The following is a 210754-nucleotide window of genomic DNA, read 5'->3' on the forward strand; positions in this document are numbered from 1 at the left end:
ACTGAGTGCTAACGAAGCCCACAAAAACACGAATAGGCGTGATCTCAGGGATAGATTTTTCAGCATTTAAGCCACCCGACAGTCTGACTACAGGGGCCAATTCTAGCCGTGATCGAGAATGAATACATTTCGGCAGATATCAAGAAGCTTGAGTCGCCAACCACAATACAAAAGTCCGATCCGTTATATATGGATTGCACTAATTGCCCCCTCAAGCGCAACCTTATAGGCAATATGAGTTTATAATTGATTGCAGAAACCTGGGGATATAGCTCAGTTGGTAGAGTGCACGGATCGCACCCGTGAGGCCAGGGGTTCGAATCCCCTTATCTCCAATTCTTACTAATTACAAAGCCCGTTGCGTGACACCTTGTTGGTGGACATTGCGGCTTGAGTTCAGGCTTTCGCTGATTGCAACCGACATCCAAATCGAAAAAAATTGCCAAATTTGTGAAGAAGAGCCACTACAACAGTCGCCAAGAATAGCCGGTAATGATACTATTGCCACATTGCGGGCTATTAGCTCAGGTGGCTAGAGCGCACCCCTGATAAGGGTGAGGTCCCTGGTTCGAGTCCAGGATGGCCCATATTTTTCCGAAAAATATGGACAGAGCACCGCAAGTGGTGCAGGCAAGCAGGCGAGAGAATCGTCTGCTTTTTTGTTGCAAGGTGTCCTGTACCTTTGTCTTACTGCGCTATTGGTCCGGCGCAAAACATCCAAGAATTGCACAAATCAGAATCAAAAAGCCGATAGAAGCACCGATCCAGTTTGACACGGTGAACTTGCTATTAATCGCTGCGCTTCTTCCGGCAACACGGTTGATCTCATTGACATATTTGAGCACCGGAATAAGAGGAATAAAGCTCAGAAAACTTATCAGCCAGAGCGGATCGGGCAATCGGCTCGAGATCTCCAAGAAAAGCCAGGGCACAAAAACAACCGTTGGCGAGAAAGAATTTGGCAATCCGAACGAATTTCCGGTCTGCAAAACATCTTTCAAAAGTCCATGCAGATAGAAGACGGAAAACCAGGCTCGCCATCCGGAACGAACACTGCGACCCTGACTCTTGTAGTATTCCCAGTTCTTGTAAGCCCAGAAAATGTTGTACAAACCCAATGTGCCCAGGTCCATTACTATGAACTTCTTTAGAGATACTGGAAACAAGATCGGCTCAGCGAGCGGCGTTGCGAGGGCGCTATCAAGAGGCTGCCCCGACATGTCAGTACCACTCCCCGCTTCTATTGGTTTCCCACACACGCTACATTGCACAGCGGAAGCCAATTGAGGAGTCATGCAGCTGGCGCATTTTATCTTGTGCAAAACGCAAATCCTTTTATATGCAATTTGATCTGGTGCAATTGATCTGATTTAGAACCTGATCTGGAACTCGAATCATAACGCCTCTACCCCCACTATCCGCCACGCCCAGGGGGCTGTGTCCCACTGTGCCCGGCGCCAGCCCCAGGCACAGTGGGACACAGCCTCATTCTTAGACGCTTTCAATAGACCTTAAAACTTTGTGTTGATGCTTCCAACTCGGAAGATTTAGGGTATTATAGAGAAGTAGTCGTTACTGGGCTTCCTAACTGCGCGAAAGCGAGTTGAGTTCGAAGCCGATAGTGACGTGTGTGAAGAAATTTCAAAATGTACGCTCGATGCTAACGAGCACAGGCAATGAGCCTAGTACAATGAAATCCCGCATGAGTGGGGGCTTGGCTCAGTTGGTAGAGCGTCTCCTTTGCACGGAGAAGGTCAGCGGTTCGACTCCGCTAGCCTCCAGAAATCAAGTCGGATAGACATTCTTATGAAGTCGACTCTGACAAGCGAACAAGAAACTCTGAAGAACAATTCAGAAAAACACTTGTAAGAGCGCTGATTCATCTGATAGTATTGATGATTCGCGCAGGTTTCAAAAAACCGGCGCGACGGCCATCCGGAAAAGGCCATTAAACAAAACCGGCTCTGTACCCTGAAAACTGCATATTGAGGTCCGTATTCTAGAAATACATTTTCTAGAATTTCCACCATCAATGTTGTCTGGAATACTCGACAGTGTCCTGCTGATCGAGATTATGTCCAGACTTTGGTCAAGCTACAAAGAGCGCACGGTGGATACCTAGGCGTAAGCAGCCGATGAAGGACGCAGTAAACAGCGAAATGCCACGGGAAGTCGTTACAGACTAAGATCCGTGGGTCTCCGAATGGGGCAACCCCACCAGAGTTATGTCTGGTGACGCCTATCTGAATACATAGGATAGGACGAGGTAAGTCCGGGAACTGAAACATCTTAGTACCGGGAAGAAAAGAAAACAAAACAGTGATTCCGTTAGTAGCGGCGAGTGAAAGCGGAACAGCCCAAACCTATTTAACGCAAGTTATATAGGGGTTGTGGGACTCCATCACGAGATGGGATGACGATAGTTGAAGTGTTTGGGAAAGCACACCATAGACGGTGACAGTCCGGTAAACGAAATTGTCTGAACCTCAGGAGTATCCCAAGTAATACGGGACACGCGAAACCCTGTATGAATCTGCCGGGACCATCCGGTAAGGCTAAATACTGACTTACGACCGATAGTGAACAAGTACCGCGAGGGAAAGGTGAAAAGAACCCCGGTGAGGGGAGTGAAATAGAACATGAAACCGTGTGCTTACAAGCAATTGAAGCACTATTAGATAGTGTGACAGTGTGCCTGTTGAAGAATGAGCCGGCGAGTTACCTTATGTAGTTGGTTAAGCAGTTAATATGCGAAGCCACAGGGAAACCGAGTCTGATAAGGGCGATTAATAATTACATGAGGTAGACCCGAACCCGGGTGATCTATATATGGCCAGGATGAAGCGTGTGTAAAAATGCGTAGAGGTCCGAACCAACTGATGTTGAAAAATCAGTGGATGAGCTGTGTATAGGGGTGAAATGCCAATCGAACCCGGAGCTAGCTGGTTCTCCCCGAAAGGCGTTGAGGCACCGCGTGGGACGTATCTTATAGGGGGTAGAGCACTAGTTCGGTGCGGGCGGAGAAAATCCGTACCAAATCGAGTTAAACTCCGAATACCTATAACGTAATATCCTGCAGTGAGAGTGCGAGAGATAAGTTCCGTACTCAAGAGGGAAACAGCCCAGACCACCGACTAAGGTCCCAAAGTACATGCTAAGTGATTAAGGAGGTGGAGTTGCATAGACAACCAGGATGTTGGCTTAGAAGCAGCCACCATTCAAAGAAAGCGTAATAGCTCACTGGTCAAGCGACTCTGCGCCGAAAATATACGGGGCTAAGCATGTCACCGAAATCGTGGGCTCAATTTATTTTGAGCGGTAGGGGAGCGTTGTGTTGTAGAGCGAAGCATGAGCGTAAGCACGTGTGGACGAAGCACAAGTGAGACTGTCGGCTTAAGTAGCGAAAACATTGGTGAGAATCCAATGCACCGAAAGACTAAGGGTTCCCACGGCAGGTTCGTCCACGTGGGGTTAGTCGGGAGCTAAGGCGAGGCCGAGAGGCGTAGCCGATGCACAACGGGTTAATATTCCCGTACAACCGTGCAATCGATAGGAGCTAAGTGGGGACGCAGGAGGTTATCTGGAGCGGCTTAATGGATTGCCGTCCAAAGGTGTAGCTAGTTGATGTAGGCAAATCCGCATTGACGTTAAAAAGTGAGGCCGAGTAGGAAATTACTTACGAGTGAAATTTCAGAGATACCACGCTGCCGAGAAAAGCCGCGAAAGCCAGATTGTAAGGTTCCCGTACCCGAAACCGACACAGGTAGTCAGGTAGAGTATACCTAGGTGCGCGAGATAACTCTCTCTAAGGAACTCGGCAAAATAACCTCGTAACTTCGGAAGAAGAGGTGTCATGCTAGGGTGTAAGACTACGCGTCTGAAGCTCGAGATGATCGCAGCGACGAGGCTCAAGCGACTGTTTAACAAAAACACAGGTCTCTGCTAAACCGTAAGGTGATGTATAGGGGCTGACTCCTGCCCAGTGCTGGAAGGTTAAGTGGATCGGTTAGCGCAAGCGAAGCTGAAAAACAAAGCCCCAGTGAACGGCGGCCGTAACTATAACGGTCCTAAGGTAGCGAAATTCCTTGTCGGGTAAGTTCCGACCCGCACGAATGGAGTAACGATTTGAGCGCTGTCTCGGAGAGAGGCTCGGCGAAATAGGATTGTCTGTGAAGATACGGACTAGGCGTGCCAGGACAGAAAGACCCTATTGAGCTTTACTGTAGGCTGAAATTGTCTGCGGGCTATATTTGCGCAGGATAGGTGGGAGCCTTTGAGACCCGGTTTTTGGATCGGGAGGAGGCGTCGTTGAGATACCACTCTGATGTAGCTAGCATACTAACCTTGTTCCATGAATCTGGGCAGGGAACAGTTTCAGTTGGGCAGTTTGACTGGGGCGGTCGCCTCCTAAATTGTAACGGAGGCGCCCAATGGTTCCCTCAGGGTGGTCGGAAATCACCCATAGAGCGTAAAGGTAGAAGGGAGCTTGACTGCAAGAGAGACATCTCGCGCAGGGACGAAAGTCGGGCTTAGTGATCCCACGACTCCGCATGGAAGGGTCGTTGCTCATCGGACAAAAGTTACCATAGGGATAACAGGCTGATCTCCCCCAAGAGTCCACATCGACGGGGAGGTTTGGCACCTCGATGTCGGCTCATCGCATCCTGGAGCGGTAGTACGTTCCAAGGGTTGGGCTGTTCGCCCATTAAAGCGGTACGTGAGCTGGGTTCAGAACGTCGTGAGACAGTTCGGTCCATATCCGGCATGCCCGTAGGATTTTTGAGGGGAGTCGTCCCTAGTACGAGAGGACCAGGACGAACGAACCGCCAGTATACGAGTTATCACGCCAGTGGTAGACGCTCGGTAGCTGTGTTCGGAGTGGATAAGTGCTGAAAGCATATAAGTACGAAGCCCACCCCAAGATGAGAAATCCCATACCCAAGGTAGTAAGGACCCCGGAAGACCACCGGGTTGATAGGATGCAGGTAGAAGCACCTCGAAAGATCAGTGCGTAGCCAAGCATTACTAATAGTCCGAGGGCTTGTCCATTATTGATGATGGAAAGCCAACCTAATAAATTGGCCGACGCTATAAAGCGTTGCATTACGCAAACCTCAATGTGCAGTTTTCAGGGTACTGGTTGAAACTTGTAACGAGTTTCAAGCCAGAACCAAAACAAGGTTGACACCATATTCGGTGACCTTGTACCCTAAAGGTTCTTGGTGCTCAAGCGACCGGAACACACCCGTTCCCATCCCGAACACGAAGGTAAAGACGGTCAGCAGCGACAATACTTGGTGGGTGACCGCCTGGGAAGATAGCCCGGTGCCAGGAGTTATAAAAGCCTCGAGTTAATAGCTCGAGGCTTTTTGTTTTGGTGCTTTTTAGTGTGGAGTGTTCGATTCGCGCGCATCATCAACACTCATGCCGAACCACCATGGAAAACGAGCTCCGAGTAAACTCGAAGCTCGTTCAAAATTAGTCCTGCTTTGACTGCTATCCTATAGTATTTCAACGCAATCAGCTTCACCTTCACAGCCGGCTGTATCGAGAATCAATGTGCTGACAGCATCAGTGTCCAATACAACTTTTCCTAATGTGATGTTGTTAGCAATGCTGTTATCGAAAATAAACTCAATTCTGTCGATAGTAGCAGCACCAAATACAACGTTAGCAGGGAAGACCTTGTTGTTCTGGTCCAATACGCTCCAACCATCCTTTTGAGAGCTGACTGAAGCGCTCACACCACCGTCAACAATTTTTTGCACTCTTTCGCCGGTGGCCTTAACGGTAAAGCAATATTTGACCTTGAGCTGCTTGAGAGCATTTGAGCCTCTGGCCTCTCTGAAATACCAACGTATATAATTGAACGTTTGCGTCGGCAATTGGAGGCTGACTCCGGTGGTTCCGCCGCTACCATTGCTTACCAACACCGCAACCTGGTTGGTATTTCCATAATCGAATTGTTTTTCCTTCGATGTGATATACCGGAAAGACACATTGCCAGTTGATTTGCAATTGAACAACTGAGCTGTACCACCGTCAGCAGCGAAAGCTCCAGCTCCGGAAACTGCTGCCACGAGCAGGGCAGATACTACGGATTTGCACGCGATTGATAGAAATTTTCCACTAAATGGCAACATATAGCCTCCAGACACTGAGAAAGACAGATCACCGACGGTAAGCTGAACAGTACAAGGATAGGCATTTTGGGCCGAATTTTCAACCGACGATAGCATACAAAAGAGCCAACGATAGCTGTTATCAATGGCTCTAGCACCAGCTACAGTATCAAGCGAACGGCAATGAAGTGAAAATATCAATCACAACAAAACCTTACAAGTTACGGTACTACGGGCACCCTTTCAATTCGAGATCCAGATCGCTGATCGTTGCTGAAGAGGAAGACGAGCTTCGGCTCTGCAGGCGCAGATCGCCGAGCGTAATCGTGCTCGAAACCTTATTGTCAAAAATGAACTGCACCCGCTGCAGAAACGCTTGCGTATTTCGAACATTGCTCGGAAAAGAGCTGTTCTTTTGTGTTAGATAATTCCAGTTATTGTGCACAGGCTTCACCGTTGCATCAGTTCCTGCCTTAATCGTGTACTCAATCTTTTGACCACCACCAGTTGTTTTGAAAATGTATTTGACCGTCAGATTATTGAAAGCTGCCGAATTTCTGGGCAGACTATAGAACCAAATGACATCTTGGTCGTCAAAAAGAAGACCATCGAAACGATACTCGACTCCACAGGTGCCACCTGAGCTGTTCGTAGCAACATCAGCGACTTTATTCGTTCGCCCATAGTCAAACTGGGTATCTTTAGAGGTGCTCTGCCTGAAAGCGACATTAGACGTGGAGTTGCATTTAAACAATTGCGCCGTACCATCGTAAATGCCTGCGACGGCCGGATAGGCTGTAGATGATGCTGCGAGCAGAGCGAACACTGCAAGCGTTGCTGAAAACTTGCGATTCATGCAATAACTCCTAAAGGATCGCGGGATCTTGGGGATGCCAGGCAAAAAAGAGAGCCTACACAACAGTGTAAGCTCTGCAGATAAGACCGGCAAGAACCGCAGGAATTAAACCTAGTCAGCTTGCTTGGTGCACTTTTCTTTCAGGCTGCATGGTCCGGTTTCTGTGATTAGAGTTGGACTGATAGCATTCTGATTAATTACAAGACGACCAAGCGTAATGTTATTGGCATTGTTCTTGTCTTTGAAAATGAACGTCAATTTTGAAAGAACAGCATTGCCGTTGTAAACATAGTTCGGGAATGCACGAGTGTCTTGAATCGTGCTTGACCATCCATCCCCGACCTGACCGCCGCGGTCATACTGCCCGCCGTCGATGTCGACGCTCTTCACATCTGAACCATCGGTCTTACTTATGCAGTATCTGGCGGTTATGCCACGCAAAGCGTTTGAGCCTCTGGCTTCTTTGTAATACCAGGTGACGAACTGCATCGGAATTGGCGGGTTGAATTCATAGTTGATACCAACCGGTCCCTCAGCACTGGCATCAACAAGTACGGCGATTTTATTGATACCGGGAATGACAAACTTTTTGTCGTGCGAAGTGCCATTTTGAATGGTCACAGAACCGCGTGCATCACAAAGGAAACTTTGCAAAGTCGTATCTGCAAACGCAGGCATGCAGCTTAACGCAGACATTGCCATGGACACGCCAATTTTGTGAATCGAACCTATCTTCATTACGCCCTCCTTTGAGCTGCTATTCCATGCAGTATCGTGCACTCCGCACTCACTGTTCGCCGGTTTAAAAACGAAACTTTGTCGTCAGATTTAGTCGATCAATACAATCTAAGAAGTTCAAAACTCAAGAAAGAATATCACGGACACACGTCCAAACACGCAATTTAAATGTAGAACAAAGTCTACACTTTTGATGTCGATTATTGTAGACACCAAGAGTGCAACAGCCAACCATCACAGCAAAGCTCAACAACAACAACAACAACAACAACAACAACAACAACACTAGAGCACGACAGGCGCCACCATATACAGTGCGTCAAAAGCAGCGATCACAGAAGCGATCACAGAAGCAATTACAGCAAGCAAGCAAGCAAGCAAACAAACAGACAGATAGACAGACAGACAGACAGAGCATAGCGGGCGGTGCGCTGCGGAGAGAGACAAATGCCGCTTCTCTATGCAAGCAAAAGGTCACGAGCCAGTGCGCGTGACCTTTCGTAATTTCGGACTAGCCGGATTGGTTATTGTTAGGGAGCCTGAATGATGCAGGGGTCTTGCAGGCTGCAAGGTCCAACATCGGTGATTATGCTCGGGCTAACGGCATTCTCATTGATTGAGACACGACCCAGAGTGATGTTGTTCGCAGCGTTGGCGTCCTTGAAGATGAAGGTCAGTCTGCTGACAACAGCATTTCCGTTCGTGACGATACTTGGGAATGCACGAGTGTCCTGGATCACACTAGACCAGCCGTCGCCTACGCTGCTGCCGCGATTGCCAACTCCGCCCTGCACATCGTAACTGGTCTGCTGAGAACCATCGGCGAGCGAGAAGCAATATCTTGCAGTAATGGCGCGCAAAGCATTGGAATTGCGCGCTTCCTTGTAATACCAGGTTATGTTTTTAAATGGGATAGGCGGATTGAACACATAGTTAATGCCGGCAGGTCCAGAAGCATTAGCATCAACGAGAACGGCAACCTTGCCTGTTCCCGGAATCACAAATTTCTTGTCATGAGAAGTGCCATTCTGAAAGCTCACCGAAGCTCGATTGGTATCACATGAAAAGCCTTGCACTGATGCATCAGCCAAAGCAGGGCTCGCAAAACCAGTGGCTGAAACTATAATCGTTGCCAACAGTCCTAATTTTTGAATCGAACTAAAATTCATAACGCCTCCATCAACTCATGAACACCCGCGAAATTGCACGCCAAAGCCAGGCAGTGTAATCGTCCAAGAATAGATTCTCTGTTGCCATATGTCAACAGAATCGGCACCACTACAAAAACTCCGCGTTGCAATTGACTCCAGTAACCCCTGAAAACCAAAAACCTAACACCACTTTGCAAATAAAAGCCATCTGGATGTGAGGCTTCAGAATCTCTTACTCAGCTAATGGATAGCGCTGAAATCAGCTCCAGCAAGGGATTAGCAAAATATCAGCACCATATTCAACACCACCTGAATTGCTCGGCAAGCCGATCGCAAGTTGAATCGGAGCCAGATTAAATAATCTTGACATCAGGCAAACTGCCCTCATAATAGGGATGCCCACATATAGACAGTTGTCTTCTCAAGCGCGGTTCAGCCAGCCCAGGCATGACCTCCGACGCGTACAGTCCTTACTCAGAGGATCGATTCTCCATGCCAAGCTATGATGCAAACGTTGAAGCACCAGTGACCCCGACGCAGCAAATGACGAACCCAGCGCTCCTCAGCGAGGGATACCCGGGCATATCATCTTCGCAAACACAAACAAGCTTCCAACCACCAACAGATGGAAGCAGCTTCAGCGGCTCGACATCCTCCGCTTCCACGCTCAATGGTCTTCCCAAAGAGGTCCTATTAGGAGCAATTACGAATCTACCACAGCAAGACATTGCTACATTCTTCGCCGGATTGCCTCAGAACGAACAGACGCAAATCCAGACCTTTATACAGCAGAATCCAAATGCGCAAGGACAAGATCTTTTCAATCAACTTGCCCAACTGCCGACAGCCGACCTCGCTCAAGGTCTGGCGATGGTGCCAGGCAGCGATCTGCAACAGGCGCTTGCAGCTTCACAACAAAGTGGCAGCTTAGCAGGGACCGATTCTTCAACCGGCACTAGCTATGGTGCTACGGGCACAGGCACGGATGCCAGCGGTTTGTACACTCAACCAACTACTGGTGCGGGTACCGATACCAGCGGCTTGTACACTCAACCAAATGCAGGCGCAGGCACCGATGCCAGCGGCTTGTACACTCAACCAAATGCAGGCGCAGGCACAGATACAAGCGGCTTGTACACTCAACCAAATACTGGTGCGGGTACCGATGCCAGCGGCTTGTACACTCAACCGAATACTGGTGCGGGTACCGATGCCAGCGGCTTGTACACTCAACCAAATGCAGGCGCAGGCACAGATACAAGCGGTCTAGCCACCCAGCCCCAAGTCGCGCAAGGCGATGGCACCTACCAGACGATGCCTCAAGACGTGACCGGCGGCGGTGCTGCACAAGGCACCGTAGACAGTTCAGCAGTGCTGAACAAGTTAGCCACACTGGACGCGGCTCAACTCAGTGCGGTCATCGCCGGTTTGCCCCAACAAGATTTAGCGACCCTTTTCAAAGCGCTGCCATCTGCAGATCAACAAGCTGTGCAGTCCGATCTGGCGAACAACAGCAATCCAAGCGCTCAGGACGTAGCCGCCTCCATGGCAAAATTGCCCACTCGAGACGTTTTAGCAGCAGCAAGTGCAGTACCTGCTTCCGACTTTGCTTCGCTTCTGTCATCAGACACGGGAAGTCAAAGCAGTGGCAACCAGGCGCCCAAACCGGGTGGCTCAGAGTTTCCATTGTTGTTTGGACTGGCTGCAGCTGGCGGAGTCGGATACCTCGGGTATCGCAAGGGTATGTTTAACAATGTGCCTGACCTCTTCCAAAAATTGACAGGAAGATTCGATGCGCAAGCACCTTCATGGATGTCCAAGTTCGCTAGAGGTGGAGCTGACGCCGCTGAAGTCGAAGCCGCTCTAGCGCCTGTAGTTGTTCCAGAAGCCTCGGCTGCTACCAGTCTCGCGGCAGATGGCTTGAGCATGGGCGCCAAAATTGCTGAAGAGTCCGCAGCACTTGCTCGCGTTGGCTCAGAAGTTGGGTCGGTTGCCGCGGCAGTCGAACACGCCGGTGCAGCAGCAGCCATCGTCGAAGATGGTTTAAACGTGGCGAAGGTTCTTCACTAAGAGCCCCACTAACCAAAACTAAAGTTCATAGCGCATAGGATGCACCGCAAACAAACAAACAAACAAACAAACAAACAAACAAAGACGGTCGCCAATCAGCTCGCCAAACGCTGCTCCTGAACCTGGAACTGTTGCTCGAACTGTTGCTGACAATAAGACTCCCAGTCCATCTGGATCTGAAAAGATTCGACAATAGCAATAGCTTCTCTATTGGCACCTTGATTAAAGAGGTTCTGAAGTTGGCGCCAGTGTTGCATGTTATTTCTCGTCGTCACAACAGAATCAAATCCTGTCTGCCAGCAGCTCTTCATGGGGTGGGACCTCTAGTAAATTAGACGGGGGTGTCTGTCTCAACACGACTAAATTACCTGAGAGTTGTTTCTTTTTTGTTACCACGAAGCGCAAAGAACCAAGTTAACACAAAAGCTTTTCAGTTAACGCAAAAGCCCCTCGAAACCCTCAACATCAGCATGGCTGACCCAAACATCACGAGGATCTTTGCACTCCTTGTAGCCCTGATAAGACGGCAAGCTGTGGCGCTTCACGACAGCGACCTTCTTTGCCTCCATCGCTTTCGGACCGCCGTTGTTGACACCGGAGTACAAAAACAACGAATTCATCTTGCTGCTCATCTTATCCGTGTCCCATAAATTTAGCTGCAATGGCAACGCCGCTACGCTTTTAGGAGTTTGAATGAGAGTGGCAACAATCTGACATGGCTGCTTGGGAAAGAATCCCTCCCCCAGCACAAGAAAGTCTCCTACATTCCCTCGACTCACCGGAACAATCGCTCCATTTTGCGTCTTATAAGGAAGTGCGTAACAGGTCGCGTTCCAATTCAAAAACGGACGGATTCCTGTTCTAACTAACGGCCATTCAGGAATCGACGTTACTTTCAAAAAGTTGAGAGGCGACCCACGACGCACCCAGTCCTGGCAAGTACTCACACCCGTCAGTTTACGCACTGGGGAGATAGCACGTACACGCCAATCTGGTGCCTGGGACAGGATAACCATTTGATGGTCAGGCAAATCAACGCTCAAGTAGTCCTTACAGATGCGCAGGTTAACGCGACGGTGCATTTCAAGTTCATAGCTCAGATCCAGCTCCTCATCCGGCTTCAGAGAGAATGCCTGCCCCGACGGTGCTGCACAAACAGCCGGGAATGCGACTGCAGCAAAATACGCCATTAACAGGAATCCGAAAACCCTAGCCAGCGCAGTGTTGGTCACGTGTAACCATCTCATCAAAGGAACAAATATCTTTCCAGCCATTCTAAACATACAACGACTGATTTATCCAAAGAGCGTGCAGCCGCTCGAACTTTCTATTTAATTGTTCGCGCACCCGTTCTCAAATATTTTTCAGATTTGACCTGTAGATTGATGACACCAAGCAGAGGATAAACGAATGAATCCCTACATCGCGTACCAAGCTTCCCCATCGACCGGCTTCGAACGGTTACTGAAAAGAAGGGCGGTAACGCAGCAATGGTCGACGGTTTCGCATCTTTTGACGCTGCGAAAAAATCAGGAAGCAACTGAAATCGTCGCGTCATTTCAACGCCAGATGGAACTGCAATCGTCCACCAGTGCGGCACCCAACGACAAAGCAGCTTGAGTCTAATTAATCTCAAAGCGCCCGAACTTTCCAGAAATTGACACACGAAATGACTAAAGTGATGTCATAGCAATTGCGGGAGTAAAAAATGACTGAAGAACTCACTCGCAGACACGACAAAGTAAGCGGTATCCAATCATTGTTGGCGCGCAGAGCGTCGATGCAATGGACTCACCTGAAAAATTTGATGAACCAGGGCAGCAACCGTGAAGCCGCAGCAATTGTCGAATCGTTCGAAATCCAAATGAGCCAAGAACAGCACCTGGAACAGCAGGTGGTCGACTTCACCCCTCAATGATTCTACAGACCCTGGAAAAACCTTTTAAAGCTGGCAGGCGCCAGCTTTTTTTATTGGGTCAAAATCTTCCCAGTTTTAATGTGCATGTCAGAGAAATGCCAGAATTGGCCATTAGATTAAGGGAACGGAAAGGGACAGCGCGGAGCGATTCTAAAATGACTAACGAAACAGCAAAAAAGACCGGCTTCCAAAATATGGTTTCGCAGCGCGATTCGATGCAATCCTGGACCCACGTGCGAACGCTCCTGAACCACGGCATTAACCGGGAAGCCGCCGCAATCGTTGAATCGTTCCAGAGACAAATGGACTTCGAACAGTCTCAGTACGGCGACACTCCAGTACAGGTGGCTGCATAACTTTGCCAGTTGAAAGCTCAGTCGAGACCTGTAAACGTTGAATTAACTCCAGGCATCTATAACTGTTCCACCTCACTTCACGTGGATTTCACACCAGCCCTCAATAATGAAACTCTCAGCAGAGCGAAATAGCGGCAACCGCCGTAAAAACAAGCTGAGCCAGCGTTTAATCATAGCCACATGAAATGCACGCAAACAGGGTGTGTTTCTTTGGGTATGAAACAACTTGGATATATCTTCCCGTTTTAATTCAATTACCGGATGAAACTCCGCAATCGAGTAGCAGATGCCGCCAGAAATCCCACCTATTAAGAACACCGATGCCGCCCAGCAGATTTCGCAATCTCCGGAAAAGCGCTCAGACCATGGACTGTTAACAGAAGCACTCGAACTGGCAATCGATACTCTTCCAGGGCGGTCAAAAAATACGGACAGTTCTGGGAAATCGGACTTCGGCGCCGCAGATGCCGCTGCAAGTTTCATAAAATCCGTACCACTCTTCATGGGACCGGGCAAGGGCATGTTGCTGTCAGCAGCATTGCACGGTCTGGACGAAGTGCATCGGGGTGATACAACGCAAAATCAAGTCGAAGATTTTGCCCTGGGAAGCGCCAAAGGCGTGGGCACAAAACTACTCATGGATAAATTCGGCGCCGCTCAAGAACTTTCCATGGCAAACAAAGGACTCATGATAGGTGGCGGCAGCAGTCTAATCGACAGCACCCTGACCCGCTCTACCTGGACAAATCAAACGACCGGGCAGTTAGACCTGGCGGGCGGCTTCACCAAAACAGCATTCAACACAGCTTTCGGAGCCGGAGTAGGTATGGCGGCGTTCCCGCTCGGTCATGCCTTCGGAAGTCGAGTCACTCCTGCAGCAGAGAAGTTGCTCGGCAACACAATCGACAAATCCATAGTTGGCGCCGTCACTACTGGTGGTGCCTTTGGTTTCACTTCAGGTGTTGTTGGTGAATCAGCGGCGCAACTCTATTCAGGATCATTCGATCCCCTGGCGATCGCAAGACGTGGCGTCGTCGAAGGGCTGAGCACAGCAGCAGCAGGTGGTGTCGGGCACAGATTCTCAAATCAATACGCCCTTAACAAAATCGAAGCCGCAAGAACAGCCGGCATTCAAGCTGAAGCAACGCCTCCACAGACCACAGCGGCAAACGGTCTGGAGGTAACGCCAATGCAGACCGCAACGGCAAACGGTCGAGTCGAAACACTGATTGGCAAGGATGGTCCGACTCGCGGCGATAATCTGAATCGCTCAATTACAGAAACGACAGATGGCAAAAGCGAGAGCACGAAGACTGCAAAGCTTGACGTAGACAATCGTCCCGCCGGCGAAAGCGACAGAGCCAGAGTGGAAAAAGAGTGGGAGACAATAAAACAACTGTCTCCAGAGCAAATCACACATGCAAAAGAAATGGCTCGTCAGGATCTTTCCGAAATTCAAATCGAACCAGGTAAAAGCGCCTGGGATGTAATCAACAATGCTTTCAAGACAGGCACTGTTGCCGACCCTGAAGCAGTCATGACGACAATAGCCATGGCGCGAGAGCACTTTTCATCATTGCGCACCGCTGATGGTGCAATCATTCCAGACCAGGCAGCTAACTGGGTGCACACGATGGGCGAGCTGGCCAGAGTCGTCCAATACAGCGACCTGGTTCGCAGCACAGCCGTCAGCCAGAGCGGCGAAACCGACCCTGCAAAAGTTCGCGCCATAGCAGACCAGGCAATGTCGCCTGAGGCAACTAAGCTGGCAATGATCGCTTCTGCCGGTTCAGACAGCACAAAATCACAGGCCAGTCCCTACATGCGAATGCTCGCGGACGGCACGACTGTGGCTGACAATCTTCCAGCAAATTTCCACACCCATCATCTCGAAGGCGTGCTAGCAATTGACGGCATTCGAAATCAGATTGGTCTCGCTCCACGAGAGTTCGACCTGGTCAAAAGTGGCATTCTGGCACATCAAGTTGCGCCACCAGAAACGATTATGGGACTGCTCTACTTCTTCAAAACAAGTGGAGCCGTAAGCGCCATTCAAAAAGCCGCTGAAGCTGGGGACACAAGCAAACTTGCGCCCTGGGTCCAGGAAGAAATCAAGGCAGATCCACAGTTCCCGCAGAAACTGGGCGACGCGCTCAAACGCGAAACGCGGGTGATGAGAGATCCTGTTGCAGAAGGAAACACCGGAGAGATAGCACCGCTTGCTAAAGGCATGCCCGTGATCAAGGCAATAGCAGATACAAGCTACTTACTCATGCCTGCCGCAGAAGTACCAAAAGGTGCCGAAATTCCGAAAGTAAAAATGACCGCAGACGGCAAAGGTTGGGAACTTGATTTGAACCCTGATGCTCAAATGCTTCTGCGCCTCGCTGGTGACTCGCACTGGTATGTCGCGCATCAACCGTCGGCTGCCGAGCGGAGCACCATGACACCTGACCAGATCAAATACTTCGACGATTTATGGAAAGTCAGTCAGGCAGTCTATGCAGGAGATAATGGACAGTACGGCGCACGCGAATCAGTCTACAAGTACGTGGCAGCAATGCGAGGACCGGGCACCACTTTCCATGATGGCACCGTCTGGGATTCAATTAACAGCATTGATACAAGCCGCATCGATTCGCGCAGAATACTCGACTCGGCAGGAAGACAGGTCCTGGACGACACCACAGCCAAAACAGCCCAGGTTTTCGATCGCACCAACGGTACATTCCGGCAAAGAGCTGACCAGGCGCTGATCAAAGCCTTCGATATCAAGACAGAGGGCAAAACGCCGGAAGAGATCCAAGCAGAACTTAAACAAATACCATATTACGGACGGCCGATCACTGAAGCTGATTACAAAGAGCAAACGCCTGACTATCAGCAAGCCATTCGTGTGCGCGCCATTCTCGGTGATGTTGCTCGCAGAGAAGCGGCGATGGATCCGACGAAACCGACCGACAATTTCCAGCCGGTGCGCGCAAAATAATTGATGAGGACAGCAATAATCATGACTGAACAGCTCGAACAACAATTGTCTTCAGCAAGCACCGAAGAATTGATGCAACGAAAGCGCGAATTAGAAAATGGCTTGTCCGCGGCCACGATTCATGGAGTCGAGATTCCAGAAGACCTCGCAAACGAATTGCAAGCCACTCAAAACGAGTTAGCCAGACGCTCGAGAGCTGTTTCTCATACCTGAAACAAAAGCGAAAGTGGTATTAGATATGGTGCGGACCCTAAAATCCACACTGATCGAGCCTCCAGGTTGATTTTTGTTAATAATACCGAAACCCTGAATGTGGCATAGTTTCGGAGAAACAGCTTCGCTTGACATCCGGCGCGCTAGCGTGAAAGGATAAACATGGGGCGCATTCTTGATCTTCTACGATCGCAAACGTCGTTGGCGCGACGTGCCCCTGGCGGGATACTAAAGGAACCGAAGGCAAAGAAATTGCCTGCTTGAGCACTTGCGTTCACTGCTTGGCCGTGACGTACTTGGCTTGCCGTGCAGACACCAGGAGGGTGGTGAATGAACGCGAGATATATTTTGCTTATTCAAAAACAATTTGACGAAGAACTCTCGGAGCGAGAGACATACGAGCTGCAAGGTTTCCTTGCCGGAAACGAAGCAGCAGCAACGCTTTGCGAAAACCTGCGACGACTCCTTGAAGAATCAGAGAATTTAGACTTACCGGAACAACTGAAACCACCAGACGCAGAAAACTTACTGAGAGAGATTCTTTCAGCTATAACCAAAACAGAGTCAAAGTCATGGTTTTCGAAAGTCAAAAAATTCGTCCGAAACAAGACGAAAATATCAGAGCCCAATATTACACACGCAGATGAATTAGCCGTCTTGCGCAAACACAAGGCAGCAGCGGAGCATCGCAGCAGCAAAGCCATGGACGCGCTGCGAAACAAAGTGATTGCTGAAGTTGCGCCTGTCACTTCACATGATGCCGTCAGCCTGGCCGTAGCTATTAAAAGACGAATGCTGGAACCGACGCCGGCTCCAACGACTGCAACTGGTCCGGCCACGCTTTCAACGGAGACAAGTGCAGTGCTTGAGACGAATCCAGCTCCTACGCCCTCAATTTCAGAATCGATGGATCAACTTTTCAGCTCCTCAAATTGGCCCGTTATAGCCCCAGGTGCTGTCGAAACATCACCGGAACAGCTGCCGGAGTTCAAGCCTCTGAGCACGCCTCCGCCATTCAACACTATCCTGCGAAACAGACTTAACCAACAACAACAACAAGAACAAGAAGAACAACAACAACAGCCCAGAGAGGAACACCGCCAGAACAACGCTGGCGGAACAGATAACCGAGCCTGGCTCGGCGATGATGAGCCGGTTGCGACTATGCCCGAATTTCCGCGCGGGGATCATCTGCAATCGGCTCAAAATCATCCTCCTGAGCAATGGTCCGTCCCTGTTCCAGGTACCTCGGGCCAGATGGAATCGATATGGCAGATGGAGCCGGAGACACAAGTACCTGTACCCGTATGGCAAGTAGAACTTGAGGCACAGCTGCCCGAGCCGGAATGGCACATGGATCTGGCAGCACAGGTAAAGCAGATGAAGATTGAACCACAAGCACCTCAGCCTACACCGCAACGGGAACAGGATTCACCGAGCCGGCAGACTGAACCACCAATCCAACCTGTAGCTGACAATGTCGACAAAGCAAGCTCTGCTCCAGTTCCGCATGAAGTCTTAAAGCCGTCCGGATTGATACCAGTTGACGACATAATTGCACACGTCAGTCAGATCTTTGCCGAAGCGAGCGATACAAAGGAAGACCCGCTTGGATTCTCGTCGGGGCCCTATCCTCAAATCAGCGAAATCGATTTGCGCAAAGCCAGGGCGGCCAGGCTTGCCACTAATGACAATACCAGCGAGTCAAGCGGACAAATAAGAGGACTCGGCAAATTCTTGCTCGACGAGCAGTCAGAAGCAGCCATCGGCAACCTTTCCAGCAACAGCGCGAACCTTTCACATGCACGCATCCTGTCTGACGAAGAGGCGATAGCACTGCAAGAGTGCCTCTCACCAATTGAGAGCCTACAAGGTGTTGCCGGCTGTATTGTCCTTGGCTATGACGGCATGATCGTCATGAACACTCTACCGGCTCATGCGGATCAAGACGCTTTGTCAGCCTGGGCACTTCTGACCTACATGAACAGCCACGAGTTGATCCGAGTGATCGGTCACACAAAACTAAGACAGTTCGTCTCGAGAACTTTCAGCGGATACTTACTGCTCGCCGATTTCGGGCAAGGACTCCTGCTTGCGGTTAGCGATAATGCATCACGCGAGGCGATTCTCCCCCTGATGAAGAGCATACGAAAAGTTACAGCTGCATAAGCAACCTAGAGCCGGAGAAGCTGACCAGGGGCTAACTTTCGGCTTTAGCGCGCCCACATCACACTGCGCATAAACTGCGGCCGGAAAAATGCGATCTCGTGCAGTCCATTTTGCGGAGTGTGAAATTTAGCAATATTTCTCAACCTTGTAAAGCTCTTTGCAAACCCGGATTGATAGCGCTCGTCTGGGTTTCGCCCTTTATTGGAATTTGTACTCGATACAGAAATACAGCTTTCCTTTACTATTGGGACAGAGTTGCGGAGGTCACCAACTAATGAACAATGACGATAGATTGAACCAAGATGAAGAGCAAGAAATTGTCTGCGAAGGCGCTGACTAGCTCATCTCATTTCGGATAAATCGATTCCATAATCGGGCAAGAATCTGATGGCACCATTTGCGGTGACGTCATTTTTTGCTTTTTGGCTGACAATCAAGCTCTTCTCAGTGCAGCTTCCAGCTTTATTCTGGTTTTATTCTGGTTTTCTAGTCGGAGACGGCAACCTGCCGTCTTGGGGCACTTAGCCCCCTCAACCAAAGCTGACCCTGCCGCCACCGCCGCCTCCACCGTTGAAGCCGCCCCGACTGCCGCGATCAAAGTTATTACCCTGACCAGAGTAAGTACGGTGCCCGCTGTAGTAGGCCAGACATTGATTGGCATATTCTGCGTATCGACGCAACGTTGCGTCTTTCGATCTCTCTAAAACCCAGCCGTAGTGCTGCTCAGCGGCAACCGTCTGATTTGTATTTTGATAGCACTGAGCAATGTAATAGTGCACCGTATCGCTGCAGAATCCAGTACTGTCAAGAATCTGAAAGTCTTTCAAGGCGTCGGCGTAGTTCTTCTTCTGAAAGTATCCAATCGCTTCCTTGAAAGTTGGATTAGCCATCAACTGAGCTTTGGTTGGCTTCTTGCCGTTCTTACCAACCCTGCTGACAGCCACTCCCGCCTTCAATTGCTTGGCCGCAACGGAAGGTAAAGACCCCGACAAAACGCCAGCCAGAATAACAGTAGTGAGCAGAACTTGGATTTTCATAGTTACAACCTTGAAGTTATTAATAGGATGCCCAAAAACAGCCAATTAAAACGCCGCTTACAGTCGTCCAGCCCCATCGCCGCTTGGTTTTGCACACCAGGAGAGCCTCTTGAAGACTATTGAAAAAGTCTTAATTCGAACACTTATTGTAAGCTGTAGGCGACAACATCGGGAGGTCGACTTATGGCGCACAGAACGAAACGGCTACAAAGGATAAGTTCGCTTACCGCAGCCGCATTTTTCGCTCTCGCTGCTATCGCTTCATCCGTCCAGGCCCAAACAGAACCGGCTCAGAAACCCATTATCGGCATAAACCTGGACCTTGAAGGTGCAGAGCACAGAGAAAGCAAGATTTCAGTTCTCTACTACGAAGCAATCAAGAAAGCGGGCGGCATTCCGGTTTTGATTCCACCCATAGCGGGTGCTGACTTGCGGGAAATTGTTCCGAAGCTGGACGGCATCATGATGATTGGTGGTGCCGACTATCCGCCTTCCCTGTACAAAAAAGAGACGGAAGAAAAAACCAGCATCATGGAGAAAGAGCGCTCCGACTTCGATGTCGAACTGACTAAAACTGCGCTGGCGACACCGGACTTGCCGATTTTAGGCATCTGCGCGGGCTGCCAGGTCTTGAACATTCAGCCGGGTGGCTCACTGACGCAGGACATTCCCACACATCATCCCGAGTCAACAGTGATGCACGCCAGCCGCGACGGTTGGAAGAAGGGCTTTAACAAGCACACAGTCACGTTCGAAGCTGACAGCAAACTGGGGAGAATCTACAAGGCACCGCTATCGGTACCAACATCGCACCACCAGTGCGTCGACAAGGTAGCTGCCGGATTCAAAATCGTTGGTCGTTCAGCCGACGGTTTACCTGAAGCAATAGAAAAGACAGGCTCAAAGTTCGTAGTCGGTGTACAGTTCCACCCCGAGCGAGATTATGAGGCTAACAAAGCGCTCTTCGCCGAGTTGATCAAATACGCTAGCGAGCGCCACAAAAACCGGGAAAAACTGGCTCAGGACGGCAGCACGCACTAAGTTGCGAAGATTCTGAATTATGTAGGTACGAGGGGTTTTTCCCGTAATTCGGCCGGATAATATGTTATAGACAAAACTAGGAGTCTGATGGCTCGAAACTGACACTGTGAGGGATCGCGGAAGTGCCGAACTGGTCAAAGGAAGACCACGAAAACGAAGAAGGCGTTATCACCGAGCGCAAGCAGAAGGTCGATAAGCCACCGATGTACAAAGTGCTTCTGCACAACGACGACTTCACAACCCAGGAATTCGTTGTGCTCATTCTGCAATCGGTTTTTCATAAAAGTTTTCCAGATGCTTTCAAAATCATGATGGCCGTTCACAATGCTGGAATCGGCATTGCCGGGGTATACACGCATGAGATAGCAGAAGCAAAGTGCAACAAAGTGATTGAAATGGCTCAATCGCAAGGATTTCCACTTCTTTGCACCGTTGAAGAAGAATAGTGCCGGGTAGAACAGAATAAGACAAGCGCGAAGCATAAAAGAAGAAGAAAATATGATCACAAAGGAATTACAAGACACGCTCAATCTGGCTTTGCAGGAAGCGGTAGCTCGCAGACACGAATACCTGACACTGGAGCACTTGCTTTTCGCGCTGCTCAGTGAGAAGACGTCCAGCCAGGTGATACGCAATTGCGGCGGAAACATCGACGAGTTGCGAAAAGAGCTGGATCAGTTCTTGAGAGAAAGCATGGAGCGCATGGGCGACTCATTCAGACAGAACCCCGAACCGAGCGCGGCGTTCGAACGCGTGCTCTCCCGCGCTGCTATGCAGGCTGAATCTTCGGCCCAAAACACCATAGATGGTGGCAACGTGCTGGCGGCAATGTTTCAGGAGCGCCGTTCTCACGCCGTATATCTTCTCGAGAAACAAGGCATAACCAGACTGGACGTGCTCAACTACATCTCGCACGGCATCTCGAAAGTTGGCGGACGTGACGAAGACGAAGAAGGAGCGAATGCCGGTGGTTTCGATGAAGACGACGACCGACGCTCAGTCAAAGATCCGCTCGCGGAATTCACTGTCAATCTGATTGAGCGCGCTAAAGACAATAAGATAGATACACTGATCGGTCGCGATGCCGAAATTCAACGCACAATTCAGGTTCTATGCCGCCGCCGCAAGAACAACCCCATCTACGTGGGCGATCCAGGCGTAGGCAAAACAGCTATCGCCGAAGGTCTGGCTTTGAAGATCTTCAAAGGTGAAGTACCGGAAGCTCTCAAGGGAGCAGAAGTCTTCGCCCTCGACATGGGCGCGCTGATTGCCGGAACCAAGTTTCGTGGACAGTTCGAACAGCGCATGAAAGCCGTGATTCGTGAATTGCAAAAACGCCCGGGCGTGATTCTATTTATCGACGAAATTCACACGATTGTCGGCGCAGGAGCCGTGTCAGGCGGGTCAATGGACGCCTCCAATATCCTCAAACCGGCGCTTGCCAGCGGCGAGTTACGCTGCATCGGCTCGACCACATATCCTGAATACAAGTCAGCATTCGAACGAGACAAGGCGCTCGCCCGCAGATTCCAGAAAATCGATATTGGGGAGCCGACAACCGAAGAAACGATCAAGATTCTTCAGGGCTTGAAAAGCTATTACGAACAGCATCACGGCGTCACATACAGCGATGAAGCGATCACCGCATCGGCTGAGCTAGCAGCCAAGCATATCAACGACAAGTTCCTCCCGGACAAAGCCATTGACGTCATCGACGAAGTCGGTGCCGCTGTCAAACTGATGCCGGAATCGGAGCGCCCTTCCAGAGAAGTGACCACGCACGATGTGGAGCTGGTTGTAGCGCGCATGGCGAAGATTCCGCCCAAGTCAGTCTCGGGCTCGGACAAAGAACGCCTGCAGAACATGGAAGCAGAGCTCAAGTCAGTTCTGTTCGGGCAGGACCACGCGGTCGAGCAGATGGTGCGAGCGATCAAATTGTCTCGTTCAGGTCTGAGCAACCCTGGCAAGCCAATTGGTTCATTCCTGTTTTCTGGTCCGACCGGAGTTGGAAAAACCGAGCTGGCCAAGCAGCTAGCCAAGGTTCTCGGCATCAGCTTCTTGCGTTTCGACATGAGCGAATATATGGAGAAGCACACTGTCTCACGCTTGATTGGTGCACCTCCCGGCTACGTCGGATTCGACCAGGGTGGATTGCTCACAGATGCCGTCGCCAAAACACCACATGCGGTGCTGGTGCTTGACGAAATCGAGAAAGCACATCCAGATCTGTTCAACATCTTGCTGCAGGTTATGGATCACGCCACCCTGACCGACAACAACGGGAAGAAAGCTGATTTCCGCAACATCATTCTGATCATGACGACAAACGCCGGCGCCCGAGAGATGAGTGCAGGCGACATCGGATTCGCCCTCTCGCCAAGTCTGGAACAGGAGTTGTTCAAGCCCTCGGCTAAAGTGGCAGATCCCACAGGCAAAGGCAAAAGCGCACTGGAGCGCACCTTCAGTCCCGAATTCCGCAATCGCCTCGACGCTTCGGTAGTGTTCCACCAACTCGGTCGGGCAGAAATTCTGCGAGTAGTCGACAAGTTCGCCGATGAAGTGCGCATACAGCTGGTCGATAAAAACGTAGACCTTAAGCTGACCGATGCTGCAAAACAGTGGTTCGCGGTCAAGGGATTCGACAAACTCTATGGCGCAAGACCGATGTCGAGAATCATCCAACAGAAGATTCGCGAACCGCTGGCAGAAGAATTGCTTTTCGGCAAATTGCAAAAAGGCGGCAGTGTCATCGTCAACGAAAAAGACGGCGAAATCGTGCTGGAAGTCAAATCATCCGACCCAGACGACCAGGAAGTGGTGGTCAAAGAAACCGGCGACCAGACTGCAAAAGTCGCAGAGTGACCCCACTTCATTTAGGCGGCTGACTTCAACTAGGCGATTGCCCATTCCAGACCGTCGGGAAGCATCCGCGACGTGTATTCGATGTGCACGATGCGTCGGTGCCCTTCGTCCCGTGCTGTGGATGACCGATGCACAAGCAGCGGACGCATCAAAAGAACATCGCCGCTGCGCGCAGCACATACCTGATAGGACCCTTTGGCGTCCATATCGTCAATTCTCTTCTTCGAAAGAACGCCAGTATAGTGCGAACTTGGAATCACTTCCAAAGCGCCATCTTGAGGCTGGCAGTCATCCAAATGTATGCGCACCGTCAGCATACGCGAAAGATATTCGACGGGCGGTTGCACATGTAAAATGCCATTCTTTACCGACCAGGCTGAGAAGCCAGGTGCATCCACACGCTTCTTGACGCCGATATGCAAATCTTGATGCCAGTTCAGATACCAGGCAGCATCCGGGTCATTATCCAGCAATACAGCTCGAACCGGAAAGGCGGTTGGTCCGAGAATTTCTTTGACCATATTGAGGATGGTGGCGGACTCGGCGATCTGGCAAACTTCGGGAACTTCCTTAAGCAGGTGCCGCATGGCAAACACGCCGGCTCCGCGCTTCCGCACAGTTGCACTGACTTTCGCATGCTCGATGGCAGCGAGAATCTGATCGACCTGTGAGGCGTTAAGAACGCCTTTTCTCAATGAATAACCTTCGTCAGTGAAAGTCTTAGTCATATCTATGAGGCATTCTTGTGACATGATTCCCCGCCAGTGCTAGGCATATATCGAACATGGAGAGTAATTCTACACACATTCGCGAAAAAGTCATGGTTATTCCGCTCAAATTCACAATTGTCGCTAGAGGCGCCCGTGAACGTTTCCGATGTCTGAACAAAATCAAATATCGGCAGTCTCCAAAACGCGCTCCTGGCGCGACCTTTTTACGACCAGAGCATGCTGCTAAACTGCCGACATTCCAGAACGGGTGAACTCAAGTATGTACCTTTTTAAATTGGCAAACGTTTTGCTGGCCGCGGCGACGGTTCAATCAGCACCTCTGACCGACGTAAAGCGCCTGTCTGATGAACCGGTTCTCACCCCGCGCCCCAAGTTCTTCGACGACATGGCTGCCTATAACCCTGCTGCCGTTAAGGTCGGCAAGAAAACGGTGCTTCTCTATCGAGGCCAAAACAAAGCCGGCACGTCACAAATAGGCTACGCAGAAAGCACCGACGGCATTCACTTCACCCGCAGCGCCAAACCAGTTCTTTCACCCGAAACCGCATATGAAAAGGATGGAGGCATCGAAGACCCTCGCCTTGTCAAAATCGACGGCACCTACTACCTGACATATACAGGCTACAACAAAACGGATGCGCAATTGTGCCTCGCCACCTCTAAAGACCTGAAGAAGTGGGACCGGGTCGGAATTATCATGCCTGCAAATAAAGGCACGTGGAATACAAAGTGGACGAAGTCTGGTGCCATACTTACGACCAGAGTTAACGGCAAATATTGGATGTATTACCTTGGCACCGCAGACGGTGCCGACCAAATGGGACTGGCCTCATCAACCGATCTGAAACACTGGCAAGACGCCACGAAAAAACCGGTATTGCCAAAGCGCCCCGGCATGTTCGACTCCAAGGTGGTCGAGCCCGGTCCGGCACCGCTATTAACGGATGAAGGCATTCTGCTTATCTACAACGGCGCTGACGACAAATTGGTCTATCGCACCGGCTGGGTTTTGTTCGATAGGAAAGATCCGACCAGAGTGCTGCGACGATCAGACGAACCATTCTTTGTACCGGAAAAGAAGTGGGAAATCGAAGGGCAAGTGCCCAACGTGGTTTTCGTTGAAGGTCTGACACAAGAAGGCAGCAAGCTGAACTTGTATTACGGTGGCGGCGACACAAGCACCGGCGTTGTGCAGTGCGAACTCAAGAAATAGATCGTCTTTCAACGATATTGTCCGACTCGTTTATGAACGGATGCGCAATGCCACGCCCCGTGGCAATCCCACCCGGGTGGGAGGTAAGGTATCCTAGCATTCAACCAATGCCATGGCCAGCCAACTTGGAGGACCAATGCTTAACACCAAAACCACCCGTCTTGTAAAAACCATTCTATTCTCTGGGCTTCTATGTTTCTTCCATAATTTCTCAGTTTTCCCTGAAACGAGTGCTCAAGCCAGAGTTAGCGAGAATAATGAGGTTTTCTTTGGACCCGCTTTGATTTCCAGTTGCAAGGAAATTATATTGCAACCAATAAACTCAAAAGAACCAACTCGAAAGCTCAGCGAAGGTGACAAGTCGTTTAAGGAAGCAAAAGTGTGGCTTTCCAAAAACATTCTTACTGCTATAAATCATCATGAACGACTTTACACTAAATTTGATGCAGACTATAGCCTACACTTATTTTCGGGCCGAACTAACGGAATGATGGGGCTATTGATGAGCATTCACCTTAGTCCCGAACTCCTCAATCCTAATTATCCAGAAAAGATCGAGGAGTTGCGATTGCTAATGAATAGCAAAACGAATCCAAGGGACGGTCAAAAGTAAAACGAGCAAGGCGAATTTGGTGACCTAATTTTCAAACGGCCTGGGATGTGAGCAGGAGCGTCGTACTGGTGCCTCTCCTTCTTGCACAAACGAATCAAACCAACCAATTCATCTAGCTTCTGGAGGCTGTATTGACTTGACCGAACCATAAAGATTCAGGAAGTGGACAGTGGTGTGCACTGGCAATTTCAGTTTTCGCTCCCTGAATCACAATCAAAGGTATCAGACACTCGGACACAAGAATGCCCATTCCAGAAGATTCTAAAATACAGACCTTTTTTCAAAAATTAGCCACAAACTGGAAGAGTCAATCTCTACCGGCAAAAGTTGGTTATTCACTGATCTTCTTCCCCATGCTTTTAACTGGTTTTGTTATTTTGTGGGTCACCTTTTGCACGACTTTGGTTTGGATCCAGGTCTACGGGCCGAGATTGTGGTGAAGAACGAAACATGAATCAGCTTATAGGACGTTGAGTAAGAACACATGGAAAAAAACCGCAAGCACAATCTACTTTCAGCAGCTTCTTGTTTGATCCTTGTTGGTCAGTCTATAACTGCATGTGGTCACATCGAAGCAAATGTGCCTGATGCTCAGGATTTCAGAACTTTTTTAGTTCGAGATTTGAATTCCTACTTCGGGTCGAAATTACAGAAAAATGTGAACGTGGAATATGAACTGCTTCGAAACGGACCAACTCAAACTGGTATAGCTTGGCCAAAATATTATGCTTGGGTGCGCGTCTATGAGGGTAGCAAGCTGATCGATCAAGGCGCTGTGAGACTCGCCGCAGTAAGAAAGACTGAATTTGGGATAACTGATTTCGTGAGCAAAACAGAGATTCGGAAAGACGCACAATCCGTTCAAAGAATATTCCCTGCGGCACTCAGTCCCGCTATTGTGGCAAAGGCCAACGAATGAAACATAACGAAAATTATCCGACCAGTCCATCCTCATCGAACTCGATGATTTTTTGAGGAAGCAGGCTCGTAAAGATGCTCCAGACCTCTTTCTAACATTTGTGCTAAGTTGCCGCGAGGAGCCTGGTGTTATTCTTGGTTATTACACCTTGAGTTCAACAAAACCCCAGGCGAACGATTTGCCGGACACGCTTGGCAAAAGACTTGGTAAATACGGAGCAATTCCAGCCACGCTATTGGGACGCCTTGCGACGGCGACAAGCTATCAGCGAGATAAGTTAGACCGAAACTCCTTCAGCAAAAGCGCTCCCGTAAGGAAGCGCTTTCGACTTTTGCAGGTCCTGCTTTGGAGTTACAGAATGGAGGATAATTCTCCATTAAAAGTGATTGCCTCTTCAGGAAAACAGATTCGCATCTCTTGCTGAAGCCACAAACCAATTAAATACTCCAGGGCAGGCGAGTCCGGCTGCAGTCACCAGTAAACCAGTAATCACCATAACCGGTACCGAAGCACCTTTCATGCCGAAATAAGCTGAGTAGGTGGTGCGGAACAGCAATGCCTGCACGGTCAGAGACATTCCGTATACGAAACCTACAATCTCAAACGAGTTAGCGAGTATGTTCAGAAGCGCTTCCAGATTTGCGAGATTGTTTACACGCACTGTTCCCGAGGTGTTCACCCCTTCCAGCGCTTCCGACGCGGAGGAGACAGAACCATTTGTCACTCCAGCCAATGCAGGTTCGGCGGGTTTGTTTGCTTCCTCATCAGATGAAGTGTTTGAGGAGGCAACAGTGCCCGAGCCTTGCTGAACGTATCCTTCATCACTGACTTTCCTCATCAGCACAACGGCGGAGCTTACCGGAGTCACTAGCCGATTGCGAACAGCAACAGCTGTAGCCGCATGATAATTTCCGCGAGCTATAAACGCTTGTGATTGTTCCTTGGCAAGCAGAGCACCGAGTTCTGCTGCTTCCTGCGGCGTACCGACCGCTGCGCTTCCAGTTTTCGGGAATGCGCCCTGCTCGTAGAGTTTGACTATGTACTCTACGCCGCCTGGTTGCCACCGAGAGACAAAGCGAGCCAGATCGTTTTCAATTGATCCATTGCGAGGAACCGGAACAAAGGGTCCGATTTCGCGGTGATTCTTGAAAAAATCGATTCCGTCTGTTACTCCATTATCCAAGGCCAGCTCATAGAAGGCAGGCGTTTGAATATATGGTGCCATCACATACAGTTCGCGATTCAGAGTCGGCTGCGGTCCGTGAATCCACAAAATCGCACCGTCCCTGGTTTCACCTGCAGTGCCAGCTGCTTTTACAACCGCCTGCAAGTTATCCTGACCGCCATCGAAATCACTTACGGTCAGTTTAGGCAATCCAGACGAAAGTGGCTGCAGCTCCTGCAATTTGGGAGAAACATCACTTGCAACAATAAGCGAACTAGTCATCGAAGAAGGCAGTTTCGACAAACCAGCCTTGATTGCAGCCAGATCGCTTTTAACATTTTGCGAACCGTCCAAAACAACAATCAAATGGTTGGGAACCTTCACCGGCTTAGCCTGTATTGACTCGATAAAATAGCGACCGGGTTTGTTGGGTACTGCCACGGCAATTGCTCCGAGCGTCGGCTTGCGAGCTGCTGTCACAGATACTCCAGGTCCGGACAGTTCTTCGTTTTTCATACTACCGACGAGAATTCGTTCACCGGTCGGCGAAAGACTCTCTTTCAATCCACCAAGCTTCAACGACAGGCGATCTGAAGATCGCAATCTGACTTGATGCTCGCCATTGACCGCAAAATTGGTATCAATAAAGCGAGGCAAAGCAAGCGTGGCTTCGTCGGCTTTGTCCAACTTGAGAGGCAAAACCATAGTCATGCGCACCTTGAGCTCATCCTGTCCTTTGACCGGATAACAGTGCAAAAGCGTGCGTCCTCGTCCAAGGTCCGAGACAACAGCAGGAGTATCGTGACCAACAGCGGTGAAACTGTCGGCACGCGGTGCCTTTCCGCTCGGCGCAAAAGTGGCATCTACAGGCTGTCCATCTTTCCAGACTGTGACATTAGAAATCACAGCGCCTGAAGGTAATGAAAACTCGGCGCGCGCTTCCTTGTCATCGTAAGCTGTGTTTTTGAAAACAAAGGTCCAATTCAACGTCGAGGAAAGTGCATCGGCATTGACCGCTCCATCCATACCTGATCGCACCAGAGAAAGCTCCGGTATCATTGCACCAACAACATGGCGCCTGAGGTAATCGTTTGAAAAACCTGAAAGGTCAGTTGAACGATCGTCTCGGAACGGTTTCCCAAAAGCAGCAAAATAAAGTTGTTGTTCTGCTTGCGTATTGATTGGAATGAACAAACCGGGTAGCCCGACTGTGCGTGCATCTGCGCATTCAAGACGCATATCCTGCTCAGCGTTCAACCAACGCAACATTTTCAATCCATCAAGCTGTTCTTGATGCGTGTTGCCGGCATAAGCCATGTGTTGCGCGACACGCATATACACAGACTTCGCCTCAGCCCCGACAAAACTAAGCAGTGCCATGACGACTCCCACAGCAGAATAAAGCGTGGTGCGAAGCCTGGCGCTTTTGAACTCGCGCAAGGCTCGCAACTGATATGCCAGGTAAAGCGAGGACAACATTGAAAGAAAAAACGTGCAAGCGATGACCGCAAATCCTTCAGCGAAAGAATGGATCTCATGCAAGAAATAGATATTAACGCGCCCCATACAGATTGCAGCAACTGAAACGGCTACAAACAAAAAAGATGCCCCTATAGAGATTCCATTGCAGAGACTACGCCGCATCGCAAACCGCACGTCTTTGCGACAGATGGAAGACCAAATAGAGAAATTCGCGATGGGAATGGCGAGGGCCAGAGTGACTTCCACCAGCGTTTCAATGGGATGCTTAATCAGCAACATGCTGATTCGCTCATGACAGAAGATTGCAAACAGCGCTAGAAACAGTGCTGGCAGCACCACGCCAGTCATCATCACAGCAGAGCCAATCGGAGCTTCCCAGATTTTTCGGTGTTGCGGTTTCTGATGCAACTCTTCGGCCCAGTTCTCCAGCGGCGGTTCCTCAACACCTGGACCAGGATGTGGTCGGGCTCGGTTGAAATCCAAATTAACCATAGTAATTTTCTCCATAACAACAGCCCAACATCACCTCCCCGCGCCAGAGCAGTTATCCACCGCCCAGGCACGGAATGCGTGACATGAGTTGCTAGAACAGCGCGCCAAACGGCGCACCGAATGTAGTACTGAATTCGAAGCCTATTAGTAAAAGCGCTTACAAAACAGTAAGCGCCACCAGTTTATGCAAACGGCAGAAAAGAGGCGATAGGGTTTTCCCTGAAAACAGGTTAGCTTAAACAGCACCAGCCAGATAATACTGCGCTTTAGCTGCGGCGATTTCATCGCGGGTTTGCTCGATCAGATAATCGAAACAGTGCAAGCAGTAGCGCTCAAGCCGATCCGAAGTCAGAGGTTTTCCTTCTACTTGCCAGTCAACCAGCCCGACGCCGTTGTCTTCACCAGTGAACGTCATCAGCGGCTTGTGCTGCGACTCGATGTTGGTGAGCGCCATGACTCGCTCAACCGGAATCAAAAAGAAATCGACTTTGTTGTACTGTCCACGCACTACCATGCTGAAGCGGCAGGTAGAAATTCTGGCTCGGTAAGACGAAACGCTGTGCAATGGTCGACGCAGGCTATCGAAACTGAGCACCTCTTTCACCAGTGCAGGATTAGTGCAAGAGACTGATAGTTCGGTACATGCGACGGCGCGATTGAACTCAGAAATATATGGTTCGAGCGTGGTGAAAACTTCATCGACCACTGAGCGCATCGACGAAGCGATGACCTCGTCCATGTTCATTCTCTGCCGCTCAAGAAGCTTCTGCCCGGCAAGGAAATTGAGAGATTCGCGTGTTATGTCCTGCAGAAATTCCAACCTGACGTTTTGCACACGAACTTTGTAGTTGCCCAATATTTGTCGAGCGAGATCAAAAGTCGAACTCGGCGCCTGATGCTCGAAGTTGTTGTAACCATCCAACTCGCCTGGATCGATCGCTGCATCCGAGTGATTTCTACGATTGTTTGGCAAATGCACTAAGTTAGTTCTTCTCATTCCCACCCACGCGGTTGATGATGCCTGAAAGATATACAACGGGCTCTTGACAGTCCCGAATTTAGAATACCTGCTTGGCGTTTACAGATGTACTTAAGTTTTTGCAATCGAATTTTCCATCCACTCACCGGTTGTGCGTTTGCGCCAAATCAAGTGAACAAGCCAATTCATCAAATATTCGTAATCAACGATCGTATATACAACTGAAATACAGGATAATAACCAATCCCTGCAATATTCAAAAGATATGCTCCTCACGATCTCGACTACACATCAACCTGCTACAGACCTGGGATTTTTGCTTCACAAGAACCCCAGCCAGGTGCAGTCGTTCGAACTTTCATTTGGTCAGGTGCATGTTTTCTACCCCGAAGCCAACAACGAAAGATGCACGGTGGCGATGCTGCTCGACGTCGATCCGGTCGCACTTGTGCGCGGAAAAGCGGAAGGCTCCGCAGAAGGGGGAGGTCTGGATCAATATGTGAACGACAGACCATACGTCGCGTCATCTTTTGTCAGCGTCGCCATCGCTCAGGTTTTTCGTTCAGCTCTGTCAGGCAAAAGCAAAGAGAAGCCGGAGCTGGCGGACGCAGCACTGCCTCTGGTGGCATCAGTTTCAGTAATTCCCTGCCGCGCAGGCGAAGATTATTTGCGCGGTTTGTTCGAGCCCCTCGGTTACGAGGTCACGGTCACCCAACCCGAGCTTGATAGCAAATTTGGAGAATGGGGAAAGAGCAAATATTACGCACTGACTCTGACGAAAAACTGCAAGCTGCGCGAGCTTCTCACGCATTTATATGTGTTGCTACCGGTCCTGGATAACGACAAACACTACTACGTCGGTGACGCCGAAGTGGAAAAACTGCTGCGGCACGGCGAGGGCTGGTTGAACAACCACCCCAAGAAACAAGATATCTCCAATAAGTATTTAAAACATCGACACAGCCTGGTCCGTCAGATCAACGAAAGGCTCGCAGCGGATGAATCCAACGAAGATCCTGATGCCGTCGCTGAGAAGAAAGAAGCCGAAGAAGAGTCACTGGAAAGAAAAATCAGTCTAAACGAGAGACGCATAGGCACAGTAGTGTCGGTGCTCAAACAAAACAACGCGCACCGCGTGGTTGATCTCGGATGCGGCGGAGGCAAGCTGTTGAAGGCGTTGCTTGAAGAAAAGGAATTCTCAGAAATTGTGGGAATGGATGTTTCGCACCGAGCGCTGGAAATCGCACATCAGAGATTGTATCTAGATCGACTGCCCGAAATGAAGCGAGCCAGAATCAAACTCATGCAGGGCTCACTCACATATCGAGATGCGAGAATCGCCGGGTACGACGCAGCCACACTGATTGAAGTCATTGAACATCTGGATGAGCCTCGACTATCAGCCCTGGAAAAGGTGGTCTTCAAGTTTGCCAGACCAAAACTCGTCGTGGTCACAACTCCGAACGTGGAATACAACGCCACTTTTGAGAACCTGCCGGCAGGGAAATTGCGGCACAGAGACCATCGATTCGAATGGACACGCAATGAATTTCAAGATTGGTCGCATCGAATCGCCACCACATACGGTTATAAAGTTCAGTTCCTGCCTGTCGGCGACGAAGACCCTGCTCTCGGCGCACCTACACAAATGGGTGTATTCACGACATGAAAATTATCCTTCCAGAACTGTGTGTTGTAGCGCTGATCGGTGTCTCCGGATCAGGCAAGTCTACCTTTGCACGCAAACATTTCAAGCCAACCGAAGTGATCTCCTCCGACTTCTGCCGCGCCCTTGTTTCCGACGACGAAAACAATCAAGCTGCGACAAATGATGCTTTCGACGTTTTGTACTACATTGCAGGTAAACGGCTTGATGCTGGTCTACTTACGGTTATCGATGCAACTAATGTTCAGGACGACGCGCGCAAACCGCTCCTCAACCTCGCGAAAGAGCACCACTGTCTCAGTGCAGCGATAGTGTTGGACCTGCCTGAGCAAATCTGCAACTCACGCAATGAAGCTCGCCCGGACCGAAACTTTGGTCCACATGTGATTCCACGCCAGAGGCAGCAGCTCCGCAAGGCAATTAAACAACTGAAGAGAGAAGGATTTAGATATATCTATATTCTCGACTCAGAAGAAAAGATCGAGGCAGCGACGATCGAACGTCAGCCGCTCTGGAACAACCTGAAGCATGAGCATGGTCCATTCGATATTATCGGTGACGTGCACGGATGTTTCGATGAATTGCTCGAACTCGTAAGTAATTTGGGATACTCCGTAACGCGCACGGAGACGGCGCCGTTCGGATTCTCAGTCAGCGCTCCGCATCAACGCAAAGCCTGCTTCGTCGGCGACCTCGTTGACAGAGGTCCGAACACGCCAGACGTACTGAGACTGGTGATGAGCATGATGGAAGCAAACATCGCCATTTGCGTTCCAGGCAATCACGACGTCAAACTGATGCGGAAATTGAAAGGCGCCGACGTACGTATCACTCATGGACTGGCGGAATCGCTTGAGCAACTTGAGCGCGAAACGCCTGAGTTTAAAAATCAGATTGTTGAGTGGGTAGACAAACTGATAAGCCATTACGTGCTCGATGACGGCAAACTGGTTGTCGCCCACGCCGGTATGAAAGAGAAATTCCAGGGCAGGGGTTCAGCCAAAGTGCGTGACTTCGCGCTATTTGGCGAAACCACTGGCGAAACCGACGAATATGGACTGCCAGTGCGCTACAACTGGGCCAGTGACTATCGTGGCAACGCAATGGTCGTGTACGGACACACGCCCGTTGTAGAACCGGAGTGGATCAATCGCACCATCTGCATAGATACTGGTTGCGTATTTGGTGGCAAGCTCACGGCACTACGCTATCCAGAGCGCGAACTTGTTTCAGTGCCGGCAAAGAAAATCTACTACGAGTCGGTCAAGCCATTTCTTCCGGAATCGGAGGATAGTCCGCCGGTCGAGAAACATACAGCAGAGAACGATGTTCTGGATTTGAATGACGTAATCGGCAAGCGTGTTGTTCAAACGCGCTTTGGACGCTCAGTGATGATTCGCGAAGAGAACGCTATTGCGGCTCTGGAGGTAATGAGTCGCTTCGCTGTCAATCCTAAATGGCTCGTCTACCTGCCTCCGACAATGTCTCCGAGCGAGACAAGCAAGCAGCCGGGAATGCTTGAACATCCGACCGAAGCATTCAACTACTACCTTGAGCAAGGCATAGCAAAAGTCGTCTGCGAGGAGAAACATATGGGTTCTCGCGCTGCCGTTGTAGTGGGAAAAGACACCAACGCCATCGAGAAACGATTTGGTATCAAATCTGAGGGCTCTGGAATTTGTTACACCCGCACAGGGCGGAGATTCTTCGATAAACCGCAACTCGAGACTGAGTTAATTGCTGAAATCACGACAGCGATAACAAAAGCAAATCTGTGGGAAGAATTCAGCACCGATTGGTTTGTCCTGGATTGCGAGCTCATGCCCTGGTCAGCCAAGGCGCAAGAACTCATTAAGGATCAGTACGCAGCGGTAGGCGCGGCCGCCCGCACATCGATTACATCGGCATTGCAGGCGCTGAACGAAACACAACAACGCGGCATTGACGTGAGTGGGTTGACGGAAAGGTTCAAGAGCCGTGAAACATCTGTCAATCTCTACACTGAATCTTACCAACGCTACTGTTGGACCGTGAACGGGTTGAGCGACTACAAACTGGCACCATTTCACATAATGGCGTCGGAAGGAAAAGTACACATCGATCAAAATCATCAATGGCACATGAACCACATTGCCCGAATCGCCGAACAAAGCAACGGCTTGATCATCAGCACACAACACAGGATCGTCGACCTGACTGACAAAGAAGCAGTCGCAGACGCCACACAATGGTGGACGGAATTGACAAATGCCGGCGGTGAGGGCATGGTGATCAAACCGTTCGATTTCATCGCCAGAGGCACGCGCGGCTTTGTACAGCCTGCTGTAAAATGCCGTGGACGAGAATATCTGCGCATCATTTACGGTCCCGAATACACGAATGAGGAGCATCTGCAAAGACTGCGCCGCCGCGGTTTAGCCAGCAAGCGCGGTCTGGCTGCTCGCGAATTTGCACTCGGCATAGAGGCTCTCGAAAGATTCGTGCGTCACGAACCACTCTACCGGGTTCATGAGTGTGTTTTCGGCGTACTTGCGCTGGAAAGCGAGCCGGTCGACCCTCGCTTGTAGTTCAGAATTGAGCACTATCTCAAAAGACATAGACGACACGCCTGTAGACACATACGCTCAAGACATCCACGCACTATATCTAGTGCAAAGTCGTCGGCTGATCTAAAATGCAGTGACGATTTCAGGAAGCCATGGACAAATACGACGCAGTCACTCTCGCCCGCGATTTACTAAAGGACTACGGTCTGCCCAGTTGGGACGTGAAGCTCAACAAAAACAAGCGGCAGCTCGGTGTCTGCAAACAGAATCTGAAGCGGATAGAACTCTCCGAGCATTATGTGATGATGAATGCTCGTGAGAAGGTCATCGACACAATATTGCATGAGATCGCACATGCCCTGGTTGGTGTTGAGCATGGACACGATTCAGTTTGGAAGGATATGTGCGCAAAGCTCGGCTGCAACCCGATGTCGTGTGAAAGCAGCGCCGAAATGCCTGAAGGCGACTGGAGAGCAGAGTGCCCAACTTGCCTGAAAGTTTTCACGCGATTTCGCCGCCCGAAAGTCCTGAGCGGCTTCTACTGCACAAGCTGTGGACCGGTCAAAGGTCCATTAGCATTCAAAAATTTGAAACTGAAATACAAGCAAAAGGTTATTCAAGCCGCGACAAAACATGAAGGCACTGAATACGAAGGCACCAAACAACTGATGCTCAAGATATTTTAGAAATTGGTCGCAACCAGCGTCAAAAAATAGTCGACATTGGCGTCCCGACAAAATATTCGCAGGCGCTGTTGGGGTACACTACAGGAACTGGCGTCGGATGATTAACAGTGCCTGAAGAGTCGAAGCAGCATAAGGACAAGTTTGAGCAACCTGACCTGGTCAGCCGCGACGACTCGACCGCGCCCACCGACACAACATCATCTCGCGACTCAGAGAGCGAAGCGGCCAACTCATGGCAATCAGAGCCACCTCAACTGATTATCGAAAGCATTGAGGATCGTTGGGAAATAGTCGAACCACTGGGTGTAGGTGGGATGAGCGCGGTATACAAAGCGAGACACCGAGTTACAGGAAAAGTCAGTGCGATTAAGGTCTTGTTGCCTGAACACAAACTACGACCGCAATCATTAAAACGATTCGAAGTGGAAGCGAAAGCAATCAGTGCGTTGGATCACGCACACATCGTGCATCTTAGCGATTGCGGCACTACAGACGATGGTCACTTATTTATCGTCATGGATTTTGCGGACGGAAGAAGTCTGGCTGAATTGCTCAGTGAAGAGAACCATTTACCTACAGCCCGTGCCATCAAGATATTCGTGCAAATCGCAGATGCTTTGGCGCACGCGCACAGAAGAGGTATTGTTCATCGCGATTTGAAGCCGAGCAATATCATGTTGGTGAAAGACCAGGACTATCCTGACTATGTGAAGGTTGTGGATTTTGGAATAGCGAAGGTTGTACATCCAGATCCGCAATCCGGCGAATCATTGAGCGCGACAGTAACCGGCGAAGTTTTCGGAAGCCCGCTTTACATGAGCCCCGAACAGTATCGGGGCAGACAATTGGACTTTAGATCCGACATCTACTCGATGGGATGCTTGATGTACGAAACACTGGTCGGGCGCCCACCATTTATCGGTGAGAATCCTCTGGACACGCTGTACAAGCACGTGACTGAACAACCAGAACCATTAGTGATTCAAGGTTCAGATGCGTATAAAACGAAGCAGCTAGAACAAGTGATATTTCGTTGCTTGGAAAAGGATCCGCAAATGCGTTACGAATCTATGGATGCTTTGAAAGCAGATCTTGAGCGCTTTGAATCAAACAAGCCTGTTACAAGCACTACAGGTAGTGGCAGGCACGACAGAGGTAAGAAGTGGCTCAAATATTCCATCATAGGAACACTGGCACTTGCAGCGTGTTTCGCGGGACTTATACATTTCATCGAATCAACTCCAGATGATGATGATAAAGAGAGCAGCGCTCCAGAGTCAGAACAAACGGACTACAACGGTAAAACACTTGCTCAATTGAACCGCGAGATCGAGGCGGCGCCGAATGCCGATCTTTACTTGGAGCGGGGGAAATTTTATAGCTACATCAAAGATCAGCGACCCAATGCAATTGCAGACTTCACAACAGCTATCACAATGCAGCCAGGTTTTGCAAACGCATACAGATGCCGCGCCGAGGAACTGCTCCTCCTGAATGACTTTCCCAAAGCAATGGCGGATGTTCAACGCGCCATCCAACTAGCCCCAAAGAAATACCTCAACTATTACACACTTGCACGCATCCACAACAGCCTGGGAAATTACAGTGCAGCGGCTTCGGACGCGCTCAAAGGCTTGGCGCTTAAACCACACGACCAAATTCTTATGCAGGAGCTATCGTTTGCCTATAATTTGTGGGGACGACACGATGAAGCGATTAAGGTTTCGGACGAAAATATCAGTAGAAATCCGGATGATGCCTATGCCCTGGCCTATCGAGGGCTGTATCACTTTCACAGATTTGAATTCGAGAAGGCTCTCGCAGATACAAAAGCGGCAGTAAAGTTAGATTGGCACGACCGTATGTTGTACGCATTCGCTCTCGATGGCGTCGGCAACCATAGTGAAGCCGATAAGCAAGCTGACCAGGCGTTGAAGGAAGAGACTTTTCCGGCCCGAGCGCACCGAATGCGGGGAGAACTGCAGCGCTTTCGGGGTAAGTTCGAAAATGCGATCGAAGAGTACAGTGCAGCCATTGCGCTGGAACCCAACTACGTGCCAGGTATCGTGCAGCGAGGTGTATCTTACTTCAGAATAAATCAACTTAAAAACGCGTTAGTCGATTTCGACCAGGCTGCAAAGCTCAATCCAAATTACGCACTAGCTCTATCATGGAAGGCGCTAGCTGAAGAGAAACTGGGACATCACGAATTAGCCGACCGCGATATTGAAAATGCACTGAAGGCACCCACTGTTACAGCCGATACATTTGCAAATCGGGCTGCAATCGAACTTTCTAGAGGCAACGGCTCTGAAGCGCACTCGCTCGCGGAGCGAGCTATCAGAATGAATCCATACAATTCAGATTCATACGCCGTTCTGTTTCGGCTAGCTAAGCCGGGCACACCTGAAGCCTCTCTGCTCGCTGCAAAGTTGAAAAGAATGCACTACGATGGCTCAACACCACAAATTGGCTGGTAGCGATCTCAGCATCGTGCGGCTCTCAAGGCTGCACGCACGCGCTCACTTCCAGTTCCACCTTTTGAAGTTTTGCTATTGGCAGAGTTGATGCTGTTAAACACAGTGTAGACGCTCTCATCAAATTCTGGGGCATGTTTTTTGTAGTCAGCTATCGGTAGAGATTTCAAATCATTCTTGTTGTCTCTGGCATACTGCACCACCGAAGCAACCGCATCGTGCGCAGCCCTGAACGCAACGCCCTTCACGACCAGATACTCCACGAGGTCCGTAGCAAACAACTCTGGATCAGAAGCAGCCTGGTGAGTTTTTTCACCTACTACAAGCATGCCCTTAATCGCAAGCGTCATTACTTTCAAACAAGCAGACAGTTCATCTGCGACACGAATCGCACCCGGCTTAGTTTCTTGCAGATCTCGGTTGTATCCAACAGGAAGCCCCTTCAGCGTGATCAAAACGTTGACGAGTTCCCCAACAATCGCGCCGGTCTTTCCTCGCACCAGCTCCATTGGATCCGGATTTTTCTTCTGCGGCATCAAACTGGAGGTAGTCGTTAAATCGTCTGGAAATTGAATAAAGCCAAATTCTTTCGTGCACCAGATAACGAGTGTTTCTGCCAGTTGTGACAGATGCACTGAAGTAAGGGATGCATCAAACAAGAATTCGGCAATGAAGTCTCGGTCGCTCACAGCATCGACCGAATTGCCAAATACATTTTGCAGTTCCAGCGCTGCCGCAGTCACTTCAGGCATGATGGGAAGCCCCGAACCAACCAGCGCGCCGGCACCAAGCGGCGACACACCGGTGCGCTTCGTGGAATCAGAAAACCGACTCTTATCCCGCCCAAACATCTCAACGTAAGAATGCATCACATGAGCAAATAGGAGTGGTTGAGCCCGCTGCAAATGTGTGTATCCAGGCATAACCACATCGATATTAGCTTCAGCTGTATCGATCAACGCGGTTTGCAAGTCGGCAATCAATTCCTCGATTTCTGCGGTCTTGTCCAGTATGAAGAGGCGCATGTCCAGTGCAACCTGGTCGTTGCGACTGCGCGCCGTATGCAAGAGTTTTGCATCGGCGCCAATCAATTCTGCCAGTTTCGATTCAACGTTCATATGAACGTCTTCGTATTGAGATTCGAGGATAAACTCGCCCTTCTCATACCGTTCTTTAAGGGTAGTCAGCCCTTTTTTAAGATTGTCGGCCTGGGCTGGAGTGACCAGCCCAGACTTCTTCAGCATCTCGACATGCGCGAGGCTGCCGTTTATGTCAGCTTCAACAATCGCCTGATCCGCTTTAGCGGATGCAACGAACTCGGTGACTACATCACTAAGTTGTTGTTTGAAGGCTTTTCTTAAAACTTTCATTGCGCTTGCTCCATGCCGTTAACCTGAGACCGTTGATGTTGATGAATCCGCCAGAATCAGCCTGGTTGAAGATTCCCATCTCCTCGAAGCTGGACATTTTATGGTCATACAGCGAGGAATCGGAGCCGCGTGCTACCACACCTGAATGTCCTTTGTACAATTTCAATTTCGCCCAGCCAGAGACTGTTGCCTGGGTTTCATCGATGAACTTACGCAAGAGCACATGCTCAGGTGCAAACCAATAACCGTTATAAGTCAGCTCAGCGAATTTGACGCCCAGGCTCTCTTTCATATGTGATACTTCACGGTCAAGCGTCAAAGATTCTATCGCCTGGTGTGCCTGCATGAGGATGGTCGCACCTGGGGTTTCGTAAACGCCGCGTGACTTGATGCCGATGTAGCGGTTTTCAACCAGATCCACACGTCCGACACCATGTTTAGCACCGAGTTCGTTCACGGCTTCAAGCAATTCAACAGGCTTCAGCTGCTTGCCATTGACTGCGACGGGCACACCGTTGCTGAATTCGATCGTCACATACTCTGGTTTGTCCGGAGCCTGCTCAGGGTTAGTTGTCCACTGGCACAGATCATCTGGCGGCGCAGCAGCAGGGTCTTCGAGAATGCCGCCTTCATAGCTGATGTGCATCATATTCGAGTCCATCGAATATGGCTTTTCTTTTGAAACAGGAACAGGAATGCCGTGCTTTTTAGCATAATCGATCAAATCGTTTCGACCGTTGAATGTCCATGTTCTCCATGGAGCTATAACTTCGATGTGTGGCGCCAGGGCTTTGATAGCCAGCTCGAAACGCACCTGGTCGTTGCCTTTTCCTGTTGCACCATGGGCGATGGCATCACAACCTTCTTTCAACGCAGCGGTGACCATCCCCTCAGCAATGCATGGTCGAGCAAGGCTGGTTCCCATCAAATAGGTGCTTTCATAAACGCCATTCGCTTTGATGGAATTGAACACATAATTCTCGACGAAATCAGCGCGCAGGTCTTCAACAATACATTTGTCGGCGCCGGTTTTCAGTGCTTTTTCTTCGACGCCGCTCAGGTCATCGGTCTGTCCGACGTTAGCGCAATAAGCAACAATCGGCACGTTATACTTCTCTTTGAGCCAGGTCAAGATGCACGATGTATCGAGTCCGCCGCTGTAAGCCAGCAGAATTTTCTTCATTTTCAAATCCCCTTGTTATTGATTTACTGAGTCATACTGCGCAAAGTCTTTACGACATTGGCAGTTTTCGATTCAGCACTGACTACAAAAAATACTGTGTTATCGCCTGCAACACTGCCCAGCAACTGGGGCAGGCGCAAGTTGTCTATCGCTTCCGCGACGTATGATGCTGCTCCACTGTCAGTTCTGACGACAATCATGTTGCCCGAATAAGTAATGTCTTGAATAAACTTGCTGATTGTCTCTAGCGCTGCAGGCTTCGGTGACGGCTTCGTCGTCGTCGGTAGGGTCTGGCGACTAACATATCGATATGCTCCTTCGTCTTCGACTTTGACCAATCCAAGCTCACGGATGTCTCTCGACAATGTCGCCTGATTGACTGGAATTCCCATTTTTAACAGTGCAGATTGCAAGGCAGCCTGGGTATCGATGGCTGATTTCTCAATCACCGTAAGGATTTTGCGCTGGCGTTCAACTCGTGACTGTACTTGCATGTGCATAATTATTCACAACAAAGCATAATTATGCAAGCAATATTTGAGGTTAATTAAGAACGGTTACATCCTTAGAATTACCGGGGTAGAAAGCGAGCTTTATCGTCAATTAAAGAAACTGGAGATAACCCTATTGCCTGTTCAATCCATAGTAGATTAGGGTTCGTATAGTTTCGCCGGAGACCAGCATGCCAGAGTCAGAAATGGGACCAGCCAGTGCAAATTCAAACGCCAGTGAGCAAAATGGCGACGCCGGGTTGAAGAAACGCACTGTCGAATCAATCAAGTATGTCCTGGTAGTGCTCGGCATTATGACTCTTCTGAAAGGAACGATAGCCGAAGCCCGGTTTATTCCATCCGGCTCAATGGAACCGAATCTCAACATTCAAGACCGGGTGCTTGTGGAAAAACTTGACGGCGTGCTTGGGCGCGACGTCCAACGCGGCGACATTCTAGTTTTCTATCCACCGCCCATCGAAACGGGTGTTCCAGACAATGGACTGCTCGGCAGATATATCCCCTTTGTACCGGAGAACCCGCCTGCCTTTATAAAGAGAGTAATTGGGCTACCGGGAGACGTGATCAAAATCGAGCACGGCGTTGGAGTCCTGGTGAACGACCAGTTGCTCAAAATCGATGGCGCTACGACTCCGGAGTACGACCTATCGAATCTGGGCGACATTCAGGGATACAACATGCGTGGTAAATGGATCCGCCCATACGGTGCCAGCACGAAAGAAATAGTAGTACCACCCAATTCATTCTTTATGATGGGCGACAATCGCAATGCCAGCGCTGACAGCCACGTCTGGGGTTTTGTCTCCAAGGACCGCGTGGTCGGTCGCGCCTGTCTCGTCTTCTGGAAACAAGAGTGGCTGAGATCATTACTGAACCATCAAGGCTGAGTAGATGCTTGCGAAAAGAAGTATGCACAATGCATCGACGCAGCTTCGGCAGATAAATTCTGCTTTCTATCGGCGCTTGTTACCTGTATAGTGTCGACAGAAGGTGCCTATGAAAACAAATCACTTAGTATTCATGAGCTTTTCACTCGCAGTAGTGAATTTATTTTCTTGCAATTTCTCGACGCTGGCGCAGCAACAGAGTCAGCAACAGCAGCAAGAATACAGACCAACGCCATCCGCTGCACCTCAAAAACCCAAGATGTACGGTGGGGGCTATGTGCACGCACCCCTGCCGTCCCGAGACGCCTTCGCTCAACCAGCGGCAGCACATTCAAACAATCAGCAGGCTTTGAGAGAACCGACGTATCAACGAAGCAACGAAGAGGCGAGCGTGCAACGAGTTGAAGCCCCACAGATTGTGCCGATAGATCAGGCACACACTCAAGATTTATCTATGCCCGACGACCAGCAACAGCAGTCAAACTCGGGCGGTCAATCACCATCAACCTTTTCGAGAAACAAGAAGCAGCTCGAAAATAACTTCATTCGCAAACCACTAATGAACATCAGAAGTCGCCTGGGCATATAGCACCATATGCGGTGACAACAATATCGGCAGCAAACAAACATCGATGACAGAGCGACCGAACCCTCATTTGATTTTGCCGGCAGGCACTCAAATTGTCACGCTAGTTAGCATTAGCGAGCGCAAACCATACCCTGAACGAAGCGCTGGTGTAGTCGGAAAAATCATCAAGTCGCCAACCGACAACGAACACGCTTATCAGATTCAACTACCAGACGGTCAACAAGTCAGTTTAAAACGCCATGAAATGGCGATTCGAAAACAGGTACAGGGAGCGGCTTTCGACCTGCCTGCAGACGCAATTGCTGATCGAAATCTGTACGAATTTGTCATCTACAAATGCATAGTGGGTTCAAATGCCTTTGGTCTCTCCGGAGAAAGTTCGGATGTTGACCTGCGCGGCATTTATCTTCCGCCTGCCGATATGCAGTGGTCGCTTTACGGTTTACCGGAACAAATTGAAAAGACAGAATCCGACGAAGTGTACTGGGAGTTGCAAAAATTTCTGACTTTGTCGCTTAAGGCAAATCCAAATGTTCTCGAATGTTTGTACACGCCGTTGATCGAGAAGACCACGCCGCTTGCAGATGAGCTGCTTGCTGGTCGCTCAAAATTCCTCTCAAAACTTGTCTACCAGACCTACAACGGCTATGTAATGTCGCAATTCAAGAAGCTGGAACAAGATATCCGCACAACCGGCGAATTGAAATGGAAGCATGTGATGCACTTGCTGAGACTTTTGATTTCCGGCATCACCATTTTGGAAGAGCACATGGTGCCGGTTGACGTTGGCAACTACAGAGAACGATTGCTTGCTGTCAGGCAGAAACGGATGTCATGGGAAGACGCAAATAAGTGGCGCCTGGAACTGCACAAAAGGTTCGACAAAGCGTTCGAAGAGACGAGTCTGCCGGACCGTCCCGACTACGAATGGGCCAACAGCTTCTTAATTAAGGCGCGACGCCAGATGATATGAGGCGCCCGCAGGTTAGGATTTCGGTCTGTGGGTGGCATAATTGAATTCTAGAGATTAAACGGTCGGAGCCGTCTCCTTTGACCAAGAAGAAACAGTCAAAACGAAGCGCGAAACAAGGTGGGAAAAAATCGTCGTCCAGAGCGGGCGTAGCACCTACTTTGCATGAAATACCCGCGATCAAACCAGGACAACCGTTGGCGGAAGCGCCTGTCGATGCAAAAACATTATCAGCACCTGAAGCAGAAACGCCGAAAGAACCGGTAACGAGTTCCACGGAAAAACCAATAACGGAAACACCGACGGCGGAAACAGCGACGGCAGAAAAACCGACGACCGAAACAGCTGCGGCGGAAACACCGACGGCAGAAAAACCGACGACCGAAACAGCTGCGGCGGAAAAACCGACGGCGGAAACACCGACACACGTCGACCCGCAAATCGATGCACATGCACTGTCTGCTCCCGAGCCAATCCACCCCGAGCCAGCTCCAACCGACATAGCCGCCGAGCCAACCTCTCATACTTCAATTGCAGCCGCGGTTACGGATCAAGTCATTGAGCCGCAGCCCACGACAAAAGACGGAAATGCAGTCGAATCTGCCGCGGTTGTGGAAACAGGCAGCAGTGCTCCCGCAGCATCATCACCATCGCCATCTATCACTAATGACATTCCGATGCCCGCTACTCTAACGAGTTCCGCAGCAGCACAGGATTCAGGCGCTGTTTCGGCGGCTCAAGCTCAAGACTCGACTGGCGCACTGCCCGGGCAAGTGCAAAAGACCAAATATGACATTGAAGCTGTGAAAAACGCAGCACCAGGCATTACGCCTACTGCGAGCACTGCACCCGCACTAAATCCACAATCGCTCGGAAGTTTGACCAGAAGCAAATCAAGATCCGAAGTGGCTCGCGGACTATCTTCTTCCGGCAAAGAAGAAGGATACAAGTGGCGCCCACCAGTTGATTACTTCGGCGCGTCAGCCTCGGCATTCTCGTCATCGTTTTCAGGGAGCAGCAATCGTGATTTAAACGCGCTCAAAAAGCCGAGCGACGCTCAGAACAACAATGCTGCATCAGCGACGCCACCCCAGCCAACCGCCCCGCACCCAGCCATGCCGCCCAATCCAACGCCGTTTGCGAACGCGCCAGGCACTGGGCCGACAACAATCAAGCCTCTACCTTTCTCAGCTCCGAATTCATCCCCATTCGGCAACGCTCCGTTACCAGCACCGGCGCCGCTTCCGTTGCCAGTTCCACCTGTTCCCCCCGTTCCATCTGTTCCGGTTGTTCCGCCAGTTCCACCTGTCCCGGCTGTCCCACCCGTCTCACCACCTTTCCCTTCCGGTGCAGCAACTCCCGCTGTTCCGCCTGCTCCGACTGTTCCACCGCAACCGCTGCCAAATCAGCCTGGTCCAGCAACTCCGCTGAAAGTGTATGAGTCAACAACTGACGCAACAGCGCTTTCTCCCAAAATGGCCAAGTTCATCGAGAGTCTCCGGGAACGTGAAATCACGGGATCGGGAAGTGCGCCGACTATGCCGCAAGCCGCGACATCCGTTGATTTGAATGCCGTTCCTCAACAACAGGCGGCAACCTCCGTCGACATGAACGCTGCTCCGCAAGCACCTGCAGCACCAGTACAGCCGGCAACTGCACCATCAGTACTTAAACCTTCATCGGAAGCCAAGCCTTCTTCGACGCCTGCTACGGCTGACCAAACTTCAAGAGATCTCGCACCGCTTGCCAAAGAGAACGATGCAGAAGCTCCACCGTCTAAATCCACGGGAGACACGCCACTCGCACCCAAATCGTCATCGCAAGTGGCTGAACTGCGCGAATCGATCATCTCTCAAAAGTCCGACGGCCAATCGGATGATTGGCATCCAATCGGCGAGAAGAAATCACCGCGAAAGGTAGATCCGCAGTTCTCTGCCGAACTCGACGATTTCAAAACAGAAACGATCAGGCATAAATCCGATTCGGAGCGCCATCTGACCCTCGAAGAGATGGCGGCAATGGACCCGGATCTACTACTGGCGCCTCAGACTCCGCAGCAGCAGTCAATAAGGCGACTGAAAAATGCTGGTGGCATACATGCCGAAATTTACATCCCCATCTATCTAATTTGCATTGGTTTGAGCTGGGTGACGGAGCAGTCGGCGGTGTCTGGAACATTCAGAGATGCTGGTCAGCGTGTCGAAAGTTCGCTCCAGCTCATCGCGCCTAAAACACTGGCTGAAAACTTTAGAGCCGGCGTGGATGCATTCGACGACCGCGATATCAAACTGCATCCGTTCAATCCGAACAAACCAAGGAGCATCGTTTCATTGCTGATCAGCCGAATACAGGCATTTTGCTCGGGGTTGTCCTCCGCGTTCAGCCGTATTCCAGGTACGATTGCGTCCTCCACAGCGAACAATCCATTAGCGCAGGTGATGGTTTTACTGAGCTATCTTTCGGTGTTCAGCCTGGCGCTGATGATCTACTTCAGGTTCAAGCGCTCTACCAGCTGGATAATCGCGGACTTCATATTGCTTCCAATCGGCCTCGTTGCTGCATCAACTGTTATTACAGCTGTATTAATCTCAGTGTTATCAATGTCTGTCTCTCTTGGCGCCGGTATTGTTTCCAACACAATCGTCTTGTACACGACCCTCGCAGTAGTACTATGCGTCTCAGACATGGCCCGACGCACCTTTTTCAGACGAAAGAACCAGTAGGCAAGCTACTTCATCATTGAAAGTGCCAGCATTTGCTGGTAAATCTTCGAGTCCATTGTCGCTAAAAATTTCCGCCCATCTTTCAATTCGCAAAGAGCGCAAACCTCTTTACGGTTGCCGCCCAGAGCCAGACCAGCAAGCATGCCCACCGGTCCCAGCACGAGTGAGCCAGCCAACCCCCAACCGAGGGTGCCGGCGACTTTCTTGACGCTTTCTTCTGTCTGTAGAGTCAAACTCTTAATTTCGCCCTGTAGCTGAACAGTTTCAAAACCGCCCCAGAGCGCGCCCATGTTGAATTCATAATCTCCCGCGTCGATGTCTCCAGCCAAAACTTTGACGCCCTTGTTGTCGAAGATTTTTTCCAGCCTTTGCATGATTAACCTCAAAGCAGTGCTGAAATTATACCCGAAGGACGGTCCATTAATCTTTGCTCACCTGCACCACATCTGGTGCGATAAGCGGCCCGGCCAGCATTGCAATTGTTACATCAGACCGTTTTAGTCACGGCAGTTTTGGGCAGATCACTCTACATGAAGACTCAAGCCGAACCACCGCTAGTACCCGAAGAGACAGTTTGCGTTCCCTGGGAGGTCCTGACTGCCTCGGCCGAGCAGGCCCTGACAAACAAGAACTACTCAGAAGCCGAGACAATGGCACTGTCAGCCCTCGAAGAAGCCGAATCGTTTGACCAGAACGATGGCAGGCTGGCCATGACGCTCGAAAGTCTGGCTGAAATCTACTATTTGCAGCAAAAGTACGCTCTAGCAGCGCCAATCTGCCGCCGGTTGATTTCGCTCTATTCCAGGACTCTGGGCGAAGACCATCTTGATACGGGCATCATCTCTCACAACCTGGCCATGATTTATCACTCCGCCGGCAAGCTGCTTCAGGCAGAACCGCTGTATAAGCAAGCGCTCGCCATCAAGACCAAAGCCATGGGTGCCAAACACCCTCAGGTTCTGACCTTGCTGGGACACTACACGACTTTGCTTTATCAAACAAACCGTGGACCAGAGGCCGAAGCCTTGCGCGCCTCAGCAATTGCCATATCGTCGGGTCGTTTCTCACGCTCCGGTCGCTGGGAAGCAATTTAAGCGATTCGTTTCAGCAAACCTTCTTCTCGCGTTGCAGAGCAGTGGCTTGCTCTCGGTAGCTTACGGCGAGAGCATTTTTTACCTGCCTGGCGGTTTGGAAGCGAGCCTCAGGCATCTTCTGCAAAAGTGCAAAGACAATGTGCTCTAAAGCTTTTGGCACTCGGCGGTCCGGGCAAGCTTGTTCAAATCGCGGCGGCATTTCCTGAAGATGCCTGGCGATACACTCCATGGCGCAAGAGCCTCCTGCGGCTTGCTGCCCTGTCAAAGCCTCATACATGACGCACCCAAGCGAATAAAGATCGCTGCGTGCATCCAGCTTGCCGCCGCGACATTGTTCGGGACTCATATAGGCGGGACTGCCGGATACTTCGAAACTGTCAGTCAGTTGAGCCTGAATGCTGGATTGCGGCGGGGGCAGAATCTTAGCCAGACCAAAGTCGATCAATTTGACTGTATCAAAACCGATACTGTTGGGGAGAAGCACAATGTTACTCGGTTTGATATCGCAGTGAATGATGTCTTTGGCGTGAGCAGCGATGAGTGCGTCGCAAACCTGCTCGAAAATGCTGTAAAAGCGATCTATGCTCAGATGTCGATCTCGCCGCAAAATACTTTCGAAGGAAACCCCTTCAATGTAATCCATTACAAGAAAAGACTGCCCCTCTCTTGTGACACCGAAGTCGAGAATCTGCACAGTGTTCTGGTGAACCAGAGCTGACGCTGCTTTTGCTTCTTCCTGAAACAGGCGAACAACGCGGCGATCCGAGGCAAGCTGAGGCAGCAAAACTTTGATTGCCACTACTCTGTCTGTGTGCAGATGCAAAGCTTTATAGATGCGTCCCATGCCACCCCGCCCAATCTGGGCTTTAATCAAATACTTATCGGCGAAAGTATCACCGATCGAAAGAACAGCAGGCTGATCGCCATCGAAGATTACGTCACCAAGCTTAGCGGCGTACTGCTGGCGTAACTTCATTCCGCTTTGAACCGGAGCATCCGCAAGAAACAAAATCTCGAGCACTTCACGCATCTTCATTCTTAAGACATCGATATGCCAACCCATTTCGACGGCTATTTCTTCGTTCGTCAAGCCCTGCTCCATGTAGCAAAGCAGATCGAGATTTTCTGCCGTCAATCTGGGCGGCTCCTGAGGTTTTTTTACAGCATTGACTTGCTGCGTCTTCAAAAGACGCTCTGCGATGCGGCGATCAAGCCAGGTGCCACCATCGTGCACGGTTCGTATCGCGTCAGCCAGTTGAGCGGTCGGAACGTCCTTGAGGCAATAACCATCAGCTCCAAATCCCATTGATGCAAGAATGTCGTCATCACCATCATGAGAAGTGAGCATAATCAACCGAGTCAAAGGCAGATGTGATTTGATCTGAAAACCAGCTTCGATGCCGTTTGTACCAGGCAAACCAATATCCATGAGAATGACATCTGGTTTCAATTCAAGGGACTTTGTGATCGCCGCCGTGCCGTCTTCGACTTCACCGACGATGGCAAAGTTCGGCACTTTCTCAAGGAAGAGTCGCAGTCCCAGTCGAACAATTTGATGATCTTCTACGATCAAAATTCTGATCACGCCTACATTGCTCATGCCTGGCTCTCCACGAATAAGGTAATAAAGCCGCGTGCTCAACCATCATCGCGATGACAGAGTTGCTAACTGGAACTCAACGATTTGATCTTTCAGGAAGGTTTCTGTTGCGAGACTGTTTCAAGCTCTGCGCAGTGCTCTTTGGGTCACCCGGCTCCCGTGGCAAAGTGATCCTGATGGTCGTACCTTCGTTCACTTTACTGAGACAAGCTATGTTTCCGTTCTGCTCTTCTACAAAACGCCTACAGAGATCTAATCCGATACCAAAACCATCAGGTTGATAGCGCCGGGGCTTCTCGGCACATTGCAAAAAAATGGAATCGAGCAGTTCAGGTTCTACACCAATGCCGGTATCAGTTACCGAAAGAACAGACTGGTTAGACAAGTTTTCGAATTTTATCGTCACGCATCCCCCAGAGGGAGTAAACTTAACTGCATTGCTCAAGAGATTCAGCATCACTTTCCGCATTGCAAGCGGGTCAGCGTAGAGCACATCTTCTGTCGAAAATGATTTTACAAATCGAATTTTCTTAGCCGCCGCCTCCGCCACAATTTCATGCAGAGAGTCGGAGACCAATCTTCCAACGTTCACATCGGTTTGCACAAAAGTATCAAAACCATTTTTAAATCGATAAAGATCGAGCACGTTATTAATCGTGCGCAAGAGAGTCTGATTACTCAGACAAATCTGCTTGAGCAAATTGCGCACGTCATCGGGAACGGTTTCAGTTTCAATCAGAATAGATAAAATGCGTTGAGCACCGACGATTGGAATGCTCAGCTTATGAGCCAGCATAGCGATAAAGTGCTCTCGCTCTTCCATCAAACGCAGTTGCATAACAGCGCGATCGGCTCTGCATCTTTCAATCGCGTACTGGATCACACGCACCAGTGATTCGGAGGTGGCACGGCCCTTGACGAGAATATCTTGGGCGCCGTTTTGCATGGTCTCAATCGCCACTTTATTGTCTATTGAAGCGGTAAGAACCACGACAGGAATGGTTTGCCGACATTCTCGAATTCTGCGCAGCGTCTCTATACCGTTGCTGTCGGGAAGTTCGAGATTAAAAAGGACGGCATCAAAGCTATGATCAGCCAGCTCACGCAATGCGGCGTCGAGATTAGTGACCCACACGATACCGATTTTACTGAAAGCAGATTGGTCTTCTGCGAGCAGATTAAGCAGATGATTAGCATCAGCTCGATCGTTTTCAATCAGCAGCACTTGAACTGACGCATTAGGATTCGTCATTGCTTACCTTCGTAATCTGTCAGGGTCACTTGTACGAGTATAGATGGACAAATCAACCATATCGTCACCACGGCGGGTGATTTTGGCATCACCCATAGGCACGGTCTGATTTGTACTCCTGACCACACTCAGGTTTCAAACTGCTCGTCTGAGTAATTTAGCTGTTTTGCTCGGCGATATCAGACACGACAGGGATTTGCAGACGACGCCCCTTATAAGCGCAGTACATAAGGTAAATATTGCCGCCGAAATAAACAAGCGAAACCAACAGCCCCAATAAAGCAGGGATGAATCCGAGGAAACCCAAAAACGGAATCACGCCAAGCGTAAAGGCAACCATGGTCAAAACAAGGTGAATTCCAACAAAGCCCACATTGAGAACAAGACTTTGAACGGCGTGACGGCGCAGATACTTGTTGCTCTTAGGTTCAGTGACCAACCAGACGATCGAAAAAATAATATTTGCTCCGATCAATGGAACATAAGCCAGGGCAGAGGCGATATTGTTATCCATATCAAACAGCTTTGTTTTGACCAGTAATTCATTGCCGGTTGACGAGCGCGTTGAAGGCAAATCGTCCATGTTTCTACTCCGTTTTAGTGACGGCGTCTATTGTAGTACTTTTGGAACTGCCAATTCGCAAAAAATGATCTGCCTGGCTGTTTAAAATCAGGTCTGGTTTATAGGCTCGAATCAATTCAATCATGGTTTTGATGGCGTTTTTATCGAAAACATTGACGTTGGCTTCTGCGCATACTTTATCGTCAAATTCCACGAAGCGCAGGAGTATGGAGCGCCCAGGAGCATATTCGGAAACGTTCTTGTAGGTTGTCGCCAACTCGAGCTTTCTGAAGCTGTTAAAACTTATTGCCCACGCCTCTTGCCCGGGGTAGAGGAAAACAACACGATCAGTGAAGACCTGAATAGTTTGCGAGGATTGCCGGAATGAAATTACCAGAAAGATAGTCAGCAAAAATATTCCCAGGCAGCTGATCATAGCCTGATGTCCGACGACCCCAGCCAGTGCTACAACACCGCCAAATGCGATCATGCCTCTGCATACCCAGATGACAGAGGCGTCCGGCTTGAAGACTTTGACCAGTTCACCCATGCTATGACCGCTCCTGACCCACTATCAGTTTAAACGAAAACCGCCGCGTGGACCACCGGTTGCAAATTACACCATATACAGTGGCAAATCGACACATGCAAACCGAACACAGTGCATCGACAGCTGCACGAATACAAAAGCACGTCCCCAAAAGCACATCCCCAAAAGCGCATCCACAAAGGCTCGTCCACAAGAGCACATCCACAAAGGCTCCTCCACAAGAGCACTTCGACAAAGCACATCCACAACAGCGAATTGCCCGTTCTATCGCTTCCTTACTCAGCCACAGTTATCTTGTATTACAAAGCAGGTTCCCACGTTCAACCCTCCTGGCGGTCTATAGTATAATCCGTGCCCAATCACCGAATCAGTCACGCTCAGCGGCGTATCGAATGCAGCAATGGGGATAAGAAACATGCAATACAGGAAGCTCGGATCATCCAATATCAACGCATCAGTCATCACATATGGTGCGTGGGCAATCGGCGGAACGATGTGGGGCGGCACCGACGAAAATGCGTCCATCGCTTCGATTCATGCAGCTTTCGACGCCGGCGTAACAACGATAGACACTGCTCCCATCTACGGTTACGGCTACAGCGAGGAACTGGTAGCAAAGGCTATCGGCAACCGTCGCGACAAAGTGCAGATTTTGACCAAGTTCGGCTTGCGCTGGGATTGCGAAGACGGAAACCACTTTTTCGATTTAGACGAGCAGGGCAAGAAAGTAAAAATCTACAAAAACGCCAGAAAACAGAGCATTTTGAAAGAGTGCGAAGATAGCTTGAAGCGGTTAAAAACCGACTACATCGACTTATATCAGTGTCATTGGCGAGACACCAGCACTCCGCTGGAAGAGACGATGGATGCTTGCGCTCAGTTGCTGAAAGAAGGCAAGGTACGCGCCATCGGGGTGAGCAATTTTACAGCCGAGGACATAGAGATCTGCAATCGCATCGTGCCAATTGCCTCCAATCAACCGCCTTACAGTATGGTTTTGCGCGACATAGAAAAGGACGTCTTGCCTTATTGTCGCGAGCACAACATAGCGACAATAGTCTACAGCCCGCTGCAACGGGGCTTGCTGACAGGCAAATTCAAACCGGATCACAAATTTGCAGCAGGTGACCATCGCGCCTCCACAGCACAATTCCAACCTCAATTCATCGAACGAGTAAACAAATTTCTAGTTGAACTCAAGCCAATTGCAGCGAGGCACAACACCAGCACAGGCAACGTCGTCTTGAATTGGACGATTCAACAACCAGGAATAACCATCGCTCTCGTGGGAGCACGTGACGCGGCCCAGGCAATCGAAAACGCAAAAGCAGCTGAATTTTCCCTGACGGCTGAGGAACTCGGAACCATTGACAAACTACTGGAGCAATTCACAAAAGTGCAGGCTTGATGTCAAAAGGCGGCACACCTGACCGGTATTCCACATTTCTGCGTTAACTATTGCCCCAGCCTGTTTAAGTTTGCTGCCCAAGTTGGTAGAACTAATAAGAGGGATTTTTCGTCTTGGGGGGCGAATTGGGTTTGGCACAGGCGTCGTTAATCGGATGCACCATTGCAGACCGCTACATAATCGAAGACGAGATTGGAGCGGGCGCGCTTGGCAAGGTCTATCGAGCCAGACACAAGGCGCTCGAACGTCTTGTGGCGGTCAAAGTCTTATTTGAAGACCTCAAGGGCAATGAAAACAGCTTCCTGCGATTTCAGCGCGAAGCCCAAGCAGCGAGTTCTCTCAACCATCCAAATATAGTCACGATTTTCGATTTCGGGTTACAAGACAACACCTATCCCTTCCTTGTGATGGACTATTTGCAAGGAGACAACCTCAAAGACGTGATTGCAAAGCGTGGAAGGTTGCCGCTGTATCGAGCCTTTCCCATTCTTATTCAAACAGCCGAAGCACTTGCTCATGCGCACAGCCGCGGCATCTTGCATCGGGATATAAAACCGGACAACATCATTTTGCTGCGCAACGACCTGGTCAAAATAGTCGATTTTGGTATAGCCAAGCGCATCAATGAGCGCCGCAACGACAAACTGACGATGGACGGACAGGTGGTCGGAACGCCGGCTTTCATGAGCCCTGAACAGGTCCTCAACGCCAATCTCGATGCTCGGTCCGACATATATTCATTCGGCGTACTGACATTCAATCTGGTCACAGGAGTCTTGCCCATCATCGGCAGAACACCAGTCGAGACAATGAGTGGACACGTCAGCAACGAACCTCTGACGCTCACGGCAGCTTGCCCCGGCGTTTCCTTCCCTCAAAGTTTGCAAGATTTGATCAGAAAAATGATGAAGAAGTATCCCGACGAGCGATACAGATCGATGGACGATGTAAAAGCTGAACTGGAATGGCTTGCTAAAGCTTATAAGTAGCGAAAATTCGACCAGTCTAATATCATTGAGCCGTCAGCGTGACAAAGGCTCCAATGCGCATCGGTCAATTTCTGATACTAACAATCTCGTGCCTGGCGCTTCTCAGCTCGTGCAGCGTGGAGGCAAATGACAGAGTCATAGCGCCTTTTTCCATGAAAACAGTCTCGTATGTGCCTAAGCTGCACGACGAGGCGCACCTGATGGACTTATACATACCAGCGAAAGCGGTTAAACCGATGCCCGTGATCCTCTGGATCCACGGTGGTGCCTGGCTGATGGGCAATAAAGAAGATACGCCGGCCTTGTTTTTCATGAAGTCCGGATACGCAGTTGCCAGTATCAACTACAGATTCAGCACCGCAGCAATCTTCCCCGCCCAGATTGAAGACGCAAAAGCGGCAGTACGATGGTTGCGCGCCAACGCCGATAAATATCATCTCGATCCCGACCGCATAGCAGCTTTCGGCAATTCTGCAGGGGGTCATCTGGCCGCCTTGCTAGGCACCACAGGTGATGTCAAACCGCTGGAAGGTAATTTAGGCAATGCCAACCAGAGCAGCAAGGTGCAGGCGGTTGTAGACTGGTGCGGTCCAAGCGATTTTATTAGCATTGAAGAACAAGGTGATGCCAACAACCAGCTCCGCCCTGGCGATCCCAAAGGTCCAGTAGCCAAACTATTCGGCGGCTTACCCAGCAAAAAACCTGAGCTGGCAGCATCAGCCAGCCCGATGACTTTTGTCAGCAATGACGACCCGCCCTTCCTGATCATGCACGGAGATCACGACAATGTCGTACCGATCAAACAGAGTTCCGATTTCTACGAAGTTTTGAAAGCGGCAAAAGTGAAAGTCGTTTATCACGTCGTCAAAAATGGGGGGCACAATTTCTTTTCCCCAGAGAATCTCCAGATCGTGGAAAACTGGCTGAAACTGAATCTGCGCAAATAGAAACTTTCTGCTCATCTGTTGCGTCATCAGAGCGATTGCTCAATGAGGACAGAGTTTATGAAGAACGCCAACGACGCGCAACCGGACCGGCAAATCGAACTGCCGGTAGAAGACGGGCTGACCAACATAAAGAGCGTTTCGCAACGTGCCGATGAGCTCTTACTGGCAGAGAAATTTGCCGAAGCAGAACAGCTGTATCGTGAGTTATGCCTTGGTCTTGAGGTACTGCTGGGCGCAGCCCACCCGGACGTGGCTGAAGTACGACATAAATTGGCCGCCGCTCTCAGCGGTCAGGGCAAAACTGATGAAGCCGCCGCTCAAGAACAGAGCGCTCAGATCATCAAATCAGCTTTGAACCACTAGAATTTACTTACTCTTGCTCAAGTGAATGACCTTGTTTGCTGAGTCAATTGAATATTGAAATTCGCGAAAGAAAGTCTGCCCCAGCAAGGGGTAAGGCGCGACAGACTTTCCACCGATAGCGCATGGCACATCTTTGACTTCAAGCGTCCCCAAACGCAAGGTGCCAATGGAACCCATTTGCGCGCTGGAGCCGCCTCCCACCCCCTGCACCGGAATCACCTGGGCGTTAGGCGGAGGTGAAATTCCGACTTTAGCGGCTTGCTCAGAGGTGAAGAAACAGATACCAGCGCCAGTATCGAAAATCATCTTACATGGCACGCCGTTTAACTTTGCTTCCACAACGATCATCGAAGTGGTGCCGGTGTAAGGAACGTTGTAGACATATGTTCCATTTGCACTGACCGTAGTTGAACCCTCTGGACCGAGAGGCGCTGGCTTGGCTGTTTTTGATGACGAAGCAGTCTCTGTCGACGCTCCGGACCCAATACGCTTGAAACCGATTGTGTTGTTAGCATCATCGATGCTGTACTCGAATCCGGAATAGAAATCACGCCCCAGTAATGCCACTACCTGCGGTACCTTCGTGACCCCAATTTTGAAATTCTTTCGTTCGATACGACCGACCTTGAGAGTGGAAGGCACACGCCACATCGGCTGCATACCTGCCTTACCGACTCCACCGCTCATGCCGTCGGGTGGACGATCGGGAACGCTCATACCGAGTTCATTGAGCATGCCTTCACTGAAAAAACATGTATCCGCCCCTGTATCGAAAATCATTTTGACAGGATGTTGATTCAATTCCGCATCAATTAAAATGTGCGCGCCCTGTCGATGAAATGGAACCCATGTCTCGCGCGGCAAGTTCGCCACTTCCGGTGGTCCCGAAAGATTCTTGATGGCCAGCGCACTCATTTTTCCAGCTTCACTGGTCGGCGCCAGCTTGACGATACTTTCATATAGATGTTTAGCTCGTTCATATTCGCGCATCTGCTGCGCCGTTAACGCGGCGTAATAAGCGATGTTCAAATCGCCTATCGGTCCCTGCAAACAGCGCTTAAAACAAGCGTTGGCGGCAGCATAATTGCGCTGCTTATAGTACGCCACTCCGTCGTCGCAATCAGACGCATAAGCTTGCGAAATAATTAGAGACTGGAAGAGCATGCAGCTTGCCACTGCCAATAGGAAACGATTCACAGCCGTTATCAACCTCGCCATGCTGTTCTTAGGACCTGTTTTTGATATGTACCCAGGCATCATTGGATTTGTTCATTAATGAGCTGGACCGCCTGCTCAGCTCTGCGCACGCCTTGTTTTGCGGCTTTTTCGTACCAGAAAAGCGCCTTCTCTATATCTTTATCGCGCCCGCGGCCGGAATGATAAATCACAGCCAGGTCGTACTGAGCACGCGCCGAACCATTTTCTGCGGCGCACTGATACCACTTGAATGCGTCATCAAGCAGATCTTGCTCTTCATAAATCAAAGCAAGCGCGAACATCGCGTCGACGTCGTTCTGCCCCGCCGCAAGCTCAAACCAGTGCCGGGCCAGGGCAGCGTTGCGTTCAACGCCCTGACCATTCTGATACATGGTAGCAAGGTTGTGCTGGGCCACTGCCGCCCCCTGACGAGCGGCCAGTTCATAGTAGTAGGCAGCTCGCGACCAGTCGCGCTGCACTGCTTCACCTTTCATAAACTGAAACGCCAGCTGCACCTGCGCCTCAATCTCACCACGGTCAGCGGCGGCTAAGAGCGTTTCAAGATCCGTCCATTCAGACATATATCTCGCTTGTAACTGACTCCATGCCAAGTGTCACACAAGCACCCTGTTTACATTTGTGAGCCGCGCCTGCAAGCCGTATCGTATCGCTTTACGTACAAGCATTGCGCGCAAACATAATAAATGGTTATTTTGCTTGGATATGATTGCCGTTCTTAGTACTCTTAGTGAGGTCAGGACCGGGGAGGACCAGCAAAACTTCAGCAGTTGCCTGGAATGTTTGCTGGCTTCATATCCATTTTGGGGTGATCAGCGAGATGTGCGGACTAATTGCCGTCGCGGGGAGTACTAACTCAGCGCTAGAGACATTCGCCGGTCTGATGAATCTTCAACATCGTGGGCAAGACGGCGCCGGGATACTGTCGGTTGACAGCAAGAAATCAGGCGGATTTCACCTGCAAAAGGGAAGCGGACTGATTGAGAATGTTTTTTCAGAGCGCTCCTTCAAAAATTTGACTGGCGCTGCAGCGATCGGGCATGCTCGATACGCAACCATCGGTCGAGACGATCCAAACCTATTACAACCGTTTCTAGATTATGAAACCGGCATCGGGCTCGGACACAACGGCAACATCGTCAATTTCTATTCGCTGCGCGAAGAAATTTTGAAAAAGAGTGTCGGTCGAGTACCGCTCGAGTCCGACTCCGCGCTCGTTCTCAAGTTGCTGACAGACAGTATCGGCACAAAGAAAGTTGAACCGGAATCAATCTTTGCCGCAATCAAAGTGGCAATGGACAAGCTCGTAGGCAGCTATTCAATAGTATGCCTGACACGCGGTGGCGACATTTTCGGATTCAGAGATCCAAACGGCATCCGACCGCTGGTATTCGGCTGCAAAACGACTGTTGAAGGCGATAAAGTCTACGCCATAGCGAGCGAATCAATCGCGCTCAACTTTTTGGAATATGAAAATCTCGAAGAAATTCAACCTGGCGAGGCGATCTATATTTCCGCAACGGGCAAAGTAACTCGCCGCATGATCAAGCCGGATTCCTACTCCCCATGCATGTTTGAGTGGGTCTACTTCGCACGGGTAGAAAGTGAATTCGGCAAGCAATCGGTTTACGAAGCACGCTTCAGACTGGGACTGATTCTTGCTGAGCGCATCAAGTCACTGGGAATCGAAGCCGATATCGTAGTGCCTGTGCCGGAAACTTCGCGAGTAGCAGCGGTAGCACTGGCCGAAGGTTTGAAGCTGCCCTTCAGGGAATTGCTGATCAAAAACCGCTATATCAACAGAACATTTATTCTTGATGGTCAACAATCGCGGCAAGAAGCCATTCGTCGCAAACTCTTCCCGATTGCAGCCGAGTTCAAAGACAAGCGCTGCATTGTCGTTGATGATTCGATCGTGCGAGGAAACACGGCCAAGCAGATAGTCAGATTGATCAAACAAGCGGGCGCAAAAGAAGTGACACTTGTCTCCTCCTGCCCACCTATCAACAGCCCGTGCTACTACGGCATCGACTTCCCCAGCGCAAGCGAGCTGGTCGCCCACAACAAATCAGAAGCAGAAGTTGCTGCTGATCTCGGTTGCGACAGAATAGTCTTCCAAACGGTACAGGGTCTCAAGGACGCCCTCGAACAGCAGTCTCTGTGCACAGGTTGCCTGACTGACAGTTATCCGACAGACATAAATTCCGGTCGTGAATTTGAAACGAGAAGACTGCAAGATCGAAATGACGATCGCGCTCTCACGCCAGCAAAACACTCATCGTGCTAAGGAGAAGCAGGTGAATCAAAGCAAACCGGAGTCACTTCAATTAGCCTACGAAGGCTCGGTGAAGCGAGTCTACAGTTCAGCCGACCAATCAGAGAGACTATGGTTCGAGTTTACCGATGATTACTCGGTATTCGACTGGGGCAAGATGCCTGACACGATCGCTCATAAAGGACGCGCCCTGGCGCTTATGGGCGGTTACTTCTTTAACCGTCTGGCAGACCAAAACTTCTGGAAATCGCTGCCTGCTTCTGCGCACTTGCAGAACCTTGATCAAACCTGGCTGAAAGAACGCTTAAACCATGCGGTTTTTCAGAAGCTAGAAAAGGAAGGAGTGCCCACGCACTTCAAATCACTGGCGCAAGCAGGAGCAACAGTTTCCGATTACAAATCGGCAGCGGCAAGCCCGGAGCCAGTTCTCATGGAAGTTTTGAAGGCTGCTGTCTTCAGACCGGAACCTCGCAATATTAACGGCAGCACGATCTACTTTTACAACAACGATGTCACTGCAAACCGCCGCCTGATTCCACTGGAAATCGTTTTTCGCTTCGGCATGCCAGCCGGCAGCTCACTGATTGAGCGCCTGGAAAGAGATCCAGGTTACGTGCATGCCCTCGGTCTGAAAGAGATTCCCGCACCGAATTCCTTCTTTCCCCACCCGGTCATTGAGCTTTACACCAAGCTCGAACCAAAAGACCGACTGCTCTCCTTCCAGGAAGCGGCTCTCATGGCTGATTTAGACGGCAAGACTTTCGAAGACATGATCGAGCTGGCTACTGATATTGCCCTTGGTCTATACGTCATTTTTGCTGAGCGTTCAATTGAACTGTGGGACGGCAAAGTCGAGATGATTCTTGCCGACGGAGTGCCGGTGCTGGCAGACAGCATCGGTCCGGATGAACTGCGATTGATTCACAAAGGCGCCCACCTCTCAAAAGAGATGATCAGACAGATCTATCGAGGCAGCGTTTGGGAAGCGGCTATCAAAGATGCCCAGGCACGCGCCAAAATTTTGCCTAACAAAGGTTGGAAACACATCTGCAAGGTTGACCTGGGCGCGTCGCCTGAGCCACTTTCACCGCCGGACAAAAACCTCGTAGACAGACTCTACGGCGTTATCGCCAATCATGTTATAGGTGAACCGGTATTCGCCGATCATCCCTCGCTGGATCAGTACGTGCAATCGATGCCGGTCAAGCCTGGCGACAGAGATTGCCAGCACGACGACAAAAAATCAGCTGTTGAATCTGCTGCTCAGGGAGCAAGGAAGAACTAAATCGCATGTTGCCTGAATACCCACTTAAAATTCTGGTTGTAGGCAGCGGCGGTCGCGAACACGCTCTGGCGTGGAAAATTGCCAAAAACAAAAGCGTCGAAAAAATCTTCTGCGCCCCCGGCAATGGTGGCACAGCCGGAGAAGCAAAGTGTGAAAACGTTCCGATCGGCGTCATGGATTTTGCCGGGCTGGAAAAATTCGCCCTGGAAAACAAAGTCGACCTGGTTGTAGTCGGTCCAGACAATCCGCTTGCCGACGGTATCGTCGATGCTCTGGAGAAAGCAAATTTGCGTGTTTTCGGTCCAACCCGAGAACAGGCCAAACTCGAGTGGAGCAAAGCTCACGCCAAGAAATTCATGGATCGTCTCGGTCTGCCGACACCCCGCTATCTCATTTGCAATTCACATGAAGAAGCAAAGAAAGCTGCCACCGAAAACCCCTGGGCTCAGGTTGTTAAGGTCGATGGACTGGCGCTGGGAAAGGGTGTCTTCGTCTGCGATAACGAAAGCGAAGTTTTAGACGCACTGCAAGAAATTTTTGGCAAGAGAAGTTTTGGCACCGCCGGCGAAACCGTACTACTGGAAGAAAAAATTGTCGGTGAAGAGTTGTCGCTGCTCATGCTATGCGATGGCAAGACCCTGATAGAGTTGGCTCCCTGCCAGGATCACAAACGTCGCTTTGATGGCGACAGCGGTCCGAACACTGGCGGCATGGGGGCATATTCGCCGGTCGAGCTCTATGAGCGCCATAAATCTCAAATCAAGACAAAGATTGTCGAACCGCTGCAGAAGGCACTTTCCTCAGGAGCACTCTCATTTAAGGGCGTCCTTTACGCAGGCATCATAGTTTCAGAATCCGGACCGGAAGTACTGGAATTCAACGCCCGATTCGGCGATCCCGAAACTCAGGCGCTCATGCCCAGACTCAAATCAGATTTACTGGAAGCGCTCTGGGCCTGCACCTGCGAAGGGCTGAACAACATAAAAATGGAATGGATCGCTCAGAGCAGTTGCTGTGTCGTGGCAGTCGGAGAAAAGTATCCGGCCGCTTCTTCCAAAGGGGAAACAATTACGACAGCGCCGCACCCCGGCACCGTAATTTATCAAGCCGGCACTAAGTTCGTCGACGGTCACGTCATTACAGACGGTGGCAGAGTGCTGGCTGTAGTGGCCACGGCGCCGACAATGGAAGCAGCTGCAAAAACCTGCTATGCCGCGCTGGAAAAAGTCTCGTTCAATGGTATGGACTATCGCAAAGACATCGCAAGGAGAGCCTTCAAGCAATGTCTATCCAGTTAGCAATCTTCGTCTCTGGACGGGGATCAAACATGGAAGCGATTTTGAAGTCCATAAAAAATGGCGAATTAGACGCATCGGTCGAACTTGTCTTTTCAAACGACCCGCATGCTAAGGCGCTGGAAACAGCCAGAGAATATGGAGTAAGGACGGCAGCTATTTCCAATGCCGGTCTTAACCGAACTGCGCATGAAGACAAAGTGCGAGAGCTTCTCCAGACAGTCAGTTTTGACTACATCATTCTGGCCGGCTACATGCGTATTCTCTCTCCTAAGTTCCTCAACCACTTCAGAGACCCTCGCGGTTTCTTCCGGGTGATCAATATCCATCCATCGCTCTTGCCCGCGTTCCCCGGCAAATCTGCTTACGAAGACGCGTTCAACTACGGTGTAAAAGTCTCCGGCATCACGGTACATCTGGTCGACGAGCAGGTCGATCATGGCGCCATACTGGCCCAGCAATCTTTTCCGCGCTTGCCGGAAGACACGCTCGAAACTTTCAAGGCTCGCGGTCTGGCCGTCGAGCACGCACTTTATCCTTCCGTGCTCAGAGATATTTCCAACAACGGTATCAAAATAGACAATTTTGTCAGGGAGTCAATCGAGACATGAGTCAGACACAGGGTACCGCCCAAACTGCAAACAGTTCAGCGAAAGCCGACAAGACCCTGTTGTGGTGCCTGTCAGTTATTCCTAAAACTGACTATTCATCTTTTCCACAATATTGGGTGCGTATTCCAGAGTCGTACAAAGACCAGCAAGACGAGCTGGTAAGCGCCCTGCGCGAAGTGCTCATCGATCCGCTGCAAGAAGAGTTGTGGGTAGCAAAACCAGAGGAAAGAAACGCCTGGGTTGCTCAGTGGAACAAGAGCGGTTACAGATGGTGGGCGGAGAAGCAGTTTCTGCCGGGTGTTACCGACAACCTGGCTCACACAGTTCAAGAAGCCCTGGAATTAAAGAAGTTTCCCGGGGTGATGGTTGCTTCTGGAGCTGGATATATCTTCCGCGACCGATTGATGAGCGCAGATGACGCGGCTAACTTACGCAGAACACTGACGATGCACAAAATCTATAGCGATGTTGAGGCTGTGGAGAAAGAGAGCCGTTACACGATCTATCACCCACTGGCTGACCTCTTTAAGGTGCACGATCTCTCAGCCGATTGTGCAGACGAATTCTTGAACTTTCCCAACGTGCACTTGCCGGAGCCACCGCCTACAGTGCCGGTAGATCTGGAACTTGATGATGCCGGGCTCGAAAAACTGAGCAAAGATCGGCTGCTGGCGTTGACGCTACATGAGATGCGCACGATCAGAAATTATTTCCGCCAGAAACAAGTACAGAAGCTCAGATCAAGCCGCGGATTGCCGAGCAGCCCTACTGATGTCGAGCTGGAAGTTCTCGCTCAAACATGGTCTGAGCACTGCAAACACAAAATCTTCAACGCCACCATCTCGCACATAGATTTCGGCTCAGGCAGCCGCAACAAAGTAGTGGTGAAGAGCCTCTACAAAACCTACATTCAAGGTCCGACCAAAGAGCTGATGGCATCACGAAAAGATCTGCTGTCGGTCTTCAAAGACAACAGCGGCGTGGTGAAGTGGAACGACGAATTCGCCGTTTGTTTCAAGGTTGAAACGCACAATTCGCCGTCGGCGCTCGAACCTTATGGCGGCGCCTTGACAGGCATTCTCGGCGTCAATCGCGACATTCTCGGCACCGGTCTTGGTGCAAAACCGATATTCAATACAGACATCTTCTGTTTTGCTTACCCGTCATCCGACCTGCCCGTGCGTCCCAAACTGCTGCCGGCGAAAGCGATCATGGACGGAGTGCGCAAAGGCGTAGAAGATGGCGGCAACAAGAGCGGCATTCCAACGGTGAACGGGGCAATCTTTTTCCATCCCGGTTATCGAGCCAAGCCGCTCGTATTCTGTGGCACCGGCGGGGTCTTGCCGCTCGACGTACACGGTCAATGTGGTTACGAAAAACATACAAAGGTCGGTGACACAATTGTCATGGTCGGCGGACGGGTCGGCAAAGACGGCATCCACGGCGCCACCTTCTCCTCCGAGTCGCTGCATGAAGGTTCACCGATGTCAGCGGTACAGATAGGTGATCCGTTCACGCAGAAGCGAGTGCTCGACTTCATCATCGAAGCCCGCGATCAGGGATTAATCACAGGCATAACCGACAACGGCGCCGGTGGACTCTCTTCTTCAGTAGGCGAGATGGCGCAAATAACTAATGGCGCCTCAATCGAGCTCGACCAAATTCCAACCAAGTACCCGGGCTTAGCTGACTGGGAGTTGGTTGTATCCGAGTCGCAAGAGCGCATGACCCTCTCCACTACGTCGCTTGAGAAACTGCAAGCACTGGCGGAAAAACATCATGTCGAAGCAACTGCAATAGGCACGTTCCACGACAAAGGCTACTTCGAAGTGACCCGAGGCGGTCAACCAGTGGCTCTGCTCGACCTGGAATTTCTGCACGACGGGCTGCCACCACTCGAACTGGAAGCGGAGTGGCGACCATCCCAAATCACGATGACATCAGGCACGGTGCCAGCCGACCTGGGCAAATACCTGCTGTGCTTACTGTCGCATCCAAACATATCGAGCCGAGAGCATGTGATTCGCCAGTACGATCATGAAGTGCAGGGTATGAGCGTGATCAAGCCATTGATGGGCGAAAGACAGCAGGCTCCCTGCGACGCAGCCGTGATCATTCCAATTTATGGCGAATCGACGGGGCTTGCAGTCTCGAACGGTCTGAGCCCGCGGCTCAGCCATCACGACGCTCATCTGATGGCGATTTGTGCCGTTGACGAAGCGATAAGAAATATGGTCTGTGTCGGAGCCGACCCAGAAACGATTACATTGCTGGACAACTTCTGCTGGCCCGACCCGGTCGACGGTCCGAAAAACAGTCAGGGTAAATTGCTCCTGGCTATGCTGGTACGAGCCTGTCAGGGACTGGCTGAAGCAGTGCGTGCATACAAAGCACCGCTTATTTCAGGTAAGGACAGCATGAAAAATGACTTTGACGACGGTGTGGTCAGACTTTCGATTCCGCCCACACTGCTCATCTCCGGCATGGCACGTGTGCCTGATGTGAGCAAGTGCGTCTCTATGGATTTCAAACAGCCGGGCGACCTGATCTACTTGCTCCGCGCTGGTAAGCCAGGTCTGGCAGGCAGCCATTACGAAGAGATGCTCGGCTGGCAGTCGGCTTTGATACCACAAATAGATCTGACAAAAGCAGCAAAAATGTATCGCCAGTTCTATCAAGCAATTGAAAAAGGTCTGGTCAATTCTGCCCACGATCTTTCGGAAGGCGGGCTTGCAGTAGCGGTTTCCGAATGCATAATCGGCGGCGGCAAAGGCGCAAAGATAGACCTCACTCATCTTGCTGAAAGCGAGAAGAAGCATGGTGCAGCATCTCCGTTCCCATTCAGCACCGAGAAAGTGCTGAGCCGCATCGATACTATATTGTTCGCCGAAGGACCGGCCCAGTTGCTGGTCAGCGTTGACCCGTCACAAAAATCGGAATGGGAAAAGCTCTGGAAAGACTTCGACTGCCATGAGATCGGAGTGGTCGCGGACAAGCCTCGACTGACCGTGTGGGAAGGCGAAAAGACCGTCATCGACGTTGCTCTGATAGATCTGGAGCGCGCCTGGCGAACGGCTTTACCGTTTGATTAGTGGGGGAAATCGTGCACAAACCTGAAGCGATTGTTTTATGCGGTGATGGTATCAATTGTGATGCCGAAACGAGCTGGGCGCTCAACCTGTCTGGCTTCGAACCCAGACCCATGCACGTTTCAGACCTACTGGAAAACGCCGCCGTGCTTCAAGAAGCGCAGATGCTTGTGATACCGGGCGGCTTCTCGTATGGTGATGAGATCGCCAGCGGCAAAATCCTGGCCATCAAGCTCAAAGAAAGATTGCGCGATGCGCTCTACACCTATATTGAAGACGGAAAACTCGTTCTGGGAATCTGCAATGGCTTCCAGGTTCTGGTGCAGCTCGGGCTGCTTCCTTTTTCAGGAGAGAACGACCCGCGCATCGTCAGTCTCGTACGCAACACACAAATGAAGTTCATCAATCGCTGGGTCAAGCTGCAAGTCTTCCCAGACGTAAACAGCAGGTTTTTCACATCGCTTCGAGAGATAGAGCTGCCGATTCGTCACGGCGAAGGTCGACTGGCTCTGGAGACTGTCGACGGTGGTTCGACCGAATCAACCGAATTGACAGTGAAGCGGCTGGCACCGTTGCGATACACAGAGGAAGTGAACGGCAGTTTCGACCGCATCGCGGCGCTGACCAACCCGGCAGGCAATGTACTCGGGTTGATGCCGCACCCTGAAGCGTTTGTGCGCTGGACACAGAACCCGGCATGGACAAACCGCCAGGTGGCAATCAAACGATTCGAACGCGCCAACTCGATTGCCGAGATTCCGCATGGTTTAGCGATTTTTTCCAACGCGGCAGCATCGCTGAACTGATTGAAGGAGAGCACATGGAAAACACATACGCAGCGGCGGGAGTAGACGTATTAAAGGCGGAAGCGTTTGTCGGACGCCTGAAGAAAATCTCTCGGCGGCCAGGGCATGAAAAGCTCTGGGCAGGCGCAGGCGGTTACGCTTCTGTAGTGCCAATCTCAGACTCGCAAGCAGTCGCACTCACCACAGATGGTGTCGGTACCAAACTGCTTCTGGCAGTTGAGCTGGACAAACTGGACACAATCGGTATCGATCTCGTCGCCATGTGCGCTAACGACCTGATCTGCGTTGGTGCTCCACCAGTTTCTTTTCTTGATTATTACGCCACTTCAAAATTGGTAGACTCTTACGCAGACGATATCATCAAAGGCATCGCTGACGGCTGCGATCAAGCAGGAATGCTGCTTGTGGGCGGAGAAACAGCCGAAGTGCCCGACCTCTATCAAGACAAACATTTCGACCTGGCCGGTTTTGCCATGGGTCTGGTCAATAAGAAAGACTTGATCACGGGCAAAGATATTGCCCCCGGCGACGTCATTATCGGAGTGGCATCGAGCGGAATTCATTCCAACGGCTTTTCACTGGCTCGTAAAGTCGTGCCAAAGTCAAAGTGGGAAGAACTTCTGGCACCAACACTGATTTATGTAAAACCGGTTGTTGATTTGTTCGGCAAGTCCGAAATCAAACTGAAAGGACTGGCTCACATCACAGGTGGTGGCTGGCGCAATCTCTTCAGACTGAAAGAAGGAGTTGGCTTCAGCATCGACAACCCGCTGCCTGAGCCTGCTATTTACGCTGAATTGAGAAAGCACGTTGCTCAAGAAGAACTGTTCAAGACGTTCAACATGGGCATGGGTCTGGCAGTCATAGTCGATAAATCACAGGCCGCGCCTGTCATAGAAACCTTTACGAAACACAACTTTAAAGCACAGCTGGTTGGACAAGTCACCGATCAAGGTGACAAGCTTAGTGTCGAATGCAACGGCACTAAATTCGCAATTGCGAACTAACGAATACTCACTCAGGAGATGACGATGCGTACAATTTTGGTCAGTGTCTGGGATAAGACAGGCTTGGAACAGTTTCTCAAAGGTGTTCAAGAACACGGTGAGCTGAGGCTAATAGGCACACGCAGCACTTCGAAATTTCTGGAAGAAAAAGGGTTCAAGTGCGAAGCAGTGGAAGAGTTGACTAAGTTTCCAGAGATTCTCGACGGCAGAGTCAAGACCCTGCACCCCAAGGTTTTTGCCGGAATTCTTTCCAGACCATCAAAAGAGGATCGTGCCAGCTTAAGTGAACATGGCATCAGTGAGATCGACATGGTGATTGTCAATCTTTATCCATTCGAAGAGAAACTGAAACAAGATCTGACCGAGTCCGAGATGATTGAGCATATCGATATCGGCGGAGTCAGCCTGATCAGGGCAGCTGCTAAGAACTACTCACGAGTGACGATCGCCTGCAACCCTGAGCAATACGACGAAATTCTGCAGGAGATGGCGGCCGAGAAGGGCGACCTGAGCCACACATTCAGACGACAGCTGGCGCAGCAAGCCTTCAAACGCACCTCTGAATACGACACGACTATCGCCAACTACTTCGCATCAAGTCAGGGCGTAGCCGACTCTATTTCTGCGGTGGCAGCCGGAGCCGGCGGCGATTTGCCGGAAGCGGTCGATATCAAACTCTCCCAGTTCCAACAACTGCGCTACGGAGAAAACCCACATCAAGCCGCTGTCTGGTACTCAGATGGTCGTTTCTCAGGCACAACCGAAAGCAAAGACGCCTTCCCTCCATTCACCCAGCTGCAGGGCAAAGAACTGTCCTCAAACAACATCACAGACACTTATTGCCTGGTCAGAATTCTGCGTGATATCGGCTCTCCCGCGGCTTGTATCATCAAGCACAACAACCCCTGCGGCGTAGCTGTAGGCAAGGATCTTCTCGACGCCTACAACAAAGCTTACGAAACAGATCCAATGGCTGCATTTGGTGGCATATTCGGTTTCACCGAAACAGTGACCAAAGAGTTGGCAGAAAAGATTACTGAGGGATTTGTAGAGATCGTAGCCGCTCCTGATTTCGACGACGAAGCGCTCAAAGTATTCAAAGCCAAGAAAAATGTTCGCGTTCTGAAGTTGCGCTCAGCCCTTCTATTACCGACCGAAACGACTTCATGGCATTTGAGAGATTTGCAAGATTTCGGCTGGATCATCGAGAAAGACGTAGAGCCGCCGGTGCAGCTTGCGCAATTCCAATGTGTCAGTGGTGGCAAACTGCAAAACGAGCACATCGTTGATGCTGCGTTCGCCTGGGCAGTGGTTAAGCATTTAACCAGCAATGCCATCTTCGTTGTGAAAGACGGTCAGTCGCTCGGTTTCGGCATCGGTCAAACCAGCCGCATCGCCAGCGTCAACATTGCGCTCACACAAGCAGGAGACAAGGCGAAGGGAGCGATCATGGCTAGCGATGCCTTCTTCCCTGCTACGGACAACATCGAAGCGGCAGCGAAAGCCGGCATCAGCGTCATTGTTCAGCCTGGTGGAAGTGTCAAAGACAAAGACGTCATTGCCGCCTGCGAAGAGGCTGGAATCACGATGCTCTTCACCGGACAGCGCTGCTTCAAGCACTAAAGCTGGCAGGAGACGGCGTTGTTTCGAGCATTGAAATCTGCAGGAAACGGCGTTGCAAGCGTGAATCAGGAGCTGATTCACGCTTTTTCCAGCTTCACACAAATGCGCACGCATTTCCAATTCACCACGGGAGCACAATATGAGTAAACCAGTCGTCGGCATCATAATGGGCAGCGAATCTGACTACGAGACGCTGCAATTTGCCGAGGAGGTTCTGACAAACTTTTCCGTGCCGTATGAGATATCTGTTACGAGCGCCCACAGAACTCCGCACGTCATGTACGAATACGCAACCAGCGCAGTCTCACGCGGGCTGAAAGTTATCATTGCCGCTGCCGGAGGCGCCGCACACCTGCCCGGTATGGTCTCGGCGCTGACCACGCTGCCGGTGCTCGGAGTGCCTATCCAATCCAAAGCACTAAATGGGCTCGACAGCTTGCTTTCCATCGTTCAGATGCCGGCCGGAATTCCCACCGCGACATTTGCCATCGGCACCAGCGGTGCCACCAATGCCGCACTGTTCGCAGTGCAACTACTGGCCGTGGAAGATAAAGTGCTGAGCGGAAAATTGGAAGTCTATCGAAAACAAAGGGCGGATGCCGCTCTTGCAGGCAACTCCAAAGTTCAAGCCAAACTAACGAAAGGCGCTGATTTCAAATGAAGCATATCGGAGTGCTGGGAGGTGGGCAGCTGGGCATGTTGCTCACCGAGAGCATTTATCGACACGGCGGCAGAGTCTCCATCTATGACCCGGACGCTCTGGCTCCGGCAAGCAGACAGGTCTCCGCCGGACACTATTTCAACAAGCAGTGGACAGATATAGAGGCGCTGGGAGAATTTTTCAACAGTGTAGATGCCGCCACTTATGAATTTGAAAACGTGGAAAGCACGGAACTTTATCAGTTCGAAAAAGTAAAACCGATTCATCCATCCGTCAGTGTCTTGTATACAACCCAAGACAGAATTCGCGAGAAAGAGTTTCTGCGTGAGCACAGTTTGCCTCATGCCTCATTTCGCTCAATCACTAATTTAGACACACTGGCTAAGACAGTTGCGGAGTTTGGCTTTCCCTCCATCTTGAAGAGCAGCAGAGGCGGCTACGACGGCAAGGGACAATTTTTTCTTGCCAACGAAACAGACTTGAACAATGCCCTCGAAGCCCTTGAATCACATAAAGGCAACTACCGCGGCGTGCTTGAAGAAGCTCTTTCAATCGAGCTCGAGGTCAGTTGTATCGTGGCACGTTCGCCTCAGGGAGAAGAGATAGTATTTCCTGTTTTTGAGAACATGCACAGGAATCACATTCTAGACTTCACGATTTTTCCCGCGCGCGTTCCTGCTGCTGTGGAATCAAAAGTACGTGAAATCGCCCTCGACGCCGCCCGCAAACTTGGTGTCTACGGATTGCTCACAAGCGAGTTTTTTATCACGAAGACGCGAGCCAGACACGGCAATGGAGCCGAATGTGGCGACTGGCAAATCTACATGAACGAGTTTGCTCCTCGCCCGCACAACTCAGGGCACGTGACAAGAATTGCGTGCACACTCAGTCAATTCGACGCGCTAGCACGAGTGATGCTCGATATTCCGCTATCCGAGCCAAAAATCATTGCCCCCGGAAGTTTTTGCATGGGCAATTTGCTTGGTGACGTATGGCTGGCGCAAGGACGGAAAGAACTGGATGTGAGCGCCCTGGCCAGGCATCCGCAAGTGATCGATCTAGTCTTGTACGGAAAGCACGAAGCTCGCGCCGGTCGAAAGATGGGACACTTTGTCACGTACGCCGAAAACGCCGATGCGGCTCTAAGCGCAGCTCGCGCCTTTCGCGAAAGCCTGCTCACTCCCTAACTAATGGACCGCCCGCGTCCCGCGGGCTTCGCGTAATGGAGCGCCCGCGTCCCGCGGGCACGTGTAATGGACCGCCCGCGTCCCGCGGGCACGTGTTATGGACCGCCCGCGTCCCGCGGGCACGTGTTATGGAGCGCCCGCGTCCCGCGGGCTTTCAAAAGGGTTGAATAATCCTTCCCATCTCTAGTGAGGAGGAATAATCGTCGGGCACTCTTTAGACTTGCCGCACGCATCGGCGTGACTGGGCGCAAAGGTAGAACCAAATTCTTCTGCCGGAATGAAGACACGCTCGCGCTCATAAGCAGCTGCTTCTGTGTTCGTCCAACCGTCATACGGGAAGTCTGCGCTCTTATGACGACGATACCAGATGTACACACCTTCAGGCTTCCACACCACCACTACAGGCAGTGGCATACCGTCAGCGTATTTCTCATGAAATTCCTTCAGCATCGACTTGTTCATTTTGATTGTCATCGCTGTCGGAAACACCTTCAACTCATGGTCTTTGAACATGTCGATAATTTCGGGCGTCGCCTTGTCAACTGCAACAAGTACGTTCGTTCCCTGTCTGCACCATGGCAGCTTCTTCAAGAATTCCAAGAACTGCTCTGTAGTAATCGCCGTGCCTTCAGCTTCAGTCATCTTTAAGGTCCACCCGTGTCTAAGAATTCCGTGGGACAGGTTTACTAGTTTAGCCGGTCCATCAGATATATTCAAAGCACCTGACTGCACTGCTTATTGGCAAGTCAACCGTGCGCCACAACTCCCGTATATTCGGAAGAACACCGCGGCGCATACATACGTCTGTTGTGGACACCTGATGACGGCCAAAACAGTTTCTGCATCGTGAAACTGGGAATTGTTTGAAAGGTAAAGACCGTGCCATTTTCAAAAACAGATTCTCTGAATCCGCGAATCAACTTGACTTCTCATCAATATTCGGCAACTTTGCAACTAAAACCTCATCTAAAGCTCGATAATGGACTTGGCAGTCGAGGAGCGGCAAGTTGATCTACGAAGATAGAAAAGAGGCAGGAAAACTACTGGCGGATTTATTGAGTGAGTTCGCGAACCGCTCCGACTTAGTAGTACTGGCGCTTCCTCGTGGTGGAGTGCCGGTTGCCGCTGAAATCGCTAAACGGCTCAACGCCCCGCTTGATGTTTTCATCGTTCGCAAATTGGGAGTGCCGGGGCAAGAAGAGCTAGCCATGGGTGCCATTGCGAGCGGTGGTGCTCGGGTTATCAACGATGGAATCGTCAAAACCCTTCGGATCACGCAATCCACGATTGACGAGGTAGCGGCGCATGAGCAGTTGGAACTAGAGCGTCGGGAACGGCTCTATCGAGCTGGAAAAAGCCCGCACCAGCTGAACGGAATGCAGGTGATTCTTGTCGATGATGGCTTGGCGACAGGAGCCAGCATGCGAGCAGCCATGCGTGCTGTGAAGACATTGAAACCAGCGAAAGTGTATGTGGCTGTCCCTGTCGCCGAAGCCGAGACCAAATCAGAGTTCCTCCGCGAAGTTGACGGTATCTACTGTACTCAGACTCCGTCTCCATTCAGAGGAGTGGGGCAATGGTACAAAGATTTCGATCAAACAAGCGACGCCGAAGTTGCGCAGCTTTTAGCTGGTGCGGACATCACGGCACCATATGCGAAACCACAGCCGGACCCATCAAATCGCTAATTTACGATCACGTGCAGGTGGTCTGTGTTACCGGATTTGCCGGTTTAACCGACACGATCCGGAAAAGTGATACTGTATTGTCAACGAACAGGAATTCCTCGAATGAATCAAGCACTTTTGATCAACACATTAGCCGTCGCCCTGGGTGGCAGTGTTGGCTCAATTGCACGATTTTGGAGTGGGCAACTGTTTGCAAATTGGTTCGGCACCACGTTTCCATGGGCCACCTTGTTCGTAAACATCGTCGGCAGCGCCTTTCTCGGATTCGTCTTTAGCTTCTCGATAGCGAAACCCGGAGCCGTCGATCCGAACGTTCGATTGCTTCTTACAACGGGATTCTCTGGTGGCTTCACGACGTTCAGCGCTTTCGCGTGGGAAACACTCAGCTTGTATCAAAAGGGCGATACCACACTAGCACTGGCGAACATCGGCGCCAATCTGCTGCTGGGTTTCATTGCTGTTTTTCTCGGATATCTACTTGGTCGAGTGGTGTAATGACGGGTGTGCATCAACTTATCGAGGTATTATGCGAACTAGCTCAGTAATGAAACGTGTGATGATTTTTGTTGATGAAACCGACAAGTTCCAACGCGCAAATCTGGCGGCCGCGCTTCTTGAGCGGTTGAAGAAAGAGGGGTGCGCTGGTGCAACTGTGCTGAAGGGTTCCGCCGGTTTCGGTGCACACAAGCAGATTCACACAAACACAATTGTTGACCTTGCTGTCAGTTTGCCCGATATAGTCATGTTTATTGAAACACCTGAAAAGGTAGCTGAGATACTTCCAATTCTGGAAGGAATGATTGAGGAAGGATTTATCGCAATTGATGAAGTTGAAACAATCAAACTGTCGAAGAAATAGGTTCGGAAGAGTTTCACTTCGCAAAGTGCAGTTCCTTGCCATTGCCGGAGCGCTTCTACTCTCCGTGCTTGTTCTTTTGCCACACTTCGGAGCCTTTGCAGATCAAACCGGCACTTCAAACATTCAATTCGATGCGCAAACATTCGACTTCGGCACCGTTGATGAAGGAGCGAGAATAAATCACACATTCAAAGTGATGAATAAAGGCAACAGTCTGCTCAAGATTGTCGACGCCTACGCCTCTTGCGGCTGCACGGTGCCAAAGCTTTCCAAAAAAAATCTGGAACCAGGAGAAACTGCCGACCTATTCATTACAGTTGACACTTCGATGAAACAAAATGCAGTCACTAAAACAGTGAACGTTTCTTCCAACGACCCCAAAAGACCAATTGTCGAAATAGCGCTGAAGATGTTCGTCCGCAATCAACACAAAGGTTTGACCGAGAGCGCCAAAGCCAAGATTCTAACGGATGAGAACTGCACGTCTTGCCATGTTGCTCGTGGTGTCGGAGCGTTTGGCATCGACCTTTACGTGGCGGATTGCGCCATGTGTCACGGTCCAAAAGCGGAAGGTGAGAGCGGACCGCCCCTCATCGGTCCATACGACAACGCGACTTATTACAACCACATGAAGGATGTTCTCGTACACGGCAGCAAACGCACAAATGCCATGCCCGGTTTCGGCGGAGAGTCAGGCGGTCCGCTAGCGCAGAAACAGATTGATTCTTTGCTGACCTATTTGAAAGAACTTTCGGCAAAACGCAACAAGAAATAGAAACTTGAGCAAAAGGCACGACAATTCCGCTTCCTCACTAGTGCATAAAAATGCACCTGAGCATTAAAACTCACAGCCGGTCGTCAAGAGATTTGGTATATGTCGTCGATAGATCTCATTCCGGACGAAGCGAAAAGTCGCCGCCAAAGTGTGACTTGAAGAGCAGGTAATGCTGACAAGCCAAAAGTCTGATCTTCGTTGCCTTCAGGGCGTTGTCGAGCAGTACTTCAGAGTGCGAAATAAGCGAACGAGCTAAGTCTGATAATGAAAAATGCAAGGTCTTGCCCCTTTCAAGGGTTTATAATCGACGGCCCGTGGAACATTTTAGGAGAGTGTATGGTTGGCGCGGCGACAAATCTGCGAACCTGATCCTCCCACGGATGGTAGATCCGGACTAGAACGACAGAGCATGACCATGGAAAGCACGTGTCCAGTATGTAAAAAGCCCTACGATGGCGTCGTCTGCACTCAGTGCACGGTCACCGACCTCGACATGGGTGGTCTGATGGCTGGTGAAGGTCTTCGACTGAAGAGTGATGAGGAGCCCGGTGATGCTCACGCTACGGCATATCTCGTAGATCTTGTGTCGAATCGAAAGATTCCTATTACAGCGCCGCGATGCAAAGTCGGGCGTGATGATCTAAATGACATCGTTATCTCCGGCGACCAGTCAATTTCTCGATTCCACTTCGTAATTACTAAAGAGAACGGTCAATACATGGTGCAAGACGGAAAGAGCCGACACGGCACTTTCCTCAACGGCAATCAGATCACCGTGCCCGAACCGATTCACGATGGTGACGTGCTCAAAGTAGGCGTGTCCCTTTTCTGGTTCGTTATCGAGCAAGTTGTTCCTGCCAGCGCACCCGAAAAGTTTGCGCCGGTTGACGTTGCAGCCATGGCGAATGCTGACGCAGAGCAACAAGAGCTGGAATTCGAGTTGCCTGAGCCTTCCAACCAGCAAGGCACAAGAGAGATGAATCTCCCCGATGCCGCAAATGTAACTATCAGTGCAAAAGGCGAATCGCCGAAAACATCCTCGGATAAAGGCGAAATCACGGTCGCGATGCTGCTTGACCCGTTGCAACAGAAAGAGCTGAACAATGCCGTAAGTAAGGCAGCGGAATCTCAGAAAGCTGAGCTAGCGGCCAAGGCAGACGATAAAGCTGAAATCTCGGCCGAAGCAAAAAGCGATGCGAGCAAATCTGAAACTGCCAAGACAGAAGACACAGCAGCAGAAAAAGCTGCAGAAAAAGCAGCTTCAGAAAAAACAGATACGACCCCAGATGTGGTGGCAGCCGACGAGAAGAAATTTACGGAGTTCGACGACGCCTACGGTCAACAAAAATCTTTCGGCGATTACACTTACGGAATCAACGATCTGTTCGACCCACTGAACAAAGTGGCCAGCGCGATCAGTGCTGCTCGCGAAGAGGGCGCCGCTAGTGATGAGAAGACTGCAGAAATTTCCAGCAGTGCAGCTGATGAGAAGTCGGACGTGAAGGCAGAATCGAAAGAGCTGGAAGCTAATAAGCAAGAGCAAGCGGAAGAAGTAAAAGTCGACGCCGCTCCTGCGGAGAAAGAGCAAGAGCCGATTATCGCCTCGACCACGACCACTGAAGAGCAATCGAAATCAGAAGAAGTCAAAGCCGAAGACGTCAGATCCGAGGACGTCAAAGCAGAGGAAGTCAAAGCCGCGGACGAAACAAAAGCAGCTCAAGACTTCGAACCATTGCATGAAAAAGCAGAAACAGTCGAGCCAGAATTGGCTTCTGCATCTGCCTCTACTCCATCCACACTGGATAAATTCGCCGAAATCATCGACGAAGTTTCCAGTAACACTGAAAAGAAAATAGAAGAACCTGCGTCGTCTTTAAAACTCAACTTTCAATCATCGGGTGATAAGGTCGAACGCGAAGAATCGAAACACGAGGACGAAACGCGGGTACAAGCCTCAACAACAAACGGTGAATCACAGACCAGCAACGGAGCAAAAGGTATGAGTATAGTTAAAGAAGCGGGCTCGAGCACAGTACCAGAATGGTGCAAAAAGTACTTCTCTTCTGAGCTTAATTCACTCAGCAAAGAATTGACAGAGCTGAACGAACAAGTTCGTCTCGCGCAGCAAAAAATCAAGGAAGTGGAAAGCCGAGTTGCTCTCACCAAAGGGTTGCGTAATACGCTGCTCACATCGCAAGGTGAAGAACTGGTCGAAGCCTGCGGAAAGGTTCTGACGATGCTGGGATGGCGCGTCAAAATCTCCGAAGAAGATAAACACGAGCTGCGTCTGGACACTGGCGAAGACAAAAACGTTTCCATCGCTCGAATCGTCTGGACAGAAAGCCAAGCCGATCGGACACACCTCGGACAGCTGTCTATCTCGCAGACGCGCTACTGGTGCGAACAGGGAGTTGAGCCGAAGGGCATTCTGCTCGTCTGCAAGAGCGGCGACAGTGCACCGGCACCGCTCGGTTCTTCAGATTTCAACAGCGAACTTGCTGAGTACGCATCGAAGAAGAATGTCTGCTTGATGACGACGCTGCAGTTGCTGGCGGTCTACAAAGAGATCGCATTGCATGACGGCAGCGCCGATACAGTGCGGTCGACAATTCTAGCCAGCAGTGGTTGGTTGCCTGGTTTCAACCTGGAGCCGGGAGCCGAGTCTGCGGAGAAAGAAGAAAGCTCCGGCACAAACAAACTGAGTTCTTTGCTTTCCGCTTAGCCGACAGAGCACCAAGAGTAATTGAGAGGCATCACCACTGGTGGTGCCTCTTCTGCATGCGGGACGCATGCGTTCCATGGACTGCGGGGCTCAGCGTTCCATGGACTGCGGGGCGCAGCGTTCCATGGACTGCGGGCGCAGCGTTCCATGGACTGCGGGGCTCAGCGTTGCATGGGGTTCGGGTCGCTTAATTCTTGGTTTCAGTTAGTTGCTTCAGTTCTGTTCCGTGCAACTTCGAGGCGACTGTAGCAACCTGGGCTCCTATATTCTTGATTGCACTCTGTTGCTTTTCGTCTTTCATTGTGCCGTCTTCAGCAAATGCTTCGTTTGCTTTTGCCACTGCCACCTGCTCAGGAATAACAGTGCACTTAATGTTGCCGAAGATGGAACGCACTGTGACCAGTCCCCTCAGACCACCAAGGGCACCAGGCGAAGCCGCCATCAAACCAACCACCTTCTTATCGAAACACGCAAGCGGACTCTCGCCAGGCACAGGTCTGGACACCCAATCGATAGCATTTTTTAGCAGCGCTGAAATTGACGAGTTATATTCAGGAGACGAGACCAGAAGTCCATGATGTTCGAGAAAAATTTTCTTGAGCTTCTTAGCATTTTCAGGAAGTCCTTCTTGCGTTTCCAGGTCGCCATCGTAGATTGGCATGGGATAATCCCGCAAGTCTATGAAGGTTACTTCTGCTCCCGCGCCACGAGCACCCTCTGCTGCAACCTTGACCAGCTTTTTATTGAAAGAATCGCTCCGTGAGCTACCTGCGAATGCCAAAATTTTGGTAATTGACGCCATGATTCAACCTCGCTTGCTATTCATTTAAGGCAGGTAGTTTAACCGATCCGAAGGCATTGCTCCAAACGCTGATGAACTCAGCAAAACAACCTGGTTCAGCACAGGTCTCAGACAGAAGTCCAAAATATGAAGTGCAGATGGACAAACTGTCTGGCAGAATTCGACGCCGTTCCATTTAATGCAAAGGCGCTCGACTTGGGGTACACCTAACTTGTAGTCCGAAAGCTACATTTCCTCCTCACGCTGAGCACAGGTAAAAATAAATGCCAATTCTGCTTGATTGCAGAGACGATGGGTCTCTGGCTTGTTTTCTGGATGGTGACCTTCAGTTTGACAGCCGCGATGAGCGCATCTATCACGAGGCATTGGCTTTGCCGGCCCTGGCGATCGCTGAATCACGCGGCGTTCAATCGCTGAGAGCCCTGATCATCGGCGGAGGCGATGGACTGACGGCGAGAGAACTGCTTAAATCAACCAAAGTGCACACGATCGATCTCGTTGATTATGATGCCAGCATGATAAAGCTGGCCCGAAGCGAATTTGCTCGCTTCAACGATAGCAGCCTCAACGACCAACGGGTCACCGTGCAAATTGAAGACGGCAGAGATTTTGTCAAACGCGCACTTGCGACTGGCACCAAATACGATATCATTATAAGCGATTTAACAGCCGCACACGATGCCGATGCAGCTCAACTGCACACGGTGGATTTTTATAGACAGTTGCGCGAATTGCTCGGCAAGCACGGCGTGCTCTCCGTCAACAGCGCGTCGCCGTCGGGGACGCCGGAAGCATACTGGTCAATTTTCAACAGCCTGTTGACCAGCGCACTTAACCCGCGTCCTTACTGCATAACGTTGCCATCATTCGCGGAACAGGGGTATGGCTCAGATTGGGGATTCATCCTTGCCTCACCGCAATCGATTCAAGCTGCCGATTTTACAGATTGTCTCAGTTTCGCAACTCCCCGGCACGAGTTGAAAGATGTTCAACAGGTGCACCAACTTTTCCTCATCAATGAGAATGTATTTTCGAGGCAAGCCACTACATGCGCCGCTAATGGCGAGAGCGACATTCTCGTGCATTATCTCTTCAACCCACAACCGATAACTTCGGCGTCCGACACATTCATCGACATGTTGTCGTTTGATTTAAATCAGCTTACTGCCCCGCAACATTCGGGCAGCTACCTTCTGCCACAAGAGGTGCGTCAATCGCTTTCGCAGTGGCAGGATGCACCGCAACGACAGGAAGAACTGCTTTCTGAAGTCTTCGACCTTATGCCGGCGCTCAGACGTTTCCAGACGCGAGAAATGATAGACGAATTTCTCGTCAAGCCGGCCGCGTTTCTCGCTCCAATAGATCTACGCGGATTGGTGAACGCGCTTCTCACCAGGGTTTCAGAGCTGCCAGAGAAGCTCGTACAAGAGTTGGATTTTTTGAAAGAGAAAATCGAGGAGTTGGCTGGCGACCACGAGCAGCTGCTGGCGCTGGGATTGCGTTCTCTGACGATTATCGCGGTGGTGGTGATCATTGGCAATCTCATGTATCCTGACGCGGTCTACGCCAAAGGACACGCCGATGCGCATGCAGCAGCCCACTCAGCCTCCCATGCAGGACATCGCGGACATGGCTCCCGCGGTTATGGCTATGGATACGGCTCAAGCTACACATACAACAACAATGTTGGACATTGGGGTCCATGGTATACAAACAGCAATGGCAAACGAGTGCGAAACTGGATCCCGTAATGTCCATTACTCTCAAGGATTTAGGTGAAGTAGAACCTGACTCAACTCTGGGCAAACAGTGGGATCGGCTGGTGCAATCAAACCCTGCTTCGGGTTTTATGCAAAGCACCCACTGGGCACAGTTCAAGCGGCAGATGGGCTTGAAGCCATATCATCTAGCATTGCTTGCTGATGACGAACTGTTCGGTGGTGGGATTTTTTACGCGGCGCCCAATATGAAAGGAGCGGGTTTTCTCGTCGCTCCCGATGGTCCTGTCTTGCCCTGGCACAACGATGAACTTGCGGCCCGAGGTATGGAGTTGCTGGTAGAGTCCCTCGCAGCAGAAGCCTCGACATCGGGCTCGATGGCGCTAAGGATTGCGCCTCGCCTCGGCGCGCAGTTGCCGCCGGCTCTGCAGGAATTTTCCCGATCGCCCCTGCGCTTGATCGAGAATAAAACAATGTTTCTAGACTTGCGCCCGGAGCCTGAAATTCTCCTTGAAAAAATGAAGCCGAAAGCCAGATACAACATTGGTCTCGCTCGCAGGAAAGGGGTGACCGTGCATGAGGAGAGTTCTCTATCAGCGGCTCGGAAGTTCTATGCAGTGATGCAGTCAGTCGCTGCGCGTAATGAAATATTTGTTGAGCCGCTTTCTTATTTCATCGCCTTGATTGACACTCTATGCGCGCCTGGTCTGGCCAGAGTACTGTTTGCGGAGCACGACGGTGAGATACTGGGCGCTTTAATCATGGTAATTTTCGGCGAGCGCGCCACTTATCTGTATGGTGGCACCACTGATACCAAACGAAATTTCATGGGCGGTTACGCTTTGCAGTGGGCAGCAATTGAAACAGCACGAAAAGCGGGAGCGAAGACTTATGACTTCTGGGGTTACGATTCGGCGTCGTCGCCCGATAACAATTACGCAGGATTTTCGCGCTTCAAGAGCCAGTTTTGCGGAGAGTGCATTGAATTGTCGGGTGCCCTCGATCTCTATTTCATGGATCGCCTGGCGGATGTTGTGATCAAAGCAATCAACGAGATGGCGCTGGAAACTTGACCTGAATTGACTTTTGGGTTCGGGTCTACGGCCGCAAAGGTGGATGCTTCTTGATGAAATCGACGAGTTTCTGTGGGTTGTCGGATATCGTGATCATCTGCGCATACGGATGACCTACCGCCTGTTGAGCCAGGCATGAGTATACCTGAGACTGCAAATAGTGCCCTTCGCCAAGGAAAACCATGGGGCTGTAAAAGTTGAAGGTGGCGTAGTGGTTTTGTGCAGCGTCCATAAAGACTTCTTCGGTTGTAGCGGCACTACCAGGAGCAAAAACAACTCCATACATAGAAATAGCCAGCAGACCATCTTCCCGGATACTGTTGGAAAAATATTTACCGATGTGGGAAGCGAAAATATTTACTGGTTCATGCCCATAAAACCATGTGGGAACAGCAAGACTTTCAGCACCATTCGGATAAAGATCAACGACCTCGCGCGCACGTCCAATGTATCCTGGATCCATTGTGCCATCAGACTTTGAGTAATTCGGTGTTCTGGCCAAAATCGAGATAGCCTTGTCCAGCGCGTCATCGTCTGCGGTAGCAAGATAGGCGCCTAGATTCGCTGCTTCCATAATGCCGGGTCCACCGCCACTGGTGATGAAAAATCCAGCGCGAGTAAGCAGTCGAGCCAATTCCACAGTCTTTCGGTAATAAGGATCATCACGCGTAGCCAGGTGCCCACCCATGATCCCTACCGCCTTACGCACGGTCAATCCGGTTTCTTCATCGTATCCCAACAACTCCTTGATCGCCGTATCGATGGAGTAATCGTGAATACGTTGCGACAGAGCTTCCATGATGTCGGCATCATGTCCGCCATGCGCATCGAAATGTCTGTTAATTCGTACATCGAGACTGTTATTTTCGACGGGATCGTACCCTGTCATCAACTCTTGAGGTGAATACAGCGATGTACGATACGGGTTATACGGCAGCCCCACAAACGGCGCAAAAAATTGTGCACCTTTGCGCATCAGCACAGTTACTTCGTCGACGCTTTCCAGTTTGCATCCGAGAAACATTGTGTTTTCCGTATTCACTTGCTCCCAATTCACACAGAGAATAGCGACATCAAGCCCCTGAACAACGCAGTTTTTCAAAGAGCCATCGCGAATATGCGCGATAAACGTGTCTAAATCCCGAATGGTTTCGTACTTAAGTGGGCGAGGTTTAAGTTGTTGCACAAATCACCTAGTTGAGTCGGAGTCCTGAGATCTAAACGATTTTTCCCTTTCGGGATTGGGCGTTGCCATCGGCGCGCCTTCAGTATGATAAATGGGTCGCGATTCCGGCTCGGCTTCGGCTGTTCGGCGGTCTACGTCAATCGGCTTGACCTCAGTGCCTTGCTTGAGTTCATCGCTGCCATGCAAAGCAACCTTATCACCCTGGTTGATGTCGCCGAAGATCTCCACCATGTTACCCATCATCTGCCCACGCTTTACTTTTACCCATTCGATCTTATTGTCTCGGTTTATGCGACAGACAAAAGTTTCAATGGTGGAATTTGTTTCTACAGCAGTCAGCGGCACGAACATCGTCGGATGCTGACGCTTGGTGGGCCAATACACTTCGCAGAACATGCCGGGCAACACGCGATTATCGTGGTTCCAGTAATTCAGCTCAACGGGCATGGTTCGGGTCTTCTGGTCAAGATAATTTCCCAACCGGGCCACCGTGCCAGTGAATTTTTCACCGGGGTGAGTGGAGACAGTAAATTGCACTTTAGCACCGGGAATGACACCACTTGTGTCGATCTCCGGAACAGGAGCGATGATGCGCAACAGATTTAGCTGCTGAATGCGAACAATAGGCGGATAAGCGCCCTTGCCGAGCGGTCCGACGAAGCTGCCCACATGCATGTTGCGTTCAGTTATGTATCCATCGAACGGAGCTGCAATCGTCAAGTAATCGGCAATGTCTGCGTAGTTTTTGGTTGCTTGACCTTGCGAAACGACTGAGTTCTTCAGGGCAGTGACTGCATTTTGGGCCGCTCGTACATTTTCCTGCCATGCCCGCAGTTTTTCCCGGTCTGCAGCCACTATTTTCTCAAGTACGATCACTTCGTTTGCGGACACAACACCGGGCACGAGCGACGCTTCCTTTGTGCGCGTGTATGTATCGTTATCACCTTCCAACTTGGCAGTTACTTCAAGAACCTGCGCTTTTGCACTGGCAAGACGCGATTCAGCTTCATGGAGCTGCCCACTCACCGCTTGCGTCTTTGAATAAGCCTCATTAGTTTGTGCGTGCAATTCCGGTGCGATCAAGCCAACCATGAGCTGACCTTTTTTCACAACAGAACCGCGGTCTACGCCGATCCACTTGATGAAGCCAGGCACCTTCGGGTAAATCGCAACGTCCTGATAGGCTTCTATTTCACCTGGAATTTGATCCACGCGGTCTAGAGTCTTCAACTGCACTGCCACTACCGGCAGTTCTCGCACAGTATCTGTACTGTCACCTACAACTTCTTTAGTGGAGTTCGAGCAAGATGAAAGACTGAGCGAAAGACAAACGGGCAGTATGGAACGCACAAGAAAGGCAGCAACAGATTTAGCGGCAGTCGCAATCTTCCTGTCGAGCTGGTCGCTTCGCTCACGGCGGTATTCCTCGAAATTCCTGAGCGCTGAAATTCGAATTGTCATTGCATTCGCCTGCTTATTCATTGTCTGTTTCAGTTCCATTGCCTTAAACAATTCTCTCCTATTCGCCTCGATCGTCAGGGTGCATCGATGGTGATACCAATGAAGTCTTCTCTTGAATAAGGGCAAAAACCAGCGGCAATATTGTCAGGGCGGATATTGTCGATGCAGTCAAACCGCCGATCACTGCGCGACCAAGCGGAGCACTCTGCGCGCCGCCACCGCCCAGCGCGAGTGCCATCGGCACCATACCAGCCACCATGGCGATAGACGTCATGAGAATCGGACGCAAGCGCTCCTCGGCGCCTTTTAACGCCGCTTCCTCAGCAGACAAGCCGTCTAATCGATTACGTTCGGCGAAAGAAACAAGCAAAATTGCGTTTGAAACGCCGACACCAATAGCCATAATGGCGCCCATAAACGATTCCACATTGAGTGTTGTATGCGTGCTCCACAGAGCCAGAAGAACTCCAAAAATAATAGCCGGAGCAGTAGACAGAACAATGGTCGCGAGCCTGGGCGACTGGAAGTATGAGGTCAACATCAAAAAGATGACACAGATAGCCAGTCCCAAACCGCCAAACAAGTGATTGAAAGTATCTTTCAAAACAGGAACTTGTGCCCCTACTTTTGCACGAACGCCTCGGGGCGGTTTCCCTGCTCTGTCCAGAGCCTTCTCAACCTCCTCACCGACGTTGCCCAGATCCTTTCCGGAGATGTTGGCAGTTAAGGTCACCATTCTCATCATATTGTCGCGATCGTACTCACCGACGCATTTTCCGTACTGCACTTTGGCAACGTCACCGATCAATGGATGCTGGCGATTTTCGGAGCGCATAGCGGGAAACTGCTGAATGTCTTCAATCGACCTGATCTGGTCCTGCGGCACCTGCACCTGCACTTGATACGATACGCCGGTCTTTCTATCCATCCAGAAATTTTCCAGAATATATCGGCTTGATGATGTAGCAGGAACCAATGAATTACCGATTTGCTGCGGATTGAGATTAAACTGCCCAGCCAGTTCCCTGTCGATATTGATATCGACTGTAGGATAATCTTGCGGCTGACCGTACTGCAAATCGCGTAGATAAGGAATCTTCGCCATCTCATTTTTGACTCGCTCAGCAAAAATCTTGTTTTCGGTCAAATCCGGCCCCTTCACGATAACCGCGATAGGCGTGGGCGAGCCAAGGTTCATAATCTGACTGACGAGGTCGCCCGGTTCGAAAGAATATGCAACATCAGGCATGTCTTTTGCGAAGCGCTTGCGCAATTTGTCTTTGAATGCCGACAGCTCGATGTGAGCTTCCTTGCGCAGCTTGAAGTCCATAACCGCCTCGTGCGGACCACTGGTCCACAAGAAAACAGAGCTGATGACAAACTGCACAGGCTGCTGACCGGCGTATCCCAGACTGGCGATCAAGTTACCCGGTCCGGCTTCCTCTTTGATGATTTCGATAGTCTTCAAGACTTTCTGTTCGGTCACTTCAACACGAGTGCCGGTTGCAGCTCTGATGCGGATGCGAAACTCTTCAGCATCAGCACCGGGGAACAACTCGCGCCCGATCTGAGTGAAGAGGAGCACGCTCAGCGAAATGAAAACAACCAGATAGATTGGAATGATGACGTTGCGCAGAGGCATTCCGCGTCTGACCAGGCCCGCGAATCGGCGCTGAAATTTATGGAAGCCGCCTTCCTCGCCACCCTCTTTTTGCGCTTTGACGAGCCAAACCGCCATGACCGGAACTAGTGTGCTGGAAAGAAGGAAAGAGGAAACCATGGCGAATCCGACCGCCAGTGATAGCGGAACGAAAAGCGCACGAGTGATACCAGTCATGAAAAACGACGGCACGAAAACGGCCAGAATCGACATCATCGCCAGAAAGCGCGGCACCATCGTCTCGACACCAGCTGCAAGAGTGGCGCGCGTTATTGCTTCTCCTTTAGAAAGATGCACGTGGATGTTTTCAATATTTACTGTCGCTTCATCGACCAGAATCCCGATTGCAAGTGCCAATCCCGAAAGCGTCTGAATGTTAATCGTCTGCCCCGTCATCCACAACGCCACCGAAGCCCCCATCAGGGCGCAGGGAATCGTGGTGACGACGATCAGTGTGCTGCGTAAGTCTCGCAGGAACAGCAAGATCATCAAACCAGGCAACATAGCGCCGAGCGCTCCTTCCTGCAATACGTCTGCAATAGAATCAGTCACCTTTTTAGATTGATCGAACTCGTAACTGAGCTTCACATCAGGCGGGAGAATCGCCTGCATTCGTGGCAATGCAGCCCGCAGAGCATTGACAACAGAAACGGTGGAAGCGTCTGCTCTTTTGATTACAGGCACATAGACTGTGCGCTTGCCGTTGTATAAAGCGTATCCTGCCAGGATGTCACTGGAATCCGTGATGGTCGCGATGTCTCGCATAAATACTGTCGGTCCCGGTCCCATCTTGATGGGAAGGTACTCGAGCTGCTTGATATCTGGCAAGTCTGTATTGACCGGCGAAATGCGCATGTAATCGCCCGTGCGCACGTTACCGGCCGGGGTGATCATGTTGCCTGTAGCGAGGGCATTTACGATCATGTCTCCAGAAATATTGAATTGCCGCAGTTTTTGAGCATTGACATTGACAACGATAGTTCGCGCATTGCCACCCATCGGAGGCGGCGCGGATGCACCAGGTATGGTGCCCAGGTCGGGACGAACACGAACGAACGCCAGGTCCTGAATTTGATCGATTGTCTTGGTGGGGCTCGACAAGACGAGCTGACCAACAGGAAGACTGCCTGCGTCGAAGCGCAAAACAAATGGTTCTAATGTTCCGGGTGGCATCAGAGTTCTGGCGCGGTCAACCATGGCAACGGTAGTAGAAAGTGCTTCCGCCATGTTCGTGCCGGGGTGGAAAAAGATCTGAATCATCGAGATGTTCTGAATCGATTTCGATTCGATGTGATCTACGCCAGGAATGTAGAGGAAGTGAATTTCGTAAGTGGAGACAAGATATCCTTCCATCTGATCCGGAGCCATGCCGCCGTATCCCTGAACGACGTAGATGGACGGAATGTTCAGATCCGGGAAGATGTCTTGCTTCATCGTGCTCAAAGCCATAAAAGCAGCCAGGAAGAGACTGATGATGCCCACAACAATCGTAATTGGACGGCGCATTGACGCGCCAATAAGCCACATTATTTACTGCCCTCCGCACTCGCAACGAGGGACATGAACGGGCTCAAGTTGCCCTGAGCATATGCACACGCCAGGATGGATCGCCAGACGCGTACCTCCGCCACGGCGTCTTCGACCTCGGCACGAGCCAGAATTCGCTCGGCCTCGGCAACTTCAACAATGGTCGAAAGTCCCACTCGATATCTCTCCAGCGCTTTGATTTCGTTTTCTTTGGCAGCTTTGATTAAGACTGGCGTTTCATCAGCGATGCGCCTGGCATTTTCAAGCAAGATTTTCGCGCGCGCGTCTTTCTGCGCCAAAACCTGAAGTGCCAAATCATAGCTTGCTCTTTGAGCTTGCTCATTCTGGATCGCCATACGTTTCTGGGCTTTGATCTTGAAATAATCCATAGCCGGAAAACTTATGGACAGACCCGCCACCCAGTTAGCGACCTGGGGCAGAGCGCCATCCGCCACAGGTGAAAGAACATTGTTGCGCACGCCGCTGCCCCGCCCCCAGATGGCTGAGTGGAGCCAGATGTGAGGGTAGTATGTCTTGTTCAACACCTGCACTTGTGAGCCTGCAGTTTTGACTTCGGCGTTCCGCAAAATCGCGTAAGGATGCAAACCCAGGTCGACTACCTGGGCAACGAACAGTTTTGCCGGGCGTTTAATCCACGGCGAGTCTTCGATACCGATATAACTTCCTGCTAACCCCATCGATTCAGATAAATCAACACGGGCAAGCTCGGTTTCACGCTCCGCTTCTATCAGCGCAATACGCGCAAATGAGAGGTCAGCGTCGGCACGAGCAGCGTCTACTCCGGGTCTTAGCCCTTTGTCAACGAGAGTGTGCACGATCAACGCCCAAGCCTCCATGCGCTTGACTGTTGCCTTCTGGGCGCGAATCGTCTGTTTCGCTGCCACAGTCTGCAGATAGGCTTCGGCTGCAGCGGCAGCCACGTCAAGGTCGGTCAAACGCACCTGGGCGTTTGCGGCAGCGTAGTCTGATTTCGCCAGACCCACGTTGGCATGTCGCAGACCGAAGTCATACAACTCCCAAGAGAAATTGGCGCCGGCGTTGTTCGCCCAGACACTGCTAAGCGACGACCCGCGCTTCTCCGCCCCGGTTTGCATGGGGATGACATCCAGAGTCTGCGGAAAGATAGCGCCGGCGATGACGTTGGACGTGGTTCGCAACTCCTGGAAAAGCACGTCAAAAGTCGGCAAGTACGCCGTGCGTGCCAGGGTGATGCCGGCGCGGGTCTGCATGACACGCGCTTTCGCATGACGAATCGTGGGGAAGTTCCGCAGTGACGTGTCGACCGCCGCAGTCAGGGAGTAAAGCTGCTGCAAGGGCGCTCTCAGCGCCGGGGGCATCTCACCGGGCTCTTGCCCAGCCGCAAAACTGGGCGTTACAGTAAAACCGACTGAGAAACACACGAAGGCAAGGCAAGCCAAAACCAGAACTGGTAATGCGGATGCCCGTGACAGCTTCATCAAAAACGCAAAGGCGCAGGCCCTTGACACCTCGTCCTCCTGCCATCTCAGAAAGCGACCACGCCTTCCGACGAATACATACGATACCTAAAAGATAGCGAAAGACTATTAACAGGGATCAAGCTTCCATGTACTTATAGCTTTTCAACCGCTTCAGCCGAGGGCTTGAAAAGCTCCACGGGGATTTCACACTTTGTTCGTAGTCTAAACACGTCAGCCAAATCACCCGTCACTAACCGCTGGAGATAACGAATGCTTTTAGGAAAATTGCCTGCTTCAAACAATAACGACGAACAGCACGTTTTTCGTATGATCGGTGCCTCTGCAGACGTCGTAAGTTCCTGCAAAGCGACCATGGCAGCGCACGGATTTGGCGGTTTCATCTCTTACGGACAGAATTTCGTTTGCTCAAAAAGCGTGGAAGGGTCGCAATCTGCAGTTGTCGTCTACGTTGAGTGCACGATGGTGCACCCCGACCTCTACCAGATCTCTTTCAGAAAATCAGAGTCACGCTCAGCCTCATTGCTCGGACAACTGGTGCACAAAAAACTGGAACGCGTTAAGGGCGCACTAGAGAGAAAAGCCGCCTAGAAAGAATCTGCAACTCCCTAGAAAGCAGCATCGCCAGAACGGTTCAACTTTCTGGCTCGCGTCACAAGCGTGTCACGAGAGTATGCAATTATGATTAAGTCACCGATGAACCCCGGCGACACCAGGTTAAGGAAGCTGCATCGCAGCTTCGATTTTGAGGTGAACAAATTATGGCAGGCGATAAAGTCGATCCACGTGCAGAGAAGGCTTGTGCAGAACCTGGATTTTGGCAAGCGCTTGGAGAAAAGCTTCATCTCGTCGATAAATCTTGCAATCAGGCCGTTGAAGCAATGAAGCCGCCCACCAATGCCAATGCCCAGAGAGAACTGCCGAACCTGTTGATTGAAGGAATTGAAGGGGCGAAGCGCCAGGGACGCACTGGAACCATCAATAAGCAAGAAGCTGAGATGTTGAAAGAGATTTAGAGCGATAAGCGCTCACGTCAGACAAGTTAGTTAGGGAACGAAAAAGCGGGTCTTTGATCCGCTTTTTTGACATCCGCCTTTATTGTGCGAGACTCATCAACTACAAGTTCATCTATGTTTGACTTGGAGCAAACATCTTCACATTCAATGCATTGAAAGAGTCGGCATTATTGTTGAACAGAAGCGGTGGCGATTTGTCAAAAGTCAATGATGATGATGATGATGATCTTGTTGTTGTAGATTGTGTTGACGTTGCTGATTTATCGAACTGAAGCGGAACAGCATTTTCAAACGAAAGCTGTCCACCACGCTCAAAACCTGCTATCGCTCCGTCGGCGAAGCCAGCAACGCGCAAAGGTTCCGGCGCCCGGTCGTATACCTGAACCGAATACTCAACAGGTCTGGCATTTTGCTGGAAATGAGCTTTCATAATCGAACCTCGCAATTTCGATGAGGTTCCATAAAAATGTCACAGGAATATGGAAAAGTCGTGACCCAGAATTTACTGCCCCGAAAGCGGTATCACGGGTATTCCCGATCGAACTAGAGGGTTCTGCGGGATGGCAGGTGAGGAAGGCACATTTGGAGCCTGAAGATTGGCATCGTTGACAGGCGCGGTCTGAGGACGATTGAATAAATTAGTGTCGAGACGGGGATTCGGCATGCCTCTCAGCGCGAACGAATTGACAATGACAATTTTCCAGATCGTATACGCTGAAAGCAAAACCAAAAGCCCTGCAACTGCGCCTACAACTCTCGACCCACCTTCGCGATGCCCGAGAACGACTGAGTAAGCAGCAAATGCTAGAAAGATGGTGGCGGATACGACACCAATTAAAACAAACAAACGTGACAGCCGTCGCACGGTCGGCAACGGTCCCTGAAAGTCGTAGATGCTCTGCTGGAGCGGCTTCGGATAGTAAGCCGGGTCAGGAGTTGCATTCATATTCAATTGCTTGCGATTTATACTGATTTCTCGCCAGCTTTGCCCACTTGCAATTGATGTCTTCTTATTCCAATCATATGCATTGAGTCCGTCCAGTTTCGGATATGGTGCCAAAACCTGCTGAATCTGTTCAAGCTGATTATCTGTTGGATTGAGATTTGCAAATTGCTGACCCGATAGCAAATTAACACCGAGAATGCCCTGGATAGCCGCAAGCTGACGCGCAGAAAGCTGGTCGGGACGAATCGTCACCATCGACCCTGTGGTTTGTTTTCTAAAGGCAATATCTCGCTGTTGATTTTGCGTACGATGTAGATAAGCAACTGTGGTATCACGCCCGATCCGTACTCCAAAATCCGGATGATGAACGCCGGTACTTTTGTCTGCACCATCAAGTGGATTGGTAACAGGTTTAGGTTTAGAAGCTAGAGGATCGCCTGCAGTAACAGAAGCTTGTGGAGTCCAGTTTCCATCGCCGATTGGTGGCGGTTGTGGTATCGGATTTGGATTCGTCAACTCAGGAGGTTCTGGAATTCTATTTTGAGAATGAGCAGGTTGTATCAAAACGAAATGGCTGATTGCGACAACTGTTATGAGTGGAGCTGAACATTCACGCAACATCTGACTACTCCGCTAGACCGTGACCGTAAACCATAGGCTAGCGATGCGATCAGGAAAACTTTGGAATTAATTCCATAAAAAATGTGGATTTCGTATTCGCCACATCAAATGCTGGTTTAACAATGTCAATCGAAAACTCATCTCAATTGCAGATTCGCCATACGAAATTATCAACGTTGTAGATTTCGCCGTGAATAGTTGCAAGAGCAAGAGTGTAGAGACTACCGTTCAAAACATAACTGTCAAATGTCGGAGATGTTTTTCTCTGCGCATTCTCTGGAACCAGGACATCTGCATTATCTCGCGCCGTTATAAAATCAACAGAATCAGACATCAACATCACCACAAAGCTAACCTCGACTGCGATGATGCTACTGAAAAAATCAGTAATATTTGTCGAATTGAATGGTGGATTGAATGGTTGATTGATTGGTGGATTGATTGGTGGATTGATTGACCGAAATCTTGCTCAGTTCCTTACTCAATCAAATATATTTATCTGACACGATAAACGTACTGTCGCGCAAACGCTTGAGAGTCGCGCAGCCACAAATTGCCGTCCTGATCAACAGATGGGGTAAAGTTGAGCTGCTTCTTCGGCTGTCCCGCAGAAGTCAACAAGAACCACTTGCCATCAGAACTCAGGCGCCAGATCGATTTGTCTGGAAAAGTAATTTCGCGCAACCGCATCGATCGTTCATCGTATCGATATTCAAAAGTATGTCCCGTAGGACGAACAACGCGTAGCACTTGTCCATCTGCACCAGATATGACACTGGTTCCATCAGATAGTATTTGCAAGAAGTTACCGAGCTCGACGTCATCGACGGCTCTCGGATATACCATTCTTACGGTGCCATCATCATGGAGCGCCGCAAGGAATCCTGAAACTTCAGTGCTCATCGATATCACCTGGATAGTATTGAAAATTCATATACACCGCTTAACAAGCTTGTTTGAATTGTAGTGGTTGTTCGGATCGATTTGAATGCAGAGGTTTTTTAACTCTACTGCGCAGTTGTATAAATTGCGTAGACTACACGCTCAGGCGGGATGTGATGAGAATCTTCTCCACTAAGCGATATATCGGAACAAAGCCCAAAAGATATTTTGCAGCGAGTTAGCTGAAAAGTAAGGTCGGGCAAGCCTGAAAATCATGAAACATCAAACAAGGAAGTCGACTCGACGAAAGTCGACTCCATCGTTGATTCGTTCAAAAGCCTAACCCGGTTGAACTCTTAGCGGGCGATGATCTGGCGCAAAAAACGACGTGGAAGCATTATCAGGATCCCCTACCGGATATCCAGGACCTACCTCTGGATCAGGGTCCTTTGTTGACCGTGGATCGTGCGCACCATCTCGTGGTTGAGTCCGAGGGTCAGGTCCAGTTCCTGGGGGCAGGTCAAATGGCGGAACAGGATCAATCAAGCCCGGAAGAATATCACGCGGATCAAGCTTACGTGGACCCGCAACGGCATCGTGGTAAGAAGACTTTCCCTCATCATCCTTATAACGAATATCAAGAGTCCCAGTCGTTCCCTTTTCATTTCCGGTGTATGTAATATCAAAATTGTCCAACATTTCCTTCAGTTCCGGATCTTTTGCGGCCTTCCTATCCGCCAATCTCATCTGCTCCAGAAAAGTGGTCCACTCACCGTCGTTGCGATGTTCGCGCCAAAAATTATCTACATCTGCAAAAGCTTGACTGGCGTTATGGTTTTGCAGGTCATTAATAACCTTATTGACAGTGTCGGTTACGTCGGCGGGTACACATTCATCCTTTGAAAATTCTCTCGGTCCTGGCATGGTGGTTCTCCTGGTAAGGTGTTTAAGCGCTTGTCAAGACTAATAAAAAAGTCCATAAAATTTGTAGAATTCGCATCGCTAGATTGATCTTTAACCATGGTGGCAAATCGGTGCGTCACTAATTAAATGAAAAATGACACTTCTGACCAATCTATAATAATCACCTAAATAGTTTTTTTCGGTCATATCACCCCCAAAAGAAGAAGAAAAGGAAGAAGAAGTAGTAGTAGTAGTAGTAGTAGTAGTGGTGCGCATCACAAGTAAGCTCATGATGCGCACACCAAACTTATCCACAACAAATTGGAATTACGCGTTACTTGCTATTCGGCAGGCGTAATTCGTTGACAAGCAAGGCAGGCAGCGCGCGCCAGTACGGCAATCAGTGCAAAGCGAACGCGATCGACCGGATCCAGGCTGTTATCGAATTGAAATAACATGCCTTGGACAGAATTTTCCTCTAGACAAACCTGAAGGAAACCCACGACTACTGATGCCGTTCGCTCCTCGTAACGCTCGACTTGAGCGCCTTTCTTCACCAACCAGCACTCATTGAACACTGACTCGAAAAGCGCTGAGGCATCGTAAAGCTCGACGCGCAGCAAGTTTGAGATTCGAGCGCCAGTCCAACTCCAGCCGGCTATCGCAACGGCGCCATATCGAATTTCGTCAAGGAACCACGAAGATTGTATGTCATCCGCTGCCGGTAAAGTGAGAGTGACATCGCTAGGAAATGTAAGCAGCAGAAAACGCGAATCGGCGATGTCCCCTTCATTAAGCACTGCTGAAGTCAGACGTTTTGCCCAGCGTTTCTCCAAACGCTCCAATACTTCCTTTTGGCGTTCACCGCTGGCCCAATCTGAATTCGACGCTTTCAGTACGCCGAATGCGGCAACAACATCGTACATGATGCGAGACTTACCCAAAGCTGCCAACACAATCCGAATGTGTTCTTGGAAGAGACCAGCTGTACCCGGGCGATTCGAGGTTTGATTGCTCATTGAAAGTCACTTTCTTACTATGCAGATGATGATTTGCAAGAGACAGACAAACAGACAAACTCAACTTCGATATTTCCCCCTTCCATTTCGATCTTTGCAGAATCTTGATTGCAATCAGAGATGTCGACCACTATTTGATGACGTTACCTCCGATTTTGCATCCATCCGACGTAATTCCCTTGTCGATGTCTGCCTCCGAGAGCAGTCGGCAATAGATAGAGCTGGCGATAGTCTCGAACACTTCATCCGGCATAAATGCATCATGTCGAGAGAAAAAACGGAACGTTCGCATCCCGCTGTCCCGTGCAGAATTGAACTCTGCGGCAGGCGCCAAGCGAATCGGTTCACATGTTGTCGTCGTGATTGCATTCAACTGTGTCTCAGATAAGATTGGCGCCACCTGACCGGGTAGTTCCATACCAAGCAACTCTTCGCGCATTTCTCTGCGAGGATCGATCTCGAAATATCGAGAATCTTGGCTAGCAAAGAAGCTCATAACTTGCTGAATGTACCGAGCCTCAACCTGAAATCGAGCATCATTGCCATCCTCGAATGACGTTGCGTTGAATTCGCGAACCAAAAATTGCATACCGAGGGATGTAAGCTCACCACCGCCGCCGAGACTCTTGTAAACAGCAGCACCGGTTTTGGCAGAGCCTCGATTCAACAATGACAGATACATAGGAGCGTGTCTGTTACTACTTATCTGCCTTATCAAGACAGCGTAGGAGAACCGAACCAGACCTTGCAATTCCATGTTGTTCTTCCTTCTATAGGTTTACATACTGGTCAACAGAATTAGAATTGAATTGGCATAACGTGCTCGTTTAACTGACTGCGCACCAACCGAACAGTATTGGTGCGCAGCCGTTCAAGAAACGCAGATCAGGAGGACTCATGACGCTGACACGAAAGTACTGCGTAACGAGCCAACGCAGAGATAGCCGCAAATTTTAACCGTTTTGGGTAAGAAGGCTCCGCCGAGCGCAGGATGCGCTCAACCGAGAACTCATCCAAGCCACGCTGCAAAGCTTCCACGACCCGACCGACAAACACTCGGTCTACCGATATGATGGCTGCACAGGTAACACGCACGCCGGTCGGAACGAGATACGATTCGTTCCAAATTGCATCCAGTAGCACGGAGTTCGCAAGGTCATGGCGAAGCAACTGCGAAATGCGCCCATCTTGCATCGATACAGCCGACAGTGCTACGGCCGCATAACGCAGCTCGTCAGCGAAGAGAACGGAGTCGAGATTGGCTTCCTTCGCATCTGTCAGAACAACACGGACCGAGTTAGAACCGAGCAGAAGGCTCGCATCGGCAAAATCATCATCCGTCACAGTAGTCGACACCGACACATCGGGGTGTCGGCCGACAAGTCTGTGCATACAGGCACTACGTTTATCATCGTAGCTCCAGTGAGGGCAGTTTGCAGCGAGATATTGCAGACTGCCGACGACAGCAGCGAAACTAGTAGCATCCGCAGATTTCAACAGTGCTTTGATCTGGGTTTGAACGAGCTGATTAGAGAACATTTCGAACTTCCTTTATTGCTTTCATTGGACGGATAAGGAATTAACATCACCCAACTGCTGTTTTCGAACTGAATCTCGCTCCTTTCTTTGGAAAAGTAGACGCTAAATGAATAGTCACAATCCACCTTCCTACATAAACAAGCACCGGTTTCGGTGCCTGTTTATTACTGACCCTGAATATCTATCAAAGCCTGACGAGCCAAGCCCGCAACGCAAGCGCAACGGAGCTTCAACACTGATTGCTCCATCGAATCTGCAATGTCCGGCAAAATCCCATGAACTGGATATTGAGCGAGTCTTCGGTTGAGCAGATCCGTGGTTCCCCGCACGAAAGAGCGTTCCGCTTCTAACAGTCCGGTATAAACCGCATTCTTGCCGGTCTTAACGAAAACTGCTTCACCGAAAGCTCTCTCCAACATTGATGCTCCACCGGGGTGGGGAAGCAATAGCGCTTGCACGCGCATAGTGGACAAAGTGGCTGCCGCCAGAGCAATCGAGGCAAAACGCAACACTTCATCAGATGGCACAGAATTCTGCGCCTGTTCTTCAGCTCCATCAATTACCCGCACCTGCTCCAGAGGTACAGTGAACAAGAGCAGAAATGCGTTCGCTCTATCCGCTTCGGTTACGTCACACCGGCACAGGTCATCGGTCCACTTTTGCTGCAACTCGTTCAGTGCCGCACCTGGCGCAGCAGCCGATGCCCACAGAGACTGACGACTGGCAAGTGCCAACAGCCCGCCGTAAACAGAAGCAAATTGTTGCGACAGTGAGGCATCTGTCATCATTTTGCTAATTAGTTCAAATACGTCATCGAACATTTTTCTCTCACTTTCTCGATAAAATAGAATCGAACGAAGACAAGATGCTCGAGCGACTATGTGATGAACCCCACAGTCGCTCGAGGCGAAACAATCAGTTGTGCTTGACCCACCTTCCGGCAGAGGCAGACCACGTCCAGAGAACAGCACAGACATCGGGTGACGAGTACGCAGCAATCCTGAAGGAGAAACCCAGGTACTTGCACGCCTCTGCGCAACATTGAAATGCTTCAAAGAACCAATCAACCTGCAGTATCTGCGGAAGAGAGCATACCCTTTCGTCTAAAACGAGATTAAGGACGATTGCGCCTTTCGGACTGTCATCACAATCAAGAGGATCGACAGTCAACTTTGCTTGCTGAATTGCATAGGTAGCAAAATTGTTTCTCGAATCTTGATTCGCCGCAAAGTGAAACCAGACACGTGACAGCCCAAGCCATCGCAGCATCGAGATCCACCAGACCTTGTTATCCCGCACCCGCTCACGATCGCCGACACATTTGTCGGCTAGAACAAGTATGGACAGCGTACGCAAGCACGCTTCGTATACTGATCGCTCTTCATCGCTACGACAGTCAGGCATTTCAAGGCCGTGTTCTCTAAGTACGCCACTGGTGCGATGATAACGAATCGGATACGACACCAATCGTCTGTGCTTCTCTGGTACATCCATCTCAGCGAGTATTCGGTCCATCTCAATCGCACCCTGAATATGATGAACCTCAGCTACGGATCCATCAGACGCAACCTCCGTTATACCTTTACACAAATCATGAAACTGACAAGCGATAGGCACTGAATACTCTTTCTCCACGCGAGTGAATGTGCCCGGGTAGAACCTCTCTATCTCTGCAACCAATGCTAAACCCATACGCATGACCGGCTTACCATGTCGTTCCAGATCATGAATGGTCTTACCGCGACTCCTGCTATCCGCAATTGTGTATAGGTCCTTGATGTCGCTCCGACTGTCGAGAGTTGGGAAAATCAATCCCAACTGCTCATCTGCTACTTCCGATGACACAGAAAATCCTTTCGTATGCAGTCGTCCCCTGAATTGGAGCGGCTGCCACTCTCAAATTGAGATTCGAACGAATTGATAGGGATGAAAACCAGTGACAAAACGCTGTTGCCACTGGATGGTGAAAGTACTTACCTAGAAGATTGCTTTACCTTGATTTTGTTTGGCATTGCGAGCAGCCAAATCAGATAGAACTCTTCCTCGATTTGAACAACATGTGGCACTCCAGTGAATGTGTAGTAATTTTCCCCGGGTGTGGGGAAGTCCCAACAGAAATAGGAATTACCATGAATCGCGCGAATTACACACGACACACGCTTCATGCCACCAGTGCAGAGGGCCGCAAGCACATCACCGTATTTGCTTTGAGCGATAGCAAAATTGCCACTGTCAAAACTTGCACGGCAACCTTGAAAATGAAAGATGGCACTGTCGAGATTTTCCGAAGGCATTGCAACGCTCAACCGAATCAGCAAATCGTGAGCACTAGAAAGAGCGACGAAGGCTTCTGCCGTAGAGGCAGAGTCGAGCGGAGGATTAAGCATCGCCAGCTCACCTAATGCCCCTGCTAATATCGATGAAGACGGATTCGCTCCCAAGAACTTTATATGGTAGGACATGATCTTGATTCCTCATTTCTACTCAGACTGAACATGGTTTGCTTAGATTTGAACAGGACTGAGTGCATGACTTTCTGCGACGGCGGTCCAGGAAGTCATGCACTGACTTAAGGTTGGGGGCTCAGCTAGCTCTCACGGAGCGTCAGAGCCATCGCGCTTTACGCAACAAAGACTCAGGGTCCAGAGGTTTTATCAGCAGAAGCGGTTCCGTGTGCAGAACGACCAACGTGCGATCCTGCTGTGCCTCGCCAAGGAGGGCGCTCGTGTACTGCAAGCTGAATCCGATTCTTTCAAGAAAAGCACTGATACGCACCAGATGATCAAGCGAACAATCGCCGAACTTAACTACACGTGGACAATCGTTATAGTAAGGTCCTCTGGCGTGCAACTCTGTGAGAGTCCGCCCAACCAGCGAAAAGAATGGTTCTCCCAGTTTGACCATGCGATCAAGCAGTTCCGTCGCCTGAGTGACGTCACCGTTAGCCGGTAGTTTATCGTCAAACCCCAGAATCTGTGCGGAAAACGTCAGCACCCGAACTGCATCCTGCACGCTGTCATCACGCCACGAGTAATTTGCCTGTTGAATCTTCAATCCTTCCACAATGTCGTTCGGAGAACCAACGAAACCGAGCAACTGAAATTCACACCACTCGAACAGACGAACGGATCTGCTCACGACGTCGTAAGCAGATCCAAATTCACGATTTGCAGTGGCAACAGTTTGCTGCCACCGACTGGTTGATCTGTCATTCATCTCGAAAGTGTCCTTTACTATTCGATTCGGTTTACTGGAATTTGAATATTGAATAATCTGCGTGACCTTTCAATCACGCCCGACAAGATTTGAGTCACTGCGACTCGGTGCCAAGAATTTAGTTAGATGTGATGTATGGCTTTTGAGGGGTTCTCCAATGAATAAAAAGAAAATTGACGATCGCCTAGACACTAACATCTACACAGCGACAAAATGCAAGAAAAACTATGCTCAAAGATGCTCCACATTGCGGAAATCACCATATTTGGTGCATTCATTCATCCATCAGCCTCGCAGAATTCGCGCCAGAAGAGCTCCACTTCATTAACACACAACTGATGGATACGCGTCTGATTGCTAATGTTCAGAGCTGGTGCAAGGTGCGTAAACTTCGCTCACTCGGGGTCAGCGAAATAGATGAACAAAAGTTTGCACAGCTAGTTCAGCACAGGTACATTAATCAGCATGGTTGCTCTAGCTGTAAAAAAAGCGTCGCTCAAAAGACGCCGAGCCTGGCAAAGTGCAGAACTCGCTAATTCACAGCGCAAAGCAGTCTTCAGACACCTTGATTTCATGCCAGAATTAAACGTAGTTTGCAAACACAATCCTCTCCTCATTTTCAGAGCGAACCCGCACAGTAATCTCACCACTATCAAGCCAACAATATGAATTCAACGACCGCTGAACTGAGGTTGTTGAATTGTGCCGGGGTGAAGCTCACTCCTTAATCTGGAAAAACCAGGTTAGTCGCACCTCGATAACATCCACGAATTTCTTTTCGCACGTGCAGCACGAACATCTCCCCGGTGTTCGCGCTGCTATTTCGTTTCGACCGCCGATCAGGCAGGTCACAAATTCATTCTGCTGACAACAGCCAAACAGAAAGGTTTCAAATGAACATCAAGACCGAAACGAATGGGATTGGGTCAGGGAGCTTCGTCACGCCGGGTCTAGACAACCTGCCGAATGGGATCCTCAAGTACCGTTACGACCGGAGCAATGTGACTGCTTCGCATGTCCATATAGGATTGGGATCGTTTGCGCTTGCTCACATCGCCGCTATCGCTGATAAGTACATGTCTGAAACTGGAAATCTCGATTGGGGGATCATCGGGGTCGCGATGCACAATCGTGGCACCATAGATGGACTCAAGAAAGCACAGAATCGGATCGTTCTCGTTCAAAGGGAAAATGAAACCGAGACCGTTTCTGTGCTTGGTTCGCTACTGGAGACAATATTCGTGCCGGACGATCCAGCACTGCTTATCAAAACCATAGCCAGGCCCATGACCAAACTGTTGACGTTCACAGTCACATCCAGCGGACACTACATGCGCGATCAAACGGGAACGCTGAATATGACAGCCACTGAAATCGTGCATGACCTTGATTATCGAGGTGATCCGAGTGATTCTCCCAAAACGATCTATTGGGTGATTGCAAAAGCACTGGAAGAGCGAATGAAACTAGAGGATCAAAGTGGCGTTCCGCTGCCTCTAACGGTCCTTTCGCTCGACAACATTCCCACCAATTCGAAGGCTCTGAAGAAAGCCGCAATACAGTACATCAGAGCCAGTTACGAAAACCCGCACAAATTGCTCGAATGGATTGAAAATCGAGTCGACTTTCGGGTCACCGTAGTGGATCGGATTACGCCCAAGGATACAGTCGAGTTTCACGATGAATTTGTAGCCCAGTACGGATTCGACCCAACGGTACTGATTGCGACCGAAAAGAAGTGGCAACTCGCCGTTGAGAAAGGTCGCTTCTGGGTTCCAGAATGGACAAAGATAGGAGTAAAGGAAGTTGAGGACATCCAGAAGATCTGGCAAGCAAAGTTCTTCGGGCTCAATGCAGCCCACCAGATTCTAGGAACCTTTGGACTTCGGCTCGGACTGCAATTCATTCACGAAGCGATGGAAATACCGGAACTGGCAGAACTGGTCGCTCTTTTCCACCGCGAGCTAGGGACTTTCCTCGGATACGATGTGATGAAAGAGTACGGAGAAACCGTTCGCAGCCGATTCGCCGATCGGGCACTCAAGGACCAAAACCGGCGCGTAGTCAAGGACGCACGGAAGAAAGCATCGGAGCGAGTTGCCTACGCGTTCGAGATGGTGCTCGAAAACAGCAATGGTGCTATCTTAGCTCGGGCGGCAACGTTTACTTTCGCTGGCTGGTTATTGAACATCGACTGCGTCGATGAGCGAGGAATCGAGTTTGTACAAGACGATCCAGATCTGGTGCGCCTCAAAGAAATCTCTGACGACATCGCACAGTGGCTGCGCGGAGAGCAAGAGGACCGTGGAGTCGCGCACATTCTTCGTCACATCGGTGAACTATTCGGTGACAACCGCATGATCATGCTTGCCAGCAAAAGCAGCTTCGTACAAGAATTGGCATGGTCGCTCAGAGAACTAGCGGCGTCCGGAACTATTGTCGCAACGCGAAAGCTGCTCAGCAGCTCACGCTAAACCTACCTCCCCGAGGACAGATATAACTGCCTCGGGGGGATCCAACTCGATGTATTACTCCCGTAAAAGAAACGTAGCAAAGGAATCCTGTAATGATTACACAACAAGAACGAGAGAAACTGGCTCTGGCAATGTCCCAGAGCGGAACAGGCGATCTTGATCGAGTTCTCGCATTCGCAGATCAGGCAATCGTGCCTGTTGAAAATATCCTCCAGCTCATTCAAGTGCGAGCAACACACCCGGCGCAAATCTGGGACATGGACGGAACGCTAGCGGACTCCGAGCCGGTAGCATTTTCGGCTTGCGCGGCGGTGATGAATCGTCTGGGCAAGCGAAAAGGACATGATTTTGGGTTCACCGGTCCGTCTTTGCTCGAGAAATATGTAGGACGATCATTCTCGGCTATGGTCAGAGAGCTTCAAATGATCTACAACTTCGATATCAGCGAATCCGAACTTCGATACTATGCCGACATGGAAAAACGGATGGTCATGAATCACTTCAGAAATTGCGGACTAGGTGCTACCCCCGGCAGCAAGGATCTGGTCCAGATAAGCATCGCTGTAGGTTTCCGCATTGCCATTGCCAGCAGCAGCACACTACCTCGCATCCTGCTATGCAAGAGATTGCTGGGCTTGGACTGCATCTCGGACACGCTATGCTTTAGCGGCACTGATATGGGGAAATCAAAACCGGCACCAGATGTCTATTTGAAAGCCGCTGCTGCCTTAGATGCCGCACCAGACCAATGCATCTCCTTCGAAGACGAAGAACCCGGTGTGCAAGCAGCTCATGCTGCAGGAATCGGTATGAAGCTAGGCATTATCGTCCTTACACCTCCAGCTCGGAGAACCGACCATATAAATCGGCTGCGCGTGAAAAATGTGGATGCAGTAGCAGAAGACTTCAGGGAGATGCCGGCTCTGATGTATCGACTCTCGCAAAACTCAGTCTTGTAATTGAGTTGAATAAATCAAGGAAACCGTGGGCGAGCCACGTTTTCCTTGCAAACGTAATAGCCGAAAAGAACTTTTTACGCTTACTTGCACAACAAAAGAAAGAAGAGGAAGAAACAATTCAAATCCAAAAAAACAAACTTCGGTGTTAGCGTGTCAAAGAGCTCGAAAAAATTAGAGCCCTGAAACGAAAGAGACCCTGGCGAAACTTGCCCAGAGTCTCTCGCGTTTTTACTGCTCACACTCCAGCAGCCCCAGCTAGTAGGAGTATGTAGGTAGTTTTGCCCGCTTCCGTGGTACGCGCGGCTGCGCCGCAACGACGAGAAAATCGTCGGGGTGCAAGCCCAGAGCGCGGGCATACTCAAAGAAAGCTCCTACAGCGACATTCGGCACAGTTATCTCGTCTCCGCCAAGCTTATGGCGATAAGTCACTGTATCAGAAAGATCCGTGCCGAACACCTCGAAACTGTTGGACAGTTCACCAATTGCCATGAAGTGTCCTAGCGGCAGATGAGCCGTGTCCACTTCACGAAAAGAATGATCCAATGGTGCATCTGCCCGTTCAATACGATCGCTCATGATAATTGTCCTTTCTACAGTTATGTTGTGCCATCACAATCGGGAATCCTCACTAGCGAACATTTTCGCTCTACCATCATGAATCTCCTTTCTGATCAAACGAACACTGTTGTCACGTTCCTCCTCTCTCAGCACTACAAAAGATCCAGGAAAACGAAGCAGCTTAGTTCATAGGGAACGTGAGCTACTTCGTCAGTAAAGCGAACCTCTGTTGCCCAGGGAACAACATGCAGAACGCAGTAAGCGTCAATCAAACAGCCGATGTCTAACTCGTGTGAATACTCTTTAGCTAATTCCGAAACTCAACTTGCTCAAATATGTCACCGTCAACTTATCAAAAATAACTACGCTATTTAAACGGTTTTGCACCTTCAATCTCATGGACAGATGAATGAATCACAAAATTAACGTCGTCATTAGATAGCGGTGACATACAAAGCATTAGTCAGCTCGTTTAAGTCAAAAAATGAATTGCCGATCTGATAGCTGCGTGACAAGAGACGATTGACCCCCAATCAGCCCAAATTAACAATATGCCAGTGCGTATCTTGATCACTCGGCTTCAGAAAATTCCCTCGCCTGAAGAGGATGCAAAATTGACTGACCCGGGTCCTTGTGCGCAACGCCATCGTTGTATATTTGTCCACCCGGCAAGTCAACCGCTATAACATTGTTGCTCCCATCACTAGCATGCTGCAGCGAGATTTTAGGTAATTCACTTCCGGCTTTAGCGGCGTCTTCACTTAGCCTGCTACAAAGTTCGTTGAAATCCGCATCGGACATGTGTTTTTTCAATGAATACAATTCTCGACCGGCCTCATACCAATCCCCCTTCCTCAGCGCAGACTCTACGGTGCTGACATCGTATTTAGTAACTAGCTTGCCGGTTGTTGAATCGACTCTAAAATAATCACTCGAAGAACCGTCGTATGGCACTGTATTCGCCTTACCTTCGGGGTCCGTGTAAGTAACGAGAAAGCCCTTATCGGTGGGAGTAACATCAAAACTTCCACCATATTGACCATCTGGTGTGCATCCATTGCCCAAATTAATCAAACCAAATTTCCTGATAGTGGAGCCGACACTGTTTTGCAACGCCGCTCTCTCATCTTCAGAGAGAGCGGGATTTTCCCGTACACCAACAAGGGTCTGATAGACGATTGTAAGCATCTGATTGATCTGTCCTTTATCAAAACCGGTCATCTTAAAAAGTTCAAGAGTCTCCATCTGCGCTCTGTGTATACTTTCGTCCGTCCCGAGTAATAGATCATCAGCAATCTTCTGCGCGTTTTGCCTCATTAGTGCGTCGTTCATTTGGAGACGAGCCTGAGCATCACCGTGATCATTCACGGTGTCCTTGCCGTCGCTCGTAGTTACCGTTTCCCGATTAATATCTCCGCCAGAACCGAACTGCAGACTAAAGTCATTTAGCATCCGACTGACATCAATAGCAGTGGCACGCAAAAAGGGGGTAACCTGGCTAGAGCTGTCCAATCCCGCATTAGTTTGATGCTCTCGCAGCAGAGTGAATGCCTCCAAGTGCAGGGAAGACAAAGCTGAACGCGAGTCAGAATTGTCAATCCTCTTATCCAAATCAGAGGTATGTAGCTTCTCATTCCGGTTAACGATTTCCTCAAACGGCATGATTATTACCCCGAAGTCATTTTTGTAGTTAACTAGCATTAGTTCAACTCTGTCAAACAAACGTGGAAGAGTTGTGGAAGCCAGTCAGCACAAACACAAAATCGAAACTACTATGTTTCTGTCAAAGAAATTCCACAACTTTTATACTTGCAATTTATACACTCCACTCCGTAAGACAACCAAATATGGTGGCTCAGACATCAGACAACACTTGCGTGGACAGAGATATGGAATTTGGCGGAATTTGGAACACATATGTTGAACTCAGCACGACTGCGTTCGAAAACGGACATTACGATGTAGCAGAAACAATGTTGCGAGCGGCCTACAGACAGGCCCCGCGAGACATGGACGGTGGGCACACACGCATGGCAATAGTCCTGGAGAATTTGGCGGAAGTATTCGTCAAACAGAAAAGATACGGAAAAGCTGAGCGTGTATACCGTCGGGCACTCGGCATGAATGAAAGGGCTAGAGTTCGTGGTGCACGAAATGCGGCACGTATATGCTTCAAACTAGCCTACCTCTGCTTGTTAAGCGAACGACTGGGAATGTTTGACAAGTGGTATCAAAAGTCCATGGAAATCTGCAAAGTTGCTACGGACATTCCACTGGAAGAGCAGGCAACTCACATGCTAAAGCTTGTGCAATATTTGCATAGGCAAAAGAATCATGAGCTCGGTTGGTCGATATACAAGCAAGTACTGGCGATGAGGCAAGATATGCAACCTCCAGGCGCCGTCGAAGCAATCGTAAATGCAGCCAAGATGACAGTGCCGAGCAACGTCAATTTATAAGACCGAAGTGGCACAACATGGCTTAGAGCTCGGTCTTAACAGTAGCTTCTGTAGCGCGCCCCACGTCATGAATATTGAGAGATCAGGTCTTCAAATGCGAACGACTATGACCAGCGTAAAAGCTGAACAAAGTTCTCGACCAGTTCGAATTTGTCATCCCTGGTTAATGTGGAATTGAATTTTGCCAGCCGACTTCAGTTGGTTCGCTTATCAAAACACCATTAAGAACGTCAGTTCGAAAAGCCGGATTGTCCAGGAGTGGATTCTCATTCAGTTTACTCATGCCGGCGTAGATCGAATTCAGCGCACTGGAAATATCTGCTTGCGCGAAAGAGGCCGCCGGCGTGCCAAAAACGTTCAATCTCCCAAAAGCTTCGAGCAGCTGTCCAATCAGAGAATATGGATTAACAGAAGGATTGTACTGAAATTCGCTCACTATCGAAGCTGCGAGCGCTTTCGCCGCCGCAATCTGTTGATCTTCAGTCGCCTTATCTACGCCACCCCTCGTCAAACCGGAAGTTGACATCAGCAGACCAAAAGCCGTACCATCAGTAGGACGATCCACGTGGAAGACAAAATCCGGTGCATCTGGCGTGCCACCAATTGCGACATCTCCACTATCAAAATCATAAGTGATAGGAACCCCACCTTCAGTCGAGAGTGTTGCAGATGGTGCGGCAGAACCGTCTGCCGACCCTAAAACTAGAGACAGCGGCATCACAGGATTACCGACTAACTGTCCAAGCAACTTGTACTGAGCCATTAATACTGCTGCAGTCAATCGCGAATCGTAAAAATCATCATACAAATTTTTCTTTGTATATAAATGATTATCCTGCACATTCATGGCAATCATATGCTGCATCAACAGATCAAATTTCGCAACGTCGGCTGCATCGCGAAGATGCAAAACGGCTGGCGGGAAACTGGGATCATCAGAGTCCAAAATAACGTCGAACCCAGAACCGTTTTCAATCAATTTAACAGTTTGTGGTGGCTCGCCCTTGGTCGTAATCGTAAGAATCTTTTGCTTGTCCGGTCCATTCATAGTGAAGCTGTATTGACTAGTGAAACCATGAACCTCACCACTCTCCATTTTGGTTACGACAGTATGGGTTCCATCAGCAGCGACGGTGGCAATAGTCTCTATATGAGTGCTTTTGTCAAAGACGTACCTTTCACCATGCGGCCCGGACGTATACTCACAATCTCCTTCAGTGAAAGAGAACTGTTTATTAAGATCAGATGGATGCGATGCCAGATAGGATTCAAACGCTCGATTCATACCGTCAAGAGTGTTTTGCGTCTCGCAGTCGACTACGGTCGTTAACCTGATAGAGGGATCCAAATGATTGCTGAACAGCGTGGAAATTCCATCGCCTAATGTCGGCAAAAATTCAATAAACTGCTCGGCTTCGTTGATCAGAGCTTGCGCGAAACCCTTTACAGAAGTATCACTCCCGCTTTTCTCTACAGCGTCATTTCGAAGCATAGTTGAAGCAGTAAGGATACCCTCACCAACCAACTTTGCAATTAAACCAACTCGCTGTTCACCAGAAGTGGTGCTAGCGATCTCACCAATTGTAGGAACCTTGTAGTGATCAGCAGAGACTGCGACATCGGCCAACTGTTCCATCCGAGTGATCATAAGGTGTTCTCCGAACCTTGGCGCAAGCCTGATAGTTATGCATTCAAGTTTTCGGATTTTAAGAAGAGTTTATGGAAAAGTTGTATATTCGTCAGAGCGAATTCAAAGAATCAGGCAAAGAAATTCGCTAGTACCTGAAACCAGATTTCGCATTGAGAATATCGATGGAAAGTTGAAACGCAGAGAAATACGAAGCCCACTGCTCATCGCGCAGTTCCTCATTCAGCAGTTTGTTCGTAATCTCACGATAACGCTGCTCGACAATCGCTATCGTAGTTGGCGGAAGCTGCCCCTGCCACATCTTTTTACTCAGCTCAGAAAATAGCATCTCGATTCTTTCTCGATTCGCCAGCCGCTCTCGACTTATTTCGTTAACACGCCTGGAGACTGGGTTCGTCAAACTCAAACCCAGCTCAAAACTTGCGAGATCGCGCTCGCAATCAATTAAACTTATTAGTTGTTGTGCATAATCCTCAATAATCTCGTCGAAATCAGGATCAAAACTCAATGCCGATCGAGAACATTTCATGCTCTCTCCGTGTTGCGCAGAATCCGACAAGAAGCCAGTCTCTGAGTCAGGTAGAGGTGGTTCGCCTTCAGTTTTTGTGTTCCGTTCTTCCATAATTCATATCTCTTTGGTCCAGCTGCATCGTCGCAAGTCAATCTCGCAGAATAATTCCTTAACACTAAATAGAACATCAAAATTCAACATGCGCAACTGATAACGTTTTCAAAAAAAGTACTGACGCAGCATTGCTAACTTAATTCGTTCAGCGATTCCGCGAACATTCCAGATCAGCGTCAATTCTCATTACATCTGGTACCAGAGCCAATATGCTGGCAACATTAGCTGTGCCTTCGAGAGCGAATAATGTCAGATGAATGACAAAAGCTGCTCGACACGGCGCTAACTAGCACAACCACAGTTATTAAAACCCCTGGATTCAACCATCTTAACGCAAGCCGCGCTACCACAAAATCCATTTCGAATTTACGTGGACGTCACAGAGACACGCATTTATTTCTAGAGCAAACTGTGTTCGATGAAATCAAATTCGATGTCACCAATCCGAGTCGTGCGGCACAAACCGGAATCTATGAAGTTCGCATCCACGTTCACTCGGGACTATCAATAACGCAAGCCACACAAACTTCTTTTCAAAATCCGAGGACTCACACATGAGTGGAATCTATCAAGGAAAATTTTCGACGCCTGATTTACGAGTCGACACAAACATTAGTCTAGCTTCCTCACTCAAACTGAGCGCAGAAGTCCAGGGAATGTTTAGCCCCATAGCAACTGATGCGTCAAAAATTAGTTCAGGAGCTTTTTTGGACATTCCGTCTATCTACACAAAAGAAGCTCTCAATGACGCCACCGACCGTGGCGCCGCATGGGACGACAAGAGTTATGCCGGCAAGGTTCCAACCGTCGACCTGTACAACTATTTTCTTAGCAACGGTTTTACTCCAGCACAAGCGGCTGGGATTTTAGGAAATATACACACGGAGTCCCGATTCAGCACGAGTGCATACAACCCAAGTGAAAACGCCATAGGGCTATGTCAATGGGAGGGAGGGCGAAAAACAAACCTGGAAAATTTCGCCAAACAGAAACACATGTCCATATATGACTGGCACTTGCAAGCCGATTTCATTATGGAAGAACTTAAAACCAGTGAAAGCAATGCCTACGACCAACTCATGAAAGCAACCACACCAGAGGAAGCTGCGCAAGTTTTTCAATCGCAATACGAACGCAGCAAATACCTTGGCGATCGTCCTCAAAACGCCAGATATTACTTTGACCAGCTTTCTGCGAGCGCATCGGCACCAGCGTTGGATTCTACACAATCAATTGAACAATTGCTTATGAGCGGCATGTTTCATCCCTCGCTCAACGCATTGCTGCAAACCGGACTGGAACTGGGGAAAGACGCTCTGGTCAAGCTTTTCAATGGCACAGACTTTGATGCCAGCAAATTACTAAATTTTCTTCCCGTGCATCCACTGGATGAGGTGGCAAACCTGGAGTTGCAGAATCAACCGAAGATCATTCTAAGAGAAAAAGGCTTTGATCCTACTGATCAACAACAACCGGCGGACTTCATCATCAACAAAGACGGAACAATCATCTGCAATCACATTCCTGAGGTCGGACAGAAGGAAATCATCATAGAAGATGTTCGTTCGGAGGGCGATTTCCTTTCTGGTGCTTCTCCTGAGCAGAAGGGTGCAGCCGCTGCTTTAGTCGCATATTTGCAACAAAGACTAGCGTTAACGGACTCAACAGGCGTACACATACCTGAGGTTCAAGATCCGGAAGGATTGCTACCTGAGCCATTGCCTGATGCATCTGCCAGCAACAACTCATCCGACTCCAACGGAACTGGGAACCCAGGTGAAAACGGCAGTGGCGGATATGGCGGAAGCGGCGGTGGCAGTGACAGTGGGTATCCCGGCTCCGGCACCCAATCACAAACTCTGAATAGACTGGATGACGCAGGCGATGGTCAGATCACAGAGAATCAGGCAAGCGATCTCTTTGCACACCCAGACAATGAACCATCAATTCCCGGCGAATCAAATCAAATGCTCGCTTTAAAAGATGTGACGGGCAGCCTGGAGACAAAAAGCTTTCCGGGAGATGCCTATGCGGCGGTGCTTGACCGTGGCGACGATGGATATGGAGTGGGTAGATTCGGTTTCACCGCATATGCATACCTTGGTTGGTTAGACGGATTTTCTGATGCAGACTTCGACGATTTGGAGGATATGGAAGATCCTCTCCCTGCATCGAAAGACCACAAAACTGCGCCGGGCAAACTCCCTCATGGAACTGTGAAGCGCCTTAGAGCCATCAAGAAAAAATTTGATGCCTTCAAGGATAAGGTCATCAAAGACGGTCATGGACCTGGCGGTGAGAACACATCTCAGATGACAGACAAAGATCTCATGAAGCTCTTCCTCAATGCGGAAGCGAAGACCGCTCTGCCGCCCAATGCAACAGATGAAGACAAACTCGATCAGGCATTTATTCAGTCACTCTCACAGCTTGCAAACAAAGGTGACAAACCTGACTCTGACGAACTAACTCAGTTTTACCCACCTGAGTTGCAAGAGATCATGGCGAACCAACTGGTCAACAAATATGCATATCAGTCGGCACAACTGCACGATGGCAAATTCCAACCGAGTGATGTAGTTCTCGCCATGCATCTGGGCTATTTCCCGAGTGAGAAAGATATCGCAAAATTTGCCGACAGCATCGTTCATCCAGCAGACCGCGGCTATCCCCTTGCCTACAAGGCGCGTGAGAATCCTAATGCCCCTGTCGCGTGGTCGGAACTGGGTGGAACCCCTGTAGGGGACCCAGAGTCGTATTTCATTACGCAATTCAGAAGCAAATACAATCCTGATGTGAGTGACGCCCAAGAGCTTCACAATGCCGATTGCGGACCCACATCTCTAGCAATGCTCCTGGTTCACTACGGTCGAGTCCAAATGCCTGACAATCGAGAGTCTCTGATCGAAACAGTAGAATCGCAGTTCATGGGCGCAAACATTCATAACTCCAACGGATACAACCTGCAACAACTAAAGAAAGGCGCCGAGGCGGCCAATTTGCATGCCGATCGCATTAACGGTCTCGCCGCAGTAGACAAGGCCTTCGAGGACAACCCAAATGCTTCAGTAATACTCGTCGGACAACCGCGGCACGCATGGCAAGACGATCCTCGCCAGACTTCCGAGACCTACGTCGACAGCGGCAGTTGCAATCACATTGTCGTTATAGCAGGAAAAACCAGCAATGGAGACTACATTCTGCTAGATCCGCTCAGCCTGAGTGGTCCCCGCATAGTCACAAGACAACAAATTCAACGATACATTGCCGACGGATTGAATGGTGAGGGCGGGACAGGCCTGGTTGTATATCCCTAAATCGTGCAGCAGCCACTAGTCGCCATCTGGAACCTCAAACTTATAACCAACTCCATGCACAGTCTGAAACAGCGAAGGCTTGCCTTCCACGTCAAGCCTTTTACGGAGGCGCTTTATATAAGTGCGAATCACTTCCGGACTTGCGTCCGACTCAGAATTCCAAACGCGCTCGATAAGCGCCTCAGAACTGAATACTTTGCCCTGATGTTTCATGAAAAATTCGAGCAGAGCAAACTCTTTAGGAAGAAGCGATAACTCCTCACCGTTGTACAGCACTTTACGTGTACTAGTGTCGAGGTCAAGGCCGCCAGCCTTCAAATTAGACCCACTGAAAACTTGAGGGCGTCGCAACAAAGCTCTCAATCGTGCTGACAATTCCTTCATGTCGAACGGCTTAGTTAAATAATCATCCGAACCAGCATCAAGTCCGGCTTCTTTCTCATCAATCATTTTCTTGGCAGTCAAAAAAAGAATTGGTGTAGTTCCACCGGTTGCGCGATACTCCTGGCACACTTCCAGACCGCTTTTTCCTCTCAAAACCCAATCCAAAATCACAACGTCGTACTTGTAGAACTTGAGGCGGTCAATCGCGTCTTCCCCAGAGGTAACGACTTCAACAACGTGCTTGTCAGCCTTCAGCCATTCTCGGATCAGATCAGAAAGATCAGCTTCATCTTCGACAAGTAAAATCTTAGCCATGCAAAGTATCCTATTGATTGTTCCTAATTGACGCCTGGTTCTTGGGGATTTCTAGCTGAATCACCGAGAGAAGCTTTGACAATTTCATTAATCTGAGAGCCTAGCGTAGTTGGCTCAAACGGTTTGCGCATCACCGCGAGGGCGCCCAGATCAATTAATCTGTCGACTTCGCTCGGTATGTTTTTTACCGTTAAAAATATGACTGGAATATCTTTAGTTTCAGAATTGGCACGTAAGCGTCGAATAGTCTCTGAACCATCCATAATGGGCATCATAAGGTCCAGAAGGATGACGTCAGGTTTGTGCAGCGCTGCCAGCTCTAAACCTTCAGCGCCACCTGAAGCAGTCAAGACTTCCTCTCCGTCGATCAAACCGAGACACATACTGGCTATGTCACGGACATCATCTTCATCGTCGATTATTAGGATTTTCATGACAAGTCAAAACCTGAGAAGCTCCCCGATTTTAACATTTTGCCAAGTCCAGGGTTTCGGCAAACCTTGTGAGACAAGAATTTGGATTGAAACTCTATTTTTTCGCGGCCGCCAGTAATTTTCCTTCCACAGCTGGAGACTCTTCCAATTGTTTTAGAAGCTCGACATTTACTCGCGCCTTCATTCTCTCATTACTGCTTCTCAGCATAATAAGCCAGGCAGTGGAGACAGGTGCCATAACAATGAAGATAAGACCGGCATCGATCAAGCGCATAAAATCCGTTCGTTCGCAAAGAGCAACAACCGCCGCGATCGTCTGAGTTACAACATAAGCCCAGGCACATCTAAATCGCAACGTTGAGAGCCTGCCAAACACGGAAAAATAACCGAGCGCTAGACACACTACTGACGAGACGGCAACTAAAATAGTCATAGAACCCAACAAGTATGCACCTCCAATGCAATCATCTACGGTGCCGAAGTTTTTGTCAGCAAAATCTTAAGCAGTGTGTCTAATGTACACAACCGGCGTCATCTTGCGCCAATGATGGGATGTTTTGCCCCGCACCCGCAGCTCTCTGCCGCACCGCATATGATACCTCAGGTCATAAAGCTACTAGCGGAGCTGGATGAACGCCTCAGGTTTAAGCAGACTTAGGTAAACCGTGTAGTGCATTTGCAGCTTTCTGCGTAAACTGTTGTTGCAGAAAATTGAGGTGCAATCATGAACTCGAACAGAACGTGTGTACTGGAGCCAGTCAATGTCAGTGACGATCGGTCACTCTGGACAACTGCTCAAGCAGCCCTTGTACTTAACAGATCAGAAAGAAGTGTCCGTCGTCTCGTGCAACAAGGAACAATTGCCGGACATAAAGTAAAAGGCAAATTTGGCGAGGAATGGCGCATCATACCGTTCACTACCGAATCAACCAGGATGAAGACAATTGATCACGATGAGAATCACGAATTCTCCCAAGATTACGCGGAGAATCTACACGTGAATAATGCCCCCATTCTCTACAAATCAATCACGCCCCGACCTTCGCTTTGGACGACGATCATCAACCTACTTAAATTACTTCTGTGTTGGAATACAAGACAAAACAAAATGACCAGCCAAACATTCGAAACGCAAAACTGAAAGGATTCAAATTGGTAAAGTTGGTGACCAGGCACTAGAACGAGTTTTCTACGCGAGGGCACTTTAGACGTTATCAGAGTCAAGACAGTAGCCGACTGAATGAACGGTTCTGAACATAGACAAACGCCCGGGTGTGTCAAGCTTGCGGCGCAGCTTTTTTATATACGTTCGGATGGTGTCGGGAGATGCCTGTGCCTCCGACGCCCAAACGTTATTCAGAATCTCTTCTGGACTAAAAACCACGTCAGCATTACGCATTAGAAATTCTAACAAGGCGAACTCTCGCGGCAGCAGAGGCACGTCGACACCGCCTTTCTGAACAGTAAATTTGCTGCAATCCAGAATAAGGTCCTTGATTTGATAAGTAAATCCTCGAAATAGTTTCGGTCGCCGCAACAATGCTCTCAGTCGAGCGGAGAGTTCTCTTAGATTGAAGGGTTTAGTAAGGTAATCATCAGCTCCGGCATCGAGGGCTATCTCCTTTTCTGCTACATGCGCCTTATTGGTCAGCATAATGATCAAACAGTTATCCCCCTCTCTGCGCGCGTGCTGGCAAACCTGCAATCCGGAAAGTCCAGGAAGCATCCAGTCTAAAATCAAAATATCAAACCTTGAATCTTGTAGAATCTGTAGAGCTTCCTCGCCAGATTTTGCTACTTGCACGGAATAACGTTGTGAACGAAGCCACGATTCCATGACAAGTGCAATGTCGACGTCATCCTCGACAAGCAAAATTGATGCTGATTTGCCGGTATCAATGGTCAAGCCAATGCCGGCATTTGTTCCCAGACTAAACATTTCAATCACCTCAATCGACCGTCAAGTGCAGGAAGTCTCCCAGACAAATATGGAAAGACTGTGGAAAAAAAGTCCCACCTGGTCTAGAGTCAAATTCAATATCACTAGTGAAAACGGACCCGTTCGCCAGGTCCGTCCACTTGCCCTAAAATTTTTTGAGCACCAGTTTCGGTGCGCTTGAATGTTAATACTATAGATGAGAGTTCTGGAATTTTTGTAGAATCGATGTCGCCGTTCAGTACTTTCTTCATTCAAAAAGAAAAGACTTACTTGCGTAAGTCTCTTCTGCCCCTGCGTAAAACTTTTATCGGAATACCGACCTGCTAATAGTATCTGGGAAGCATGGAAGTTACGTGTAATTTTCAGAGATGCTTTCCATAAGCTCAAATCAGAGACCCGCACTATTCCGCGAATCCGGATCAGATCGAACGATAATCAGTACAGCGACTGCGTTACATACTCAAATAACGTGTCTTCGGTGGTAACATCGAGACCGTGGAATCGCTGGTCGTAGCCGGAATGCACCAACGCGAAATTATCTCTCAACCATAGCAATACGGCTGGGTCGAATCCAGCATTGATTATGTGCTGCATTTGTTCCCGAGCTGTAGCATCTGCGGGATTAGCATCATAAGTGGTTTTAAGTTGCACAAGCCTGTTCAAGTCATCTAGCGTAATGTACCTGGCTGCGTTAGCTCCGCGTGCGCCGTACGTCTCATTAGTCGAAGAAATTGCCAGCAACAAGCTATGAATCTGCTCTCGGGTAACATCTGGCGGGAAGTAAGTCTTTCCATCGGAACTATAAGACGCTCTTGTGGGTTGAGGCCCCAGCTGCCCTGTGTATGGATTGACTTGATTGTCTGAATTGTCTGACGCATGACTGTTCGAATCGCCCGGCTGTATACGTGAAAGGGCATAACTGAGAAGTGTCACGCCGACAAATGTTGCACCTCCAAGTATTCCAACTGTTTTTAAGAAAGGCTTACCAACATAATTAAAGGCACCGCCGGCGAGTGTGCGGCCGAACTGCAAAGCGATCTTCTGCATCGTTTGAGCATTTGTCGGGACGGCAGCAGCAGGCTCACCGTTAACAGGCAAATCGTCTAAAGGTAGAGGCTGTCGGCCGAAATTGGGAGGGTCGTCTCCAGGCAGCAGCGGCGCATCATCAGAAGCAACGGATGGCGAATCATTGGCTGCAGCTCCAGCAGATGGCGGACCGTCCGGCTGCGCACCATTAACATCGGAGCCTGGGACTTGAGACGTACTCTGATAAACATTCGGCTTCGTGCTGCTGGCCGAATCTGGTGCTGCACCGAATGGGTCGGGTCCGCCGGCAAATGCGAAATTGCCCGGGAAACCAGGATTCACAAAATCATCAATGAGCTGCTTCAACCGAATCTGGAAGAGTGCAATTCGTTGCTCCAAATTCAACTGACTTCCAGCTTCTTGCAAAGTCTGCATCCAACTAGTGATACGAGCCTGGACGTATTCCAAAACACGGACTCTCTGCGACCCACTTTCTGAGGCAGTAGAGGCAGATTGGGTCACAAACTCAGTAATCATGCTCAAACCTACACCGACTAGAATTGCAGCTGCTGTAGGCAGCAAATTCTCACCGGCAGAACGAAGCGCTTCCAGAAGCTGCATATCTATGGGTTTGCCCGACCTGGCATTCTCATACAACGAGGTTCCAATGTTCGCCAAACTATGAGAGAACAAGCCGACGCCCTCCATTGCGGCAGTGTTTATCAGGGCGCGCTGGGCGAAACTGAGACCATTCAAAGCGTCTGTTGTCGACATAATCAACAAATCAGCGGTGGATCTGATTGCATCTGCCGCCGCATTTTCGCCAAGAATTTTTACAGCCATGCCGGTAGCAGCAGCGCTTATAGCATCATCTCCTGCAGCACTTTCAATTGTACGTACCAAGCCCGTCAAGCTGCCTCCAAAGCCCGCTCCAGCTTCGATGCCGACGGCATCTAAAGCCTTCACAACAGCACCACCAATCAGTTTTGAAGTGAGGCGCTCTGCGGCAAACCCGCCAAGAAGCAACATCGACATGTTCGCGGCGCCATGCAACATGTCCGGCACAGCCTCTGTTGAAAAATCAAAATCGTTTCCCATGCCAAGCTTCATTCCAGCCAGCTCAACTAGACTCGAAACACCCACCAGCACAAGCTTTCCGGCAAAGCTGAGACCGGCACCGAGCGGCAAAGTAGCAATCGTTAAACCGACCATCAAAGCGTTCATGGTGTAGGCGCGCTTCGCCTCAACATACGATGCTATCGACGCCTGGAATGTCTCCAATTCAGCTTGAAGCTTCTTATCATCACTTGCGCCGGTTTCCCAGGCGATAACTTCACGCAACAGCTGATCGCGCTGAGCCTCCATTCCTTGTAACGCAGAATTCCAGAGGGCAAATGCAGCAAATCCTGTCTCACTCATCATAGATTTGAAAGTTGCATCGTTAGCCAAATCCTTCCATGACTCGGGACGAATCGTAAGGGCGTTCACCAGCCGATCTTTCCACTCAGAGCCAGCGGCATTCAAGGTATCGGCAAAAACGTCCCGGTTGAAAGCCTGACTGTACTCGAGGACCATTCTGATTTTCGCGGTCTTGTCCCCTGGCGCGGCATCCGCACCATCCATGACATGAAGCATGTTTACAATCGAACCGGGATCGTTCACATAAAGAACGTGGAGCGTATAAAGACGCATTGTTTCCGCGGGGTCAAAGAGGGGCAGATGCCCAGCAATTCCAGGGCTAGCCTCATCTTTCAGGCGATTGAGTGCATGAAACAGGACTTGCTGTTCCTCGCCTGAAAACCTATTCAACAGAGCCGCATAAGATTGCTGACCAACCGGCTGACCATTTGTATTCTGCATATTCGCGAGAATTGCTGCTCTATCATTTTGACTAAGAGAGAGAATTGCAGTCAGCAGATCAACCTTGCTCTTATCAGATGAACTCAACGTCTCAATTGATTGCTCCAAGCTATTGAACTGCTCCACTCGTAACCGATCCTGCGCCAGCTGGACGTCAGAAGCACCAGTCGCGGTATCAAAACTGAGCTGCTGGGAAGGAGTGAATGGAGGGGTTATAGTTTTTGGCTGATGAGTCAAAGACGAATTGCTGTCTAGATTCGGCGCCAGAACAGGCAGACCATTCGTCAAGGAATTGAAATCGCCAGCATTCATAGTGACAATGTGGTCAATCATAATCTCAGCCAACTGTCGAGAATCAAGTGGCAGCATGTTTATGTCGCGCCTGACAGCACCGGCGTAGTCAGGACTGCTGCGCAACATTTGCATTTCAGTGAGGGGCATATTGTAGAGATGGTTGAGAATTCTCTGTATGCTGACTGGGTCACTGAGGTCTGGATTAGCATCAAAAACAGCGGTGGTATTCCCGCCAGTCGGTCCACCATTTATTAGATATGCCTCGTACTGAGCAATCTGACTCCAGCAAATTGGATCTTGTGCAAAGGGCCAGACCCAGGCAGCACCCTTCAAATCTTCAAAAGTGGTGGCATAAAACGAAGTAATATCTCTAACTGATTTATCGGGGTACTTCGCCAGGAAAGCACTGACCTCATCAGCCAAATCTTTATTGACACCAGGGTTCGCCAAATCGAAATTATTCAACAAGGCGATCTCTTTTCCTAATTTATACATCTGCCGCTCTTCGTCAGTGATATTCATTGCAAGATCAGTCAAGATCCTATTCTTATCGGTGTACAACAAACCGGTGTTTTTCGTGACCAGACGATGCAGCGAGATAGCGCCTACTGTGGCATAACCAGTAGCATCAGCAAATTCATCTCCTGCAAAATGTTGGCTGAGCACTGGCAATCCATTTGGATCATCTCGATACGCAGCCCTTTGCTCAGGTGAGGCATACTGAAACGCAATGCTAAACAATTGAAGATCGTTATGCTTCAGCGCAATATATTTCAAAGTATTAAAAGCACCATCATTCAGGTAGGCATCATTTTGACTACCGGACTTAAGAGCATCGATACCTTGAGAGAGCAATGGTAAGGCCTGCCTGAAGCCATCAGAGATTCCAGGTGCATTTGAAATCGCCGATATGAAGTCGTATCCATACCGGTCTCGAAATTCCGTTTCATACTGCCTGATTTGAGCAGCAGTTGAGCTGCCCAACAGATAAACGATTTGCTGCTGAGCAATGTTCTGAGCAACTTGATCGCCACCGGCATTGGCCGCAATTTGCATCAATTCAATAATGTTATTTCGAAGCCGCCCGTTCTCTCGTTCGCCGGTGATATACAGCAATCCCTGGACTGTAGCTTTATCGACGTCGCCCCAATTTGCGGCAATATCAACCAAATGAGATTTCTGACCGGTTAGCAAAAAATATTGATCATCTACGGCCAACCGATCTGCGACAGATAGAGTCGTGAGTTCCGGCAGAAGCTTGCTTGAATCATCTTTGATTGATTGCGCAATCCGTCTGGCTGTAGTGGTATCAATAGATAAATATGAGGTCGTTCGCAGACTGTCTCCATTCGGATAGTAATTCTCAATGGAGAGAGTCGTTCCAGAATCAGTCTGTTGTGTCGAAGCTATCGAAATGCCGCCATGCACATCTAATTGAATGTAAGCTGCTTGCTTCGACCCGTCTGAAGTTTTCCAAACTGAGCCATCCCAGTAGTAAACACCCTCCGGCGTTGAAAAACTTTGATCTGGCTGTATTCCGTATGTCGTTCCATCCAGAAATGTTACGGTCTGAGGTTTATCGTTAACAAAAGAAACTCGCCTGCCGTCGCTCATCACAGACTCTGCCACCGACTGACTTCCATCTATAACGATTGAGAGATCATCGACCGCTTGCACCGCCATTATGGTGACATTACCAGCAAGATCAACGCCCACTTCTCCACCTAGCCGTTGTCCGGATGCGTCGGTAGTAACGAGAGTCGAAGCAGTGCCATTGTTGCGCGAACTTTGCTGCCAGACCTGTCCGCTGCGATCGATAAAAGAAGAGACAAAGCGAGTTTTGCCCTCACCGTCTCCGCCCCAGGTAAACTGCTGACAGCTCCCATCAGAATAACTAATTCTACTCACCTCACCATTTTGGGACTCGATAGTTCGACCATCGGCAGTGAATTGAATAGCAAAAGTCCGATGATGAACAATTGAATCTTCCATGAGCTCAAGGGCCGTTACATTACCCTGCCCATCGACTGAGACAGTAAAGTCTCGCACCGCTTCGAAGTGAGCTTCGGTGCCGTCGGCATTGAGTAAGTGCCAACTTCCGTCATCCTGCAACTGCATGCGTCGACCGGATGAATCAACAACACCGGTCAGCTCCAGGGCACCACTACCGGGGACACCAGTTTGACGATAGTTAAAAGCTGTCGACTCACCATTCGGGTGTATCACCTCATTAAGAACTGGGGGATTCCCGGAAGAGACCAAAAATACACCGTGATTGAGCTGAAATGGAATGTCAGGACCAGAAGCTGAATCTTCCAGTGCAGAACCAGTCACATCAACATGCAACCAGGCATCATTAGACCGAATCCACTGCGAGCGATCCGCCATCACAATCTTGCTGAGAGCTCCGTTGCGGTCCAGCAAATATTCGTTACCTTGCAAGGTCAGCGATGTTGGCTTTCCATCCCGGCTAACCGCCACGATAGTGCCATCGGCAAGCGTCCGGACCATGGAACCGTCAAAATTTATAAGTTTGGTTGAGTTGTCCGCGTATCTCAATAACAAGGCATTGTGAGCGGAGTCGAATTCGGGGGTCTCGCTCAAGGCTCGTTCGCCTGAAATCAAATTGCCCGCCGCGTCAAAGTGTCTAAAGGTTCCATCCTGCATTTTCCAGGAAGATCCATCCGCTAAGGTGACTTGCTCTTTTGACAAGTCTGCAGCATTCCGAGCCAATTCAAACCCAGGAAGTTTTTCGTTGATAGCACCATCTGCGGTATACGTTATGCGCAAACTGCCGTCTTTAGATTGGAATACGATACCGGCTGGGTCCTTTGTCTGCTCAGGCAGATAGTTCATCAGATCCATATAAATCTGAGGGTCGCCAATTACGGACGCATCGTATTCCGAGGCACTGCTTGCCGCCTTAAGTTTTGCCGTATCATGAAGACGCCATCCTTGACCGTCATATCTCCAGGTCAATGTACCGTCCGGACTATCCAACTGGCTGGCTTGCAGCCCGCGCATGCCACTTGCATCACCGGGAGCAAAAGTTATGATCCAGTTATTAGCAGCAATTTTCTGCAAAATTCCATTAGCATCATTGTATTGAATTGCGCCGCCTGGCAAAACTGTTGCAGAAGTGCCGTCAACATCAGTGATTGTCACGGCACCATCGGCGGTCTGTCTTCTGAATGTGCCATCTAATAGAAAGCTAAGCCTCGCGCCCGTCTGATCAAACACTGATACAGTACCAGTGGAGGGATCATACGCATTTTTCAGAGTATCAAGCGAAGCAAATTGACCACCATTCCCACCCACTAGAATGGCGTAATCGGGATCTGCAAAACACCTACGCCATGTTTGCAATTCTTCTAAGGTTACCCCCGCCTGCTGCAAGCGATTTATCCAGACTGAATCGCCCTGCGTGACAGCATCGATGACATGGTCTAGATTTCCAGTGCCCACCAAGCCATCGGTACCGCCAAACGTCACACCGGCATTATCCAGAAGACTGAACAACGTGCTCGTGGTTCCGTCCTCGTTACTAATAACGCTGCTGGAAAGTCTCTTCGCCAGCGAGGCACAAAAGAATTGTGAATTTAGACTGGTCAGTTTTACAATCGCATCGGAGAGTCGAAAAGTTCCATCAGCGTTTAGCAAACTGCTGTATTGGAAATCAGAGAGTGCAGCAAAAGCTCTAATCAAGGGATCTTTCGAAGGGTCCATTGCCAACTGCCGAAGCTGCTCGCGAGTCAGTGGTCCAGATGGTAAGTCGGCAGTAATTTTGATATTAAGTCGAGGCAGAACTCCCTCTTCTTCCATCAGCAGAGCAAACTCACTCAAGGCAGTTTCATTTTGGAATACGCCAGGATTATTTTGAATAAAAGCCCTGGCTTCAGAGTCGACATCAGACAACCTGCGCAGGGCGCTGACTTCATCAAGGATTTGTCTAGTGGCGTCGTTGGGCATCTTCAACTCTCTTGGAAAAGTACTTCTCAGAAATCTGACTACAATTTTGTGTAAAAGCTATGGAATCAGAGGAGCAGGCTGAAGCGTGAAAGTCAGCAAGTTCTCATGATGCCGCACTTACATGAAAGTTTGCGGCATCAGTAGCTCAAATCAAAATAGAGATCGATTGAATAATATTTGTAGAATTCCACCATCAAACTTCGCGATATCCACACTGCAATCGCAGCTTCAAGTGCAAATTACAGATAAAATCCACAAAACGCTGATAATTTGCTGCCATATACCTGCACATCGAGTCGTAGCCAAAGCAGGTGACACCATATGGAGTGCAATCAATGCCCGACAGAACGGATGTGATAAATGAGGCGAATTACCTGATTCAGGAAGTGCGCAACAACAAGCCCATGCAAGACGTTCTTGCAGATTACGTTGCCTACCTGACGGAAAACCCGGAAATCGGTCAAAATCCGGAGCTAAGTCACACGATGTCAACCGCACTGCGCTCTATCCTTCCTGACTTGATAGTCGAAGATATTCACGAATCGAAAGAAGGCGGGCTCTCCGCTACTGAAACTCACGATGAACTAGTGGCTATGGCAGAAAGCGGTTCGCCCTATGCTGAATTTGCAAAGCTGCTATTGAACGACCAGTACATACTGCAGCAAGCAGGCGTGTTAAATAGCAATGACACATTCATCGCCGGCGACACATCTTTCAATTTGTCCCTGCTGAGAATTGATGAACTCTCACACAAGCTGGTTGCTGGAGATAGCACCGCCCTGTCTCAGGAATTACTATCGGACGGTACCGGAATCTGGCGAGATGCAGCAAATAACATCGTCGCAGCCCAATTCACAAACGGCATGATCGTCCACCTCAGAGGAAACACGAGCGCTACTATCAGCTCGAAGGAAGATCTGTTCAATCCTGACCTGACACAGACTTTGGTTCCAACACAAATAGATTATCCAAACGGCGCCATGGTGCTGCAAGACCCTTCATCAAATCAGTGGTCGTACGTCAACTTCGATACAAACCAGAACTATCCAACAGAAGATGTATCCTGGCAATCCAGTTACTTCAGAACCGTACACGAAGACTCAAGCAGCCCCCAGCGGCAGAGCACAAACTCAGGCCAGGTAGATACATACGTGGTTCCGATTAACACTCAGTCGTCTGATGGCACCAGGACAGAGGCAACTTTCGACGCAAGCGGCAGGTTAGTCGCGTTCTCAAGAAAGGGCCAAGATCCCAATCAAGTTATACAGATCGACGGCACTGCCGGTCAACAGTATGTTCAACTTCCCGGAAAACCTGCTTATCAACAAACAGGTCCCGGTCAGTGGAGAGTGCTCGGACCTGATGGTGTCTGGAAGCCCGTGACCGAACACGACATTCCGTCCATTACACCAATGAATGGATATTTGGACGTGACGTTAGGACCTGATCCAGGTGGCATCGATCGTGGTGCCTACGACACAAATCCAGGCGGAATGCACGTCACATTTTTCCCCAATGGAGATAATGAAGATGCTGATTACGAAAGATCATTCGCCAACAATGTTCACATCAGCAACTTAAAAGGAAGTGTCTCAAACCTTAATGAAAATGGCTTTGTTGCCGTCTCACCCGATAGCATAGTAATTCTTCCTGACCGCACCACAGTTCAACAAACGAGCGATGGGATGTGGGGCCATTACAGCCAATCAACGGACCAGTCGCATCCTCTGGCGCGCGGAAAGTTCCTGGGACTGGTCAGTCAACCATATTACGAGGTGCACTCCGAACCTCGGCAACCTACCGTTTGCTTTGCCTCAGATAATCCAGACGCGCCCCTCGTGGCAATTACCTTTGCCCCCCAGACCGGAAGATACAAAATGCAGGTAAATGGTGTACTGGAAACTTTCAATTTTGGGGGAAAAATTTTTCAAGTTGAAAGAAGAGATGGATCAGTCATCCAATTCTCGCAAGATACAGCAGTGCCGTATCCGGTATCAATTGATTTTCACAAGTTAGGAACAACTCCGGGAGTGAACACTCATCCAGTTACATATAATGAATCATCTCCAACACTATGGACGAGAGATGGAAAACCAGTGACTGTTGAAGGTATTGAAGATGGTTCCGATTATTCCTCAATCACGATAACCGATGAGAATGGAAACCAGGATATCTTTCCTGGCGGCGGTCTTGCTCCGCAACATAGGGATGCTCTGCCCGAGGCGCAAGACACAAGTCAGGCAAACTCAGTCACTGCAGAGATTTCTCTCGGCCGAAGCAAAATACGATTGAGAGATGGCGTCCCGATCTCAGTCACAGTAGATGACTCTGAACTTTCAAACATGCTCATTACTCCTATGCTGTCGGCTAATGGAAAATCACTGACCATCGCCATCCCGCCGCCAGCCTCGAGTGACTTTAACGTTGTAGTATCCGCTGACCTGTCCACGATCACAGTAACTAACAAAAAGACAGGAGAAATCGAAAGATTCTCCGCACAAGGCGTTGAACAATTCAACTCATAAGAAATCGATTTAGTTCAGGTCTGGTGGTCTGGAGGCTAGAGACGCCAGTTGCATCCCGGCCCTTGAATGCATGTGACTCGGTCAGCAAATTTAGTTTCCACTCAGCGAATTGAAAGGCGGCGACTGCGGCGCTGGAGGCACAGGCAGCTGATTCGTCGCGGCGTACTGAGCAATTATTTGCTGAGGAATGTGAGCACGTTCAGTGGGCGGTGTGACGCCGTACTGATAAGGATGAGCCTGATATTCCGAATTTTTCATGACTGCCGCGACAATTTCTGGTGTTGGATTGATTTTGTTTTCAACAAGTCCTTTACCTATGAATAGAGCCTGGTCAGTAATGATCGGATGCTCGTCACTGACGAATTGAGCATCCAACATGTATCGGGCCGCATTAATTGACTCCACATTTTGATTGCTCGGAGAAACCCATTTGGCAGCGTTTAAATTGTCCACGTTAAATGCCGTCGGAGGAGCGTTGTGTGCAACCAACCTCTGAGCAATCTCCATATTCGCAGCGTTTAACACACCGGAAGAAGCACCATTTGCTCGCAGAAGCACCGCCGCTTTTAACATGTTGCCATCAATCGTCTCCGGCGGAATATGATTATTGAGGAGCAGATGCGCGGCCTCAATTTGTTCCTCGGCTATGGTGTCGCCCGGTGCACTCAATCGTGTGGCAATCCCCTGTGCAACAGTATGCCTGGATAACTTTCTTCCATGAGTATATCCGTTAGCCTGAGCCATTTGGATCATCTGCGGCGATACATTTCCACCACCATGGTCCATCAGTGCTCCTGCCACTTTGAAGTCATCATAAGAGATGCCTTTGGCCTCATAACCATCATTTATCATCTGAACAACAAGTTGTCTGTTCTGACTATTTGAAGGCGCTCCGATGTTTCTCAAGACCTGATCGGCCAGATGCGAAGGCGTGATCAGATTTTCACTCGAAGCGGAAGCGCCTCCCAGTACAGCCTGCACCACTTGCGGTGAGGGATGGCCTACCGCATTAGCCTGGAAACCAGCAACAACTTCAGCAACCTCAGGATTTGCAATTTGACTGTCATCGAAGCCGGCACGGCGCAGTTGTTGAACAGTCTGCGCGGCAAGATTAATCACCGTCGGTGATGCATCGGCAAGAGACGAGACCTCGCCTGAATTCTGCCTGACATGAGTGCGTAGCGCAGCAAAAGCAGTTTCATGAGAAGTGCGGCTCGAACCAGCTCCAGCCATGTCGGCAACTGCACGGACGAGCGCCGGGTTACGACACGCCTCTGGTCCTTCAAATTTAGAAATCACCCTGCAAGCATCGGCTTCCTCCGGCGTAATCGCATTGACTAAAGGTTGAGCTTCATGGTTACCCATCTGAGAGCCAGACTTGTTGACCATTGCTTCGATGTAGTTGTACATACCAATAGCTTTATCACGCTGTCCTATACGGGTTCCAGCCACCAGATTGCTCGCGTAAATCGCTCTCATCAAGTCGTTAATCTGGAAACCGTGACTGATGTTAGTGCGAGTGGCTGAAGCATTGGAGCGATTCAGTCCGCTTTCCGTCGAATCTTCATCAGTCATCTGAGCAAGCATGCCGGCTTGACGATTGTTATCGTAGGGGTTGAATGTATCAGTCAGTTGCTTGCTAACATCATTTTCGTGACCAGCATCACCGAGCGTAAGGTAGTGCGCTGAACCGGCCGCCAATTCATCTAACATTCCCAAATGTCCGCGGCTCTGACCCAGCTTAGATTGATTGAAGAACTGTCCCTTCGCTGTGTATAGGGCAGCGGCTGCCGCGTGCTCTCCGAGCGTGCGAGGCTGATCCAGGTGTCGAGCAAGAACAGAGCGACGAGCCGCATCCCGTCCACGAGGATTGTTTGCCAGGTCAGTTGCCATAGCAGCAGTGGCGATGGTAAATCCCATCTCTTCTTCGCTTGCACCTTGAGCATATTGGACCATACGAGCGCCCCGCTCGCCCATATGGATTGTTGACTCGCTACCAGTTCCGTAGTTAGCCATATTTGTTCCATCGTTCAAATCTTGCACCCAAGGTCTCATGCGTGCGTTGGTGTAGAAGTGTGCCAGCACACGAGCTAGACCTTTCGTTGCCGCAGGATGCACTCTTCTGAGATTCTCAGTATCAGCACTTGATTCAACTTCAGCTGGTGTAGAAGTAGCTCTGGAGCTCTCAGAGTCATTTGTGTCTAGATCGGCAAATGGCATTGGAGTTTGCCCTGAGGTTTGGTCCAGAGACTGGGTCGAAGTTTGCTCTAAGGTCTGCTCCAAAGCTTGGGTGGAAGTTTGCCCCGAACCTTGATCTAATGGTTTGTCTATAGCTTCAGGAGCAACGGACGGTAATTGCGTCTCAGTTTTTTCATGACCTGTCAATCCTTCCAATTTCTTCTCCGGAGCTTTCGATGGTGGGACTGGTCGATTAACTGATTGACTCGTATTCACAGTTGATGAATTCCTTACCGCGTTCCCACCAGCACCAGAAGCACTTGCAGCCGAGGAATAAGTTGAATTGATATTGGTGTCGCCGTTCTCCAACCTGCCCGCCTTTTGCCTGGGTGCCTCCAACTGCTGCGCGTAGGCTTCAGGAGCACGTGCAGTACTGGGTAACTTCAATGTCGTCGCAGTAGTTTCAGGCGTGCCAACAGAAGCATATTTTGCATTCAACTGATAATCTGAAATGTCTGTAGCAGCTTTCTTGATCGATTCGGTTACGCCCGTCAGTCCCTTACTTACAAGACCGGTAGCGGCACCTGCTGTCAGAAACTCTGACACAGGGCTGATCTGCGCACGTCCCATAAAACTCGGCACCTGTATCATTATTTGCAATACGCCAATGATCAGCAAGATTTGCGCACCACTGGCCTGGTCCGATGCATTCAATACAATGCAAAGCACCTTGAGTAAAACCAACCAAACAAAGGACCAAAGACTTACCTCTATAAAAGACCGCACGAAACCTGTCGCCATGTGCTCGGTATCTGGTGAGGCGAAGCAGACCAGGAAGATATAGCCAAAGAGAAATTGAGCAGCCAGAAGCGCTTCTTGAATAGCTTTCAAGACCAGGAAATAAACGATTTCGGTGATGATTACGACACCGAAAACGATAAACAAAAGCCAGCCTACTAAAGCGGCAATGGAACCGCCGGCACCACCAATAACCATGCCGGCAGGTCCGCCAACGATAGACCCTCCAAGCGCGCCCATAAATGGCGCAAACGAAGCCAGTGCCAGTCCAGCAGTACCTGACATTATCGCAACGAACACCTTCTCAATCGTGTCGACCAAAAGATTGCGCTGCGCAGGATCGTTAAACCAGACAGCTTTGATCATCTCATTTGTCAAATCAAGCTCGAGCGTATACATAGTTTTCCAGAGAAGAATTACGGCAATAGTAAATATCAATCGTCCGATTGCCGACATCCAGCCGCCTGAACGTCCACGCCATGCCCCATCAGACCAATGTCTCCAAATTGCCAGAACAAAAAACAGCAAAGACAGATCGATGGCAATGTAAAACATGACATCGGCAGTTTGATTGAATAATTTTTGAACATCGGTCTTAGCGTCACGCAACCCATCAGCGGCTATGTTTGGATTTAAAACAAAGAGCAAAAGAAGCGCGCTTAGCTTTCGTGCCAGGGGGCGAACGACGTCTCGGAGCAGTAATTTGACCCATCTGGAAAAATACATCCCTGGATCTTGCAAAAACTGCGATACATTGAAATCTTTGTCGTCGAATCGACTGTCATATTCATCGACAAAGTCTGGATTTGTATCATAGGGATCATCGGCGTTCGCGGTTGGGTCTACGCCTGTACCGCCAGATTGAACTCTATCATAGGTATAAGTCTGTTCGAGAGAAGGAATAGGTTGATTCTGCTCAACTCCCTCCTGGACCAACGTTGTGGTAGTCGAACTACTGTCCTGCTGTGCAACCGCACTGCTCGAACTGAAAACGAGAAACGTTGACGCCAGTATTCCCGAAAAAACGAAGATAACAGTACAACGCGATAATTTCATAAAGCTAGCCGTGTTTGAATCCCAAATGTTGCGTCCAATTTCGCCATCTGCAGAATAAAGAGTTTTTTGCGAATACGCACTGGTGTGCGTACGCCATAGAATTCACATTACGTACTAGCGCAACTTAGCATCAGCGGAGTAAGCAAATAGCTTGCACTACATCAATGGATTATTGTCCGGGTTGTACTATACATTTGCTGTAGGGAAGAACTTATCAGAGTAGCGCTAGCACCACACATGAGAGTTACCCCAGCAAAACAGCGAATACCAGCTACGCTAGCGCTTCACTAAAATTCAACTTCGTGATCACACCGATCCGAAGTCAGAAAATCTACTCACAATAAATACGGCAATGAACTTTGAGAAAAGTTCCACCAAATTTACACGGTAATATCCGAATATTAGACGGTCCAAAGAAGAGGATTGTTTTATGGAAGTCCATTCCAGCCCGACTTACCAGGATTTTTCTGTTCCACAAAATCCGATTGATTTCCGCGTTCCAAATCTGTCGCCCTCGCTCAGAGACACACTGGTAGATGCGAGCCACGAACTAAAGACACCACTTTCATCCATTCGCAACTCACTCACTCTATTAAAAATCGGGGCTGCCGGTCCTATTCCAAAAGATGCTCAAGAAGTACTGGATGTGGTCGAGCGGAGCACCATCAGATTGATCGGTTTAGTGGAAGAACTTCTCAGCGTGCAGAGAATAGCACTCAAACTTGAGGCACTTGCGGTGGGCAAACTAACAACTACGGCAGCGGAAATGCTGGCTGGCGAAGCTCGAGCAGCTAACATCGATATTCAATTGCCGCAATCACAAGCTTTGGTCTATGGTGATGCAAAACGACTTCTTCAAGTACTCGTAAACCTGCTATCTAACGCAATCAAATTCTCACCTCCGGGTAGCACAATCAGGGTTCATACCCGGGACGAAGTCCAATACGTAACAATACTGGTATCAGATCAAGGGGTCGGACTTTGCGACGGCGATCAAGATAGAATCTTCAATCGCTATCATCAAGGGACCTATAAGAATGACCAGGGAAGTGGACTAGGGCTGGCAATTTCAAAGCAGATTGCCGATGACCACAACGCGCAAATCGGTGCCTATAACAATATGGGTGAAAGCGGAGCAACATTCTGGATTCGCCTCAATCGAATCCCCCCTGCGTGATGCACTATTCATTCAGTTAGTTCAGAATCAATAAATTCGAATCAGAGCGGATAGGAAATAGCGAATTAGCTTCAGAACTCAGCGCAGGATCAATCCGCACACACTCAATTTCTAGCCGACTCATAATTACGGATCAACCACGTACGCGCAGCCTCCAGACCATTATTAGCCGCCACCGTACACCAGAAGAGTGCCGCATCGAAGTCGCGCCTGGTTCCGCGTCCAAAGAAGAAAAGCTGAGCCATGAGAAACTGGGCTTCCGCATCTGCATCTGCTTTCATGGCCAATTTCACACAATCACCAAATGCTCGAGACTCATCGTAAAACAGACCGTCAGTATCCAGTTGCATCTGCACCAGAGCCAGACGCGCTGCCATATACCCCTGTTCGGCGGCAAGAGAAAAATACTTGTACGCCAGGCGATCATTCTTGCGCACAAAACAACCTGTCAAATACAGCTCAGCGAGCTTGTATTGCGCGGGAGCAAATTTTGCAAATGCAAGCTGTTCCAGCAGCTTAAAACTGGCAATGACATTACAATCTGGTGCTGTTCCATCAAAATGCATGAGCAGCAAATTAAACTGAGCAAGCCGATAACCACCAGAAGCAGCACGTTCCAGGTGTCTGTATGCTTCCTTATACCGCCCCTGTTGAGCCAAATGCAAGCCCAGGTTATTTATAGACGGCAAATAGCCGCACCTTGATGCCCGCTTGTAGAGCAGAATAATTTGGTCGTGGTTGTTCTCGGTCGCTTCCATTGTCAACCGAACAGCCGCCTGATGCCAGCCTTCCGGAACTACGCAGTTATCGGCATGCACAAACCAATCAAGCGATGACTGAAAGAATGGATTAGAGCTATCCGAACGTTCAACTATGGTTTTAAGTGTCATCTGAGCCTGGATATATCCCTTTGTCGCTGCTCGTCTACAAAGTCCCCAGGCTCTATGGATGTTTCTCGGTACCAGATACCCAGTCTGGTACATTACAGACAAAAGAAAATCGGCTCCAGCTCGAAGTTCTGGAACTGGGCAAGCCGTGATTGCTAAAGTTCTCATCATCAACTCATGCTCTCCATTTACATAGCGATATTGCATTCAGTCGCGTGAAAAAAAGCTCGAAAGAACGAGGATTTTTTGTGAACACCACATCTGGTGATTCCACAAAAATTATCGATTCCCTCAATACAATTTCAACCTGCGATTCCTAACATGGCAAGAGCCATACAAGGAGTCACTGAAATTGAAGACAGCCAATCAATTGAATGATTTTGAAATGCAGCAAGAAGAGTCTGGCGGCGGTATTCAAAGAACCGCTTCAGGCGCACCCGAACTTTCAATAAGAGAGTGGTACGAAGGCACCAAATACATTATCAGAGATCGCTCTAGCTACAAACACAGGATAGAAATGATGATTCTGGTTGGAGCGGAGCCGATACTTGATTTCGGAGTTTAAAAGATGACAGTACAAACGATGGTAACAGCGGTGGTGCCGGTCGATCAGAGCAAAAATCTGTCTCCCGGACAATCGGCAAATAAAGCCGATTTAGAGCAGATTCTAAACGTTGGAGCGCTCAGAGCGGACAGCATTGCGAACGAGGACTTTTCGCCCGCACCTATGTGCATGACCAGAGGAACATATTCAGTCCACAACGATGAGTGTTATTCCGTTCCAGACTTTTACGAAAGCGCCTATGCCAAACGTCACCCCTGGCAGGAATACAACCACAAATTCAGTGCCGGCATCAGTCAGCGTGGACACTACCGCTCCCTCTTTACACCTGGCGGCAACTACAAAAATTTCTACGACATTTTTGCCATGTCACGGGCACCATCATTCCATGAAGGGAGCGTCGTACCAACATTCTACGCACCAGACGAGAATTGCACGGAAACTACGATATCGCTACCCCGCAAAGGCAGGGAATTTGAAAACTATCGCCCATTTGCGATTGAACCAAGAGGGTACACACGTTCATATTTCTACGGAGCAGCGAGATGATGCCTGAAAATCCAGGTACTTTCCACAAACAGCACATAGTATTCAGCCAGAGTCGGCTAGAAGAGGAACTCAAGAATGAATCTCGAGAATTTCAAAACAAAAATTCCTTCCGACAATACCCAAAAGAACGAAGTAGTTTTGTTGGACGCAAATAACGCCATCACGCTGACCGAGTGGCGAGCATTTCAGAGTTGGTTTGATCAGCATATGGCAGAACTACAAAAGTATGTCGACAACACCTTTGGCCGATTAACGATTGACGGACTGTCAGCGGAAGATCATCCTCTAAATACAATCGACTCACACCGAATGCGAAGAATAGAAACCGTTGTTATAACGACACCGATAGCGACAATAAGTGCGTAGAAACACAACGCCTGAGATCGCTCGTAACAGATAAGAATGCTATTGCTGAAGGGAAAGAACTCACCAAATATGGTGAGTTCTTTTTGTGCAATCTTGGTATCGAAGACTGAACCTCCTGAACTAACCGCTCGTGGTAGGAACAGGTTCCATAAATGCATGCATTGGGTTAACTGGCGTAGCTGTCGGTTGCGCAGTTTGAGCTAAGGGACTAGTTGTTCCCGCAAGCGTTGCCGGTACACCCGAAGACGACGCGGAGTCAAGCACAGGCTGTCGACCGGCAAGCAAAAAAGTCGTAGTGTTGAGATTTCGATCTGCAGGCGTCAGAGTGGCGGCTAATGTCTGGTTGTCGATCACGTAGCTGCCGGAGGAATCAGACAAAATGAATTTAGCCGGCAACGTTTCAAACAAAGGCATTCCCAAAGCATCATGCGCAGAAACCAATTTCTCATCGCCGCTTTCCTGATAGTAGATGCGGCGTTGAGCATTGCTGTCTATCACTGAGTATGTGGTAACGGCAGAATAAGGTCCGTTATCAACAGAACCCGTAAAATCGTAAGTGACGGATATCGTGCTCTGGTCTGGATAAGTGATCACATACTGTAAGGGCTTTCCATTGCTCTCAGTTAGACTGATTCGCAAACCATTAGCTTTCATGGTATCTGTTTTCTCGTAGCCATCGTAATCAGTCGTTGTTGTAACGTCACCATTGCTGGCATAAGTCACGGTAGTAGTCGAGTGATCATTTTGGGAAAGATTCAAGTTGCGTCTGTCGAGAACCATTAGTGATTGCTCTGCCGCACCAGTTGGATTCTCAACCAATCGAAAGGCATATTTGGGATCTGAACCGATATATGTTCCGCTAACTGGGTCAAAGCTATAGGAATTAGTCTGGGTAGTTTCGGGATCGCGCACCTGCAAAATTTGTCTGTCAGCACTGACGTTATAAGCCCAACCGGATGGCAGTATCACGTCCGTCGAACCATTCGACTCAGTAATCTTGAGTTCGGGGAAATCAGGTTGGATTGCGGTTCCGTCTGGACTGATTTCGAAAGGAGGCAGAATTAAGGAATCAGGTCCTGACTGGGAATGTGCCTTATTAAGCTCATTAACCAGTTGTGTCGCACGCTCTTTCCAACCATTAGACTGAATAGGGTCAAGCGGATTGCCGTAGATGTAAGATCTAGCTTCCTGAAAAGCGGCTACATAATTCCCATCTCGTTCATCCCTTTCAATCTTATCTAACACCGAATCAGGCATGGTTGAACCTCCAAATGACAGTGCAGAAATACTACTTGCAAGAATCGATAAATGTTGTGGAACCAATTTCGTATTCACCACACCCGGCTGCAAATAAATTTGGTTATCCGGTCACTCATGAGAAATTGATGCGCCGCAAGGCGAATCTCATTACATAGAATTTCCACACCATGGATTTAGCATTCCCTCATTACTTCTTCGTTCGACAGGGGAATTCAAAATGCAAACATATGCAGATGCAACAACGATTACAGCCAAAACAAACCTTACTACGCCTGACGAAACAGCTTCGATAAAAGCAGGTACAGCAGTCATTCTAATGTCATGCCTGACCGCAGCAATCGCAATTGAGGCTGTTAAATTGTTTGGATTAGCGCACGCCATGAACGAGCACACCCGTATAGTGCTTTCATACATCGGACTCAGCATCTGTTTTGTATCGGCTCCTACGTTCTTCATCTTTGGTCGAAATCTGTCACTCAAAGCAGGACTTGTCTGGACGGCAGCGATCATCTTTTGTACGAGCGTAATTGCATCGATGGTCTCGTGACACCCATCGTCAGTACGTTCATAATGCACTGTATACAGTGTTAACTGAGTGCACCGGAAAACAAACAGCCGCAGAAACCTTTCGAGAGAGAGAGTGGTTCAAAATTTGTGGTTCAAACTTTGAGCTTGTAACCAACTCCATGAACAGTCTCGAACCATTCTCTCTGACCTTGAGCAGTAAGCTTTTTTCGAAGTCTATTCATATGAGTTCGAACGACTTCAGGCGATGTTTCTGAAGTCGAGGGCCACACTCGCTCCAACAGGGATTCCGTGTTGAAAACTTGATTTGGATGCCGCATAAAAAATTCGAGCAGATCAAATTCCTTAGGCAAGAGGGAAATTTCATTGCCGCCACATTTCACGACATGGCTTTTTCGATCCAACTCAATATCACCCGCGACCAGTACATCGCCAGCAAAGCCTGCCGGGCGCCGCAACAATGCGCGAAGTCTCGCCATCAGCTCTCGTCCATCAAATGGCTTCGTTAAGTAGTCATCTGCACCCGCATCGAGACCGGCTGTTTTCTCATCGATCATATTTTTGCCGGTGAGAATCAACACAGGCGTTTTTCCGCCACGACTTCGAAAAGTCCTCAGTACTTCCAGACCGCTTATGTCGGGCAATCGCAGATCTAAAACAATCGCATCGTAGTTGTTGAAGCGAAGATCTTGAAGAGCATCCTGCCCGTTATCTTTAAGATCGAAGACATAATTTTCCAACTTCATCCATCGTCCAAGAGTGGCTCCAAGATCGGCGTCGTCTTCGACTATCAGAATTTTTGTCATAGGAACAAATTGGATATTAGCTAGCTGTGCACTTTCTCATTATCTCAGATAGCACAGTTTTTGCGACCGCTAATTCCAATCGGCGCGCCAGGCTTATCACTCGACTTTGTCAGGAGAACTTTTCGAAGTTCAGCAGTTCGATACGGAAAGGATTCAAAGAGGCTCTGCGACAACAGTACGGCTCAAAATTTAACTCGCAGACTCGCTAGCTCACTTTGCGGTTTTGATGCCAATTGCTAAAAGATTGCATCCACTGGACGACTCTCAAAGAAGGATCCGCATTATCCAAAATGTCACGAACAACAGCAATTCCGTTTGCACCAGAATCTAACGCGGACGCAGCGACACCTAGTGTAATACCACCGATAGCGACGAGTGGATAATTCAACATTGTTGCCCACTTTGATAATCCACTTAAGCCCTGCGGCGCAAATTTCATTTCCTTTGTGGTTGTAGGAAATACGGGACCGATTGCAATATATGAAGGTCGCACCGATAACGCTCTTGCCACTTCCTGATAGCAATGAGTACTGACACCAAGTTTCAGACCCGAAGCAGCGATAGCGTTTACATCGGCGTCTTCCAGATCCTCTTGGCCCAGATGCACACCATAAGCTTGATACTTTAGAGCCAACTGCCAAAAATCATTTATGTACAAATTGCAGCAATAGCGTCGAGCAATCTCAATTGCACGAGCAATTTCTTGCTCAACGAATGATTCGGATTGATTTTTGATGCGCAACTGCACTGTTTTAGCACCGGCAGCTGCCACTTTTTCGACCCAGGCTGAATCCGGAACAATCGGATAAAATCCCAGCGAAGAATCACGCGCAAAATCGGGACGTTTACGTCCTTCACCTGCCGATAGAGTCAGCCAGGGAAGATCCTGCTCCCGAAACATAAGGTCCAGATGAGCCAATGGACCTTTCCCGCATCCAATTGCAGGCGCAAGGCGGAGGGCTTGGTTGACATAAGCTTTTGCCATTACGACCGCATCTAAGATATCCAGTCCATTGGCTAGCGAGGCCGCGAGTGCCGAGGATAAGGTGCAGCCCGTACCATGGGTATTCTTTACGACCTGACGCGGACTGGAGAGCCAGGCCTTTGCTCTACCATCTGTCCAAAAATCCTGCACATATTCACCTGTCAGATGGCCGCCTTTTACTAAAACGGACCGAGCCCCTCGAGACAAAATTGCGCGCGCCAACGACTCAATATATTGATCAAGCTCCTCACCTTCAAGATCGCAAGGCACGCTGTGGGACAATCCGGCTAGAACATGAGCTTCAGCCCAATTTGGCGTGACAAGATCGGCGAGAGGTACCAGTCTGTTTAACACAATGTCTAATGCATCATCGTCCAAAAGCACATCGCCACTAGTGGCAACCATTACCGGATCATAAATGATCGGGTAATTTGCGCCTCCCAAAAGTTGCACAAGCTTCTCCGCAACTTCGGCAGATCCTACCATTCCAATTTTCACTGCAGACGGTATCATATCGGACTGCAGAGCATTAAGCTGTGCGCCGACAAGAGCGGCGGATAGATGCGAAACCTCCATAACCTTTTGCGTGTTCTGTGCGGTGACTGAAGTCACTACAGAAGCACAATAGACAGAAAAGCTCTGCATTGTTTTGATATCGGCTTGAATGCCGGCTCCAGCACAACTATCTGAACCTGCGATTGTCCAGGCAATGGGAACTGAACTCATGATTCAACCACCGAAACGGTTTGTGACTGCTGCCAGAATGGTGTGCCGATCACAGGCGTACTCGCAGAAGCAGATTTCCTCGGTTTCATCAGCCCAGCTTCAAAACCAAGTCTTCCAGACACTACAGCTGTTTTAAAAGCCCTGGCCATTTTGACTGCATCATCAGCTAGCGCAACAGCTGAATTTAACAAAATCCCATCGTAACCCAGTTCCATAACCTGAGCTGCATGAGAAGGTTTGCCTAAACCCGCATCAACTATTAAGGTAACTTTCGGGAGCCTTTCCCTTAGGGTTTCAAGTGAACGCAAATCAGTGATCCCCAACCCGGTGCCAATCGGTGCTGCAAGAGGCATCAAAATATTGCAGCCTGCATCCACTAGACGCTGCGCAACAACGAGATCTGCAGTGCAATATGGAAATATCTCAAATCCTTGCGCTATGAGAGTTTTTGCCGTGCTCAAAAGCTGAAAAGGATCCGGATGCAATGCGTAATCATCACCGATAACTTCCAACTTAATCCAGTTTGTTCCGAATATTTCTCGCGCTAGATTCGCAGTCGTGACAGCTTCCTGCTCTGTACGACAACCGGCTGTGTTTGGCAATATTCTCAAATTCAATTCACGCAAAAATTGCCAAAATCCATTTGCAGTTTTCGCATCAGAGCCCTGCCTACGCAAAGAGACAGTGACAACATCAGCACCAGAGGCGATCAATGCCTCCTGCATAACAGCCGGCGATTCATACAAGGCCGAGCCTATAAACATACGACTTTTAAGAGATTGTCCAGCTACGGTCCACATATCAGCCTCCTTGCATCGGCGAAAGTATTTCTACAGCCTGGAACTCACGCAGTTCGGTATGACTCCAGACATCTCTGGGAATATGCATTCCATCCAGGGCTACTGCAAACCATCTGTCAGTGTGCCCGAGAAGCAGTAACAGTTCATCCAGTGTTTTTGCAGGGACGTCAGCCTGCTGCCCATTAATCGTCAGTTGCACAAGTACTCCAGTTGGTCAATTTGAGAGGGTGCTATTACGCTTCGTGTATCGAACAGTTCTTCTAAACCGGAATCGCATGAGCGTCCCTCAAAAAATCCAATAACTGAAGAGACTATAGAGGGAGTGATTAAGAATCCGTGTCGATACAAACCGTTAACCTCAAGAAGCCGACCCGTAACACGAATAGACGGTGAATTGGCAGGCAAGGCTGGTCGACAATTGACACGCGTCTCCAGGATGCGCGCATTCGCGAAAGAGGGGTTCAGACTGAACGCAGCAGTCAACAGTTCCAGGGTCGATAGAACTGTAATTTCCGAATAATCTTCACACTCAATTGAAGTAGCACCAATCAAGAATTGATGATTGGCTCTTGGAACAACATAAATAGAATATCGTGGATGCAAAACGCGAACGGGGCGATAGAGCAACACTTCCGGCGTGCTGACGACTATGATCTCGCCTCTAACGCCGCGTAGATTCCGATACTGCAATTTAGCACCCATCCCCCGGCAATCAACAACAAAATCAAAATGGTAGGCTCGGGAGTCATTCGCGAGGGCAGACTCTTTAACGGTAATACAACCAGTTCCTTCAGTGGAGAGCACTTCTACGTTTTGCATCCAGCGACAATCACTTTCTCGCAAATATTCTTCAAGTGCTCCAAGCAGTTCTCGATTATCAATCTGGCCTTCGCCTCTAGCAAAATATCCGCTCTCGAATCGGGTTCCTAACGAAGGCTCCAGTTCCATCAGCTGGTCAGAAGTCATGCGCACTACAGGTTCGCTATCACACCCACCATTACTACAGCGGCTCTCGCTATCGTGTGACAGCGATTCTTGTTGAGCATCGAGAAGCAATTTACGATTCAACTTCAAAATAAACTGCTCTAGCAGAACTTCGTCACCGCTGTGCGCAATGACAAGTGTGCCGGACTCTTGCATAAACACGGGACTGGATAGCGAATCGACAATAGCGGACCACTGCCTGACTGCATGCTTACCGAGGCGAAAAACCAGTTCGCTGCTAACAGGAAGTTCGCAATAGGGTGCAAGCATGCCTGCACCTGTATAGGCACAACTTCGCTGACCGGCAACAGTATCTCGGTCGAAAAGTGTAACTCTGCAGCCCCTTTTAATCAGTTCAAAGGCAAGAGTTCGACCCAGTAAACCAGCACCGGCTATACCAACTGAAATCGTCATCAGCCTTCACTAACAGGTATTTGCCGCAGTTCCTGAGTCAAGTTCATAGAACAGAACTTAGGACCACACATTGAACAGAAATGAGCTTGTTTAGCGGCTTCCGCAGGTAATGACTGATCGTGATACTGAAGAGCCGTTTCAGGATCCAAAGACAAGTGAAACTGGTCGTACCAACGAAACTCGAAGCGAGCCAACGAAAGAGCATCATCTCGCCTTCTGGCCGCTGGATGTCCTTTCGCCAGATCGGCTGCATGTGCAGCAATTTTATAGGCAATGACACCCGCCTTCACATCATCGCGGTCAGGAAGGCCCAAGTGCTCTTTAGGTGTGACGTAACAAAGCATGGCGGTGCCGAACCAGCCAATCATGGCAGCACCGATAGCACTTGTGATGTGGTCGTAGCCCGGAGCAATATCTGTGGTCAGAGGACCGAGAGTGTAAAATGGTGCCTCCGAACATACCTCCATTTGACGGTCGACATTCTCTTTGATCAAATGCATAGGAACGTGTCCAGGTCCCTCAATCATGACCTGCACGTCGTGTTTCCAGGCAAGCTTCGTTAGTTCGCCCAGAGTCTCCAACTCAGCAAACTGTGCAGCATCATTAGCATCAGCAATAGAACCGGGGCGCAGACCGTCACCTAAAGAGAACGCAATGTCATAAGCCTTAGCGATCTCGCAAATCTCCTCGAAATGAGTGTAAATGAAGTTCTCCTGGTGATGAGTCAAGCACCATTTAGCCATGATTGCTCCGCCGCGAGAAACGATCCCAGTAACGCGATCGTTAGTCAGCTGAAGATGTCGCAGAAGAACGCCCGCGTGAATCGTGAAATAGTCCACACCTTGCTCAGCCTGCTCAATTAAGGTCTCGCGAAATATATCCCATGTCAGATTTTCTGCAACATCGCCTACCTTCGCAAGCGCCTGATAGATTGGCACCGTTCCAATCGGAACAGGAGAATTACGCAAAATAAAGTCCCGCGTAACGTGGATATCGTTTCCGGTGGAGAGATCCATGACAGTGTCAGCCCCCCACTTTATAGACCAACACAACTTCTCTACTTCTTCTTCGATACTCGAAGAGACGGCAGAATTACCAATATTGGCATTGATCTTGGTCAAAAAATTACGACCAATTATCATTGGCTCAAGTTCAGGATGATTGATATTCGCAGGAATTATCGCCCTACCGGCTGCGACTTCTTGACGCACAAACTCAGGAGTAATCGAACTTGAGAAATCAGCCCGAAACGGAACACCTTTTAGCCTGCTGTTGCGCTCATGCGACAGGTTCGATGCAGAGCCCGAGTGCGATGCTTGCCTGAGCTGGTTCTCTCGAATAGCAATAAATTCCATTTCTTTAGTGATGATTCCGCGTCTCGCGTAATGCATCTGCGTTACGTTTTTGCCAGCTTGAGCCTTACGAGGAGACCGCGTCAGACCTTTTCTGACAACGTGTTGCGGGCCAATCGAATCGAGAAAAATTGCAGATTCAATATGCCCCTCATAAGGCAAAGAATCATTCCGTTGCTCGATCCACGCGCCCCGCACCGCAGGCAGACCAACGTTTATGTCAACTAAATAGTCAGGGTCTGTGTATGGACCTGACGTGTCATACACAACGACCGAATCTAACGACTTGTCGGAAAGAATTATTGAACGCATTGGCACTCGAACATCGTCGTGTTCAGCACTGGTCACGTATACCTTTGTAGATGCCGGAAAAGGCTCAATCATGCTGAGCTTCTTTTCTTTCAATGTCGACAGTGTGTTCACGATTTGCTCCTCAATGAGCGGAAGAGCATATCGACTAACGTCTAAGCTCCCTCCGCTGGTTCTAACCAGGTCAGGTTCGAAGGGTTGAACATCAGTACGTTCTCTCAGCCGTCGTCGGCACCCCTGCTTTGCGTAAAAGAGTAACACACAGTTCTGAGAATGCAAGTCAGTAATATTGTGAAATGGTACAAACTTTTCCCATAGAAAAAAAATCCGCAAAACTCAATCTTCGTGCATCGCATTCATTCCACAAAATTTCCAACTCGCGCAGCTACTGTTGATCGTGTATCGCAGCTGTCGCGGAGGCATGATTAACGTGTACGAAGCAGAGATTTCAAGGCACACTGAAACGGTTTCTGAAAGACAAAATCCCCTGATGTTCAGCGATGTTCTTACAAATGACAAGAATTTGCTCAGCAAGCACCACTATAGTGGCAATAGCGACCAGGTACTTGCACTCTTTGGTACCGTCGAGATTACCGACCTTCACATGGCGCAACAGCTCGATCAATATTCAGCTTCAGACGCTGCACAAGCTGCTGCTGAACGCATCAGACAAAGAATCGTGGATGCATCAAAATTAGATGGTGCGAGCAGTGCGGCAGGGCAAAATGATATCGCTAACGAAATTGCAGGTTTAACAACACTGCCAGAATCGGGTTTAGACTTCGATCAATTCTATGTCAGTATAAAACAACAATTGACTAACTCAGGCGACCGCGAATTTCGCGAGGCCTTCTCAAAACTTGATCAAGGCAACATCATTAGTGACGAATTGGACAGTGCCTATTTGAAAAAGCACGGAAGCACCAAAGCCTCCGATATTTATTCCAGCGTAGACAACATAGTGGAGCAACTACTGACAATTTCAGCACAGTCAACAGCACCTGCCAATGCTGATTTCAGCGCGATCGCAGAAAAGGTACAAGCAGACTTGAGCACATTAACAGCTGCAGAACAGCGCGTGTATAACTACAACCTTGCATACAAAATACAGGCTCAACCAACTTTGAAACCACTGCTAGACAACCCGTTGACTGAATTCGGATTCTCTCTATATTTTGGTAGTTTCCTTGTTCCTCCCATAGACCAATCACCGGATGCTGAACGTCCGATGATACCATTCGCGTTCCCCCCTCCCATGCCATACACACCACAACCATTCGGGCTCCCACCATCCAAACAGGAACCGTCGGTGCCGCCCCCGTTCTTTACACCTACGGTACCGGGTCCGCTAGACGATGCAAAACCAGTCTGATCTGGATGGCAACTCGTTCGCCGCACGCATCCAAAAACACTCTCGAAAAGACGACATCTTATAATAGCCATCTGTACTACTAAACAGAACGTCAGATTGTCTCAGAAGCTATATCGTATTCCACAATATAGGCAAGTGTTTCGGATGCAGCTTCCAAGCAAAGGTCGCCACAGTTCACGGCTTCCTGTAGTTCGAGCGCAACGTTCAGCAGAGACTCAGATACGAGACCAGAATCGATGAAGATTTCCTCAAGAGATTTGACGGAGTCAAAACTCAAATCCAGGGCTCTCTGCGCATCTTGCTCGGTTAGAACGCCCGACACCAGGAAGAGTTCCGATACGTTCACCGCACTAACACTGCTGCTATTATGAGAAATCGAAGACGAAGAAGAGGCACTCCCAGTAGAAGCTGCGGAATGAGTTGTCGACGCAACAGGTTGAACAGGTCCGCGTTCGGCCTTAAAAATCGCCCTGGCGTTGCTGGCATTTCTAGTGCTTCCCAGCGCTGTCAAAGCTTCGTCTTTAGTTATACTTCGATCACGCATCCGTCGCTGAAGTTCGAGCGCCAGCATCAACTGGTCATCGGAAATGACACCGTGCATGGTGAGCATTTTCCCGAGAGGTAATTTAGTCTCATAAGCCAGCTTCTGGCATTCATCCAACTGAGCCTTTGTAATTAACTTCGAATCTACAAGAATCGTCCCGAGTCTGCTATAGCTGACAACTTGAGCGATCACTCCGGCTTTTGCCAATGCCTGCTCGACCGTCAAACCTTCTGTGATTGAAAACTTGTATGCGTCCAGAACCACTTGTACGGGTATCTTGCAGCCCTGGTATATGGCGTGCAGTTTAAGTAGTCGCTCCAGGTCATGCTCGTTAATGACGCCAGACAAAATGAGAGCTCTTCCTAGTGGTAAGCCTAGTTGTTTTGACTGGGAAATAAGCTCATCCAACCCCCTCGCCGAAAACAGTTCAAGGGCAAGTAATAATGCTTCAAAAGAAAGAGGAGGATGCGATTTCGGACGCATATTGGGGGCAACTGCCTTTGTTCGGACACGGTCTAAACAATTTATGCCACAAAAGACCTACTTTGTGACGAAAGAAACTAATACCCGTCCCCAAAGCTATCTGTGTTTGTCATCCAGGATAGTGCGACCTCGATCAGACGGCGAAATGAGCAGGAGCGGAGCAACTAGAAAAAGACGCTCCCAGGGAGCGCATTTTTTTCTCTTGTCTCATTTGCTATTGGTCATTATTCGCATCATCTCGTCGAACACCTGGGCTGCATTTGGAGCGGTATTACCATTTGCTTGAAGACTAGAGCGAGCGCAGTCCAGCAATGCTGCTTTCCGCTGCTGTAGAATCATTGCCGTTGTAGATATGTCTTGCGACGTCGATTTTTCACTCTGCTTAGGTTCAGCAAGTGTTATCTTTTCAACGGTCTTCGTATCCTCCGATGCGCCAGTTTTAGCCACGTGGATATTGTTATTCGATTGTTGTTTCGCCTCGTTCCACATCTCGCCGAGTTCAACGGTATTAAGTCTGCGATAAGCGGTCGGTTCGAAGTATCGAGGTAAGTTTGAATCCTTGCAAATCTGGCTCATCATGATGTCGCCCGATAGGGCTCCAGACTGCCTCTGCGCTTTTAGCCACCTTACGATGTGGAGCTGCGTGTCTTGCTCGGCTGTGCGGCTCTGTACGCTTTGTAAATATCGAACCAGTTGACTCACTTCAAAGAAGTCGAGGCGACCATCGCGAAACATGAGCCTTCGTCTAAATGCAGCTCTTTTATTCAATTCCAAAATAATCAAAGCTGAGCCCCCCGCATAGCTAATTGGACCCTGAGCTTCAACTGCAATCGATTGGGCACTGCCAGTAGTGGTAATCATGTTAAACCCTCTCACTCACAATACGACTAATGTATTAACGAGAATTTTCGTGTAATCTCCGTGTAAGCAGTTTTGTCTCTCTTAACTGGTGGTGACACCAAACAAAGAAGCGGAGAACTAGATGCACTCCGCTTCTTTGAGGATAGGAAATACTACTATGGACTTTCGAATGGACGCTCGACACTGGTCTGCAGCGCACCAGCAAGATCACCTGTGATTCCTAGACCTACCATGGTGGCGCTTTCGATAGGGTTTTCAGGAAAACCTAGAACGCCTTCCTGATTTGCCGGGAAACTACCATCAAAATGCACAACATATGGACGTCCATCAGATCTATCTTCTCGCCATATCTTTTGAAGTATTCCACCTGACTGATTTGCTGCATCCAAATATCCATCAATGAGAGTGACTATGTCAGCATTATTATGCGTTTTGAAAAAGTTAAAAGCCTCTCTAAACTTTTCATGATCGCACGGTTGCATTCCATACGCCTCTAGTGTAGTCAACTCGTCAATCAAGTCGGGATGAGCCTTTGCAAATGTATCGTTAAAAGTTTTGAGCGCGTTGACGTTGTCAGCGTTAAAGACATCGACAGGTCCAAAGACGGCTCCATCGCCTGTGCCGGTATCGATTTTCGCAGATTGTACAAAATCATTATTACCACCGGCTACTGTGTCGCCATCATGATCATCGTATGTTATCTGCAGTTGCGGCAGAGAATCTGTTTGTGCCTGTTTGTTATACCCTTCAAGGATACTTCTATACTCTGCTGGAGGAACCGACATTGCGATAGCTGCCAGGTCGTGGCGCAAACCATCCATGTTATTGGATCTCACGTCATTTTCTAATTTTGCGATTCTTGATGGATCATCTGGCATTGCGATTTTCTCCTTAAATAGAAACAGATGTGCAACTAAGCCGGAGGCACCTCTGGCACAGCTACTCGGGTTGAGGAACAAACTTGTTATGTTCGTATATTACGCAGCGATTGTGGATGAGTCGTGGAATTATTTTCATTCTTCAAGTACTAAATATGGTGCGCGCTTACTTCAATTCAGTGTCGCAGTCCCCAAAACAGAAATAGGGCGTTTCAGCACGCCCTCGCCCTATTGTTTCTCGACAATTGCACTACTAGTATTTCTGGGCATTCAAGATGCTGTTTCTGACCAGACGAAATGCTGCAGATGTGCTGCTCGCAAAAGAAAACTCGCCGGGCTCTTCGTGGATTCACCAGCTCACTAACGATTGAACGGAAGATCCGCAAATCATGGCACGATAGGCATCAGCTTCGGCAATGCGGCCCTGTCTATCGAGGAAGTTGGCATAAGTCTCAATCAACACAAAATATTCCGGAGCATCCTGATAAGTATCCATCATTTTCAGGGCGTTCTTGTAGAGCTCCTCGGCTTGACCATATTTACCCTGACCGCAATAAATAGTGGCAATATTCTGGTCCACAGTCGCAGCAACGATGGCTTCCGGCCGACTGTTACCAGCATAAGACTTGCGCAAAACAGAATTAATCGTACTTGTATTACGAACGTGAGAGGCGGAAGCAATCATCTGATCTTGCAAGCTGGAATTCGTAAACTCGTCGATAGCGAAAGTTTGGTCCAACTCGTCAGAACCATCTCTAAACAGGTCCGACTCTCTGTCGCTGATGTCTGAGTTATTTCCGTCGTTAACTGTGCCACTACTTAAATTAGTGTTGCCGAAGTTTCCGCTGCTATTACCAGTGTTTAGACCGCCTTTGCCGCTGCCGTCGCCGACGTTACTTACGAACTTTGAACTCTGACGGGCAGTAGGCTTCGACAGGAACCCGGTCGGAACGAATTTTGTGGCGAGACTTGGTAATGCTCCTTGAGGAGTCTGGCTCGCACTCCATCTTGGGTCACTGGCAGGAGCGTTCACCTGATTCGTATTGCCCCCCGGAAAAGTAAACTGCTCAACGGCTTGAGAATGACCACCCAAAGTGCTACCAGAAACAGTGGCAACATATCCATCGGCGGCATCGCCGCGAATGACAACGACTTCACTGCCGTTGTTAACGCTGACAGTATTGTTTGTCGAATCATAGCTGGCACTATCGGAAACACGCTGTCCAGCACTGTCCAGATGATATGCGCTATATTGACCATTTGCAGACTGTGCGATGGTTTCAACCTGCCCACCAGAGTGAATTTCGAATTGAGGCGAACTTGTGCCAGCCGCGTAAGAAATAGTCACCGAAGTGTTTTCGTCAGACGCTGAGCCACCAGTTCCAATGCTGTAGTGAGTGCTGGTATCGTAAACGGTGCCATCCGCCCCCACAGAAGTGCTTTCACTTGCTATAAGATGCCCGACGGGATTAGCGGCATCAACGCGCGCGTCGTATTGCTTAACGTCGTATCCGCCTTGTTGGTTCTGCTCGACAGTTGTGTATCCAATTGAGGCGCCGCCTGCATCAAAGCTCGTGGAGCAACTGTGCATCAGTGTACTATTTGCATCTACAAGAGACGAGGTCACCACATAGCTTCCATCGGCACCATATGTAGTTTGAGAGCATTCAACATTTCCATTGGCAGCATATGAATATTGAGCATCAGAAATGACTGTCGTACCATCAGCAGCAACAATCTTGTCCTCCAATAATTTGCCATCGGTATAGGTCTTGTTCTCAACCGTGCCATCAGCTCTCACTTGGGCTGATGCGATGGCATTGAGCGGTACAAAATTCTGGTCAACAGAAGCGTACGTAGTTTGCAACCAGTCAGATCCCTTGCCGGAGGGGTCCGAGACTTGAGAATTCAAAGTCACAGTACCATCAGCATTTAACATCATGCCGGAAACGATCTGGTTGTTGCCGGCATCATCGATCAGCTGCCCGATTTGCTTGCCTGTCGAATCAAACTGTCCAATCGTGTCTGTCAAAACACCGCTAGCAGAATTAGCAATTGTGTCGACTTGCGAACCCAATGCGTTATGGTTGCTATCGAAAAACGTGGTTGTCATCGACGATGTGTCATTTCCGCTTGAAAGGAGCGACGACACCGTTTCAAAGGCGGCTATTTGACCATCAACTCCGGTATAACTAATACTGCGACTGCCGTCGGTATTATTTGTGACCGCAAACGATTCTAAACCGCCTGCAATACCTGGCGTATGATCCAGAGAGATGCTGACAGGATTTCCGTTCGCATCAGTTAAAACATCGACCCTCGTGCCATCACTCGCGAATCCAGAGAGAGGCTCGCCGACGCTACCAACAAAGGTATCAACTGAACCGGTAGCACCTATAACCGTAATAGCTTCCAATCCATTTCCGAGATTACTGACGTATACCAGATCCCCGTTCTGTCCAGCAAATTGCAAGGTCGCTTGCCCAGCTGCACCAAAGGTGTCTTGCGCGATCATGGCACCAGAAGATGTTTGAGTAAATTCTACAGTTGCACCGCCGATGCTATTTGGAGAAACCGTTAAAGTCTCTCCATTCGGCAGATCGAGCTTGAAACCTCCACTTCCATCAGAGACCATCGACATCGGCGTGCCGATCAACTTACCGTTTTCGTCAACCAATTGCCCTGTAAATCCACCCTTACCATCAGAACCGATCTGCAGATGGTAATCGCTGTTTGGAATTGGAGTACTGAATATGCCGGAAGCACCACTCAACGGAGGAGGAACGTGATTTACACCGACAGGCACAACGCTGCCTGCATAAGAGCTGGAAAGGTTCAGTCCGCCCCCTTCGCTCCCGCTGCCAGCGCCACCTTCTCCTCCAGCTCCGCTGCTGTTGCCAGAGCCATTTCCCGTAGTATCAGATACCCAGGTTCCACTCTTGCTGTCAAAAGTGAGCATGTGTCCGTTGGCATCTACTGCATGCATTTTGCCGTCCGCCATGCCTGGAAGCAAATGTGCGCCTGGGGGTAACTTTCCGGCACTAGCGCTCGCGCCTGAACCTTTGCCGGCAGCGCTGCCACCACCCGCACTACCGCTCCCCTGGGGCTGAGTTGCCTTTTGTGCAGCATCTTGTCCAGCCGCCGCTACCAGCCCCGCAAAGTCAAAAGCATATTTCACGCAGGATGTAGACAGGAAATTCAACGCAGTAAAAATATATGTCCCCGTCGTTCCATAGTCTTTGAAACACGCCATCAACAAAATTGTCGTATTCCAGAACATAGACCAGAAGCAAAGCGTGATCACGCCTTCAATCCAATTTGGCAGGGCTTCGCGCAACTGCTTCACTGGCCATACCCAGAGAGCGGCAACGATTGGACCGACCAAGTACAGGTAACAGAGATAAGCCATCTGAAATGCACACAAAATATTCCAGCCTGTAGTCGAAGCGGCATTAGCGCCATAAACGGCGAGGCGAGAATAGACAACGTTAGCAGGCATTGCTTCGTTGACATGACCGGGTGCCGCAGGTGCACCGCCACAGGGATCCGGACTGCCGTTCCCGAAGTTTTGCGACTCCAGATCTGACCCCTGTGGCCACGGTGGCACAGAGCCGTTTCCAGCCGATGCGCTGGCGCCATTTGTCGGCATGGCACGCAACTCGCCGCAAAGCGCATCTTTATACATATTGGAGCCAAACATGCGAGTATATTGGTCGCTGATGGTAAATGTAATGCAGTTCGAGAAATCAATGCCATAGCTGATCACAAGATAAGTTGCCGGTATCAGAAAAACGGCCACAATTGCCCGCAAGATTCCATCGAATGGATTTACGTTTCCGAGCACCGGATTACCCGCCGACGCAATCGCCTTTACTTGAGCCAGAACTGCGCCTGGTAGCAAAAGCAAAACAGCGATAGGTATGAAGATCGAATCACGAATTCTGTTCCAACGGCTGCCCCCATCGTTGGCAAAGTTCTGCATAAACCTTGAACAAAAATCGATCGCACCAGCTGCATTATCCTTAGCAGCCCCACCTGCGGAATCGCCAGCTTGCTGCCCAGCGGCAGCCTGAGCGGCTTGAGCAGCAGGTGGCTGCTTGGCCGGATCCATTGCATTCATGCTTGCAGATACGGCACTCTGAACAGCAGCTTGTATCAATTGATTGATTGTTGGATAACCACCATCAAGCCCCATAGTGGCAAATACTTTGTCGAGAATTGACTTAAGTAATGGAGTAACCATGAAAGGTGGTGGCAATGTGCCGTCAGGATTCTTTATCTTGGGCTGATACAGCACCATAGGTCCGTCTTTGACCTGTCCACCGTATTCGGTGCTAAGAACGCTGAGACGATCAGGATTAGTGCCCGCCCAGTGTTTTGCCAGAGAAGCGACCGATCCATCATCACTGCGATCCGGTCCTAAGGCTCGAGCCGGTGCTGCTGTACTCGCACATAAACAAATCAATAGAAAAAGCGAGGCTATCAGTTTCAATGTATTCACCTGTTCTAACTTAGGATATTGACCGGTATGCGAGTTGGCTCATCTGGCATACGAGGAGGATAGTCAACAGAAATGGAATGTTCGTGGAAATATTATGTGACAGCGGGCATAGCCGCAGGTTGACTGGCACTGCGTCCAGGGTCAGTTACACCAGCCGAGCCACCGCTCGAACTACCGCCTTGACCAGCCTTATCCAACAAAGCTGAAACCAGAGATCCTGGCTTGTATTCGAATGGCATGAAAGGCACGTAAGTCAACATCACCACGAATGCGGTGTAAACAACGCCTTCCCAGGGGCTATTTGGATTGTACTGACCTATGTCCTTCAGCCATTGGATACGAACACACATACACAAGATAATCAACGACCACCAAAACCTCCACAAGGTCAAGCAAACCAATCCGTTAATCCAATTGGTAAATACATTTTTGAAAAGGGTATTCGTAGTTGATGGCCAGGCGTAAAAGGCTGCAGCAATCGGACCGAGCAAGTACAGATAACACATCATAACGACTTGATATGCAATAAGAATAACCAGTGCTCCAGTGAAAAGAGAATTGATAAAGCCGAAGGCCGCTCGCTTAAAAGCGCTCTTTCCACTCTGCTGTGCCTCCAGTTTTGCTTGCTCTGCAGGGGTTGCAGCTTTCGGTTTCGAAGTTTGGGCATCAGCCCAGTTCTGCACATCTTGAATTTGAACCTGCTGCACCATCACCTCGGTCATGCTGTTACCAATGTCAATTGCATAGCTGACAATTAACTGAGTCGCGGGAATCAGAAACAGAGCAATCGCAGTGCGCAAGAATCCAGTGAAGGGACTTAAAGCATCTTCGTCATTAGAGTCATTAATGACGCCGAATTTGACCACTCCTTTGATCTGCGTAATAAGAGCACCAGGAAGAATCAGCAGGATCGCGACAGGAACAAAGGTTGTGCGGTACATTGTCTGAACCATGCCTACTGCGCGCCCGTAGGCACCGCTGGCAGTTTCATTAGCAACATTGACAAGACTTTTGATAGCGGAACTCATCGCCGATTGAAGATTCGAATTCGAAGCATCGTTCGATGCATCTCCAAATTGTTGCGTCTGCGCCTGCGTTGTCGCCTGTGTATTGTCGTAATTGACCAGTACACTCGACTCGGAAGTAATCATTGCAGAGGTAGTCGCTGCCATTCCTGCATAGAAATCATTCGATGGAACACCGGTCGTCTGAGCGGGAAACCATTGCTGCGGACCATTAACAGGCGCAACAACTTGCGGCTGCGTAAACCAGAAAGGCGCACCAGGGGGACCCGGCAAAACCACCCAACCTGCCGGCGACGTGGTACTCCCATAGGCAGTGAGATTGCGCTTTATCTCGGACGGCGTGAGAAATTGATTTACCAGCGGATTTTTAGTGTTATTCGCGGAATTGGGTTCAGTAATCGAAAGATCACCACTGGACATGCCACCAATTTGACCCCAATCACTGTGAACTCGTGGCATCTGCGGTAAACTCGCTGGCACAACAATGGTCATAGCTTCATTGCGTGCAGTGAACGGAGTCCAGCGAAGTTGTTGGTGATGGAAGTCTGCAAAAGATGGACCGGCCGTCAGCGAGAGTTGTGCTTGTCCATGAGAGTTGTTTGCAGCTTCGGCTCGCGAAGGATCGCCAAGCACTAAAGCAAAAAACACCATCAAAATAGCCCAACGCGCCTGTCGAATATTCCGCGTGTTTTTCAAGACTTAAACCTCAGCGCGCTTAGTAATCGTCCTGTGACACCAGCGGTGGCAGTCCGACACCAAAATCGGACGGATATGTCTCACCTTTGTTATTAGTAATTTGCCGAACAGAAAAAGAGAATTCGGGCCAATTCGATCCCATAGAAAAAGATGATGTACCAGCGGAGACCGCTAGAGCAGACTGGTTTAGCTGCTGCATTGCAGCGAAAAAATCAGAAGCAGTGTTAAATTCGTTTCGCATCTTAGAATCATCCTCAATCTGTTTAATTGTTCAGACACTGTAGTATTCAGTGCTCTTGGATGTTCGTAAGATTACGGTGCGATTGTATAAAAGTTGTGGAAGAAATTCGGAGCGTAGCAAGCTTCGCTAAGGAATAAAGTTAGCATTCAGACGGTTTTTAAGTGTGAACCAGGAAATTACACGAACTTTCCACAAACTCACTTTAGAGGCTCGCGCTGGCGCACTAGCATTAGCGCCGATCAAATACAAAAACTTCATGACAGAAAAGAAATAGACAGCATTCAATTACATCATTTTTCCATGACCACTCTTTTATTGTTCTTCTCTGACGACGTACAAACAAAAAAATCTTCAGAGAGTGTGAGAAAAAAATCGATGGACTTTCTAAATCAAATTAGCACTATATCAATGACCTTGGCCAACTACATGGATTTGACATGCGACGCGCCCACTACGAAGTTGCCTGATGGATCGCAGATGTGCACTAACGAAGCAGGTGCAATCATATTCATGCATTATTCCTCTGGTATAAAACTCAGAAGACACAGCGATTTTGTCATTTGCTTGAACCAATTCGGTGAGCACTGGGTCGGAGACAGCCGCACGGCTTGGTATCGATTTAACTGACAGCCCCAGGAAAGCTGAGGAAATCAGAAAGAATCACAAAATCTCAGGTTGTCGCCGGGAATCCATCATCAAGCTTGATTCACTGGCAACGGCCGATGCATCTCGATTTGGCAATTTAAACCAAAAGGTAGAACCATGCCCCAACTCGCTCTCCACACCTATTGAGCCCATATGCTGCTCGATGATTGCTTTACAAATTACAAGTCCCAAACCGGTTCCACCCTTTGCTGTAGCATCGGTTCGCTCCACTTGCTTGAATCTCTGAAACAATGAATTAACATGGGAAGGTGGAATCCCCCGTCCCTGGTCTGTAATTCTAACTTCATCCATATCGGTACCAGGAACGACGTCTATAAGAACCGTGGATCCTTTCGGTGAATACTTAATTGCGTTCGAAAGAAGATTGATCAAAACCTGTACGATGCGATGATCATCGGCATAAACCTGGCTGGCAGTTTGCTGATATTGAACCGACACATTGTGCTCATCAGCGAACGCTTTGACTGACTCCACCGACATTTCAAGAATCGGATAAAGCGGACGCAATTCAAACTGCATATCGAGTTTTCCTGCTTCCAACTTTTCTGCATCAAGAAGATCATTTACCAGACCTATCAATCTAGTAGCACTTCGTTCAGCAATCGTAATTGCTTTCTGTGCTTGCTCAGTTTGTTGACCCAACGCACCCACCATCATCATCTTCAGTGATCCGCGGATGGCGGTAAGTGGATTACGCAATTCGTGACTGACGACGCCCAGAAATTCGTTTTTGAACCGCTCGATTTCATGACGTTCAGTGACATCCGTAATTATGCCCAGAAGCCGTCCTGAACCAGGACCACCAAATGGAGTGACAAGCACTTCGGCGGGAAACTCGCTTGAGTCCGCTCGAACTGCTGTCACTTCATGAAATCGCCCTGATGCCTTTTCGAACAATTCGTCGAGTTTTTTGTCTGAATTAGGGGCTGGTGTCAAATAAAGATCAGTCAGTTTTGAGCCGAGCAATTCATCACTGCGATGCCTTCGAAACATTTTTCGCATCATCGGATTAACCAGTTCGACAGTGCCGCTACGATCGAATAGAATCAAACCGACTGGCATAGTATCTATGATTGAGCGAGTTCTGGCCTCGCTCTCCTTTAGAGCCTCTTCATTTCTTTTACGCTCAGTAATATCATGAGCAACGCAAAACAATGCATTCTCCGCTCTCGACCACTGAACGGACCAAAGAATGTGCTGCTGATTACCGTCGGGCAGTTGCATAAGAGTCTCAAATTCCGATTTGTGAGGAGATGAAACAAGTGATTTCAAAGTTTGCGCAAACGACTCACGTTGCTCCGGTACGCACAACTGAATAACACGCTGCCCAATCAAGTCTTCTGGCTGAATTTGCCACACTGTCGCTGAAGCGGGACTGACTCTGAGAAACTTCCCGTCAGCATCGAGTGAACAGATTACGTCTACAGCGTTCTCGACTATTGCTCGCTCTTTCTGTTCCGCTTCACGCAATACCGCGGCCATTTTGTGAAATACCTCATCCAGATCACTTATTTCGTCAGACCCTTTGCTGGGTGGAAGCAACTCTTTCCCCATTGCAAGCAAAGCCGTATTCTGCATAAGAACACCTAACCGGGCTGCCGTACCCATGTTGAACCACACAGCAAGACAAACGACGACCAAAACATTTGCTGACATACTGAGCAAAATCAGCGTGATGATTTGATCGCTCAGTTCTTTTTGAATATTAGGTCGCTTATTGTCTTCGTTCTTCAGTTCAACCACGAAACTGCGTATCAGTTTAACGTCGTCTATTTCAATAGGAATTAGAGTCTGCTTTAAGTCACTAAATTTGCCCAAAACATCAGTTTTGTCCGTTTGCATTAACGCCATAAAGTCGTCAACACTGCGAAGTCCGTCGGTAATGTCTCTATCCAGTCGCTTGATCAGAGACAACTGACTCGCTTCAGATTGAGTCATCTTCAGAAGCTTATCAATGTCGCTGCGCATTTGTTGCCGTGCTCTTTCGTATTCTGACAAATCAGCATCATTGGAAGTCGCAACATAGTTGGTCGCAGCATTTCGCATTTGAACCGGCAAGGAGTACAAATCTTCGAGTGTCGAAATCTTTTCCTTGAGCTCTGCCTGTATCAGAGTCTTTTCGTTAGCTGCATTCACCAGCCAGATTAAGACTGAAACAAAGCAAATCTGAAGAATCAGCGGAATGCAAATCAACAAGTAAACTTGGCGAGAAAGAGTAAATTTCAAAACAGGTCTCTGCAGTCACAGCCGAAGAAAGTCATTCAAGATCTATGAACAAGAAAGTCGAAATCATAACACTGCAAAAATTTCGCCGTTTCCGCCCAGTGAAATTAGACCCTGGTATAAAAACATCAAACCATTTAGGCTTTGCAAGGTCAGGTTAAATCAGGTCCGCCAAGGTCCGCCGAGCTCTGCCACGCAGGTTTAATCTACGCCGAAAATCCAGCTGTCATGCCTGTTTTCGACACTCATAAGGCTCCCGCTCCACCTGACAAGCTTGAACTATATAAATGGATAGTCTAAATTAGGATTAAGCCGATCTCATAATAACCAAGCGTAGGAATAGTTCTACAAAAAGCGGCCCGGTATCACTTTCGAAAGCAGAGTGCATCGGCGTCATTCACCCCTCTTGGCGCAGAGCACTCCACAAACAGTTACTAGTGAATCGCAGACTGACGAGGAATCGTTATGACACGTCGCCGTAGAAAGGGTGCCACGCTTGGTTTGGTGGCAATATGCGTCCTTGTAGTTATTGTCATCGGTACCGCGGTGTTTTTCCTCATCAAAATCCTTGGCGGAGGCCGAGAAATAGCCAATGCCACCGATGCAGGCGCGCTGAACGTGGCAAAGCACATCATACGTGATGCAAGAGTCAACACCCCGGCGCAGTTTCAAGATTGCGAATATCCACTCGGATGTGGATACATCAATCTGCTCACCTACAACCGTTGCGTAGCCAAAGCGATCATGATTGCCGGTAATGCCTCAAACATGACGGGACCAGGTGCTTATAAAGCAAATGCCAACGCGCTCATCGATCAATTAGAGTCAATGGGAAGTGAACTAGCAGGCAAAATTACCAGTTCGAACAATTATTTCAATGACGTAAACAACACCGTCCGAATGGCATCTTTTATAGGCATCAAAAACGAGACCCCCTGCGAAATCGCGTATATGAAGCCAGCCGGACCAACGAACGTTTTTTTTAACGGGCAGCAATTAGCTAACGGTTTGACAATTCCTGTTTCAACAACAACTGTAGGTCCCAAAAATCAAAATAGCTATGTTGCTGTTGGAACCGGACAAGGCTACATGGCTGGTTATTCACCGATCACTGTGATGGGACGAACAATTTATGGAGTTCCCGTTTTTCCACAACAAAATCCGCACTTGGTTTCATTTTTCGATTTCAGCAGTTCTGGAAAACCTTTTGGTTCGGCGCCACCAAATGCAGTGAAACTCGGCTCCAGCACAACAGAAATGAAGACACAAATGCTAACCGGAGCAATGGCGTGCGCAATTGTCGGAGCAGTTGAAAATGGTTCACCTGGTGCCGGCGGCTCAAACATAGGCACATCACTTCTCGGAAGCGGTTTCCAATTTCCTGCAGCCGCCTCCTACGGTTACATCGAATTTGGTAATTTCCCGGCCAATCAGACGCCACCTGGCTATGACCCAAAGGACTATAGCGACAATATATTTAACAACGAATTGATGTCTCCAGGATTTACCGCATACGGTGAAAATCAGTCGACCCAGTTGAGCAATTTCGTCACATACAGTGCAACGGCGGGCGCCGCACAGGCTTGGGTAGAGTGGGCTAAAGGTGTCAAGAAAGGGCAACAATTACAACAAGACACGGGTCAGACAGTAACGATTCCAGACGCCCCGAACATCGACGGTTACACTTACGTCGGTCCATCAAATGAGGACTTGAGCGGTAGTCCATTGAAACCAGGCACTAAGCCGAGTCAAAAACAGATTGACTGGCTGGCAAGCATGGTCGACAAAAGCGAGAATTGCTTTGCCGACCTGGCGTTCAGAGAGGGCTTGATGGGTGCTTGCGTAGCGGCACTGCCTTCCATGCAACTTACGTACGGTCACAAAGTGCCAGACTTGAATCCAGGTGGTTCGCAAAAGTTCTCCCAGGCAGATTGGGCAAAAGCAGAATTGCTTACTTTGTTTGAGGGATTGAATCCACAAAACGGCAATTACAATAACTATGCAACAGTAAATCTGACATCGGGAGCGCCAAGTTCCGGATTAGGCATCTATCCGTCAAGCCTTATAAGCGGGAAAGTTCCGAGTAAACCGCCAAATATGCCGACACCTGAATACACCTTGCCTCTACAGGGACCAGGCACTATAAAACAGTTGATACAAGCCGTGCAAGATCCAGGCTGCGCCAATGACACAATAGCTGCAATCGCCAACCGTTGCAAACAGATCCAACCGCAGACAACGGATGCTGATATAGACAAGCTTCTCAACACGACTCTGGAGATGGCACCACCGAATACACCTAAGTGGGAGAATGCGCACAAAATATATATCTATCTTCCCGGAGGCGATTTGAGCGCGAAGCTTATCATCAGTGAATCTCCGCCCCCGAAGTTGACCGGCAATCCTCCTGACGGCTGCTGTTCTTATCCAAATACAAATAATGCTTGCTACACGAACACTTATTACCTGGACGGATCAATTGTCGATTCAGAACACGACCAGAAAGTGCACATTAGACCGTACCTGGAAATCGACGATACGAATCCATTAAGATGCATCGATCACGCCGACTGGCAGCCAGGCTCAGGAGCAGACAACAATTTTGGTAGAATGACCTTCACCGAAATTGGCTTAGGTACTACGACTTTCACACATATCAACTAACGGAATTGTATGATTAGCCGCGCCAGCGCATCAATTGTCGTCGCTCTAGGTTTCGCACTTTTACTCCACGCGAGTTCTGCTAGCGCGCAACAAAACAAACCTAAAAAGGTTTTGCCCCCAATCCGCACAAAACCGTTAGCAGCACCGCTAGCGCTGCCGGATGTGCCTCAATACGGTGGTCAAGCGCGTTTCATCAGCGGAGAGAAAGTGGATGTGGCAGGTGAAAATCTTCGCCAGACCTGGCACATCCGCGAACACCGCGCAGAAGTCGTTAATTGGTACAAACAAGCATTAGCAAATGCAGGATGGACTATCGCCGCTGCAACCAAGGGCAGCGTAACCGGCATCAAAAAAGATGGATTGATAATGATCGTCGTTAACGAATTGCCTCTGGCTGACAATTATCGCTCCGAATTGATGATTCAATACTCAAGAAAGTAACTGTGCATTAACCTGCTCGAGAATCAGCTTTCTGTCGCAGCCTCATCCTGGTCGACAGCTGCCACCAAATGCGGTGGGATAATCGAAGCACCACGACCGCTCAATAACAAGTGCGAAGACAACGCCATCTTGAGAGCTTGAACGATGTGTTCGCGTTGCACCTTATACACATCTCTCTCGGTTTCGTTTAAGCCATCCGGAAGGTATGCTCCAAAAACTTCTATGGCTTCGTTGTAGAGCGGAACAACCTGCGGATAGAACTTCAGCTCTTCGGCGTTTGTAATTCCAGCTGCCACCCCCATGTCATCAGACATGCCATCTGCAATATTCAAAATTTCATCAACAAGAACGGCAAAAGCAAAAATGCCAGGTTTAGTCTTATATAGAAGGTCGTTTAACCAGCCAGTGGTAGGAAAAGCAATGGACGGCATTGAAGCGTATTCTGGCCTGGCTTCAGCTATCATGGCTCGGATTTCGGACAGAGACCAACGACGCTCGAGCAAACCAATAGCTAGCCGATTCTGGTCCCAGGGCACGTTCCACGCCTCGAGAACAGCAAAGAGATCGACCTTCATTCGATCGAGCGCCAGCGCTTCTTCTTCTTCAGCTTCGGTCGTCATATCGATGGATTCCAACCTGCAAATACGAGAACAGTCTCAAGCACAATTCTTGCATCGATTATAGAATATGCCTGCTGAGACCCTGGAGGACATATGAATTTCAGACCAATCTTAATGATCGTAGCTATTTGCAGCTCTGTCGCAAGCTCCGCTTATGCTGCCACAAAAGCGGTGGACAAAGATTTTTTGGAATTCTGGAAAGGTTTCAAAGTAGCACTGCAGAAAAACGATAAAAAAGCACTGGCATCAATGACCAAACTGCCTTACCTTCAGGATGAGAAGAAGCTGAATGAGGCGGCATTCATCGCCCAGTCGGAAAAGATTTTTCCGCTCGCGACAAGAAAGTGTCTACTGAAAGAAAAGCCGATAGCAGATAAAGACTCGGTGATGATCTTTTGTGGTGAGGAGATTTTTGTATTTTCGAAAGACAAGGGCAAGTACAAATTTATTGAAATTGGTGTGAACGACTAACAGCGGTGCAGCCGGGACGGCTGCGCTCCATGACTTACGTTATCGGTGCAGCCGGGACGGCTGCGCTCCATGGGCAAATAGAAGGCTAGTGAAGGTTTTTGAAAAGACCTACACCCAGGCCGATAGCGCCGCCGATTGCTGCGCCCTTGAAGGCACGGCTGCCTCCTCTGCCGCCTGCCCAGCCTATCCCCAGACCGGCAGCCGTTCCTGTTGCCACATCGCGTGCGATCGGGTGCCGCTTCAGAGTGCGACTGGAGCGAATCAAGCCAACACCGGCTCCGGTGCCGGCGCCGATTGCTGCACCACGTACGACACCATGCCCGGTCAGTCCACCGACCAGTGCACCGCCGGCGGCACCAACACCGCCTCCGATTGCAGCCGCTTTCACTTTAGGATGTCGCTGCCAATACGTCGTCTTCTGAGCAACCCTGACTTTCGTGGTACCAGCTTTGTAAGTTGTCGTTGTTGCACCGGCAATCTGCATGGTCCCTAACTGCAACGCGCAAACAAGAGATACTGCCGTTGCTGCGTTCTTCGCATATCCATTCAACATCATCTTCACCTCAGCCGATTACTTCTGTCACTCATCAGCGCAAGCCGGAATGACATCAATATACACGCTGACGATCATGCAAACCGAACAGTTCCCGAAATCCTCACCTGGTGGGAGTGTAAGTGTCTAATAACTCTTTGCAATAGCTCTGCACCTGCTCGTATATACTGTGCAATTGCATGTAAAGAGTTGGTGCCAGATCCCAATTTTGTGCGACTGCTGTTTGTTCGAGTTCCTTGCAAAGCACCGCCATATCGGAAGACCCCATCGATCCACACGATCCTTTCAGCTCATGAGCAGCGGATTTCAACTTGCTCGAATCTTTAGCAGTGACAGCGTCGTATATGCGCGTCAACAAAGTATCAGTGGATGACGTGAAAACACCGATCAACTCAATGGCACCATCTATACCGCAAGTCTCTTTCAAGGATTCAAAATTCAACAACCCCGGCGGTCGCACATATACACTGGCCGGAGACTCGTTCTTCTGAGCAGGCTGCACGCCTCGCCATGCGGCCGAATCTGTTTTAAACCAGCGCAATAAGACCTCTTTGAGCTTGGCGGCAGTGACGGGCTTGCTCACATAATCATCCATGCCGGCTGCGATACATTTTTCTCGATCACCTTGCATAGCGTGAGCAGTCATGGCGATAATCGGAATGTGTCGCCCGGTCAGAACCTCAGCCTTGCGAATTGCGCCTGTCGCCTCGAATCCATCCATATCGGGCATCTGACAGTCCATCAGGATAAGAGAGTAGGGCGTATGATTGACGACTTCAACCGCTTCTCGCCCGCTGCCGACAACATGCGCTGAAAATCCAAGTTCTTTGAGCAGCATCATTGCCACTTTCTGATTTACCGGATTATCCTCGGCAACCAGCACCATACCTGTCTTCTGAAAAACTGTCATTTCGGCTGTCGTGTTCAATCGTGGCGGCATGTACGATGCTAACGATTCTTTCTCGGCCCTGTCTTCAGCGCTCAGAACGAGAGCGATGCAATCAAAAAGTCGCGACTGCTTGAGCGGCTTGATCAGGTATGCAGAGAAACCAGCTTGCAGAGCGCCTTCGCCAAGCCTACCTTTATCTTCAGCAGTGCATAGAATCAATTTAGTCTTGCTCAAAATTGGATCTGCCTGCACGGTTTGAGCAAAAGCAAGCCCAGCCGAATTCGGCATAGTGAGCTCAACAATGGCGAGGTCAAACGGCTTTCCACTCTCAACCGCCGCTCGCATCGACGTCAGCGCATCGTTCAGACCCGGTACAGTCTCGCAAATCATGCCCCAATTGGCAGTGTAATCTTGAATAATTTTGGCGGTGCCTTCCAACGTTTCGACAAGCAATACGCGCGTATTTTCAAGATCGAATTTGCCTCGATCGATGGGCTGCTCCGGAGCCGCTTGAGAGCGCTCCAGCGGCACGGAGAACCAGAAAGTCGAGCCCCTACCTTCAGTGCTGCGCACACCGATTCTGCCACCGAGCAATTCCACCAGCAACTTCGCAATTGACAGCCCCAGACCTGTGCCACCATAACGACGCGTAATTGAACCATCAGCCTGAGTGAAAGGTTGAAACAACCTGTAAACGGCTTCCTGAGGCATGCCAATGCCGGTATCGCGAACCGAAAACTTGACGCGGCAACGTTTCTCGTCCATGGCATCTAACGTTGCTTCAACAACAACTTCACCGCTTTCAGTAAACTTGATCGCATTGCTCAATAAATTGAGAAGAATTTGACGCAAACGCCCAGGGTCCCCACGCAACGATGTAGGCACATCCGGGGCGACATAGGTCATCAAGGAGAGTTTCTTCTGTCGCGCTTGACCGGCGATCAACTCCGCCGTACCCTCGACGACGTGTAAAAGCTCGAAGTCGACAATTTCCAACTCCAACTTGCCTGCTTCGATTTTGGAAAAATCAAGGATATCGTTGATGATATCCAGAAGCGCTCTGGCGGAATCTTGAATGATGTTCGCCACCTCGACCTGCTCGTCGGTCAGTCTCGTGCGCATCAACATATCGCTCATGCTGATTACACCATTAATCGGTGTACGAATCTCGTGACTCATATTGGCGAGAAAAACAGATTTAAACCGCGACGCTTCTAAAGCCTGATCGCGAGCCTGTTCCAGCTTAGAGGCAAGCGACTTGAGCTCGCGATTGGCGTTGGCCAGCTCAATCACTCTTTTCTCCAGCGCTTCATTCAATCGCTCAATCTGCTCTTGAGCGCGCTTCCGTTGCTGCACACTGCGCAGCAATGATCGTACACGAGTGACCAGCTCAGCCGGATGGAATGGCTTGAAGAGATACTCGTCAGCACCAGCCTCCCAGCCCTGCAACATGGCTTCGCGCTGTGTGAGCGGCGTCAATAGCACAACTGGAATAACAGCACTTTCAGGTCGAGATTTAACTTCGCGACAAAAACTCAAACCGTCTCGTTTCGGCAACATAACTGCAGCCAGAATCAAGTCAGGATGCCACTCATTAGCAAGAGCAAGCGCTTCTTCTCCGTCAGCAGCAAGCTTGGTCATGCACATTTCATTGAGCAATCCCTGAATGTATGTTGCCAACTCCGCATTATTTTCAGCGATTAGCACTCGCGGCAGATGCTTTCCAACTTCAGTCTTATGCGGCTGCGGAGCGACGGTTACAGACTGCATAACCGGTGACTCGACCCGAGGCAACAACGCGGCTGGAAGTTCAGTCACGGGCGCGAAGACATCGACAGTAAAAAGACTTCCCTGCCCGGTGCCGCTACGCACTGAAACCGTGCCATTCAATAGATCTGCGTACTCTTTAACAAGGGAGAGCCCCAGTCCGACACCTTCAACGTGACGTGATGAGACTTCGTTCAACTGTTTAAATTCCTGAAACAGCGACTTCAACGTTTCATCAGGAATGCCGACGCCGGTATCGAGAACTGACAACTCGAGCCGATCGTCCTTGTGGCGTAACGAGACTTTAACCTGCCCGCCGGCCATAGTAAACTTCACCGCATTTGATATCAAATTGGATACTATGCGTTCGTACATATAGCGATCGATCATGACAAACAAATTTGCTTGCTGAGGATCATAGGTCAAGGTTATGTTTCTCGAAGCAATGATTGACTGGAAATCTGAAACTACAGCCCCAGTTAAAACTGCAACATCTACCGGCTGCCGACTGACCTGAATCGAGCCGGATTGCACTACAGAAAAATCCAAGAGCCCGGATACCATTTGCAGCAAACGCACGGAATTGTTGTGGATTGTGCGAAGCAGAGCACTTTGATCAGCGGTAAGTGCGCCATGATTGCCCATCAGCAACGACTCGAGCGGCGCGAGAATCAAAGTGAGCGGCGTACGCAACTCAGTTGAAACATTAGCCAGCAGGGTAGCTCTACGGTCGTTTGCACTCTGCTTAGATTTGTCACCGCCAAGAAAGCCGACTTTTAGCTGCCTGGTTCGCTCCGATTTATCCCTATTGGAGTCGTTGTTGGACGACTCGCCTTCATCGGACGACTCAGAAGACTCCTTTGACGAGGAGCCCAATCGCCTTAAAACTTTCCAGGAGCTCTTGAAAAACCCGCTCATTCCGACCACCGTTGTTGCGGCTCAATCTATTGAACATCAAACGCTTATTGCCGAGTCACCACCTCTATTATGACTAAACAGTGTGTTTTGGAACCTAGGAAGGGGGATAAATACCAACACTCAAACCTATAACCCTAATAAAGTTATACAGCAGAGATGACAAAACTAGATGTCGAGAAGGTTTCTTGAAAGACTTGCATTGCCCTCCATGTTCACCATATCTGATACCGCAAGGACGGATGGGGGATTTAAAAGTCTTAGCCTATTATACTACATTAGCCACAGGTGAACGTCCAGACCTCGCTCCAAACAGCCGGCATCAGGCTCCAACAGCCAGGTTCAGACGAAGAATTGGAAACGCAGCCAGCCGATCCAAAAACTCTTCAAGCAACAATAATTTTTGCGAGAATTGAATCACAGCGTAGAAAGACGCCCTAGTAGACTCGGTTTAGGCTGGCCAGGCTGGGATGCTGATTCTTCAATTTTCTGCGCCTTCGATTCCAATTTGGCAACGCGCTTCTGCAATTTGTCTTGTGTAGCAGCCGGAACTCCCGGCGCAAGCTCAAGATATGCTTTGTATTGAGCGATTGTTTCACGCATAGTTTTGCTCGTCTGTTCCGACAACTTTTCAATTGTCTGAGCAAGGAACAAATGAGTGTCAGCCACTTTTGGATCCTGATAGGCCGAGAGCCTGTACTTATCGATTGCGCTCTGCAACTGCCGACTGCGCGCCAGATCATTGGCCAGATTCAAGTTCTGCTTCGCTTCCTCTCGCTCCTTGAAGATCAGATCCATGCCACGGTTGGCCCGCTCTGCATTTCCAACAAAACTGGCTGCGCGTTTATATGCAAGCTCAGCGGAGGGAAGATCTTTTATCATCAATGCCAGATCGGCGATAGCGAATAGTTTCGTCGAATCGTTAGTGGAGTTGATCGCTCTATACATCTGTTCTGTGGCTTCATTGTACTTGCCCTGGGCCATCAAGCACTCGGCATAGGCAGGACGTTCTGCGTCAGATTGCGGCAGAGGCATTTTTGCCACACTGACAGGTTGACCGGACAATGCACGCAGTTTGGCATCGACCAGTCGCAACTGCACACTGGTTGGATTCAGCTTCAAAGCCTTTTGAACAAGAATATTAGCCTTAGCGAGATCATTGCTGGCAAAATATGCACCTGATGCTTCCTTTTGAGCCTTCAAATAAAGAGCTCTCGTCACCCCCTCAAGAGGTGCTGCAGTACCCGGAGCAGCAGCATCCGCCAGCTCGAAGTTCTTGATTGCATCATCAAATTTATCAATACGCAATGAGTCGTTGGCAATTCGAATCAGCAGCTCAGGCTCATTTGGCATGATTTCCAGACCCGAATGCAGTTCTGCAATAGCCATCTCCATATCGCCGCGTGATTCGGCAACACCTGCAAGACTCAGATAAGGAGCAGCTTGTTCAGGTTTGATGCGTATTGCCTCTTTGAACTCTTTGATTGCCGCGTTGGTATTACCCTGAGCTTCATAAACTTTGCCCAGCAGTTGATGCACAGGCGAACTGTTTGGATTCTGATAGAGCGAAATATTCAACTCCGCCACCGCGGCTTCGAGCCGATTTTGCTTGAAAGCAACTTGCGCCATACCGAAATGCGCAGTCGAATTGCCCGAGTTAATCGAGATTGCTTTCTTGAAACTTTCAGTAGCTTCACTCAACTTATTCGACAAAACTTGCACGAGTCCAAGTTGCGCATAAGCATTCGAGTAATGCGGATCAAGTTTAATAGCCCCCTGGAAGGCTTGTGCAGCGCGATCATAGCGCCCTTCTTCTTTGTAGACACGTCCAAGTAAAAAGTGAGCTTCCACTACACGAGGATCAGCGTCAAGAGCCAAGTTACATTCTTTTCCGGCTTCTTTCAAAATCTGTGTGCGGCTCTTAATGACAGAGTTGTTGGAGGACTGCAATCGATTGAGCAACACCATCGCTTTTCCGCAATGCGCCACGGCGTTATTCGGGTCGATCTGAAGTAATTTCTCAAACTGCTCATCTGCGGCATCAAGCTTGAACTGTCGTCCCAGCGCCATTCCAAGACCAGCCAGAGCGTTAGTCTCTTTGGCATTCGTGTTCAAAATCGAACGATACAAGTCAGCGGCTTCGGAATATTTTCCATCAAGCATTAAATCAGCAGCAGCTGATAAATCGCGACGGATATTGCTTTTCGCCTCTGGAGAGGCAACCGGCGCAGATGCTTCGGTTTCACCAGCTCCCGTTGGTCTTGCAGCTGCTGGTCGAGTTTCTCCCTGAGAACCAGTCGCGGACTCCGCAGGCTCAGGACTCTGAGCGAAGGACGAATTTAAAAAGAGGTTGCCCGACAAACAAAGAGAAAGTGCCAGTGTGACAGCGCCAACGCGATTAAAACTGCTGATAACGCGTTTTCGATGTGTACGGGACGCCTCTGAACACCTGAACATCTTGTTGCCTCTCACCGACACTGAACATAGTAACTGAACATAGTAATGGTAGTCGGATCGACGCCCCTGGGGGGCCTATGTTCCGCCATCCACATTATGAATCTTAAATCATCGGCTCCTGTGGCGCGTTTGCACAATTGCAAAGGGATCAATTGAATAGGCATCCCTGTCCGTTAAAGATTAACCGTAGGAGTTTCATTAAATGCCGGAAAGCGCCACGGGAAAGGTCAACCGGCATTTGTGTAGTGACTACACGAAATGCGCACAAAGGCTACTTAAGATAAGTCATGAGCATTGCTCAAACGCGCTGTGCAACCGCAGCTCCGAAGTCAACACGACAACTGCTGTGACCCACAGAATCCGACCGAGCCTCAGGTTCCCACGAGGCGACTGATTCGGAAAGACTGAAGACCCTCCGTAGCCCATCAAAGCCCAAGGTACATAAACATGGAAAAATCTACCACCGTCGATAAGCAGTTGACATGCCGTGACTGCCGAAACACGTTCGTGTTCTCCGGAGCCGAACAGGATTTTTTCAAAGACAAAGGTCTTAGCAACGAACCTAAACGTTGCCCTAACTGTCGATTATTGTCTCGCAGCCAGCGCCCGGGCAGCACAGTCCAACAAACAGCCGAAGTGCCATGCAGCGGTTGCGGACGAGCCACTCGTGTGCCGTTTCTGCCAAACGGACACAAACCAGTGATATGCAATACCTGTTTTTACTCCCAAAAAAAGAGTCACTCGCCGACAGATGACGACGGTCACGTCATGTCGGCAGCGAGTTAACGACCAGTAGCAGCCAGCAGGCTGAGGTATTGAGAGGCACGCCAGGGCGCAAACCCAATAAGCCACGGACTTAACAAGAAAACAGCAAAAGCGGCGGTCGCGATTACCGCCGTTTTTTTTGCCATGTTATATCCTGTGGGCACCGATCGACGGTTACCTACGTCTCTAATCCATCGCCATGTCCGGGAGGATTTAATGCTGCCTGTTCCGAAAGACTATGAACCGATGGAGGCAACTCTCACAAGTGAACTGCCGAGAGGCGAAGGCTGGCAGTATGAGCCCAAATGGGATGGATTTCGTTGCCTGGCTTTCAAGGAAGGAAAAGATATTCAGCTGCAATCTAAAAGCGGCCGCGAACTCGGCAGATACTTTCCAGAAATAATCGAATATTTACAGAATCTTGATGCGCCCTGCTTCGTTCTAGACAGTGAAATCGTAGTGCCGTCAGGAAATGAATTTTCCTTTGATGACCTTCTACAGCGCATTCACCCGGCAGCCAGCCGAATAAAGAAACTGGCCCGGGAGACACCGGCAGTAATGATTGTCTTCGACATTCTCACAGACGAAAGGAATGAGTCACTGGTGATGGAACCGCTGAGCAGCAGGCGCGTGAACCTGGAAAAATTCGCAGCGAAATATCTGACCGGCAATTTGAATGTCGTGCTGTCTCCTGCCACCACAAACGCTACCGTCACAGATGATTGGTTGGCAAAGATGGGCAATCGCCTCGATGGCATCGTCGCCAAAAGACTGGATTTGCCATATCAGTCAGGCAACAGAAAAGGCATGCAAAAAGTCAAAAAACTGCGCACTGCTGACTGTGTGGTTGGCGGCTTCCGCTACGCCACAGGCACTAAAAAAGCTATTGGCTCGCTTCTACTTGGTCTGCATGACGAGAAAGGGCTTCTCAATCACGTGGGGTTCAGCTCATCGTTTACCGCGAAGGAGCGGGTTCAACTGGTAGAAAAGCTCGAACCATTGATCGCAAAGCCAGGTTTTACAGGAGACGCTCCGGGCGGTCCAAGCCGCTGGAGCACAGAACGAAGCACTGAATGGGAACCGCTCAAAAATACTTTGATTGCTGAGGTGACATACGATCACTTCACCAATGGGCGATTCAGGCACGGTACACGCTTCGTTCGCTGGAGACCGGACAAAGCGCCTGAACAGTGCACCTACGAGCAGATTCACGGATACAGAGCGCCATCGGTTAAGTCCTGAGGAGACGACATGCTCAAAGAGTACAACCGAAAGCGTGACTTTAAAAAGACGCCAGAACCCAGCGGTAAAGCACCCGCTCAGGCGGACGGCGCTCTCAAATTTGTTATACAGAAGCATGCCGCACGGCGACTCCACTATGATTTTCGCCTCGAGATAGACGGGGTCTTAGTATCCTGGGCGGTACCAAAAGGTCCAGCACTCGATCCCGCCGAAAAGCGACTGGCTGTGCAGACAGAAGACCACCCCATGGATTACGGCAGCTTCGAAGGTATCATCCCGAAAGGCCAGTACGGCGGCGGGGAAGTGATTGTCTGGGATAGTGGCACATACACACCAGATGAAGGCGGCATCCTGTCATGGAACGATAGAGAAGAAGCCCAAGAACGCATGCGTGAAGGTCTTAAGAAAGGAAAAATTTCCATCTTCCTGGAAGGCTCGAAGTTACAAGGCTCCTGGACACTGGTCAAGATCAAAAAGACGGAAAAGGAGTGGCTTTTGATCAAGCACTCCGATGCATTTGTCCGAACAGACAAAGATCCAACCGAAGAGGAAGAATCTGTGCTGACTGGACGCACACTGGCAGATGTGAAGGCGGGGAAAAAAGGAAAGTCCATCAAGGCACCCAGGGTTGAGATAGGCAAAGCAAAACGCTTTCCCCGCACCATAAAGCCTATGACGGCAAGTCTTGCCGAAAGACCATTCAGCAAAGCGGGCTGGGTTTTCGAACCAAAAATGGATGGCATCAGGGCAATCGCATTTATCGAAAACGGACAGGTGACACTTAAATCCAGAAACGACCTTGATTTAACATCGCAGTTTCCGGCGATCGCAGCGAGCCTTAGCAAGTATCCGGGAGATCTGATTTTGGACGGCGAGATAGTCGCTCTAAATGAAAAGGGTCGTCCATCCTTCCAACATCTGCAACAACGCGGCAAACCAACCAAGACGAAATCAGGCGGCAGCGCGCCGATCATTTACTACCTGTTTGACGTCATCCACTGCCAGGGGCGCAGCCTCGAAGACGAACCTCTATCTGAGAGACGCAGAATTCTTGTCGAACAAATCAGACCAACTCACGACATCCGCATCATCGAACAATTCCCAACAGAGGGAGAGTCAGCCTATGAAGCTTGTGTCGCCAATGAGCTCGAAGGCGTAGTAGGCAAGCGCATCGACAGCACATATGAAGTGGGGCATCGATCAAAAAACTGGCTCAAGATCAAATCAACTGCCAGCGCAGAATTCTTGATTTGCGGATACACCGAGGGCACCGGAGCGCGAAATCACACATTCGGTTCTCTTATTCTTGGTACTCACGACGAGCAGGGCAAGCTCGTCTATGTAGGCGGCGTAGGAACGGGCTTTGACGACAAGAAACTAAAAGCACTGATGAAACTGATGAAGCCACTCGTGGTCACCAGGTGCCCATTCAGCAAAAAGCCGCCGGGTAAACTGAACCCAACCTGGGTAAAACCAGAATTAATTGCCGAAATAAAATTCGCCGAATGGACTCAAGATAAAATCCTCCGCGCTCCAGTATTCCTGCGCCTCAGAGAGGACATTGAGCAAGACGAAGTCAAATCAACACCGATGGTACAGATTAGCGATTTGAAGGCAGTCAAGTCGACAAAAGGCACCATCAAGAATGATCAAATTGACGAGAAGAACGAGCGCTCCACTTCTAAAACTGCAACCGGGGCAGGCTACAGCAAGAAGCAATCAAAGCATGCGAAGCAACTGGAGAACAGCGAGGAGGATTCCATGACCGCGGAAATTCTAGAGCAGCTAGACACGGACGGGGAAAAACTCGAGCTGGAAGTGGAAGGAAACAAGATTGCCTTCTCCAATCTGAACAAGGTTTTCTGGCCGGCGACTCCGGATATGGAAGCCGTAACGAAACGCGATTATGCTAAATATCTGACCAGAGTAGCACCATATTTGCTACCACATCTGCGCGACCGGCTCATTACAATGGTGCGGTTCCCCAACGGCATCGGTCAGGGTAAGTTCTATCAGAAGCATTGGGAGCACAAGCTGCCACCATTTGTAGAAACAGTCAGACACTTCACAGAACACGCGGGAGTAGATCAAGATTTTCTCGTCTGCAACAATCTGTCGACCCTGCTGTGGCTGGCGCAGATTGCAGATTTAGAACTGCATACATCGCACACACGCAACAATCCACAGCCCGAAGGCTCGACACTTCCACGAAAGTATACGGGCGATGCAGAGACCCTGGAAGCATCTCTGATGAACTACCCGGATTACATGGTCATCGATCTCGACCCATACACCTACAGTGGCAAGGAAAAGAAGGGAGAAGAGCCCGAGCTGCACGAAAAAGGCTTTAAGCAAGCATGTCAGGTTGCTCTCTGGGTGAAGGAGCTGCTCGACAGCCTTAAAATCGCTGCCTTCATCAAAACCTCGGGCCGAACCGGGCTCCACATCTATGTGCCAATTGTAAGAACTATTGACTATCCAACAGTGCGGATGCTCGCCGAGATTATCGGCAAACAGGTAATGAAACAGCACCCTGAAGATGTGACGATGGATTGGGCGATTGTCAAACGCACAGGCAAAGTTTTCTTCGATCACAACATGAATGCGCGCAGCAAAACACTGGGGTCAATTTACTCGCCACGAATTGCCCCGGAAGCGACTATTTCGACACCAATCGAATGGAGTGAATTAGGCCACGTATACCCGCACGACTTTACGATGCGCACTGTACCAGAGCGCTTGAAAGAAAAAGGCGATCTCTGGGCCGATATTCTAGATCACAAAAATGACCTGGAGAAAATCCTGATCAACACCGATAAGGCACCATCTGCCATGGAAACACAAGTGGCAGCCAAGAAACGCAAACGCAAGTCAGCTGGTTAAGACTGTTTGGATACTCAGAATTCGTCAGATCGCAGGATTCGTCAGATCGCAGGATTCGTCAGATCGCAGGATTCGTCAGATCGCAGGATTCGTCAGATCGCAGGATTCGTCAGGTCAGGATTGATCAGATTTAGGATTTGACAGCCGTCTCAGTTTTGTTCCCTGCACCGGGCCCGAAGACCAGATAACTACCGACAATTGCGCTGACTACAGCCGCTCCAAGTGTTGCCGGGGTGTTCCATCTTGATTCCGGAACCGATGTGGCGATGATTGCAAGAGCATTGTGCGAAGCGTGGAAGAGCATAGAAGGAAATATCGAGCCGCCGCGAAAGACCATTAGTGTCAGAATGATTCCAAGAAAAGTGGTCGGCAAAAGCCGATAGCCACTCAAATGAAAAAATCCGAACAAAACTCCGACCAGAATGCAACATCCAACGGTATTGAACCTGCGTCTCAGCAAACCAAAGATCGCCCCACGAAAGAGCACTTCTTCACAAATACCAGGCATCACAGCCATGGCAAAAAGAATCATCCACATGGGCTGATCTCTGGTACTCATCATGTCAGTCAAAGCTTTAGCAAAGGTTTCCGACATCGGTAAAACGCTACTTTGCAGATTCACCAGTACTTCCGTGAGAAGCACCGTTCCTGGTGCCATTAGCGGAGCGCCCAAGAGATCTCGCCAACGCGGCTTGTTAAAACTGAATACCTCTTTGAACGGCAACCTGAGCCAGGCTACCAGCGCAAACGACGGCAGACAAATAACAAACAGTTGAGTCATTATCATGCCGTAAACTTTGTCTAGAACCTGTGCGATCTGACCGATATAGAACATGGCGATAAAAGTACAGGCATACAAAATGGCTACAATTCGGTCGTAATCTTTCCGGCGTGCGGGCGAGACCTGAATTTTGAAAAGAGTTTCCTCCTTGCTCAAAAGATCAATTGCAATGCGGCTCACATACAGTCCGTAGCAACTCGAGCTGACAAAAGTAACGAGAACGGCAGTCCAATTGATTTCACCACGCAAAATTTCGGTCATACAAACACAGACATTCGAAACCGGCACAATATAAATGGCAGCCGGCAGGTGCTTTACAGGAAACAGCGACACTGCCGACAAAAACATTGCCGCCATCAGGTACGGAATGCTGTAACCCTGCCCTTGCTGAAAGTTACGAGCATAAGCTGAAATCCACACACCAATTGAACCGAAGAGCAAAATAAGCGGAAAAGCAAGTGGAACAGTCAAAAATATATTTGTTGGAGAAAGAGAGAGAACAAAAGCGCCCGAGCCATCTTCAATTTTGCTCAAGCTCGTACTGAGCATGAGAATCAGACTCGTTAGCAGCAAGACAACTGTGACGAGTCCGATTGAAAAAACGACGAGAAGTTTTCCGTAAACGATACTCTCACGCCGAATTGCAGACACCAGCAGCACAGGCAGCGTGCCACGCTCTCGCTCGCCGGTGATCAAATCGATGGCGGGAAATAACGTTCCTGTCAAAATCAAAAGCACAAGCGTCAAAGGCAGGGTCAAGCTCAACCAGGCGCCAGTTCGCCTGGACGGATCTTCGACGTTGACGGAATTGAAGTGCAACCGTTTCAACCAGGGTGTTTCAATGCCTGCATCCGTCATTCTCTTTTCAGAGATCTGCAAACGCATTTCTCTAAGCAAATTGCAAACGCGAAGAAACGCACCATTGCTATCTTTCAGTTCATCAACCTGAACTGTGATCGCAGGTGTTGCACTGGCTTTGACATAAGGCGTCGTAATATCACACGGCACATTCACAACCACTTCTGTTTTGCCGCTCTTAAGCATTTCCGTGGAATCGGATGCTTCGTCCAACAGTCTTATCTGCTTGTCTCTAGCAAACTGCTCCTTGACCCAGGCAGCACCTGGTCCCGTAACAATCACACGTGCCACACCGGCGTCATTCTTAGCGCGTCTTTCAACCATGATTTTCGACGCAACAACGAGGCTGACGGGATAAAGAATCAACGGCACCAGAATGCCGACGCACAAAGTACGCCAGTCTCTGACTGTTTCCTTAAACTCCTTGCGGAAGACTGTAAAAATTTCAGACGAATTCACTGCCGGCGTCCTGAACTATTGCGAGAAATATGTCTTCCAAATAATGCTTGCCGGTTTTCTCACGGAGCTCATCGAGACGCCCGAGTGCAAAAATCTTGCCCTTATAAACAATGGCGATGCGGTCACATAACTTTTCAGCTTCACTCATAATGTGCGTCGACAGCAGAACACATTTTCCACTTTCTTTACAGCCTTGAATAAACTGATGCATCGATTGAATGGCCAGCACATCCAGTCCACTTGTAGGTTCATCCAGAACCACAACTGGCGGATCGTGAACTACGGCTCTTGCGATCGAGACCTTTTGTTTCATGCCGGTTGAGAGCTTCTCGCAGCGTGTATCTGCAAACGATTCGATGTGAAGCATTTTGATCACCTGGTCAACCCGGCTATTAACAGCTTGCGCGGGATATTTACTGAGCTGGGCAAAGTAAACCAGTATCTCTCTCGGGGTCAGACGTTCATACAGTCCCGACTCAGCAGAAAGAAAACCGAGACAACGACGCACCTCTGTTGGTGCTTCCGCGGCATCAAAACCCTCTACTTTCACTGTGCCGGAATCTGGTGTCAGAATTGTGCCGATCATCCGCATCGTTGTAGTTTTACCAGCGCCGTTTGGACCTAAAAGACCAAGAATTTCTCCGTGATCACAGGAGAAGCTGATGTCATCAACGGCTGCGAAGTCGCCGCGCTTTGGATCGTAAAAATGCTTCGTCAGATGGCTCACTTCTACAGTCATGCTGTTTTCACCGTTTCGCCCTTCTTTTTTCTTCCACCCTCAACCTGAGTTTCAAAGTTACGACGTACAAAAAAGAGAATTAGAACTACAATTAGCCATGGTTCGAGAATTGCAATCGCAGCGGGGAGTATCGCCGGATTGTCAAATTTCCGCATGATCAAGAGATTGGCAATCGGAATCAGTGCTGTTTTTATGTTGAATTGAATACCTGGGATCATCGCAATCGTGGGCAGTGCCATCAGAAAGATCATGGGCAGGCTGACCAGCATTTGTGCAGATTTTATAGTCTTCCCGTAGCCGGCGACGCACAAGTAGATAGCCGATAGCAATGCACCGGTACTGCAGAAAAATGCCACCATCAACAGTACTTCCGGAAGGGTCGGGATCTGTATCATCTGTCTAATTCGATGAACCATGATCGCACCCATTGTCAGGTAATAACTGCCGGTAGTGATTGTCAGATGCTGAAAATCGCTTACCACCTGAGTCAGACTAAATGAATGACCGAGCATACTGCCAAACAAAAAGAGAACAAACAGACCCAGACAAAACAGATTGAATGCTGCCCCGCCGATACAGATGGCAGCCACGGTGACAAATTTCGCGACAATTACAACCAGTCGATCGATAGGCAGCAGAAGCGTTGTAAGAAATGTTTTCTTCTCATGCTCTTCCGCCATCATACAAACGCTTGCTGGTCCACCAATTACTGTCATCATTAAAATCGTGAAGGTGACAAGCAATGCCACCAACTTATCCAGCAATTCCTTGACTTCGCCATCTGTCGGTCCTGCCGTTTTAGGCTTCTTTAAACCCTTACGTTCGACAGTGAACACATTGAGAATATCGGTCGAAAGTCCCTTCTCCTGCAGCTTTGCCTTTAATCCTTTGAATCGAGCTTCGCGGATTTCCGTTTCAATCATCTCGGCAACCGTCCCTAGATGACTCGACGTCTCGTGAGCTTGAATCGAAATCTCATTCGTAGCGGCATCGACTTGTACTACTGCAATGGCGTTCCGTTTCAGTTCAGCTAATTTTGGAGAGTCTGTCGCAACCAAACTTGCATCGCGCGAACGCTCATCAACCGCCGAACTGCCTGGCAAAGAACCGGCAGATGAAGCATTGTCTTCAATGACAGTAAAGTGCTTCTTCAGCCGCAGTCCTTCGGCTATTGCGGCTGAAAGCGGTGAGACACCTTTGACATACACGACATCTCTGTTTTTCTCTTGCATGCTGGCGTACCAGAGCGATGCTTCATTCACAAAAACAGCCGACAATGGATAAAGCACTAGCGGCAGCAAGAACGCATAGATCAATACATCCGGGTCACGGGCGCAACAGGTCAATTCTTTGCGTAAAACCAACCAGAAGTTATTCATTGATTTCGAGGATCACGATAGTAAACGGACGAAAGCTTTGAGCAAAATTCGTTAATAGCGTGCCCTATAATCGAAAGTTTTGATTGCATCCGCCAAACCTTGCGCCAAACCAACCTTTCGAAGATGCTCGAAAGATACAGTCTGCACTATATCAAAATGGGCCCCATTAGCCACCAGATTATTGTCGATCTCGGCTAGAAATTGTTGACCCATGAAATCTCGTCCACCAATCTGAAAGAAAACAACAGTCAGCTCACGTGGGTCCTGAATCATGTTGCTCGCATGAATCAAAACATCTTTGACCATCTGCACCTGCTCCCGAGGATGGGGCACTCCGTCAGTGATCACGGCGATCAAGCGCGGTTTAGCGCCATCACTGCGACTGTTCATCAAATAGTCGTTAAGTCTGTCAGCCAGGGGTTCAGCAAGCCTGGTGTTAAGAGCAAGCGGCGTGCGCGCGAATAAGGTTGTAATCTGCTGTGGACTCTGATGCTCATACACAACAAAATTGCGATTGAAAGAGGTGAGCGTTATTCCCTGCCCTGCAAAGGGAGCCAATTGGCGGGCCAGGTCAACAGACTGAGCACCGCACCAGCCCCATCGAGACATCAATCCGGGGCAATCGGGTCGGCGCATAGACATTGACGCATCAACGATCAACTCCACATCATACCGAGAGAGCACGCGAGCAGTTTCAGAAACCTTAGCCGCAAACATCTGCTCCTGATTTTGCTCAACGAAGTCTGACAGGCGCTCAGCATTCATCTGGAAGGGCGTTTTCGATTGCAACGCAGTATCAGGCCGCGGCAGCCTCAGTTTAAGGTCGATTGACCCAGATTGAACGCCTGCCTGAGCGGATGAGTTGTCTTGTTCAGCGCCCGTTAACACCTTAGAAAACCCAGCCTGACCATACAGCAGCTTACCTTTTCCCGGACTATTGTCTGTCGGCTGAGCAGGGTCCGAGACCGGAGACGGAGCGGAGACCGGAGAGGGAGCGGAGACCGGAGAGGGAGCAGAGTTTGCCCGGCGAAAAGACGGTGCAGGCATCGGAGTCTGTGCATTAACAGGCTGAATTAAAAAGCTGTCGCATTTGAATGCTAAAAAAACGGCGCAAAAGAGAAGCGACAGCAAGGAAAAAGCGGCTGTGGATTTCGTACTCATACATCTATAAACGTCGAATCCGACCAAAAAGTTCAAAACCACAGATTAAATATGAGTGGAAACAGCCCTCGTCAAACGCCAACCAGGCAGGCCATCTTCATTGCCGAGAAGTTCGCTTCGCCCGCCTGTTTTCAAGGTTCTAAAGGCATCCAATGTCAGTACAGTCTGCCTTGCCTCAGGAGGCTTTTCTTTGTCGACTCTCCAGAACCCGCGCGGGCTCGCTTTTAGCTCCGAAGTCCCGCCGCGTTTCGCCCTTCTGCCCGGCTGCACACTATCACAGCCCCGCAAAATATACTCCAGATCGTCGACGTCCAGCCCGTATATATCGGCGATCAAGGCATCAAGCGCACAACGGAGCCGAAGTCGTTCGGTCTCCTCAAGTTTTGAACTATTCTCAGCCGGAGACATAAATGCTTTGAGCGCCGGGGCAAAGTGCCTTTCATTCCAATTCAGGCGCGCCGCAATTTCTAAGATCGCGACATCTGAAAAAAGCAGTTCCGGTCGAGGCAGAAAACACTCCTGCAAAATGAAGTAATTGAGATTATTTCCAACCAGTCGCAAACGCAACAAATAATCGAAAACAAAACTGTTTAAACAAGCTGACAGAGCTAAAACAACCTTCGGGTCCGAACAGTGGAAAGTGGGTACGGAGTTGCCGCATGGGTACTGTCCCAGGCAAGCAGCGATCATTGAACGCATGTTCGTCGCAGAACCCACACCGAGAAATCCGAGTTTGAGAGCACCAATATCGGTACCAGATTCAGCGACAAGCCGGCTGCCAGAATCGGCACCAGGCTCCCTGCCGGACAGTCCACTCGTCGCCAGTCCATTCGCAGCCAATCCCTTCGCAGCCAACTCCTTGACCGATACCAGATACTGAGGCAAAACTCTTCCATCCGGAACCGGCAACCAGAGTGCCTGTCGTCCCTTTCCCCGGACCCAGCCCTTTTGCGACACATCGAACTGCCCGATCATCCGTCCCTCATAAAGAGGCAAAGCGATCTCAACAATATCTTCCTCAGCAATTACAAAGCCACCACATGCAGAGGCAAACCATTCACAACTATCACCGGCACGGGCAACGGGTACACTATCAGTCCCGGATCCTTTCCAGTGACCCAAAAGCCACCTGCCCCGAACATCAGCCTTATAGCCGCGATGCTCGGCATCGTCACGCAAAATAAATTTGCTCGAATCGTTTGTCATATCAAACTCACGGCGAAATTTCAGATCGAAAGTCGTCGCAAATTCCTCGAACCGAATATTGTTATTCGCAAGTTTTTCGACCAACTGCAAGTCGCGCACACTGTCAACTTCCGGTACAGACAGCCAATTGGGACTGATCAATTTCAACTGTGCCAGCGTCAATTTGATCGGTTGACACTCTTTAGCATGTTCGATACTGCGAAGGTCAAAACTGGCAGTCAACTCTTTTGTTTCGCCGCTTTTTCGAACATGAAGCAAGCAAAATTTAAAAGAGCGATGGATTTCGAAAATTCCTTCTGAATTTTGAAAAGCCCGTAAATAGCGCCACTCATGGTCTCTCAAAAGAGCTTGCCTGAGCTCGGATGATCCTTTATCAGAGTACAAACTGGACGGAACAATCAAAGACACGACTCCGCCCGACCTGACAATCATCAACGACAATTCAACAAATAATTTGTAGGCGTTGATATCAGATGTACCTTGCATTCTGAAGCAACCGCTGTTTAGAATCCACTGACTGAACAGCTTATAGTTGTTCCGATATCGCATCCATTCATCATCTACATCAGCCTCAGCCCGCAGTTCATCTTGTTTTCGCAAAGCTTCCTGCTTACCGAGCGTCCAGAACCGTTCATGTTTTTGCTGAAAGAACTCACGCGAATTCGGCTTGATTATCTCCCAGGGCGGATTGCCCAGAACAGCATCAAATCCCGAATCACTTGAACTAAAAAGAGCAGGAAATTGCAGCGGCCAGTGGAAGTACTTAAAGGGATTGATATCACCATCTGCGCTTCCCAACAGATCATTACAGAGAGAATCACTCTCAGCCTGTCCAAAATCTTTGCTCTTCTGCAGTTCTTCAACGAGACGTGAACCGGGCAAGATTCCTACAAGCGAATTGCCGCATTTCAACTTCTGCTCAAGCGCAATCTCAATCTCCTCATGCGGCGTGATACCACACTGCAAAGCAAGTAAATGTCGAGCAACACGCACCGCCGCAAAGTCGAGGTCGACTCCATATAGACAATTGACGGCAACATCTCGGCGACATTCAACAAGAGTAGATGTGGCATCACCTGCAAAAGAACGACTCTCGAAGAGACGCTCCGATAGATAAGAAAGCGCTGCGCTCAGAAAGATTCCACAGCCCATAGAAGGGTCGACAATTTTCAGCGCTAGAATTCTCTCAGGGCTCAAGAGTTGGCCTGATGGAGTGAAAACCAGTTCTTTCAGTGCATCTTCCACTGTTAAGGAAGCCAGATTTAACGGCGTGTAGAAATTGCCGAGCTGTTTTTTACTCTTTTCAATAGCTACTACGGAGCACTGTCCTGATTTCCCGCCTTTCACCGTATAGAGCAAGAGATGCTCATAAGCGCAGCCAAGCAACGTGCACAACTCATCCGTAGACACTGTGATCTTGGCTGACTGCAAATAACCGGGCAAAAACTTGACGGCGTCAACAAACAAGTCGGGAAGAATTTCAGCACAATTGCAAATTTCGCTTTTGCAATTTTCAACCAGGCGCTGCCGCACAAAAGCGATCGCTACCTCTTTCAGTTGATCGAGGAGCCGCTCATCCAATTTTTCATGCTGCAACAATTTGCTTTGCCCGGACATGCCGACATTGTATGCCCTGCGCCAGACAGCGAGCGAGTGAATTTTTTATCTGAAAGCGCAGCGAGAGCGATGGTTTATGCGGGCTTGCCCCAATACCAACCCTGTCCGAATTCTATGCCGATCTCCAAAAGCAGATCCAGTTCGTCTTTTCTTTCGATGCCTTCGGCAATGAGCTCAGCACCCAGTGCGTTCACAACTTTCACAAGTCGGCGCAACAACCGAGCCTTCGCTGGTTCATCTGCTATTCCCGACACATACTTACGGTCAATCTTGACGATGTCCGGCTCGAGAATGATCAAACTTTCAAGCGAAGAACGCCCGAACCCAACGTCATCGATAGCCACCAAAATTCCGTTTTCCTTCAAGGCGGCAACGTGATCTCTCAAATATGCAGGGTCGCCTATAAACTGTTGTTCGCTGATTTCAATGCAGAAATTGCCCGGTTTTCGATTCGGCGGAAACAAGGTCAACAGCCTGTCTATTGGCGTGTCGATGATCGTCGAAGGGAATAAATTGACGTGGAAGCGAGTATTTTGATCAAATTTGGGATCAAGACTGGCATTCAGACACGTTTTCAGACATCGCAAATCAACAATGGTAAGCAAATTATATTCACAACTGACCCGGAAGAGGTCGTCAGGCATCTCGAAAGCGCCAGCAGGACCGCGGCTGAGGATCTCATGTCCGAAAATCGACTGATCTTTCAAGCGATACAGCGGCATAGAGACGGCTCTGAAGCAATCGCCCTTACGCAGCTTTTCGGTTAGCTCGGCAAGCGCCTCTTTATCAGCATTCTCGACGTTGTTCTTGTGCTTTTCGCCTGACGAGACGCGATTTTTTCCAAGCAATTTGCTTTCGCGAATAGCCAGTCGTGCCAGGGACAACACTTCTTCAATCGAACAGAACTCATACGGAAGCGCGAGCACTCCTAAACTGGCAGTCACGCGAATCGTCTCGGAGGCCAGGCGCAGTGGACTTTCAGCCACAGACAGACGAATCTTCTCGGCAACCAACATGCCTTCAGCCAGCCTGGTGTCAGGCAGGAGCAACAAAAATTCATCGCCGCCAATGCGGGCAATATGATCGGTAGGTCGCACCGTTTCACGCAGCCGACCAGAGATCTCCTTGAGAACAACATCACCGACTGCGTGACCAAGCGACGCATTGATGCGATCAAAATCGTCGCAATCGAGCATTACCGCAACCAGGTTCCAGCCCTGGCGTTGAGCACGATTGAATTCGCTTTGCAGTGCTCTCTCCAACCCGATGCGATTTAATACCTCTGTCAGCGCATCGATATTGGCCAGGGTTTCCAATCGACTGGTAGCCGCTTCGAGCCTGAAGGTCGCATCCTTCAAAGCCTCTTCAGTTTTCTTCAGCTCAACTGCATGGCGCATCGATTGAAGCAAGGCGCGATGGTCGATTCCCTGCTTCATCAGGTAATCGTGAGCTCCATTGCGAACCGCTTCGACCGCGACTTTTTCTTCCTCCGAGTTACTGAGAACCAGCACAGGCACTCGGCCCGCCTGCTCCTTCACACGCAAAAACGCGTCTAATCCGTTCTCAGTCGATAACGACAGTAATACTAAGTCGACACCACCTTCCCCTAACCTCGTCAAGCCTTTGCTGAGGCGGTCGGTGAATTCCATTGCGAAGTTGGCCCCTGCCGCTTCGCGAAGCACCTCTCGAAGCGAGCTGGCTTCCCGAGTGTTCTCTTCAATCAGCAGGACCTTTGTTTTTTCCAGTTCCATCTGTGCCGTACCAGTTGATTCCATTTTGATTTGCTCGAAAACCCGTTTATACCAGGAAGTTGTAAATAGTAATTGTTGCCAAGCGCGGATCGGCTAAGATCGCCCTCCAATTTCTTGCCATTCCCGGAAAGAGGAAAGTCATATCGCATTTCCTTTCTAATTGTTCCCAACATGTGCTCGATTTAGTAGTCGATTTCATCAGTCCATGTAACATGAACAAGATTATGAATGGCGCCGAAGAGCAAAAAGCACCGCCGTCACGCGGCTCAAATATAGCAAAACAGTTAATGGCGCTGGCTATTGCGGCTCTATTCCTGTGGTTGTCATTTAAAGATGCAAACTTTGGAAAAATCTGGGAGCTTGCCAAACAAGCCAAGCCAGAATTTCTATTCTGGGTTTTCGCCACAGCAGTTATCAGCCACCTGCTCAGGGCATGGCGCTGGATTTTTCTGCTGAAACCTCTGACCGATAAAAAAATCAGCCTTTTCAACTCATTTTGTGCCGTCATTTATGGATATGCAATCAACATTGTCATTCCGCGTGGCGGCGAAGTAGCCAGACTGATCTCCATCAGCAAGAGCGAGAACCTGCCATGGATGGGCGTCTTGCCCACAATGTTCATCGACCGATTGCTCGATATTGCCATGCTGGGCTGCCTTTTGGGCATGACTCTGACCCAGCTGCCGAAACAAATTCTGGACAAAGCGCCCCTCCTTATTCCAGGCGGTATTGCCATTACGATTTGCAGCATAGCGGGTCTGTTGTCACTGCCCCTTGCTTCGCAGATGATCCGCTGGTTCGCCAATTTACCTGCGATTAAGCAGCGGCTTTCGCCTAAACTGGCTCAGACATTTGAAAATCTTGCCACTCAATTCAGTGTCGGCACTAAGTCATTGACAGATCCGGCAGCCTATCCAGCCATTGCCATCATGACGGTGCTTATCTGGTTTTTCTATTGGGTCAACTACTACTGCATGGTCTTTGCGCTTGGTCTAGAGTCTCGCGTTTCGGCTATGCAATGCCTGGTCGTTTTCACAATCGGCTCATTTGGTGTGCTGATTCCAACCCCGGGCAATGTTGGCAGCTTTCACTACCTGGTCAGCCAGGCCATGCAATTCACATGCGGGCTGGACGAGAATCAATCACTGGCGTTTGCCACCGTGCTGCACTTCTTCTGCGCCATCCTGGCTATCTGCGCTACGGCCGCGGCATGCTGGATATGGCAACAGTCCCGTCCGAAGAACCGATAACTTAACACCAAACCGGCGAACCGCATCAATTCATATTGCACTTTCCGGTCGAGCCGAATTGCACCTTTCCAAACCTACTTTCTAAGTTAGAGTAGGTAAGGAGAGCACACTCATTACCAGGGTCACTGATTGTCTGGGATCAACGAAACGCTTAAGGAAATAGAGCGCCCCAAGCGTGCGCTTGTATTGTCTGGCGGCGGAGCACGCGGCGCCTACGAAGTTGGCGTGCTCAAGGCGTTGCGCGAGCAGGGGATAGAATACGATCTAGCCTTTGGCACTAGCATTGGTGGCATCAACGCTGCTTTCTACGTGCAGGGAAAAATCGACCGCATGGAGGAATTGTGGACCTCTCTCAAAGCAACAGACATCTTTCGATTTCCAAACATCGAGCAAATCAGAAGCATCATACGAGGCAGTCGCTGGGGGTTGTTTGACACAAACCCGCTAGAAGAATTGCTTTACCGCGAAATGAACCTGGATCAATTCAAAAATAGCCCGACCAGGGTAGGCTTTCTCACAACTGATTTGTGCACGCTTGAGACGCGGATGGTGACAAGCGATGATATCAATTCGCACAAAGAATTGATCGATATACTGATGGCATCTTCAGCATTGCCGATTCTGTTCCCGGCTCGCACTCTCTTTGGAGAGGGATTTTGGATTGATGGCGGTCTGGTGCGTAACACGCCCATTCAAACCGCGATCAACATGGGGGCGAAGGAGATACACATCGTCCTTGTCGAGGCGGAAAATGACGGGGTCTGCCCGAGCAACATGGTGCAAGTGCTGGCTCGCTGCGCCGATATTCTTCTTTATGCGTCGGCTCGCGACGGTATCAGACTGGTGCATGAATACAACAAACTCGTGCATTCAGGACAGTTCGACAATGCAGAAGCAGAAATAGAACCGCTCGTTATCAAAGTTTTCCAACCAAGCGGCAAAGTAAATACGGGAATCCTGGGAATCGATCCTCTACGCTCAGTGCGATTGATTGAACAGGGATATTTCGAAGCGATGTCACTTCTGGCGCTTGTCTGATGCTTTGCAGGAGAACAGTTTGAGTTGTTTCCAGGCAAAAACTGATTCCTATGTTGACGCAAAATGGCTTTCAACAAAATTCATCGCATCACTTCTGGCTGGCGCTCTTGTAGTGGCGGCGTCAGCAACAAATGTACAGGGCAAGCCAGTTTCAGCCCCTGGAGAAAAGCCCACAACGCAGACAAACAAGGACAAATTACAAACGAAATCACAAAAGCGAACCTACGGGCTGGGCATACAATTGCAATGCACCGAAAGAACAGAGCCTGTCGACAAGTCTTACGACCGCATCAAAGAAATCGCTGAAATATCTTACACACAAAGATCGTGGGATGAATGGCTCAATAAGCGCTCCATCAGCTTTGAAGAAGTTCCGCTGGCTCGCTCTAAAGGCTTGAAGATTTATGCGGCACTGGATCTTCTCTCGTACGACGATCCCCGCGCTCACCTGATTTTAGCCAACAAGAAATTCGGTCTATTTGCAGATCCGAAAGTCAAGGCGGACTATCTGGCGCTGGTCCAGGAGATTGCGGTCAGATGCAAACCAGAATACTTCATCCTGCTTGTAGAAGCCAATCTCTACAAAGACAAGAATCCGGCTGATTATGAGGCTTTTCGAAAGATATACCCCGAGGCTGTAGCGCTTGTAAAAAGATACAGTCCTGCTACTCAAGTTGGAGTCAGTATCACATATGGTGACCACAACAACCGCGATCGAATCGATGCCGAGGACGATCTCTACTTTCAAAAGTGCGTTACTGACTTCGACGAGAGAAGTGACCTGCTGCCGGTTTCTACCTATCCATTTTTCTATTTAAGCCCTGAGCAAATTCCGCTCGATTTTCTAAGCCGCATGGCCAGCTTCTCCAGGAAACCACTCTTTCTAACCGAAACGAGTTGGGTTAGTGAATCGTTCGACCTGACAGCGCCAAAAGGGATCAACGTGACATTCAAAAGCAGCCCCGATGCCCAATGCCGGTACTATCAAAAGATAGCCGCCTGTGCCGACTATGCTCTTTCACAAAAGCGAAAAATAGAGGCAATCAACTTCATTTCGTTGAACGATCCACGCCCGCTCTCAGTCGCTATTTTCAAAGTTGTAAACAGACAGTTCGCCTGGTTTTGCTCCCTGGCTGTCAGCGAAAATTCAGGCAAGCCAAAACCAGCCTTCCAGTTCATGAAAGCGTGGAAGGCGCAGTGAGTTCAGCTCGACAGCAATCGAGAATGACCAACTCCGAAACTAATATAAAGATAAAAGTTGGTCATTTTAGACCGTAAAGCAGCGCTGGATAAGCTTTTGCCGTGAACAAACGACTATTCTTTCCGTCTAAAAAAGGGGTACATTGGAATAGTAGGCATTCACTGGGCGAATGACCAAGGAGTAAGAAAAAATATGAAAACCAGCAATCCAGCATTCAGGGAAAAAACCTGGACGAGTGCGGAGCCTGATTCAAGCGGAGCAGTGATGACGCTGAACGGCACGGCAATCAAAGGTGGCGTTCTCGGCGCACTGCTGGTCGCAAGCGCGGCTTATCCATGGCACATGTTCTTCACGAGCAACGCTTCCACTTCGGCCCTCATGCCGTTCATCTTGATTGGCGGTATCGGCGGCTTTATCACCGCCATGATCACAATCTTCAATCAGAAAGCGGCACCAATTACGGCACCAATCTACGCCATACTCGAAGGTCTTGCACTGGGTGGCATCTCAGCGATGTATGAGTATCAATATCCGGGAGTGGCTATTCAGGGCATCGCACTCAGCTTCGCAGTTCTGGGTGCATTCTTGCTTGCCTTTTCAACCAAACTGGTGAGACCGTCTCAGAACTTCATGCAAGCCGTCGTCATGGCGACTTTCGGCATCGCTCTCTATTACCTGGTGGCAATGGTAATGTCGATGTTCGGCATGCACGCTCCGATGATGTGGGATTCAGGTTGGCTGAGCATCGGATTCAGCTTGTTCGTTGTAACTATCGCCGCATTGAACCTCTTTATCGACTTCAACTTCATTGAAGCAAATGTTGAAAACGGTGCTCCAAAATACATGGAGTGGTATGGTGCTTTCGGTTTGATGCTGACAATGGTTTGGCTCTATCTGGAAGTCTTGAGACTGCTGTCGAAATTGCGTAGTCGCTAAGCAAGAGCCATCTATACACGAGCCATCTATACGATGGACCAAAGCCTGAAAGTATAAGCCTGTGGACCTCACAGGCTTTGCCATATCCGGTCAACTTCGAGTTTAGTGTCTGAATCCAGCAGTGGAAGCCATTCCTGGCGTGCTTATCTTTCGATCGGCCTTACTTGAAGGTAATTGAATAGATGCGGGTCGAGTGCCAACTGGTGAGGGGTCATTGTCACTGAATTAATTACATCGGAGTAAGGGGTGGAGAATTAGTAAGGCTCCTTTTACTTTCTGGACTTTCTGACAGCTTTGATCGGCTGGCAAACCAGACAGAAGTGCGACGAACGACCGGCAATTTTCACTCTTTCAATCTCACTCTTACAGACCCGGCAAGGCAGCCCCTCGCGCCCGTAAACACCGGCTTTGTTTTGATAATTTCCGTTCACGCCTTCGCTGTCTCGATAATCTGAGAGCGTAGAACCGCGATGCTTAATGGCTCGCTTAAGCACTTTTTGAATTTCATTGGCGAGTTTGTCCAGCTCAGCGCGCTTCACTGTTCCTGCAGGTCTGAGCGGGTTGATACCAGCCTGATAGAGCGACTCGTCTGCATAAATGTTGCCGATACCGGCAATTAAACGCTGATCTAACAAGGCAGTCTTGACCGGTTGTTTCTTACCGTCAAAGAGACTGGCTAGAATCTCCCCCGACATCTGATCAAGCGGCTCTACGCCCAACTCACCGAGTGTAGGAATAACATCAACGAACGTTTTTCCAGGCGGAACATACCAGAGCCTTCCAAACACTCGCATATCTTCAAAACGAAGTTCTCTGCCGTCTTTCAAACCCATGCGTACGCGCAAGAAACGACTCGGCTGCTGCAAATCTTTGACCACCATGAGCCGACCGGACATGCGCAGATGACAGGCCAGACCGGCGCCTCGGTCAAGGTTGATGAGAATATATTTGCCGCGCCTGGTCACACTTTCGAAGCGGTGCCCGGCAAGCTGATCGATAAATTCTTCAACTTCAGGATAGCCAATCGAGTCGTCGCGAAGCACGTCCACTTCTGACACAAAGGAGCCGGGCAATTGCAGTTGCAACCCGCGACAAACAGTCTCGACCTCAGGCAACTCAGGCAAATCGTCACCTCGTCAAGCGTAAAAGAATGCCACAGCAAGAATGCAGTATACGGCTAAAAGTTGAACGCCTTCCAACCAATTGCACTCACCGTCTGTCGCAACGAAGGACAAAATAATCACCGAGATTACAACCGACAGCACTTCGAATTCGCTAAAGCGCAAATCCATAGGCTGCCCAATCAATACACTGAGAAAAACGATCACTGGCGCAACGAAAAGAGCTATCTGTGCGCCCGAACCAAGAGCAATGTTGATGGACAGATCCATCTTATTTTTAAGAGCCATAATCACAGCTGTACTGTGTTCGGCGGCGTTGCCCACAATGGCGACAAGAATAATTCCAACAAAAAGTCGTGAGATGTGAAGTGAGTGAGCCGCTTCCTCAACAGCGTGCACCAGGTATTCGCTCAAGACTGCCACCAACACTGTAGCAACCAGCAGTACCACGATCGATTTATTGACGCTCCAGGGATTTTCGCCCTCATCCATGGCGTCCAGATTGGCGGAAGCAGTGTAAAGACTGGCATGAGTCTTCAAACTGAAAACAAGACTCAATATGTATGTCGTGAACAAAATCAAAGAGATGGCCATGGCGAGATTTACTTCATCGCCTGGATCGATATGCGCGGCGAAGTGAAAAACCGCCGGAACAACAAGACTGATTGCGCCAAGAGCGAGCAACGTCGCAGACGTAGTGGCTGCGGTGCGATTGAAGGTTTGATTGTTGTACTTCAGCCCGCCTGCCAAGATGCTACCGCCCAGCACGAGCAAAATGTTTCCGATAATCGATCCGGTGATCGATGCCTTCACTACATCAACAAGACCGTGTCGCAAACCGGCAAAGGCAATAATAAGTTCGCAGGCGTTGCCAAAGGTGGCATTTAAAAGCCCGCCCAGACCGGTGCCAACTCTGTCACTCAAATACTCAGTGGCCTTACCCATAAGACCGGCAAGCGGAATAATTCCCAGACAGGCCGTGACAAATATGATGGTCGGCGGCATGCCCATATGAGCCCCGATAATGGGCACGGGAATGAAGATAATGAACACGTTCAAGATCGTGTCAGCTGTGAGTTTCATTGATTCCTAGTCTAAGCACCGCATGCTTTCGCTACCCTTGAATGGTTCGATTGCTGTCTTTTCTACTTGCCCATTTAGCTCAGCAACTTACGCGCTGTTTTTGAAAAGCATCGCTTCAAATTCCAGCTAAGTTTAATGCATTGCATATATCCAAATTGTGCTTCAAAGTTTTTCCGCAAAAACTAATCACCCGCAAGAGGTGTAATTAAAGCGCCGCCAAGTTAGGATCAGTACTCTATAGCCAGAAGCACAGCGGACCCCTCAGTGAAACAGACAGCAGGCACACTTCTTTATCGATTCAAGAAGAAAAATCTTGAAGTCCTGCTCGTTCATCCCTCCGGCAACTACAACAAAAAGTCTCCCTGGAGCATTCCGAAAGGACTGCCTGATGAGGGTGAAGATCTGGAAGATGCCGCTCGCCGCGAAACTGAAGAAGAAACTGGTGTCACGCCTGGTGACCTGGAAACACTTGGCTACGTCGAATACACCAAGAGCCGCAAGCGAGTGCATTGTTTTGCCGGACCATCGCCGAAAGACGCAGCTCCCAGTTGCACCTCATGGGAAGTAGATCGCGCTGAATTCGTGGTCATGGAAGACGCAAAAAAGATCATTCATCCAGACCAGTTTCCGCTTCTCTTGCGTCTAGAGGATCTGCTTAATGAGGAACGTCCTCGGAAGTCGAAAAAGTAGCTAAACGACGCGCCTTTCAGCAGTTCTAAACAGCGTTTTTGTTGTAAGAAAAAATTTACCGCGATTGCAGTGTATCTACCCAAGATATACAGAGGATGACTCGGTTACCATTACACCAACAGTTAAGTTTTGTACTGGCCCTAGAGGCCCAAGGAGGAACGATGATGGCTGTAAAGTCGGTTGAAAAACCGACCATGGAGTGTGAAACAGAGCACTTCCTGATGGCGCAACGTCAGTTGGACGAGATCGCTTTAGAAATGGGTCTAGACCCAGAGTTGCATGAAAGACTGCGTTATCCGAAAAGAGCGCTGATTGTTACCGTGCCGGTCCGCATGGACGACGGAACAGTTAAGTCGTTTACGGGTTACAGAGTTCACCATGACGTCACTCTAGGACCAGCCAAAGGCGGTCTCAGATATCATCCTGAGGTCAATTTGGGCGAAGTTTCCTGCCTGGCCATGTTGATGACATGGAAGTGTGCGCTGATGGGGCTGCCTTATGGTGGCGCCAAAGGTGGCATCCGCGTCGAGCCATGGAAACTGTCGCAAGGTGAGTTAGAAAGACTGACCCGCCGGTACACTTCCGAAATCATCAATCTGCTCGGACCAGACAAAGACATTCCAGCACCTGATATGTACACGAACGAGCAGACGATGGCTTGGATCATGGATACATACAGCATCAACGTCGGTCACACGGTGCCCAGCGTGGTGACCGGGAAACCAGTTTCAATCGGCGGTTCCTTCGGACGCCATGAGGCAACCGGCCGCGGAGTCGCTTTCTGCGTGCGTCGCGCCGTTGACCACTTCGGCATCAAAGCCAAAACCCCTTCAGTAGTAGTGCAGGGCTTCGGTAATGTCGGCGCTATAACCGCCAAACTGCTCCATGCATCAGGTTACAAAGTCATCGCCGTCTCCGATGTGCATGGTGGCATCTATAATCCTGATGGATTGGACATTCCGCGACTGCTCGCCTATGTCACAGAGATGGGCAAGGTGGAAGGATTCACAGGCAGCAAGACAATCAGCAACACCGATATGCTCGAACTCGAGTGCGATGTGCTGGTGCCTGCGGCTCTGGGAAATCAAATCACCAAAGCCAATGTCGACCGCCTGCGCTGCAAGATTGTCGTTGAAGGCGCCAACGGTCCAACCAGCCCTGAAGCCGACCTTGCTCTGCACCAGAAAGGCATTCCCGTTATACCCGACATTCTCGCCAATGCCGGCGGCGTAACCGTCAGCTATTTCGAGTGGGTACAGGGGTTGATGCACTTGTTCTGGACCGAAGACGAAGTCAACAGCCGCCTCGAACAAATCATGGGCAGAGCTTGTGACCAGGTTCTCGAGCTCAGCACAAAATCAGGCTTACGCCCGAGAATGGCAGCGCTGAGAATCGGCGTGTCAAAATTGGCAGAAGCGAAAAAACTTCGCGGACTCTATCCGTAGAGAACATCAGAAAACGGGGGCAAACAAGCCCCCGTTTTTTTCTCTATGGAGCTGCCGATAAATGCGGTAGAGAATTGCTCTGGCGTGGAAGAGTGTATTAGCCCAATTTAATGGGCGACTGGCAGAATCGGAAGACAGCAAAACATGTTTAATACCGGCAAATCATCTCAATCTCCAAGAAACGTACGTCTTCCAAAGCAATCGGCGATGCCGAGCTATGGCGACATCCAATTTTTGATGCAAGAGGCAAACAAGATCCTTGGTCGTTGGGTGGAACTGCCTTATTCGGCCAGTGACCGCAAACAGGAATACATTCTCTCGGTCAAATATGACAATCGAGAAGAAGACCCGAACTGGTCATTGTTCCAGGTCACTAATGCCGGTCAATCAGCAATCTGGAATTACGCCAGCCGCGACTTGAGTCTGATTGCCAACTTGATCATGACCAGTTCAGGCGGCGACCAACTGGAAGATGTAATTCCCTCCAGCGCACTTATGGGGAAAGCCGGCGAGTCGCAAATGAGCGGAACAACCGGCGGCATGGGACAGACCCCTACACAAGTGAGCAGCGGTAGCGGCATCACTTTCGACCCACCCCGACCCGGTGCTAAAGCTACTCTGGAAGGAGATCTGAAAAATCTCCAGGTACCGAACTTGCTGCAATCAATCAATCTCGCCAAAATGACAGGCCGACTTGATGTACGCAGTCGCACAGAGAATTCAGAGATTTACTTTCAAGACGGCATTCCCCTGCATGGTGTGCTCAAAGATTTGAAAGGTGACAACGCCCTGATTGAATTGATCACATGGGCAAACGGAGAGTTTCGCTTCTGGCCGGATGAGCGAACCAACGAGCGAACCATCAACAAACGACTGGATTCGATGCTGATGGAAGGCGTTGCTCTGCTCGACCAGAACAAATACCTGGAAACTGCTGGTCTGAAACTGGAATCATGCCTGGTGAAAAAGAACGCCATGATTTCTGAAGAAGAATTTGCAGCGCGCGTCGCCAAAGGCGCTCCCATCGGTCTTGAGCAACAGCTCGATTTCTATGAATTGATAGACAACCGCAATACACTGTTCGATCTGTTGCGCAATCGGCCGATGAGCAAAGTTGACTGGGTGCCAATTCTCTTCAATCTTGTCAGCTGCGGACTGGTGCAAATCACTGACCAGGCGCCACAACAAAACCGATTGGCTACATTGAAGGCTCTCGGCGTTGACGAAGCAGCTGTTCAGGGCGTACTGAAAAACCTGCTGCGACCTGAAACAGGAATCCTCAGCTATCCTGCCTTCATTTACTTGTTGGACCAGGAGTATCTACGATACGAATACTTCAACCTGCCCTTCTCACTTTTGGTCTTCTCTATTGGCCAGCGAAAAGGCGGGCCGGATGGACTTGTAGAAGCGTTACAAATGTTGGCAGTGCGCCGAGCAATGCAAAGAATTTCTCTCGTTAAGAGACAAGTCGATATGCTCGGACATTACGAAACATTCGACTACGCGATGCTTCTGCCCAACACCAACTCCACCGCCGCAAGCGCACTGGCAAATAGAATTGCTGACGTTTTACGCGAAGCACCTCTATCGTCAGATATGGACTCACGCAGTCTGGCACTGGCATTCGGGGTAGCTACAGTTCCTGAAGACTGTCAGGAATTAGATAAAGTTCTAATTGCCGCCCGTAAAGCACGAGACAAAGCAAAATTCTCCCAGCAGCGAGTTGTGCTTGCCCGCGAAATCATGGCGCAGTCTTGATAAAATCTGCTTGACATTAGGGTCAGCACAATTAGAATATTATTCGCGCATGACTTCAGCATGCCTCCAGATTTCTAGTGCCCGGGGTAAATGCCCTGAGACAAACTATTGCAATGATGGAAAAACGAATGCAAAATGCATTTGGTAGCCGAACGCATGGGTGGCAATGAGCGTTAATCCGTTTCACAGCGTAATGACATCGAGAGCAGCATTTGATGCGGGTCAGCGTCAATCTGATGTCGTAAGCAATCTTAATCTGAATGACATTTCTGGTGAGCCGCCGCTTTCACAAAGTCGCGAGCAAAATCTGGCTCTAAAAGTCAAAGCACCACCACTGACGCCTACGACGCTCGACCTGGGTGGAAATACTTACGGCTCCGGTTCATCTGAAGTGAACAGCGCCGGAGTTCTCAAAAGTTACGCCGGCATATTCGGTCGCTCACAGAGCGAGCCCGCCGCGTACAGCCACGCCGATCAACAAGGACTGCATGATGCAGCGGTGAAGACAGATGGCGGCAAACCGGTCGAAACACTCTCCTTCAACCCACCAGAATTTTCGACTATAAAGGCTGCTAAAACGGTTGAAGCGGCGCGACCAGACGAGACACAAGCAGCAAAACGCACTCCTTCTCTCTCATTTGGAGAGTTTCAAGCAATTCAAAGAGAAACAGGCGACAAGTTTGCCAACGCTTCCTACGACCTTTCGATCAAACACAGTGATGGCGGCAGCGTTTTCAGGCACCGATACACGGCCGATGACTTCACGACCTGCACTTTGAGCAGCAAAGATGGTTCAATGAGCGCCGTGGTGACAGACAAGTACGCCAGACCGACTCTGCAAGAAGATATCGGAACCGACGGCAAAAGCACAGTGACGCGCTTCGCTTATAACGACGAAGGCGGTCGCAAAGCGATGTTCGCATCCCGCAAAGAAGTGACTGATCCTGATGGCACAGTCAAGACCTTCAACTACGATCGTTTTGGCAAAGTGCTGCAAGCTTAGTTTGAGCAGCGATGCCAGACCTTACTAAACAATTCCAGCGAACGACAGTGACGCTGATTCGCGGCGACATCACGCGGCAGGAAGCCGATGCTATCGTCAACGCGGCCAATTCAGGCTTGCGCGGCGGCGGCGGAGTAGACGGCGCTATTCACCGAGCTGGTGGACCTGCGATCATGGAAGAATGCGACCAGATTCGACGAATGGAAGGCGGCTGCCAACCAGGTCATGCCGTCATCACTGGTGGTGGCAAACTGAAATGTCAATATGTCATCCACACAGTCGGACCCAAGTACCGAGACGGCCGCGTAGACGAGCCGAAGATTTTGCGTAATGCATACCGAAGTTCTCTTGAGCTCGCCAACACTTACGAACTCAAGAGTATTGCCATTCCATCTATCGGTACCGGTGCATATGGATATCCGCTAGAGGAAGCCGCCGAAATAGCACTAGACACAGTGCATGAATTTTGCCAAACTGATACTACGCTTAGTGACATAAGATTTGTGCTTTTCGACCAATTTTCATACGACGCCTTCGCGGAAAAATTTGCTAAGTTGTCCTAGGTAGTCCAGCCCGCTGCTGTACTTAAGCAAGCCCAAGTCGGAGTCGTGCGTGACATCTCAGCCTCAGATGATTCGCAAAATCATTCATGTCGACATGGATGCATTTTTCGCCTCGGTCGAGCAGCGTGATCAGCCCAAATATCGGGGCAAGCCGGTAGTAGTCGGAGGCACGCCAGATCAAAGAGGCGTGGTAGCAGCAGCAAGCTATGAAGCACGCGAATATGGCATTCACTCAGCCATGCCCGCGCGCACCGCTCTGCAAAAATGTCCGCATCTAATCTTCGTTCGCCCACGCTTCGACGTCTACAAAGAGATCTCAGACAAAATCAGAGAGATCTTTCATCGCTTTACAGATCTGGTCGAGCCGCTCTCTCTTGATGAAGCCTACCTGGACGTAACTGAAAACAAAGTCGGAGTTCCATCAGCGACACTGATCGCTAAAGAGATAAAGAAGAACATATTCGAAGAAACGCAATTGACTGCATCTGCAGGAGTGTCAATAAACAAATTCCTCGCAAAAACGGCATCAGCAGTCAATAAACCAAACGGTCTCTTTCTGATTCCACCCGATCAGGCAGAATCATTTGTAGAAAAACTAGCAATCGAAAAATTTTACGGCATCGGTCATGTCACCGCAGAAAAGATGCACAACGCGGGGGTCTTTACTGGAGCAGACCTGAAGCGTTGGAGCGAGCCGGATTTGATCAATCGCTTCGGCAAAGTAGGCAGTTTCTATTTCAATATAGTCAGAGGATGCGACGATCGACCGGTTATTCCAAATAGGATTCGCAAATCATTGGGTGCAGAGGAGAGCTATGCAGAAGACCTGGTGGAGCGGCAATCGGTAATCGAAGCGCTTCAAGAAATCGCCGAAACATTGAAGCGAAGAATCGACAACAGCGAAACAAGCGGCCGAACATTGACGTTGAAAGTCAAATATGGCGACTATCAACAGGTAACGCGCAGCCGCACCATGACTGCGTCTATACAGACTGTTGATGAGATAATGAAACTGGCGCTCGAACTTTTGGACTCGACTGAAATAGAACAAAGACATGTGAGACTGCTTGGTCTTGCTCTCTCAAATCTCGACTGTGAGCGTGAGGAGTCAGAGTACGTGCAACTAATGATCGACTTCAAATACTGACAAACCATGGACCGCACGCATCTCGCGTGCCTTGGTGCACTCAATCATGGAACGCACGCAGCTCGCGTGCTTCGGTGCCCGCGGGACGCGGGCGCTCCATAAGGAACTTCGGTGCCCGGGACGCGGGCGTTCCATCAGGTCGTCGGTGCCCGCGGGACGCGGGCGCTCCATGTGTTCCTAATCTTCGATGTATTGGGTCCAGTACTCTGTGCGCTCAGTCCAGTCGCAGCCAGCGTTGCCGCACGTCAGAGTAACACGTGATCCGCGTGAATCTATGTCGGTGTAGCCGAGTCCATCACGCACCGCGTCGATAGTCTCAGCGTACTTATCGTACTTCTGAATCGGCTTTTTGCATTGCGGACAAGTCATCTTCTTGTTCGCAATAGCATCCTTGATAACTTGCAGCGACATAGCTACTCAACCTTTCTGAAACTGAGAATTCACAATCTTCGCCGTCTATATTAGCCGATCCACTTCCGCTCGGAAGCGGAAAGATGCAAGCAAGATATCTCGAAGGATGCAGAACTAGAGTCCGTGCTCATCAGTAGGATCGACCAAACCAGTATCCAAAGCGTCATTAGCACCATGTTCAAAGCCGTCAAGCGCCGGATCAGGTTCCCTGGTGCCAGTCCAATCGTCTAAGGAAAATTCGGATGGCGGAAGATTGGCTCCTCCAGCTCCATCATTCAAGGGATCAGGATATTCATCAACCGGAGCCTCATCCATCGGATAGACTTCTCCGCTTGGATCATCCATCGGTGCCTCTTCGCCTGGTCGCAAGCCTGCTTCCCGCTCGATCTTGCCGTTGTGACCTCCTACCGTCGGTTTAGGGACCTCCGGTAGTGACTCGCCCTTCGGTAAAAACGGAACTTTTATTTCTCCAGAAGAGAGTCCGTCCACAAGTGCAAGCACGCGTGCTTGAGCTGCAGGTGAATCAGGCATAAGCTGCAAAGCAGCCTTCGTAGCGATGTCGTGATTAGCAGCATAGGCATCTGGATTTTTCTGCTGCGCCCAGTTGGCATCGCGAATCGCTTGAATCAACAACTTGACTGTGTAAATATCGCGCGCTTGCGGAACAGTCAATTGCAGCAATTCGGTGAATTCGGCAGGCTGTCTGTCGCGCATTTCTTTAGGCGGCTTGACCACCTGCATGATGTCATTCACAGCCCGAGCGTCATCAGCACCAAGGCTAAGCAGCTTGGCTTGAATGTCCTTAGGAGCGAACTGCAAAACATCTGACATCGTACGTAGACGCGACGGCAGCGTATCGGAAGGCAGACTGAATTCGCGCGGCGTTCTGGCAGGCTTTGGTTGTCCGTCCGCACCAATCTCCACCTTCGGCTTAGGGACTTTCTCGGGGTTGTTGGCAAGATAATCAGCGATCTCCGGTGGCAATTTGTCCGGTGTGAAGCGGGCGCGCACATCTTTGCGAACGTTTTGAGGCCAGCTCTCCGGTGGCAGCATGTTCTCTTTCACAAGCCATGCCGGATACTGAAGCGTGTTAGGACGTCCCTCTGGTGCATCGAGGAACTGACGAATTATGTTACGTCCTTCAAACGCGCGAGCCTGCCCCTCGGGAGACTGTTGCTCAGCCAGCGTGTCACCACCGCGAAGCATGCGCTGAACATTATTCTCAAGAAGAACCTGACCACCCTGGAGCAAGTGGAGATCAGCAATGTTGGGCAACTGCCGTCCAGAGCCGCTAAAGGTATCAGGGTGTGTTCCAAGCGCGAAGTTCAACCACTGAACAAACTGAGTGTCAGTCATCTGACCGAAGCTGTTTTTCAAATTAATTGCAGCGGTGCGCGCTTCTGAATAATCGCTGCTGCCCAGCTTCGAAACGAGGTCTGCCAACTCTGCTCGACTGCGAACATTCGGTCCCAGCGGACCGTCTGGCTTGTCGGCGACTTCGGCTGGTTTTGGCTCAGCCACTGTTCCATCAATATTCTTCCAGGCGGTTTGATTTTCAACGCCGGCATGTTCGATTTTGCCATCGCGATAAAGTGTAGTCGCTTTGCCGTTCTCATAGATAATTTTGTCGATATCGGTCTTGGCAGACTGAGCATATTCGATCAAATAATTGCCGTTCGGGAAGCTCGCTTTCCAGCTGCCGTCAGGCATCTGATCTATATCAATACCATCGGGTCGTTGAATGAATCTCGAACCATCAGCATACTCAACGGTTCTTTGACCACTCGGTTCATCAGTGACTTTAGCCACGCGGTCAGGGTTTCTATCGGGATTGAATTCCGCTACAACACTGCCATCTTCAAGTTGGCGTGTTCTCAGAGCATGCTTGCTTTCGCTGATATTCTCATTGCCACCCCACATGCGTGGCGTTTCAGGCGGCTTTGGAGCCAGTTCCCAGAACAGATCCGCGCCCGGCTGCTGCATGCGTGCCACCATTTCTGGGGTTATTTCCGCAGCGACCTTCTCATACTTATCTTTCGCTGCGATAAACGACTTCAGATTTTCAGTGCCGAAGTACGTATCGAGAACTCCAGCAACACGGCTGCTATTAGTGTTTTCTCCTATCCGACGCGCAGCGTCATGCAGTTCAGGATTTCGTCTCAGCCAATCCATCACGTCATAGCGCTTCTCAGCCAGTTCCTCGGGCGAGGCTGTCTTCAGTGACTCCAAAATATCGCTGAAATCCTGCACACGAGCCTTAGCGGCATTACCTTCAGGTGTGGCAGGGAACAAATCAGCCATTGGAATAGTGGCAGGTTTACCGCTTACTTCCCAATTTTCAATCGGAAAATTCCCTTCACGAAGTAAAGCCTGCAAGCGCTCATTGCCGCTTCTGGTCGCATACCAATCCAGCGCTTCGCTCAGCCCTTCACTGTCGGGGCTCTTGAGTGCTTGCCGCACGACTTCCATATAAGCAGGCGGAGAATTTGGGTCCTTGCTGACGATTTCCAGGATCTGAACCACTTTGCGGAACTGTTCTTCCTTTGCAGGATCAACAGCTACTGTTTCGCGAACCGGCTGCCCGTCTTTCGTTGTTTCATAAACCGGCTTGCCCTCGGCATCAAATTCTAATTTGCCGGCACTGTCAACCTTTTGCCGATAAATAGGATCGCCGTTTGCATCATCGATTGGCACCCATGATTGAACGCCCCGGTAAGCTTCAAATACCTGAAGCTGTGTGGTCGAATCAAGTCCAAGATCGATGGCAGTTTGCCACATTTGCTTTTCAAGCGCCTTGCCATCGTTCTCCGCAAATTGCTTGAATGCATCCACATCAAGCGGCGTACGCTGCAACAACTCGACGCCCTGTCGGAAAGCTTCACCGTGATAAGCCTCGCCGATTTTGATTTTTGCGTCTACGCCGAAACCAAGTTGATCTGCGGCGGTAAGCATATGCTTTTCCATCGCAGGACCATAATCATCAGCAAATTTCTTTAACGCAGCCGCATCTATGCCACCATCTGCGGTTAAGATGCGAGCGCCGACATTCATCGCAGCTTGCTGACCAACGTCCTCAACTTGAACATTGATCTGGCGAGGCTCAAAGGCTCGGTCGACGAGGGCTCGCGCGATATCTGAATTCTTCTGCTCTTCGGCAATGCGATCTAACTCAGGACGAACGCTCTGTCCTCGTTCACGCACGAACTGGTCGAATGCAGCCTGCTGCTCATATGTGGCACCATCCGCGGCGGCAGTGGTTAACAGATCACGCCCTTCCTTGACAGCGAAGTCATGCTTAACCAGCTCAAGCGCCTTTTCTGGATACTTGAGTTGCACTGCAACAGATTCGAGATGCTTCTGCAGTCCCTGACCATTCGTTTCAACATACTCAGTAAATTTCTGACGTTGTTCCTCATAGTCCTTTTTCGCTTGAACAGCTTCTTCGCGCGCTTGCTTAGCCGCATCTGTGAGCGTGGTCGAGGCAAGCGGATCGCGAGCTCTAGTCTCAGCCATGATGGCTCGATCTTCAGCCGCTTTGGAAGCATCTTCAAGCTTAAGAACACTATTGAGTTGCTTGGCGCCTTCAATCAAATCAGCATGACGAGCAGTTTCAACTTCCGGAATAGTGATTTTGCGTTTGCCGGCTGCTGCACTGGCGTCTGAACTTTCAGTTCTGCGTTCAGGTGGCAATGCACTGTCTGCAGTGGCATCGCGCAAGTCAGCGTTAACTATTACCGGTGGTTTATCACCTTTGGGCAGCATATCGATGGTTGGAGCCGCACCGGTTTCTACAGGTGGCTCAACTGCTTCACCCTCGGTTGGCTCAACGACTTTGCTTCCCTTGCCTTTGCTTCCCTTACCTTTACCTTTCCCCCCCTCGGGTTCCAGCCTGGCGCCCCACTTAGCAGCCAGCGCCTCAAGCCCAGCGGAGAGTTCACCAGATGAAAGATCCGTTGCAGGCGGAACGGTCTCTCCTATTGGATTAGCAATCTCGGGGGTTGCATCAGGTGTTGCAGGCGGGTCAACTTTAGCCGGGTCAACGCCCTCACCAGATTTTGGCGGTGGCGAAACTGAATTTTCGCCGTCACCGCCGCGCAAGCTCAAACCAAGCTTTGATGTCGGTTCAGGCAACGTCAAGCCTTCTTGAATAACCGTCTTCACCGCATCAAGACGCCCCGGCACGCTGCTCAGCCCATCTTGTATGGCGGACTTGGTAGCGTCATAACGCGAAGGTGCTCCATTCTCACGCGGTGCAGTAAATGAATGAACAGCGCCGAAGCCACCGCCAATCAAGGACATTCCATATACAGATTGACCAACTTCTTCGCCCGACGCCAGATGACCTGTCTTCGCCAACGAATGGGCTTCAGCAGTGAATAAACCAGCCGGAACGCCCGAAAGAACTCCATTAACAATGGGATTTTTAAGCAGAGGCAAAAATGCCGATTTTTCGACAGCAGCTCCGCCCAGACTGCGCAGTCCGATACTACTGCCGGTCAATGTCATGAATGTACCGGCACCGATGGCGCCCTGCGTGCCGCGATCGAGCAAAAATCCGCCCACACCGCCAGTGTGATTCGTATCACTCGGTTTAAGCAGCGCGTCATAAGCAAAACCAGTCAAACCGGCTTCCTTCATGCTCATACCAAAAGCAGCCTTGCGAGACATCAAGCTCGCTTCTTCAGCCGAAGTGCCAAGCACGCCTCGCACGCCTTTGCCAACCACCATGAAAGGTAGAAGCATACCGACAGCGCTGCCCACCTGCTGAGCGTGCCAGTCGGCAGTGCCAAATTTGGCCTGCACTGGCGCGTCTAAGAATTGCACCTTGGGCAAAAACTTCGTACCGGCGAATTCATCAACAATTTGAGTAACGCCACTGACTGGTTCCTGAACAGCCGTATAAAGAGCCGAATGAACGGCATCGCCAAGAATATCGGTGATACCCTTGTGCTGCTCCGCCGGTGGCTCCGGCTTGGTCGGATTGCGAAGCTCATTAGCTTCAGTCATATGACGAACCTTATTCGCTGAAACGCCTGTCGCCTGATCTATCATCTGATCGTGCGACAAGGGTACGATTAATTCTTACCCCAAACAATGGGGAATCTCCCATCCGCGCCCCAAACACCCATATCATGGGCTTTTAAGAAAGATAAATGACTTCGGAATCCAGACCAATCGGCATAATCGGCGGCGGCATCGCTGGTTTGAGCCTCGCCCACTTTATCGGTGAAGACTGCGAAATCCTCGAAAAAGCGCCAGTGCTGGGCGGGCTCTGTCGCAGTTTCCACAAAGACGGGCTGACATATGACCTGGGAGGGCACGTCGTCTTCTCTTCCGACAAAGAAATACTCAACCTCGAGCTCGACCTGCTCCGCGGTAACGTCGACGCCCACGTTCGAAAGAATGCCGTATGGTACAAGCAGCGGCTGGTTAAGTATCCCTTTGAGAATGACCTGGCGGCACTGGAAAAAGACGACCTTTTCGACTGCCTGTGGTCGTTTCTGAACAATCCGCAGCGCCCCCAACGCAACTTTGAAGACTGGATGTTCAACCAGTTTGGGCGGGGTATCGCGGAACGATACTTGATTCCCTACAATCGGAAGATCTGGAAGATGGCACCACGGTCAATGGCATGCGACTGGGTGGAAAGGATTCCCAAACCGCCACCCGAAGACGTTATGAAATCGGCAATCGGTATACCGACTGAAGGCAATCTGCAACAGCTCAATTTCTTCTATCCGTCCAGCGGTGGCTTTCAGGCCCTGCCGCTCGCAATTGAAAATTCATTGCGCGGAAAAATAACAAGAGGCTTCAACGTTCAAAAAGTGCGAAAGCACGGCGCTAAGTGGCTGGTCAGCGACCACTCCAGCGCCCATGAATACGACCAGGTAATTTCCACAATTCCACTTCCCTATCTAATTTCAGTACTGCAAGATGTGCCTGAAGAAGTGGCTACAGCAGCACGAGCGCTTAAACACAACTCGCTTCTGGTCGTCATGCTGGGTGTACGAAATCCCCAGAACAGAGAGCAATTCGGAGTTTACTTTCCACAGGAGCATCTGGTATTCCATCGTGTTTGCTTCTACAACTTCTTCGGGCAGCGAAACGAAGCTGGCGCCTCACCGGTAGTAGCCGAAATCACAGCCAATGAAGGCGACTCGATCTGGGTTAAAAGCGATGACGAGATAATCGATTCAGTCATTCAGGGTTTGAAGCAGGAGGGCTTTATCGCCAGTCGCTCAGATGTGCTGACCACGGATATAAGGCGAGTCAAACACGCCTACGTCGTCTACGATCTGGCACGCAGCCAGAATCTGCGCATCGTCAACGACTATCTCGACTCGATCGGGCTACATCGATGTGGGCGATTCGCCGAATTCCGCTACATCAACTCAGATGCGGTAATGCGTTCAGCCAAGAATCTTGCCGGGAAATTAGGCTACTGAAAACGGCTGAGTGGGTATCATTGAAGTAAAATTGGAATCCAGATCCGGAACTCCTCTCCCCCATGCCCAAGATTCTAGTTGTCGAAGATGAACCCGACTTCTCCATGCTGATTGGAGAGTGGCTCAAAAACGAACATCACGTGGTCGAAGTTGTAGAAACCGGCGAGGATGCACTCGATCGGCTGAAATTCTACAAGTACGACATTGTCATCCTGGACTGGATGTTGCCTGGAATCAGCGGTCTGGACGTTTGCAAGAGATTCCGGGATGGCGGCGGAACCACACCGATTCTTCTCCTCACGGCAAAGAAGCACGTCGACGAAAAAGAGGCGGGCTTAGATGCCGGCGCCGACGACTATTTAACCAAGCCGTTCGAGATGAAAGAGCTGTCAGCCCGCATACGTGCACTTTTACGGCGCCCTGTGGCCCTGACCGGTTCGGTTCTGCAGGTCGGTGAGCTGTCGCTCGAACCAACCACCTTTAAAGTCAGCCGCAGCGGCAAAGAGATCAACCTTTTGCCCAAAGAGTTCGCCCTGCTCGAATTTTTAATGCGCCATCCGAACCAGGTTTTCAGCGCTGAGGCACTGCTTGACCGGGTCTGGTCGTCCGATTCTGAATCATCGCCCGAGACTATCCGAACATATATAAAAAGGTTGCGGAAAAAAATCGACCAGCAGGGTCAGCCGTCCATGTTGTCAACCGTTCATGGCGTAGGATATAAGCTGGACGGGCTTTCATAGAAATTTTTGAAGCTTTTTTGCTTTCCACAACTTTGCCACAAAATTCTTCTATTCTCTAACCATAGAGAACGGCGTTGAATTTGAGGGCGTATTAAATGAGCAAGCACACTTCGCAGAGTGATTTCCAACGCATCAGCCTGAAAGAGCTGCAGTGCATTGTTAAACCACAACCGAAGGAAGTGGATTTCGTTGAATCCTACAACAAGTTCATCTCGAACACCCTCACACACCTCCGCACTCTATTGACGATTCGCACCGCCAACCAACCACAAGTAATGATTTTGGACGGCAGCGACGATTAAGTCTTCTCCACACAATTAAATAGTCAGTGGAAGACACGGTTTTTCTACGAAGGGGCGGGCTCAGTGAAAACTGAGCCCGCTGGGGTTCTACGGGCCGGTGGCGGGTTTCAGCACACTATATGCGGTGCCACCCCTGCCATATAACCGATGGAGGCACCACCCACGGTTATCGACATAAAAGCTAACTTGACATAAGATGGAATTGTATACATCCTTCTAGTAGAAACCGCAGGAGGGTAGCGCCATCGAATCTTTTGACTTATTAGAGTTTCAAAAACGCGCGCGCGACTTGTGCGATCCCAAAAAGCTCTTCGAGCTCTGGGAAGACATTTGCGCACGTTATGAGAGACACGAAATAGGCACCTACGAAGTTGACGAGATGAAAGAAGTCATCTGGCCAAGCCTACAGGCACTCGCGTCACTGCGCCGGAGTGTCAATGAAACACCGCCGGCACAGGCTGAACAGTTACGCAAGCGAGCTTAGGAATCAGCTTGCAAGTGCGCTTCAATAAACCATAGACGCAAATCTGTGGTGCGCGAGATTTCTGTGTACAGGTCTGCTGTGTCTTTGTCGAGATCTTCTGTTTTATCGATGCCTGCCCGCACATGCTTGCCATAAGCAGCGAGGCGTTCAGCAACTGCGGTCAAGTGCTCTTTACCGTTAACAGCATCCAGTGGGTATTCAGGCAATGGTGTGCTGTGAGCAGCCATGCGTACGGTGCCATGGGCAGTGCTGCCGATAGCTGTAATTCGCTCGGCAACGAGGTCTACATATTCGTAAAGCTCACCAGCGATCTGATCGAACAGAAGGTGCAATTGATAGAAATCTTTGCCCTTAACGTTCCAATGTGCTTGTTTTACTTGTGACCAGACGTCAAGCGTCGCAGCCAGTGTTTCGTTCAAAAGTTCGCTTACTTCTTTGCGAGTTGACTCCGGCAAATCGATTCTTGATTTGTAGAGTTTAGGAGCTGCCTTTGTAGCGTTCGCCATTTCATGTACCTCACGTGATAGCGCCTCATGGAAACTCGAGCGAGTTTCCGACGCCATCTATATCCAGGAGGTGTAGTGTACTCCTCCTTCACCTTCGACTTCCTTAACTGCAGCGGCTGAGTCAGGAAACTACAACCCCTGGGACGCAGCTCGAGCAGTTTAGTTCCGAATTTTTCGTAAACTGTCGGTAGCTGAAAGGCGACTCTCAGCCGATTCCAAATCTCCGACGCTGTTCGGCAATTCTAGCCATCAATTCCTGTTCGTTGCGAGGTCGGGCTCCATGAGTATTGGGCAAAACCAGATACTCGATACTGTTTTTGTTTGTGCCACCGCGCGTCGGAGAAGGATTCAGTCCCAGCTCGCGCGCCAGTTCGATAGAACCTTCACCGATTTTGTTGCGAGGTCCCACATCGGCAAAAACAGCAATGGCCATTCTGCCGTTGTCCTTATTTCGCACTAGAGCCATGTCTCCAAGTTGAACGCCAAAACGCTGGTAGGAGCCTCCCGGCAGCACCATATACGGAACCACTTCGGCATTGACTGACCTGTTGTCGGCGTAGCGCATGCTCGTATTAACCTGACCACTAGGATCGATTTGACGTGCGCGCGGAGAGCCATCAGCGTCAACAGCCATACCCGCACGTACATAGACTCCCGCAGTTGTTTGTACCAACTGGCGAGCTTGACCACGAGCATCTTGTGCAGCACGCTCCATCCACTGACCGCCGCCTTGCTGGGGTGGACCGTCAAAGGGACCAGGACGCAATCTCGGATTGTCTAAGCCATCAGCAGGAGGCGCAAACTGCCGGTCTGGTGGACCGTCATATGGACGCTGATAAGGCGGTCGCTCGTACGGATTCGGTCTATCGTACGGACCACGCTGATACGGATTCGGTCGATCATAACGATCCGGCCCCCGGTACGGATCCGGCCGTTCATAACGATCCGGGCCCCGGTACGGATCCGGTCGTTCATAACGATCCGGGCCCCGGTACGGATCCGGACGTTCACAACGATCCGGGCCCCGGTACGGATCCGGTTGTTCATAACGATCGGGACCCCGGTACGGATCCGGTCGTTCATAACGATCGGGACCCCGGTACGGATCCGGTCGTTCATAACGATCGGGACCCCGGTACGGATCCGGTCGTTCATAACGATCGGGCCCCCGGTACGGATCCGGTCGCTCCAGGTCTTCCCGATGTGCTCCGCGCAAAGTGCGTCGCTGAGTATCAGGAGCATCGGCAGTGACCACGCTTTGCAATTTCGCGGCGCCAGTTCCGTACCATCCAACTGGATTTCCACATCTGTCCTTTTCCCGCTCGAACTGACCATTCTGACCGGCAACACCACGCAGAACAGTTTGCTCTTTTCCATCAGCACCAGTTACGAACAAATGAATGAGTTGGCGAGAACCGGCTTGCTCTGTCTCCAATCGCAGGTTGTACGATTGACCGTCATTACCGCATATCGTCAAATTATTGATTCCGGCATTGGAAAGTTCGCGAACAGCTGCCAGGCGTTGTTCCGGAGAGGCAGAACCATCAAGCAGAAGCCGCGTACGATGCTGTTGCAGTTGGTCCTGCGCGCCACCACTTCTTTCAGGACCCTGATCCCGAGCCTGCGCCCGAGCCGAATTCGTCTCACCAGCACCTTGGTAGTCAGGCAAAAAACGATTGGCGCTGTCACAGGGTCGACAAGCATTTCCACGTTCGTCAAAAAGTCTCTGAACATGGCGAGACAAGTCGCCGCGCGGATCACCGGCAACAGGCTGTTCGCGCTGAACAGCTTCAGATCGCTCGTTGTGACAGTTCATGCGGGCCGCATTCGGCAAATCGAGAGTCATAGTGCGCCCCTCAATAACGCATCGACTGACTCAACATCGCTCCGACACCTTTGTGTGCCAGAACGCCGTGAACAGTGCTTGTCGAATGAAAACCAGAACTTCCGTCAGGTCGACGATAGTCATCGGCGTAACTGAGCACGGCATGAGTGTGAGTCGTATATCCAGCCTCATCTTCGCTGCCTGTCTGCTTGCTCAAATGCACAGGTGCAACAGGTTCTGCATAGGTTGTCTGCTTAGACGTGCCATGCTCCACCACAGGTAGCGCTATATGATTCGGCTTCACGTAGACAGATCTGTGCTCTGGTACAGGAGCATGAACAGCCTGCCTGGAGGTAGTACCGGTCGACTGTGTGTAACCGATGACGGGAATCCAATTCCAATGTCCTAAGTTGGGATTGCCGCTAGTAAGTTGCTTTTCCCAACCCGGTCCCGACACGACGTAAGAGCCGGTCGTGTACCGGACCCCAGGACGCAGCGGTGTGCGCGGTGCGGGCGCGTAAGTCTGACGCTCCGGAGCCGCCACTGCCTGCGCATGACAGGCAGGTACAGCACTGACGAATGCAAAAACGGCGAAAACCGAACAAAAAATCTGGGTGCGCATGAGTACTCCTTCTGCCAAATAAGGGGGGCAAAAGACAGGTTGCGAAAGTTGGTAACTTGACTCCACTTTGCATTATTGGCAAAGAGTATTACCAAAATATTTCCAAACTAATTTTTCGAAAAAGATTTCGGCAGCATTGAACTCTGTTCAACCTCGCTCTCAACCCAAAGTATTAGCATTAGTTAAACTTCTATCGGCCGGTTGCTTTCCGGGCTGAATAAAACCATTCGGAAGGAGGAATAGCGACGCCCCTGCGGTCGCATCTTAAGAGGTCCGAGTCAAATCATGAGCCAGGCTTAATATATTCCAGTCTGTCTTGATGCCCGAGCGCGAAATGCTCTTAAAACTTGCCTTTTCAGGATCTGCAGCACTCAGCACAAGTAGCAAACTGACCACAAGAACGGCACCGAATACAGTGGCAGATCCGATCACGTTCTGACGATCGCGACTTATTTAGACTTTCGGAAATCACTCTTCAAGACTACCTACAGGTGGCTAAACCACTTTCTGGATACCAGGTTGGTTAGCTCTTTAGGATGACGAGCGTATCGCCAACGCTTGATAGAATAAATTCAGGAACCACCATAAATTACATCTGGTGCTCGGAGATTTTTCAATTGCGAAATGATTCAGACACAAATATTGCTGTGCCCATTGCGCAAGATCGACTACAAGGTCTGGAGCAAGAGCTGCTGGCAGCAGAAACAAAATATGGACTGCAAAGTGGCGAAGCGGGCCTTGCGCTGATGGCACTCGTTGAATTTCTTCAAACGCGACCAGGAAACGAAGAACGCATAAAACGTTTGAATGAAAGAATCGACGAGATCTACGAAATCTATAAGGCGGCTTGCGAAGAGTAGCGGCTGTTCCCACCATACACCACAGCAAATTTGACAGGCAAACAGAGGGCACCGCGGCCGGTGACCAGCCTATTTTGCAACAGCCTGATTCAATTCACTTGTTGGTGAAAAATGAATACAGATAGCATTTGAAATACCAACTGCTATCAAGCACGCGAGAACGGCCAGAAAAAATGCAGCTAATAAAAGCTTGATAGACTCCAGGTCAGTACCACTCTGAGATGGCGCGGATGCGATATAAGATTGAGACTTGAGAACAGGTGTCGGTGTTTGTATAGGCATATTGTGTTTACCAGAGATACCGTGGGAAATCAGATGAGTGATCTGGCTGTCGCGGCTTCACCGCAGCACAGCTCAGTTAAGTGACGATGACGAATCTTCCGCATTCCCTCAAATGCGGTCCTAGATTGATGCATTGGATTGACTCGTAGTGCTCTAACCTGCGCAAGCAGACGAGCATTTTTGCTTAGTAAACGGATGGGTGCAACTTCGGGGAAGTGAAGTTGATACGTTTGTCATCAGGGGTGCAGTAAGGATTATACGCTCGCCCGGACCCTTGTCAAGCAAAAAAAGCAATTGAATTAGCCTTCTAAACTGTGCAATTGCGCAAATGTCTGTGCACAGTCAAACATTTAAACTCATCGCGCAATACATTATCCTTTCATACAGCAAGCACGAGCACCAGATATGGTGCAGTCTGAATTTTTGGGGAGTGGAGTGCGGAACATCGTAAGGGTGGTCCGCATTCTATGTTTTTGAGCATTTACAGGACGATTTGCTTTAGAATCAAATTGTTTGCCCTGAGAGGTCACTGCTCTGCGCTCGCTCCGTCTAATCATCCGTTTTACAATGATTTCGTTGGCTTTTACGTTGGCTGGCACAAGCGTAGGAGCCTCGGACTGGGTCGAAGATCCGGTATCGGGCTTCCAATTACCCCAGAGACCAGCAGCACCGAAAAGACTGCCTGGTGAAGAAAACCGACCCTCCCCAGATGTGCCGATGATCGGGGTCACCGATGGTCATCGCCCGCAGACCCCGCATGAGTTGGAAGGCGGCGTATCAAGTACTAAAGTCAGGGAGCGGCAGGGCATACTGGCCAACCCTTACAACGAGCCGCCACCGCCTGCCGGACCTCCTCAAACAGTAACCGTGACACCCAAACTGTACAGCGGCTGGTTGAGTCAGACCCATCCAGACCTGGTTCCCATGAGCAAAGACTCAATTATCGAAGTTAAGGGTCAGTGGGATGATTCAGGTCACGCCCTGCACAATTTCGGGCTGAATTTCACAAAAATCAGTCCGGGTGCGTTAGCTAAAACATCTCTGGCCAATACGAACGTATTAATCGTAGATTGCGCAGGGGAAATTCCACAAGCAACACTGGGAATAATTCGCGAGTTCGTAGCCAACGGCGGCTATCTGATAACAACAGACTGGTCACTGGACAATTGCCTGGCCAGAGCGATTCCAGGCTTCGTAGACTGGAACAGCGCCAACTCTACTTCCGAACTGGTAGATGCCTTGACGAACAACAACCCTGATGCAACCGACAATGGTGATTTGCTACTGAATACGGTGCCACGGTCCTACTGGAAATTGGACAACAAGTGCCAGATGGTCAGAGTCATTAAACCAAACGCCGTTACAGTACTGGTCAAAAGCAAGCGACTTGAGTATCAGGATCCAAACCGAGCTTTTGCACTGAGCAGAAATGGCGGTGTGCGCATCGACAATACGGGAATTCTTGCCTGTACCTTCAGATATGAGAAAGGCCGGGTATTGCATCTGGTCGGGCACTTCGACAACAACACCGACCTCGCCTTCAACAATTCACTTCCAGACCCGGCTCCAAAGATCGGCATCAGCCTGAGACAGGCGATTGCTGCAAATTTCATCGCCGCGGCATTGAAAGCAAATCCTCATCCGCTCTCGAAAGGCAAATAGAATCAGGGCATGCCTGCCCAAAGAGAACTCCCTGGTAGTCCTTGTCTTTACTGAGGAGTCTAGGGAGTCGTCTTTTCTTTCTTTGCGATCTCCGGTCTCTTCACGGCGTCAGCATCGTTCAACGACCAGTCGTTGGGCTTATAAATCACCTTATAGTCAGCCAATTTATCTGTATCAGGAATGTCGTCTTTGACTCTTGCCGGCAAATTTTTTGCCAGGTAAGCAAGAACGATTTGATCATCAGTCGGGGGCGGCACGCGGGTCGATATGCCGGATGCCTTGGCAAAGTCGAGAGGAAACCACTTAAAAATCTGAGAAACCGTTATCGTCTTTTGCTTTGGATCAATTGCTACGTTGTTCTTGTCGCAGAGAAATTTTTCCTTGCACTGAGCGATGTCCGTTTCCCAGGTCGTGGAGACGAATGCGCGTTTCCTGGGAGCGGCGCAGCCTTTCGCTGCCGGCACAACAGCGAAGTGAATTTCAGGGTAGCGAAACGCACGCAGAATATCGTGCTCAATAGCATCAAGCGTGTATGATTTTCCGGCCACCGTAACTTGATACTTCTCCCAGGCGCCGGGAACTTGCCTGAAACTGTCGGTCGGATAGTAAGGATTTTTTCCGGCAATCGGGTAATTGTCCAGGACCAGCTTTACGGTGAAAGCGTTGTACGCATTCATCCACAAAGCTTTCCGCTGGTCGTGCGTCATATCGTCATATTCTTCGGGAGTAATCGCAGCTAATTCCTTCAGATATTTCTCCAGGTTGCCGCGCTTCTTCTGCCACCGCGCATAGTGAATCAAATCGCCGTCGACATATTGCTTGAGTTCGTGAGTCCAGAGTTTATGCTGATTGTCGAACGCAGCATAAGCAGATGGGTCCGAAAGAACAAGCAAGCAGACAGCGCCTAATAAACGTGATTTCATTTCTTTACCGTCAACGTTTTAATCCGTTGTTGCACAGCGCCTACATCATACAGCGGAGCAGAGCAGGTTTCTCCGGCACAGACGAAAGTGGCTGGTTTGGTCAGTTTGGGATACTCGACATCCGTACGAGGCGGCGCGCCCTCAGCCCGGTCTAACCATTCTATCCGCTTGTAATCAGTTGGATACTGCAAGCAGATTTTATGGAGATCTGCAGCAGTCTCATCTCCTTTGCTACCGACAACAACGAGATGCGCAGGCTCGCCGGCCTGCTCCTTATTGGCTAGAAGAATACCGGCAACCAGAACATGGCGAGTGCGAGCCACCTCAGGCGCAGCCAGATATCGCATCGCTTGCGCACAGAGTGCCTTATACGATGCTTTCCCTGTGTACTGATAGAGAAGATTGGCGAAACGAGCCACCATTACATTTTCATCCAGCAATGGCACCGATTGAACTCCACTTGCACCGGCAGAGGTAACAAAGCCTGCGCGCACATCCGGTTTGGGAGAATAATTGAAATGTTTGCTGATGTAATCAGCCGTTTGTTCCGCTCGCTTAAGCCAGGAACGATCGGCTGTAGCCGTATATAGCATCAAACATGCCCGACCCATAGAAACCGAGTCACCCAGATACGGACCAGCGATGTCTTTCTCGTCATGTCTGTAGCCACCATCATTGGTGCCACGGTGAGCAATCACCCATTCAGCTGCCGTACGGGCTTGCTCGAGATATTTCTTGTCGCCTGTGGCCATGTATAAATCACACAAACCAGCGATTGCCCAGCCATTTTCGCGAGCATAAATATGTTTGTCGATCGAAGGTATACCTAGCTTACGCCGCTCTGCATCGTTAAGAGAGAAATACTCACCGCTGTGTTTTCCCTTAACCAGATCGGCATCCTGACTTGTATAGAATGCACCTTCCGGACTGGTGAGAAAGCCCTCTAAATAGCGATGAATATTTTGGGCAGCTTTCAAATAGGCGGGATCGCGCCAGAGCATGTATCCAAGCGCGTAGACGCGCATGTTTTCCGCCTGCATCTGCATGATTTTTTCGAAGTGAGCATGATTCCAGTCACCGTTTGTTGAATACTGGTAGACTCCACCCCAAATCGGATCTATCAATTTCTGCTGTTGATTGAGCGTTTCTCTGGCCCGATGCGCTTCCACCTTATCACCTTCAATAGCTCTGGCAATGGCATATTCAACGCTGTCCCAATCTAAAAACTTCTGCTGAAAACCCCATGCACCTTCTTCTGTGTCATAGCCGTCGGCATGAGCCTTTTCCAGCTCCTTGCGCAGAGCAGGGGTCAACGCGCCTTCTTTTGAAAAGGTAGTGGGTTTATCGATCTTTGTTTTCTGCACATTTGGATGCTTCACAACATCCTTAAGCATCGCCACCATTTCTTTGGGCGGAATAAAACCCTGGCGAATCTCCACTTCTTTTCCCGTTGGATTGAAGACGACGGTAGCAGGCCAGCCATAGTCGCCGTACCGATTAGATAAATCAGGACGCGAATCTTGATCTACTTTGACTGTTAAAAATTTATCGTTCAATAGAGCCCGTACTTCAGGTTGGCTGTAGGTCTTCTCATCCATTACGTGACACCAGTGACACCAGATCGCTTCCAGATCGAGAAGAACGAACTTGTGCTGAGCCTGGGCTTGTTGAAAAATGTCGCCCGACCAATCGCGCCACTGCACGGGCACTGCAGCGGGGACCTTCGCGGACGTCGCTGCGGTGGATTTTGCGGATGTGGCGGCGGACTTTGCGGATGTGGCGGCGGAATTTGAGGACGTCGGCGCGGTTGCTTTCACAAGTGCCTTCGACTGCGATGTAGGCGCCGAACCATTACTGCCGGTCTCAGCGAGAACAGCGGGAGTCAAGGTAAGCCACAAGGAAAAGAAGAGGGGATTCCAATGCCTGCGCCATTCCATCACACACCTCGATACATGTACGAGGTATGGATAATAGCACTACAGTACAGCTCCTTGCCTGCTTGCGACGGTCAGGCGACTGAACTTCTCTCGTGCGAATTGTCGACAGGGCGGGAAAAACCACCATTGCGCCCGAAGCTGAACAGTATCAGACCTGTTTGAGGGTTCGCCGGTTGCTTCTCAGGCTCCGAGAAGGGCGCCTTAAAAGCATCTATAAGGTCTGCGCCGACCTCATTTTGGGAGTTATCGCTTAATCCATGTGTCATCGTAGATTCCTTTTCACACCTGGCTGAAGACTGCACCGCTTCGCCAGAAGTTCCGCAGTTCGACCGCAAAAAAGATTCCAGATATTTAAGGGATTTGCCATTAAGCTTCCTCATTCTGCTGGGTTTCAGGAGTTACTGAATCGACAAATCTTTGTAAGATAGCGGGGCCGTTTTGGCATCGAAATTGGCGTTATGGAGACCATGAATGCTCGTAAAAGACGCGGAGAAGCTAGCCTGGCAGCTTCTTAAGGAACATAAGCTCAAAGATTGGACTTATCAAACCAACACGAGAAAACGCACACTGGGGTTGTGTTTTTCCCAATACAAGCGGATCGAGCTCTCGATATACTTCATCGAACACAACTCACCAGCTGTAGTTCGAGAAACTCTGCTGCATGAAATTGCCCACGCCCTTGTCGGCTCAGACCAGGGACACAACGCAGTCTGGATGGAGATGGCCGAGAAACTGGGCGTCACACCGCGCCGTAAAAGCGCAGCTGCCGTCATGCCTCCAGGTCCATGGCAGGCGACCTGCAGAGGTTGCAATAGACTCTTTTCGAAGCATCGGAAACCGAAGTATATATCCGGAAACAGCTGTGCTATGTGCGGTCCCAAGATTGGCAGATTATTCTATGTGCGCATCGAGTCGGATAGCGCCGTGCCAAAAGGCGCAGCCGCCATGCAACGACAAACGAACACAAAATAGATCGGCAAAGCAAATTTGTGGAAATGCAGCCATATATGGTGGCATTGATCCTGCTCGTTCAAAAACAGCTGCCTGTCTGCCTTTTAGCAAGCAGGAAATTTACTGTTGAGCCAAAACCAGGAAATATTCAGGCTTTCAATCGCCGTTCCTCTTGACTTCCTACCGCCGACAGTACTAAACTGGTACGTAAGCATGCAAATCAGCTCATAGAAAGGATTTATGGGTTAACCGGGTTTGATGCTTCAAGGTGATACGACATGAAAAATCTGGAGCTACTCGCAATCGTCCTCCTCGTTATTGGAGGTATCAACTGGGGCTTAGTAGGCGCATTTAACTACAATGTAGTTACTTCTCTGCTGGGCGATGGAAGCACCATGACACGCGCAGTCTACGCTCTTGTCGGTCTCTGTGCGCTTTACGAAGCGTTCAAGATGATGAAGAGCAAAGCCGCGTAGGAAACCAAAAACAACCGCAACTTAGCAAGTTTGCGGTTCTAGCTGAAGAAAAAAACAACTGCATAACAGTACAACCGAACGTAGCGGGCTTAAATCGTTGGGCGGTGGAAACTCGCCCACAGATATGACCGTTAAGGTGGCTGCACAATGGGTCTGCGTTGCTCTCTGAGAGCTTTTAACGCCGGAATGCAGGCTGTACCCTCAGGCTGTCTTTCGCTCGTCCGACAGTCTCTCGACCGCCTGCTCGATATATCTGATCGGAGCCCATTCATCGGCGGAGTGCCGCGTGCACTCTAGCGACTCGCGTATCAAGCGCGCGTTTTCGGGCATCTCATTGCGCTCATAATAAGTCGCAAGCCAGATCAGTTCTTTGACAGATTTAGAAATTTCAGACATTTGTCGTTCCCGCCTAATATTGCCCCGTCCTCAGACGGGCGCCCACAAATGATTTGTTCCACTGCCGATGCAATTTAACTCTCGCTGCAAGCTTAAGATTCCCATAATCAGACAGATAGAAGCACTCACCCTGTTCTGGGTATGTAGTGAACGTGGTTACTCGGGTGCAATTGAATGTACCGAACCAAAACAGAAACCAAACTAGTCTGGTGGCCGACACCGCAAGATTACAACGAAGCTGTTCAGGTTCCAAAACTCAGCCTGCAAGATCCCGAGTTGCGAGAAGGTCTTCCATACACAAATGCGCTTGATCTGCCACGTTCAATAACTGGCTCATTCGCCTCCGTTTACAGAATGCATTGCCGGCACAAAGATTTTGCTCTGCGTCTGTTTTTGAGTAACATCCACGATCAACAAGAGCGTTACGCTCTAATTTCTGACTTCGTTCAGCACGACGATCTTCCTTACACTGTCACCTTCGACTTTCTCAAACAAGGCATAAAAATACACGGAGACTGGCTTCCAGCCCTGAAAATGGACTGGTTGGAAGGCGACCAACTGGACGATTACATTGTTCAGCACCTCGGAGATCCGGTGAGACTGGGGGTGCTGCTCGAAAAATTTGTCAGGATGATGCAAGACCTGCAGCGTGCTGGTATCGCTCATGGTGACCTTCAACACGGCAACATTTTAGTGTGCCGGGACGAACTACGTCTGGTTGATTACGACGGAATGTTTGTACCGTCAATGGAAGGCTACAGCGCCGGGGAATTAGGACATCGAAACTACCAGCATCCGGCTAGAGCAGCACACCATTTCGGACCCTATCTGGACAATTTTTCTGCCTGGATTATTTATGCTTCCATTAGAGCCCTGCAAATCGATTCAAGGTTGATGCATCAACTGGGCGGCGGCGATGACTGTTTGCTCTTTCGCCAGTCTGACTTCCTTGACCCAATTCACTCACCTGCATTTGCTGCGCTGGAGCGCCACCCTGATGTTCGATTGAACGAACTGAGCAAATTCATTCGAGCACAGCTAAAGGCCGACCTCCCGCACATTCCTTTCTTGGGCGCCACAGTACCGGCAGCCGCTGATCACGAATTGCACCCGATTGCAGAAACTGCACCTGTAATAAAAAACGGCGCCAGAATTGTAAGAGGAAATTTGCCGGATTGGCTGCAAGACGACAATGCAGAAGTGCTCGCCAAGTCAGGCGCTTCAGCGGAAAAAGTAAAAACGACCACAACGCGATCTGGACCAGGACTGCCTCCTGTCAGTCCTCTCTATGCGCCGATACCCGGTCCCCAAAAGGCAGTGCCGCAATCATGGACAGTGCCAACGAAACCAGCACAGCAGGCTGTCTGGCTCAAGCCCGGAATGGCGGCATCAATGACGAACAACAACAACAACAACAACAACAACAACAACAA

At 49.7% G+C, this 210754-nt stretch carries 166 protein-coding genes, 3 tRNA genes, 2 rRNA genes, 3 pseudogenes and 1 riboswitch; of the genes and pseudogenes, 89 read left to right on the forward strand and 85 right to left on the reverse strand.

Translation table 11 applies throughout. The features are described 5' to 3' along the window. Positions 1-262: 262 nt before the first annotated feature. Positions 263-335, forward strand: a tRNA-Ala gene (locus EKK48_13525). A 178-nt stretch (positions 336-513) separates the two neighbouring features. Then, positions 514-587 (forward strand) — tRNA-Ile (locus EKK48_13530). A gap of 108 nt (positions 588-695) precedes the next feature. On the opposite strand, the gene EKK48_13535 is transcribed toward EKK48_13530, so the two are convergent. Beyond that, the gene (locus EKK48_13535) at positions 696-1220 is read right to left on the reverse strand and encodes a hypothetical protein (protein ID RTL41386.1); all 525 of its coding nucleotides are present in this window, start codon (positions 1218-1220) and stop codon (positions 696-698) included. A gap of 488 nt (positions 1221-1708) precedes the next feature. On the opposite strand from EKK48_13535, the gene EKK48_13540 reads away from it, so the two are divergent. The 3 genes from EKK48_13540 to rrf all read left to right on the forward strand — a co-directional run bounded on the left by EKK48_13540 (position 1709) and on the right by rrf (position 5334). After that, positions 1709-1781, forward strand: a tRNA-Ala gene (locus tag EKK48_13540). 302 nt (positions 1782-2083) lie between these two features. Continuing rightward, a 23S ribosomal RNA gene (locus EKK48_13545) occupies positions 2084-5049 on the forward strand. A 169-nt stretch (positions 5050-5218) separates the two neighbouring features. Continuing rightward, a 5S ribosomal RNA gene (rrf, locus tag EKK48_13550) occupies positions 5219-5334 on the forward strand. A 167-nt stretch (positions 5335-5501) separates the two neighbouring features. Here the strand turns inward: rrf and EKK48_13555 are convergent. The 3 genes from EKK48_13555 to EKK48_13565 all read right to left on the reverse strand — a co-directional run bounded on the left by EKK48_13555 (position 5502) and on the right by EKK48_13565 (position 7716). Continuing rightward, the gene (locus EKK48_13555) at positions 5502-6143 is read right to left on the reverse strand and encodes a hypothetical protein (protein RTL41387.1); all 642 of its coding nucleotides are present in this window, start codon (positions 6141-6143) and stop codon (positions 5502-5504) included. 208 nt (positions 6144-6351) lie between these two features. Then, on the reverse strand, positions 6352-6978 hold the full coding sequence (locus EKK48_13560; GenBank protein RTL41388.1) for a hypothetical protein: 627 nt from the start codon (positions 6976-6978) through the stop codon (positions 6352-6354). A 111-nt stretch (positions 6979-7089) separates the two neighbouring features. Then, complete coding sequence (locus EKK48_13565; protein ID RTL41389.1) at positions 7090-7716, reverse strand: hypothetical protein; 627 nt, start codon at positions 7714-7716, stop codon at positions 7090-7092. Positions 7717-7934: 218 nt separating this feature from the next. Between EKK48_13565 and EKK48_13570 the strand changes: the two genes are divergently transcribed. Beyond that, the gene (locus EKK48_13570) at positions 7935-8210 is read left to right on the forward strand and encodes a hypothetical protein (GenBank protein RTL41390.1); all 276 of its coding nucleotides are present in this window, start codon (positions 7935-7937) and stop codon (positions 8208-8210) included. A 36-nt stretch (positions 8211-8246) separates the two neighbouring features. Here the strand turns inward: EKK48_13570 and EKK48_13575 are convergent, their stop codons facing one another. Further along, positions 8247-8885: a hypothetical protein gene (locus tag EKK48_13575; protein RTL41391.1), complete on the reverse strand. Its 639-nt coding sequence runs from the start codon at positions 8883-8885 to the stop codon at positions 8247-8249. A gap of 474 nt (positions 8886-9359) precedes the next feature. On the opposite strand from EKK48_13575, the gene EKK48_13580 reads away from it, so the two are divergent. Next, entirely contained in the window at positions 9360-10937 is a 1578-nt protein-coding gene (locus EKK48_13580; protein ID RTL41392.1) for a hypothetical protein, read from the forward strand. Between the two features lie 434 nt (positions 10938-11371). Here EKK48_13580 and EKK48_13585 read toward each other — a convergent pair whose 3' ends face one another. Further along, positions 11372-12127 (reverse strand): hypothetical protein, encoded by a 756-nt coding sequence (locus EKK48_13585; protein RTL41393.1) that lies wholly within the window; start codon positions 12125-12127, stop codon positions 11372-11374. Positions 12128-12347: 220 nt separating this feature from the next. On the opposite strand from EKK48_13585, the gene EKK48_13590 reads away from it, so the two are divergent. The 6 genes from EKK48_13590 to EKK48_13615 all read left to right on the forward strand — a co-directional run bounded on the left by EKK48_13590 (position 12348) and on the right by EKK48_13615 (position 18582). After that, positions 12348-12557 carry a hypothetical protein gene (locus EKK48_13590; GenBank protein RTL41394.1) on the forward strand — a complete coding sequence of 70 codons (210 nt, stop codon included), beginning with the start codon at positions 12348-12350 and terminating at the stop codon, positions 12555-12557. Positions 12558-12645: 88 nt separating this feature from the next. Further along, the gene (locus EKK48_13595; protein ID RTL41395.1) at positions 12646-12855 is read left to right on the forward strand and encodes a hypothetical protein; all 210 of its coding nucleotides are present in this window, start codon (positions 12646-12648) and stop codon (positions 12853-12855) included. 155 nt (positions 12856-13010) lie between these two features. Next, complete coding sequence (locus tag EKK48_13600) at positions 13011-13211, forward strand: hypothetical protein (protein RTL41396.1); 201 nt, start codon at positions 13011-13013, stop codon at positions 13209-13211. Positions 13212-13497: 286 nt separating this feature from the next. Beyond that, complete coding sequence (locus tag EKK48_13605; GenBank protein ID RTL41397.1) at positions 13498-16200, forward strand: hypothetical protein; 2703 nt, start codon at positions 13498-13500, stop codon at positions 16198-16200. A 21-nt stretch (positions 16201-16221) separates the two neighbouring features. Continuing rightward, positions 16222-16413 carry a hypothetical protein gene (locus EKK48_13610; GenBank protein RTL41398.1) on the forward strand — a complete coding sequence of 64 codons (192 nt, stop codon included), beginning with the start codon at positions 16222-16224 and terminating at the stop codon, positions 16411-16413. A gap of 330 nt (positions 16414-16743) precedes the next feature. After that, positions 16744-18582: a hypothetical protein gene (locus EKK48_13615; GenBank protein RTL41399.1), complete on the forward strand. Its 1839-nt coding sequence runs from the start codon at positions 16744-16746 to the stop codon at positions 18580-18582. A 530-nt stretch (positions 18583-19112) separates the two neighbouring features. Here EKK48_13615 and EKK48_13620 read toward each other — a convergent pair. Then, positions 19113-19619 (reverse strand): hypothetical protein, encoded by a 507-nt coding sequence (locus EKK48_13620; GenBank protein ID RTL41400.1) that lies wholly within the window; start codon positions 19617-19619, stop codon positions 19113-19115. A 183-nt stretch (positions 19620-19802) separates the two neighbouring features. Between EKK48_13620 and EKK48_13625 the strand changes: the two genes are divergently transcribed. The 3 genes from EKK48_13625 (at position 19803) to clpA (ending at position 23522) form a co-directional block, all read left to right on the forward strand. Then, the gene (locus EKK48_13625) at positions 19803-20660 is read left to right on the forward strand and encodes a gamma-glutamyl-gamma-aminobutyrate hydrolase family protein (GenBank protein ID RTL41401.1); all 858 of its coding nucleotides are present in this window, start codon (positions 19803-19805) and stop codon (positions 20658-20660) included. A gap of 203 nt (positions 20661-20863) precedes the next feature. Further along, complete coding sequence (locus tag EKK48_13630; protein RTL41550.1) at positions 20864-21106, forward strand: ATP-dependent Clp protease adaptor ClpS; 243 nt, start codon at positions 20864-20866, stop codon at positions 21104-21106. 52 nt (positions 21107-21158) lie between these two features. Next, positions 21159-23522 carry an ATP-dependent Clp protease ATP-binding subunit ClpA gene (gene clpA, locus EKK48_13635; protein RTL41402.1) on the forward strand — a complete coding sequence of 788 codons (2364 nt, stop codon included), beginning with the start codon at positions 21159-21161 and terminating at the stop codon, positions 23520-23522. A gap of 29 nt (positions 23523-23551) precedes the next feature. Here the strand turns inward: clpA and EKK48_13640 are convergent, their stop codons facing one another. Further along, positions 23552-24274, reverse strand: coding sequence for a phytanoyl-CoA dioxygenase (locus EKK48_13640; protein ID RTL41403.1), 723 nt, complete (start codon positions 24272-24274; stop codon positions 23552-23554). Positions 24275-24512: 238 nt separating this feature from the next. Between EKK48_13640 and EKK48_13645 the strand changes: the two genes are divergently transcribed. From EKK48_13645 to EKK48_13655, 3 genes are all read left to right on the forward strand, one after another. Beyond that, on the forward strand, positions 24513-25466 hold the full coding sequence (locus EKK48_13645) for a glycosidase (protein ID RTL41404.1): 954 nt from the start codon (positions 24513-24515) through the stop codon (positions 25464-25466). A gap of 136 nt (positions 25467-25602) precedes the next feature. After that, the gene (locus tag EKK48_13650; GenBank protein ID RTL41405.1) at positions 25603-26079 is read left to right on the forward strand and encodes a hypothetical protein; all 477 of its coding nucleotides are present in this window, start codon (positions 25603-25605) and stop codon (positions 26077-26079) included. A 484-nt stretch (positions 26080-26563) separates the two neighbouring features. Continuing rightward, a complete protein-coding gene (locus EKK48_13655; protein RTL41406.1) occupies positions 26564-26998 on the forward strand; it encodes a hypothetical protein in 435 nt (144 codons plus the stop codon). 394 nt (positions 26999-27392) lie between these two features. On the opposite strand, the gene EKK48_13660 is transcribed toward EKK48_13655, so the two are convergent. Both EKK48_13660 and EKK48_13665 read right to left on the reverse strand, forming a co-directional pair. Then, entirely contained in the window at positions 27393-30137 is a 2745-nt protein-coding gene (locus tag EKK48_13660; GenBank protein RTL41407.1) for a hypothetical protein, read from the reverse strand. A gap of 235 nt (positions 30138-30372) precedes the next feature. After that, positions 30373-31134 (reverse strand): hypothetical protein, encoded by a 762-nt coding sequence (locus EKK48_13665; protein ID RTL41408.1) that lies wholly within the window; start codon positions 31132-31134, stop codon positions 30373-30375. Positions 31135-31381: 247 nt separating this feature from the next. Between EKK48_13665 and EKK48_13670 the strand changes: the two genes are divergently transcribed. The 4 genes from EKK48_13670 (at position 31382) to EKK48_13685 (ending at position 38494) form a co-directional block, all read left to right on the forward strand. After that, positions 31382-32785 (forward strand): 3' terminal RNA ribose 2'-O-methyltransferase Hen1, encoded by a 1404-nt coding sequence (locus EKK48_13670; protein ID RTL41409.1) that lies wholly within the window; start codon positions 31382-31384, stop codon positions 32783-32785. After that, positions 32782-35349: a polynucleotide kinase-phosphatase gene (locus tag EKK48_13675; protein ID RTL41410.1), complete on the forward strand. Its 2568-nt coding sequence runs from the start codon at positions 32782-32784 to the stop codon at positions 35347-35349. Before EKK48_13670 ends, EKK48_13675 begins: the two co-directional genes overlap by 4 nt. 131 nt (positions 35350-35480) lie before the next feature. Further along, positions 35481-36014, forward strand: coding sequence for a hypothetical protein (locus EKK48_13680; GenBank protein RTL41411.1), 534 nt, complete (start codon positions 35481-35483; stop codon positions 36012-36014). Positions 36015-36121: 107 nt separating this feature from the next. Next, positions 36122-38494 (forward strand): serine/threonine-protein kinase, encoded by a 2373-nt coding sequence (locus tag EKK48_13685; GenBank protein ID RTL41412.1) that lies wholly within the window; start codon positions 36122-36124, stop codon positions 38492-38494. A gap of 5 nt (positions 38495-38499) precedes the next feature. Here EKK48_13685 and argH read toward each other — a convergent pair whose 3' ends face one another. The 3 genes from argH to EKK48_13700 are packed head-to-tail and all read right to left on the reverse strand — an operon-like array spanning position 38500 to position 41544. Next, positions 38500-39861, reverse strand: a complete 1362-nt coding sequence (gene argH / locus EKK48_13690) for an argininosuccinate lyase (GenBank protein ID RTL41413.1) — start codon at positions 39859-39861, stop codon at positions 38500-38502. Beyond that, positions 39824-41044 carry an argininosuccinate synthase gene (locus EKK48_13695; GenBank protein RTL41414.1) on the reverse strand — a complete coding sequence of 407 codons (1221 nt, stop codon included), beginning with the start codon at positions 41042-41044 and terminating at the stop codon, positions 39824-39826. The genes argH and EKK48_13695 overlap by 38 nt, the downstream gene beginning before the upstream one ends. A 23-nt stretch (positions 41045-41067) precedes the next feature. Beyond that, positions 41068-41544 (reverse strand): arginine repressor, encoded by a 477-nt coding sequence (locus EKK48_13700; protein RTL41415.1) that lies wholly within the window; start codon positions 41542-41544, stop codon positions 41068-41070. Positions 41545-41726: 182 nt separating this feature from the next. Here EKK48_13700 and lepB point away from each other — a divergent pair, with 182 nt between their 5' ends. The 3 genes from lepB (at position 41727) to EKK48_13715 (ending at position 44005) form a co-directional block, all read left to right on the forward strand. Then, positions 41727-42443 carry a signal peptidase I gene (gene lepB, locus EKK48_13705; protein RTL41416.1) on the forward strand — a complete coding sequence of 239 codons (717 nt, stop codon included), beginning with the start codon at positions 41727-41729 and terminating at the stop codon, positions 42441-42443. A 109-nt stretch (positions 42444-42552) separates the two neighbouring features. Beyond that, the gene (locus EKK48_13710; protein RTL41417.1) at positions 42553-43032 is read left to right on the forward strand and encodes a hypothetical protein; all 480 of its coding nucleotides are present in this window, start codon (positions 42553-42555) and stop codon (positions 43030-43032) included. A gap of 43 nt (positions 43033-43075) precedes the next feature. Then, positions 43076-44005, forward strand: coding sequence for a nucleotidyltransferase domain-containing protein (locus tag EKK48_13715; GenBank protein RTL41418.1), 930 nt, complete (start codon positions 43076-43078; stop codon positions 44003-44005). 233 nt (positions 44006-44238) lie between these two features. Here EKK48_13715 and EKK48_13720 read toward each other — a convergent pair. Beyond that, positions 44239-44424, reverse strand: a pseudogene (locus tag EKK48_13720) (hypothetical protein). 255 nt (positions 44425-44679) lie between these two features. Here EKK48_13720 and EKK48_13725 point away from each other — a divergent pair. Beyond that, a complete protein-coding gene (locus EKK48_13725; GenBank protein ID RTL41419.1) occupies positions 44680-46725 on the forward strand; it encodes a hypothetical protein in 2046 nt (681 codons plus the stop codon). A 5-nt stretch (positions 46726-46730) separates the two neighbouring features. Here EKK48_13725 and EKK48_13730 read toward each other — a convergent pair whose 3' ends face one another. Beyond that, complete coding sequence (locus EKK48_13730; GenBank protein ID RTL41420.1) at positions 46731-47099, reverse strand: hypothetical protein; 369 nt, start codon at positions 47097-47099, stop codon at positions 46731-46733. 156 nt (positions 47100-47255) lie between these two features. Between EKK48_13730 and EKK48_13735 the strand changes: the two genes are divergently transcribed. Then, on the forward strand, positions 47256-47819 hold the full coding sequence (locus EKK48_13735; protein RTL41421.1) for a tetratricopeptide repeat protein: 564 nt from the start codon (positions 47256-47258) through the stop codon (positions 47817-47819). 10 nt (positions 47820-47829) lie between these two features. On the opposite strand, the gene EKK48_13740 is transcribed toward EKK48_13735, so the two are convergent. The 4 genes from EKK48_13740 to EKK48_13755 all read right to left on the reverse strand — a co-directional run bounded on the left by EKK48_13740 (position 47830) and on the right by EKK48_13755 (position 51783). Beyond that, positions 47830-49419: a response regulator gene (locus tag EKK48_13740; protein RTL41422.1), complete on the reverse strand. Its 1590-nt coding sequence runs from the start codon at positions 49417-49419 to the stop codon at positions 47830-47832. Between the two features lie 76 nt (positions 49420-49495). Continuing rightward, complete coding sequence (locus EKK48_13745) at positions 49496-50671, reverse strand: hybrid sensor histidine kinase/response regulator (GenBank protein RTL41423.1); 1176 nt, start codon at positions 50669-50671, stop codon at positions 49496-49498. 157 nt (positions 50672-50828) lie between these two features. Beyond that, on the reverse strand, positions 50829-51254 hold the full coding sequence (locus tag EKK48_13750; protein ID RTL41424.1) for a hypothetical protein: 426 nt from the start codon (positions 51252-51254) through the stop codon (positions 50829-50831). A 4-nt stretch (positions 51255-51258) separates the two neighbouring features. Further along, positions 51259-51783 (reverse strand): hypothetical protein, encoded by a 525-nt coding sequence (locus EKK48_13755; GenBank protein RTL41425.1) that lies wholly within the window; start codon positions 51781-51783, stop codon positions 51259-51261. Between the two features lie 415 nt (positions 51784-52198). On the opposite strand from EKK48_13755, the gene EKK48_13760 reads away from it, so the two are divergent. The 4 genes from EKK48_13760 to EKK48_13775 all read left to right on the forward strand — a co-directional run bounded on the left by EKK48_13760 (position 52199) and on the right by EKK48_13775 (position 55490). Beyond that, positions 52199-53191, forward strand: coding sequence for an aldo/keto reductase (locus EKK48_13760; protein RTL41426.1), 993 nt, complete (start codon positions 52199-52201; stop codon positions 53189-53191). Positions 53192-53304: 113 nt separating this feature from the next. Continuing rightward, positions 53305-54180 (forward strand): serine/threonine protein kinase, encoded by an 876-nt coding sequence (locus EKK48_13765; protein ID RTL41427.1) that lies wholly within the window; start codon positions 53305-53307, stop codon positions 54178-54180. A gap of 38 nt (positions 54181-54218) precedes the next feature. Next, complete coding sequence (locus tag EKK48_13770) at positions 54219-55127, forward strand: alpha/beta hydrolase (protein RTL41428.1); 909 nt, start codon at positions 54219-54221, stop codon at positions 55125-55127. A gap of 42 nt (positions 55128-55169) precedes the next feature. Beyond that, a complete protein-coding gene (locus EKK48_13775) occupies positions 55170-55490 on the forward strand; it encodes a tetratricopeptide repeat protein (GenBank protein ID RTL41429.1) in 321 nt (106 codons plus the stop codon). Between the two features lie 3 nt (positions 55491-55493). Here the strand turns inward: EKK48_13775 and EKK48_13780 are convergent, their stop codons facing one another. Beyond that, positions 55494-56750, reverse strand: a complete 1257-nt coding sequence (locus EKK48_13780) for a hypothetical protein (GenBank protein ID RTL41430.1) — start codon at positions 56748-56750, stop codon at positions 55494-55496. Further along, positions 56747-57268, reverse strand: a complete 522-nt coding sequence (locus EKK48_13785) for a sel1 repeat family protein (protein RTL41431.1) — start codon at positions 57266-57268, stop codon at positions 56747-56749. Before EKK48_13785 ends, EKK48_13780 begins: the two co-directional genes overlap by 4 nt. A 257-nt stretch (positions 57269-57525) precedes the next feature. Here EKK48_13785 and purF point away from each other — a divergent pair, with 257 nt between their 5' ends. The 10 genes and pseudogenes from purF to EKK48_13835 all read left to right on the forward strand — a co-directional run bounded on the left by purF (position 57526) and on the right by EKK48_13835 (position 70544). Then, complete coding sequence (gene purF / locus EKK48_13790; protein ID RTL41432.1) at positions 57526-58992, forward strand: amidophosphoribosyltransferase; 1467 nt, start codon at positions 57526-57528, stop codon at positions 58990-58992. Further along, positions 58949-59197 (forward strand): annotated as a pseudogene (locus EKK48_13795) (hypothetical protein). The gene purF and the pseudogene EKK48_13795 overlap by 44 nt, the downstream one beginning before the upstream one ends. Before the next feature lie 1073 nt (positions 59198-60270). Beyond that, on the forward strand, positions 60271-61563 hold the full coding sequence (purD, locus tag EKK48_13800; GenBank protein RTL41433.1) for a phosphoribosylamine--glycine ligase: 1293 nt from the start codon (positions 60271-60273) through the stop codon (positions 61561-61563). Continuing rightward, positions 61548-62171: a phosphoribosylglycinamide formyltransferase gene (gene purN / locus EKK48_13805; GenBank protein RTL41434.1), complete on the forward strand. Its 624-nt coding sequence runs from the start codon at positions 61548-61550 to the stop codon at positions 62169-62171. Before purD ends, purN begins: the two co-directional genes overlap by 16 nt. After that, positions 62168-65263, forward strand: a complete 3096-nt coding sequence (locus EKK48_13810; protein RTL41435.1) for a phosphoribosylformylglycinamidine synthase — start codon at positions 62168-62170, stop codon at positions 65261-65263. The genes purN and EKK48_13810 overlap by 4 nt, the downstream gene beginning before the upstream one ends. After that, positions 65263-66066: a phosphoribosylformylglycinamidine synthase gene (locus EKK48_13815; protein RTL41436.1), complete on the forward strand. Its 804-nt coding sequence runs from the start codon at positions 65263-65265 to the stop codon at positions 66064-66066. The genes EKK48_13810 and EKK48_13815 overlap by 1 nt, the downstream gene beginning before the upstream one ends. Continuing rightward, the gene (purM, locus tag EKK48_13820; protein RTL41437.1) at positions 65958-67073 is read left to right on the forward strand and encodes a phosphoribosylformylglycinamidine cyclo-ligase; all 1116 of its coding nucleotides are present in this window, start codon (positions 65958-65960) and stop codon (positions 67071-67073) included. The genes EKK48_13815 and purM overlap by 109 nt, the downstream gene beginning before the upstream one ends. A gap of 18 nt (positions 67074-67091) precedes the next feature. After that, on the forward strand, positions 67092-68696 hold the full coding sequence (gene purH, locus EKK48_13825; protein RTL41438.1) for a bifunctional phosphoribosylaminoimidazolecarboxamide formyltransferase/IMP cyclohydrolase PurH: 1605 nt from the start codon (positions 67092-67094) through the stop codon (positions 68694-68696). Between the two features lie 139 nt (positions 68697-68835). Next, positions 68836-69357 carry a 5-(carboxyamino)imidazole ribonucleotide mutase gene (purE, locus tag EKK48_13830; GenBank protein RTL41439.1) on the forward strand — a complete coding sequence of 174 codons (522 nt, stop codon included), beginning with the start codon at positions 68836-68838 and terminating at the stop codon, positions 69355-69357. Beyond that, positions 69354-70544, forward strand: coding sequence for an ATP-grasp domain-containing protein (locus EKK48_13835; protein ID RTL41440.1), 1191 nt, complete (start codon positions 69354-69356; stop codon positions 70542-70544). The genes purE and EKK48_13835 overlap by 4 nt, the downstream gene beginning before the upstream one ends. A 183-nt stretch (positions 70545-70727) precedes the next feature. On the opposite strand, the gene EKK48_13840 is transcribed toward EKK48_13835, so the two are convergent. Beyond that, complete coding sequence (locus tag EKK48_13840) at positions 70728-71186, reverse strand: hypothetical protein (protein RTL41441.1); 459 nt, start codon at positions 71184-71186, stop codon at positions 70728-70730. Positions 71187-71551: 365 nt separating this feature from the next. Here EKK48_13840 and EKK48_13845 point away from each other — a divergent pair, with 365 nt between their 5' ends. The 5 genes from EKK48_13845 to EKK48_13865 all read left to right on the forward strand — a co-directional run bounded on the left by EKK48_13845 (position 71552) and on the right by EKK48_13865 (position 76588). After that, complete coding sequence (locus tag EKK48_13845) at positions 71552-72232, forward strand: phosphoribosyltransferase (GenBank protein ID RTL41442.1); 681 nt, start codon at positions 71552-71554, stop codon at positions 72230-72232. 102 nt (positions 72233-72334) lie between these two features. Next, complete coding sequence (crcB, locus tag EKK48_13850; GenBank protein RTL41443.1) at positions 72335-72727, forward strand: fluoride efflux transporter CrcB; 393 nt, start codon at positions 72335-72337, stop codon at positions 72725-72727. 31 nt (positions 72728-72758) lie between these two features. Further along, positions 72759-73091 (forward strand): DUF190 domain-containing protein, encoded by a 333-nt coding sequence (locus tag EKK48_13855; GenBank protein ID RTL41444.1) that lies wholly within the window; start codon positions 72759-72761, stop codon positions 73089-73091. Beyond that, complete coding sequence (locus EKK48_13860; protein RTL41445.1) at positions 73057-73866, forward strand: DUF1573 domain-containing protein; 810 nt, start codon at positions 73057-73059, stop codon at positions 73864-73866. The genes EKK48_13855 and EKK48_13860 overlap by 35 nt, the downstream gene beginning before the upstream one ends. 409 nt (positions 73867-74275) lie before the next feature. Next, entirely contained in the window at positions 74276-76588 is a 2313-nt protein-coding gene (locus EKK48_13865) for an FHA domain-containing protein (protein RTL41446.1), read from the forward strand. Positions 76589-76775: 187 nt separating this feature from the next. Here EKK48_13865 and EKK48_13870 read toward each other — a convergent pair whose 3' ends face one another. Beyond that, the gene (locus EKK48_13870; protein RTL41447.1) at positions 76776-77390 is read right to left on the reverse strand and encodes an NADPH-dependent oxidoreductase; all 615 of its coding nucleotides are present in this window, start codon (positions 77388-77390) and stop codon (positions 76776-76778) included. Positions 77391-77653: 263 nt separating this feature from the next. Between EKK48_13870 and EKK48_13875 the strand changes: the two genes are divergently transcribed. Both EKK48_13875 and EKK48_13880 read left to right on the forward strand, forming a co-directional pair. Continuing rightward, positions 77654-79141, forward strand: coding sequence for a hypothetical protein (locus EKK48_13875; GenBank protein RTL41448.1), 1488 nt, complete (start codon positions 77654-77656; stop codon positions 79139-79141). Next, on the forward strand, positions 79093-80181 hold the full coding sequence (locus tag EKK48_13880; protein RTL41449.1) for a peptidoglycan bridge formation glycyltransferase FemA/FemB family protein: 1089 nt from the start codon (positions 79093-79095) through the stop codon (positions 80179-80181). Before EKK48_13875 ends, EKK48_13880 begins: the two co-directional genes overlap by 49 nt. A 25-nt stretch (positions 80182-80206) precedes the next feature. Here EKK48_13880 and EKK48_13885 read toward each other — a convergent pair whose 3' ends face one another. From EKK48_13885 to EKK48_13900, 4 genes are read right to left on the reverse strand one after another with little or no spacing between them, the layout of a single operon-like run. After that, positions 80207-81367 carry a hypothetical protein gene (locus EKK48_13885; GenBank protein ID RTL41450.1) on the reverse strand — a complete coding sequence of 387 codons (1161 nt, stop codon included), beginning with the start codon at positions 81365-81367 and terminating at the stop codon, positions 80207-80209. 3 nt (positions 81368-81370) lie between these two features. After that, positions 81371-82879, reverse strand: a complete 1509-nt coding sequence (locus tag EKK48_13890) for an efflux RND transporter periplasmic adaptor subunit (GenBank protein ID RTL41451.1) — start codon at positions 82877-82879, stop codon at positions 81371-81373. A 7-nt stretch (positions 82880-82886) separates the two neighbouring features. Beyond that, positions 82887-86015: an efflux RND transporter permease subunit gene (locus EKK48_13895; GenBank protein ID RTL41452.1), complete on the reverse strand. Its 3129-nt coding sequence runs from the start codon at positions 86013-86015 to the stop codon at positions 82887-82889. Then, the gene (locus EKK48_13900) at positions 86015-87523 is read right to left on the reverse strand and encodes a TolC family protein (GenBank protein ID RTL41453.1); all 1509 of its coding nucleotides are present in this window, start codon (positions 87521-87523) and stop codon (positions 86015-86017) included. The genes EKK48_13895 and EKK48_13900 overlap by 1 nt, the downstream gene beginning before the upstream one ends. Before the next feature lie 222 nt (positions 87524-87745). On the opposite strand from EKK48_13900, the gene EKK48_13905 reads away from it, so the two are divergent. Beyond that, a complete protein-coding gene (locus tag EKK48_13905; GenBank protein RTL41454.1) occupies positions 87746-88084 on the forward strand; it encodes a hypothetical protein in 339 nt (112 codons plus the stop codon). 170 nt (positions 88085-88254) lie between these two features. Beyond that, positions 88255-88509 carry a hypothetical protein gene (locus EKK48_13910; GenBank protein ID RTL41455.1) on the forward strand — a complete coding sequence of 85 codons (255 nt, stop codon included), beginning with the start codon at positions 88255-88257 and terminating at the stop codon, positions 88507-88509. Positions 88510-88621: 112 nt separating this feature from the next. Here the strand turns inward: EKK48_13910 and EKK48_13915 are convergent, their stop codons facing one another. The 12 genes from EKK48_13915 to EKK48_13970 all read right to left on the reverse strand — a co-directional run bounded on the left by EKK48_13915 (position 88622) and on the right by EKK48_13970 (position 97635). After that, positions 88622-88939: a hypothetical protein gene (locus EKK48_13915; GenBank protein RTL41456.1), complete on the reverse strand. Its 318-nt coding sequence runs from the start codon at positions 88937-88939 to the stop codon at positions 88622-88624. A gap of 72 nt (positions 88940-89011) precedes the next feature. Further along, positions 89012-90076 carry a hypothetical protein gene (locus EKK48_13920; protein ID RTL41457.1) on the reverse strand — a complete coding sequence of 355 codons (1065 nt, stop codon included), beginning with the start codon at positions 90074-90076 and terminating at the stop codon, positions 89012-89014. Positions 90077-90218: 142 nt separating this feature from the next. Further along, positions 90219-90410 carry a hypothetical protein gene (locus EKK48_13925; protein ID RTL41458.1) on the reverse strand — a complete coding sequence of 64 codons (192 nt, stop codon included), beginning with the start codon at positions 90408-90410 and terminating at the stop codon, positions 90219-90221. A gap of 161 nt (positions 90411-90571) precedes the next feature. Then, positions 90572-90979 carry a hypothetical protein gene (locus EKK48_13930; GenBank protein ID RTL41459.1) on the reverse strand — a complete coding sequence of 136 codons (408 nt, stop codon included), beginning with the start codon at positions 90977-90979 and terminating at the stop codon, positions 90572-90574. 318 nt (positions 90980-91297) lie between these two features. Then, positions 91298-91882, reverse strand: a complete 585-nt coding sequence (locus EKK48_13935) for a hypothetical protein (GenBank protein RTL41460.1) — start codon at positions 91880-91882, stop codon at positions 91298-91300. A 320-nt stretch (positions 91883-92202) separates the two neighbouring features. Continuing rightward, the gene (locus EKK48_13940) at positions 92203-92880 is read right to left on the reverse strand and encodes a hypothetical protein (GenBank protein ID RTL41461.1); all 678 of its coding nucleotides are present in this window, start codon (positions 92878-92880) and stop codon (positions 92203-92205) included. A gap of 130 nt (positions 92881-93010) precedes the next feature. Beyond that, on the reverse strand, positions 93011-93637 hold the full coding sequence (locus EKK48_13945; protein ID RTL41462.1) for a hypothetical protein: 627 nt from the start codon (positions 93635-93637) through the stop codon (positions 93011-93013). Between the two features lie 128 nt (positions 93638-93765). Further along, complete coding sequence (locus EKK48_13950; GenBank protein ID RTL41463.1) at positions 93766-94419, reverse strand: hypothetical protein; 654 nt, start codon at positions 94417-94419, stop codon at positions 93766-93768. 164 nt (positions 94420-94583) lie between these two features. Then, the gene (locus tag EKK48_13955) at positions 94584-95240 is read right to left on the reverse strand and encodes a hypothetical protein (GenBank protein ID RTL41464.1); all 657 of its coding nucleotides are present in this window, start codon (positions 95238-95240) and stop codon (positions 94584-94586) included. A gap of 94 nt (positions 95241-95334) precedes the next feature. After that, the gene (locus EKK48_13960; GenBank protein RTL41465.1) at positions 95335-96264 is read right to left on the reverse strand and encodes a hypothetical protein; all 930 of its coding nucleotides are present in this window, start codon (positions 96262-96264) and stop codon (positions 95335-95337) included. A 128-nt stretch (positions 96265-96392) separates the two neighbouring features. Next, on the reverse strand, positions 96393-96881 hold the full coding sequence (locus tag EKK48_13965; GenBank protein ID RTL41466.1) for a hypothetical protein: 489 nt from the start codon (positions 96879-96881) through the stop codon (positions 96393-96395). 142 nt (positions 96882-97023) lie between these two features. Then, a complete protein-coding gene (locus tag EKK48_13970; GenBank protein ID RTL41467.1) occupies positions 97024-97635 on the reverse strand; it encodes a hypothetical protein in 612 nt (203 codons plus the stop codon). An 893-nt stretch (positions 97636-98528) separates the two neighbouring features. Here EKK48_13970 and EKK48_13975 point away from each other — a divergent pair. Together EKK48_13975 and EKK48_13980 are read left to right on the forward strand one after the other, a co-directional pair. Then, positions 98529-100109, forward strand: coding sequence for a hypothetical protein (locus tag EKK48_13975; protein ID RTL41468.1), 1581 nt, complete (start codon positions 98529-98531; stop codon positions 100107-100109). Between the two features lie 92 nt (positions 100110-100201). After that, on the forward strand, positions 100202-101068 hold the full coding sequence (locus EKK48_13980; protein RTL41469.1) for an HAD family phosphatase: 867 nt from the start codon (positions 100202-100204) through the stop codon (positions 101066-101068). Positions 101069-101323: 255 nt separating this feature from the next. Here the strand turns inward: EKK48_13980 and EKK48_13985 are convergent, their stop codons facing one another. Continuing rightward, the gene (locus EKK48_13985) at positions 101324-101644 is read right to left on the reverse strand and encodes a hypothetical protein (protein ID RTL41470.1); all 321 of its coding nucleotides are present in this window, start codon (positions 101642-101644) and stop codon (positions 101324-101326) included. A 552-nt stretch (positions 101645-102196) separates the two neighbouring features. Then, positions 102197-103288 (reverse strand): hypothetical protein, encoded by a 1092-nt coding sequence (locus EKK48_13990; protein RTL41471.1) that lies wholly within the window; start codon positions 103286-103288, stop codon positions 102197-102199. Between the two features lie 185 nt (positions 103289-103473). On the opposite strand from EKK48_13990, the gene EKK48_13995 reads away from it, so the two are divergent. Further along, positions 103474-104085 (forward strand): tetratricopeptide repeat protein, encoded by a 612-nt coding sequence (locus EKK48_13995; GenBank protein ID RTL41472.1) that lies wholly within the window; start codon positions 103474-103476, stop codon positions 104083-104085. Positions 104086-104248: 163 nt separating this feature from the next. On the opposite strand, the gene EKK48_14000 is transcribed toward EKK48_13995, so the two are convergent. Then, positions 104249-105733 (reverse strand): hypothetical protein, encoded by a 1485-nt coding sequence (locus tag EKK48_14000; GenBank protein ID RTL41473.1) that lies wholly within the window; start codon positions 105731-105733, stop codon positions 104249-104251. Between the two features lie 127 nt (positions 105734-105860). Next, positions 105861-106262: a hypothetical protein gene (locus EKK48_14005; GenBank protein ID RTL41474.1), complete on the reverse strand. Its 402-nt coding sequence runs from the start codon at positions 106260-106262 to the stop codon at positions 105861-105863. 650 nt (positions 106263-106912) lie between these two features. Between EKK48_14005 and EKK48_14010 the strand changes: the two genes are divergently transcribed. Beyond that, complete coding sequence (locus EKK48_14010; GenBank protein ID RTL41475.1) at positions 106913-109675, forward strand: hypothetical protein; 2763 nt, start codon at positions 106913-106915, stop codon at positions 109673-109675. A gap of 15 nt (positions 109676-109690) precedes the next feature. Here the strand turns inward: EKK48_14010 and EKK48_14015 are convergent, their stop codons facing one another. The 3 genes from EKK48_14015 to EKK48_14025 all read right to left on the reverse strand — a co-directional run bounded on the left by EKK48_14015 (position 109691) and on the right by EKK48_14025 (position 111163). Then, positions 109691-110374 (reverse strand): response regulator transcription factor, encoded by a 684-nt coding sequence (locus EKK48_14015; GenBank protein ID RTL41476.1) that lies wholly within the window; start codon positions 110372-110374, stop codon positions 109691-109693. 23 nt (positions 110375-110397) lie between these two features. Then, positions 110398-110808, reverse strand: a complete 411-nt coding sequence (locus tag EKK48_14020) for a response regulator (GenBank protein ID RTL41477.1) — start codon at positions 110806-110808, stop codon at positions 110398-110400. A 94-nt stretch (positions 110809-110902) separates the two neighbouring features. Beyond that, positions 110903-111163 (reverse strand): hypothetical protein, encoded by a 261-nt coding sequence (locus EKK48_14025; protein ID RTL41478.1) that lies wholly within the window; start codon positions 111161-111163, stop codon positions 110903-110905. Between the two features lie 369 nt (positions 111164-111532). On the opposite strand from EKK48_14025, the gene EKK48_14030 reads away from it, so the two are divergent. Beyond that, entirely contained in the window at positions 111533-111949 is a 417-nt protein-coding gene (locus tag EKK48_14030; GenBank protein RTL41479.1) for a DNA-binding protein, read from the forward strand. A 63-nt stretch (positions 111950-112012) separates the two neighbouring features. Here EKK48_14030 and EKK48_14035 read toward each other — a convergent pair whose 3' ends face one another. Together EKK48_14035 and EKK48_14040 are read right to left on the reverse strand one after the other, a co-directional pair. Continuing rightward, positions 112013-112747 carry a response regulator transcription factor gene (locus EKK48_14035; protein RTL41480.1) on the reverse strand — a complete coding sequence of 245 codons (735 nt, stop codon included), beginning with the start codon at positions 112745-112747 and terminating at the stop codon, positions 112013-112015. A gap of 435 nt (positions 112748-113182) precedes the next feature. Beyond that, positions 113183-119896 (reverse strand): hypothetical protein, encoded by a 6714-nt coding sequence (locus EKK48_14040; GenBank protein RTL41481.1) that lies wholly within the window; start codon positions 119894-119896, stop codon positions 113183-113185. 335 nt (positions 119897-120231) lie between these two features. Between EKK48_14040 and EKK48_14045 the strand changes: the two genes are divergently transcribed. Continuing rightward, complete coding sequence (locus EKK48_14045) at positions 120232-122421, forward strand: hypothetical protein (protein ID RTL41482.1); 2190 nt, start codon at positions 120232-120234, stop codon at positions 122419-122421. 90 nt (positions 122422-122511) lie between these two features. On the opposite strand, the gene EKK48_14050 is transcribed toward EKK48_14045, so the two are convergent. Beyond that, entirely contained in the window at positions 122512-126453 is a 3942-nt protein-coding gene (locus EKK48_14050; GenBank protein ID RTL41483.1) for a hypothetical protein, read from the reverse strand. Positions 126454-126883: 430 nt separating this feature from the next. Between EKK48_14050 and EKK48_14055 the strand changes: the two genes are divergently transcribed. Next, complete coding sequence (locus EKK48_14055) at positions 126884-127630, forward strand: HAMP domain-containing histidine kinase (protein RTL41484.1); 747 nt, start codon at positions 126884-126886, stop codon at positions 127628-127630. Between the two features lie 104 nt (positions 127631-127734). Here the strand turns inward: EKK48_14055 and EKK48_14060 are convergent, their stop codons facing one another. Further along, positions 127735-128724 carry a sel1 repeat family protein gene (locus EKK48_14060; GenBank protein ID RTL41485.1) on the reverse strand — a complete coding sequence of 330 codons (990 nt, stop codon included), beginning with the start codon at positions 128722-128724 and terminating at the stop codon, positions 127735-127737. Positions 128725-128869: 145 nt separating this feature from the next. Between EKK48_14060 and EKK48_14065 the strand changes: the two genes are divergently transcribed. From EKK48_14065 to EKK48_14075, 3 genes are all read left to right on the forward strand, one after another. Then, positions 128870-129082, forward strand: coding sequence for a hypothetical protein (locus tag EKK48_14065; GenBank protein RTL41486.1), 213 nt, complete (start codon positions 128870-128872; stop codon positions 129080-129082). 3 nt (positions 129083-129085) lie between these two features. Further along, positions 129086-129628: a hypothetical protein gene (locus tag EKK48_14070; protein ID RTL41487.1), complete on the forward strand. Its 543-nt coding sequence runs from the start codon at positions 129086-129088 to the stop codon at positions 129626-129628. 75 nt (positions 129629-129703) lie between these two features. Beyond that, on the forward strand, positions 129704-129994 hold the full coding sequence (locus EKK48_14075) for a hypothetical protein (protein RTL41488.1): 291 nt from the start codon (positions 129704-129706) through the stop codon (positions 129992-129994). A gap of 120 nt (positions 129995-130114) precedes the next feature. Here EKK48_14075 and EKK48_14080 read toward each other — a convergent pair whose 3' ends face one another. Then, the gene (locus EKK48_14080) at positions 130115-131251 is read right to left on the reverse strand and encodes a hypothetical protein (GenBank protein ID RTL41489.1); all 1137 of its coding nucleotides are present in this window, start codon (positions 131249-131251) and stop codon (positions 130115-130117) included. A gap of 220 nt (positions 131252-131471) precedes the next feature. Here EKK48_14080 and EKK48_14085 point away from each other — a divergent pair, with 220 nt between their 5' ends. Next, a complete protein-coding gene (locus tag EKK48_14085; protein ID RTL41490.1) occupies positions 131472-131801 on the forward strand; it encodes a hypothetical protein in 330 nt (109 codons plus the stop codon). Positions 131802-131913: 112 nt separating this feature from the next. Here EKK48_14085 and EKK48_14090 read toward each other — a convergent pair whose 3' ends face one another. The 6 genes from EKK48_14090 to thiC form a co-directional block, all read right to left on the reverse strand. Next, a complete protein-coding gene (locus tag EKK48_14090; GenBank protein RTL41491.1) occupies positions 131914-132585 on the reverse strand; it encodes a response regulator transcription factor in 672 nt (223 codons plus the stop codon). Between the two features lie 205 nt (positions 132586-132790). Next, a complete protein-coding gene (gene thiD, locus EKK48_14095) occupies positions 132791-134296 on the reverse strand; it encodes a bifunctional hydroxymethylpyrimidine kinase/phosphomethylpyrimidine kinase (protein ID RTL41492.1) in 1506 nt (501 codons plus the stop codon). Next, a complete protein-coding gene (locus EKK48_14100) occupies positions 134293-135096 on the reverse strand; it encodes a thiazole synthase (protein ID RTL41493.1) in 804 nt (267 codons plus the stop codon). Before EKK48_14100 ends, thiD begins: the two co-directional genes overlap by 4 nt. A gap of 1 nt (position 135097) precedes the next feature. Next, a complete protein-coding gene (gene thiS / locus EKK48_14105) occupies positions 135098-135295 on the reverse strand; it encodes a sulfur carrier protein ThiS (protein ID RTL41494.1) in 198 nt (65 codons plus the stop codon). Beyond that, entirely contained in the window at positions 135286-136494 is a 1209-nt protein-coding gene (locus tag EKK48_14110) for an FAD-dependent oxidoreductase (GenBank protein RTL41495.1), read from the reverse strand. The genes thiS and EKK48_14110 overlap by 10 nt, the downstream gene beginning before the upstream one ends. Continuing rightward, complete coding sequence (thiC, locus tag EKK48_14115) at positions 136494-138230, reverse strand: phosphomethylpyrimidine synthase ThiC (GenBank protein RTL41551.1); 1737 nt, start codon at positions 138228-138230, stop codon at positions 136494-136496. The genes EKK48_14110 and thiC overlap by 1 nt, the downstream gene beginning before the upstream one ends. 69 nt (positions 138231-138299) lie before the next feature. Beyond that, a riboswitch (TPP riboswitch) is annotated at positions 138300-138404 on the reverse strand. Positions 138405-138576: 172 nt separating this feature from the next. On the opposite strand from thiC, the gene EKK48_14120 reads away from it, so the two are divergent. Further along, on the forward strand, positions 138577-139527 hold the full coding sequence (locus EKK48_14120; GenBank protein RTL41496.1) for a hypothetical protein: 951 nt from the start codon (positions 138577-138579) through the stop codon (positions 139525-139527). Between the two features lie 91 nt (positions 139528-139618). On the opposite strand, the gene EKK48_14125 is transcribed toward EKK48_14120, so the two are convergent. The 7 genes from EKK48_14125 to EKK48_14155 all read right to left on the reverse strand — a co-directional run bounded on the left by EKK48_14125 (position 139619) and on the right by EKK48_14155 (position 151648). Continuing rightward, complete coding sequence (locus EKK48_14125) at positions 139619-140419, reverse strand: hypothetical protein (GenBank protein RTL41497.1); 801 nt, start codon at positions 140417-140419, stop codon at positions 139619-139621. A gap of 342 nt (positions 140420-140761) precedes the next feature. Beyond that, positions 140762-141415 (reverse strand): hypothetical protein, encoded by a 654-nt coding sequence (locus EKK48_14130; protein RTL41498.1) that lies wholly within the window; start codon positions 141413-141415, stop codon positions 140762-140764. Between the two features lie 155 nt (positions 141416-141570). After that, positions 141571-142293, reverse strand: a complete 723-nt coding sequence (locus EKK48_14135; protein ID RTL41499.1) for a hypothetical protein — start codon at positions 142291-142293, stop codon at positions 141571-141573. A gap of 349 nt (positions 142294-142642) precedes the next feature. Continuing rightward, the gene (locus EKK48_14140) at positions 142643-146785 is read right to left on the reverse strand and encodes a hypothetical protein (protein ID RTL41500.1); all 4143 of its coding nucleotides are present in this window, start codon (positions 146783-146785) and stop codon (positions 142643-142645) included. A 101-nt stretch (positions 146786-146886) separates the two neighbouring features. Next, a complete protein-coding gene (locus EKK48_14145; GenBank protein RTL41501.1) occupies positions 146887-148515 on the reverse strand; it encodes a hypothetical protein in 1629 nt (542 codons plus the stop codon). Between the two features lie 19 nt (positions 148516-148534). After that, positions 148535-148756, reverse strand: coding sequence for a hypothetical protein (locus EKK48_14150; protein ID RTL41502.1), 222 nt, complete (start codon positions 148754-148756; stop codon positions 148535-148537). Between the two features lie 660 nt (positions 148757-149416). Further along, a complete protein-coding gene (locus EKK48_14155; protein ID RTL41503.1) occupies positions 149417-151648 on the reverse strand; it encodes a PAS domain S-box protein in 2232 nt (743 codons plus the stop codon). Positions 151649-152110: 462 nt separating this feature from the next. Between EKK48_14155 and EKK48_14160 the strand changes: the two genes are divergently transcribed. Next, complete coding sequence (locus EKK48_14160) at positions 152111-154309, forward strand: hypothetical protein (GenBank protein RTL41504.1); 2199 nt, start codon at positions 152111-152113, stop codon at positions 154307-154309. 9 nt (positions 154310-154318) lie between these two features. Then, a complete protein-coding gene (locus tag EKK48_14165) occupies positions 154319-154750 on the forward strand; it encodes a hypothetical protein (protein ID RTL41505.1) in 432 nt (143 codons plus the stop codon). Positions 154751-154773: 23 nt separating this feature from the next. Here EKK48_14165 and EKK48_14170 read toward each other — a convergent pair whose 3' ends face one another. Then, positions 154774-155370 (reverse strand): hypothetical protein, encoded by a 597-nt coding sequence (locus EKK48_14170; protein ID RTL41506.1) that lies wholly within the window; start codon positions 155368-155370, stop codon positions 154774-154776. Positions 155371-155463: 93 nt separating this feature from the next. Between EKK48_14170 and EKK48_14175 the strand changes: the two genes are divergently transcribed. Continuing rightward, on the forward strand, positions 155464-155841 hold the full coding sequence (locus tag EKK48_14175) for a hypothetical protein (GenBank protein RTL41507.1): 378 nt from the start codon (positions 155464-155466) through the stop codon (positions 155839-155841). Between the two features lie 85 nt (positions 155842-155926). On the opposite strand, the gene EKK48_14180 is transcribed toward EKK48_14175, so the two are convergent. From EKK48_14180 to EKK48_14190, 3 genes are all read right to left on the reverse strand, one after another. Next, positions 155927-156397 (reverse strand): hypothetical protein, encoded by a 471-nt coding sequence (locus tag EKK48_14180; GenBank protein RTL41508.1) that lies wholly within the window; start codon positions 156395-156397, stop codon positions 155927-155929. A gap of 100 nt (positions 156398-156497) precedes the next feature. Further along, positions 156498-159968: a response regulator gene (locus EKK48_14185; GenBank protein RTL41509.1), complete on the reverse strand. Its 3471-nt coding sequence runs from the start codon at positions 159966-159968 to the stop codon at positions 156498-156500. 414 nt (positions 159969-160382) lie between these two features. Next, on the reverse strand, positions 160383-162422 hold the full coding sequence (locus EKK48_14190) for a tetratricopeptide repeat protein (GenBank protein RTL41510.1): 2040 nt from the start codon (positions 162420-162422) through the stop codon (positions 160383-160385). 447 nt (positions 162423-162869) lie between these two features. Here EKK48_14190 and EKK48_14195 point away from each other — a divergent pair, with 447 nt between their 5' ends. The 3 genes from EKK48_14195 to EKK48_14205 all read left to right on the forward strand — a co-directional run bounded on the left by EKK48_14195 (position 162870) and on the right by EKK48_14205 (position 167312). Further along, positions 162870-163208, forward strand: a complete 339-nt coding sequence (locus tag EKK48_14195; protein RTL41511.1) for a zinc-binding protein — start codon at positions 162870-162872, stop codon at positions 163206-163208. 195 nt (positions 163209-163403) lie between these two features. Beyond that, complete coding sequence (locus tag EKK48_14200) at positions 163404-164429, forward strand: ATP-dependent DNA ligase (GenBank protein ID RTL41512.1); 1026 nt, start codon at positions 163404-163406, stop codon at positions 164427-164429. Positions 164430-164438: 9 nt separating this feature from the next. After that, positions 164439-167312 carry an ATP-dependent DNA ligase gene (locus EKK48_14205; GenBank protein ID RTL41513.1) on the forward strand — a complete coding sequence of 958 codons (2874 nt, stop codon included), beginning with the start codon at positions 164439-164441 and terminating at the stop codon, positions 167310-167312. Between the two features lie 130 nt (positions 167313-167442). On the opposite strand, the gene EKK48_14210 is transcribed toward EKK48_14205, so the two are convergent. The 6 genes from EKK48_14210 to EKK48_14235 all read right to left on the reverse strand — a co-directional run bounded on the left by EKK48_14210 (position 167443) and on the right by EKK48_14235 (position 177287). Next, a complete protein-coding gene (locus tag EKK48_14210; GenBank protein ID RTL41514.1) occupies positions 167443-169410 on the reverse strand; it encodes a CPBP family intramembrane metalloprotease in 1968 nt (655 codons plus the stop codon). After that, positions 169397-170149 (reverse strand): ABC transporter ATP-binding protein, encoded by a 753-nt coding sequence (locus EKK48_14215; protein RTL41515.1) that lies wholly within the window; start codon positions 170147-170149, stop codon positions 169397-169399. The genes EKK48_14210 and EKK48_14215 overlap by 14 nt, the downstream gene beginning before the upstream one ends. Next, positions 170146-171528, reverse strand: a complete 1383-nt coding sequence (locus tag EKK48_14220; protein ID RTL41516.1) for a hypothetical protein — start codon at positions 171526-171528, stop codon at positions 170146-170148. Before EKK48_14220 ends, EKK48_14215 begins: the two co-directional genes overlap by 4 nt. Before the next feature lie 51 nt (positions 171529-171579). Beyond that, a complete protein-coding gene (locus EKK48_14225) occupies positions 171580-172689 on the reverse strand; it encodes a hypothetical protein (protein RTL41517.1) in 1110 nt (369 codons plus the stop codon). Positions 172690-172734: 45 nt separating this feature from the next. After that, positions 172735-175512, reverse strand: a complete 2778-nt coding sequence (locus EKK48_14230; GenBank protein ID RTL41518.1) for a hypothetical protein — start codon at positions 175510-175512, stop codon at positions 172735-172737. Between the two features lie 74 nt (positions 175513-175586). Then, complete coding sequence (locus tag EKK48_14235; GenBank protein ID RTL41519.1) at positions 175587-177287, reverse strand: EAL domain-containing protein; 1701 nt, start codon at positions 177285-177287, stop codon at positions 175587-175589. A 188-nt stretch (positions 177288-177475) separates the two neighbouring features. Between EKK48_14235 and EKK48_14240 the strand changes: the two genes are divergently transcribed. The 4 genes from EKK48_14240 to EKK48_14255 all read left to right on the forward strand — a co-directional run bounded on the left by EKK48_14240 (position 177476) and on the right by EKK48_14255 (position 181688). Beyond that, the gene (locus EKK48_14240) at positions 177476-178513 is read left to right on the forward strand and encodes a flippase-like domain-containing protein (protein ID RTL41520.1); all 1038 of its coding nucleotides are present in this window, start codon (positions 177476-177478) and stop codon (positions 178511-178513) included. Positions 178514-178642: 129 nt separating this feature from the next. Continuing rightward, positions 178643-179551 carry a patatin-like phospholipase family protein gene (locus tag EKK48_14245; GenBank protein RTL41521.1) on the forward strand — a complete coding sequence of 303 codons (909 nt, stop codon included), beginning with the start codon at positions 178643-178645 and terminating at the stop codon, positions 179549-179551. 19 nt (positions 179552-179570) lie between these two features. Continuing rightward, positions 179571-180752, forward strand: coding sequence for a hypothetical protein (locus EKK48_14250; protein RTL41522.1), 1182 nt, complete (start codon positions 179571-179573; stop codon positions 180750-180752). A 192-nt stretch (positions 180753-180944) separates the two neighbouring features. Beyond that, entirely contained in the window at positions 180945-181688 is a 744-nt protein-coding gene (locus tag EKK48_14255) for a Bax inhibitor-1/YccA family protein (protein RTL41523.1), read from the forward strand. Positions 181689-181957: 269 nt separating this feature from the next. On the opposite strand, the gene EKK48_14260 is transcribed toward EKK48_14255, so the two are convergent. Beyond that, complete coding sequence (locus EKK48_14260) at positions 181958-182812, reverse strand: bifunctional DNA-formamidopyrimidine glycosylase/DNA-(apurinic or apyrimidinic site) lyase (GenBank protein ID RTL41524.1); 855 nt, start codon at positions 182810-182812, stop codon at positions 181958-181960. 12 nt (positions 182813-182824) lie between these two features. Next, complete coding sequence (gene cax, locus EKK48_14265) at positions 182825-183892, reverse strand: calcium/proton exchanger (protein ID RTL41525.1); 1068 nt, start codon at positions 183890-183892, stop codon at positions 182825-182827. 237 nt (positions 183893-184129) lie between these two features. On the opposite strand from cax, the gene EKK48_14270 reads away from it, so the two are divergent. From EKK48_14270 to EKK48_14295, 6 genes are all read left to right on the forward strand, one after another. After that, positions 184130-184582 (forward strand): NUDIX domain-containing protein, encoded by a 453-nt coding sequence (locus EKK48_14270; protein ID RTL41526.1) that lies wholly within the window; start codon positions 184130-184132, stop codon positions 184580-184582. 221 nt (positions 184583-184803) lie between these two features. Beyond that, positions 184804-186027 carry a Glu/Leu/Phe/Val dehydrogenase gene (locus tag EKK48_14275; protein ID RTL41552.1) on the forward strand — a complete coding sequence of 408 codons (1224 nt, stop codon included), beginning with the start codon at positions 184804-184806 and terminating at the stop codon, positions 186025-186027. A gap of 144 nt (positions 186028-186171) precedes the next feature. Next, positions 186172-187785, forward strand: coding sequence for a DUF4388 domain-containing protein (locus tag EKK48_14280; protein ID RTL41527.1), 1614 nt, complete (start codon positions 186172-186174; stop codon positions 187783-187785). A gap of 166 nt (positions 187786-187951) precedes the next feature. Continuing rightward, positions 187952-188788 (forward strand): hypothetical protein, encoded by an 837-nt coding sequence (locus EKK48_14285; GenBank protein RTL41528.1) that lies wholly within the window; start codon positions 187952-187954, stop codon positions 188786-188788. Positions 188789-188799: 11 nt separating this feature from the next. After that, the gene (locus EKK48_14290) at positions 188800-189351 is read left to right on the forward strand and encodes an O-acetyl-ADP-ribose deacetylase (protein ID RTL41529.1); all 552 of its coding nucleotides are present in this window, start codon (positions 188800-188802) and stop codon (positions 189349-189351) included. 70 nt (positions 189352-189421) lie between these two features. After that, positions 189422-190498 (forward strand): DNA polymerase IV, encoded by a 1077-nt coding sequence (locus EKK48_14295; protein ID RTL41553.1) that lies wholly within the window; start codon positions 189422-189424, stop codon positions 190496-190498. A gap of 177 nt (positions 190499-190675) precedes the next feature. Here EKK48_14295 and EKK48_14300 read toward each other — a convergent pair whose 3' ends face one another. Both EKK48_14300 and EKK48_14305 read right to left on the reverse strand, forming a co-directional pair. Beyond that, the gene (locus tag EKK48_14300) at positions 190676-190909 is read right to left on the reverse strand and encodes a hypothetical protein (protein ID RTL41530.1); all 234 of its coding nucleotides are present in this window, start codon (positions 190907-190909) and stop codon (positions 190676-190678) included. A 114-nt stretch (positions 190910-191023) separates the two neighbouring features. After that, positions 191024-195916, reverse strand: a complete 4893-nt coding sequence (locus EKK48_14305) for a hypothetical protein (protein ID RTL41531.1) — start codon at positions 195914-195916, stop codon at positions 191024-191026. A gap of 146 nt (positions 195917-196062) precedes the next feature. Between EKK48_14305 and EKK48_14310 the strand changes: the two genes are divergently transcribed. From EKK48_14310 to EKK48_14325, 4 genes are all read left to right on the forward strand, one after another. After that, positions 196063-197355, forward strand: a complete 1293-nt coding sequence (locus EKK48_14310) for a hypothetical protein (GenBank protein RTL41532.1) — start codon at positions 196063-196065, stop codon at positions 197353-197355. Between the two features lie 62 nt (positions 197356-197417). Then, entirely contained in the window at positions 197418-198095 is a 678-nt protein-coding gene (locus EKK48_14315; GenBank protein RTL41533.1) for a response regulator transcription factor, read from the forward strand. Positions 198096-198190: 95 nt separating this feature from the next. Beyond that, on the forward strand, positions 198191-198397 hold the full coding sequence (locus EKK48_14320) for a hypothetical protein (protein ID RTL41534.1): 207 nt from the start codon (positions 198191-198193) through the stop codon (positions 198395-198397). Between the two features lie 289 nt (positions 198398-198686). Next, on the forward strand, positions 198687-198881 hold the full coding sequence (locus EKK48_14325) for a hypothetical protein (protein RTL41535.1): 195 nt from the start codon (positions 198687-198689) through the stop codon (positions 198879-198881). On the opposite strand, the gene EKK48_14330 is transcribed toward EKK48_14325, so the two are convergent. Further along, entirely contained in the window at positions 198878-199387 is a 510-nt protein-coding gene (locus tag EKK48_14330) for a DNA starvation/stationary phase protection protein Dps (GenBank protein ID RTL41536.1), read from the reverse strand. The genes EKK48_14325 and EKK48_14330 overlap by 4 nt on opposite strands. 205 nt (positions 199388-199592) lie before the next feature. Further along, complete coding sequence (locus EKK48_14335; protein RTL41537.1) at positions 199593-200153, reverse strand: hypothetical protein; 561 nt, start codon at positions 200151-200153, stop codon at positions 199593-199595. A 158-nt stretch (positions 200154-200311) separates the two neighbouring features. Between EKK48_14335 and EKK48_14340 the strand changes: the two are divergent. Continuing rightward, a pseudogene (locus tag EKK48_14340) lies at positions 200312-200497 on the forward strand (hypothetical protein). Positions 200498-201243: 746 nt separating this feature from the next. Here EKK48_14340 and EKK48_14345 read toward each other — a convergent pair. Beyond that, a complete protein-coding gene (locus EKK48_14345) occupies positions 201244-201834 on the reverse strand; it encodes a hypothetical protein (protein ID RTL41538.1) in 591 nt (196 codons plus the stop codon). A gap of 617 nt (positions 201835-202451) precedes the next feature. Here EKK48_14345 and EKK48_14350 point away from each other — a divergent pair. Both EKK48_14350 and EKK48_14355 read left to right on the forward strand, forming a co-directional pair. Next, positions 202452-202694: a hypothetical protein gene (locus EKK48_14350; protein RTL41539.1), complete on the forward strand. Its 243-nt coding sequence runs from the start codon at positions 202452-202454 to the stop codon at positions 202692-202694. 870 nt (positions 202695-203564) lie between these two features. Next, the gene (locus EKK48_14355; GenBank protein ID RTL41540.1) at positions 203565-204638 is read left to right on the forward strand and encodes a hypothetical protein; all 1074 of its coding nucleotides are present in this window, start codon (positions 203565-203567) and stop codon (positions 204636-204638) included. 59 nt (positions 204639-204697) lie between these two features. On the opposite strand, the gene EKK48_14360 is transcribed toward EKK48_14355, so the two are convergent. From EKK48_14360 to EKK48_14370, 3 genes are all read right to left on the reverse strand, one after another. Next, positions 204698-205561: a DUF547 domain-containing protein gene (locus tag EKK48_14360; protein ID RTL41541.1), complete on the reverse strand. Its 864-nt coding sequence runs from the start codon at positions 205559-205561 to the stop codon at positions 204698-204700. Further along, a complete protein-coding gene (locus EKK48_14365; GenBank protein RTL41542.1) occupies positions 205558-207498 on the reverse strand; it encodes a thioredoxin domain-containing protein in 1941 nt (646 codons plus the stop codon). Before EKK48_14365 ends, EKK48_14360 begins: the two co-directional genes overlap by 4 nt. A 71-nt stretch (positions 207499-207569) precedes the next feature. Beyond that, entirely contained in the window at positions 207570-207764 is a 195-nt protein-coding gene (locus EKK48_14370; GenBank protein RTL41543.1) for a hypothetical protein, read from the reverse strand. A gap of 205 nt (positions 207765-207969) precedes the next feature. On the opposite strand from EKK48_14370, the gene EKK48_14375 reads away from it, so the two are divergent. Together EKK48_14375 and EKK48_14380 are read left to right on the forward strand one after the other, a co-directional pair. Continuing rightward, entirely contained in the window at positions 207970-208470 is a 501-nt protein-coding gene (locus EKK48_14375) for a hypothetical protein (protein RTL41544.1), read from the forward strand. Between the two features lie 257 nt (positions 208471-208727). After that, positions 208728-208925 (forward strand): DUF378 domain-containing protein, encoded by a 198-nt coding sequence (locus tag EKK48_14380; protein ID RTL41545.1) that lies wholly within the window; start codon positions 208728-208730, stop codon positions 208923-208925. Between the two features lie 201 nt (positions 208926-209126). On the opposite strand, the gene EKK48_14385 is transcribed toward EKK48_14380, so the two are convergent. Next, positions 209127-209321: a hypothetical protein gene (locus EKK48_14385; protein ID RTL41546.1), complete on the reverse strand. Its 195-nt coding sequence runs from the start codon at positions 209319-209321 to the stop codon at positions 209127-209129. Between the two features lie 174 nt (positions 209322-209495). Between EKK48_14385 and EKK48_14390 the strand changes: the two genes are divergently transcribed. Further along, a partial coding sequence (locus tag EKK48_14390) for a hypothetical protein (protein RTL41547.1) occupies positions 209496-210754 on the forward strand: 1259 nt, incomplete at its 3' end.

The sequence above is a fragment of the Candidatus Melainabacteria bacterium genome (genome assembly GCA_003963305.1).
Taxonomy (GTDB): Bacteria; Cyanobacteriota; Vampirovibrionia; order Obscuribacterales; family Obscuribacteraceae; genus PALSA-1081.

What these genes read in the sequence shown, in the direction of transcription:
- EKK48_14200 (RTL41512.1), top strand. Translation starts at nt 163,404, where the DNA reads ATGCTGCCTGTTCCGAAAGACTATGAACCGATGGAGGCAACTCTCACA.
- EKK48_14185 (RTL41509.1), bottom strand. Translation starts at nt 159,968, where the DNA reads ATGAGCGGGTTTTTCAAGAGCTCCTGGAAAGTTTTAAGGCGATTGGGC.
- EKK48_13655 (RTL41406.1), top strand. Translation starts at nt 26,564, where the DNA reads ATGGAAAAAAACCGCAAGCACAATCTACTTTCAGCAGCTTCTTGTTTG.
- EKK48_13585 (RTL41393.1), bottom strand. Translation starts at nt 12,127, where the DNA reads ATGGCGTATTTTGCTGCAGTCGCATTCCCGGCTGTTTGTGCAGCACCG.
- EKK48_13980 (RTL41469.1), top strand. Translation starts at nt 100,202, where the DNA reads ATGATTACACAACAAGAACGAGAGAAACTGGCTCTGGCAATGTCCCAG.
- EKK48_14020 (RTL41477.1), bottom strand. Translation starts at nt 110,808, where the DNA reads ATGAAAATCCTAATAATCGACGATGAAGATGATGTCCGTGACATAGCC.
- EKK48_13895 (RTL41452.1), bottom strand. Translation starts at nt 86,015, where the DNA reads ATGTGGCTTATTGGCGCGTCAATGCGCCGTCCAATTACGATTGTTGTG.
- EKK48_13810 (RTL41435.1), top strand. Translation starts at nt 62,168, where the DNA reads ATGAGTCAGACACAGGGTACCGCCCAAACTGCAAACAGTTCAGCGAAA.
- EKK48_14290 (RTL41529.1), top strand. Translation starts at nt 188,800, where the DNA reads ATGCCAGACCTTACTAAACAATTCCAGCGAACGACAGTGACGCTGATT.
- EKK48_13975 (RTL41468.1), top strand. Translation starts at nt 98,529, where the DNA reads ATGAACATCAAGACCGAAACGAATGGGATTGGGTCAGGGAGCTTCGTC.
- EKK48_14380 (RTL41545.1), top strand. Translation starts at nt 208,728, where the DNA reads ATGAAAAATCTGGAGCTACTCGCAATCGTCCTCCTCGTTATTGGAGGT.
- EKK48_13740 (RTL41422.1), bottom strand. Translation starts at nt 49,419, where the DNA reads ATGAGCAATGTAGGCGTGATCAGAATTTTGATCGTAGAAGATCATCAA.
- EKK48_14240 (RTL41520.1), top strand. Translation starts at nt 177,476, where the DNA reads ATGAACAAGATTATGAATGGCGCCGAAGAGCAAAAAGCACCGCCGTCA.
- EKK48_14195 (RTL41511.1), top strand. Translation starts at nt 162,870, where the DNA reads ATGGAAAAATCTACCACCGTCGATAAGCAGTTGACATGCCGTGACTGC.
- clpA (RTL41402.1), top strand. Translation starts at nt 21,159, where the DNA reads ATGATCACAAAGGAATTACAAGACACGCTCAATCTGGCTTTGCAGGAA.
- EKK48_14075 (RTL41488.1), top strand. Translation starts at nt 129,704, where the DNA reads ATGAATCTCGAGAATTTCAAAACAAAAATTCCTTCCGACAATACCCAA.
- purH (RTL41438.1), top strand. Translation starts at nt 67,092, where the DNA reads ATGACGATGCGTACAATTTTGGTCAGTGTCTGGGATAAGACAGGCTTG.
- EKK48_13560 (RTL41388.1), bottom strand. Translation starts at nt 6,978, where the DNA reads ATGAATCGCAAGTTTTCAGCAACGCTTGCAGTGTTCGCTCTGCTCGCA.
- EKK48_14120 (RTL41496.1), top strand. Translation starts at nt 138,577, where the DNA reads ATGATTAACGTGTACGAAGCAGAGATTTCAAGGCACACTGAAACGGTT.
- EKK48_13985 (RTL41470.1), bottom strand. Translation starts at nt 101,644, where the DNA reads ATGAGCGATCGTATTGAACGGGCAGATGCACCATTGGATCATTCTTTT.
- EKK48_14360 (RTL41541.1), bottom strand. Translation starts at nt 205,561, where the DNA reads ATGAAATCACGTTTATTAGGCGCTGTCTGCTTGCTTGTTCTTTCGGAC.
- EKK48_14300 (RTL41530.1), bottom strand. Translation starts at nt 190,909, where the DNA reads ATGTCGCTGCAAGTTATCAAGGATGCTATTGCGAACAAGAAGATGACT.
- thiC (RTL41551.1), bottom strand. Translation starts at nt 138,230, where the DNA reads ATGATTGAGCCTTTTCCGGCATCTACAAAGGTATACGTGACCAGTGCT.
- EKK48_14040 (RTL41481.1), bottom strand. Translation starts at nt 119,896, where the DNA reads ATGCCCAACGACGCCACTAGACAAATCCTTGATGAAGTCAGCGCCCTG.
- EKK48_14080 (RTL41489.1), bottom strand. Translation starts at nt 131,251, where the DNA reads ATGCCTGATTCGGTGTTAGATAAGATTGAAAGGGATGAACGAGATGGG.
- EKK48_14385 (RTL41546.1), bottom strand. Translation starts at nt 209,321, where the DNA reads ATGTCTGAAATTTCTAAATCTGTCAAAGAACTGATCTGGCTTGCGACT.
- EKK48_13835 (RTL41440.1), top strand. Translation starts at nt 69,354, where the DNA reads ATGAAGCATATCGGAGTGCTGGGAGGTGGGCAGCTGGGCATGTTGCTC.
- argH (RTL41413.1), bottom strand. Translation starts at nt 39,861, where the DNA reads ATGAAAGTTTTAAGAAAAGCCTTCAAACAACAACTTAGTGATGTAGTC.
- EKK48_14100 (RTL41493.1), bottom strand. Translation starts at nt 135,096, where the DNA reads ATGTGGACCGTAGCTGGACAATCTCTTAAAAGTCGTATGTTTATAGGC.
- EKK48_14110 (RTL41495.1), bottom strand. Translation starts at nt 136,494, where the DNA reads ATGACGATTTCAGTTGGTATAGCCGGTGCTGGTTTACTGGGTCGAACT.
- EKK48_13680 (RTL41411.1), top strand. Translation starts at nt 35,481, where the DNA reads ATGGACAAATACGACGCAGTCACTCTCGCCCGCGATTTACTAAAGGAC.
- EKK48_14165 (RTL41505.1), top strand. Translation starts at nt 154,319, where the DNA reads ATGATTAGCCGCGCCAGCGCATCAATTGTCGTCGCTCTAGGTTTCGCA.
- EKK48_13710 (RTL41417.1), top strand. Translation starts at nt 42,553, where the DNA reads ATGAAAACAAATCACTTAGTATTCATGAGCTTTTCACTCGCAGTAGTG.
- EKK48_13880 (RTL41449.1), top strand. Translation starts at nt 79,093, where the DNA reads ATGGTATACAAACAGCAATGGCAAACGAGTGCGAAACTGGATCCCGTA.
- EKK48_14135 (RTL41499.1), bottom strand. Translation starts at nt 142,293, where the DNA reads ATGCCAGATGATCCATCAAGAATCGCAAAATTAGAAAATGACGTGAGA.
- EKK48_13990 (RTL41471.1), bottom strand. Translation starts at nt 103,288, where the DNA reads ATGCCGTTTGAGGAAATCGTTAACCGGAATGAGAAGCTACATACCTCT.
- EKK48_13925 (RTL41458.1), bottom strand. Translation starts at nt 90,410, where the DNA reads ATGTCTGATTCTGTTGATTTTATAACGGCGCGAGATAATGCAGATGTC.
- EKK48_13640 (RTL41403.1), bottom strand. Translation starts at nt 24,274, where the DNA reads ATGTCACAAGAATGCCTCATAGATATGACTAAGACTTTCACTGACGAA.
- EKK48_13945 (RTL41462.1), bottom strand. Translation starts at nt 93,637, where the DNA reads ATGGAATTGCAAGGTCTGGTTCGGTTCTCCTACGCTGTCTTGATAAGG.
- purE (RTL41439.1), top strand. Translation starts at nt 68,836, where the DNA reads ATGAGTAAACCAGTCGTCGGCATCATAATGGGCAGCGAATCTGACTAC.
- EKK48_13860 (RTL41445.1), top strand. Translation starts at nt 73,057, where the DNA reads ATGAAGTTGAAACAATCAAACTGTCGAAGAAATAGGTTCGGAAGAGTT.
- EKK48_13590 (RTL41394.1), top strand. Translation starts at nt 12,348, where the DNA reads ATGAATCCCTACATCGCGTACCAAGCTTCCCCATCGACCGGCTTCGAA.
- EKK48_14345 (RTL41538.1), bottom strand. Translation starts at nt 201,834, where the DNA reads ATGCGCACCCAGATTTTTTGTTCGGTTTTCGCCGTTTTTGCATTCGTC.
- EKK48_13660 (RTL41407.1), bottom strand. Translation starts at nt 30,137, where the DNA reads ATGGTTAATTTGGATTTCAACCGAGCCCGACCACATCCTGGTCCAGGT.
- EKK48_13745 (RTL41423.1), bottom strand. Translation starts at nt 50,671, where the DNA reads ATGACGAATCCTAATGCGTCAGTTCAAGTGCTGCTGATTGAAAACGAT.
- EKK48_14375 (RTL41544.1), top strand. Translation starts at nt 207,970, where the DNA reads ATGCTCGTAAAAGACGCGGAGAAGCTAGCCTGGCAGCTTCTTAAGGAA.
- EKK48_14090 (RTL41491.1), bottom strand. Translation starts at nt 132,585, where the DNA reads ATGACAAAAATTCTGATAGTCGAAGACGACGCCGATCTTGGAGCCACT.
- purF (RTL41432.1), top strand. Translation starts at nt 57,526, where the DNA reads ATGTGCGGACTAATTGCCGTCGCGGGGAGTACTAACTCAGCGCTAGAG.
- EKK48_13935 (RTL41460.1), bottom strand. Translation starts at nt 91,882, where the DNA reads ATGCCAGGACCGAGAGAATTTTCAAAGGATGAATGTGTACCCGCCGAC.
- EKK48_13970 (RTL41467.1), bottom strand. Translation starts at nt 97,635, where the DNA reads ATGAATGACAGATCAACCAGTCGGTGGCAGCAAACTGTTGCCACTGCA.
- EKK48_13675 (RTL41410.1), top strand. Translation starts at nt 32,782, where the DNA reads ATGAAAATTATCCTTCCAGAACTGTGTGTTGTAGCGCTGATCGGTGTC.
- EKK48_13700 (RTL41415.1), bottom strand. Translation starts at nt 41,544, where the DNA reads ATGCACATGCAAGTACAGTCACGAGTTGAACGCCAGCGCAAAATCCTT.
- purD (RTL41433.1), top strand. Translation starts at nt 60,271, where the DNA reads ATGTTGCCTGAATACCCACTTAAAATTCTGGTTGTAGGCAGCGGCGGT.
- EKK48_14220 (RTL41516.1), bottom strand. Translation starts at nt 171,528, where the DNA reads ATGAATAACTTCTGGTTGGTTTTACGCAAAGAATTGACCTGTTGCGCC.
- EKK48_13535 (RTL41386.1), bottom strand. Translation starts at nt 1,220, where the DNA reads ATGTCGGGGCAGCCTCTTGATAGCGCCCTCGCAACGCCGCTCGCTGAG.
- EKK48_14000 (RTL41473.1), bottom strand. Translation starts at nt 105,733, where the DNA reads ATGATCACTCGGATGGAACAGTTGGCCGATGTCGCAGTCTCTGCTGAT.
- EKK48_13785 (RTL41431.1), bottom strand. Translation starts at nt 57,268, where the DNA reads ATGTCTGAATGGACGGATCTTGAAACGCTCTTAGCCGCCGCTGACCGT.
- EKK48_13910 (RTL41455.1), top strand. Translation starts at nt 88,255, where the DNA reads ATGGCAGGCGATAAAGTCGATCCACGTGCAGAGAAGGCTTGTGCAGAA.
- EKK48_13620 (RTL41400.1), bottom strand. Translation starts at nt 19,619, where the DNA reads ATGAAAATCCAAGTTCTGCTCACTACTGTTATTCTGGCTGGCGTTTTG.
- EKK48_14085 (RTL41490.1), top strand. Translation starts at nt 131,472, where the DNA reads ATGCAAACATATGCAGATGCAACAACGATTACAGCCAAAACAAACCTT.
- EKK48_13995 (RTL41472.1), top strand. Translation starts at nt 103,474, where the DNA reads ATGGTGGCTCAGACATCAGACAACACTTGCGTGGACAGAGATATGGAA.
- EKK48_13965 (RTL41466.1), bottom strand. Translation starts at nt 96,881, where the DNA reads ATGTCCTACCATATAAAGTTCTTGGGAGCGAATCCGTCTTCATCGATA.
- EKK48_14190 (RTL41510.1), bottom strand. Translation starts at nt 162,422, where the DNA reads ATGTTCAGGTGTTCAGAGGCGTCCCGTACACATCGAAAACGCGTTATC.
- EKK48_13760 (RTL41426.1), top strand. Translation starts at nt 52,199, where the DNA reads ATGCAATACAGGAAGCTCGGATCATCCAATATCAACGCATCAGTCATC.
- EKK48_14255 (RTL41523.1), top strand. Translation starts at nt 180,945, where the DNA reads ATGAAAACCAGCAATCCAGCATTCAGGGAAAAAACCTGGACGAGTGCG.
- EKK48_14235 (RTL41519.1), bottom strand. Translation starts at nt 177,287, where the DNA reads ATGGAATCAACTGGTACGGCACAGATGGAACTGGAAAAAACAAAGGTC.
- EKK48_14280 (RTL41527.1), top strand. Translation starts at nt 186,172, where the DNA reads ATGTTTAATACCGGCAAATCATCTCAATCTCCAAGAAACGTACGTCTT.
- EKK48_14180 (RTL41508.1), bottom strand. Translation starts at nt 156,397, where the DNA reads ATGATGTTGAATGGATATGCGAAGAACGCAGCAACGGCAGTATCTCTT.
- EKK48_14035 (RTL41480.1), bottom strand. Translation starts at nt 112,747, where the DNA reads ATGTTTAGTCTGGGAACAAATGCCGGCATTGGCTTGACCATTGATACC.
- EKK48_14055 (RTL41484.1), top strand. Translation starts at nt 126,884, where the DNA reads ATGGAAGTCCATTCCAGCCCGACTTACCAGGATTTTTCTGTTCCACAA.
- EKK48_14010 (RTL41475.1), top strand. Translation starts at nt 106,913, where the DNA reads ATGAGTGGAATCTATCAAGGAAAATTTTCGACGCCTGATTTACGAGTC.
- EKK48_13870 (RTL41447.1), bottom strand. Translation starts at nt 77,390, where the DNA reads ATGGCGTCAATTACCAAAATTTTGGCATTCGCAGGTAGCTCACGGAGC.
- EKK48_14370 (RTL41543.1), bottom strand. Translation starts at nt 207,764, where the DNA reads ATGACACATGGATTAAGCGATAACTCCCAAAATGAGGTCGGCGCAGAC.
- EKK48_14045 (RTL41482.1), top strand. Translation starts at nt 120,232, where the DNA reads ATGCCCGACAGAACGGATGTGATAAATGAGGCGAATTACCTGATTCAG.
- EKK48_13840 (RTL41441.1), bottom strand. Translation starts at nt 71,186, where the DNA reads ATGACTGAAGCTGAAGGCACGGCGATTACTACAGAGCAGTTCTTGGAA.
- EKK48_13865 (RTL41446.1), top strand. Translation starts at nt 74,276, where the DNA reads ATGACCATGGAAAGCACGTGTCCAGTATGTAAAAAGCCCTACGATGGC.
- EKK48_14215 (RTL41515.1), bottom strand. Translation starts at nt 170,149, where the DNA reads ATGACTGTAGAAGTGAGCCATCTGACGAAGCATTTTTACGATCCAAAG.
- EKK48_13750 (RTL41424.1), bottom strand. Translation starts at nt 51,254, where the DNA reads ATGGACGATTTGCCTTCAACGCGCTCGTCAACCGGCAATGAATTACTG.
- crcB (RTL41443.1), top strand. Translation starts at nt 72,335, where the DNA reads ATGAATCAAGCACTTTTGATCAACACATTAGCCGTCGCCCTGGGTGGC.
- EKK48_13855 (RTL41444.1), top strand. Translation starts at nt 72,759, where the DNA reads ATGCGAACTAGCTCAGTAATGAAACGTGTGATGATTTTTGTTGATGAA.
- EKK48_14285 (RTL41528.1), top strand. Translation starts at nt 187,952, where the DNA reads ATGAGCGTTAATCCGTTTCACAGCGTAATGACATCGAGAGCAGCATTT.
- EKK48_13775 (RTL41429.1), top strand. Translation starts at nt 55,170, where the DNA reads ATGAGGACAGAGTTTATGAAGAACGCCAACGACGCGCAACCGGACCGG.
- EKK48_14170 (RTL41506.1), bottom strand. Translation starts at nt 155,370, where the DNA reads ATGACGACCGAAGCTGAAGAAGAAGAAGCGCTGGCGCTCGATCGAATG.
- EKK48_13725 (RTL41419.1), top strand. Translation starts at nt 44,680, where the DNA reads ATGCCCGCTACTCTAACGAGTTCCGCAGCAGCACAGGATTCAGGCGCT.
- EKK48_13940 (RTL41461.1), bottom strand. Translation starts at nt 92,880, where the DNA reads ATGAGCAATCAAACCTCGAATCGCCCGGGTACAGCTGGTCTCTTCCAA.
- EKK48_13920 (RTL41457.1), bottom strand. Translation starts at nt 90,076, where the DNA reads ATGTTGCGTGAATGTTCAGCTCCACTCATAACAGTTGTCGCAATCAGC.
- EKK48_14330 (RTL41536.1), bottom strand. Translation starts at nt 199,387, where the DNA reads ATGGCGAACGCTACAAAGGCAGCTCCTAAACTCTACAAATCAAGAATC.
- EKK48_14230 (RTL41518.1), bottom strand. Translation starts at nt 175,512, where the DNA reads ATGTCCGGGCAAAGCAAATTGTTGCAGCATGAAAAATTGGATGAGCGG.
- EKK48_13915 (RTL41456.1), bottom strand. Translation starts at nt 88,939, where the DNA reads ATGAAAGCTCATTTCCAGCAAAATGCCAGACCTGTTGAGTATTCGGTT.
- EKK48_13605 (RTL41397.1), top strand. Translation starts at nt 13,498, where the DNA reads ATGCCGCCAGAAATCCCACCTATTAAGAACACCGATGCCGCCCAGCAG.
- EKK48_13595 (RTL41395.1), top strand. Translation starts at nt 12,646, where the DNA reads ATGACTGAAGAACTCACTCGCAGACACGACAAAGTAAGCGGTATCCAA.
- purN (RTL41434.1), top strand. Translation starts at nt 61,548, where the DNA reads ATGTCTATCCAGTTAGCAATCTTCGTCTCTGGACGGGGATCAAACATG.
- EKK48_13615 (RTL41399.1), top strand. Translation starts at nt 16,744, where the DNA reads ATGAACGCGAGATATATTTTGCTTATTCAAAAACAATTTGACGAAGAA.
- cax (RTL41525.1), bottom strand. Translation starts at nt 183,892, where the DNA reads ATGAAACTCACAGCTGACACGATCTTGAACGTGTTCATTATCTTCATT.
- EKK48_13610 (RTL41398.1), top strand. Translation starts at nt 16,222, where the DNA reads ATGACTGAACAGCTCGAACAACAATTGTCTTCAGCAAGCACCGAAGAA.
- thiD (RTL41492.1), bottom strand. Translation starts at nt 134,296, where the DNA reads ATGAGTTCAGTTCCCATTGCCTGGACAATCGCAGGTTCAGATAGTTGT.
- EKK48_14030 (RTL41479.1), top strand. Translation starts at nt 111,533, where the DNA reads ATGAACTCGAACAGAACGTGTGTACTGGAGCCAGTCAATGTCAGTGAC.
- EKK48_13905 (RTL41454.1), top strand. Translation starts at nt 87,746, where the DNA reads ATGCTTTTAGGAAAATTGCCTGCTTCAAACAATAACGACGAACAGCAC.
- EKK48_14070 (RTL41487.1), top strand. Translation starts at nt 129,086, where the DNA reads ATGACAGTACAAACGATGGTAACAGCGGTGGTGCCGGTCGATCAGAGC.
- EKK48_13780 (RTL41430.1), bottom strand. Translation starts at nt 56,750, where the DNA reads ATGATGCCTGGGTACATATCAAAAACAGGTCCTAAGAACAGCATGGCG.
- EKK48_13645 (RTL41404.1), top strand. Translation starts at nt 24,513, where the DNA reads ATGTACCTTTTTAAATTGGCAAACGTTTTGCTGGCCGCGGCGACGGTT.
- EKK48_13555 (RTL41387.1), bottom strand. Translation starts at nt 6,143, where the DNA reads ATGTTGCCATTTAGTGGAAAATTTCTATCAATCGCGTGCAAATCCGTA.
- EKK48_14160 (RTL41504.1), top strand. Translation starts at nt 152,111, where the DNA reads ATGACACGTCGCCGTAGAAAGGGTGCCACGCTTGGTTTGGTGGCAATA.
- EKK48_13930 (RTL41459.1), bottom strand. Translation starts at nt 90,979, where the DNA reads ATGAGCACTGAAGTTTCAGGATTCCTTGCGGCGCTCCATGATGATGGC.
- EKK48_14130 (RTL41498.1), bottom strand. Translation starts at nt 141,415, where the DNA reads ATGATTACCACTACTGGCAGTGCCCAATCGATTGCAGTTGAAGCTCAG.
- EKK48_13875 (RTL41448.1), top strand. Translation starts at nt 77,654, where the DNA reads ATGCCAATTCTGCTTGATTGCAGAGACGATGGGTCTCTGGCTTGTTTT.
- EKK48_13950 (RTL41463.1), bottom strand. Translation starts at nt 94,419, where the DNA reads ATGTTCTCTAATCAGCTCGTTCAAACCCAGATCAAAGCACTGTTGAAA.
- EKK48_14275 (RTL41552.1), top strand. Translation starts at nt 184,804, where the DNA reads ATGGCGCAACGTCAGTTGGACGAGATCGCTTTAGAAATGGGTCTAGAC.
- EKK48_14305 (RTL41531.1), bottom strand. Translation starts at nt 195,916, where the DNA reads ATGACTGAAGCTAATGAGCTTCGCAATCCGACCAAGCCGGAGCCACCG.
- EKK48_13755 (RTL41425.1), bottom strand. Translation starts at nt 51,783, where the DNA reads ATGGGTGAACTGGTCAAAGTCTTCAAGCCGGACGCCTCTGTCATCTGG.
- EKK48_13665 (RTL41408.1), bottom strand. Translation starts at nt 31,134, where the DNA reads ATGAGAAGAACTAACTTAGTGCATTTGCCAAACAATCGTAGAAATCAC.
- EKK48_13670 (RTL41409.1), top strand. Translation starts at nt 31,382, where the DNA reads ATGCTCCTCACGATCTCGACTACACATCAACCTGCTACAGACCTGGGA.
- EKK48_13735 (RTL41421.1), top strand. Translation starts at nt 47,256, where the DNA reads ATGAAGACTCAAGCCGAACCACCGCTAGTACCCGAAGAGACAGTTTGC.
- EKK48_13955 (RTL41464.1), bottom strand. Translation starts at nt 95,240, where the DNA reads ATGTTCGATGACGTATTTGAACTAATTAGCAAAATGATGACAGATGCC.
- EKK48_13575 (RTL41391.1), bottom strand. Translation starts at nt 8,885, where the DNA reads ATGAATTTTAGTTCGATTCAAAAATTAGGACTGTTGGCAACGATTATA.
- EKK48_14225 (RTL41517.1), bottom strand. Translation starts at nt 172,689, where the DNA reads ATGAGTACGAAATCCACAGCCGCTTTTTCCTTGCTGTCGCTTCTCTTT.
- lepB (RTL41416.1), top strand. Translation starts at nt 41,727, where the DNA reads ATGCCAGAGTCAGAAATGGGACCAGCCAGTGCAAATTCAAACGCCAGT.
- EKK48_13715 (RTL41418.1), top strand. Translation starts at nt 43,076, where the DNA reads ATGACAGAGCGACCGAACCCTCATTTGATTTTGCCGGCAGGCACTCAA.
- EKK48_14175 (RTL41507.1), top strand. Translation starts at nt 155,464, where the DNA reads ATGAATTTCAGACCAATCTTAATGATCGTAGCTATTTGCAGCTCTGTC.
- EKK48_13695 (RTL41414.1), bottom strand. Translation starts at nt 41,044, where the DNA reads ATGAAGAAAATTCTGCTGGCTTACAGCGGCGGACTCGATACATCGTGC.
- EKK48_14320 (RTL41534.1), top strand. Translation starts at nt 198,191, where the DNA reads ATGAGCAAGCACACTTCGCAGAGTGATTTCCAACGCATCAGCCTGAAA.
- EKK48_13730 (RTL41420.1), bottom strand. Translation starts at nt 47,099, where the DNA reads ATGCAAAGGCTGGAAAAAATCTTCGACAACAAGGGCGTCAAAGTTTTG.
- EKK48_14050 (RTL41483.1), bottom strand. Translation starts at nt 126,453, where the DNA reads ATGAAATTATCGCGTTGTACTGTTATCTTCGTTTTTTCGGGAATACTG.
- EKK48_14315 (RTL41533.1), top strand. Translation starts at nt 197,418, where the DNA reads ATGCCCAAGATTCTAGTTGTCGAAGATGAACCCGACTTCTCCATGCTG.
- EKK48_14015 (RTL41476.1), bottom strand. Translation starts at nt 110,374, where the DNA reads ATGGCTAAGATTTTACTTGTCGAAGATGAAGCTGATCTTTCTGATCTG.
- EKK48_14005 (RTL41474.1), bottom strand. Translation starts at nt 106,262, where the DNA reads ATGAAATGTTCTCGATCGGCATTGAGTTTTGATCCTGATTTCGACGAG.
- purM (RTL41437.1), top strand. Translation starts at nt 65,958, where the DNA reads ATGGACAAACCGCCAGGTGGCAATCAAACGATTCGAACGCGCCAACTC.
- EKK48_13630 (RTL41550.1), top strand. Translation starts at nt 20,864, where the DNA reads ATGTACAAAGTGCTTCTGCACAACGACGACTTCACAACCCAGGAATTC.
- EKK48_14365 (RTL41542.1), bottom strand. Translation starts at nt 207,498, where the DNA reads ATGGAATGGCGCAGGCATTGGAATCCCCTCTTCTTTTCCTTGTGGCTT.
- EKK48_13600 (RTL41396.1), top strand. Translation starts at nt 13,011, where the DNA reads ATGACTAACGAAACAGCAAAAAAGACCGGCTTCCAAAATATGGTTTCG.
- EKK48_14205 (RTL41513.1), top strand. Translation starts at nt 164,439, where the DNA reads ATGCTCAAAGAGTACAACCGAAAGCGTGACTTTAAAAAGACGCCAGAA.
- EKK48_13565 (RTL41389.1), bottom strand. Translation starts at nt 7,716, where the DNA reads ATGAAGATAGGTTCGATTCACAAAATTGGCGTGTCCATGGCAATGTCT.
- EKK48_14150 (RTL41502.1), bottom strand. Translation starts at nt 148,756, where the DNA reads ATGCGAAACGAATTTAACACTGCTTCTGATTTTTTCGCTGCAATGCAG.
- EKK48_13650 (RTL41405.1), top strand. Translation starts at nt 25,603, where the DNA reads ATGCTTAACACCAAAACCACCCGTCTTGTAAAAACCATTCTATTCTCT.
- EKK48_13625 (RTL41401.1), top strand. Translation starts at nt 19,803, where the DNA reads ATGGCGCACAGAACGAAACGGCTACAAAGGATAAGTTCGCTTACCGCA.
- EKK48_14060 (RTL41485.1), bottom strand. Translation starts at nt 128,724, where the DNA reads ATGCAATATCGCTATGTAAATGGAGAGCATGAGTTGATGATGAGAACT.
- EKK48_14310 (RTL41532.1), top strand. Translation starts at nt 196,063, where the DNA reads ATGACTTCGGAATCCAGACCAATCGGCATAATCGGCGGCGGCATCGCT.
- EKK48_13580 (RTL41392.1), top strand. Translation starts at nt 9,360, where the DNA reads ATGCCAAGCTATGATGCAAACGTTGAAGCACCAGTGACCCCGACGCAG.